At 59.0% G+C, this 183,974-nt stretch carries 161 protein-coding genes, 2 tRNA genes and 1 other RNA gene (1 of these 164 only partly in view); 93 read left to right on the forward strand and 71 right to left on the reverse strand.

The window, feature by feature from the left end:
* The 3 genes from EXW71_RS25310 to EXW71_RS25320 all read left to right on the forward strand — a co-directional run.
* Positions 1 to 1,202, forward strand: the 3' portion of a protein-coding gene (locus tag EXW71_RS25310; protein WP_134660548.1) for an acyl-CoA dehydrogenase family protein. 454 nt of this gene lie to the left of the window's left edge; the window shows 1,202 of its 1,656 coding nt (coding positions 455–1,656); its start codon lies off the left edge, out of view; the stop codon is at positions 1,200 to 1,202.
* A 112-nt stretch (positions 1,203 to 1,314) separates the two neighbouring features.
* Positions 1,315 to 2,787, forward strand: a complete 1,473-nt coding sequence (gene amn, locus EXW71_RS25315) for an AMP nucleosidase (RefSeq protein WP_167659697.1) — start codon at positions 1,315 to 1,317, stop codon at positions 2,785 to 2,787.
* A 71-nt stretch (positions 2,788 to 2,858) separates the two neighbouring features.
* Complete coding sequence (locus tag EXW71_RS25320; RefSeq protein ID WP_134660550.1) at positions 2,859 to 3,494, forward strand: pseudouridine synthase; 636 nt, start codon at positions 2,859 to 2,861, stop codon at positions 3,492 to 3,494.
* On the opposite strand, the gene EXW71_RS25325 is transcribed toward EXW71_RS25320, so the two are convergent.
* Positions 3,489 to 3,698, reverse strand: coding sequence for a DUF2788 domain-containing protein (locus tag EXW71_RS25325; protein ID WP_025999909.1), 210 nt, complete (start codon positions 3,696 to 3,698; stop codon positions 3,489 to 3,491). The two genes, EXW71_RS25320 and EXW71_RS25325, sit on opposite strands and share 6 nt — an antisense overlap.
* 148 nt (positions 3,699 to 3,846) lie before the next feature.
* Positions 3,847 to 4,326: an Lrp/AsnC family transcriptional regulator gene (locus EXW71_RS25330; protein WP_003194418.1), complete on the reverse strand. Its 480-nt coding sequence runs from the start codon at positions 4,324 to 4,326 to the stop codon at positions 3,847 to 3,849.
* Between the two features lie 432 nt (positions 4,327 to 4,758).
* Between EXW71_RS25330 and EXW71_RS25335 the strand changes: the two genes are divergently transcribed.
* Entirely contained in the window at positions 4,759 to 5,844 is a 1,086-nt protein-coding gene (locus EXW71_RS25335) for a DUF6515 family protein (protein ID WP_134660551.1), read from the forward strand.
* On the opposite strand, the gene EXW71_RS25340 is transcribed toward EXW71_RS25335, so the two are convergent.
* Positions 5,841 to 6,734, reverse strand: coding sequence for a cation diffusion facilitator family transporter (locus EXW71_RS25340; RefSeq protein ID WP_134660552.1), 894 nt, complete (start codon positions 6,732 to 6,734; stop codon positions 5,841 to 5,843). The two genes, EXW71_RS25335 and EXW71_RS25340, sit on opposite strands and share 4 nt — an antisense overlap.
* Positions 6,735 to 6,743: 9 nt before the next feature.
* Complete coding sequence (locus EXW71_RS25345; RefSeq protein WP_134660553.1) at positions 6,744 to 7,163, reverse strand: polyribonucleotide nucleotidyltransferase; 420 nt, start codon at positions 7,161 to 7,163, stop codon at positions 6,744 to 6,746.
* A 114-nt stretch (positions 7,164 to 7,277) separates the two neighbouring features.
* Between EXW71_RS25345 and hrpB the strand changes: the two genes are divergently transcribed.
* The gene (gene hrpB / locus EXW71_RS25350) at positions 7,278 to 9,785 is read left to right on the forward strand and encodes an ATP-dependent helicase HrpB (protein WP_134660554.1); all 2,508 of its coding nucleotides are present in this window, start codon (positions 7,278 to 7,280) and stop codon (positions 9,783 to 9,785) included.
* Between the two features lie 30 nt (positions 9,786 to 9,815).
* On the opposite strand, the gene EXW71_RS25355 is transcribed toward hrpB, so the two are convergent.
* Together EXW71_RS25355 and EXW71_RS25360 are read right to left on the reverse strand one after the other, a co-directional pair.
* On the reverse strand, positions 9,816 to 10,904 hold the full coding sequence (locus tag EXW71_RS25355; protein ID WP_123717442.1) for an endonuclease/exonuclease/phosphatase family protein: 1,089 nt from the start codon (positions 10,902 to 10,904) through the stop codon (positions 9,816 to 9,818).
* A 40-nt stretch (positions 10,905 to 10,944) separates the two neighbouring features.
* The gene (locus tag EXW71_RS25360) at positions 10,945 to 11,604 is read right to left on the reverse strand and encodes a YciC family protein (protein ID WP_123717481.1); all 660 of its coding nucleotides are present in this window, start codon (positions 11,602 to 11,604) and stop codon (positions 10,945 to 10,947) included.
* Positions 11,605 to 11,785: 181 nt separating this feature from the next.
* Between EXW71_RS25360 and EXW71_RS25365 the strand changes: the two genes are divergently transcribed.
* The 3 genes from EXW71_RS25365 (at position 11,786) to EXW71_RS25375 (ending at position 13,809) form a co-directional block, all read left to right on the forward strand.
* On the forward strand, positions 11,786 to 12,550 hold the full coding sequence (locus tag EXW71_RS25365; RefSeq protein WP_123717443.1) for a DUF2076 domain-containing protein: 765 nt from the start codon (positions 11,786 to 11,788) through the stop codon (positions 12,548 to 12,550).
* 128 nt (positions 12,551 to 12,678) lie between these two features.
* Entirely contained in the window at positions 12,679 to 13,155 is a 477-nt protein-coding gene (locus tag EXW71_RS25370) for an NYN domain-containing protein (protein WP_123717444.1), read from the forward strand.
* Between the two features lie 42 nt (positions 13,156 to 13,197).
* Positions 13,198 to 13,809 (forward strand): PolC-type DNA polymerase III, encoded by a 612-nt coding sequence (locus EXW71_RS25375; RefSeq protein WP_134660555.1) that lies wholly within the window; start codon positions 13,198 to 13,200, stop codon positions 13,807 to 13,809.
* A 248-nt stretch (positions 13,810 to 14,057) separates the two neighbouring features.
* On the opposite strand, the gene EXW71_RS25380 is transcribed toward EXW71_RS25375, so the two are convergent.
* Positions 14,058 to 14,513 carry an Lrp/AsnC family transcriptional regulator gene (locus EXW71_RS25380; protein WP_134660556.1) on the reverse strand — a complete coding sequence of 152 codons (456 nt, stop codon included), beginning with the start codon at positions 14,511 to 14,513 and terminating at the stop codon, positions 14,058 to 14,060.
* A 161-nt stretch (positions 14,514 to 14,674) separates the two neighbouring features.
* Between EXW71_RS25380 and yedA the strand changes: the two genes are divergently transcribed.
* Together yedA and EXW71_RS25390 are read left to right on the forward strand one after the other, a co-directional pair.
* Positions 14,675 to 15,571, forward strand: coding sequence for a drug/metabolite exporter YedA (yedA, locus tag EXW71_RS25385; RefSeq protein ID WP_123717447.1), 897 nt, complete (start codon positions 14,675 to 14,677; stop codon positions 15,569 to 15,571).
* A 48-nt stretch (positions 15,572 to 15,619) separates the two neighbouring features.
* A complete protein-coding gene (locus tag EXW71_RS25390) occupies positions 15,620 to 16,957 on the forward strand; it encodes a DEAD/DEAH box helicase (protein WP_134660557.1) in 1,338 nt (445 codons plus the stop codon).
* A gap of 113 nt (positions 16,958 to 17,070) precedes the next feature.
* Here EXW71_RS25390 and EXW71_RS25395 read toward each other — a convergent pair whose 3' ends face one another.
* Positions 17,071 to 18,297 (reverse strand): TIGR03862 family flavoprotein, encoded by a 1,227-nt coding sequence (locus EXW71_RS25395; RefSeq protein ID WP_134660558.1) that lies wholly within the window; start codon positions 18,295 to 18,297, stop codon positions 17,071 to 17,073.
* A 171-nt stretch (positions 18,298 to 18,468) separates the two neighbouring features.
* Entirely contained in the window at positions 18,469 to 19,389 is a 921-nt protein-coding gene (locus EXW71_RS25400) for a histone deacetylase (protein ID WP_134660559.1), read from the reverse strand.
* 75 nt (positions 19,390 to 19,464) lie between these two features.
* Here EXW71_RS25400 and EXW71_RS25405 point away from each other — a divergent pair, with 75 nt between their 5' ends.
* From EXW71_RS25405 to EXW71_RS25415, 3 genes are read left to right on the forward strand one after another with little or no spacing between them, the layout of a single operon-like run.
* Entirely contained in the window at positions 19,465 to 20,034 is a 570-nt protein-coding gene (locus tag EXW71_RS25405) for a GNAT family N-acetyltransferase (protein ID WP_134660560.1), read from the forward strand.
* A 40-nt stretch (positions 20,035 to 20,074) separates the two neighbouring features.
* Positions 20,075 to 20,944, forward strand: a complete 870-nt coding sequence (gene tesB, locus EXW71_RS25410; protein ID WP_134660561.1) for an acyl-CoA thioesterase II — start codon at positions 20,075 to 20,077, stop codon at positions 20,942 to 20,944.
* Positions 20,941 to 21,540, forward strand: a complete 600-nt coding sequence (locus EXW71_RS25415; RefSeq protein ID WP_134660562.1) for an HAD family hydrolase — start codon at positions 20,941 to 20,943, stop codon at positions 21,538 to 21,540. The genes tesB and EXW71_RS25415 overlap by 4 nt, the downstream gene beginning before the upstream one ends.
* 56 nt (positions 21,541 to 21,596) lie before the next feature.
* Here the strand turns inward: EXW71_RS25415 and EXW71_RS25420 are convergent, their stop codons facing one another.
* Genes EXW71_RS25420 through EXW71_RS25430 form a run of 3 tightly spaced genes read right to left on the reverse strand, consistent with a single transcriptional unit; the run spans position 21,597 to position 23,942 of the window.
* On the reverse strand, positions 21,597 to 22,583 hold the full coding sequence (locus EXW71_RS25420) for an alpha/beta hydrolase (RefSeq protein WP_134660563.1): 987 nt from the start codon (positions 22,581 to 22,583) through the stop codon (positions 21,597 to 21,599).
* A complete protein-coding gene (locus EXW71_RS25425; RefSeq protein WP_060752333.1) occupies positions 22,584 to 23,471 on the reverse strand; it encodes a neutral zinc metallopeptidase in 888 nt (295 codons plus the stop codon).
* 54 nt (positions 23,472 to 23,525) lie between these two features.
* Positions 23,526 to 23,942: a membrane lipoprotein lipid attachment site-containing protein gene (locus EXW71_RS25430; RefSeq protein WP_134660564.1), complete on the reverse strand. Its 417-nt coding sequence runs from the start codon at positions 23,940 to 23,942 to the stop codon at positions 23,526 to 23,528.
* Positions 23,943 to 24,141: 199 nt separating this feature from the next.
* On the opposite strand from EXW71_RS25430, the gene EXW71_RS25435 reads away from it, so the two are divergent.
* Positions 24,142 to 25,020, forward strand: a complete 879-nt coding sequence (locus EXW71_RS25435) for a DMT family transporter (RefSeq protein WP_123717456.1) — start codon at positions 24,142 to 24,144, stop codon at positions 25,018 to 25,020.
* A gap of 1 nt (position 25,021) precedes the next feature.
* On the opposite strand, the gene EXW71_RS25440 is transcribed toward EXW71_RS25435, so the two are convergent.
* Complete coding sequence (locus EXW71_RS25440) at positions 25,022 to 26,356, reverse strand: MFS transporter (protein ID WP_134660565.1); 1,335 nt, start codon at positions 26,354 to 26,356, stop codon at positions 25,022 to 25,024.
* A 209-nt stretch (positions 26,357 to 26,565) separates the two neighbouring features.
* On the opposite strand from EXW71_RS25440, the gene quiC reads away from it, so the two are divergent.
* Positions 26,566 to 28,467: a 3-dehydroshikimate dehydratase QuiC gene (gene quiC / locus EXW71_RS25445; protein WP_134660566.1), complete on the forward strand. Its 1,902-nt coding sequence runs from the start codon at positions 26,566 to 26,568 to the stop codon at positions 28,465 to 28,467.
* Positions 28,468 to 28,544: 77 nt separating this feature from the next.
* Positions 28,545 to 29,186 carry a TetR/AcrR family transcriptional regulator gene (locus tag EXW71_RS25450; protein WP_123717482.1) on the forward strand — a complete coding sequence of 214 codons (642 nt, stop codon included), beginning with the start codon at positions 28,545 to 28,547 and terminating at the stop codon, positions 29,184 to 29,186.
* A 43-nt stretch (positions 29,187 to 29,229) separates the two neighbouring features.
* Here EXW71_RS25450 and EXW71_RS25455 read toward each other — a convergent pair whose 3' ends face one another.
* The 4 genes from EXW71_RS25455 to EXW71_RS25470 form a co-directional block, all read right to left on the reverse strand.
* Complete coding sequence (locus tag EXW71_RS25455; protein WP_134660567.1) at positions 29,230 to 30,078, reverse strand: shikimate dehydrogenase; 849 nt, start codon at positions 30,076 to 30,078, stop codon at positions 29,230 to 29,232.
* The gene (aroQ, locus tag EXW71_RS25460) at positions 30,075 to 30,524 is read right to left on the reverse strand and encodes a type II 3-dehydroquinate dehydratase (RefSeq protein WP_123717459.1); all 450 of its coding nucleotides are present in this window, start codon (positions 30,522 to 30,524) and stop codon (positions 30,075 to 30,077) included. Before aroQ ends, EXW71_RS25455 begins: the two co-directional genes overlap by 4 nt.
* A 167-nt stretch (positions 30,525 to 30,691) precedes the next feature.
* Positions 30,692 to 31,771 (reverse strand): tRNA (uridine(54)-C5)-methyltransferase TrmA, encoded by a 1,080-nt coding sequence (trmA, locus tag EXW71_RS25465; protein WP_134660568.1) that lies wholly within the window; start codon positions 31,769 to 31,771, stop codon positions 30,692 to 30,694.
* A complete protein-coding gene (locus tag EXW71_RS25470; protein WP_134660569.1) occupies positions 31,768 to 33,063 on the reverse strand; it encodes an NCS2 family permease in 1,296 nt (431 codons plus the stop codon). Before EXW71_RS25470 ends, trmA begins: the two co-directional genes overlap by 4 nt.
* A 222-nt stretch (positions 33,064 to 33,285) precedes the next feature.
* Here EXW71_RS25470 and EXW71_RS25475 point away from each other — a divergent pair, with 222 nt between their 5' ends.
* The 4 genes from EXW71_RS25475 to EXW71_RS25490 all read left to right on the forward strand — a co-directional run bounded on the left by EXW71_RS25475 (position 33,286) and on the right by EXW71_RS25490 (position 37,504).
* A complete protein-coding gene (locus EXW71_RS25475; RefSeq protein ID WP_123717461.1) occupies positions 33,286 to 33,732 on the forward strand; it encodes a DUF4879 domain-containing protein in 447 nt (148 codons plus the stop codon).
* Positions 33,733 to 33,828: 96 nt separating this feature from the next.
* Complete coding sequence (locus tag EXW71_RS25480; protein ID WP_123717462.1) at positions 33,829 to 34,338, forward strand: (2Fe-2S)-binding protein; 510 nt, start codon at positions 33,829 to 33,831, stop codon at positions 34,336 to 34,338.
* The gene (locus EXW71_RS25485; RefSeq protein ID WP_123717463.1) at positions 34,335 to 35,324 is read left to right on the forward strand and encodes a xanthine dehydrogenase family protein subunit M; all 990 of its coding nucleotides are present in this window, start codon (positions 34,335 to 34,337) and stop codon (positions 35,322 to 35,324) included. The genes EXW71_RS25480 and EXW71_RS25485 overlap by 4 nt, the downstream gene beginning before the upstream one ends.
* Positions 35,321 to 37,504 (forward strand): xanthine dehydrogenase family protein molybdopterin-binding subunit, encoded by a 2,184-nt coding sequence (locus EXW71_RS25490; RefSeq protein WP_134660570.1) that lies wholly within the window; start codon positions 35,321 to 35,323, stop codon positions 37,502 to 37,504. Before EXW71_RS25485 ends, EXW71_RS25490 begins: the two co-directional genes overlap by 4 nt.
* Here the strand turns inward: EXW71_RS25490 and EXW71_RS25495 are convergent.
* The gene (locus EXW71_RS25495) at positions 37,501 to 38,739 is read right to left on the reverse strand and encodes an MFS transporter (RefSeq protein WP_134660571.1); all 1,239 of its coding nucleotides are present in this window, start codon (positions 38,737 to 38,739) and stop codon (positions 37,501 to 37,503) included. The genes EXW71_RS25490 and EXW71_RS25495 overlap by 4 nt on opposite strands.
* A gap of 316 nt (positions 38,740 to 39,055) precedes the next feature.
* Between EXW71_RS25495 and EXW71_RS25500 the strand changes: the two genes are divergently transcribed.
* The 3 genes from EXW71_RS25500 to EXW71_RS25510 are packed head-to-tail and all read left to right on the forward strand — an operon-like array spanning position 39,056 to position 41,684.
* Positions 39,056 to 40,495, forward strand: a complete 1,440-nt coding sequence (locus EXW71_RS25500; protein ID WP_123717466.1) for a cytochrome ubiquinol oxidase subunit I — start codon at positions 39,056 to 39,058, stop codon at positions 40,493 to 40,495.
* Between the two features lies 1 nt (position 40,496).
* Entirely contained in the window at positions 40,497 to 41,504 is a 1,008-nt protein-coding gene (cydB, locus tag EXW71_RS25505) for a cytochrome d ubiquinol oxidase subunit II (RefSeq protein ID WP_123717467.1), read from the forward strand.
* Positions 41,505 to 41,516: 12 nt separating this feature from the next.
* Positions 41,517 to 41,684 (forward strand): DUF2474 domain-containing protein, encoded by a 168-nt coding sequence (locus tag EXW71_RS25510; protein ID WP_134660572.1) that lies wholly within the window; start codon positions 41,517 to 41,519, stop codon positions 41,682 to 41,684.
* A 65-nt stretch (positions 41,685 to 41,749) separates the two neighbouring features.
* On the opposite strand, the gene EXW71_RS25515 is transcribed toward EXW71_RS25510, so the two are convergent.
* Together EXW71_RS25515 and EXW71_RS25520 are read right to left on the reverse strand one after the other, a co-directional pair.
* Positions 41,750 to 42,874 carry a methyltransferase gene (locus tag EXW71_RS25515; protein ID WP_134660573.1) on the reverse strand — a complete coding sequence of 375 codons (1,125 nt, stop codon included), beginning with the start codon at positions 42,872 to 42,874 and terminating at the stop codon, positions 41,750 to 41,752.
* 143 nt (positions 42,875 to 43,017) lie between these two features.
* On the reverse strand, positions 43,018 to 43,728 hold the full coding sequence (locus EXW71_RS25520) for a LuxR family transcriptional regulator (protein ID WP_134660574.1): 711 nt from the start codon (positions 43,726 to 43,728) through the stop codon (positions 43,018 to 43,020).
* Positions 43,729 to 44,176: 448 nt separating this feature from the next.
* Between EXW71_RS25520 and EXW71_RS25525 the strand changes: the two genes are divergently transcribed.
* Complete coding sequence (locus tag EXW71_RS25525) at positions 44,177 to 44,953, forward strand: ferredoxin--NADP reductase (protein ID WP_134660575.1); 777 nt, start codon at positions 44,177 to 44,179, stop codon at positions 44,951 to 44,953.
* Positions 44,954 to 44,993: 40 nt separating this feature from the next.
* Here the strand turns inward: EXW71_RS25525 and mscL are convergent, their stop codons facing one another.
* Positions 44,994 to 45,410 carry a large-conductance mechanosensitive channel protein MscL gene (mscL, locus tag EXW71_RS25530; protein WP_123717471.1) on the reverse strand — a complete coding sequence of 139 codons (417 nt, stop codon included), beginning with the start codon at positions 45,408 to 45,410 and terminating at the stop codon, positions 44,994 to 44,996.
* A gap of 287 nt (positions 45,411 to 45,697) precedes the next feature.
* On the opposite strand from mscL, the gene EXW71_RS25535 reads away from it, so the two are divergent.
* Genes EXW71_RS25535 through EXW71_RS25550 form a run of 4 tightly spaced genes read left to right on the forward strand, consistent with a single transcriptional unit; the run spans position 45,698 to position 49,991 of the window.
* Positions 45,698 to 47,239: a catalase gene (locus tag EXW71_RS25535; protein WP_134660576.1), complete on the forward strand. Its 1,542-nt coding sequence runs from the start codon at positions 45,698 to 45,700 to the stop codon at positions 47,237 to 47,239.
* 55 nt (positions 47,240 to 47,294) lie between these two features.
* On the forward strand, positions 47,295 to 47,834 hold the full coding sequence (locus EXW71_RS25540; protein WP_123717473.1) for an ankyrin repeat domain-containing protein: 540 nt from the start codon (positions 47,295 to 47,297) through the stop codon (positions 47,832 to 47,834).
* A gap of 35 nt (positions 47,835 to 47,869) precedes the next feature.
* Positions 47,870 to 49,237: a DNA repair protein RadA gene (radA, locus tag EXW71_RS25545; protein WP_134660577.1), complete on the forward strand. Its 1,368-nt coding sequence runs from the start codon at positions 47,870 to 47,872 to the stop codon at positions 49,235 to 49,237.
* A 16-nt stretch (positions 49,238 to 49,253) separates the two neighbouring features.
* Positions 49,254 to 49,991: a hypothetical protein gene (locus EXW71_RS25550; protein ID WP_134660578.1), complete on the forward strand. Its 738-nt coding sequence runs from the start codon at positions 49,254 to 49,256 to the stop codon at positions 49,989 to 49,991.
* 4 nt (positions 49,992 to 49,995) lie between these two features.
* On the opposite strand, the gene EXW71_RS25555 is transcribed toward EXW71_RS25550, so the two are convergent.
* Positions 49,996 to 50,364, reverse strand: coding sequence for a PilZ domain-containing protein (locus EXW71_RS25555; RefSeq protein WP_123717475.1), 369 nt, complete (start codon positions 50,362 to 50,364; stop codon positions 49,996 to 49,998).
* Positions 50,365 to 50,537: 173 nt separating this feature from the next.
* Here EXW71_RS25555 and EXW71_RS25560 point away from each other — a divergent pair, with 173 nt between their 5' ends.
* The 3 genes from EXW71_RS25560 to yjiA all read left to right on the forward strand — a co-directional run bounded on the left by EXW71_RS25560 (position 50,538) and on the right by yjiA (position 53,926).
* Complete coding sequence (locus EXW71_RS25560) at positions 50,538 to 52,604, forward strand: carbon starvation CstA family protein (protein ID WP_134660579.1); 2,067 nt, start codon at positions 50,538 to 50,540, stop codon at positions 52,602 to 52,604.
* A 15-nt stretch (positions 52,605 to 52,619) separates the two neighbouring features.
* Positions 52,620 to 52,817, forward strand: coding sequence for a YbdD/YjiX family protein (locus EXW71_RS25565; RefSeq protein ID WP_003194308.1), 198 nt, complete (start codon positions 52,620 to 52,622; stop codon positions 52,815 to 52,817).
* A 149-nt stretch (positions 52,818 to 52,966) separates the two neighbouring features.
* Positions 52,967 to 53,926, forward strand: coding sequence for a GTPase (gene yjiA, locus EXW71_RS25570; RefSeq protein WP_134660580.1), 960 nt, complete (start codon positions 52,967 to 52,969; stop codon positions 53,924 to 53,926).
* 259 nt (positions 53,927 to 54,185) lie between these two features.
* Here the strand turns inward: yjiA and glyA are convergent, their stop codons facing one another.
* The gene (gene glyA / locus EXW71_RS25575; RefSeq protein WP_060752305.1) at positions 54,186 to 55,439 is read right to left on the reverse strand and encodes a serine hydroxymethyltransferase; all 1,254 of its coding nucleotides are present in this window, start codon (positions 55,437 to 55,439) and stop codon (positions 54,186 to 54,188) included.
* Positions 55,440 to 55,678: 239 nt separating this feature from the next.
* Complete coding sequence (locus tag EXW71_RS25580) at positions 55,679 to 59,530, reverse strand: EAL domain-containing protein (RefSeq protein WP_134660581.1); 3,852 nt, start codon at positions 59,528 to 59,530, stop codon at positions 55,679 to 55,681.
* Positions 59,531 to 59,814: 284 nt separating this feature from the next.
* Between EXW71_RS25580 and ettA the strand changes: the two genes are divergently transcribed.
* Both ettA and gdhA read left to right on the forward strand, forming a co-directional pair.
* On the forward strand, positions 59,815 to 61,479 hold the full coding sequence (gene ettA, locus EXW71_RS25585) for an energy-dependent translational throttle protein EttA (protein WP_123715805.1): 1,665 nt from the start codon (positions 59,815 to 59,817) through the stop codon (positions 61,477 to 61,479).
* A 483-nt stretch (positions 61,480 to 61,962) separates the two neighbouring features.
* The gene (gene gdhA / locus EXW71_RS25590; RefSeq protein ID WP_134660582.1) at positions 61,963 to 63,300 is read left to right on the forward strand and encodes an NADP-specific glutamate dehydrogenase; all 1,338 of its coding nucleotides are present in this window, start codon (positions 61,963 to 61,965) and stop codon (positions 63,298 to 63,300) included.
* On the opposite strand, the gene EXW71_RS25595 is transcribed toward gdhA, so the two are convergent.
* Complete coding sequence (locus EXW71_RS25595; RefSeq protein ID WP_134660583.1) at positions 63,297 to 63,794, reverse strand: GreA/GreB family elongation factor; 498 nt, start codon at positions 63,792 to 63,794, stop codon at positions 63,297 to 63,299. The genes gdhA and EXW71_RS25595 overlap by 4 nt on opposite strands.
* Positions 63,795 to 63,864: 70 nt before the next feature.
* The gene (locus EXW71_RS25600; protein WP_123715808.1) at positions 63,865 to 64,221 is read right to left on the reverse strand and encodes a hypothetical protein; all 357 of its coding nucleotides are present in this window, start codon (positions 64,219 to 64,221) and stop codon (positions 63,865 to 63,867) included.
* A gap of 429 nt (positions 64,222 to 64,650) precedes the next feature.
* Between EXW71_RS25600 and EXW71_RS25605 the strand changes: the two genes are divergently transcribed.
* Positions 64,651 to 64,941 carry a DUF3077 domain-containing protein gene (locus tag EXW71_RS25605; protein ID WP_134660584.1) on the forward strand — a complete coding sequence of 97 codons (291 nt, stop codon included), beginning with the start codon at positions 64,651 to 64,653 and terminating at the stop codon, positions 64,939 to 64,941.
* Positions 64,942 to 65,407: 466 nt separating this feature from the next.
* Here EXW71_RS25605 and EXW71_RS25615 read toward each other — a convergent pair whose 3' ends face one another.
* Complete coding sequence (locus EXW71_RS25615; RefSeq protein ID WP_134660586.1) at positions 65,408 to 67,261, reverse strand: DUF4105 domain-containing protein; 1,854 nt, start codon at positions 67,259 to 67,261, stop codon at positions 65,408 to 65,410.
* Between the two features lie 96 nt (positions 67,262 to 67,357).
* Positions 67,358 to 67,846 carry a DUF3015 domain-containing protein gene (locus tag EXW71_RS25620; protein WP_060752297.1) on the reverse strand — a complete coding sequence of 163 codons (489 nt, stop codon included), beginning with the start codon at positions 67,844 to 67,846 and terminating at the stop codon, positions 67,358 to 67,360.
* A 268-nt stretch (positions 67,847 to 68,114) separates the two neighbouring features.
* Here EXW71_RS25620 and EXW71_RS25625 point away from each other — a divergent pair, with 268 nt between their 5' ends.
* Positions 68,115 to 70,553 (forward strand): Lon protease family protein, encoded by a 2,439-nt coding sequence (locus EXW71_RS25625; protein WP_123715810.1) that lies wholly within the window; start codon positions 68,115 to 68,117, stop codon positions 70,551 to 70,553.
* A gap of 277 nt (positions 70,554 to 70,830) precedes the next feature.
* Positions 70,831 to 71,148: a hypothetical protein gene (locus tag EXW71_RS25630; RefSeq protein WP_123715811.1), complete on the forward strand. Its 318-nt coding sequence runs from the start codon at positions 70,831 to 70,833 to the stop codon at positions 71,146 to 71,148.
* 5 nt (positions 71,149 to 71,153) lie between these two features.
* Here the strand turns inward: EXW71_RS25630 and EXW71_RS25635 are convergent, their stop codons facing one another.
* Entirely contained in the window at positions 71,154 to 72,977 is a 1,824-nt protein-coding gene (locus tag EXW71_RS25635) for a hypothetical protein (RefSeq protein ID WP_134660587.1), read from the reverse strand.
* A 162-nt stretch (positions 72,978 to 73,139) separates the two neighbouring features.
* On the opposite strand from EXW71_RS25635, the gene EXW71_RS25640 reads away from it, so the two are divergent.
* The gene (locus tag EXW71_RS25640; RefSeq protein WP_017253710.1) at positions 73,140 to 73,628 is read left to right on the forward strand and encodes a TIGR00645 family protein; all 489 of its coding nucleotides are present in this window, start codon (positions 73,140 to 73,142) and stop codon (positions 73,626 to 73,628) included.
* 15 nt (positions 73,629 to 73,643) lie between these two features.
* Here the strand turns inward: EXW71_RS25640 and EXW71_RS25645 are convergent, their stop codons facing one another.
* From EXW71_RS25645 to EXW71_RS25665, 5 genes are all read right to left on the reverse strand, one after another.
* On the reverse strand, positions 73,644 to 75,083 hold the full coding sequence (locus tag EXW71_RS25645) for a glycosyltransferase family 39 protein (protein WP_134660588.1): 1,440 nt from the start codon (positions 75,081 to 75,083) through the stop codon (positions 73,644 to 73,646).
* A 128-nt stretch (positions 75,084 to 75,211) separates the two neighbouring features.
* Positions 75,212 to 76,237, reverse strand: a complete 1,026-nt coding sequence (locus EXW71_RS25650; RefSeq protein WP_134660589.1) for a hypothetical protein — start codon at positions 76,235 to 76,237, stop codon at positions 75,212 to 75,214.
* 74 nt (positions 76,238 to 76,311) lie between these two features.
* On the reverse strand, positions 76,312 to 77,139 hold the full coding sequence (gene fdhD, locus EXW71_RS25655; protein WP_134660590.1) for a formate dehydrogenase accessory sulfurtransferase FdhD: 828 nt from the start codon (positions 77,137 to 77,139) through the stop codon (positions 76,312 to 76,314).
* Between the two features lie 18 nt (positions 77,140 to 77,157).
* Positions 77,158 to 78,054, reverse strand: a complete 897-nt coding sequence (locus tag EXW71_RS25660; protein ID WP_134660591.1) for a LysR family transcriptional regulator — start codon at positions 78,052 to 78,054, stop codon at positions 77,158 to 77,160.
* A 329-nt stretch (positions 78,055 to 78,383) separates the two neighbouring features.
* Entirely contained in the window at positions 78,384 to 78,893 is a 510-nt protein-coding gene (locus EXW71_RS25665) for an Lrp/AsnC family transcriptional regulator (RefSeq protein WP_134660592.1), read from the reverse strand.
* A 201-nt stretch (positions 78,894 to 79,094) separates the two neighbouring features.
* Between EXW71_RS25665 and EXW71_RS25670 the strand changes: the two genes are divergently transcribed.
* The 3 genes from EXW71_RS25670 to EXW71_RS25680 all read left to right on the forward strand — a co-directional run bounded on the left by EXW71_RS25670 (position 79,095) and on the right by EXW71_RS25680 (position 81,175).
* Positions 79,095 to 80,111 (forward strand): 1-aminocyclopropane-1-carboxylate deaminase, encoded by a 1,017-nt coding sequence (locus EXW71_RS25670; protein ID WP_123715819.1) that lies wholly within the window; start codon positions 79,095 to 79,097, stop codon positions 80,109 to 80,111.
* Positions 80,112 to 80,246: 135 nt separating this feature from the next.
* A complete protein-coding gene (locus tag EXW71_RS25675) occupies positions 80,247 to 80,711 on the forward strand; it encodes a transketolase (RefSeq protein ID WP_134660593.1) in 465 nt (154 codons plus the stop codon).
* Positions 80,712 to 80,752: 41 nt separating this feature from the next.
* A complete protein-coding gene (locus EXW71_RS25680) occupies positions 80,753 to 81,175 on the forward strand; it encodes a hypothetical protein (protein WP_134660594.1) in 423 nt (140 codons plus the stop codon).
* Positions 81,176 to 81,373: 198 nt separating this feature from the next.
* Here EXW71_RS25680 and EXW71_RS25685 read toward each other — a convergent pair whose 3' ends face one another.
* The 7 genes from EXW71_RS25685 to EXW71_RS25715 all read right to left on the reverse strand — a co-directional run bounded on the left by EXW71_RS25685 (position 81,374) and on the right by EXW71_RS25715 (position 89,429).
* A complete protein-coding gene (locus EXW71_RS25685; RefSeq protein ID WP_134660595.1) occupies positions 81,374 to 82,528 on the reverse strand; it encodes a M20 family metallopeptidase in 1,155 nt (384 codons plus the stop codon).
* A complete protein-coding gene (locus tag EXW71_RS25690; RefSeq protein ID WP_123715823.1) occupies positions 82,525 to 83,949 on the reverse strand; it encodes a M20 family metallopeptidase in 1,425 nt (474 codons plus the stop codon). The genes EXW71_RS25685 and EXW71_RS25690 overlap by 4 nt, the downstream gene beginning before the upstream one ends.
* Entirely contained in the window at positions 83,946 to 84,935 is a 990-nt protein-coding gene (locus EXW71_RS25695) for an ABC transporter ATP-binding protein (protein WP_134660596.1), read from the reverse strand. Before EXW71_RS25695 ends, EXW71_RS25690 begins: the two co-directional genes overlap by 4 nt.
* Complete coding sequence (locus tag EXW71_RS25700; RefSeq protein ID WP_134660597.1) at positions 84,932 to 85,948, reverse strand: ABC transporter ATP-binding protein; 1,017 nt, start codon at positions 85,946 to 85,948, stop codon at positions 84,932 to 84,934. Before EXW71_RS25700 ends, EXW71_RS25695 begins: the two co-directional genes overlap by 4 nt.
* Positions 85,949 to 85,979: 31 nt before the next feature.
* Positions 85,980 to 86,882, reverse strand: coding sequence for an ABC transporter permease (locus EXW71_RS25705; RefSeq protein ID WP_134660598.1), 903 nt, complete (start codon positions 86,880 to 86,882; stop codon positions 85,980 to 85,982).
* 9 nt (positions 86,883 to 86,891) lie between these two features.
* Positions 86,892 to 87,809 (reverse strand): ABC transporter permease, encoded by a 918-nt coding sequence (locus EXW71_RS25710; protein ID WP_134660599.1) that lies wholly within the window; start codon positions 87,807 to 87,809, stop codon positions 86,892 to 86,894.
* Positions 87,810 to 87,908: 99 nt separating this feature from the next.
* Positions 87,909 to 89,429 (reverse strand): ABC transporter substrate-binding protein, encoded by a 1,521-nt coding sequence (locus EXW71_RS25715; protein ID WP_123715828.1) that lies wholly within the window; start codon positions 89,427 to 89,429, stop codon positions 87,909 to 87,911.
* A 186-nt stretch (positions 89,430 to 89,615) separates the two neighbouring features.
* On the opposite strand from EXW71_RS25715, the gene EXW71_RS25720 reads away from it, so the two are divergent.
* Positions 89,616 to 90,533 (forward strand): LysR substrate-binding domain-containing protein, encoded by a 918-nt coding sequence (locus EXW71_RS25720; protein ID WP_134660640.1) that lies wholly within the window; start codon positions 89,616 to 89,618, stop codon positions 90,531 to 90,533.
* Positions 90,534 to 90,649: 116 nt separating this feature from the next.
* Here EXW71_RS25720 and EXW71_RS28870 read toward each other — a convergent pair whose 3' ends face one another.
* A complete protein-coding gene (locus EXW71_RS28870; RefSeq protein WP_177421607.1) occupies positions 90,650 to 91,096 on the reverse strand; it encodes a hypothetical protein in 447 nt (148 codons plus the stop codon).
* A 204-nt stretch (positions 91,097 to 91,300) separates the two neighbouring features.
* Here EXW71_RS28870 and EXW71_RS25730 point away from each other — a divergent pair, with 204 nt between their 5' ends.
* From EXW71_RS25730 to EXW71_RS25750, 5 genes are all read left to right on the forward strand, one after another.
* A complete protein-coding gene (locus EXW71_RS25730; protein WP_134660600.1) occupies positions 91,301 to 93,847 on the forward strand; it encodes a class I SAM-dependent DNA methyltransferase in 2,547 nt (848 codons plus the stop codon).
* On the forward strand, positions 93,840 to 95,159 hold the full coding sequence (locus tag EXW71_RS25735) for a restriction endonuclease subunit S (RefSeq protein WP_167659705.1): 1,320 nt from the start codon (positions 93,840 to 93,842) through the stop codon (positions 95,157 to 95,159). Before EXW71_RS25730 ends, EXW71_RS25735 begins: the two co-directional genes overlap by 8 nt.
* Before the next feature lie 576 nt (positions 95,160 to 95,735).
* Positions 95,736 to 96,665, forward strand: coding sequence for a Fic family protein (locus tag EXW71_RS25740; protein WP_256657149.1), 930 nt, complete (start codon positions 95,736 to 95,738; stop codon positions 96,663 to 96,665).
* Positions 96,662 to 99,925 (forward strand): type I restriction endonuclease subunit R, encoded by a 3,264-nt coding sequence (locus EXW71_RS25745; RefSeq protein ID WP_134660602.1) that lies wholly within the window; start codon positions 96,662 to 96,664, stop codon positions 99,923 to 99,925. Before EXW71_RS25740 ends, EXW71_RS25745 begins: the two co-directional genes overlap by 4 nt.
* On the forward strand, positions 99,926 to 100,633 hold the full coding sequence (locus tag EXW71_RS25750) for a M48 family metallopeptidase (protein ID WP_134660603.1): 708 nt from the start codon (positions 99,926 to 99,928) through the stop codon (positions 100,631 to 100,633). It begins immediately after the preceding gene.
* Between the two features lie 137 nt (positions 100,634 to 100,770).
* Here the strand turns inward: EXW71_RS25750 and EXW71_RS25755 are convergent, their stop codons facing one another.
* On the reverse strand, positions 100,771 to 101,103 hold the full coding sequence (locus tag EXW71_RS25755; RefSeq protein ID WP_134660604.1) for a hypothetical protein: 333 nt from the start codon (positions 101,101 to 101,103) through the stop codon (positions 100,771 to 100,773).
* Between the two features lie 526 nt (positions 101,104 to 101,629).
* Between EXW71_RS25755 and EXW71_RS25760 the strand changes: the two genes are divergently transcribed.
* From EXW71_RS25760 to EXW71_RS29175, 5 genes are all read left to right on the forward strand, one after another.
* The gene (locus tag EXW71_RS25760) at positions 101,630 to 102,166 is read left to right on the forward strand and encodes a LasR-specific antiactivator QslA (RefSeq protein WP_134660605.1); all 537 of its coding nucleotides are present in this window, start codon (positions 101,630 to 101,632) and stop codon (positions 102,164 to 102,166) included.
* A gap of 1,069 nt (positions 102,167 to 103,235) precedes the next feature.
* Positions 103,236 to 104,636 (forward strand): YfjI family protein, encoded by a 1,401-nt coding sequence (locus EXW71_RS25765; protein ID WP_134660606.1) that lies wholly within the window; start codon positions 103,236 to 103,238, stop codon positions 104,634 to 104,636.
* A complete protein-coding gene (locus tag EXW71_RS25770) occupies positions 104,629 to 104,982 on the forward strand; it encodes a hypothetical protein (RefSeq protein WP_134660607.1) in 354 nt (117 codons plus the stop codon). Before EXW71_RS25765 ends, EXW71_RS25770 begins: the two co-directional genes overlap by 8 nt.
* Positions 104,966 to 105,946, forward strand: a complete 981-nt coding sequence (locus tag EXW71_RS25775; RefSeq protein WP_134660608.1) for an integrase domain-containing protein — start codon at positions 104,966 to 104,968, stop codon at positions 105,944 to 105,946. Before EXW71_RS25770 ends, EXW71_RS25775 begins: the two co-directional genes overlap by 17 nt.
* Complete coding sequence (locus EXW71_RS29175; protein WP_134660609.1) at positions 105,943 to 106,212, forward strand: hypothetical protein; 270 nt, start codon at positions 105,943 to 105,945, stop codon at positions 106,210 to 106,212. Before EXW71_RS25775 ends, EXW71_RS29175 begins: the two co-directional genes overlap by 4 nt.
* 166 nt (positions 106,213 to 106,378) lie before the next feature.
* Here the strand turns inward: EXW71_RS29175 and EXW71_RS25785 are convergent, their stop codons facing one another.
* From EXW71_RS25785 to EXW71_RS25805, 5 genes are all read right to left on the reverse strand, one after another.
* The gene (locus tag EXW71_RS25785; protein ID WP_134660610.1) at positions 106,379 to 107,635 is read right to left on the reverse strand and encodes an integrase domain-containing protein; all 1,257 of its coding nucleotides are present in this window, start codon (positions 107,633 to 107,635) and stop codon (positions 106,379 to 106,381) included.
* A 185-nt stretch (positions 107,636 to 107,820) separates the two neighbouring features.
* Positions 107,821 to 108,210: a transfer-messenger RNA gene (gene ssrA / locus EXW71_RS25790) on the reverse strand.
* A 103-nt stretch (positions 108,211 to 108,313) separates the two neighbouring features.
* The gene (locus EXW71_RS25795) at positions 108,314 to 108,595 is read right to left on the reverse strand and encodes a hypothetical protein (RefSeq protein WP_060752284.1); all 282 of its coding nucleotides are present in this window, start codon (positions 108,593 to 108,595) and stop codon (positions 108,314 to 108,316) included.
* 136 nt (positions 108,596 to 108,731) lie between these two features.
* Entirely contained in the window at positions 108,732 to 111,542 is a 2,811-nt protein-coding gene (locus EXW71_RS25800; protein ID WP_134660611.1) for an FAD-binding and (Fe-S)-binding domain-containing protein, read from the reverse strand.
* A 71-nt stretch (positions 111,543 to 111,613) separates the two neighbouring features.
* Positions 111,614 to 113,308, reverse strand: coding sequence for a lactate permease LctP family transporter (locus EXW71_RS25805; protein ID WP_123715835.1), 1,695 nt, complete (start codon positions 113,306 to 113,308; stop codon positions 111,614 to 111,616).
* Between the two features lie 262 nt (positions 113,309 to 113,570).
* Here EXW71_RS25805 and EXW71_RS25810 point away from each other — a divergent pair, with 262 nt between their 5' ends.
* Positions 113,571 to 114,338, forward strand: a complete 768-nt coding sequence (locus tag EXW71_RS25810) for a GntR family transcriptional regulator (protein WP_123715836.1) — start codon at positions 113,571 to 113,573, stop codon at positions 114,336 to 114,338.
* A gap of 37 nt (positions 114,339 to 114,375) precedes the next feature.
* On the opposite strand, the gene smpB is transcribed toward EXW71_RS25810, so the two are convergent.
* Positions 114,376 to 114,858, reverse strand: a complete 483-nt coding sequence (gene smpB, locus EXW71_RS25815; RefSeq protein WP_060752280.1) for an SsrA-binding protein SmpB — start codon at positions 114,856 to 114,858, stop codon at positions 114,376 to 114,378.
* A 167-nt stretch (positions 114,859 to 115,025) separates the two neighbouring features.
* Between smpB and EXW71_RS25820 the strand changes: the two genes are divergently transcribed.
* Both EXW71_RS25820 and EXW71_RS25825 read left to right on the forward strand, forming a co-directional pair.
* The gene (locus EXW71_RS25820) at positions 115,026 to 115,460 is read left to right on the forward strand and encodes a type II toxin-antitoxin system RatA family toxin (RefSeq protein WP_123715837.1); all 435 of its coding nucleotides are present in this window, start codon (positions 115,026 to 115,028) and stop codon (positions 115,458 to 115,460) included.
* A complete protein-coding gene (locus tag EXW71_RS25825; RefSeq protein WP_134660612.1) occupies positions 115,453 to 115,755 on the forward strand; it encodes an RnfH family protein in 303 nt (100 codons plus the stop codon). Before EXW71_RS25820 ends, EXW71_RS25825 begins: the two co-directional genes overlap by 8 nt.
* A 55-nt stretch (positions 115,756 to 115,810) precedes the next feature.
* On the opposite strand, the gene EXW71_RS25830 is transcribed toward EXW71_RS25825, so the two are convergent.
* Positions 115,811 to 116,338, reverse strand: coding sequence for an outer membrane protein assembly factor BamE (locus tag EXW71_RS25830; protein WP_123715839.1), 528 nt, complete (start codon positions 116,336 to 116,338; stop codon positions 115,811 to 115,813).
* Between the two features lie 99 nt (positions 116,339 to 116,437).
* On the opposite strand from EXW71_RS25830, the gene fur reads away from it, so the two are divergent.
* Positions 116,438 to 116,842 (forward strand): ferric iron uptake transcriptional regulator, encoded by a 405-nt coding sequence (gene fur, locus EXW71_RS25835; protein WP_123715840.1) that lies wholly within the window; start codon positions 116,438 to 116,440, stop codon positions 116,840 to 116,842.
* An 85-nt stretch (positions 116,843 to 116,927) separates the two neighbouring features.
* Here the strand turns inward: fur and recN are convergent, their stop codons facing one another.
* On the reverse strand, positions 116,928 to 118,601 hold the full coding sequence (recN, locus tag EXW71_RS25840) for a DNA repair protein RecN (RefSeq protein ID WP_123715841.1): 1,674 nt from the start codon (positions 118,599 to 118,601) through the stop codon (positions 116,928 to 116,930).
* Between the two features lie 254 nt (positions 118,602 to 118,855).
* Between recN and grpE the strand changes: the two genes are divergently transcribed.
* The 8 genes from grpE to EXW71_RS25880 all read left to right on the forward strand — a co-directional run bounded on the left by grpE (position 118,856) and on the right by EXW71_RS25880 (position 129,325).
* The gene (gene grpE / locus EXW71_RS25845; RefSeq protein ID WP_123715842.1) at positions 118,856 to 119,416 is read left to right on the forward strand and encodes a nucleotide exchange factor GrpE; all 561 of its coding nucleotides are present in this window, start codon (positions 118,856 to 118,858) and stop codon (positions 119,414 to 119,416) included.
* 102 nt (positions 119,417 to 119,518) lie between these two features.
* The gene (gene dnaK, locus EXW71_RS25850) at positions 119,519 to 121,435 is read left to right on the forward strand and encodes a molecular chaperone DnaK (RefSeq protein ID WP_123715843.1); all 1,917 of its coding nucleotides are present in this window, start codon (positions 119,519 to 119,521) and stop codon (positions 121,433 to 121,435) included.
* 318 nt (positions 121,436 to 121,753) lie between these two features.
* The gene (gene dnaJ, locus EXW71_RS25855; protein ID WP_123715844.1) at positions 121,754 to 122,878 is read left to right on the forward strand and encodes a molecular chaperone DnaJ; all 1,125 of its coding nucleotides are present in this window, start codon (positions 121,754 to 121,756) and stop codon (positions 122,876 to 122,878) included.
* A gap of 10 nt (positions 122,879 to 122,888) precedes the next feature.
* A complete protein-coding gene (gene dapB / locus EXW71_RS25860; protein ID WP_123715845.1) occupies positions 122,889 to 123,695 on the forward strand; it encodes a 4-hydroxy-tetrahydrodipicolinate reductase in 807 nt (268 codons plus the stop codon).
* A gap of 259 nt (positions 123,696 to 123,954) precedes the next feature.
* Positions 123,955 to 125,091 (forward strand): glutamine-hydrolyzing carbamoyl-phosphate synthase small subunit, encoded by a 1,137-nt coding sequence (carA, locus tag EXW71_RS25865; RefSeq protein ID WP_123715846.1) that lies wholly within the window; start codon positions 123,955 to 123,957, stop codon positions 125,089 to 125,091.
* Positions 125,092 to 125,197: 106 nt separating this feature from the next.
* Complete coding sequence (carB, locus tag EXW71_RS25870) at positions 125,198 to 128,419, forward strand: carbamoyl-phosphate synthase large subunit (protein ID WP_123715847.1); 3,222 nt, start codon at positions 125,198 to 125,200, stop codon at positions 128,417 to 128,419.
* Complete coding sequence (gene greA, locus EXW71_RS25875) at positions 128,416 to 128,892, forward strand: transcription elongation factor GreA (protein WP_033898259.1); 477 nt, start codon at positions 128,416 to 128,418, stop codon at positions 128,890 to 128,892. Before carB ends, greA begins: the two co-directional genes overlap by 4 nt.
* Positions 128,893 to 128,920: 28 nt before the next feature.
* Positions 128,921 to 129,325 carry an MFS transporter gene (locus tag EXW71_RS25880; protein WP_123715848.1) on the forward strand — a complete coding sequence of 135 codons (405 nt, stop codon included), beginning with the start codon at positions 128,921 to 128,923 and terminating at the stop codon, positions 129,323 to 129,325.
* A gap of 6 nt (positions 129,326 to 129,331) precedes the next feature.
* Here the strand turns inward: EXW71_RS25880 and EXW71_RS25885 are convergent, their stop codons facing one another.
* Complete coding sequence (locus EXW71_RS25885) at positions 129,332 to 129,640, reverse strand: YhbY family RNA-binding protein (protein WP_010206607.1); 309 nt, start codon at positions 129,638 to 129,640, stop codon at positions 129,332 to 129,334.
* Positions 129,641 to 129,745: 105 nt separating this feature from the next.
* On the opposite strand from EXW71_RS25885, the gene rlmE reads away from it, so the two are divergent.
* The 16 genes from rlmE (at position 129,746) to EXW71_RS25965 (ending at position 145,945) form a co-directional block, all read left to right on the forward strand.
* Positions 129,746 to 130,396, forward strand: a complete 651-nt coding sequence (rlmE, locus tag EXW71_RS25890) for a 23S rRNA (uridine(2552)-2'-O)-methyltransferase RlmE (RefSeq protein ID WP_010206606.1) — start codon at positions 129,746 to 129,748, stop codon at positions 130,394 to 130,396.
* Positions 130,397 to 130,596: 200 nt separating this feature from the next.
* Positions 130,597 to 132,507 (forward strand): ATP-dependent zinc metalloprotease FtsH, encoded by a 1,911-nt coding sequence (gene ftsH / locus EXW71_RS25895; protein ID WP_134660613.1) that lies wholly within the window; start codon positions 130,597 to 130,599, stop codon positions 132,505 to 132,507.
* 8 nt (positions 132,508 to 132,515) lie between these two features.
* The gene (folP, locus tag EXW71_RS25900; protein WP_134660614.1) at positions 132,516 to 133,370 is read left to right on the forward strand and encodes a dihydropteroate synthase; all 855 of its coding nucleotides are present in this window, start codon (positions 132,516 to 132,518) and stop codon (positions 133,368 to 133,370) included.
* Positions 133,371 to 133,386: 16 nt separating this feature from the next.
* Positions 133,387 to 134,724, forward strand: coding sequence for a phosphoglucosamine mutase (gene glmM / locus EXW71_RS25905; RefSeq protein ID WP_134660615.1), 1,338 nt, complete (start codon positions 133,387 to 133,389; stop codon positions 134,722 to 134,724).
* Between the two features lie 66 nt (positions 134,725 to 134,790).
* Complete coding sequence (tpiA, locus tag EXW71_RS25910) at positions 134,791 to 135,546, forward strand: triose-phosphate isomerase (RefSeq protein WP_123715851.1); 756 nt, start codon at positions 134,791 to 134,793, stop codon at positions 135,544 to 135,546.
* Positions 135,547 to 135,550: 4 nt separating this feature from the next.
* A complete protein-coding gene (gene secG / locus EXW71_RS25915; RefSeq protein WP_010206600.1) occupies positions 135,551 to 135,934 on the forward strand; it encodes a preprotein translocase subunit SecG in 384 nt (127 codons plus the stop codon).
* 22 nt (positions 135,935 to 135,956) lie between these two features.
* A tRNA-Leu gene (locus EXW71_RS25920) sits at positions 135,957 to 136,042 on the forward strand.
* Positions 136,043 to 136,138: 96 nt separating this feature from the next.
* Positions 136,139 to 136,215: transfer RNA gene (locus tag EXW71_RS25925), tRNA-Met, on the forward strand.
* Between the two features lie 140 nt (positions 136,216 to 136,355).
* Positions 136,356 to 136,814: a ribosome maturation factor RimP gene (gene rimP, locus EXW71_RS25930; protein ID WP_032806314.1), complete on the forward strand. Its 459-nt coding sequence runs from the start codon at positions 136,356 to 136,358 to the stop codon at positions 136,812 to 136,814.
* A gap of 47 nt (positions 136,815 to 136,861) precedes the next feature.
* On the forward strand, positions 136,862 to 138,343 hold the full coding sequence (nusA, locus tag EXW71_RS25935; protein ID WP_096513508.1) for a transcription termination factor NusA: 1,482 nt from the start codon (positions 136,862 to 136,864) through the stop codon (positions 138,341 to 138,343).
* A gap of 27 nt (positions 138,344 to 138,370) precedes the next feature.
* Complete coding sequence (gene infB, locus EXW71_RS25940; protein WP_123715852.1) at positions 138,371 to 140,893, forward strand: translation initiation factor IF-2; 2,523 nt, start codon at positions 138,371 to 138,373, stop codon at positions 140,891 to 140,893.
* A 159-nt stretch (positions 140,894 to 141,052) separates the two neighbouring features.
* A complete protein-coding gene (gene rbfA, locus EXW71_RS25945) occupies positions 141,053 to 141,448 on the forward strand; it encodes a 30S ribosome-binding factor RbfA (protein ID WP_123715853.1) in 396 nt (131 codons plus the stop codon).
* A gap of 3 nt (positions 141,449 to 141,451) precedes the next feature.
* Complete coding sequence (truB, locus tag EXW71_RS25950) at positions 141,452 to 142,369, forward strand: tRNA pseudouridine(55) synthase TruB (protein WP_034117853.1); 918 nt, start codon at positions 141,452 to 141,454, stop codon at positions 142,367 to 142,369.
* Positions 142,370 to 142,483: 114 nt separating this feature from the next.
* The gene (rpsO, locus tag EXW71_RS25955; protein WP_003177875.1) at positions 142,484 to 142,753 is read left to right on the forward strand and encodes a 30S ribosomal protein S15; all 270 of its coding nucleotides are present in this window, start codon (positions 142,484 to 142,486) and stop codon (positions 142,751 to 142,753) included.
* A gap of 195 nt (positions 142,754 to 142,948) precedes the next feature.
* A complete protein-coding gene (gene pnp / locus EXW71_RS25960; protein ID WP_123715855.1) occupies positions 142,949 to 145,054 on the forward strand; it encodes a polyribonucleotide nucleotidyltransferase in 2,106 nt (701 codons plus the stop codon).
* A gap of 291 nt (positions 145,055 to 145,345) precedes the next feature.
* A complete protein-coding gene (locus EXW71_RS25965; RefSeq protein ID WP_134660616.1) occupies positions 145,346 to 145,945 on the forward strand; it encodes a BON domain-containing protein in 600 nt (199 codons plus the stop codon).
* A gap of 224 nt (positions 145,946 to 146,169) precedes the next feature.
* On the opposite strand, the gene EXW71_RS25970 is transcribed toward EXW71_RS25965, so the two are convergent.
* From EXW71_RS25970 to dksA, 14 genes are all read right to left on the reverse strand, one after another.
* Positions 146,170 to 149,103, reverse strand: coding sequence for a DUF748 domain-containing protein (locus EXW71_RS25970; protein ID WP_134660617.1), 2,934 nt, complete (start codon positions 149,101 to 149,103; stop codon positions 146,170 to 146,172).
* A gap of 87 nt (positions 149,104 to 149,190) precedes the next feature.
* Positions 149,191 to 150,207: a class I SAM-dependent rRNA methyltransferase gene (locus EXW71_RS25975; protein ID WP_134660618.1), complete on the reverse strand. Its 1,017-nt coding sequence runs from the start codon at positions 150,205 to 150,207 to the stop codon at positions 149,191 to 149,193.
* 71 nt (positions 150,208 to 150,278) lie between these two features.
* Positions 150,279 to 151,148, reverse strand: a complete 870-nt coding sequence (locus EXW71_RS25980) for an oxygenase MpaB family protein (RefSeq protein ID WP_123715859.1) — start codon at positions 151,146 to 151,148, stop codon at positions 150,279 to 150,281.
* A gap of 16 nt (positions 151,149 to 151,164) precedes the next feature.
* Positions 151,165 to 153,102, reverse strand: coding sequence for an acetate--CoA ligase (acs, locus tag EXW71_RS25985; RefSeq protein ID WP_134660619.1), 1,938 nt, complete (start codon positions 153,100 to 153,102; stop codon positions 151,165 to 151,167).
* A gap of 104 nt (positions 153,103 to 153,206) precedes the next feature.
* Entirely contained in the window at positions 153,207 to 154,871 is a 1,665-nt protein-coding gene (pgi, locus tag EXW71_RS25990; protein WP_123715861.1) for a glucose-6-phosphate isomerase, read from the reverse strand.
* A 214-nt stretch (positions 154,872 to 155,085) separates the two neighbouring features.
* Positions 155,086 to 155,937, reverse strand: a complete 852-nt coding sequence (gene panC / locus EXW71_RS25995; RefSeq protein ID WP_134660620.1) for a pantoate--beta-alanine ligase — start codon at positions 155,935 to 155,937, stop codon at positions 155,086 to 155,088.
* Positions 155,934 to 156,734, reverse strand: coding sequence for a 3-methyl-2-oxobutanoate hydroxymethyltransferase (panB, locus tag EXW71_RS26000; protein WP_134660621.1), 801 nt, complete (start codon positions 156,732 to 156,734; stop codon positions 155,934 to 155,936). The genes panC and panB overlap by 4 nt, the downstream gene beginning before the upstream one ends.
* Before the next feature lie 214 nt (positions 156,735 to 156,948).
* The gene (gene folK / locus EXW71_RS26005; protein ID WP_134660622.1) at positions 156,949 to 157,446 is read right to left on the reverse strand and encodes a 2-amino-4-hydroxy-6-hydroxymethyldihydropteridine diphosphokinase; all 498 of its coding nucleotides are present in this window, start codon (positions 157,444 to 157,446) and stop codon (positions 156,949 to 156,951) included.
* Between the two features lie 2 nt (positions 157,447 to 157,448).
* Positions 157,449 to 158,837: a polynucleotide adenylyltransferase PcnB gene (locus tag EXW71_RS26010; RefSeq protein ID WP_123715865.1), complete on the reverse strand. Its 1,389-nt coding sequence runs from the start codon at positions 158,835 to 158,837 to the stop codon at positions 157,449 to 157,451.
* Positions 158,838 to 159,546: 709 nt separating this feature from the next.
* Complete coding sequence (locus EXW71_RS26015) at positions 159,547 to 160,986, reverse strand: sigma-54 dependent transcriptional regulator (RefSeq protein WP_134660623.1); 1,440 nt, start codon at positions 160,984 to 160,986, stop codon at positions 159,547 to 159,549.
* A 22-nt stretch (positions 160,987 to 161,008) separates the two neighbouring features.
* Positions 161,009 to 163,963 carry a sensor histidine kinase gene (locus tag EXW71_RS26020; protein WP_167659704.1) on the reverse strand — a complete coding sequence of 985 codons (2,955 nt, stop codon included), beginning with the start codon at positions 163,961 to 163,963 and terminating at the stop codon, positions 161,009 to 161,011.
* Positions 163,947 to 164,123 (reverse strand): hypothetical protein, encoded by a 177-nt coding sequence (locus EXW71_RS26025; RefSeq protein WP_003176118.1) that lies wholly within the window; start codon positions 164,121 to 164,123, stop codon positions 163,947 to 163,949. The genes EXW71_RS26020 and EXW71_RS26025 overlap by 17 nt, the downstream gene beginning before the upstream one ends.
* Positions 164,124 to 164,185: 62 nt before the next feature.
* A complete protein-coding gene (gene gluQRS / locus EXW71_RS26030) occupies positions 164,186 to 165,073 on the reverse strand; it encodes a tRNA glutamyl-Q(34) synthetase GluQRS (RefSeq protein WP_123715868.1) in 888 nt (295 codons plus the stop codon).
* 84 nt (positions 165,074 to 165,157) lie between these two features.
* On the reverse strand, positions 165,158 to 165,601 hold the full coding sequence (gene dksA, locus EXW71_RS26035) for an RNA polymerase-binding protein DksA (RefSeq protein WP_123715869.1): 444 nt from the start codon (positions 165,599 to 165,601) through the stop codon (positions 165,158 to 165,160).
* Between the two features lie 316 nt (positions 165,602 to 165,917).
* Here dksA and EXW71_RS26040 point away from each other — a divergent pair, with 316 nt between their 5' ends.
* Together EXW71_RS26040 and sfsA are read left to right on the forward strand one after the other, a co-directional pair.
* Positions 165,918 to 167,090 carry a pyridoxal phosphate-dependent aminotransferase gene (locus tag EXW71_RS26040; RefSeq protein WP_134660624.1) on the forward strand — a complete coding sequence of 391 codons (1,173 nt, stop codon included), beginning with the start codon at positions 165,918 to 165,920 and terminating at the stop codon, positions 167,088 to 167,090.
* A complete protein-coding gene (gene sfsA, locus EXW71_RS26045; RefSeq protein ID WP_134660625.1) occupies positions 167,090 to 167,803 on the forward strand; it encodes a DNA/RNA nuclease SfsA in 714 nt (237 codons plus the stop codon). The genes EXW71_RS26040 and sfsA overlap by 1 nt, the downstream gene beginning before the upstream one ends.
* On the opposite strand, the gene EXW71_RS26050 is transcribed toward sfsA, so the two are convergent.
* Positions 167,800 to 168,117 (reverse strand): Rieske 2Fe-2S domain-containing protein, encoded by a 318-nt coding sequence (locus tag EXW71_RS26050; protein ID WP_134660626.1) that lies wholly within the window; start codon positions 168,115 to 168,117, stop codon positions 167,800 to 167,802. The genes sfsA and EXW71_RS26050 overlap by 4 nt on opposite strands.
* Before the next feature lie 156 nt (positions 168,118 to 168,273).
* On the opposite strand from EXW71_RS26050, the gene EXW71_RS26055 reads away from it, so the two are divergent.
* From EXW71_RS26055 to EXW71_RS26065, 3 genes are read left to right on the forward strand one after another with little or no spacing between them, the layout of a single operon-like run.
* A complete protein-coding gene (locus EXW71_RS26055) occupies positions 168,274 to 169,152 on the forward strand; it encodes a hemin ABC transporter substrate-binding protein (protein WP_134660627.1) in 879 nt (292 codons plus the stop codon).
* Positions 169,149 to 170,186 carry an iron ABC transporter permease gene (locus tag EXW71_RS26060; protein WP_134660628.1) on the forward strand — a complete coding sequence of 346 codons (1,038 nt, stop codon included), beginning with the start codon at positions 169,149 to 169,151 and terminating at the stop codon, positions 170,184 to 170,186. Before EXW71_RS26055 ends, EXW71_RS26060 begins: the two co-directional genes overlap by 4 nt.
* Entirely contained in the window at positions 170,186 to 170,953 is a 768-nt protein-coding gene (locus EXW71_RS26065; RefSeq protein WP_134660629.1) for a heme ABC transporter ATP-binding protein, read from the forward strand. Before EXW71_RS26060 ends, EXW71_RS26065 begins: the two co-directional genes overlap by 1 nt.
* 254 nt (positions 170,954 to 171,207) lie before the next feature.
* On the opposite strand, the gene EXW71_RS26070 is transcribed toward EXW71_RS26065, so the two are convergent.
* The 3 genes from EXW71_RS26070 to EXW71_RS26080 form a co-directional block, all read right to left on the reverse strand.
* Complete coding sequence (locus EXW71_RS26070) at positions 171,208 to 171,480, reverse strand: TfoX/Sxy family protein (protein WP_010562703.1); 273 nt, start codon at positions 171,478 to 171,480, stop codon at positions 171,208 to 171,210.
* Between the two features lie 204 nt (positions 171,481 to 171,684).
* Entirely contained in the window at positions 171,685 to 172,029 is a 345-nt protein-coding gene (locus EXW71_RS26075; RefSeq protein WP_123715876.1) for a pentapeptide repeat-containing protein, read from the reverse strand.
* A 93-nt stretch (positions 172,030 to 172,122) separates the two neighbouring features.
* Positions 172,123 to 173,679 carry a bifunctional aminoglycoside phosphotransferase/ATP-binding protein gene (locus tag EXW71_RS26080; RefSeq protein ID WP_134660630.1) on the reverse strand — a complete coding sequence of 519 codons (1,557 nt, stop codon included), beginning with the start codon at positions 173,677 to 173,679 and terminating at the stop codon, positions 172,123 to 172,125.
* Between the two features lie 118 nt (positions 173,680 to 173,797).
* Between EXW71_RS26080 and mrcB the strand changes: the two genes are divergently transcribed.
* From mrcB to msrQ, 9 genes are all read left to right on the forward strand, one after another.
* Positions 173,798 to 176,122 carry a penicillin-binding protein 1B gene (mrcB, locus tag EXW71_RS26085; RefSeq protein WP_134660631.1) on the forward strand — a complete coding sequence of 775 codons (2,325 nt, stop codon included), beginning with the start codon at positions 173,798 to 173,800 and terminating at the stop codon, positions 176,120 to 176,122.
* A gap of 16 nt (positions 176,123 to 176,138) precedes the next feature.
* A complete protein-coding gene (locus tag EXW71_RS26090) occupies positions 176,139 to 176,870 on the forward strand; it encodes a tetratricopeptide repeat protein (RefSeq protein WP_134660632.1) in 732 nt (243 codons plus the stop codon).
* A complete protein-coding gene (locus EXW71_RS26095; protein WP_123715880.1) occupies positions 176,870 to 177,199 on the forward strand; it encodes a YqcC family protein in 330 nt (109 codons plus the stop codon). The genes EXW71_RS26090 and EXW71_RS26095 overlap by 1 nt, the downstream gene beginning before the upstream one ends.
* Positions 177,200 to 177,629: 430 nt before the next feature.
* Positions 177,630 to 179,354 (forward strand): acetolactate synthase 3 large subunit, encoded by a 1,725-nt coding sequence (locus EXW71_RS26100; protein ID WP_123715885.1) that lies wholly within the window; start codon positions 177,630 to 177,632, stop codon positions 179,352 to 179,354.
* Between the two features lie 2 nt (positions 179,355 to 179,356).
* Positions 179,357 to 179,848, forward strand: a complete 492-nt coding sequence (gene ilvN, locus EXW71_RS26105) for an acetolactate synthase small subunit (RefSeq protein WP_003176102.1) — start codon at positions 179,357 to 179,359, stop codon at positions 179,846 to 179,848.
* A gap of 47 nt (positions 179,849 to 179,895) precedes the next feature.
* Positions 179,896 to 180,912: a ketol-acid reductoisomerase gene (gene ilvC, locus EXW71_RS26110; protein ID WP_123715881.1), complete on the forward strand. Its 1,017-nt coding sequence runs from the start codon at positions 179,896 to 179,898 to the stop codon at positions 180,910 to 180,912.
* Between the two features lie 145 nt (positions 180,913 to 181,057).
* The gene (pssA, locus tag EXW71_RS26115; protein WP_123715882.1) at positions 181,058 to 181,915 is read left to right on the forward strand and encodes a CDP-diacylglycerol--serine O-phosphatidyltransferase; all 858 of its coding nucleotides are present in this window, start codon (positions 181,058 to 181,060) and stop codon (positions 181,913 to 181,915) included.
* 63 nt (positions 181,916 to 181,978) lie between these two features.
* Positions 181,979 to 182,992: a protein-methionine-sulfoxide reductase catalytic subunit MsrP gene (gene msrP, locus EXW71_RS26120; protein ID WP_134660633.1), complete on the forward strand. Its 1,014-nt coding sequence runs from the start codon at positions 181,979 to 181,981 to the stop codon at positions 182,990 to 182,992.
* Positions 182,992 to 183,612 (forward strand): protein-methionine-sulfoxide reductase heme-binding subunit MsrQ, encoded by a 621-nt coding sequence (gene msrQ, locus EXW71_RS26125; protein WP_134660634.1) that lies wholly within the window; start codon positions 182,992 to 182,994, stop codon positions 183,610 to 183,612. The genes msrP and msrQ overlap by 1 nt, the downstream gene beginning before the upstream one ends.
* Before the next feature lie 114 nt (positions 183,613 to 183,726).
* On the opposite strand, the gene EXW71_RS28880 is transcribed toward msrQ, so the two are convergent.
* Positions 183,727 to 183,974, reverse strand: a 248-nt coding sequence (locus EXW71_RS28880) for a hypothetical protein (protein WP_134695661.1), incomplete at its 5' end; no start/stop codon positions are given.

Below are 183,974 nucleotides of genomic sequence, written 5' to 3' on the forward strand. Positions count from 1 at the left end.
ACCTGGCGCAGACCTGGCTGCCGAAAATCCTCGCGACCCAGTACGATCCGCGCAACGTCGGCATCGCCCACAAGGCCGGCGCCACCATCGGCATGGCCATGACCGAGAAACAGGGTGGCACCGATGTGCGTGCCAACACCACCCGTGCTTATCCGGTGGGCGCGGGCGGGCCCGGGCAAGCCTATGAGCTGGTGGGGCACAAGTGGTTCTGTTCGGCACCGATGTGCGATGCGTTCCTGACCCTGGCCCAGACCGACAAGGGCCTCACCTGCTTCCTGCTGCCAAGGCATCGCCCGGATGACACGCGCAACGAGTTCTACATCCAGCGCCTGAAAAACAAACTCGGCAACTGCTCCAATGCGTCCAGCGAAGTGGAGTTTCGGGGGGCCCTGGCCTGGATGATCGGCGAAGAGGGCCGTGGTGTGCCGACCATCATTGAGATGGTTGCCATGACCCGCTTTGATTGCATGGTCGGCTCCAGCGCCTTGATGCGCCAGGCGCTGACCCAGGCCAGCCATCATTGCGCCCATCGTTCGGTCGGCGGCCGCGTGCTCAGTGAGCAACCGCTGATGCAAAACGTACTGGCCGACCTGGCCCTGGAGAGCGAAGCCTCCCTGGCGTTGAGCCTGCGCATGGGGCGGGCGTTGGACCACCTTGATGACGAGCGCGAAGCCAAGTTCGCCCGGTTGGTAACGGCGGTGGGCAAATATTGGATCTGCAAGCGTGCGCCGGCGATGATCAACGAAGCGGCGGAGTGCATGGGCGGCGCCGGGTATGTGGAGGACAGCATCCTGCCGCGCCTGTACCGTGAGGCACCGGTGAATTCGACGTGGGAAGGTTCCGGCAATGTGCAGTGCCTGGACGTGCTGCGGGCGCTGTCGAAAGAGCCTGGTGTGCTGGAGGCGCTGTTTGTCGAACTGGGTAACGGTCACGGCGAACCCCAGCTGGCGCGGCATATCGAACAGTTGAAGTCGGCGTTTATGGACACCCAGGATATCCAGTACCGCGCGCGGCAGTTGACCGAGGATATTGCCGTGGCGCTGCAGGCCAAGTTGCTGCTGGAAGCGGGGAATGCGGCGGTGAGTGATGGGTTTATCGCCAGCCGGTTGGGGGCGTCGTCCGGCCGGGCGTATGGCACCTTGCCGCGAGGGGTGGATGTTGAAGCGATTGTCGCCAGATCCACACCCGGTCTTTCTGAGTAAACGCAGGCCAAAGGTGGGTGAGGCTTGCTCGCACATTGACTGCATTCCAACTCCGCTGTTTCAGTGAGGCTGGGATACAGGCAAGATAAAGGCCTGCAAGTCAGAACACAGGATGCTTACCGTGACCGAAGCTTTTGTTGTCGTTCAAACCGCTGAAGAAGCCGTGGATCGGCTGGCGGCCCTTCATGAGCGTGCTACCGGCGCGCTCAATCAGGCCCTCAAGCAATACCTCAAGAACCGCGTCGAGCCCGACGCCGAACAACGCGCGCTGTTTCGCTACCCGGAACTGCGCCTGACCTATCACTGCCACGGTGAAGTCCCACAGACCACCCGGGCATACGCCAAGGTCCAACTGCCGGGAACCTACAGCGTTACCGTCACCCATCCTGCCGCGTTCCGTAAGTATCTGCTGGAGCAACTGGTGCCGTTGATGCACGACTTCACCGTGACGGTGGAAGTGGGCGTCAGCCAGCAGAATATTCCCTACCCGTATGTGGTGGAGCAGGGCGACGAACTGGCCGGCTCCGGCGTCACCGCTGCGACCCTGGCCCGCGTGTTCCCCAGCACCGACCTGTCTGCCGCCACCGACGGCATCGCCGATGGCCTCTACGACTGGGAAAACACCGACCCGCTGCCTCTGGCGCTGTTCGATGCAGCCCGCGTGGACTTCTCCCTGCGTCGCCTGGTGCACTACACCGGCAGCGACTGGCGCCATGTGCAGCCATGGATTCTGCTGACCAACTACCACCGCTATGTTGACCAGTTCATCCTGCATGGCCTGGAGCAACTGCGCAGCGACCCACGGTTTATCCGCATGGTGCTGCCGGGCAACGTGGTGATCGACAAGAGCATGGACCACGGCGAAGCCTCGGCGATTGCCGCCGGTGTGGTCTGGCACCGCTACCAGATGCCGGCCTACCACCTGCAGGCCACCGACGGCCACGGTGTGACCCTGGTGAACATCGGCGTCGGCCCGTCCAACGCCAAGAACATCACCGACCACCTGGCCGTGCTGCGCCCCCATTGCTGGCTGATGATCGGCCACTGCGGCGGCCTGCGCCAATCCCAGACCATCGGTGACTACGTACTGGCCCACGCCTATATGCGCCGCGACGGGATTCTCGACCGCGTGGTGCCGCCTAACATTCCGATCCCGGCCCTGGCCGAAGTGCAGTTGGCGCTTCAGCAGGCGGCCGCGAATGTCACCGGCGAGAAGGGCGAAGAGCTGAAAAAACGCCTGCGTACCGGCACCGTACTCACCTACGACGACCGCAACTGGGAGCTGCGTTGGGCCCAGGAGCGGCCGCTTATCAACCTGTCCCGTGCCGTGGCGGTGGACATGGAAAGCGGTACCATCGCCGCCCAAGGCTATCGCTTGCGCGTGCCTTACGGCACCTTGCTGTGTGTGTCGGACAAACCGTTGCACAGTGAGATCAAGCTGCCAGGATCGGCCAACGCATTCTACGAGCGTGCGGTCAGCCAGCACTTGAAGATCGGCATCGAGGCGGTAGACCTGTTGCGCACCGAACTCAACTCGTTGCATTCACGCAAACTGCGCAGCTTCGACGAACCGCCGTTCCGCTAAGCGGTTGGGATGGTCATTTAGCGGTCAGGCCACTAGCATTGTCGGCCCTGACCGTTAGATGTTCCTTTGCCATGTCCCGTCCCGTTCGCCCCGATTCGCGCCGTCCTGGCGTGAAACCACCTTATTCCGCTGCGCGGCGTGTCGCCAAGGCGCCGCCGGCCGAGCCGAAGTTGGTCCTGTTCAATAAGCCGTTTGATGTGCTGACCCAATTCAGCGACGAAGGCGGGCGTGCGACCCTCAAGGATTTTATCGACATCCCCGGTATCTACCCGGCGGGCCGCCTGGACCGTGACAGCGAGGGTTTGCTGCTGCTGACCAACGACGGCCAGCTGCAGGCGCGGATTGCCGACCCCAAGCACAAACTGGCGAAGACCTACTGGGTGCAGGTCGAAGGCGAACCCACCGAAGAACAGCTGCAACGCCTGCGTGACGGTGTGGAACTCAACGACGGCATGACCCTGCCTGCCCAAGCGCGCCAACTGGATGAGCCCGCGTTGTGGCCACGCAACCCGCCCGTACGCTTTCGCAAAAGCGTGCCGACTCATTGGCTGGAACTGGTGATTCGTGAAGGGCGCAACCGCCAGGTACGGCGTATGACCGCGGCGGTGGGGCTACCGACGCTGCGCCTGGTGCGCGTGCGCATTGGTGAGTGGTCTATCGACGGCCTGGATCAAGGCCAGTGGAAGGAAGTACCGGCGCGCTTATAAAGCACCGGATTCGATCAGGCCGATCACCACGCTCTTGATGATGAACGCGGCCACGCCCAGGCCCAGCACGAAAAACAGGATAAATGAACCAAAGCGCCCGGCCTTGGACTTCTTCGCCAGGTCCCAGACGATAAAGCCCATGAAAATAATCAGAATGGTGACCAGGCCAGTCATCATCCATTCTTCAAACAGGGCAGGGTCGATGTTGTTCATGGGCTCTTCCGAGGGGCGGCAGGAGGCAAGTATAAGGCAGTGTCAAAGACGCAACGTTGACCTGCGTCGGTGCGTCGCACGCAAGATTGACTGCTGAAACACAGGCGCCTCCTACATCTGATCTTGATTGTTCACACGATCAGGTGCGCAGGTGGGTTAGCGGCAGTTCGGTGCTGTTCAATACCTGGTTCAGCACAAAGCTGGAGCGCACGCTGGTCACCCCTTCGATGCGGGTCAGATGGCCCAGCAGCAATTTTTGATAATGGTCCATATCCGGCACCACCACTTTCAACTGATAGTCCGCATCCATTCCGGTCACCAGGCTGCATTCCAGCACCTGGGGCAGGGTGCGGATGGCCGCCTCGAAATTCTCGAAGCGCTCGGGCGTGTGACGGTCCATGCCGATCAAGACATAGGCGGTGAGGCTCAGGCCCAGCATCTTGCGATCAAGCAGGGCGACCTGACGCGCGATGTAGCCGTCGTCTTCCAATTGCTTGACCCGGCGCGAGCAGGGCGACGGTGACAGGCCGATGCGCTCGGCCAACTCCTGGTTGGAGATCCTCGCGTCACGCTGCAATTCCGCCAAAATACTCAGGTCGTATCGGTCAAGCTTGCTCATTGGGTTGGCCTTTGTCGTAACTATTGCGGCGAATTATCTATGAAGGGTTAAAAATTGCGCAAGCACTGTTTATTGACGCAATCTTCGCAATCATCTGCCGGGCACTCACGGGTATCGTTATCAACAGAATCACCGCCTGGACAACAGTCCACAGCAGCTCGCCCAATCAGGCCCGCTGCGGCCGCCGCCCCAACAGGGTTGAGCCGGCCTCCAGGCTGCACACTGTCTACCAGACGGCGTGAGGTGAGCCAACGCCAAAAGCGTTGAGCCAGGACGAAATTCTCAAGGGGTGGCCGACGGGTCGCCCCTTTTTCTTTGCCTTGAGAAAATTGTTCTCGTGACTGATAACCTGTCCCAGAACCGGGTGAGGCTTTTCCAGTCTCATGTTATGAGGCCGGGTACTCCAGGCCCTAATCCGCAGTGAGGAAGAGCATGAAACGCATCTGGCGTTTGGCAGGTGTAGGTTTGCTGATGGTTACCGTCAGCGCGCAAGTGATGGCTGATGACCCCCGTTCCGAAGGCGGTGGCCAGCATGAAAGAGGGCCGGAGGGCGGGCGGCCAGGCAATGAACAGCCTCGACCGCAGAATAACCAGCCCCGCCCGCAAAACAATCAACCACGTCCGGAAAACAATCAGCCCCGCCCACAGAATCAACATGTCGAGAGCAATGCGCCTCGCCCGCAAAACGAGCATTTCGAGCGGGGCGAGCAGCAGGGGCACGGGCAATGGCAAGGCCGGCCGCAAGGCGCCGAGCAGCCTCGTCCAGCGCCGCAGCCGGCGAACAACCTGCCGATCCAGGGGCGTCCGGACACCGTTCGGCAAACCCAGGAGCCACGCCAAGGCTACTATCAGGACATTCCGCGCCGTAATGACGGCAACCCGCATTGGCAACCCGGAAATGGCCCCGGTCCACGTCCTGGCGGTGGTTTCAATAATGGCCGTCCCGATGATCACCGCTGGCCGGGCCGCCCCGACGGGCATGGCAACGGCTGGGGCCCCGGCCCGCAATATCGACCGGGCTATATCGTCGACCGTTTCCCCGAGCGTAATTACCGTGTGCCCTACCGTGGTCAGGACTACTTCTTCTCGGGTGGTTACTGGTATCGCCCGCAAGGCCCGCGTTATGTGGTGGTGAGGCCGCCGTACGGCATCCGTGTGCAATACCTGCCGGATTACGCGCGGGAAGTGTGGGTGGGCAGTGCGCTGTTCTTCCTCGCGGCCGGTGCCTACTACACCTATGAAAGCAGTACCCAGCAGTACGTGGTGGTGCAACCGCCGACAGAAGTGCCGCCGCCGCCGCCTCAGGGCAACGGTTATGACGTCGTTGCCTACCCGGCCAACGGCCAGTCACCGGCCCAAGTGCAGCAGGATGGCTATGACTGCTATCGCTGGGCGGTGCAGCAAAGCGGCTTTGATCCGCAGGCGGTGACCTATGCCCCGGCGCCTGCGGTGGTGCAAACCTACCGTCAGGCTCAGGGCAATTGCCTGACCAGTCGCGGTTATCAGGTGCAGTATTAGGTTTTATTGCCCGTGACCACTTCCCGCGGGTCGGCGTGCACCAGCACTTCGGCGCGCGGGTAGGCTTTATGAATGGCGTCGGCAGCTTGATCGCTGATGCCATGGGCGACTGACAGCGTCAATTCCCCTGGCAATTCCAGATGCAGTTGCACGAACCAGTGGCTGCCGGAGATTCGCGTGCGCAAATCATGTGCACCCAATACGCCGGGGACACCACGTGCCAGTTCCAGCATGTGTTGGCTCACGTCCGGCGGCAACTCCTCGTCCATCAATACCGCAAAGCTCTCCCGGGCGATCTGGATAGCGCTCCACAAGATGTAGGCGGCAATCCCCAGGCCGAACCAGGCGTCGACCTGATGGTAACCAAAGCCCGCCAACACCAGCGCCACCAGGATGCTGCCGTTGAGCATCAAGTCCGAGCGGTAATGCAGAGAGTCGGCACGCACGGCGTTGGAGCCTGTTTCGCGGACCACACGGTGTTGCAGCATCAGCAGCGCCACCGTCATCAACAACGAAAAGACGATAACCCCGATGCTCAGCCACGGCGCGCCAACGGGTTCCGGATGCTGCAGGCGCTGATAGGCCTGGAGCGCGATCAACACCGCACTGCCGGCGATAAACAGTGCCTGGGCCATGCCCGACAGCGATTCCGCCTTGCCATGCCCATAACGGTGATCGTCATCGGCGGGGCGCAGCGCGTAATGCACAGCGAGCAAATTCAGCAGCGAGGTCACGCCGTCCAGCAGCGAGTCGGTCAACCCGGCGAGCATGCTCACCGAGCCGCTGAACCACCAGGCGATGGCCTTGGTAATAATCAACGCAGAGGCTACGCCCACCGAAGCACGGGTAGCCAGGCGCAGGAGCCTGGCGTGTTCAGGACTGCTGGTCATGGACGATCCTTAGGCAGCGGGTTGTAGGCCCAGGGAAGCCAGCTGTTGCACGCTGCCCTTGAACTGGATCATGCGCGGGTCATCCAGAGGCAGGCTGCGTCCGGTTTCTTTCTGGATAATGGTTTGCAGCTTGGCGTTGTCGACCTTGCCGTCGGCGCCGATGGCTTCGTGGAGTTTCACCGGGTCAACCTGGGCAGTATGGCCCGGCTCGAAATAGATGGCGCCGGTGGCGAAGTCTACGCCGAACGCGATCAAGCCCGGGATCACATAGAACAAAAGGCCCACGGCGTCGAGTACAGCAATCGCCGGGTCGATCTTGCCGTCGATCTGGCCACGGCGGTCGGGGTAGAAGATCGAACCGCAGGCCGTCAGTTGACTCAGCAGGGTGACGGCGAGAACACCGCCGATGACACGGGAAGCGATACGCATGGAAGCTCTCCTGAACACGGTTGATACGGAATTCACTATATAACACCCGCCTTGAGACCATCATCGGCATCCGGCAGTTCGCCGTTATACTCGCCGCTCTGCTTTGGAGCCAGTATGAATTCGTTGCCGATTGATGAAGTTTTACCCGCCCTGCGTGACGCCTTGGCTATTCGCCATGAAGCCGTGCTGGAAGCACCCCCCGGCGCCGGTAAAACCACCCGCGTGCCCTTGGCGTTATTGAACGAGCCGTGGCTGGCCGGGCAAACCATCCTGATGCTCGAGCCCCGGCGCCTGGCGGCCCGTGCTGCTGCCGAACGCCTGGCCAGCGAGCTGGGGGAAAAGGTCGGTGAAACCGTCGGTTATCGCATCCGCCTGGACAGCAAGGTCGGCCCCAATACGCGTATCGAGGTGGTGACCGAAGGCATTCTCACCCGGCGCCTGCAGGACGACCCGGCATTGGATGGCGTGGGCTTGCTGATCTTCGACGAATTCCACGAGCGCAGCCTCGACGCCGACCTGGCGCTGGCCCTGAGCCTCAACGGCCGCGAGCTGTTTCGCGATGAGCAACCGCTGAAAATCCTGCTGATGTCCGCCACCCTTGAAGGCGAGCGCCTGGCTGGCCTGTTGGATGATGCGCCGATCCTGCGCAGCGAAGGGCGCATGTTCCCGGTGCAGGTGCGTTGGGGACGGCCTTATCAGGCCGGTGAATTTATCGAGCCGCGTGTGCTGCAGACGGTCCTTGAAGCCTTGCACGACGAAGCCGGCAGTGTGCTGGTGTTCCTGCCGGGTCAGGCGGAAATTCGTCGGGTCCACCAGCAACTGGCGGACGCCTTGGGCGATCGCAATGATGTGCTGCTCTGCCCACTGCATGGCGAACTGGATCTCAACGCACAACGCGCCGCCATCGACCCGGCGCCTGTCGGTAAACGCAAAGTGGTGCTGGCCACCAACATCGCTGAGACCAGCCTGACGATCGACGGCGTGCGCGTAGTGATCGACGCCGGGTTGGCGCGGGTACCGCGGTTCGACCCAGGCAGCGGCATGACCCGCCTCGATACCCAGCGCATCTCCCGCGCCAGTGCCACCCAGCGCGCCGGCCGGGCCGGGCGCCTGGAGCCGGGGGTGTGTTATCGGCTGTGGTCCGAGGACCAGCATGAGGGCCTGGCGGCGTATGGCAGCGCGGAAATCCTCGCGGCGGACCTCTCAGGCCTGGCCTTGCAACTGGCGCGCTGGGGCGTCACTCCTGCACAACTGGTCTGGCTGGATGTGCCGCCGACCGCAGCGTATGCCCAGGCCCAGGATTTGCTGGTACGCCTGGGGGCGTTGGAGGAGGACAAGCTGACCCCACATGGCCAGAAAATGGCCGAGTTGCCGGCACATCCACGTATCGCTCATTTATTGTTGCGGGGTCAGGACCTGGGCCTGGCGGCCACGGCCTGTGATGTAGCCGCTCTGTTGGGAGAGCGCGATATCTTGCGCGGTGGCGGTGCCGATTTGCACAGTCGCTTGGCCTTGCTGTCCGGTGAAGAGCGCGCACGCGGCACACAAGGCGGTGTGCAGCGAGCCAAGCAACTGGCCCGGCAGTACCGTGGTTATTTGAGAGGCAATGCCACTCAGGCGGTGGCTGATCCCGACCACCCGCGATGGCTCGGTGCTTTGCTGGCCCTGGCTTACCCGGATCGTGTCGCGCAGCAACGTCGTCCCGGTGGTGCCGAATATCGCCTGGCCAATGGTCGCGCCGCGCTGTTCGCCGAGGCTGACAGCCTGATGAAACAACCCTGGCTGGTGATCGCCGACCTCGGCAGCCGCCAGGGCCAGCGGGAAGAACGCATCTACCTCGCGGCGGATTTTGACCCGGCGCTATTCGATACGGTACTGGCCGAACAAGTGCGCAACGTCGACCAGTTGGATTGGGACGAGCGCGAAGGCGTGCTGCGCGCCGAACGCCAACGCAAAGTCGGCGAACTGGTGCTCAGCCGCGAACCACTGACTGGCCTGGATGAGTCCGCCCGCAGCCAGGCGTTGGTCAACCTCGTACGCCGCAAGGGGCTGGCGCTGTTGCCATGGACCCCGGAACTGCGCCAATGGCAGGCCCGCGTCATGCTGTTGCGCCAACTGGATGCCGGAAAAACCAGCGAATGGCCCGACCTGAGCGACAGTGCCTTGCTCGCCAGTCTGGAGCACTGGCTGATGCCGTACTTGGGCAAGGTCTCGCGCCTCAGTCATTTTTCCAACCTGGATATCTCCAGTTTCCTCCACAACCTGCTGCCCTGGCCGTTGCCCCAGCGCCTGGACGAACTGGCGCCGCAGCATGTGAAAGTGCCGTCGGGCTCATCGGTGCGACTGGACTACAGTGAGCAGCCGCCGATTCTGGCGGTGCGCCTGCAGGAATTGTTCGGGCTGGCGGATACCCCGCGCATTGCCGGTGGGCGGCAGGTGGTGAAGTTGCACCTGTTGTCGCCTGCGCGCAGGCCGGTGCAGGTGACGCAGGACCTGGCGAACTTCTGGCGCAGTACCTATGCCGAGGTGAAGAAGGATTTGAAGGGGCGGTATCCGAAGCATTATTGGCCGGATGACCCGTTGGTAGCCGAGGCGACGGCGCGGATCAAACCCCGTAAATAGCCACACTGAGTCTCAAAGGCGGGAGCAGGATTATTGCGCGGCGGGCAGCAGGAACCGTGCAATCACCGGCAAATGGTTGGAAATACGCAACGTATCCTCCTGCCGTACCTTGGCCGCCACCCGCTTGAGGCGTGGGCTGTAGAACAGATAGTCCAAGGTACGATCCGGGCCGTCGAGACTCGGGTCATTGGGGTAGTGCGTCAGCCATTTTTCGCGGTCGATGCCACTGGATTCGCTGTTGCTTGGGATCATCGGGTATTTGTCCCATAGCAAATGCAGCTCGCTGTCCGGGGAATACTGCCCGCGTTTGCCCGCTTCCAGGCGCAGGAACTGGCCCAGCGGCAGCAGGTTGAAGTCCCCGCCGATCAGCCAGGGTGTGCCCCGGCCTTCGAACTTATCCAGCAGTTTCACCGTTGCCTTTACTTGCTCATCCACCGCCGAGCGCCCAGGCATGTCGCCATCCAGACGGGTATTCAGTACCGCCAGTTGGCCGCCGTCGCTCAGTGGCAGGTAAGTCAGCAGCAATGCCGGCTTGGGTTGGAACTGGCGGCTGATGAAGTTGCCTGGGGAGACCGGCAGTTGCAGGCGCTCGGCGTGTTCGATCTGGTAGCGGCTCAGGGTCGCCAGTTTGCGACCGACACTGCCGAAGATATGAAAATCGGGGATGAAATCGGCTTTCCAGTCGAAAGCCTGGGTGCTGCAGGGGTAAAGGTCGACCAGGCGTTCCTGTAACAGTGCAAGCTGGTCCTGATAGTGGGACGGTTTGGCGTTTTCGTCGAGTTCCTGCAACAGCAGGATGTCGGGTTGTTCGTCACGGATCACCCGTGCCACTTCATCAAGGCTATAAGCCATGTCTTGCTCGGTAGGGCGGTCGTCCGGGCCGCTGCCGTCGGGGGTGTCGTACCAGAACACATAGTTCTTGCCGGCCAGGTATTGCACGTTCCAGGTCATGACCTTGAGCGCCTGCCCCGGCAGCAGGGTTGGCGCGCGCGGTGCACCACAGCTGACGGGCAGGGTTTGCTTATCGGCAGGGCGCCAGGTCAGGCTGTAGATCAGGGCGGTGAGCAGACCCGCTATGATCAGCAGGCCCAGCAGGATGATGCGCAATAAACGGGTCATCGGTTCGGCTTATAGCGGTTCAGGAGTGGCATGGAGCATATCACCGCGCGTCGGCATCGCCACCGATCAGCATAAACAAACGGAACAGCACCACACTGGTAAACAACTGCAGGAAACTGTGGGCGCTGTCCATCAACAGCCCCAGCAGCGGCCCCGGGTTTGGATAGGCCGCGACGCTGGCACCCTTGAGCAACCACAGCGGTGTCATCACGCACAGCAGGCATACCAGGATGCGCCAGAAATGCCCACGGCTCAGGCGAAAGCTTTCCTTCATCGCCTCCAGTGCCGGCATGCCGCGCAGCACCAGCAGGTACTCGGCAAAAGCCAGTACCACCATCAGCCATAGGCCCGGCAGGAAGTACAACGACAGGCCCAGCAGGATCAACAGCGTGCTCATGGCCGTCAGCAGGGCGAAGCGTGGCCACAGGGTCAGGGCCATGGCCCAGACATCTTTAGTGCGCGGCGACTCGCCACGGGTGCGCGCATCCAGAAACAGGATCAAGGCACCGGTGTACAGCGGATACACCAGCAGCCCGACGACCACGCTGTAACCGGGGAATGCATCCGGCCCCACGGTATGGTCCAGTACCTGTTGCAGGAAGGCTTCGAAAATCACCAACGGCAAGCACAGCTGCACAATGGCGCCCAGGTTGCGTTGGGTGAAACGTAAGGAGTCGCGCAGTACGTCTAACGGATTCATCAGGTTCATCGCAGGCCAAAAAGCAAGGCCCACACTTTAACCGATCATGACTGGCCCTGAGCAAACGTAAACCTTACGTAAAGACTATTGAAACGTCTGGTAACAGCCCCATAACTACTTACGTAGCTTGCCTGACTCCAGGCAGGCCCCTGATTTCTACCGGCAATCTAACGAGGTCGCCATGAACAGCGAAGAGCAAACCCTGATCGATGGACTGTTTTCACGGTTGCAGCAAGCCGAAACGGACTCAGCCCCCCGCGACGCCCAGGCCGAAGCGCGGATCAAGGAGCACATGACTCGCCAACCGGCCGCCGGGTACTACATGACCCAGTCGATTCTGGTGCAAGAACACGCGATCAAGAGCCTCGACGCGCAGAACAAGCAGCAGGCGCAGCAGATCCAGCAATTGCAGGATGAGCTGCAACAGGCCCGTTCCCAGGCGGCTCAACCTGCGCCGAGCAGCGGCGGTTTCCTGTCGAGCATCTTTGGTGGCGGTTCGCGCGATCCGCAACCGGCCCAGAGCGCCCCGGCGTCAACCGGTGGTGGCTGGCGTGAACCGGCGCGGCCGTCTTTCGGTCAGCCTGCGCCGCAACAAAACTACGGCGCGCCGCCGCAGAATTATCAACAGCCGCAACAAGCGCCAGCCGCGCCGATCGGCAGCGGTTTCCTCGGTGGCGCCCTGAAAACTGCCGCCGGCGTGGCGGGTGGTGTGATGCTGGCCGAAGGTATCAGCAGCCTGTTCAACCACAATTCGCAACAGCCGCAGGTCGTGGAAGAAATCATCCGCGAAGAGCCTGCGCCGGCCAGTGACAACGGTAACTGGGGCAACGATGACCAGCGTTTCGCCGGGAATGACAGCTGGGGCGGCAACAACGCCGACAGCTTCGCAGACAGCGATTATTCCGACGACTCCTCCTCATTTGGCGACGACGACTCCTTCGTCTGAGCCGAACTCAACCGGGGCGCTTCGTCGCCCCGGGCTGATTTTTCTCGGAAACTTTCCCATGGCTGGCATACTGGCGCCTTTACGGACCTTCGTGTCCGGCGTTCAAGCGGTAACCCTGGGGAAGTGCGGTGAAAAAAATTGCAGTGTTCGCCGATGTACAAAACCTCTATTACACCGTGCGCCAAGCGTACGGTTGCCACTTCAATTATGCCGCTCTGTGGGCTGATATCAGCTCACGCGGGCAGATCGTAGAGGCGTATGCCTATGCCATCGACCGTGGTGACAGCAAGCAGCAGCAATTCCAGCAGATCCTGCGCAACCTGGGCTTCACGGTAAAACTCAAGCCCTACATCCAGCGCAGCGACGGTTCGGCCAAAGGCGACTGGGACGTGGGCATCACCCTCGACATCATGGATGCCGCCGACCATGTCGACGAAATCGTACTGGCCTCCGGCGACGGTGACTTCGACATGCTGCTCGACCGCGTTATCCACAAGCATGGCATCGAAGCCGTGGCCTACGGCGTGCCGGGGCTGACGGCCAACTCATTGATACGCGCCGCCAGCCGCTATGTGCCGATCGAAGGCGCGCTGCTGCTCAAATAAGGGCAGCGGCCCAATAAATTGTCAGACGGAGTTGGAACAGGTTTGGAACGTATAGCGGTCATCGACTTTGAAACCACCGGCATCACCCCGAGCAGTCACTGCCGGGCCACGGAAATCGCGGTGGTGATCCTCGAACGGGGCCAGATCGTGGAACGCTACCAGAGCTTGATGAATGCAGGCGTGCGTGTGCCGGGGTTTATCGAGCAACTCACCGGCATCAGCAACGCCATGCTACGCAGCGCGCCGCCGGCCGAACGCGTGATGAACGAGGTCAACGAGTTCGTCGGCACCACGCCACTGCTGGCGCACAACGCCGCGTTCGACCAGAAGTTCTGGGATTATGAGCTGGGCCTGATCCGCCGCACCCGCCTGCAGAAATTCGCCTGCTCGCTGCTGCTGGCTCGCCGCCTGATGCCCGCCGCACCGAACCACAAACTCGGCACCCTCAACAGCTACGCCCAGTTGCCCCACACCGGCAAGGCTCACCGAGCGATGGCGGATGCGGAGATGGCGGCCAACCTCACGGCGCATCTGGCCCAGGAACTGCGGGGTACTCACGGCTTGCGCGAACTCTCCCATGACCTGCTGTGCACCTTGCAGAAAGTGCCGGCGGCGAAGATCAACGAGCACCTGAAGAAGTACCGCGGGTTCTGAGCCCAGCGCACTTATGTAGGAGCGAGCAAGCTCGCTCCTACAGACGGCACTTACGCTTAGTTGACGGGCATTAGCCGCTCGCGGCTGCTTTTTTTTGCGACATGCAGTCATAAGCTTCAAGCTTCAAGCTTCAAGTAAAAGCGGATTGGCCCTGACTTGCGGCTTGAAGCTGGCTCCTACAGGCTAGTGTGGGCCACCACGCAATACGTGGACTGACGGGCTGACTGAGGCTGGCGAGCTTGATGTGTTTATCCACCATTCTTGCCCTCCAACTGCCCCAACGGCACCCGCCGCTCTATCGCGCTCGACAAAATGATCGAAGTCTTGCTGAACCCGAATTTCGCGATGCGGTTGATCAAATTCTCCAACTCCGGCATCGAGCCCACTGCGGCCTGCATGATCACGCACGGATCACCGGTTACGCGGTGGCATTCGGTGAGTTCGGGGATTTCGGATAAGGCGTCATATACCTTCTGGCTACCGTGATTGGTCAGGCGCAGTTCAATCACACACTGAATCGGCAACCCCACCTTGGACAGATCCACTTTGGCCTGATACCCGGTGATCACGCCGCTGGCTTCCAGCTTGGCCACGCGCTCGGCCACGGCGGGCGCGGAGAGGTTGACCGTGCGGGCGAGTTGCGCGTAGGAAGCGCGGCCGTCTTCGAGCAAGGCGCTGAGGAGCATGCGGTCGTATTTGTCCATGATAAGGCTCCTGGAACGCTTGGCTTTCGAAAGCATGGTTTATAGCCCTCATAACCATGTTTTGAAAAGTGTACTGGCGGTTTAAACAGGTTTTGTAACTTATGTTTATCAATCTGTCTTTTTAGAATAAGCCTCCTGTCCTTCTGCCATAGAGCCGCCCAATGCCTGGCCCACGTCGCTTTCCCTTACCGTTGATCGCCGCCTTTTTTGCGTTGTATGTGATCTGGGGTTCTACCTACCTGGTGATTCGCGTAGGCGTGGAGTATTGGCCGCCGTTATTGCTGGCGGGGATTCGGTTTTGCACCGCGGGCGTGTTGATGTATGCCTTCCTCAGATGGCGCGGGGTGCCGGCACCGACGTGGCCGCAGTGGAAGGCGGCCGGGATGATCGGCATTTTGTTGCTCACCGTCGGCAACGGTGGCGTGAGCGTGGCGGAACATATGGGCGTGTCGTCCGGCGTTGCTGCGTTGGCCGTGGCGACCGTGCCGTTGTTCACCTTGTTGTGCGGATATTTCTGGGGTGCACGTAATACTCGTCTGGAATGGGCTGGGGTGATTCTGGGAATCATCGGCATTGCCATGCTCAACATGGGCAGTACCTTGCAGTCGAGCCCCATGGGCGCTGTTTTGCTGTTGATGGCGGCCGCATCGTGGGCGTTCGGTTCGGTGTGGAGCCGGCAACTGCCGCTGCCCCAGGGCGCCATGGCCAGTGCTGCGGAGATGCTGGTAGCCGGTGTGGTGCTGCTGATTGTCAGCGCGCTTTCCGGTGAACGCCTGCAAGCCGTGCCGCCACTGGAGGGCTGGCTGGCCCTGGCGTACCTGACGGTGTTCGGTTCGATCATTGCCTTCAACGCCTACATGTACCTGCTCAAGCACGTACGCCCAGCGGCGGCGACCAGCTATGCCTATGTGAACCCGGCAGTGGCCGTGTTGTTGGGGATCGTGTTCGTCGGCGAGACCATCGGCGTGGAGGAAGCCTTGGCAATGCTGGTGATCATCAGTGCCGTGCTATTGATCAGCCTGCCCCAGTGGCGCAAGCCCAAGCCGGAAATAAGGTAAACTGCCGCGCATTACGCCCTTGCGCTGAATTTTTCCTACGGTAACTACATGACTTTCGCCACCCTTGGCCTGATCGAACCCTTGCTGCGCGCCCTTGAGACGCTTGGCTACCAGACCCCGACGCCGGTGCAGGCGCAAGCCATTCCAGCGGTGCTGGCCGGTCGCGACCTGATGGCCGCCGCCCAGACAGGTACCGGCAAGACCGCCGGTTTCGCCGTACCGTTGTTGCAACTGTTGACGATGGAAGGGCCGAAAGTCGCCGCCAACTCGGCACGCGCGCTGATCCTGTGCCCGACCCGCGAGTTGGCCGAGCAGGTTCACGCCAGCGTCGCCGAGTACGCACAAAACCTGCCGCTGACCACTTACGCGGTATACGGCGGCGTGAGCATCAACCCGCAGATGATGAAGCTGCGCAAAGGCGTCGACATCCTAGTCGCCACGCCTGGCCGCCTGATCGACCTGTTTCGCCAGAACGCGCTGAAGTTCAATCAGCTGCAAACCCTGGTACTGGACGAAGCCGACCGTATGCTCGACCTGGGCTTTTCTGAAGAGCTTGCGAACATTTACCGCATGCTGCCGAAGAAGCGCCAGACCCTGTTGTTCTCCGCGACCTTCTCCGATGAGATCCGCACGCTGGCCGGGCAGATGCTCAACGACCCGCTGAGCATCGAAGTCAGCCCGCGCAACGTGGCCGCCAACACCGTCAAGCAATGGGTGGTGCCGGTCGACAAGAAGCGCAAGCCCGAGCTGTTTGTGCATCTGATGCGCAAAGGCCGCTGGAAGCAGGTGCTGGTGTTCGCCAAGACCCGTAACGGCGTGGATGCGCTGGTGGATAAGTTGCAGGGCCTGGGCGTCAATGCCGATGGTATCCACGGTGACAAGCCGCAGGCCACGCGCCAGCGTGCGCTGGACCGCTTCAAAACCGCCGACGTGCAGATCCTGGTGGCCACCGACGTGGCGGCCCGTGGCCTGGATATCGAAGACTTGCCGTTGGTGGTCAACTTCGACCTGCCGATTGTGGCCGAAGATTACATCCACCGTATTGGCCGCACCGGGCGTGCGGGCAACACGGGTGAGGCGATTTCCCTGGTGTGTGCCGATGAAGTGAACATGCTGTCGGCCATCGAGATGCTGACGCGTCAGACCTTGACCCGCAAAGTCGAGCCGGATTTCGAGCCTGAGCACCGCGTGCCGGACACCGATGCCAGTGGGCAAGTAGTGAAGAAACCGAAAAAACCGAAGAAGCCCAAGGCCACGGGTGGCGGTGGCGGCAAGCGTAACCTCGGCAAATGGGTGGACAGTGGCGACGTAGCGCCGGCGGAACCCTCGATCAAGCCGGTGCGCAAGGTGCCGGTTTTTAACACCGGGCCGCGTAAGAAGAAGTAACTGCCTGCGCGGCTGAAGGCCGCATCGGGAGCAAGCCCCTTCCCACACGTTGACCGTATTCTCATGTTGGAACTCGGTCGACTGTGGGTGGGAGCTTACAGTCCACACAAGCCTCAGCGTTTAAGCCACTCCAGAACCCCGTGCCCAGCCGCTCTGCCACTGGCAAAACACCCTGTCAGCAGATACCCGCCGGTCGGCGCTTCCCAGTCCAGCATTTCTCCGGCACAGAACACGCCTGGTAATTGCTTGAGCATCAAACGCTCATCCAGCGCCTCGAACGGCACGCCGCCTGCGGTGCTGATCGCTTCATCCAGCGGACGGGTTTTAACCAGGTTCAATGGCAGGGCCTTGATATCCACCGCCAACTGCGCCGGATCATTGAAGTGCTCAGCCGGTGTCAGCTCACGCAACAATGCAGACTTCACCCCATCCAGACCCAACTGGCTGTGCAAGTGTTTGCTCATCGAGCGCGAGCCCCGAGGTTTGGCCAGGGCGATTTGCACCTTGCTCAACGGCTTGCCGGGTAGCAGGTCGATATGCACGGTGGCCGACCCTTCGCGGTTGATCGCTTCGCGAATCGGTGCCGACAGCGCATAGATCAAGCTGCCCTCGATGCCGGTGGCGGTGACCACACATTCCCCCAGCCGGGGCTTGTCATCGGCCAGGCCGATGGCGATGTTTTTCAGCGGTGCGCCGGCGAATTTGCTGATCATCAATTCGCTCCAGGCCGACACCTCGAAACCACAGTTGCTCGGTTGCAGTGGGGCGTAGGGCACGCCTTTGTCTTCGAGCAGTTTGAGCCAGGCACCGTCTGAACCCAGTCGCGACCAACTGCCGCCACCGAGCGCCAGCAACATGGCAGGGCTGTGGACAGTTTTCTCTCCCTCCGGACTGTGGATAACTAGCCCACCGTCCGCGGCCCAACCTACCCAGCGATGCCGGGTGTGGATAACGACGCCTTGGTCGCGCAGACGCTTGAGCCAGGCGCGCAGCAGGGGGGCGGCCTTCATGTCCGTAGGAAACACGCGCCCCGAGGTGCCGACGAAGGTCTCTATGCCCAGGCCATGAATCCATTCACACAACGCCTGGGCACCAAACATCCGTAACAACGGCGCCATCTGCGGCGCGCGTTCGGCATAACGCGACAGGAACGCCGGGTACGCTTCCGAATGGGTGATGTTCATACCGCCCACACCCGCCAGCAGGAACTTGCGCCCCACCGACGGCATACCGTCATACAGGTCGACCCTTACGCCTGCCTGGCTCAAGACTTCGGCGGCCATCAGCCCGGCAGGGCCACCGCCGACAATGATGACGTGTTGGGAAGGGGTATCGGACATGGGCAAGGCTACGGTCGCGTAAATGAGCCGAGCATTCTACCCGACGACAGCGCAAACGCCTGATCAAAAAACGTACACCTTTCTGCAAGCCTTGCGCTTGGCAGCTCTTAGCCGCTTACGCTCAAGTTATCCACAGGTGGTTCCACAGGCATTGTGGGTAACGCCCACGGTTCAATGACAACCTGACGACGACCACACCCGCTGGGCGCTGTGATACAAGATGCCGTGGCGCCGCGCGAGGGCAGGGCGGTCCTTGCTGTAACCGCCACCGATCACGCCCATCACCGGAATGTCACGGCCCAGGCAGTGACGCATCACGCTTTCGTCACGGGCGGCGACGCCTTCGTCGGTCAGCTTGAGGTAACCCAGGGCGTCGTCCTTATGCACGTCTACGCCGGCGTCGTACAACACCAGGTCTGGTTGGTAGAGCGGCAACAGGTAGTTGAGTGCGTCGTCCACCACCTTGAGATACTCGGCATCCCCCATGCCCATGGGCAGCGGGATGTCCCAGTCACTTTGGGCCTTGCGTGCCGGGAAGTTCTTTTCGCAGTGCAGCGATACCGTGATCGCATCCGGCGTGTCGTGGAGGATGCGCGCGGTGCCGTCGCCCTGGTGCACGTCGCAGTCGAAGATCAGCACGCGGTTGACCCGGCCGCCGGCCAGCAGGTAATGGCTGATCACCGCGAGGTCGTTGAAGATGCAAAAGCCCGCCGGGTAATCGTAATGGGCGTGATGGGTACCGCCCGCCAGGTGGCAGGCCAGGCCGTGTTCCAGCGCCTGTTCCGCCGCCAGTATCGAGCCGCCGACCGCGCGCACGGTGCGCCGGGCCAGGGCTTCGCTCCAGGGCAGGCCAAGGCGCCGCTGGTCTTCACGGGACAACTCGCCGCTCATATAGCGCTCGATATACCCACGGTCATGAGCCAGGGCCAGAATCTGTGGCGGGCACAGTTGCGGGCGCAGCAATTGGCTGTCTTCGGTCAGGCCGCTGTCGACCAGGTGGTCGCGTAACAGGCGGAATTTGTCCATGGGGAACCGGTGGTCCGCCGGGAACTCGGGGCTGTAGTCATCGTGATAGATCAATGGCAGTGGCATGGGATTTTCTGACGGGAACCTGCGACGCATCTTACCCGCGTTGTACACTCACGCACATGGCAAGGGAGGGGACCCATGGAGCCGATACTGGAATTGGAAAGCGCACGGTTGGTGCTGCGCCAATGGCGCGACAGCGACCTGCCGGAATTTGCGCGCATGTGCGCCGACCCGCAGGTGATGCGCTATTTCCCCGCTAAATTGAGCCACCTGGAAACGGCTGCGCTGATCGGGCGGATTCGTGGGCATTTTGCCGAGTACGGCTTTGGTTTTTGGGCCTTGCAGCGCAAGGACACTCGCGAGTTTATCGGCCTGACCGGGCTGCAGAATGTCAGTTTCGAGGCCGACTTCGTCCCGGCCGTGGAAATCGGCTGGCGCCTGTCCCGCGAGCATTGGGGCCTGGGTTATGCCAGTGAGGCGGCCTGGACCGCTTTGCGTTGCGGCTTCGATCGATTGCAGCTGGATGAGATCCTCGCCTTCACCACCGAGACCAATCTGCCATCACAAAAAGTCATGCAGGCCATCGGTATGCATTACGATCCCCAGGCAGATTTTGAACACCCCAAGGTCGCAGCCGAAAACCCGCTGCGCCATCATGTTTTGTATCGCATCACCCGCGCCCAATGGTTGGACACGCTGCACGGATAAGCAGACCGGAATGCCCCATAGATTGTGTAGGAGTTGCTCTATGAGCCAAGTGTTGGAAGATCTGGTGGACCTGCTGACCCTGGAGCCGATCGAGGAAAACCTCTTTCGCGGCCGCAGCCAGGACCTGGGCTTTCGCCAGCTGTTCGGCGGCCAGGTGCTCGGCCAGTCGCTGTCGGCAGCCAGCCAGACCGTAGAAGAAGCGCGGCATGTGCATTCCCTGCATGGCTATTTTCTGCGCCCGGGCGACGCGTCGTTGCCGGTGGTGTACTCGGTGGACCGCGTACGTGACGGCGGCAGTTTCAGCACCCGCCGCGTCACCGCGATTCAGAAGGGCAACCCGATCTTCACCTGCAGCGCCTCGTTCCAATACGACGAAGAAGGTTTTGCGCACCAGAGCACCATGCCCGTGGTGGTCGGCCCGGAAAACCTGCCCTCCGAACTGGAACTGACCCAGCAACGCGCGCACCTGGTCCCTGAGCACATGCGCGACAAGCTGCTGTGCCCCAAGCCGATCGAAGTGCGCCCGGTGACCGAGAAAGATCCGTTCAACCCGCAGCCGTCCGACCCGGTCAAGTACGTGTGGTTTCGCGCCGACGGTGCCCTGGCCGACTTGCCCGCGCTGCATAAATACCTGCTGGCCTATGCCTCGGACTTCGGTTTGCTGACCACCTCGTTGCTGCCTCATGGCAAGACCGTGTGGCAGAAAGACATGCAGGTCGCCAGCCTCGACCATGCGCTGTGGTTCCACGCTGACCTGCGTGCCGATGACTGGCTGCTTTACGCCATGGACAGCCCATGGGCGGGCAACTCCCGTGGCTTTTCCCGTGGCAGCGTGTACAACCGCGCCGGCCAGTTGGTGGCCTCGGTGACCCAGGAAGGCTTGATTCGTCATCGCAAGGATTGGGCATGAGCCTGGCGCACATCAAACATTGGGTCTTTGACATGGACGGCACCCTTACGGTGGCCGTCCACGATTTTGCGGCCATTCGCGTGGCCTTGGACATTCCCCCGGAGGACGACATCCTCACGCACCTGGCGGCGTTGCCGGTGGATATTGCGGCGGCCAAGCATGCCTGGTTGCTGGAGCATGAGCGCGAGTTGGCGGTGGGATCGGTTGCCGCAAAAGGTGCGGTGGAGTTGGTGCGGGAGTTGGCCGGGCGCGGTTATCGCCTGGGTATCCTGACCCGCAATGCGCGGGAGCTGGCGCATATCACTCTGGAGGCGATTGGCCTGGCCGACTGCTTCGCCGCCGAGGATGTACTCGGGCGTGACGATGCGCCGCCCAAACCCGATCCTGGTGGGCTGCTGAAACTGGCGACGGCCTGGGAGGTGGCGCCGAGCGAGATGGTCATGGTGGGCGATTACCGCTTTGACCTGGATTGCGGCCGGGCGGCGGGTGCCAGGACGGTGTTGGTGAACCTGCCGGAAAACCCGTGGCCGCAGTTGGCGGATTGGCATGCCGCAGACTGTGCGGACCTGCGTCGGATGATCCAGGCCAGTCACTGAACAGCGAAGTGTGGGAGCACGCTCGCTCCCACATGTTGAGTCGGTTTATTCAGTGACTACTGGGTAAATAGCACCTTCTCGCCCTCAGGCGACGTGAACATCTTATCTCCGTCGTGGCCCACGCCCGGCACTTCCACCAGCTTATGGCTCAGTTGTGGATGGCGCGCCTTGAGGTAATCAAAATAGTTGTGCCCACGCACCAGCCGGTATGCGCCTTGGGTCTCGGCTTCGCAGCTCTTGTCCAGCGCCGGGTGGTTCGGGTCGGTGTCCTGCTGGCCGAGCAGGTAGGTGACGTTGCGTGCCACGTAGCTGTGTTCAAGTTGCTCGGCGCCCTGGCCCTTTGCGTAGGCGGGCAGGTCCTGCATGCCGTACTTCCAGTCGTTGAAGCTTGGGCAACTGGACACATCGAACTTCACCGGCCGTTGCGGGCTGAAGTAAGCGTAGGACGATGGGTTGGCCACCACGTAGCGCAGGCTGATGCCTTCGGTTTGCAGCAGCGGATGATCATGCCCGGTAAGGGCAAAACGCTGGACCACCTGCCCGCCGCCTGAATGGCCGGCCACAACGATTTCTTTCAGCGCCGGGAACAGTTTGCGGTCGCCAAGATGCTTGATGATCTGGTCCAGTGCGCCGTAAGAGCTGAGTTGGCCGGGTGCGGTGGACGGTTCGCCGGCCATCCAGTCATTGCCGTTCCAGCGCAGCACCTGCTTATCCAAGTGGTTGCGTTGCACGTCCAACTCATTCAGAAACTGCGGCGCGATGACCAAGGTGTCAGGGGCGACCCCTGCGTGTGCGGCGGCATCTTCGCCGCTTTTCAGGTAGGTCTGCGCATTGCGCAGCCGACCATGCACGATGATCAACGCACGGGTGACGTTGGGCAATGGCTGGCGCCAATCCTGGCTCAGGCCCAGGCTGAGGTCGCCGGCCTCCAGGTGAAAACGATCGGGGCTGACCACTTTGACGCCATGCGCTTTCTCGGCAGCCCAGGCGCCGGTGGAACAGGTGATCATCAAGCTCAGCAGTAGACCCAGTCGTTGATTCATTTAGAGGCTCTTGGCGGCAAAGGTATCGCATTGAGTGATTTGACCCTCGGTGAAGCCGGTCTTGAACCAGCGAACACGCTGTGCCGAGGTGCCATGGGTAAACGAGTCCGGCACGACGCGCCCTTGACCCTGTTGCTGCAAACGGTCATCGCCAATGGCGTTGGCGGCGTTCAGTGCTGCTTCAATGTCGCCGGGCTCCAGCCAGTTCAGGCGTTTTTGCGCACGGTTGGCCCACACCCCGGCGAAGCAGTCGGCTTGCAGCTCCTGGCGTACCAGCAAACCGCCGTCGCCTTGCATCTGCCGGCCTTGCTGGCGTGCGGCCTGGATCTTGGACGAGATACCCAGCAGTGTTTGTACGTGGTGCCCGACTTCGTGGGCGATCACATAGGCCTGGGCGAACTCGCCGGCGGCCTGGAAGCGTTGGGACATTTCCCGGAAGAAATCCAGGTCCAGATACACTTGCTGGTCGGCCGGGCAGTAGAACGGGCCGCTGGCCGAGGTGGCGCTGCCGCATGCGGAGTTGACCCGGCCACGGAACAGAATCAGCTTGGGGTTCTTGTAGACCAGGCCGTTTTCCTTGAACACCTGACCCCAGGTGTCTTCCGTGTCCCCCAGGACGGCGCGCACGAAATCAGCCTGTTGGTCGTTGGCCGGCGGCGCCTGGCGGGTTTGCGTGCTCACCGAGGGTGCCTGTTCCATCTGGCCGGTCAGTTGGCCGAGGATCTGCAGCGGGTCCTGGCCGGTCAGCCAGCCAATGCCGACGATCAACACAATCGCCGTGAGGCTCAGGCCCTTGCCGCCACCAAAGCGCATGCCTCCACCGCCGCCGCCACTGTCATCGCGGGCATCCACCACGTTGTCACTGCGTCGGCCTTTTTTCCATAGCATGGGGGCAATCCTCTCGGTAAACGGTCTTACATTAATTGGGAAATAGTATGGCCGTTAATCGCGGCAATAACCTTCGCCGGTATCGACAATCAGGCAGTCCTTTTTATCCGCCAACCATTTCAGGCCGGTGGCTTCACCGTCGCCCGCGCTCAATTGCTGTGGGCCGTCGGGGCGGGTAAAGGTAATGCCGTCTTCGTTGGCTTCACCTTTGAAGGTGCCGGTGTCGTCGCTATCGAGGCCGTACTTCATGGTCAGCAGGTAGTGGCCGCGGCCGATGCTGTCGTCCTTGGCGATGGTCAGGCTCAAGCCTTCGACGCCGATCCATTTGCCGACCCATTTATCGGTAGGCGGCGTTGCCGGCACCAGCGTGGCCTGTACCGATGCCGGCGCGGGCTTGGGGGCCGGTTTTTCCTCTTTATTGCACGCGGTGAGCAGGGCAAGGGCAGACAGGACAAAGAGTATTTTTTTCATAGCGGCATGGCCTTGATCAAAAAGTGCGCAGCACGTCGGCGAACGTGCAGCGTTGGACTCGAATACAGTGATTTAGTGCGCTGTTCGCACCGTGTTTGGTTATGCTCTTGGGGCAGACTCCGGCCCGACTGCTAGATTACCGGGTTGAGTGCTGCCGTGTTCAGTGCTCAGCGTTCAGTCCGCCATGCAAGAGAATTCAATGACCGTCAGCACCCCCCTTTCCGGCGTCAACCATCCCTTCAAAGGCATTTTGCTGATTGTGGTGGCGACGTTTCTGTTTTCCAGCCACGACGCTTTGTCCAAATACCTGGCCGGGTTCTATCCGATCGTGATGGTGGTGTGGGCGCGTTATTTGGTGCACACCCTGTTGATGGCCGGGATCTTCCTGCCGCAATCGGGCCTGCGGGTGCTGCGCAGCAAGCGGCCGGGGATGCAGGTGGTGCGCGCGTTGTGTCTGTTGGGCACGAGCCTGTTTTTTACCACGGCGTTGCACTACATCCCGTTGGCGGAAGCCACGGCGGTGAACTTCCTCGCGCCGATATTGGTGACGGCATTGTCCGTGCCTCTGCTCGGCGAGCATGTCACACGTGGCCAATGGCTGGCGGTGATCTGCGGGTTTGTGGGTGTGCTGGTGATCATCCATCCGGGGGGCGAGTTGTTTACCCCGGCGGTGTTGCTGCCGCTGTGTTCGGCGCTGTTTTTCTGCTTCTATCAGTTGCTCACGCGCATCCTCAGCCAATACGACACGCCGACCACCAGCAACTTCTTCGCCGGCCTGTGCAATACCTTGGTGATGAGTGCAATGGTGCCGTTCTTCTGGCAGATCCCCACGCTGTGGCATGCCATTTTGATGCTGGCGCTGGGCACTTGCGGGATGACGGCGCACCTGCTGTTGACCCAGGCGTTCCGCTTCGCGGCGCCGGCCTTGCTGGCGCCGTTCGGCTATTGCCAGATCGTATTCGCAGGGTTGTTGGGTTGGTTAGTGTTCAACCACACCCCGGACCTGACCACGGTGGTAGGTATCGGGGTGATCTGCATGAGCGGGTTGGCCGCTGCCTGGCAGCAGCGGCGTAGGTAGATCAGAGGTCTACGGTAGGAATCTTGCGCGGCGCCATGAAGTACATCCAGGTCAGGGCAATGAAGTACATCGCTGGGATCAGGGTGAACAACACCGTGTAGTTGTTATTCGTGACCGTGAGGATATGCCCGACGATCTGGGTCATGAACATGCCGCCGATCGCCGCGCACATCCCGCCGAAACCGAACACCGTGCTCATCATGTGCTTGGGTGTGTAGTCCATCACCAGGCTCCAGATATTGGCGGTCCAGGCCTGGTGGGCACCGATGGCCAGGGAAATGGCAAACACCGCGACCCACAGCTGGCTGGAACCGGCCGCCATGATCACACCGACGATGCAGCAGGCAAACAGCAACATCGACAACAGCCGCGCCTTGATCGAATTCATCCCTCGTCCGATCAGGAACGACGACAGAATGCCCCCGCCCACACTGCCGAAGTCGGCGGTCAGGTAAATGATGATCAGCGGAATGCCCATCTGGGTCACGTTGATGCCCAGGTTGTATTGCTGGTTCAGGAACGGCGGTAGCCAATACAGGTAGAACCAGAACACTGGCGCGGTCATCGCGTAGGCGAGGGCGAATGCCCAAGTGCCACGCATGCGCAGGATGCGGCTGAACGGGACGCCAGGTTGTTCGGGTTCGACTTCCTGTTGCACGTAATCCAATTCGGATTGTTTAACGGTTGGATGTTCTTCGGGGTTGTAGTACTTCAGGCCCCAGCACACCAGCCAGATCCCGCCGAGTGCCGACATGCACAGAAATGCCGCCTGCCAGCCCCATACGTGCAGGATCAGCGGCAACAGCATTGGCGTCATCATCGCACCGACGTTGGTGCCGGCGTTGAAGATGCCGGTGGCCACTGCACGTTCACCCGCCGGGAACCACAAGCGTGTGGTCTTGACGCAGGCCGGGTAGTTGGCGGCTTCGGTCAGCCCGAGGATAAAGCGGCAGACCATAAAACCGACTGCCGAGGTGGCCAGGCCGTGGGCGCCGGTGGCCAGGCTCCACAGCAAGACTGCGCAGAAGAACACGCGCTTCACGCCGATGCGGTCGATCAGCCGACCTTGCAGCACGAACCCGATGGCATAGCCCACCTGGAACCAGAAGTTGATGTTGGCGTAGTCCATCGCCGTCCAGCTCATTTCCTTGGCCAGGATCGGTTGCATCACGCCCAGGGCGGCGCGGTCGATGTAGTTCAGCGTGGTGGCGAAGAATACCAGGGCCAGCATGCCCCAGCGGGTTTTACCCACGGCCAGGGCGCCGCGGATCTTGTCGCCGATGCCGGCGTGCGGGTTGCCCGGGCGTGTGGCCAGGACGGAGTTTTGCGAAGGCATGAGTTAGTACCCGTTTTTGAAATTCTTATGGTGTGTGCTGGGTCTTCTTGCGTGAACGATGGTGCGCAGTGCCTAAAAAATCGTCAATTCGCCAAGGGGCTTAGTGTTCGATAATCGCACCAAAAACTAACCGGTTCGTACATTTTAATTGCTGCGTGTAGGCTGGGGGCGAATAATTTGCCACAAACAACAATTGCCGGGAGTCGCCCATGCAACGTTCCATTGCCACCGTTTCCTTGAGCGGCACCCTGCCGGAAAAGCTCGAAGCCATTGCCGCCGCCGGGTTCGACGGGGTCGAGATCTTTGAGAATGACTTATTGTATTACGACGGCAGCCCGCGGGAAGTCAGGCAAATGTGCGCCGACCTGGGCATTGCCATCACCTTGTTCCAGCCCTTCCGCGACTTCGAAGGTTGCCGCCGCGCCCGCTTGGCGCGCAACCTTGAACGGGCCGAGCGCAAGTTCGATTTGATGCAGGAGTTGGGCACCGACCTGGTGCTGGTGTGCAGCAATGCTTCGGCCGATTGCGTGGGCGACGAGCGCATTTTACTCGACGACTTGAGCCTGCTGGCCGAACACGCCGGGCGCCGTGGCCTGCGCATTGGTTATGAAGCGCTGGCGTGGGGCAAGCATGTGAACACCTGGCAGCAGGTGTGGAACCTGGTGCGCCAGGTCGATCACCCCAGCCTCGGCGTGTTGCTCGACAGCTTCCACACCTTGTCGCTCAAGGGCGACCCGAGCGCGATCGCCCAGATCCCCGGCGACAAGATCTTCTTTGTGCAAATGGCCGACGCGCCGATCCTGGCCATGGATGTGCTGGAGTGGAGCCGGCATTTCCGTTGCTTCCCCGGGCAGGGCGAATTCGACCTGCCGGGGTTTCTGGCACCTATCATCCAGAGTGGTTACACCGGGCCTTTATCCCTCGAGATATTCAACGATGGCTTCCGTGCGGCGCCAACCCGGGCGAACGCGGCAGATGGCTTGCGCTCGCTGCTGTACCTGGAAGAGAAAACCCGCGAGCGCCTCCAGCAGCAAGCGCCTGCCCAGCCCGTTGACATCCTGTTCGATACCCCGGCCGCCAGCGAATACGGTGGCGTCGAGTTCCTGGAGTTTGCCGTGGATGAAAACCTCGGTGCCAGGCTCACCCAGTGGCTGGAGCGCCTGGGTTTTGTCAAGGCCGGGCAGCACCGCTCCAAGAGTGTGAGCCTGCTGCGTCAGGGGGATATCAACTTGATCCTCAACTGCGAACCTTATTCCTTCGCCCATAATTTTTTCGAAGCCCACGGGCCCTCGTTGTGTGCCACCGCGATTCGGGTCAAGGACAGTGCCAAGGCGCTGGCGCGGGCAGTGGCCTACAAGGGCCAGCCGTATCGCGGACTGGTGGGGCCGAACGAGCTGGAACTGGGGGCGGTACGTGCACCGGACGGCAGCCTGATTTACCTGGTAGACCCGAGCGAAGGCGATTTGTACGACACCGATTTCAACTTGCAGCCGGCAACCCTCTCCGGTGGCGGCCTGCTGCGCATCGACCATATGGCCATGGCCTTACCGGCCGACAGCCTCGACAGTTGGGTACTGTTCTACAAGAGCCTGCTGGATTTTGAAGCCGATGATGAAGTGGTATTGCCCGACCCTTACGGCCTGGTGAAAAGCCGTGCGCTGCGTAGCCGTTGCAGCTCGATCCGCCTGCCGCTGAATATTTCCGAGAACCGCAACACCGCCATTTCCCACGCACTATCGAGCTATCGAGGCTCGGGTGTGCACCACATTGCTTTCGACTGTGCGGATATCTTCGCCGAGGTGAGCCGGGCCAAGGCCGCCGGTGTGCCATTGTTGGATATTCCGCTCAACTACTATGACGACCTGGCGGCGCGGTTTGATTTCGACGATGAATTTCTCAGCGAGTTGGCGTACTACAACGTGCTGTACGACCGCGACGCCCAGGGCGGTGAGTTGTTTCACGTGTACACCGAGGCGTTCGAAGGGCGGTTTTTCTTCGAGATTATCCAGCGCAAAAACGGTTACGCCGGTTATGGCGCGGCCAACGTGGCGGTACGTCTGGCGGCGATGGCTAAATCCCGTAGCGGCGCGGCGCGCCAGGCGCGTTTATAACGAGGTGTGGGGTGCTTCCTTCGGCGGGCGGCGCGGCCCATAATCACCGCCTGCATAACACTGGCCGTGAGCGCACCATGACCTCCGAAGCACCGCGCAAGAGTCGTAAGAACAATCCGGAAAAGACCCGCGAAAACATCCTTCAGGAAGCCATCGTCGAGTTTGTTCAACAGGGCCTGTCAGGCGCTCGCGTGGATGCGATCGCCGAGCGTATCCACACCTCCAAACGGATGATCTATTACTACTTCGGCAGTAAGGAACAGTTGTACGTCGAGGTGTTGGAGAAGCTCTACGGCGACATCCGTAACACCGAAACCCGCATGAACCTCACCGCGCTGGAGCCCCGTGAGGCGATCCGGCGGCTGGTAGAGTTCACGTTTGATCACCACGACCAGAACGTGGATTTCGTACGTATCGTCAGCATCGAGAATATCCACAACGCTGAATACGTGAAGCGTTCGGAGTCGATCAAGGCAATGAACAGCAACATCCTCGAAGCGCTGGGCGTCACCTTGCGACGTGGTGCCGAGATGGGGCTGTTCCGTGAGGGCCTGGACCCGTTGGACGTGCACCTGCTGATCAACTCATTCAGCTTTTACCGCGTGTCCAACCGCCACACGTTCAGTGAGATTTTTCAGATCGAGCTGTCGGACGAGGCGATCAAGCAGCGACACCGCGAGATGATTTGTGATTCGGTGATGCGTTATCTGCAGGCGTGAGTGCCCAAGACGCTCACGCTGAAATGCAGTCCACATTTGGATTCTAGCTATTCATGCTCTGGAAGTGCGCCAACATGCGGTCTGCATCCGGCACCTTGCCACTGAATAACTCAAACGCCTTCACCGCCTGAAACACCGCCATGTTGCCGCCATCGAGTGTGCGGCAACCCAAGGCGCGGGCGTCGCGCAGCAGTTCGGTTTCCAGTGGGAAGTACACAATTTCCGCGACCCATAATTCAGCCCGCAACAGAGCGGGCGGCACCGGCGTGCCCGGCAGTTTTGCCATGCCCATCGGCGTGGTGTTCACCAGCCCATCGGCCTCGGCCATGGCGCTTTCCAGGTGGCTGCCGACCTGAGCGCGACCGCCGCCGAAACGCTGCGCGAGGTTATCCACAAGGTCGCGGGCGCGGTTGATATCCACGTCAAAAATGCTCAAGTGCTGCACGCCTTCCGCCAACAGCGCGTGGGCCACGGCCGCACCCGCACCGCCAGCGCCCATCTGGACGGCGCGTTGGCGGGCGACATCATTCAAATTGCGCCGAAACCCTTCGGCAAACCCCAGGCAATCAGTGTTGTGGCCGATGCGTTTGCCTTCCTTGAAGAGCACGGTGTTGACCGCACCAATGCCTCGGGCCTCGTCGGATAATTCATCGAGCAGAGGCAGGATCGCCTGCTTGCACGGGTAGGTGATGTTCAGCCCGGTGAAGTGCATCAATTCGGCGGCGTGCAGCAGGTCGGGCAGGGCGTTGATGTCCAGGTGCGGCGGCGCCAGATCGATCAGGCGATAGAGATAGCGCAGGCCTTGGGCGTCACCTTCCTGCTCATGCAGCGCGGGGGTGCGGGAGGCCTGGATGCCCGAGCCGATCAGGCCGGCGAGGATGCGCGGTTTCATCGGTTCGCCCCTTTGAGCAATTGGCTGAAATGACTCAGGGCCAAGTGATAGCCGTGGCTGCCGAAGCCGGCCAGCACGGCTGTGGCGATGGGCGATACAAAGGAGTGATGCCGAAACGCCTCACGCGCATGCACATTGGACAAGTGCACTTCGATCACCGGTACTTCACTGGCCACCAACGCATCGCGAATCGCTACCGAGGTGTGGGTCCAGGCGGCGGGGTTGATCACGATTCCGGCACAACGGGCGCGGGCGCCGTGGATCCAGTCGAGCAATTCGCCTTCGTGATTGGTTTGGCGAAACTCCAGTTTCAACCCCAGTTGTTCAGCGCTGCGACCACACAAGGCGGCGACATCGGCCAGGGTTTCATGGCCGTAGGTGGCAGGCTCACGGGTACCGAGCAGGTTGAGGTTGGGGCCGTTGAGCACCAGGACGAGGGGCTGCATGGGGGTGTCTCCACAATTATTGTTCGTTGTGGAGGTAAAATGTACGGAATGGTTAATTTGGTCAATCGACGGTAGGGTGCCCTGATCGGCATGTGTTCGATTATCGAACCGTTAATCCAGGGCAATTGCTGGCGCAACCGCGCCGCCCGAAGGCGGGCGGCGGGTGATCAGCGTCGGGTCAACAACACACCGGATTCCATATGGTGCGTCCACGGGAACTGGTCAAACATCGCACAGCGGGTAATGCGGTGCGTGTCATGCAGTTGCGCGATGTTCGCGGCCAAGGTCTCCGGGTTGCAGGAGATATACAGGATGTTGTCGAAGCGTCGGGTCAGTTCGCAGGTGTCAGGGTCCATACCGGCACGAGGCGGGTCGACGAAAACGCTGCCGAATTCGTAGCTTTTCAGGTCGATGCCATGCAGGCGGCGGAACGGACGCACTTCATTCAGCGCCTCGGTGAGCTCTTCGGCGGACAAGCGCACCAGGGTGACGTTATCCACAGCGTTTTCATCGAGGTTGCTCAGGGCGGCATTCACGGACGTTTTGCTGATCTCGGTGGCCAGCACTTTACGCACGCGGGTCGCCAGGGGCAGGGTGAAGTTGCCGTTGCCGCAGTAGAGTTCCAGCAAATCATCCGGGCGATCACCCAGGGCTTCATAGGCCCAGTTGAGCATCTTCTGGTTCACCGTACCGTTGGGCTGGGTGAACGCGCCTTCGGGTTGGCGATAGCTGAAGGTCCGGCCGCCGACTTCGAGCTTTTCCACCACGTAGTCATGGCCGATCACATCGCGCTTGCCCTTGGAACGACCGATGATGCTGACGTTCAAGTCGGCTGCGAGCTGGTTGGCGGCGGTGTGCCAATGCTCGTCCAGTGGGCGGTGATAGCACAGAGTGATCATCGCATCGCCGGCCAATGTGGTGAGGAACTCCACTTGGAACAGCTTGTGGCTCAGGGCGGCACTGGCTTGCCAGGCGGCCTTGAGCTGCGGCATCAACTGGTTGATGCGGGTGCTGGCGATGGGGAACGCTTCGATCAGGATCGGTGTGCGCTTGTCATCCTGCGAGAACATCGCGTAATGGCGCTCACCGCCTTCGCGCCACAGGCGGAACTCCGCGCGCAGGCGGAAGTTCTGCAACGGCGAATCGAAGACTTGCGGCTCGGGGGCGTCGAACGGTGCCAGCAGGTCACGCAAGCGCGTGACCTTGTCTTGCAGTTGAGCGGTGTAGCGTGTGGCGTCAAAAGTCATGCGTTGAACCAGCCCAGCTTGATCACGAACAGGATCGACAGGATCACCAGTGCCGGGTTCAGCTCACGGTAGCGGCCCGAAAGCAGCTTGATGGCGGTCCAGGCGATGAAACCGAAGGCGATGCCGTTGGCGATGGAGTAAGTGAAAGGCATCGCCAGGGCGGTGATCACCACCGGTGCTGCCACGGTAATGTCATCCCAATCGATTTCCGCCAGGCCCGACGTCATCAACACCGCCACGAACAGCAGCGCCGGGGCGGTAGCGAAGGCCGGTACGCTGGCGGCCAGTGGCGAGAAGAACAGCGCCAGCAGGAACAGAATCGCGACCACGATAGCGGTCAAACCGGTACGGCCACCGGCGCTCACACCCGCGGCGGACTCGATGTAGCTGGTAGTGGTCGAGGTGCCCAGCAGGGAGCCGGCCATGGCGGCGGTGCTGTCGGCGATCAGCGCACGGCCCATTTTCGGCATGTGGCCATCCTTGCCCATCAGGCCGGCGCGCTTGGCGACGCCGATCAGGGTGCCGGAGTTATCGAACAGGTCGACGAACAGGAACGCGAAGATCACGCTGACCAGGCCGATATCCAACGCACCTTTGATATCCAACTGCAGGAAGGTCGGGGCCAGGGACGGTGGCATCGAGGTCACGCCGCCGAACGGGGTGAAGCCCATGACGATGGAGACGATGGTCACCGCAAGGATGCCGATCAGCACCGCGCCGCGCACGGCGAGGGCTTCCAGCGCCACGATCAGCGCGAAGCCGAGGGTGGCGAGGATCGGTGCGGGTTGTTTCAGGTCGCCCAGGCCGACCATGGTGGCCGGGTTGCTGACCACGATACCGGCGTTGTGCAGGGCGATCAGGGCCAGGAACAGGCCGATACCGGCGGCAATCGCCGAGCGCAGCGGCAGCGGGATGCTGTTGATGATCCACTCACGGATACGGAAGATCGACAGCAGGAAGAACAGCACCGCCGAAATGAATACCGCGCCCAGCGCAACCTGCCAGGTGTGGCCCATGTGCAGGACCACGGTGTAGGTAAAGAAGGCATTGAGGCCCATGCCCGGTGCCAGGGCGATCGGGTAGTTGGCGATCAGGCTCATCACGGTCGAACCGATGGCGGCCGCCAGGCAGGTCGCGACAAACACCGCGCCCTTGTCCATGCCGGTTTCGCCGAGGATGCTCGGGTTCACGAACAGGATGTAGGCCATGGCCAGGAACGTTGTGATACCTGCGAGAATCTCGGTGCGCACGTTGGTGTTGTGTGCTTTGAGTTGAAACAGCTTTTCCAGCATGCCGGCTCCCTGTGACGCTATCTTGCGTCGTTATTTGTTGACCTCTAAGTCAAAGCACAAACTGCGCCAAGCGCCTGTGGTTTCAGAGAGGATCGGAAAAAGCGGCGCATCATACCAGCAGCCGAGGCCGTGTGGCGCACGGGGTTGGCTTTGCGATGCATGGCTGTGGATCATGGCCTTGAGGCATACTGCGCCGACGTTCAAGGCAGGGTCGTTAACAGCATGAAAAAAGCCAACGCGTGGAGTCTAGCTCTGATCGCCAGTATCGGCCTGTGGTGGGGCGCGGCACCAGCGTGGGGCGCAGCTGCACCGCCCTTGAGCGAGGTGCGGGTGTTCAAGGTCGAGTCGGCGCGTTGCAGCGAGAAAATCCCGGAAGGCGCACAGAGTACCCAGCTTTGCGAGCACCGTGGCCCTACCAGGGTCTCGGTGATGGAAGTCGGCCTGGGTAACAGCCCCATGGGCCGTTTCAATGGCGCCGAATTGGACGGGCAGCGCACGCCGGTGTGCCAGGTCGGCAATATCAGCGAGGCTTGCAACGGCGTGGGCACGCTGATGGGCTACATCTATGTGTTTGACTTGAATGTCGAAGCCCAGGGTTGGTTCGAGTTCAGCAATACGTCGATCAACGGCCCGCAAAATACCTTGAAGACGATGCTCAATATCCGCTGATCAATCCCCTTGAACGCTCATAACCACCGGTAGTCGTACCCCAGAGACGGCGACTTTCCCGAACGCCGCGGCTGGACTTCAACCCGTGAGGTGTTTATGAGCGCAACCCCCAATGACACGGCGGTTCAACCGTTCGTCAGTCACCCGATACGCCTGACCCTGAACGGCCGGCAGCGCGAATTGAACGTGTTGCCCTGGACCACCTTGCTTGACCTGCTGCGTGAGCAGCTCGATCTGGTCGGCAGCAAAAAGGGCTGCGACCACGGCCAGTGTGGTGCCTGCACCGTACTGCGCGACGGCAAACGCGTGAATGCCTGCCTGACCCTGGCGGTGATGTGTGACGGTGCCGAGTTGACCACCATCGAGGGCTTGGCTGACGGTGATGTGCTCCATCCGATGCAGCAGGCATTCATCAAGCATGACGCGTTTCAATGTGGCTATTGCACGCCCGGACAGATTTGCTCTGCCGTGGGCCTGGCCAACGAAGGGCGCGCCCGCGACACCGCGCAAATCCAGGAATTGATGAGCGGCAACCTGTGCCGCTGTGGTGCCTACAGCAACATCCGCGACGCGATCGAAGCGGTCGTGCTGGGAGACCCTCAATGAACCCTTTCCAGTACAGCAAGCCGAGCGATGTACATGAAGCGGTTCATCTGAGCAGCGCCGCCTCGCGCTTTATTGCCGGTGGCACCAATTTGTTGGACCTGATGAAAGAGAACATCAGCCGCCCTGAACACCTGATCGATATCACCGGGCTGCCGCTGCATGGCGTTGAACCCACGGCCAGTGGTGGGGTGATGATCGGCGCCTTGGTCAGCAACGCTGACCTGGCCTGGCACCCATTGATCGAAGCCCGCTACCCTTTGCTGTCCCAGGCGATCCTCGCCGGGGCGTCACCGCAGTTGCGCAACATGGCCAGTACCGGCGGTAATCTGTTGCAGCGTACCCGTTGCTACTACTTCTATGACACCGGCGTGCCCTGCAACAAACGCGAACCCGGCAGCGGTTGCCCGGCGCGAACCGGCTTGAACCGCATCCATGCCATTCTCGGTGCCAGTGATCAGTGTGTGGCGACCCACCCCTCTGACATGTGTGTCGCCTTGGCGGCACTCGAGGCCCGTGTACATGTGGAGGGCCGTGGCGGCTCCCGCGTGATTGAGTTTGCCGATTTCCATCGCTTGCCGGGCGATACCCCGCAGCGCGACAACCTGTTGGCGGATGATGAGCTGATCACGGCCATTGAGTTACCGGCTGACCGCCTTGCCAGCCACAGCCACTATTTGAAAATCCGTGACCGTGCGTCGTACGCCTTTGCCCTGGTGTCGGTTGCCGCCGCGTTGGAGCTGGAGGGCGACACCCTCGTCGACGCCCGCCTGGCGCTCGGCGGCGTGGCGCACAAACCCTGGCGTGATCGCGCGGTGGAAGCCGCGTTGATCGGCCGCAAGGTCAGCCGCGAAACCTTCAGCGCCGCCGCTGATGCGCTGTTGCAAGATGCCGAGCCGCTGGAACACAACGGCTTCAAGATCAAGCTGGCGCGTCGCGCGATTATCCGCGCCTTGAGCGATGCCGCTGTCGCAGGAGAACGCCCATGACCGCTATCGGAAAACCCCTCGACCGTGTCGATGGTCTGCTCAAGGTCACGGGCCAGGCACGCTATGCCGGTGAGTTTGCCGACCCGGACCTGCTCCACGGCAGCGTCGTGTCCAGCACCATCGCCAGGGGGCGAGTGGTCAAGATCGACGCCTCCAAAGCGCTGGCATTGCCCGGCGTGGTGATGGTGCTCGATCACCTCAACCGGCCGAAACTCGCCAGTTACGACGATGCGTTTGCCGATGCCGATGCAGCGGACGGTTCGCCGTTCCGCCCGTTGTACAACGACCGCGTGCTCTACAGCGGCCAACCACTGGCCCTGGTGATCGCCGATAATCTGGAGCTGGCACGGCATGCCGGTTCGCTGGTGCACATCGAGTACGAAAGCGAAGCCTTTGAAACCGACTTGCTGGTGAGGCAGGAGCATGCCCACGCCTCGCCGCAAACGCCGCCCAAGCCACGTGGCAACTTTCAGGCGCAGTGGAGCGCCGCCGCCGTCAGCCTCGACGTGCATTACAGCACGCCCATCGAGCATCACAACCCTATGGAACCGCACGCCAGCACCGTGCTGTACCAGCCGGACGGCACCCTGCATATCCATGACAAAACCCAAGGGCCGCAGAACTGCCAGGCCTATGTGCAAAAAGTGTTCGGCCTGGATAAAAGCCAGGTGCGTATCTTTGCGGCTTTCGTCGGCGGGGCTTTCGGTTCCGGCTTGCGTCCGCAATATCAATTGCCGCTGGCGGTGATGGCGTCGCTGGCGCTCAAGCGTTCGGTGCGGGTCACCCTGACGCGTCAGCAGATGTTCACTTTCGGCTACCGCCCGCGCACCTTGCAGCGCCTGCAAATGGGTGCCGCCGCCGACGGGCGGCTGCTCGCACTTGGGCATACCGCCATTGGCCAGACCTCGCGCTTCGAAGACTTCAGTGAGCATGTGGTGGAATGGAGCGGCATGCTCTACCACTGCGACAACGTGCAGTTGACCTACAAGCTGGTGCCGCTCGATGTGTTCACTCCGCTGGACATGCGGGCACCCGGCGCCGCCCTGGGAGTGATCGGCCTGGAATGCGCCATGGACGAACTGGCGTGTGCGTTGGGCATGGACCCGGTGCAACTGCGCCTGATCAATTACGCGGAGCGCAACCAGAACGAAGACAAACCCTGGTCGAGTAAAGCCCTGCGTGAGTGCTACCGCGAAGGCGCCGAACGCTTCGGCTGGCACCTGCGCAACCCGGAGCCGCGCAGCATGCGTGAGGGGCAGCAGTTGATCGGCTGGGGCATGGCGGGCGGCGTGTGGGAAGCCATGCAGATGAAGGCCAGCGCCAAGGCGCGGATCGACGCGCAGGGCAAGCTGACGGTGAGCAGCGCCACCACGGATATCGGCACAGGTACTTACACCGTGATGACCCAGATCGCGGCACAGGCGAGTGGCGTGGCGGTCAAGGACGTGACATTTCTCCTGGGCGATTCATCGTTGCCCACGGCGCCGCTGCAGGGGGGCTCGTTTACCGTATCCTCAGTGGGCACCGCCGTTCAGCAAGCGTGCGAGGCGTTGAATGCCAAGCTGCTGAAAATCGCCCGGCAGACTTACCCGGTCTTTGAAGGGGCCGACACCGTGCGCTTCGAGGACGGCCAACTGCACACGGGTGATGTCAGTGTCTCGCTGGCCCAATTGGTCAAAGACAGCGGCGAAGAGGCATTAGCCGTGCAGGTCGACAGCGAGCCCGATAAAAAGCGCGAAGGTTATGCCACCGCCACCCATTCAGCGGTGTTCGTTGAAGTCCGGGTGGATGAAGACCTTGGCACTATCCATGTCAGCCGGGTGGTCAGCGCCGTTGCGGCCGGGCGAGTGGTCAATCCAAAGATGGCCCGCAGCCAGATTCTCGGCGGGGTGGTGTGGGGCATCGGCATGGCGCTGCATGAAGAAACCCAGGTCGACCATCAACTGGGCCGCTATATGAATCACAGCCTGGCCGAGTACCACATTCCGGTTAACGCCGATATCGGGGATATTGATGTGCTGTTCGTCGAAGAACACGACGAGATCGTCAACGCGCTCGGTTCCAAGGGCGTCGGTGAAATCGGCATCGTCGGGGTGGCGGCAGCCGTAGCGAATGCGGTCTACCACGCCACCGGCAAGCGGGTCCGGGACTTTCCGATCACCCTGGATAAGGTGCTTTAAACCTTGGCCTCTTCGACCGGAACATGCATCCGGTCGCGGTTGGCCAGGCTCGGGAACAGCTTGATCCACACGCCTGTCACCAGCAAGGTACCGACCCCGCCCATGACCACGGCGGGTACGGTGCCGAACCAGTGGGCAGTGATCCCGGATTCGAACTCTCCCAGTTGATTGGATGCGCCGATGAACAGGCCGTTGACCGCACTGACGCGGCCGCGCATTTCATCCGGGGTCTCCAATTGCACGAAAGAGGCGCGGATCACCATGCTGATCATGTCCGCCGCACCCAGCACCACCAGCACCGCCAGGGAAAACCAGAACGAGGTCGACAGACCGAAGGCGATAGTTGCCACGCCGAACACCCCCACGGCGGTGAACATCACACGGCCCACCTGCCGGTCCACGGCAAACCGAGCCAGCCACAATGACATCAGCAGCGCGCCCACCGCCGGTGCCGAGCGCAGCAGGCCCAGGCCCCAGGCACCGGTCAGCAGGATGTCCTTGGCGAACACCGGCAGCAACGCGGTGGCGCCGCCGAGCAGTACAGCGAACAGGTCCAGGGAAATCGCGCCGAGGATGTCCGGGCGGCTGCGGATGAAGCGGATGCCGGCCAGCAGCGAGTCCAGGGTGGCCTTGCCTTTGTTGAGCGGCGTCTGGCGGGCGGGCAGGTTCAGGGTCAGTATGCAGGCGATCAGGTACAACGCTACAGTGGGGCCATACACCCACACACTGCCGAACGCATACAGCAAACCGCCAAGTGCCGGTGCGACGATGGTCGCCAGTTGCTGGGCCGACTGCGAGGACGCTACCGCCCGTGGGAACAGTGCCGTGGGCACGATACTCGGCAGCAGCGCTTGAGTCGTGGGCATTTCAAAGGAGCGCGCGGCGCCCAGCAGGAAGGCGAGGATGAAGATCATCTCGCGGGTTACGTTGCCGGTCAGCCCACCGATGGCCAGGCTCAGGGCAATCAGCGCTTGTACGGTCTGGCAGATGGCGGCCACCTTGCGCCGCTCATAGCGGTCGGCCACATGCCCGGTGTGCAGCATGAACAGTACGCGTGGCACGAATTCCACCAGGCCGACCAAGCCCAGGTCCAGCACATTGCCGGTCAGTTGGTAGAGGTTCCAGCCGATGGCCACGGTGAGCATCTGGAAGCCGCTGGCGGTAAAGATCCGCGCCAGCCAGAACGCGATGAAGGGGCGGTGGTGGCGCAACAGCAACGCGGGTTCACTTGGCATCGGGGGTTCAAGTCAGGGCCGGAGAGAGGCCGAGATTATCATTAAGTTGTAACAGATGGTTGCAACAACTGAGCTGAGGCAGTCTGTCACGCGGCAAAAGACCACACAGTTCGATGCTGAAAATGGGACTACTCTTTCAGCAGTGCTTGATCCAGATCAAAACCGGTTCCGGAATTGTTCTGGTGGCCTCAGGGCCAGATTCCCTGCGTGGTGGATAAAAAAAGAAACGAACTGGAATTCGCCAGACTCAATATCCGTGGGGGCAGTGGGTGCAGGCGTCCGCCAGCAGCCGGTATTACCTGACAGAGGAAGACTTATGTTCGGTTTGGAGGCGCTAGATCTCGCCCGAATTCAATTCGCGTTCACCATCTCGTTTCACATCCTGTTCCCGGCGATCACCATCGGCCTGGCCAGTTACCTTGCGGTGCTGGAAGGCTTGTGGCTCAAGACCCACAACGACACCTACCGTGACCTCTACCACTTCTGGTCGAAAATCTTCGCCGTCAACTTCGGTATGGGCGTGGTCTCCGGCTTGGTCATGGCTTATCAGTTCGGCACCAACTGGAGCCGTTTCTCGGACTTTGCCGGCGCCGTTACCGGGCCGCTGCTGACATACGAGGTGCTCACGGCGTTTTTCCTCGAAGCCGGTTTCCTCGGGGTGATGCTGTTCGGTTGGAATAAAGTGGGGCGCAAGCTGCACTTCTTCGCCACCGTGATGGTCGCCGTCGGCACGCTGATCTCCACGTTCTGGATCCTGTCGTCCAATAGCTGGATGCAGACGCCCCAGGGCTTTGAGATCGTCGATGGCCGGGTGATCCCGACCGATTGGTTCGCTGTGGTCTTCAACCCGTCGTTCCCTTATCGCCTGGCGCACATGGCCACGGCGGCCTTCGTGGCCACTGCGTTCTTTGTCGGCTCCTCGGCGGCCTGGCACTTGTTGCGCGGCAAGGACAACCCGGCGATCCGCACCATGTTGTCGATGGCCATGTGGATGGCCTTGATCGTCGCGCCTATCCAGGCGGTCATCGGCGACTTCCATGGCCTCAACACCCTCAAGCACCAACCGGCAAAAATTGCCGCGATTGAAGGCCACTGGGAAAACATCGGCAACGAACCGACCCCATTGATACTGTTCGGCTTGCCGGACATGAAGGCCGAAAAAACCAAGTACGCGGTGGAGATTCCGTACCTGGGCAGCCTGATTCTGACTCACTCGTTGGACAAACAGGTGCCGGCGCTCAAGGAGTTCCCGCCTGAAGACCGTCCCAACTCGACCATCGTGTTCTGGTCGTTCCGCGTCATGGTTGGCCTGGGCTTTCTGATGATCTTCACCGGCCTGTTCAGTCTCTGGCTGCGCCGTGGCGACAAGATGTATACGTCCAAACCGTTCCTGTACCTGGCGTTGTGGATGGGGCCATCCGGCCTGATCGCGATTCTTGCCGGTTGGTTCACCACCGAAATCGGCCGCCAGCCATGGGTGGTCTACGGCCTGATGCGCACGGCGGACGCGTCCTCCGGGCACAGCCTGGTGCAGATGACGATCACCCTGGTGTTGTTCGTGGTGGTGTACTTCGCCCTGTTCGGCGCAGGTCTGGGTTACATGATGCGCCTGGTTCGCAAAGGTCCGGTCACCCATGAAAGTACCGAGCCGACCCACGGTGGCCCTGGCCAGAAACGTACACCCGCGCGTCCGTTGTCGGCGGCCGATGACGGCAGTGATGACGACCACGACCACATCCAGCACAAGGGGAATTGAGATGGGTATTGATCTTCCGCTGATCTGGGCCGTGATCATCATCTTCGGCATCATGATGTACGTGGTGATGGACGGCTTCGACCTGGGTATCGGCATCCTCTTCCCGTTTATCCCGGGCAAAGTTGACCGCGACGTCATGATGAACACCGTCGCTCCGGTATGGGACGGCAACGAAACCTGGCTGGTACTGGGCGGTGCGGCATTGTTCGGCGCCTTTCCGCTGGCCTACTCGGTCGTGCTGTCGGCGTTGTACCTGCCGCTGATCCTGATGCTGATCGGGTTGATCTTCCGCGGCGTGGCCTTCGAGTTCCGCTTCAAGGCCAAGGACCACAAGCGTCACCTGTGGGACAAGGCGTTTATCGGCGGCTCGATCGCCGCCACCTTCTTCCAGGGCGTGGCGCTGGGGGCGTTCATTGACGGTATCCCGGTGGTCGACCGTCAGTTCGCCGGCGGCTCGCTGGATTGGCTGACGCCGTTCACGATGTTCTGCGGCGTGGCCCTGGTGATCGCGTATGCCCTGCTGGGTTGCACCTGGCTGATCATGAAGACCGAAGGCAAGTTACAGGAGCAGATGCATAACCTGGCGCGGCCGTTGGCCTTCGTGGTGTTGGCGGTGATCGGTATCGTCAGCCTGTGGACGCCGCTGTCGCATCCGGAAATCGCCTCGCGCTGGTTCACCCTGCCAAACCTGTTCTGGTTCCTGCCGGTGCCGATCCTGGTGTTGGTGACCATGTACGGGCTGATTCGCGCGGTGGCGCGTCATGCCCACTACACACCGTTCCTGCTGACGCTGGTGCTGATATTCCTCGGCTACAGCGGTTTGGGTATCAGCCTGTGGCCGAACATTATTCCGCCGTCAGTGTCGATCTGGGACGCCGCGGCGCCGCCGCAGAGCCAGGGCTTCATGCTGGTGGGTACGCTGTTCATCATCCCGTTCATCCTGGGCTACACCTTCTGGAGCTACTACGTGTTCCGCGGCAAGGTCACCCATGAAGACGGCTACCACTAGGAGGCGCGTACCATGTCCGGCAAACCTACGCTGCACGAGATTGAACAGGCCGAGAAGCAGCCATTGTGGCGGCGCCTGGGTTGGTTGGCGATGATCTGGACCGGCAGTGTGCTGGCCCTGTTCGTCGTGGCCAGCCTGATGCGCTTGTTCATGAATGCGGCCGGCTTGACCACTCACTGACATCCCAATCCGGGCCTTGCGGCCCGGTTTTCAGCCCTGCCATTTGCAAGAGTGGCAGGGTTTTTTTATTTGCGCGCTTTGATAATCACGAATTTTGGAGTGGTGGCGATTTGCTCGACCCCCCGGAACAAGCGGGCGAGCTTGGTGTGATAGCCCAAGTGACGGTTGCCGACGATATAAAGGGCACCACCCACGACCAACGTTTCCCGTGCCTGCTGGAACATGCGCCAGGCGAGGAAATCGCCGACCACCTGTTGCTGGTGAAAAGGCGGGTTGCAGAGCACCACGTCCAGCGACTGCGCCTCCTGACCGGCAAGGCCGTCGCCGGCGCGTATCGACACGTGGCGCTCACCCAGCGCCGCTTGCCAGTTCTCGGCGGCCGATTGCACCGCCATATAGGACTCATCCACCAGGGTGTACTGCGCGTCGGGGTTTTGCAGGGCGCTGGCGATCGCCAATACGCCGTTGCCGCAGCCCAGGTCCGCCACGCGGGCGCTGCCCAGGTTTTTCGGCAGGTGGGGCAGGAAGGCGCGGGTGCCCATATCCAGGCCCTCGCGGCAGAACACGTTGGCGTGATTGAGCAGTTCGATAGCTGGTGCGTCGAGGGCGTAACGGGTGGGGTAGGGCGAGACCGCTGTCGGGCGCTGCTCGACGGTAGCAATCAACAAACGCGCCTTTTTGACCGCCAGTGAGGCGTGCATCGTCCCGATGTAGCGTTCCAGCAACTCTCCCGCGGCCCGTGGCAGGTGCTTGATCATCGCCCCGGCGATCACTTCGGCGCCCGGTGCCAATTGGCCCTGCAGGCGGATCAACTGTTCTTCCAGTAGCGCCAGGGTTTTCGGCACGCGGATCAGCACCCGATCGAACGGCCCCGTGGGCACCTGGCTAGCCGGGATGAACGTCACTGCGTCAAACGCCTTACCGTTGCGCACCAGGTTTTTTTCCAACCCGAGGGCGGCGAGAAACGAATCACCGCTGGAGGTGACTTGCACCTGCCCCTCAATGCTGGCCGCCAGGGCACCAAAGCTGTCATTGAGCACCAGCACGCGGGTGGTTGCAGCCGGCTGCTGTTGCGCCAGGTAGTCGAGCAGGTACTCGTCGGCGGCATCGAAGGCTTGCAGCGGATCGTTATGTTGCTCGGGTTGGCGGATCAGATCGAGCTGGGCGAAAGGGCTGTGGAGCAGGGGCATGGCGAGGGGGGCTCTGGGTAATCATCGGCGGAACCGCCTGAGCGAACTACGAGATGGCACCTGAAGGCGCTGCTCATCACTCAGAAGGGCGCGTAAATGTTACTTTTTTTTGAGTCTGATGACATGCAGTGTTTCCGTGTCGGCTAAAGCAGCCCTGCTTTGGAGGCTCTGAGTACGGCGGCGATCTTGTTGTTGACCCCCAGTTTGTTGAACGTGCTTTTGATGTGAAAGCCTACGGTGCGCTCGGACAGGCAGAGAATCGTAGCGATGTCTCCGGCGGTCTTGCCCATGGCCGACCATTTGAGTATTTCCGTTTCACGGGGGGGCAGTTTGCAGCACTGCGACGCATTGGGCCCCTCGGTGTACTTTTGCGCGACCACCGCGTGCATTGCATGGCAGAGCCATAACACTTGGCCGGCTTTCTCATACAGCTCCTGCGGGCTCACTTCACCACTGCTGCGCGCGAGGGTCAGCATGCTGTAGACCCCCTTGAAATCATGCACGGGCTGCGTCCACGCACAGTTCACCCCAAACGATTGGGCCAACGACCATAAGTTGGGGGCTGCCTCGAATGCTTTTTTTTCCCAGACGATGGGCAGTACGCAGCGTTTGCAGTGGCCAATAATCGGGTCTACGTGGGAGAGGTGCGCCTGTTGATACAGTTCATTCCATTCCTTTGGGTAATTATTGAATTGAATCGGTTTAGTTTGGTTGTCCGCTAGTTGGGAGCTCATTGTAAAGGAGCAGTATTGGAAGCCGAGTTCATAAGTATGGTTAAGGACCATTTCAAACACACTGGTGATCTCGTTTTCACCCTCCAGTTTGGGGAGCCGGGTATTGCGCCATTTCACCATTTGTAACTCTCCATGGATTTTACGTGGCGTGGGGGCTCTTTTCGTCCCAGTGCACCACGGAAATGAGTGTAGGACATGGCTTACGTGTGAACATGAAAAAAAGGACAGGTAATTGGAGCTTTAGCACTAATAATTTGTACGTCGGGCATCTTCTTGTATAAAAAACTTGGCTGGAGTTAAATTTTTTATTGAATTGAAGGGGTTGTAGATAATATCGGAATGATGGCTCTTTGCGTGTCTGTTCATATCTCAATGAATGGTTAACGGGTTAATAGCGAAATAGTTTGTCCAACTAGTTTTCCATTTGGCGCTGGTGGTTTGATCTTTTCGAACTCTGTACTGGTGCCGGTTAGCGTCGCTTTGGCCACGGCAATGCCAGTACAAATCAGCGGTGTTTGCGCAGGCTGCTTTGAGGGACACTAGAGCCCTGTGCAAAACGGAGTTCCCCATGACGGCCAGTGCTGAGAAATTTACCCGCCAGACCTTGCTCGACGTGCAATCGTTGACCCCCAGCCTGTTTACCTTGCGCACCACCCGTGACCCCGGCTTTCGGTTCACCGCTGGCCAGTTCGTGCGCCTGGGGGTGACCAAGGCGGATGGCAGTACGGTATGGCGCGCCTATTCCATCGTGTCCTCTCCCTTTGACGAGCACTTGGATTTCTTTTCCATCGTCGTGCCGGGGGGCGAATTCACCAGTGAGCTGAGCCGTTTGCAGGTGGGCGATACCCTGATGGTGGAGCGCCAGGCTACGGGCTTCCTGACCCTGAACCGCTTTGTGGATGGGCGTGACCTGTGGCTGCTGGGGACCGGCACCGGCGTGGCACCCTTCCTGTCGATCCTGCAGGACTTCGAGGTCTGGGAGAAATTCGAACGTATCGTGCTGGTGTACAGCGCCCGGGAAGCCAAAGAGCTGGCCTACCAATCGTTGATCCGCGAGCTGGGCGAGCGTGAATACCTGGCCGAACACGCCCACAAGCTCACCTATATCCCCATCGTGACCCGTGAGCAGCACCCGGGTGCGCTGAATGGGCGCATCACCACCTTGATCGAAAACGGAGAGCTGGAGCGTGCGGCCGGCGTCGAGCTTACCGCGGAACACGCTCGCGTACTGATTTGCGGTAACCCGCAAATGGTCGATGACACGCGTCAATTGCTCAAGCAGCGGGATATGCAACTGAGCCTGAGCCGTCGTCCGGGCCAGGTGGCAGTGGAAAACTACTGGTAGAAAAAAGGCGCCTCGAAAGGCGCCTTCTGGTTTTCATGGGTTAAAGCGGTTTGTTGTTCTGAGCCTTGAGCAGGTCGCGGATCTCGGTGAGCAACTCCTCTTCTTTGGTCGGCGTCGGCGGCAGGGTTGGAGCCACCGCTTCTTCGCGCTTCAGGCGATTGATTGCCTTCACGCCCATGAAGATCGCGAACGCGATGATCACGAAGTCGATGATGCTTTGGATGAACTTGCCATAGGCCAGCACCACTGCCGGAGCATTGCCTTGCGCCGCTTTGAGTTGCACGGCAAGGTCTGCGAAGTCCACGCCGCCGATCAGCAGGCCGATGGGAGGCATCACCACGTCCCCTACAAACGAGGAAACAATTTTACCGAAGGCGGCACCGATGATGATACCGACGGCCATGTCGACCACATTGCCTTTGACGGCGAAGGCCTTGAACTCACTGATCACGCCCATAAGTTATTCCTTGTTACAGATGAGAAGGGTGGAGGTCAGTGTAAGTCAGTCGTAGCAGCCTTGCTTGAAACAACCGTTAACACTGTCGGTTCTTATCGACACATTAAAACGCAAATAGTTTGCAAAGTGCCATCAATCGCGCGCGTTTTACCGCTGATTTCAGGCGCTTACAATATTATTTTCTTAATCGGCCCTGTGGCGTTTTTCTATTTATCTTCTGACTCCCAGGTCACTAGCCTCTGGCAAGCACAACTGAATGTGCATTAAAAAAACCAGAGGAAACCTTGATGAACACTCCCATGAACCGCAGGCCAGTATCGGCGCGTCATGCGCTGGCGCTGGTGACCGCCAGCCTGCTTTCCCTCTCCGTGCAAGCCGCGAACCTGACCCGGGACAACGGTGCAGCCGTCGGTGACAACCAGAATTCACAAACCGCCGGTGCCAATGGCCCGGTACTGCTGCAAGATGTGCAGTTGATTCAGAAGCTGCAGCGTTTCGATCGCGAGCGCATTCCGGAGCGTGTTGTGCACGCCCGTGGCACCGGCGCCCATGGCACCTTCACGGTCACCGATAACCTCAGTGATCTGACCAAGGCCAAAGTGTTCGCAGCCGGCGAAACTACGCCCGTGTTTGTGCGCTTCTCTGCGGTCGTTCACGGCAACCATTCGCCGGAAACCCTGCGTGACCCACGGGGTTTCGCCACCAAGTTCTATACCGCCGAGGGTAACTGGGACCTGGTGGGCAATAACTTCCCGACGTTCTTTATCCGCGACGCCATCAAGTTTCCGGACATGGTTCACGCCTTCAAACCGGACCCACGCACTAACCTGGACGACGACTCGCGCCGTTTTGACTTCTTCTCCCATGTTCCAGAGTCCACCCGTACGCTGACCGAGTTGTACTCCGACTCCGGTACCCCGGCCAGTTACCGGGAAATGGACGGCAATGGTGTACATGCCTACAAGTTGATCAACGCCAAGGGCGAAGTGCACTACGTCAAGTTCCACTGGAAGAGCCTGCAAGGCATCAAGAACCTTGATCCCAAGCAAGTCACCGAAGTCCAGGGGCGTGATTACAGCCATATGACCAACGACTTGGTCACCCATATCAATAAGGGCGATTTCCCCAAGTGGGATTTGTATGTGCAAGTACTCAAGCCCGAGGACTTGGCCAAGTTTGATTTCGACCCGCTGGACGCCACCAAGATCTGGCCGAACGTGCCGGAGCGCAAAGTCGGGCAAATGGTGCTGAACCGCAACCCGGCCAACGTCTTCCAGGAAACCGAGCAAGTCGCCATGGCCCCGGCCAACCTGGTACCGGGCATCGAACCGTCGGAAGACCGTTTGCTGCAGGGCCGGGTGTTCTCCTATGCCGACACCCAGATGTACCGCCTGGGGCCGAACGCCCTGCAACTGCCGATCAATGCTCCACGGGTGACCGTCAATAACGGTAACCAGGACGGCGCGATGAATTTCGGCAAGACCACCACCGGCGTGAATTACCAGCCGAGCCGACTGATGCCACGGGAAGAGCCGCAAACCGCGCGCTACAGCCAGTCGGCGCTGTCGGGCAGCACTCAGCAGGCGAAGATCCAGCGTGAGCAGAACTTCAAGCAGGCCGGTGATCTGTACCGCTCCTACAGCAAGAAAGAACGTCAGGACTTGATCGACAACTTTGGCGGCTCTCTGGCCACCACCGATGACGAGAGCAAGCACATCATCCTGTCGTTCCTCTACAAAGCCGATCCGGAATACGGCACCGGCGTGGCCAAGGTCGCCAAGGGTGATTTGGCGCGTGTGAAAGCGCTGGCGGAAAAACTCACCGACTGATCCGGTGGTTCCGATCGACGCCCGAGGGGGCGTCGATCTCTGACAGGAGAACCCTATGCGAATTTCCATCGGTTTGCTGATGGCCATGCTGGCGTTTGTCGCCCATGCCGAGCCCCCCGAACCGGCTGCACTCAAGGCGCAGCTTCAGGATTATTACTTTGACGCCGCCCGCCGTGGCGACCTCGACATGCTCAATACCTTTATCGAATCCGGCTACAGCCTCAACACCCAGGACGACAAGGGTTACACCGCACTGATCCTTGCCGCCTACCACGGCCAGGGCCCTTTCGTGGACCGTCTGCTCAACGCCGGCGCCGACGCCTGTGTGCAGGACAAGCGCGGCAACACGGCGCTGATGGGCGCGATCTTCAAGGGCGAGCTGAAAATCGCCCAACGCCTGCTGGCCACCGATTGCAACCCCGACCAGCGCAACGGCGCCGGGCAGACAGCGGCTATGTACGCAGGCTTGTTCAAGCGCATCGAGTTGCTTGATGAGTTGCAAGCCAAAGGTGCCGATCTCAACGCCGAGGACCGGCTCGGCAACAGTGCTTCACGATTGGCCAGCGGTGAAATCCGGACCCCGGCGCCGCGCTGAGCTATCATCGCGGTTTTTCGGTTGGAGGTTCTCAAATGGCAAAGGCCAAGCGCATGTACGGCTGCACGGAGTGCGGCGCGACCTTTCCCAAGTGGGCCGGCCAGTGCGGCGAGTGCGGCGCGTGGAATACCCTGACTGAAACCATGATCGAAAGCGGCGGTGCGGCGGCGCCTGCCGGCCGCGCCGGCTGGACCGGGCAACAGGCCCAGATCAAGACCCTGGCCGAAGTCAGTGTTGAAGAAATCCCGCGTTTCTCCACGGCGTCCGGTGAGCTGGACCGTGTCCTCGGCGGTGGCTTGGTGGATGGCTCGGTGGTGTTGATCGGCGGCGACCCGGGCATCGGCAAGTCCACCATCCTGCTGCAAACCTTGTGCAGCATCGCCAGCCGTATGCCGGCGCTCTACGTCACTGGCGAAGAGTCCCAGCAGCAAGTGGCCATGCGCGCCCGGCGTCTCGGCTTGCCCCAGGACCAACTGCGGGTGATGACCGAAACCTGCATCGAGAGCATCATCGCCACGGCCCGTATCGAAAAGCCCAAGGTCATGGTGATCGACTCGATCCAGACCATTTTCACCGAGCAATTGCAGTCGGCGCCGGGCGGTGTGTCCCAGGTGCGTGAAAGCGCGGCGCTGCTGGTGCGGTATGCCAAGCAGAGCGGCACGGCGATCTTCCTGGTCGGCCACGTGACCAAAGAAGGTGCGCTGGCCGGGCCACGCGTGCTTGAACATATGGTCGACACTGTGCTGTATTTCGAGGGCGAGTCCGATGGGCGCTTGCGCCTGCTGCGCGCGGTGAAGAACCGTTTCGGTGCGGTGAACGAGTTGGGCGTGTTTGCCATGACGGACCGTGGGCTGAAAGAAGTCTCCAACCCGTCGGCAATTTTTCTGACGCGTGCTCAGGAAGAAGTCCCGGGCAGTGTGGTGATGGCAACGTGGGAAGGTACCCGCCCGATGCTGGTGGAAGTGCAGGCGCTGGTGGATGACAGCCATTTGGCCAACCCGCGCCGCGTAACGCTCGGTCTGGACCAGAACCGCCTCGCGATGTTGCTGGCGGTATTGCACCGCCATGGTGGTATCCCGACTCACGACCAGGACGTGTTCCTCAATGTGGTCGGCGGGGTCAAGGTGCTGGAAACCGCCTCCGACCTGGCGTTGATGGCGGCGGTGATGTCCAGCCTGCGCAATCGGCCATTGCCCCATGACCTGCTGGTGTTTGGTGAAGTCGGCCTGTCTGGCGAAGTGCGCCCGGTGCCCAGTGGCCAGGAGCGCTTGAAGGAGGCCGCCAAGCATGGCTTCAAGCGCGCCATCGTGCCCAAGGGCAACGCGCCGAAAGAGTCGCCGGCAGGTTTGCAAATTATTGCTGTCACGCGCCTGGAGCAGGCGTTGGACGCACTGTTCGAATAAATCGGGAAGGGACGCTATGCAACGATTGAGTTACCCGGGCCTCGCGGCCCTGTTTGTCCTGCTGGTCGGCGCACCCGCCATGGCCTGGGCTGCGCAGCTACCGGCCGGTTACCGCCTGGCGCAGACGCTGACGATCGAAGAGGGCCGTCAGTTGCAAGTGCTGGAAGACCAGCGCATCAGCGCGCAGCTGCATAAGGACAGTTGGGGCAACGGGCAGCTTGAAGACTCGTTTGACGAGCCCGGCGACCTGGTCGACAACCCGCTGCTTGAAGCCCGCGTGCGGTTGGTGTCGGCTGCCGGTGAGGAGATCGCGCAAGAGGACCTGGGCTACCCGTTGGCCAAGGTCAAGAAAGCTGCGCTCAACGGGCTGCCCGAACCTGTGTATTTTTTGATCGTTGATCAAACCGCGTCGATGGGCACCTACAGCGGCCCGGCCACCCAACTGTTGCAGCCGGCCACACAGCAACTCAAGCCGATGAGCTACAAGAATGCCGAAGGCAAAGTCCAGCCGTTGACCCTGGCCCACACGGGCAAGGCGGCCTGGAAAGTGGCTCATCCGGCCAGCGGCGGGCCGGATGAGTTGTTGCAGGTTTCATCCTTCATGGAGGGCGAAGGTGAAGGCGAAGAGGATGATTTCACCACCCGTTATCAGACTTATCGCTTTGTCGACGGGCAATGGCAGAGCACTTCAAGCCAGAGGAAGGGTTACTGGGACATGGAAAGCGACTTTCCGGCACGAACCGCATTTCCCTGAGTGATCACACTTCCAGTAAAGCGCCGAGTTCCCGCTCGAGTTCTTCCGGGTCACCCAGGTTCAGCTCGATCAGCCGGCGCAGATGGCTGATCGAGTCCAGGTCGATTTCTTTGCACACAAAACCCAATTGGCCGTCCTCCTCGTGGGTCAGTTTCACCTGCATCTTTATATGTGCCTTCGGATCGAGGCGGATATCGACGTCGAACGGCAGCGCCTTATTGCCTTTCCAGGGCTCGGGCCGTTTTATCGCTAAACCTTTTAGCGACAAATCTACCAATTTCACTGGCCATTCATGGCCGTTTTGCCGAAGTTCGGTCACAGCGTCAATCGCGATCCGGCGGAAACAGCGACGGTCTGGCGAGTGGTCGGTCATGGTGAATCCCTCTGTGGATAGAAGCAGTGTAGCCCTGCGCTATCGTCGGGCGTCTTTTTCTGCTTTTTTTGCCGTTGCAAGGCTCTAGACCAACGTAGGGGGGTGGCCTTTGAGGCCAACAGCGCTAAACTCGGGTTGGCTGTTCTTCTGTCCACCCTGGCTGGAATATAAAAATGAAAAATAATAATAGCCTGCTACGCCACCTACCCTGGCTGGTGCTGGCAATCTTAGGAGCGTGCGCCCTGGGCGTAGTGGCTTTGCGCCGAGGCGAGGCGATCAACGCCTTGTGGATTGTGGTCGCGGCGGTGGCCATTTATCTGGTTGCTTATCGCTACTACAGCTTGTTCATCGCTAACAACGTGATGCAACTCGACCCACGGCGGGCCACCCCCGCAGTGGTCAATAACGACGGTCTGGACTATGTGCCGACCAACAAACACATTCTGTTTGGTCACCACTTTGCAGCGATTGCCGGTGCAGGCCCGCTGGTCGGCCCGGTGTTGGCGGCGCAAATGGGTTATCTGCCCGGCACGCTGTGGCTGATCGCCGGTGTGGTGCTGGCCGGTGCGGTACAGGACTTCATGGTGCTGTTCCTGTCTACCCGTCGCAATGGCCGTTCGCTGGGCGACATGGTCCGCGAAGAGATGGGCCGTATCCCGGGGACTATCGCGCTGTTCGGCTGCTTCCTGATCATGATCATCATCCTCGCGGTGTTGGCGCTGATCGTCGTAAAAGCGCTGGCTGAGAGCCCATGGGGCATCTTCACGGTGATGGCGACCATCCCGATCGCGATGTTCATGGGCGTGTACATGCGCTACATCCGCCCGGGTCGTATCGGTGAGATTTCGATTATCGGCGTGTTCCTGCTGCTGGGCTCGATCTGGCTGGGCGGGCAGATCGCCGCCGACCCGGTCTGGGCCAAAGCCTTCACCTTCACCGGTATTCAGATTACCTGGATGCTGATCGGCTACGGCTTCGTCGCTGCGGTACTGCCGGTGTGGTTGATCCTCGCGCCACGTGATTACCTGTCTACCTTCCTGAAAATCGGCACCATCATTGCCCTGGCCATCGGCATCCTGGTCACTATGCCAGTGCTGAAGATGCCGGCCCTGACCCAATTCATCGACGGCACCGGCCCGGTCTGGAAGGGTGGCCTGTTCCCGTTCCTGTTCATAACCATCGCCTGTGGCGCGGTGTCGGGTTTCCACGCACTGATTTCCTCGGGCACCACGCCCAAGCTGCTGGATAACGAAGCCAATGCCCGCTACATCGGCTACGGCGGCATGTTGATGGAATCGTTCGTCGCCATCATGGCAATGGTTGCCGCTTCGGTGATCGAGCCAGGCGTGTACTTCGCCATGAACAGCCCGGCCGCGGTGGTGGGTGGGGATGTGATGGCTGTGGCGCAAACCGTCAGCAGTTGGGGCTTTGCAATTACGCCTGAAGCACTGCAAGCGGTGGCTCACGACATCGGTGAAACCACCATTCTGGCCCGGGCCGGGGGTGCGCCGACCCTGGCGGTCGGTATCGCGCAGATCCTGCACAGCGTACTGCCGGGTGAAAACACCATGGCGTTCTGGTACCACTTCGCGATCCTGTTCGAAGCGCTGTTCATCCTCACCGCCGTCGACGCGGGTACCCGTGCCGGTCGCTTCATGCTGCAGGACCTGTTGGGCTCCTTCGTGCCGGCGCTCAAGCGCACCGAATCCTGGACCGCCAACCTGATCGCTACCGCAGGTTGCGTAGCGATGTGGGGTTACTTGCTGTATCAAGGTGTGATCGACCCACTGGGCGGCATCAATACCTTGTGGCCGCTGTTCGGTATCTCCAACCAGATGCTCGCGGGTATCGCGTTGATGCTGGGTACCGTGGTGCTGATCAAAATGAAACGCCAGCGCTACATCTGGGTCACCTTGCTGCCGGCGGTATGGCTGCTGATCTGCACCACTACCGCGGGCTTCATCAAGCTGTTCGATGCGAACCCGGCGATCGGCTTCCTGTCGCTGGCCAAGAAATACAGCGATGCCCTGGCCAACGGCCAGATCCTGGCCCCGGCCAAGAGCATCGGCCAGATGCAGCACGTGATCTACAACGCCTATACCAACGCAACGCTGACGGCGCTGTTCCTGTTTGTGGTGTTCAGTATCCTGTTCTATGCGCTCAAGGTTGGCGTCGCCGCCTGGGGCAACAAAGAGCGTACGGATAAGGAAGCCCCATTCCAGGCTGTTCCGGACGCGTAATCGAGGATTGCAACCATGTTCAATGACATCAGTCGCCTCGGTAAATACCTCGGTCAGGCCGCGCGCCTGATGGTCGGCATGCCCGACTACGACACTTACGTCGAGCATATGCAAACCAAGCACCCGGACAAACCGGTGATGGACTACAAGGCGTTCTTCCGGGAGCGCCAGGAAGCCCGTTACGGTGGCAAGGGTGGACCCAAGTGCTGCTGACCCGTTAGTGCGGGTTGGCGGTGATCGACTGTGGGAGGGGGCTTGTTCCCGATAGCCGTGTGTCAGGCACTGAATAGGCCACTGACACTGCGCTATCGGGAGCAAGCCCTCTCCCATATTTGTTTCTGTGTTGAGCAAGGAGACTATTTTTGTCCTCTCCCATACCCGTCACCGTCCTCAGCGGTTTCCTCGGTGCCGGCAAGACCACCTTGCTGCGCCACCTGCTGAAAGCCGAGCACGGCCTGAAAATCGCCGTGATCGAAAACGAATTCAGCGACGCCGGTATCGACACTCAACTGTTGGGTGATGAACCGGTACAAGTCATGACCCTGTCGAACGGCTGCGTGTGCTGCACCATTCACACCGACCTGACCAAAGCCCTGTACCTGCTGCTGGAGCGCCTGGACAGCGGTGAGATCACCTTCGACCGACTGGTGATCGAATGCACCGGCCTGGCCGACCCCGCGCCTGTGGCCCAGACGTTTTTCATCGACGAAGAACTGCGCGAGCGCTATATCCTCGACGGCATCATTACCCTGGTGGATGCAGCCCACGCCGAGCATCACCTGACCCAGACCATCGCCCAGGCCCAGATCGGTTTCGCCGACCGCCTGCTGGTGAGCAAGCGTGACTTGGTGGATGACGCGACGTTTGACGCCCTCAGCCAGCGCCTGACGCGCATCAATCGCCGTGCGCCGATTCGGGTGGTCGACCATGGCAATATCGACTTGGCTGAATTGCTCGATGTGCGCGGTTTCAACCTCAACGCCGGCATGACACTGCGCCCGGTGAGTGCTGCGCCTTCCATCGATCGAATTTCAAGCCTGGTGCTGCGCACCGAAGAGCCGCTGGATATCGATCGCCTCAGCGAGTTCATGAACGCGTTGCTGGAGGATCACGGCAAGCAGCTGTTGCGCTACAAAGGTGTGCTGAACATTGCCGGGGAGGATCGACGCATGGTGTTCCAGGGCGTGCTCAAGCTGTACGGATTCGATTGGGACATCGAATGGGCGGAGGGAGAGGCGCGGGAGAGTGTGATCGTGTTTATTGCCGATGAGTTGCCGCAGGACAAGATCCGCGAAGGCTTTGCCAAGGTCTACCAACCCTGACTTGAAAGGTGGGACTTGCTCCCACAAAAAAGCCCGGCTCTTGAGCCTAATGCCAGTCAGTTAAGGGTGAACGCTGTGGCGAGGGAGCTTGCTCCCGTTGGACTGCGCAGCAGTCCCATGCTTTGTAAACAAAGAGCGGGGCCGCTTCGCGGCCCAACGGGAGCAAGCTCCCTCGCCACAGGTTACTTTGTCGCCTTTCTACTTCTTAACTGACTGGCATTAGGCTCTTGAGCCGGGCTTTTTATTCAAACCACTGCTATCAAGCGCCGTATACCGGCAGCTTTTTGCAGATGGCCTTGACCTTCTCACGGACCGCATCGATCACGGCTTCGTTGTTCAGGTCAGCCAGGATGTCGCAGATCCAGCCGGCCAGTTCCTTGCACTCTGCTTCCTTGAAGCCACGAGTGGTCACAGCCGGAGTGCCGAAGCGCAGGCCGGAAGTGACGAACGGCGAACGTGGGTCGTTCGGCACGGAGTTCTTGTTCACGGTGATGAAGGCTTTGCCCAGGGCAGCGTCAGCATCTTTACCGGAGATGTCCTGCTTGATCAGCGACAGCAGGAACAGGTGGTTTTCAGTACCGCCCGAGACCACGTCGAAGCCGCGGTCGATAAACACCTTGGCCATGGCCTGGGCGTTTTTCACCACTTGCTGCTGGTAAGCCTTGAACTCAGGCTGCAGGGCTTCCTTGAAGCAGATCGCTTTAGCGGCGATCACGTGCTCCAGCGGGCCACCCTGGGCGCCAGGGAATACGGCGGAGTTCAGTTTCTTCTCGATGTCGGCGTTGGCGCGAGCCAGGATCAGGCCGCCACGTGGACCGCGCAGGGTCTTGTGGGTGGTGGTGGTCACCACGTCAGCGTAAGGCACCGGGTTCGGATATACGCCTGCGGCGACCAGACCCGCCACGTGGGCCATGTCGACGAACAGGTAAGCACCGACTTTGTCGGCAATGGCGCGGAAGCGTGGGAAATCCAGGATCTGCGAGTAGGCAGAGAAACCGGCCACGATCATTTTCGGCTTGTGTTCAACCGCCAGGCGCTCGACTTCGTCGTAGTCGATCAGGCCGTTGGCATCGATACCGTATTGAACGGCGTTGTACAGCTTGCCGGAGGAGGAGACGCTGGCGCCGTGGGTCAGGTGACCGCCGTGGGCCAGGCTCATGCCCAGGATGGTGTCGCCGCCTTGCAGCAGGGCCAGGTACACAGCGCTGTTGGCTTGGGAGCCCGCGTGCGGCTGGACGTTGGCGTAATCGGCGCCGAACAGTTCCTTGGCGCGATCAATAGCCAGTTGCTCAACCACGTCGACGTACTCGCAACCACCGTAGTAGCGCTTGCCTGGGTAGCCTTCGGCGTACTTGTTGGTCAGAACCGAACCTTGAGCCTCCATCACCGCAGGGCTGGTGTAGTTTTCCGAAGCGATCAGCTCAATGTGCTCTTCCTGGCGCTGAGCTTCTTGCTCCATGGCGGCGAAGAGATCGGCGTCGTACTTGGCAATAGTCAAATCACGGCTGAACATGGCGGTCCTCAAGGATCGGGGGGCAGAAAAGGAGGGCATTCTAACCCAGGCGCTTTTAGAAGGGGTATGAAAGGTAGTCATGGCGATGAATTGCCGGCTTCAAGTTGCAAGTTGCAAGCCGCAAGCCGCAAGCCGCAAGCCACAAGTAAAAGCTGAGCGGTTCCAGCTTGCCGCTTGTAGCTTGCCGCTTGCCGCTGCGCTGTTCATGTTCGAGGGATGATTGGAGCTAATGGCCTCAATCAGTCGAACATGAACAGCGCATCATTACTGAACTGCGCCTCGAACCGGTTGGCTGGCATCGGCCGGCCAAACAGATAGCCCTGCACCTCATCGCAGCCGTGCTCGCGCAGGAAGTCCAGTTGCTCATGGGTTTCCACGCCTTCGGCGATCACGGCCAGGTTCAGGCTGTGGGCCATGGCGATAATAGCGCGGGCGATCTGGGCATCCTGCTCACCCGACGGCAGGCCGTCGACAAAAGTGCGGTCGATCTTCAGCACGTCGATGGGGAACTGCTTGAGGTAGTTGAGCGATGAATAACCGGTGCCGAAGTCATCCACCGCAATGCTCAGGCCCAGGTTTTTCAGGCTGGCGAGGATCTGCATGGCTTCGTTGACCTCGCGCATCAGGATACTTTCGGTCAGTTCCAGTTCCAGGCATGCCGGGGGCAGGTCCGTGTCCTTGAGGATAGTGGCGATGCGCTCACCCAATTGACCATCCGAGAACTGTCGTGCCGAGATATTCACCGAGACTTTGGGCACCCTCACCTTGTTGTGGTGCCAGGTCTTGAGTTGGCGGCAGGCTTCACTGAGCACCCAGTCGCCCACGTCCACCACCAGGCCCAACTCTTCCAGTACGGGTATGAAATCCCCCGGCGGCACCAGGCCGCGACGTGGATGGCGCCAGCGCAGCAGGGCTTCGGCGCCCGTCAGGCGTTTGCCGTCGCCGCTGAATTGCGGTTGGTAATAAAGCACGAATTCGTTCTGGTCCAGGGCGTGGCGCAGGTCGCTTTCCAGCTCCAGGCGTTCCAGGGCGCTGGCGTTCATGTCGGCCTGGTAGAACTGGAAGTTATTCTTGCCGCGCTCCTTGGCGTGATACATCGCAGTGTCGGCGTTTTTCATCAGCTGGCTCAGCTCGTTGCCGTCCTGTGGGCTCAAGGCGATGCCGATACTGGCGGTCACAAAGAATTCGCGGCCTTCCAGTACAAACGGCCGTACCAGGCTGGCGAGAATCTGCTCGGCCACCGTGATAGCCCGGTTCAGCGCCATGTCGCGGCTGACGCGCGGTTGCAGGAGCAAGGTGAACTCGTCGCCCCCCATGCGTGCCACGGTGTCGTCTTCGGCCACGCACCCCAACAGGCGCGTCGCCATTTCCTTGAGCATGCGGTCGCCGGCGGCGTGGCCCAGGGAGTCGTTGATCGGCTTGAAACGGTCGAGGTCGAGGAACATCAGCACCACCCACGACTTCTGCCGCTCGGCCGACTGCAACGCCGTGTGCAGACGGTCCTGGAACAGCGTGCGGTTGGGCAGGTGGGTGAGGGCGTCGTAATACGCCAGGCGGTGGATGCGTTGTTCGCTGGCCTTGCGCTCGCTGATATCACTGAAGAAACACACGTAGCTGGCCAGGTCGCCTTCGTCGTCGAACACGGCAGTAATACCGACCCAGGCCGGGTAGTGTTCGCCGTTGCGGCGCTTGAGCCACACTTCGCCTTCCCAGGTGCTGTGCTGGTGCAACTGCTTGAGCACGTAGCGCAGATGGGCTTCCTGTTGTTCGTCGACGGTGAGCATGTTGGGCAACTGGTCGAGCACATCCGCTACGGCATACCCGCTGACCCGGCTGAAGGCCTCGTTGGCCTGCACGATATAACCGGCCGGGTCGGTGATCAGGATCGCCGACGTTGAGTGTTCGAACACCGTGGCGGCCATGCGCAGGTCCTTCTCTGCGCGGCGTTGCTGGCTGATATCGCGGCCTACACCGAGGATGCCCTCGAACGCGCCGTGCTCATCCCACACCAGCACCAGGCGCAACTCGATCGGCACCTTGCGGCCATCGGCGCGCAGGCAGTCGAACAGGAACAGCTGGGTCTGGACTTCATCGCGCAGAATGTTCAGCGCGTTTACATCACCCAGTGCGCGGCTGACCTGCTCCACAAGGGTATAAATACCGGTCAGTTGCTGCGGGTTGGCGATAATCGACTGCCAGCCGTTCTTGAGCACCCAATCCACGTCATACCCGAGCACGGTATTGACCGACGGGCTGACGTAGTTGAGGGCCAACTGGCTGTCGGTGGAGCAGATCACGTCACTGATGCTCTCGGCCAGCATGCGGTAGCGCTGCTCGCTGTCGCGCAGGGATTCGCTGGCTTCGATCTGGTCGGTAATGTCCTTGGCTACGCCGATGATCCGCGTGACCACTGCGCTCTTGTCGCGGGCCAGGGCTTGCTCGCGGATATCGAAGCGCCGCCATTGGTTATTGCGATGGCGAAAGCGCAGCTGGCATTGCAGTTGGGTCGAATAGCCTGCCTGGCGTTGTTGCTGGCGCAGGTCGTGGTAGTACTCGGCGTCTTCGGGGTGCAGCAGGATTTCCCAGAAGTATTCACCCATTTGCTGCAGTTCGGCCTTGTTGTAGCCCAGGGTGTGGCCCAAATGGTGGTTGCTGAAAATCATGCGCTGGCTGATGACGTCCTGCACATACAGGTGGTCGGGCACGGTGCGCACCACGTCCGACCAGAAGCTCTCGCGCTCGACCAGCGACAGCTCGATCAGCTTGCGGCTGGTGATATCGCTGATGCTCAGGATCACCGCATTAAAGTCGTCCTGCCGCTCCGGCAGGCGCATGACCAGCCACAGGTATTGCTCGTTGCCGACCATGTCCTTGCACTGGATTTCCAGCTCCAGCTGGTTCTGGTGAGTGCGCAATGCTTCGATTATCTGGTGGCCGATGGACGTGGCGCTGTTCGGGCAGTCATTGATCAACCGTTCCCAGGCTTCCTCGCAAGACGCCACGTTCAGCAGGCGCACCGCCACCTGGTTGACCTCGGTGATGCGCAATTCCTTGAGCAACTGCTTGTGCCCGTCGGGATTGTCCTGCAACCAAAGACGCAGTTGCTCACGGGTCTGGATGTACGGCCTGTCAAAAAAGCTGTTCAGGCCCGACAGGTCCAGCACGCACAGGGCCACGCCGGTGCCTTCGAAAATGTCCTGATAGCGGCGCCGGCCTTCATGCACCTGGCGCTGGCGGCGGCGCATGTTCAGCAGCACGATCACCGGGATCAGCGAGAAGGCCAGGCCCAGCAGGCATTTGCCGATAAACGCAGGCAGCAGTTGCTCCAGCACGGCACTGCGGTCGAACAACCCGCGCAATTGCCAGTCGCTTTTGCTCAAGGGCGTGACCAGTACGCTTTTATCCAGTTCGTCCGGGGTCAGCGCAGAGGGCGATTGGATCGGCATACCGCCGTCGCGGCTGACCACGCGCTGGTTCAGGCGGTTCTCGATCACCCACATAGGGCGTTGGCCCTGGCCGTCCTGACGCGTGAGGGTAGTCAGGTAGTTGGGGCCCAGGCGCAAGGCCCAGTACATCCTAGAACCGCCGCTGGGCTGATGCAGCAACAGATAGATGACGGTGCCATCATTGTTGTTGCTCAGGTAATAGGACTGGGCGTGGCTGCGCTTGACCAGTTCTTCCAGCCAGGCACTGTCCTGGCTGTCACTGGCGGTATCACTGATCAGCGCGCCGCTGGGCGCGAGCAGGGCGAAGCTGCGCAGCTCGGGCAATGAGCGCTGCAAGGTACGCATCAGGGTCTGTTGCTGCTCGGGAGTGCCTGGCGGTTCGACGATGGGCAGCAGGTTGAGGGCGATCTGCGCGCTCAGGCCCATGTTCAGGCTGATCTGTTCGGCCAGGTCGGCACTGTAATCGATGGTGTATTGCTGCTGGTTTTTCTGGTTTTGCTGCAGTTGGTCCAGCAGTTGCCAGAACAATAAGGCGAGCAGCATGAGGACGAGCGTCGCCAACGCGCCTTTGAGGGTGCCGTGCAGGGGCGCTCCCGGCGCTATATGAGCGGCGCGCAAGGGAGTTGGCGGCGTGACTTTGGACAAGCTGTGATCCTGCGGTTTGGCTGGACTGGCGCGCGACGTGCACTATAAGCCGGACGCCCGGAGGGCGGCTAGCATGCCTTGACTTGTGGCAAAGTGCCAGTGCCGCCTGGCTGGACTGCCCAAGCGCATTGAGGTAGCTTTGCCGGTTACGCGAGGGCGTTCCAGCCCCAGACATTCAGGCTTTTTCCGCACGCAGGCATTGATTACGGTCAACGGCCCGCGTGGCGCATGGCCTGCACGGGCTTCGCCCGCTTAATTCATCAGTCACTGACGCTAGGTTTACCATGGCTCAATACGTCTTCACCATGCATCGGCTGGGAAAAGTTGTTCCGCCGAAGCGGGAAATCCTGAAAAACATTTCGCTGTCCTTCTTCCCTGGCGCCAAGATCGGCGTGCTCGGCCTCAACGGTTCGGGTAAATCCACGCTGCTGAAAATCATGGCCGGCGTCGACACCGAGTTCGAAGGCGAAGCCCGCCCGATGCCGGAACTGAACATCGGCTACCTGCCGCAGGAACCACAACTGGACCCGGCCAAGACCGTGCGTGAAGTGGTCGAAGAGGCCGTCAGCGTGATCAAGGACGCCCAGGCGCGCCTGGATGAGGTCTACGCCGCCTATGCCGAGCCGGATGCCGACTTCGACAAGCTTGCCGCTGAACAGGCCAAGCTCGAAGCCATCCTGCAGGCGGGCGACGGTCACAACCTGGAGCGCCAGCTGGAGGTCGCCGCCGATGCGCTGCGTCTGCCGGCATGGGACGCCAAGGTCGAACACCTGTCCGGTGGTGAGAAGCGTCGCGTGGCCTTGTGCCGCCTGCTGCTGTCGGCTCCCGACATGCTGCTGCTCGACGAACCGACCAACCACTTGGACGCCGATTCCGTCGCCTGGCTGGAACACTTCCTTCACGATTTCCCGGGCACCGTGGTTGCGATCACGCACGACCGTTACTTCCTGGACAACGTGGCCGGCTGGATTCTCGAGCTCGACCGCGGCGCCGGTATTCCTTACGAGGGCAACTACTCCGGTTGGCTGGAAGCCAAGTCCGACCGTCTGGCCGCCGAATCCAAGCAGCAATCGGCCCATGAAAAAGCCATGAAGGAAGAACTGGAATGGGTGCGCAAAGGCGCCAAGGCCCGCCAGTCTAAATCCAAGGCTCGTCTGCAACGCTTTGAAGAAATGCAATCGCAGGAATTCCAGAAGCGCAGCGAAACCAACGAGATCTACATCCCGGCCGGCCCGCGCCTGGGTGACAAGGTCATCGAGTTCAAGAACGTAACCAAAGGCTATGGCGACCGCGTATTGATCGACAACCTGTCGTTCTCTATGCCAAAAGGCGCGATCGTCGGCGTTATCGGTGGTAACGGTGCGGGTAAATCCACGCTGTTCCGCATGCTGATGGGCAAGGAAACGCCGGATTCCGGCAGCATCGAGATCGGCGAGACCGTGCAGCTTGCGTGCGTGGATCAAAGCCGCGACGACCTCGACGGCAGCAAAACCGTGTTCCAGCAGATTTCCGACGGTTCCGACCAGATCCGCATCGGCAACTATGAAATCCCGTCGCGTACCTACGTCGGCCGTTTCAACTTCAAGGGCGGTGACCAGCAGAAGTTCGTCAAGGACCTGTCCGGTGGTGAGCGCGGTCGCTTGCACCTGGCCCTGACCTTGAAAGAGGGCGGCAACGTGCTGCTGCTCGACGAACCGTCCAACGACCTCGACGTTGAAACCCTGCGTTCCCTGGAAGAAGCCCTGCTGGACTTCCCGGGCGCCGCCATTGTGATCTCTCACGACCGGTGGTTCCTTGACCGCGTCGCGACTCACATCCTGGCGTACGAAGATGACTCCCAAGCGGTGTTCTTCGAAGGTAACTACACCGAGTACGAAGCGGACCGTAAGAAGCGCCTGGGCGAAGCTGCTGCCCAACCGCACCGTGTACGGCACAAGAAGCTGGCCTGATTCGGTTGCTGGTCTGAAAAAGCGGAGCCCCTCGGGGCTAATGCCAGTCAGTTAAGGGTGAACGCTGTATGTGTGGCGAGGGAGCTTGCTCCCGTTGGACTGCGCAGCAGTCCCATTCTTTGTAAACAAAGAGCGGGGCCGCTTCGCGGCCCAACGGGAGCAAGCTCCCTCGCCACAGGTTACTTTTTAGCCTTTTCCCTTCTTGACTGATCGGCATTAGCCCCTCGGGGCTCCGTTTTTTTTGCTGAATACACCGATCCAAGGTGGCAGGGAGTTGCTTCGGTCAGTGGTATTCCAATTGGTGCATCGCTTTCTTATCAATCCCTTTTTAGGTGCAAAAAAAGCCTGATTGCTGAATTTATTTATATCTAATGCACCATTTAAATTCACAAAGGCGACATTTTGCGCTTTTCAGGTGCGGCATGAATTGTTAAGGTCCGGGTCAAATCGACCCTAATGACAATAAATTTGCCGAGACTTTTCATGACCGAATCCGTCGAGTCCTTCCTCGCCCGCCTCAAGAAACGCGACCCCGATCAGCCAGAATTCCACCAGGCCGTAGAAGAAGTCCTGCGTAGCCTCTGGCCTTTTCTCGAAGCCAATCCCCACTATCTGGCGTCGGGCATCCTGGAGCGCATCTGCGAGCCGGAACGCGCAATTACCTTCCGGGTGTCTTGGGTGGATGATCACGGCAAGGTTCAGGTCAACCGCGGGTTCCGCATCCAGATGAACAGTGCCATCGGCCCGTACAAAGGCGGGCTGCGTTTTCACCCCTCGGTGAACCTCGGCGTACTGAAATTCCTCGCCTTCGAACAGACCTTCAAGAACTCCCTGACCTCGTTGCCCATGGGCGGCGGCAAAGGCGGCTCGGACTTCGACCCGAAAGGTAAGAGCGATGCCGAAGTCATGCGCTTCTGCCAGGCCTTTATGAGCGAGTTGTACCGCCATATCGGCGCCGACGTGGATGTACCCGCCGGCGATATCGGCGTGGGTGCCCGTGAAATCGGCTTCCTGTTCGGCCAGTACAAGCGCTTGAGCAATCAGTTCACCTCGGTGTTGACCGGTAAGGGCATGACTTACGGCGGCAGCCTGATCCGCCCTGAGGCCACAGGTTTCGGTTGTGTGTACTTCGCCGAAGAAATGCTCAAGCGCGAGGGCCAGCACGTTGAAGGCAAGCGTGTGGCCGTATCGGGTTCCGGCAACGTCGCGCAATACGCGGCGCGTAAGGTGATGGACCTGGGCGGCAAGGTGGTTTCTCTGTCCGACTCCGAAGGCACCCTATACGCCGAAAGCGGTTTGACCGAGGAGCAATGGTCGGCCCTGCTGGAGTTGAAAAACGTGCAGCGCGGCCGTATCAGCGAGCTGGCCGAACGTTTCGGCCTGGAATTCCGCAAAGGCAAAACCCCATGGGAACTGGCCTGCGATATCGCCCTGCCATGCGCCACTCAGAACGAACTGGACGCCGAAGCCGCCCGCATCCTGCTGCGCAACGGCTGCATCTGCGTGGCCGAAGGTGCCAACATGCCGACCACGCTGGAAGCCGTGGATATCTTCATCGAAGCGGGCATCCTGTTCGCGCCGGGCAAGGCCTCCAATGCCGGCGGCGTGGCCGTGAGTGGCCTGGAAATGTCGCAGAACGCCATGCGCCTGCTGTGGACCGCGGGTGAGGTGGACAGCAAGCTGCACAACATCATGCAATCGATTCATCATGCCTGCGTGTACTACGGCGCAGAAAACGGCCGGGTCAACTATGTGAAGGGGGCGAACATCGCAGGCTTTGTGAAGGTCGCCGACGCGATGCTGGCCCAAGGCATCGTCTAAGCCTCGGGCTCGATACGCATGACTTCGATCAACTGATCGCCGACGGGGCGTTTCCACAGCACCTCGTCACCCACCTGGGCGCCCAGCAATGCGCGACCCAGAGGCGAACCCCAGTTGATCAAGTGCGCGTGGGCATCGGCCTGGTCTTCCCCGACCAGTTGAATGCGCTGCTGCTCGTCTTGCTCATTGGCAAAGGTCACCCAACTGCCGATCTGCACCTTATCGGTAGACAAGGCGGGTGCCACGACCTGGGCGCTCTGCACGCGCTGGTTGAAGTAGCGCAAATCCCGCTCAAGGTCAGCCTGGCGCTGCTTATCGGCTTGCTCGCCCTTGGCGGATTCAGCACTGTGCTCTTGCTGCAATTGCGCAACTCTGGCCTGCAACTGCGCCAGCCCTTGGGCGGTCAGGCGGTTGGGTTGCCCACTGACTTGACGCTCCACCGGCTGATCGGCCTGGGCGGCGGCGTTGTCCTCATTTACAAAAGCTCGGCTCATGACGTTCTCCTTCTATGGAGTTTGGGCCATGTTCGCCGCGCTTTAGTTTCGACGGATGTCTGAAAGCGACCTATTGCGAGCGATAGGCCCTGGCAGCGTCGCGGTCCTTTTCCTGCTGCCAGGCACGCTCACGCTCGTCCCAGTGGTTGTCCTTGTAGTCACGCAGTTCTTCGTTCTCACGGATCGCCTTGCACTGGCGAAAGCCGTCTTCCCAACCTTCGGCGTATTCGCGGTCTTTCAGATAGCGCGGTACGTTCTTGCGAAACTCCCCACTGATCACCCCAGCGGCTTGGCGACCGCTGCTGCAGCCATCATCGAAGCCATCGGCAAAGGCCGGTGGATAACCCTTGGCCAGCAACTCTTGATGGGTCGACTGGCAACCCGACAACCCCACTACCGCACACAGCATGACCGCATACCGCCACATGACTTGCTCCCTGGCCGTTTCACGGCTGATAGGGGAAGTCTAGAAGGGGATTTGTCGGGGCGTTGTGAAAGGGCTGTGAGAACAGTGTTGGGTTAAAGGGCCATCAACGATGATTCCCTTTAAATTGCAGGACGATTCCTAGACAATCCCTGACCTATTGTGCCTTAGGGTTTGGGTCTCTAGTCTCCTGGCTTCGCTGTGAAAACAACGACCGGGTTTAGCGACCCGAATCACTAAGACTCATCCTCTTTACACACTTGGCAGGAATTTTTTACGCCTGTCGATATCGTGTTATGGCGGCTGTGCGCGGGAGATCTTCGGATCTGCCGGGTGTCTAGGTGACCGGTTCGCTAACCTGCGTACAGCTGCCACCCCTATATGTTTAGCGACGTGTCGTGGTGGTCCTTTATCTCACTTAGTAGGTACACCATGTCTAAAGTCGTTCCAGATCCGCCCCTATCTTCAATCACCACGCTCGGCGTAGTCACCTTCGGCGACTACGGTGAAAACGAAAAGCCACTGTTTCGCGTCAATTCCGGCATGCCGATTGATGAAGCGCTGGAACACGCCTCCACTTTGCTCTTCTACTCCAAGAAACTCGCCATGGAAGCTGCGATGGATGTACGTGGCGAACAATATGCCTGGGCTGCGCATTATCTGTGTGAGATGGGCAAGGCCGTCGTGGACGACCTGACCCAAGCGATGATCCCCCAGCCTTAAAGACCTGCACTGCCTGTGTGGCGAGGGAGCTTGCTCCCGCTGGGGCGCAAAGCGGCCCCAAAAGATGGGGACTGCTGAGCAGTCCAGCGGGAGCAAGCTCCCTCGCCACAGAAATTTATTGTGCAGGGTTGATTGTCAGTGCGGCATGCTCCGCCAATTCCTGCTCAATAAACGCCGCGTTAAGACCTTCACTGCCTGTGTGACGAGGGAGCTTGCTCCCGCTGGGGCGCGAAGCGGCCCCAAAAGATGGGGACTGCTGAGCAGTCCGGCGGGAGCAAGCTCCCTCGCCACAGAAATTTATTGTGCAGGGTTAATTGTCAGTGCGGCATGCTCAGCCAATTCCTGCTCAATAAACGCCGCGTTAAAGACCTGCACCGCCTGTGTGGCGAGGGAGCTTGCTCCCGCTGGGGCGCGAAGCGGCCCCGCTCTTTGTTTACAAAGAATGGGACTGCTGAGCAGTCTTGAGTCAGTAGTGGTACCACTTCACTTCAAGCATCACTTCATTCATCGGCGTCGACAAATGGCTGTACTCGCGCTGTGCACTCAGGCGCAGGCCGAGGTTGCGCGACAGTTCCCACTGCTGGTTCAGGCTGATACTGCGCCGTACCTCGCCATTGGTGAAGAAGTCCCCCTTGGCTTCCAGGCTCAAATTCCCCAGCGGATTTTTCCACAGCACGCCGGTATTGAAACCGGCAGCGGGGGAGATGGCTTCGCTGAAGTCGTTGTTGTGCTCCACACGTACGGTGCCGAGGGCGAAACCGAGCATGTCGTCGCTCAGTTGCCAGGTGCTGCCGGCACCACCGTTGACGTGGGCGACCAGGGTCTGGTCGTCGTGCTTGCCCGGCACACGCTCCAGGCCGCCGGTAACTTGCCACGACCAAGGTTGCAAAAGAGCATTGCGCGGGGTCAGGGAGCGGATGGTGGCCAGGTCCAGTTGCTGCAGTTGCCAGTGATTGCCTTCGTACTGGCGCAGTTTCGCTTGCAGGATCTCGATCTGCGCACCGAGCGGGAAGCCTTCGGCGTTGTCGTTGAGGTCGTGGTAGGCCATGCGCAGGCCGTATTCGCCGAAGGTCTTGCTGCCGCGTGTGCCGATACCGGCCTGCCAGGTGCGTGACTCATGGCCGTTCTCGGGGAGGCCGGGGCGTTCGATCTTGAGGTCGGGCGCGGGGTTCTGGTTGATGGCGCGCAGCAGTTCGAAGCTGCGCTGGGAGCGTTCCGTGTCGCGCTCCAGGCCATTGGCGCGGTAGCGACCGAGGCGATAGGCCGCGTCGATGATCAGCGCCTGTCGCTCACGGGGTAAGGCTTTGAAGGCCGGCGCCTGCAATTGCTGCTGGTCATCGCTGACTTTCAATACCCATTGCTGTTCATCGCTATCCAGTGGCTTGGCGCGCTCCAGCAATTCGCGTTCGCGGGAGGGGCGGTAGTCGATCTTCTCTACCAGCCCGGCATCCTTCACCGCCTTGACGGTGTCGGTGGGAATGGCGGTCAACGGGAATTGTTCCGTCAGGCGCAAGCCGGGACGGGCCACTTGCAGCAGTTCCAGCAGGCGGTAAGAGCAGTTTTCGTCGAAGAAGAAGTAGTCGAACTGGATCTGCTTGAGCTCCCATACATGTTCGACCATGCGTTCAGTTTCGACCTGGGTCAGGTTCAGGCGGTATTCCCACAGGTCGCGGTTTTCCAGGCTGCGGTATTCCGAGAGTTTTTCTTGATAGGGCACCAGCGCGAACAGGCCGGGATAACCCCCCATCAGGCCCTTCCAGGCGTAAAGAATGCTGTTGTCGGAGCCTTCGATATAGGCACCGAAGTTGATCGCATAGCTGAGCAGGGCGGTGTTGTTGCTCTGCACGTCAGCCTGGTCGATGCGCAGCAACGTGTGCCCGAACATCGATGACGGGCTGTTGAGGTAGGCCGCCGGGAAAATCATCACCGCGCTGTGGGGCGCGACGTCCTTGAACCACTGTTTGAATTCCGCGCAGTCCACGGCGGGCAGGTCGGTCAGGTGCAGTTGATCCTTAAGCCAGCGGGTTCGTGCGGGGTACACGCATTGGGCGTGTTTTTCACCCAGGCTTGCCGGAGCGTACAACGCTTCAACGGTGGCCTTGAGTTCGGCATCCGGATGGTGGGCGCCATCGGCTGCAATGAAGAATTTCTTGTCGCTGACATAACTGCGCCAGCCGCTGATTTTGCCGGCTTCGTAGTGGCCCAGGGACAGCCAGAACGGATCGTTGGCCAATTGCTGCAAACGTTGATCATCAATAGGCGCGGCCGCATACAGCGGGGCGCAAGCGAAGAGTGCCAACCAGGCAAAGCGTTTGAGCATAGGGGCAACTTAAGTCGGAATAAGTGAGACCCAAAAGGGGGGGCGGATCCAAAAAATAAGGCCCGCGTCTCGCAACAAGACGCGGGCGGGTCGAGCTTAAGCTTGGGTAGCGTACTTCGCCAAGCGGGCATCGCCTTTCAGTACAGCGAGGGTGTTGGTGTGCACGTCGTCGGCGGTCACGTCAGCTTTGCTGAAGATCTGCTGGAAGTGCTCGTGGGTCACTGCCGCAAAGTGCTCGCGGTCCTCAGGGGCTACGCCCAGTACCACCGCGTAGGTGGTCAGTGCTTCGCCATTGCCTTTGGCCATGTCTTCGGACAGCTCGTTCATCATGCCATTCATGGCAATCCAGGACTTGCCGCCGTAGGTCAGCTTGCTGTTGGTGTTACAGCCGTTGGTGCCCGAGGTCATGCCGAAGGTGGCGTTACCGGAGGTGCCGTTGGTGGTAGACGCGAGGAAGTGCGCCGGCGTACCGCGCTGGCCTTCGAACAGCATGTTGCCCCAACCGCAGTTCGGGCCGCCTGGTGCTTCTGCCATAGCATTGAGGGAGACAACGGTGAAGAGAGTACCAAGAAGGATCCGTTTCATAGCTTTGTTCTCTTTGTGTGCAAACCAATGGACAAGGGGTTCAGGCGCGTTGCGGCGCCCTAGGGGCCAGTTATTAGTCCAACCCGCGCAGTTTGGAGTTTAGGCATGAACCTAGGGTTCCGTTACTTTTTATAAAACAATCGGCCTTATCGCAATTTTTTTGTAGGGCGCCTACCGCAGCGCAGCTTTCCCAACAGCGCGCCTTGCCATAGCGCGTAAGCGAGAGCCAGAATGCCGTCATCTGCCCCGCCTGATGTAAGGAAGCCCGATGCCTGATCCTGTTGCTGCCAGCCTGCGTCTAGCGCCCGAAGCGCTGACTCGCCCTTTCTCCGCTGAACAGTTCAGCTTCTCGACCACCAATGATTTGGAGCCTTTTCGCGGTGTGCTTGGCCAGGAACGTGCGGTCGAAGCCTTGCAATTTGGCGTGGCCATGCCACGTCCCGGTTATAACGTGTTTGTCATGGGCGAGCCCGGTACTGGCCGCTTTTCGTTCGTCAAACGCTACCTGAAGGCCGAAGGCAAGCGCCTGCAGACCCCGGCGGACTGGGTCTATGTGAATAATTTCGATGAGCCGCGCGAACCGCGGGCACTGGAGCTGCCAGGCGGTACTGCCGCAGCGTTCATTGCCGATATCAACGGCCTGGTCGACAACCTGGTGGCCACTTTCCCGGCGGTCTTCGAACACCCGACTTATCAACAGCGCAAGAGCGCCATCGACCGCGCCTTCAACCAGCGTTACGACAAGGCTTTGGACGTTATCGAACGCCTGGCCCTGGAAAAAGATGTGGCGTTGTACCGCGATAGCTCCAACATCGCCTTCACGCCGATGCTCGACGGCAAGGCGCTGGACGAAGCCGAGTTCTCGCAATTGCCGGAGGCCGAACGCGAGCGCTTCCACAACGATATTTCCGAGCTGGAAGAGCGCCTCAACGAAGAGCTGGCCAGCCTGCCGCAGTGGAAACGTGAGTCCAACAACCAACTGCGCCAATTCAACGAAGAAACCATCACCCTGGCCCTACAGCCATTGCTTGCCCCGCTGTCGGAAAAATACGCGGAAAACGCCGCCGTCTGCGGTTACCTGCAAGCCATGCAGGTGTACCTGCTCAAGACCGTGGTCGAGCAGCTGGTGGACGACGCCAAGACCGACGCCCAGGCCCGCAAGCTGCTCGAAGAGCAATACTGCCCGAGCCTGGTGGTGGGCCACGCGATCAACGGCGGTGCGCCGGTCGTATTCGAGCCGCACCCGACCTACGACAACCTGTTCGGTCGTATCGAATACAGCACCGACCAAGGTGCGCTCTACACCACCTACCGCCAGCTGCGTCCAGGTGCCTTGCACCGTGCCAATGGCGGTTTCCTGATCCTTGAAGCCGAAAAAATGCTTGGCGAGCCGTTTGTATGGGACGCGCTCAAGCGTTCCCTGCAATCGCGCAAGTTGAAGATGGAGTCGCCTCTGGGCGAGCTGGGCCGCCTGGCCACCGTGACCCTCAACCCACAGATGATTCCGTTGCAGGTCAAGGTGATCATCATTGGTTCGCGTCAGCTCTACTACGCGTTGCAGGACGCCGATCCGGACTTCCAGGAGATGTTCCGCGTACTGGTGGACTTCGACGAAGACATCCCGATGGTCGACGAAAGCCTGGAGCAGTTCGCCCAACTGCTCAAGACCCGGACTTCAGAAGAAGGCATGGCACCGCTGACGTCCGACGCGGTGGCACGCCTGGCCACCTACAGTGCGCGGCTGGCGGAGCATCAGGGGCGCTTGTCGGCGCGGATTGGCGACTTGTTCCAACTGGTCAGCGAGGCCGACTTCATTCGCCATTTGGCAGGTGACGAGATGACCGACGCCGGCCATATCGAGCGCGCGCTCAAGGCCAAGGCCACGCGCACCGGGCGTGTGTCGGCGCGGATTCTCGACGACATGCTCGCCGGGGTGATCCTGATCGATACCGCCGGTGCAGCCGTCGGCAAGTGCAACGGGTTGACGGTGCTGGAAGTGGGCGATTCGGCGTTCGGCGTGCCGGCGCGGATTTCCGCCACGGTGTACCCCGGCGGCAGCGGGATTGTCGACATCGAGCGTGAGGTCAACCTCGGTCAGCCGATTCACTCCAAGGGCGTGATGATCCTCACCGGCTACCTGGGCAGTCGGTATGCCCAGGAATTCCCGCTGGCGATCTCGGCGAGTATCGCGCTTGAGCAGTCCTACGGTTACGTGGACGGCGACAGCGCCTCCCTGGGCGAGGCCTGCACATTGATCTCGGCGCTGTCGAAAACCCCGCTCAAGCAGTGTTTTGCCATCACCGGTTCGATCAACCAATTTGGTGAGGTGCAGGCGGTGGGCGGGGTCAACGAGAAGATCGAAGGCTTCTTCCGTCTCTGCGAAGCCCGCGGTTTGACCGGCGAGCAAGGGGCGATCATTCCCCAGGCCAACGTCGCTACGCTGATGCTCGACGAGAAGGTGTTGCAGGCGGTGCGCAACGGCCAATTCCATATCTATGCCGTGCGTCAGGCGGATGAGGCGTTGAGCCTGCTGGTGGGCGAACCTGCCGGCGAGCCGGATGCAGAAGGGCAATTTCCGGAAGGCAGCGTGAATGCGCGGGTGGTTGAGCGTCTGCGGGTGATTGCCGAGATGATCAGCGAGGAAGACCTGAAGGAAGCTGAGAAGGAAGCGGCGCTGCAGGCGCTGGCCGAAGCCAAACCCACCTGATCCGGGGTGGGTGGCGAAGCCCAAACCAGGCGTTTCACACTCGCCGGACACACCGCGGCGGCCATTTGGCCGCTGCAGTGTGTCCGGCTCACTACCGGTGGTAACTTCGCCAAATAATTGACGACTGCCGGGGGCTGATGCCCGTTGGTCTCTACAATCTTGGTTTGTCGTGGTTTTCTTCTATTCTCATCTCAAGGGATATCCACAGGAGACGCAGGATAGAAACAGCCTCGCCATGTGCTTGAGGTTGAACACCGATCTACCGAGGGGCGCCGCCATGTCGCGCAACCTTAGCCTTACCCGCCAATGCCTGGGCCTGGTCACCCGTATTGAATGCTCCATTCGTCCTCTTGCTGGGGATAACGGGATGTGGACCTTGTTGTTTGCCGCCGGAATGACCGGTGAACAGCCCTCCACCATCAAGTCCCAAGGCCCGTTTCATGGGCCTTTCGTGGCAGAAACCATTCTTCAGTCGATAGTCGACAGCCTGACCCTGCACGGTTACGAGCAGGCTGACGAACCGCAAATCTGGTGCCTGCATATGCAGGCACATCTGCGACAGCTCAATGGTGGGCAGGAACGCCTGGCCCTGTAATCCGGCTACTTGGTCTCAGGCTTGTCCAACTTGACCTCGAAGCCGTATTGCACGGTGCTCAGGTCGGTGCGCTGGTAGCTTTCCAGAGCAGTCGGCTGGCCATAGAAATAGTGCACGTCGAACATTGCCGTGCCGTATTCCTCCGCACGGTGGCTGACCGCGAGGATTTCCTTGAGGTAGTTGCCGCTGGCGTCCTTGGCGTAGAAGCGCCAGCTGTCGGAAGGGAACGCCTTCTGATCGACGATCAGGGCGTTGTCCTTGAGCGTCAGCCCCTTGGGCAGTTTGGCGACGTCAATCGTGGCTTTCTCGATATTCGCCAGGAACAAGGGAATCGAGCCGACCACATATTCCGGGGTTTCCGGGAACAGGTTGAGGTCGTAGGTGAGCGTGCCACGCGCCGCGTCCAGCTCAAAGGCTTCGCTGGGCAGCTCGATGGGCTCGCCGCGTTCGCCCTTGTCATCCGCCGTGAAGAAGGTAATGGGTTCGTCGCTGCTGTTACGTTCGCTGCCCACCAGGTCGTCATTGAAGGTGAAGGGGTGGTCGAACACGATCTTGGCGGCGCTGGCATCGTCGGTCGACTGGCTGATGGTGATGCTTTTTTTCAGCTGGTCTTCGGTCATGCTCGCGTCTTTGAGCCAGTTGGCGGCGCTGTCGTCATACACCGTGACGGGCATCGGCAGAGCTTGCACCGTCTTTTGCAGGCTGTTCCTGTCGAAGCGCATCACCGGCAGGTCAAGGTCCTTGTGGGTCAGTGTCGCTTTGGAAAAGTCCAGGACGTTGACCTGCAGATTGTCGATCAAGCCATTGAAATATACCTTGGCGTAATGGCTGCTTTGCTTGTGTTCGAAGGCTTTTTGCTCGTCGGTAAGCTGCTTCTCGAACGCATCGGACCATGCCTTCTGTTTCTGCATTTCGGCCAGTTGCTTCTCATAAAACGTCACTTGCGCCGCACTTTCGTTGATCGAGCCCGAACGCGTCAGAAACTGCCCGGTGCTGTCCCTTGCCTGTACGAGCAAAGGGTTAGGCGACTCGTCGCCGACTTCCGCGGCCAAGGGCTCGCTATTGGTCAGCTCGATCTCGGCGTAGTTTTTCTCAAGCAACACCAGGTTGAGGGTGATATTGCCCTCGGTGCGTTTGTGGCCCACATCCTTTTTTGACAGATCGAAGGTCAGCACCTTGCCCGGTGCCACTACTTCAACCGTGCCTTTGAGGCTGACAGGTTGAGGTTGGCTCTTATTGTCCGTCTCGACACCTTCTATGAAGGGATAGGTCACCGTCAGGTCGTCGGGGTTGGTCAGGTTGGAGCTGCTGGGGCTCAGTTGAATGCCAGGATCGGTTTCCGACCACTCCGGTTGGAAAGGGATGACCTTGTTGTTGCTCAACGTCACCGACTGCCATTCCAGGCCGTGGGGGAAGGGGAACTGGTCAGGGCTGTTGAAGTTGAACGGGAAAACCGGCTGTAGATCCGTGAGGTAGTCGGAGTGGGAGGTTTTGCGCAGCACGAACAGGCCGTTGATGTAGGTGTCCACCAAGGCTTGGGGCGTGGGGTAATGCTTGAGCAAGGCCAAAGTGTCTTCGCCGTATTCGGCTTCGATCGGCTTATTGGCGAGCTTGGTGCGCGCCCGTTCCAGCAGTAGCAGCGAACCGCCCAGGTCGGCGATCGCATCCCGCAGTTTGGGGTCTTGGATGCTGTCCAGTGACTGTTCGAATTTTGCGGTTTTCTCTTCGAGGGTCGCCTGCTTCTGCTCTTCTTTGGGGGAGCAGCCGCTGGCTATCAGCAACGCCGCACACAGGCCGATGCTGGCCAAAGGGGATCGCACATCCATCATCTGAGTCTTCCTGTCCGACATCATCGAGCCGAGTGAATGGTCTCGACACTAGCAGAAAAACGCTCTTACAGATGCCACCTGGGTCAGTTTTCTCACGGTGACAGGTAGCGGGTAGCGGCTGGTATACTCGCCGCCATTTTCAGTCATGCTGTGTGAGAACCAATGGAACGTTTTATCGAAAATGCTATGTACGCCTCGCGCTGGCTGCTGGCGCCCATTTATTTCGGCTTGTCCCTGGGGTTGCTGGCGCTGGCGCTGAAATTCTTCCAGGAAGTGATTCACCTGCTGCCGAGCGTGTTCTCGATGGCCGAGTCCGAGCTCATCCTGGTGCTGCTGTCGTTGATCGACATGGCCCTGGTCGGCGGCTTGCTGGTGATGGTGATGATTTCCGGCTACGAGAACTTCGTCTCGCAGCTGGATATCGATGAGAACAAGGAAAAGCTCAACTGGCTGGGCACCATGGACTCCTCCTCGCTGAAGATGAAAGTGGCGGCGTCCATCGTGGCGATTTCGTCGATCCACTTGTTGCGCATCTTCATGGACGCCAAGAACGTCGATCCACAACACCTGATGTGGTACGTGATCATCCACATGACCTTCGTGATCTCGGCGTTCGCCATGGGTTACCTGGACAAGGTCACCAAGCACTGATGACCTGCGCCGGCCTTACTGCTCCGCGAAGTAGTAAGGCTGGCGGCCGATTGCCATCTGTTTGATCACCGTCACCTTTTCATTCAGTCGGTCGGTGTGATCCATCAGCGCAACGTTGCCCGGTTTTGCCGTGAGGAACGCGCGCAACTCGGCTTCGGTTTGCAGGATGGGCACGTACGCTTGCATGTAGAACACCCCGGCGCCGGCGATCCGTTCATTAGGCTGGAACATCGCCACTTCCCGGCCTTGCGCCTGCAGTGCCTGCAGCTGGCTGATTACCGGTACGAATGACTCGACGGCGTCCGCCTTGGGGGCGAACCAGAAGGCAGCGCTCATATAGCAGGCAATGAGCACGCCGAACACGCCGCCGATCACTTGGCGGTGGTAGCGATATGCGTGCGGTTTGCGCTCTTTCAGCCATTGCAGCAGCACCTGCCCATATTCGGCTGCGAGTACGGCGGCGGCGGGTGTGAGCGACATCAGGTACACGGTGCGCTTGCTGGAGGCCAGGGTCAGCAGGGTGAACTGCGCCACCAGCCACACGCTGAAAAACAGACGGTAGCGATTGCGCACCAGGCTTTTGCGAAAGTGCCACAGGCCCAGGTACACCAGGATGTTCCAAGGCAAGAACGCTTCAGGCAACTTCGCGATGTAGTAGTAGAACGGCTCGTAATGCCCGGCTTCTACAAATGAGCCGCTGAAGCGGCCGACACTATTGGTCCATAGCACCTCGCCGACGGCCTGCATCCCGCCACGCTGATACAGAAACCCCAGCCAGATCAGCAGCGGCACCAGCGCCAGCAGCGTGAACAACCCCGGCTTGAGCCAGTCGCCAATGCGCAGGCGCTTATCCATCAGGCTGGTCACGGCCAGGTACACGAAGATCACAATGCCTGGCATGGCCAAGCCCAACACACCCTTGCTCAGGGTGGCGATGACCATCCCCAGGGTAAACAGTGCCCAGGCCCAGGCATTGGAGCCCTGGCGCTCGGCTTCGGGGCGCATCGCCTGGTAGAACGCCAGCAAGGCGGTGGTCACGCCAAGGCTGAGCAATGAGTCTTCACCCACACCGCGCACGTTGCCCCAGTAGCTGGCCATGGTCGCGAGGATCAATGCGGCGCAGAACGCCAGAGGCTTCGGACGGCCAAACTTGCGCAGCATCCCGTAGAACAGCATCACGCTGAACAACCCGGCGAACGCCGACGCCAGGCGCACAGCCCAGGTCGAAGCGCCAAACAGGCGAATGGCGCCGGCGTCCAACCAGAGGCTCAGGGGCGGTTTCTCCAGGAAAGGTTCGCGAAACAGGCGCGGGATCACCCAGTCGTTGTCCAGGTGCATGGCCATGGCGATCCCGGCCACGCGGGCTTCGGTTGAGCCTTGCAGCTCATGGCCGCCAAGGGCGAAGAAAAATAACAGACCAGCGAGAAGAAGCAGCAGAGAGGCGGGGCGCGTCATGGATTCTGGCTACCGGAAAATGGACCGATCGGGGGATCGGTCGTGGACGATCAAGCAGTATACGAAGGTGATTCTTAACATTTGGTGAATCAATGTGGGGTTTTTGTAAGGCTGGCCGGCCCCCCCATTCAAGGCCGTTTCAAGCTGGGTAACGCTGCCTTGCCTTGCTCGGTCAGGACCGGCGCCAATTGCTCCCAGGTGAAACTCAGCTCGTTATCGCAGCCGTCGCCCGTGGCGCGCGTCGAGAGCTGCAGGCCCTGGGTGTTGAAGCTCAGGTCGAAGGTGGAGTAGCTGGTGATCGCTGGGCAGCCTTCGTCAGTGGTGGTCTGCCGGGCCAGCCAGGTACTGAATTTCGCCGGCAGCTTCACGTGGCCGGAGTAGGCGTCATACCACTCCTGGCGACCACCGAACCAGGCCCAGGGATCGACGCTTTCACCGGTCTGCAGGTTCCAGGAGTGCAGGCCCCAACTGATCCCACCGGCTCCGGTGCCGGCGGCCCAACGGTAGAACCTGACGGTGATGAACTGCGACGACCAGTACGTGGGTTCCACTTCAATTTCGCTGGTGTTGGCCGAGCCGTTGCGGCCCAGGTATTCGCGCCGTTCGTGCAAGTATTCCATCTGGTCATCATCGCTGACGGCCAGGGCCGCGAGTTGCTGGTTGATCTTCTGAATCGCCGGGCCATCGCCCTCGAGCTTGAGCGTGGCACGGGCGCCTTGGGTCTTGAGCTGATAGCGGTGCTCGCCAAAGGTTTTCTTCTCGGTCTTGATCGGTAGAGGAGCCGCTTCCATGGGCGCGTTGTAGGCATTGCTGCCACAGCCTTGCGTGCCGATGCGTTGCAAGTTGAGTGGTAGCGTTGTGCCGCCCTGGGTCTTGCTCCAGGCACCTGAAAGCGTATCGCCGTGCGGTGGTTGCAGTGTCCAGAAACCGGTGTTGCCCGTTTCGACCCACGGCGCGTTGTCGTTGGCTTGGGTCAGTTGGATGGGGGCGAGGATGCGCTGATAGTAATAACTGCCATGCTCGCCATCGGCACCGTTGAAACAGGCCACGATGGCGGATTTGCCCAGGGTGCCTTTCCACACGCCGGCGAGGTCGGCAGCGCCGGCAAACAAAGGTGTGCAGGCGAGGGCAATGACAGCAAGGGGCTTGAGCACGGGTATCTGACTTCCGGTTGTCTGATAAAGGCCGTCAGGGTAATAGGTCGTGTGACGCGATTCCAGTAGGCGATTCAGACCGGGCTGTAGATCCGCGGTGCGCTTCGATGAGGCACGTGAATCAGGTTGAGGTGGTGTTTGCGTGCCCATTGCACCGTCAGGACGGTGGGAGCCGACAAACTGACCAAGGTACCCAGCCTGGCCCTGACTGCTTTGTGAATAAGCTCAAGGCTGCAACGACTGGTGACGACCGTGAAGCCGCTGCGTGCATCGACCTGTGCCTGCTGCATGGCCCCGATCAGTTTATCCAGCGCGTTATGCCGGCCAATGTCTTCACGGCACAGCAATGCTGAGCCGTCAGCATCGAAGTGCAGCGCTGCATGCAAGGCGCCGGTGCTTTTCCCCATGACTTGAGCGGCTTCGATGCGCTCACGCAAACCCTTGAGGTGGTGTGCGGGCGGCAGGGGCGCCGGTTGCAGGATGTCCAGTTGGGGCAGTGCCTGCTCCAGCGCCTCCACCCCGCACAATCCGCAGCCGCTGGTGCCCGCCATCTGTCGCCGGTGGTCTTTCAGCGCCCAGAACGCTCGATTCGAGACGTGTACGTCTGCCTGGCAGGCCTGATCAAAATGCGTGAGTTGGATGTCGTAGATTTCACTCAGGTTGTCGATGATCCCATTGCTCACGCTGAAGCCGCGGATGAAGTCTTCGATGTCGCCAGGTGAAACCATCATCACCGCCTGGCTCAAGCCGTTATAGCTGATGGCCAGGGCGATTTCCGCCGCCAGCGCCGCTTCGGCGACCTGGGCGCCTTCGTCATATTCTCGATAGACGACGCTGCGCGGCTGCGGTGCGGGGGCATTGGCAGCGGCCGCTTCAACGGGGTGTTCGACTCGGCAAATCATGGGTAAACCTCCGGTACGCTAGCTCGCACTCTTGGCGGTGAACAGTTTCCTGGCTTCAGTAAAACATTTTTCGGCGATGGCCGAGCGGGGCTCGGTCTTGCGCATGACCATGCCCAGGGGCGCGAGCACACTGGCATCCGGCAGGTTGATAAAGGCCAGGTGCTCGATGGGGCTCTCCATGCCGCTGTCCAACGGCATGATCGCGCAGCAGAAACCTTGGTGGATCGCCTGGAGCAGCTGATAGGTCGAATCGCTTTCGAGAATGGGCTGGGGGTCGAGGCCGCGACTGCGGAAGCTCAGATCGATGGATTTTCGATAGTGCATACCATTGCTGATCATCCCCAGGGGCAACTTGGCGGCATCCTCCCAACTCATTTCGGTGCCTTCGAAATGGAAGTGCCGGGTGTCGTACAACAGGCCGACACGGGTCTCACCCAACTCGAAGAAGTCCAGGTAGCTGGCATTGACGTGCTCCAGGTAACACACGCCCAGGTCCAGTTGGTTGGTGCCCAATGCTTCGATGATCTTGTCCGAGCTCATGGACGACAGGCTGAACTTGAGTTCGGGAAACGAATGGGACAGGCCCTGGATATAGCTGATCGGGTTGAAACCACTGAGCGGCACCAGGCCCAGGCGCAAGTTACCGACCAACTGACCGCGACACGCCGCCGCTTCAGCGAACAACCCGTCATGGGCGGCGAGCAAGGTTCTGGCCCAGGCCAATACGCGCTCGCCGGCCTGGGTGAAACCTTCAAAGCGTTGACCACGGATGACCAGTTCCAGGCCCAGCTCATCCTCCAGATTGCGCAAACGCATCGATAGTGTCGGCTGGGTGATATGACAACGCGCGGCCGCCTGGCCGAAGTGGCGAGTCTGCTCCAGTGCAATCAGGAATTTAAGTTGCTTGATGTCCATTAAGGCACCTGCCCGGGAGTAAATAAGAGGTCGTTATGAGTGCCTGTGTCTGAAGCCCGCAAGTCGCAGCGAATGAGAGAGCGGACCCTCTCATTGTAAGGCTTGTGTGTCCAATCACCTCTATTGAAGGCGTGATTGATTCGCTCGATAACCCGTCAGCCGGAGGATTACATGAGCGTACCGTCGGAGGGCGCAGGAGGAAAAGCCGGCGGATGCCGGCTTGCGTTACGTTGCGGGCGACTTCTCCGACGCTTCCCCGAGGGGATTCATCCGGTCCTTGAATCGCCCCGGCAGCGGGTCGATACAACCTGACATCCGGCTGATTTGAGTCAAAGAGGGATGTGGGTTGTCGACAAAACCTGGCGCAACCCCATGAACGAACGAATCTGGCGAACCCCGGGCAGGTAAAGCAATTGCTCCGCGTGGAGCCGGTTGAAACTGTTGCTGTCCTTGGTTCGGATCAACATGAAGTAGTCGAATTCCCCCGTCACCACATGGCATTCCATGCAGCCGGACACCTTTTGCGCCGCGGCCTCGAAGGCGGCGAAGGATTCCGGCGTGGAGCGGTCCAGCACCACGCCGATCAACACCACCATCCCTGCATCAAGCGCTTGATTGTCCAGTAGCGCGACAATGCCTTTGATCAGGCCCGCCTGCTTGAGGCGTTCGACGCGTCGCAGGCAGGCCGGTGCGCTCAGTTTTACCTTCTCGGCGAGCGCCACATTGGAGATGGAGGCGTCTCGCTGCAGGGTCTTGAGAATGGCGCGGTCGGTCCGGTCCAGCGGGTGCGGCTCAGCACCTGGGCTGCCGGGTTTGTCGTGGTTGTTTGTTGCGCTCATAGTTGTTTGCACACAATAAAAATAGATTTTATCTGCTACTTGGTAACTTATATTTCTTTAATGGATTGAAACTTGCAACACAAATTTTCAGCTTTGTTCTTAATATTGAACTCATCGAAGCCCCTCTGAAAGCACCTGGAACGCAGCCTTTTTTGCCTTTCGGTCTGGCGCTTGGATATCCACTGAACAAGGAGCAGAGTCATGAACCTGAATCGTTTTAAACGTTATCCGCTGACCTTCGGTCCTTCGCCCATCACGCCCTTGAAACGCCTCAGCGAACACCTGGGTGGCAAGGTCGAGTTGTATGCCAAACGTGAAGACTGCAACAGTGGCCTGGCCTTCGGCGGCAACAAGACACGCAAACTCGAATACCTGATTCCCGAGGCACTCGAACAGGGCTGCGACACCCTCGTGTCTATTGGCGGGATCCAGTCGAACCAGACCCGGCAGGTCGCCGCCGTCGCTGCCCACCTCGGCATGAAGTGCGTGCTGGTCCAGGAAAATTGGGTGAACTACTCCGACGCCGTGTATGACCGGGTCGGCAACATCGAGATGTCCCGCATCATGGGGGCGGATGTGCGACTGGACGCAGCGGGGTTCGACATCGGCATCCGGCCAAGCTGGGAGAAGGCCATGAACGACGTGGTGGAGCGGGGTGGCAAGCCGTTCCCGATACCGGCGGGTTGTTCCGAACATCCCTACGGCGGGCTCGGGTTCGTCGGCTTTGCCGAGGAAGTGCGGGAGCAGGAAAAACAACTGGGGTTCAAGTTCGATTACATCGTGGTGTGCTCCGTGACCGGCAGTACCCAGGCCGGCATGGTTGTCGGTTTTGCCGCCGACGGCCGTTCGAAGAACGTGATCGGCATTGATGCCTCGGCCAAGCCGGAGCAAACCAAGGCACAGATCCTGCGTATTGCCCGGCACACCGCTGAGCTGGTGGAACTGGGGCGTGAGATCACCGAAGACGACGTGGTGCTCGATACACGCTACGCCTACCCGGAATATGGCTTGCCCAATGAAGGTACGTTGGAAGCCATTCGTCTGTGCGGCAGCCTTGAAGGTGTGTTGACCGACCCCGTGTATGAAGGCAAATCCATGCACGGGATGATCGAAATGGTCCGCCGTGGCGAGTTCCCCGAAGGCTCGAAAGTGCTTTACGCACACCTGGGCGGGGCACCTGCGCTGAACGCCTACAGCTTCCTGTTCCGCAACGGTTGATTAACGCCAATAACCTGCAGGAGTGAGCTTGCTCGAAGCGGTGGGTCAAGTCGGCATCAATGTTGAATGTCAGGCTACATCGTTGGATCGCCGCACAGAGCAAGCGGCTCCTACCCAACTGCCGGGAGTACCGCCATGCATGCGATATCGCAATCCGCGGTCTGGATCAAGGAACCTTCGGCGGATGTCGGAGTGGTCATCGTCACCAGCGCCGAGTTGCCCAAATACATGATCGACGCGCTGCACGTGGCGATCGATGACTGGGACCAGGTGGCTTATCTGGCCATCAAGCACTCCGAGGCGTTGATGGCCGACTGGTTGCGGGGCGGGTCCAGCCCGGAGCAATCCGCTGGGGGCTACGCGTGTTATGCCAGCCAACTGTTGCGCTCTGTCCCCCACGGTAGTTTTTTACTGGATGTCGAAATCGGTACGGTTCCCGGCTTGGCCTGGCTGGGGTCCGTACACGGTCACCCGTTGCGCGTGGTCGAACTGGGAACCATCGCGTTATCCACCGCAGCGATGGATCAACAGGTAGAACAAGTGCTTTCGGCGACCCGCAGTCTGGCGAAAAGCGTGCTGCAGGCGCGCGGCGTGATTTAGCCAGTGGGGCGCCAATTCCCCCAACAACCAGGGCGACGTCTATGAGCCAAGCTGCCGACTGTCGTACCAATGCCCTGAAATGGATGCGCGAGCCTTCAAAGTGCACACGTATCGTGGTCATCGCGTGCGGGCTTGATAGCGATCATATTGACTTGATTCATCAGGGTTTCAGCTGTTTTGACAATGTTGCACTGATCCACGTCGATGCTGTGAACACGATGGCTGGCCAGCTCGCTGAAGTGCGAGTGGCCAAGAGTGACTACTGTTTTGTAGTGCTCGGTGAACTGGACGAGCGTTTATTGCACGACCTTTCCATCGGCCGGACCTGTATCTACCCGATTGCTTCAGACGGGGCGGCCGAACGCTCGGTCATTGCGGCGGTAGAACAGGTGAAAAGCCTCGCCCGAGTGAACCGTTCGCACCACCTTGAAGTGTTACCCGACACCTGCAGCAGTTGCTCATAAGCCCGCCTGATATCCAGCACTAATTGCCGGGCCCGACAGATGCACAGGAGCCGTTGCTGTCCGACTTCGCCCATGGCGGCTCGGGCAGGGCAAAACAGATCCTCGACATGCGGGTGGCCGTGGCCAGCGCACGCCTTCAATGCCGGGGCGCGGCGGCGTGAACAGCCTGTCCCCGGCGATAGGTAGAGACCCGTTACCTCAACTGTTTTCGCCGATAGCCAGAATGGTCGCCACCAAGGCCTGAGCGCGAGGCACCAACGTGTCCAGTTCCAGATATTCATGATCGGTGTGGACCTTGCCACCAACCGGCCCGAGGCCACACAGGGTTGGAATGCCCAGGCTGGCGGTGAAGCCGGAGTCGGCACAACCGCCGGTGAATTCGCCTTCGACGCTGAAACCCAGCGCCAGCGCTTTTTGTTGGTAGATGTGCAGCAGCCGTTCGCTGTGGCGGGCTTCCATCGGTAGAAAGGTCGTCGCTTCCTTGAGGATGGCGCTGGTGCCGATCAGTTCTTCTTCTGCGACGATGGCCTGGATTGCGCTAAAGATCCGGTCCCAGTGCTTGAGCTCGATAAAGCGCACGTCCAGCCGGGCAGAGGCGCTGGGCGCAACGGTGTTGCTGGAGGTGCCTCCGGATATCAGGCCAACGTTGGTGGTGATGCCTGCCGGGTAGTCGGTCAAGGCGTGGAGCTTGACGATCTTGCGGGCGAGGGCCTCGATGGCGCTGGCTCCGTCGGCATGGTTGACCCCGGCATGCGCCGCGCGGCCGCGGACTTCGATGATCAGCGTGGCACCGCCTTTGCGTGCGCTGACCACGTTACCGCTGGCCCGTCCGGGTTCGGTATTGAGCACGGCGCGTGCGGCACGGGCTGCATTTTCGATATGGGCTCTGGCGCTGCCGGAGCCGATTTCTTCGTCACCGGTGTACAGAACCTGAACCGGGTAGGGCAACTGACCGGCGCGCTTGAGGGCCATGAGGGCGAAGCAATTGAGCACCAAGCCGCCTTTCATGTCGGCGACGCCGGGGCCGTAGGCAATGTTGGCGTCGCGGCTGTAGCCGCGAGTCGTGGTAGTGCCTTTGGGAAACACCGTGTCGCGATGGCCCAGCAGCAGTACTGGCTTTCCAGATTCGCCTGGCACTTCGGCGAGCATCACGTCGCCAAAACCATCGACCGGTATGCGCTTGAGCGGGATACCGTCGGCTTCCAGTTCAGCCGCGAGCAGCGCACCCACCGCGTCGACGCCCGCCTTGTCATAGCTGTTGGAGTCGGTGTCGACGATACGCTGCAGCAGCATCTCCATGGCGTGGCGTTGGTCAGCCAGCCAGTCCAGCGCCTGTTGCGGCGTGGCGTTCATTGCACCTGCTCCCGTAATTGATGCTCCTGAGTCAGGCGTGTCGCGTCGTTGCCCAGGTCCCAGAAGAGCCCGGCCATGATTTGCAGGCTTTCCTTGACCACCGGTGCCAGCAAGTGCTCGTTCGGCGCATGCTGTGAGCATGCCGGGTAGGAGTGCGGCACCCACAGCGTTGGCAGGCCGAGCACGTCCGCGAACACGTCGTTGGGCAGCGAGCCACCGAGGTTTGGCAGCAGCGCGGGTTTTTTGCCGGTGGTCTGTGCCAAGGAACTGAGCGCCCAATTGACCCATGGGCTTTGCGGGTCCAGGCGCGTGGCATGCATCACATCAATGCGGCTTTGCCTGACCTCGACATTGCTGAAACCATGCGCATCCAGGTGGGTGCGCACCGCCGGGATAAAGGTCCTGTAGTCGCTGTTCACCACGAAGCGGATATGGCAGTGGGCGTTGGCCTTGCCGGGGATCGCATGCACGGGGGCGTCCGGGTTGCCGGTCTTGAAGGCGATGACGTCGAGGGTGTTCCAGCCGAATACCTTTTCGCTCAGCGAGAGCGCCGGATTACCCCAGTTGGCGTCGATTTCCGGATCGCCCGGCCCGCCACCGACGTCAATATCGGCCAGTGCCTGCCGAACCGGCTCCGGCAGTGTCTCGGGCATCAGCCCCGCTACCTTCACCCGACCGCGTTCATCGACCATGCTCGCGATGGCATTGGCCAGAATGATGCCGGGGTTGGCCAACAACCCGCCCCAGTTGCCGGAGTGATGAGCGCCTTCGCGCAAATCGACCACCAGCTCGAAGTTGAACACCCCGCGTGAACCGAGAAAAATCGTCGGTCGTGACGCCGCCAGGCGCGGGCCGTCCGAGGCGATGAAAATATCCGCCGCCAGCTCTTCAGTGTGCGCTGCGCAGAACGCATTCAGGCCCGGCGAGCCTTCTTCTTCGCCCATTTCCAGCAGCAGCTTGACGTTGAAGCCCAGCTTGCCGTCGCGAGCCTTGAGCGTTTGCTCCAGTGCGGTCAGGTTGATCAAGTGCTGGCCTTTGTTATCCGCCGTGCCACGGCCGTACCAGCGATCGCCTTCGACAGTGACCTGCCACGGCGACAGGCCTTCACGCCATTGCGCTTCATAGCCGCGCACCACATCACCGTGGCCGTAGCTGAGCACGGTCGGCAGTTCTGGATGTTCAATGCGCGTGGCGATCATGAAGGGGCCGCGCTCTGCCACCGGGTTGTCATAGATCTTGACGCTGAAGCCCATCGCCTCGACATGCGGGGTAATGAAGTCATTGAGGTAGCGATACAGTTCGGGTCGGCTGTCCGCTGCCTGGCTTTCGGTGTGCAAGGCGACGCTACGTTGGAGCAGATTGAAAAATGCGCCGTTATCGAACTGCTCTGTGGTGTTGCTGATAGCCAGTGAACGACTCATGAGTGGACAAGCTCCAGTGTTTGGGCAGAGTTATCGTGAAGGTGGCAACGCACGTTGCCGCCGATAAGCGGACCATTGGCCGGATAGGCCGTTTTGCAGGGGGCGAAGCAGCTCGGGCAGCGCGGATGGAAGGCGCAACCGGACGGCGGCGACATGGGGTTGGGGAAGGTACCGTGCAGGCCGATTTCGGGAATGCCCAGGCGTGGATCGGGCGTGAGCACCGAATCCAGCAGGGCGCGGGTATAAGGGTGGCCGGGTTTGGCGAACAACGATTCGCGCGTGCGTTCTTCGACGATGCGCCCCAGATACATCACCGCGACCCGGTCGGCGAGGTGTTCGATAACCGCCAGGTTATGGCTGATCAATAGATAGGTCAGGCCGAATTCGCGCTTGAGGTCTTGCAGCAGGTTGAGAATCTGCGCCTGCACCGAAACGTCCAGCGCCGAGGTGGGTTCGTCGCAGATCAACACGTCAGGGCGCATGATCAACGCTCGGGCGATAGCCACCCGTTGCCGCTGGCCGCCCGACAGTTGGCTCGGATAGCTGTCGATGACCCGTTTGGGCAGGCCGACCACATCGAGCATTTCTTCGGTTTTTTTGCGCCGCTCGGCGGTGCTGCCGATGTCATGCACGATCAGCGGCAGGGTCACGATTTCGCGCAACGTCTTGCGTGGGTTCAGCGAGGAATACGGGTCCTGGAATATCGGCTGAATATGCCGGGACATTTGCTTGCGATCAGTCGCCGCCAGATGTTTGCCATTGACCAGCACGTCGCCGCTGGTAGGGGGCAACAGGCCGAGCAGCATCTTGGCCAGGGTACTTTTGCCGCAACCGGACTCGCCTACCAGGCCGAGGGTCTCGCCACGCATCAGACGCAGGGAAACGCCATCGACGGCCTTCAGAGTAGCGGCGGGTTTGAAGAACCCCTGGTTGATCCGAAACTCGCGGCGGATGTCGCACAGCTCCAGCGTGATGTCTTTTTTCATGACCGTGCCCTCTCCTGAAGGCGAATCGGTGCCGGGGCCGGAGCGGCGAACAGGCAGCGCGCCATGTGTCCGTCCTGTTCGACTTCGGGGATGTTCTGTGCGCAAGCCGGTATCGCCTGAGCGCAACGATTGCGGAACGCACAACCTTGCTGTTCGCCCACCAGACTGGGCACCAAGCCTGGAATCGAACCCAGCGGCTCACCCGGTTTGGTCCGTCCGGGGATTGGAATACTGGCCAACAGACCACGGGTGTACGGATGCTGCGGATTTTCGAACAGTTGCAGGGCAGGGGCGGTTTCGACAATTTCCCCGGCATACATCACGGCGACCCGGTCGGCGATTCGTGCCACCAGCCCAAGGTCGTGGGTGATGAAGATCACCGCCAGGCCGAGTTCTTTCTGAATGTCGCGGATCAAGCGCAGGATCTGCGCCTGGATGGTCACGTCCAGTGCAGTGGTTGGCTCGTCAGCGATGATCAGGTCCGGCTCACACATCAACGCCATGGCGATGATCACCCGCTGGCGCAAACCGCCGGAAAGTTGATGCGGGTACTGACGCAAGCGTTCGGTGGCATTGCTGATACCGACTTTCTCCAGCATCTGCGCGGCGCGAGTCAGGGCCTCCTTGCGTGACACCTTGCGATGCTGAGTCAGCACTTCGCTGAGCTGATCGCCAATGCTGTAGGCCGGGTTCAGCGAGGTCATCGGTTCCTGGAAGATCATCGCCAGACGGTTGCCGCGCAGGTCGCACATGCGCCGTTCGCTCTGGCCGAGCATGTCGATACCGTCCAGCGTCAGCCGGGACGCAGTGCGTTTGGCCTTGCGTGGCAACAGGTCCATCAGCGCCAGTGAGGTCAGGGATTTACCGCATCCGGATTCGCCGACGATGCACAGCATTTCACCGCGCTCGACTTCAAAATCCAGACCGCGCACGGCATGCAGCATGTCATCCGGCGTCGGGCTGTTGCCCATGGGGATGTCCACGCGCAGGTTTTCCACATGGAGTAATGCCATGTTCGGTACCTCTGTCAGTTATGGCCGTCTATCAGTTGCGGCCGTCGGGCAGGATCAGATCGCGCAGGCCATCGCCGACCAAGTTGATGCCCAGCACCAGAATCATCAGGGCGACGCCGGGGATGGCGATGACCCATGGGGAAAAGAACATGTAGGGTTTGCCTTCAGCGATCATCAAACCCCAGGACGGCGTCGGCGGCTGCACGCCAACCCCGAGGAACGACAGGGCCGACTCCAGCAGGATCGCGTGGGCCATTTCCAGAGTCGCGACAACGATCAGCGCACCGACCAGATTGGGCAGGATCTCACTGACCAGAATGCGCAGGGTCGAGCAGCCAAGAGCCTGGGCCGACGCCACATATTCAGCATCGCGAATCTGTTGCACCGAGGCCCTGACCACCACCGCGAAGCGATCCCATAACAGGCAGCCGAGCAGCACGATGACCACTTTCAGTGAACCGCCCATCAGCGAGGCCGAGGCCAGCGCGACCATCACGACCGGCATCGCCAGCCGGGTGGTGATCAGGTAGCTGATAAACGTATCGACCTTGCCGCCGTAGTAGCCCGCCAACAGCCCCATGACCGTGCCGATAAAGCCGGAAATCAGCGCCGCCGCAATGCCGATGAACAGCGAGATACGTGCGCCGTAGAGCAGCCGCGACAGGTAGTCACGGCCCAGCTTGTCGGTGCCGAGAACGAACTCCCAGGTGCCGTTGGCCATCCATACCGGCGGTTTCATGCGCAGCATCACGTCTTGCGCATAAGGGTCGTAAGGTGCCAGCCACGGCGCGAACAGCGCACCGGCCAAGATGATCAGCAACAACACTGCGCCGATGGCGAAACCACGGTGACGGAAGCTCTTGCCAAGTACCCGGCTCAGGCTGCTCGGTGGTGGCAGGTAGTCATTGATTGCAAGGGTCGTGGGGGTGCTCATGTAAGCCTCCTAGCGCACGCGAATGCGCGGGTCGAGCAGTGCGTTCAGCACATCGGCCAGCAAGGTGAGGATGATGTAGATCACCGCAATCAGAAGGACCACGGCCTGTACCACCGGAAAGTCATCACGGGCGATGGCGTCCCAGGCGAGTTGTCCGATGCCTTGCAGGGAGAACACGGTTTCAATCACCACCGAACCGCCGAGCATGAAGCCGAACTCCACCGCCGCCAGCGCGACTACCGGAATCAAGGCGTTGCGCAGTGCGTGCTTGAACAGCACGCGGGCAGGGCGCAGGCCCTTGGCACGGGCGGTGCGGATGTAATCGGAGCTGAGTACATCAAGCATACCGGCGCGGGTCAGACGCATGATTGCCGGCGTCGCGTAGTAGCCCAAGGCAATGGCCGGCATGACGAAGTGCAGCAAGGTCGAGTTGCCGGACACCGGCAGCCACTTGAGTGTCACCGCGAACACCACGACCAACATCAGCGCAAACCAGAAACTCGGCATCGCCTGACCCAGCACCGCGATGCTCAAGGCCAGACGGTCAACCCAGGTGTCGCGTTTGACCGCCGCCAGCACGCCCAGTGGAATCGCCACCAGCAATGCGATACCCAGCGCCATGGCACCTAACCCGAGAGTAATCGGCAAGCGGCTGGCAACGAGGTTGTAGACCGACTCCTGAAAGAAAAAAGAGTTGCCCAGGTCCAGCCGCAGCAAATCGCCCAGCCAGTTGAAGTACTGGGTCGGTAGCGGTTTGTTCAAACCGTATTGCACGCGGATCTGTTCGATCTGTTCGCTGGTGGCTTCCGGTCCGCCAATGGCCGTGGCCAGGTCGCCGGACAGATGCAAAAGAGAAAAGCTGATCACCGACACGGTAATGGCAACGCACATAGCGATGCCTAGACGGCGCAGAAGGAATCCAAGCATGGCAAGTTTCCTCGTATCCAATAGATGGCAGGTGTGAGGACGTGGGCGTGGGGAGTCCGCAAGCCACGGTACCTCTCGATCAATCCGTGCGGTTGCGGATTACTTCCAACTGGACTGAACGAAACGCGGCAGCTCATCCGGGTACGGCGTGAACGCGAGTTCGGAGGAGTAGGCGTAGTTCATCGAGTAGTTGAACAGCGGCGCCCAGTAGGCCTGTTCGCTGATGCGCTGCAAGGCCTTGCGGTAGTTGTCCTTGCGCACTTGCGGGTCGAGGGCATTGTCGGCGGTCTGCAACCAGCCCTGGACTTGTGGGTCTTTGATGTTGTCGTCCGGATTGCCCTTGAACCAGGTGCCGGCTGACGCGGAGGTGTCGAGGATCGAGAACGAGCCCCAGGCCTGAAACGACATTGGCACCTTGCCGCCACGTTGCTGATCGCGCAGGGCGGCGTACTTCAAGTAGCGCAGCTTGGCGTTGATGCCCACCGCGCGCAGGTTGCCGATGATGGCTTCGACGTAATCACGGTCGCGATAAGCGAAGATTTCTGTTTCGAAGCCATTTGGGTAACCGGCTTCGGCGAGCAGCGCCTTGGCCTTGGCGGGGTCATAGTTGTAGACCGTGGCCGCGGTGGTATCGCAACCGAACTGGCCTGGATAACAGGCAACCTGCAAGGGTTTGGCTTCGCCACCTACCAATTGCGTGGCCAGCGCATTGCGGTTGATCGCATGGTTGATGGCCTGACGCACCTTGAGGTTCTTCATCGGCGAGTTTTCCGTTGAGGTGCCCCGAGCATCAAGAATCAGGAAGCCGATGCGCATGGTTTCGCTGCTGGTCACGGTCAGGTTCGGCATGCCTTTGAGGTCTACGGCCTGATCCGAGGTCACACGCCAGGTCCAATCGACACCATCGGTCATCAATTCGGCCAGGCGGGTTTCTGCATCCGGGATCACCCGGAACGTGAGGTGGCCGATATGTGGCTTGCCTTGTGGGCTGTCCGGAAAGTAGTCCTTGTTGATCTCCATGGTCACGCCTTCGCCAGCCACCACCGACACGGCTTTATACGGCCCGGTACCCATTGGTTTGCGACTGAATTCGGCCAGGCCGACCTTCTCGAAGTACTGCTTGGGGAACATAGGAACGGCGTTGGACAGGTATTCCAATGCCGGAGGAAAAGGCTTCTTCAAATACAGGCGGACACTGTAGTCACCGGTTTTTTCAGCGCTCTTGATCCAGTCTACGTTTTGCACGGTAACGACTTTCGCCTCGGGCGATACCACGTAGTTGAGGGTGAACACTACGTCGTCGGCCGTGAAGGCGTCGCCGTTGTGAAATTTGACGCCCTTGCGCAGCTCAAAATCGATTGTGGTGTCGTCGACCTGTTTCCAACTGGTGGCCAGCATGGGTTTGTATTCGCCGCTGTTGGGATCGCGGTAGATCAGGTTGTCCCAGATCAGCCGGCCGAGAATCACGCCTTCGCGCAAATCGTTGTGATAGGGGCTGATGTTTTCAGGCTCGCTGTCGGAAGCGTAAACCAGGGTGTCGTTGGCTTTACCGGCGTAAGCCGGAAAACTGCTGATGAAGCCCATCAGCGCAATACAGCAGGCGAAACCTTTGATGCCCATGCCGTCGTCTCCGTTGGCGAGAGTGGTTGAATCAAAGGGCAGCGAATCGCAAATGCGTAAAGGAGGATAAGAAGGTCAGGCAGGTGTTTTTTTGATCTGGACACGAATGTAAGGAAAGGCTATCAATGCCACAAGAATAATATTTCGATGCTTACGTTGCCTAAAAGGCAATTCATGGGGGCGCCGATGCAGTTGTATGGTGTGCAGTCCACGGCACTGCGCTATTTTCTGGAAGTAGCGCGATGCGGATCGGTCAGCGAAGCCTCGGTGCGCTTGAATGTCGCTGCGTCAGCCGTGAGCCGACAAATTTCCAAGCTTGAGTTGGCCCTGGGGGCCAGCCTGTTTGAGCGCCGCGCCCGGGGCATGGTGCTGAGCGAGGCGGGGGCACGACTGGCGGCTTACGCGCGCAAGTCGCAGCTTGAAGCCGAGCAAGTGGTGCTGGAAATCACCGAGCTGCATGGCTTGCAACGGGGTCATGTGCACGTTGCCTGCTCGGAAGGATTTGCACTGGAATACATGCCCAGGTGCATCAGCGCGTTCAGGCGTGAGTATCAGGGCATTCATTTCACACTGGAGGTCTGTGCGCCCGCGCAAGCGACTGAGAAGGTTCGTTCCGGCGAAGCCGATCTGGCGATGACCTTCAGCCTGATGCCGCAAAAGGAAATCAAGGTCGAACATGTCCTCAGCGGGGCGATTTTTGCCGTGGTCGCCAACTCTCATCCCTTGGCCGGGCGTGAAGCGGTCAGCCTCGCCGAGTTGCAACCCTGGCCCATCGCATTACCGAAAGCCGATACGACGATACGCCAGCTGTTCGACATCTGCTGCGGCGTACAGGGGTTGTTGTTCGACCCGGTGTTGACGACTAACTACGTTGCCGCGCTTTATAGCTTCGTCCGCGAAGAGGGCGTAATCAGCCTGGCCAGCGAAATGACCTTGCACAAGCAAGTGGCAGACAAGGTACTTCAATGCTTGCCGATTCTCGATGAAGGCATGCAGGCACGGCGAATCGAACTGCAAAGCATGGCTGGACGCAATTTACCGGCTGCGGTTTCTGCGTTTAGGGATTTTTTGATTGCTGAGTTGGAGAGTGAGGGGGCTGGTTGAGAAGGGGAGGTTGTTTGGGGGGCGCTCTAGGGCTAAAACAAACGCTAGGAGTACTTCATGACTCTATTGGGTATTCTCACGATCGACCTTGGGGGGGTTATTGATCTCGCTGGATTTCAGGCAAAAAAAAGACGTCCATGGACGTCTTTTTTGATCATTTGGTGGGCCGGGGTAATTTGAATTCGATAGGTAAGCAATTGATTTATATTGTTAATGCCTGTTTTTGTTTTTAGTTGGAATACCAATTGGAATACTGCACTCCACTTGACCATCCGCTTGCATTCGATCTGATCAGCACGCTTCGTAACCATGATTGGCAGTGAACTGCCCATAACCGCGCTTCGCGCTGCTAGACAGACCTGCACGGTTAAGTCGGTTACAAGCCTAACCTGCGCGTTTTTTAGGTCGCCTGACCACGGGCGATCAGTTCCTGCCGTTGCTCTTCGGTCAGGTGCAGCGTTTTTGCCGTCGCTTCCTGAGTATCCCGCGTAGACGCTCCTTCTGGCTTGGCCGCTAAAAACGCAGCACTGCTCGATGAACTGGTCGTAAGAGGGAGTAGGCATCTTGTCTCCCATTGGTGTAGGTATTTCTCGGGGTGAGTCACCCGGGCAGCTTCCAGGAGAGGGTGAAATCTCGGCAGACCAACTGAGCAGTCTCAACGAACGTAGTGGGGTATCCTATGGCATTTTTTGCACGGGCATCTTTCAGGTGCTTCGCTGCACCCAATTAGCACTCCGTTCGACGTTGTGACAGGAACCAAAATACCTATGGCAAGCGCCAAATTAACACTCGCACGGCTTGAAAATCTCTTGCTGACAGCCTGTGATGACCTACGTGGCAACATGGATGCCAGCGAGTACAAGGAATACATTTTCGGCATGCTGTTCCTCAAGCGTGCCAGCGATTTATTCGATCAGCGGCGCGAAGAGATTACCGCAGAAGGCAAGGCCAATGGTCTGAGCGAGAATGACATCAAGGCCCACCTTGAGGACCCTGATCAGTATTCCGGCAAATATTTCTTCGTACCGGAGCGGGCTCGATGGAATCAGGGCTGGGTCGATAGCACCTGGAATCTGCACCCGGCTCTCAAACACGTCAAAGAAAACGTTGGCACGGCCCTCAACAAAGCGCTTGAAGCATTGGAAGAGGCCAATCCCGAGGCGTTGCAGGATGTGCTTAAACATATCAACTTCAACAAAAAAATCGGCCAGAACACGCTGGATGACGACACACTGGTCAACTTTATTCAGAACTTTGAAAAAATTCCGCTGCGCGACGAAGACTTCGAATTCCCAGACCTACTGGGCACTGCCTATGAATGGCTGATCAAACACTTTGCCGACTCTGCAGGGAAGAAGGCTGGCGAGTTCTACACTCCGGCTGAAGTGGTGCGTATCTGTGTTGAGATCTGTGACCCTAGGGAGGACATGAGCGTGTACGACCCCACTGTGGGGTCGGGCGGCATGCTAATCCAGGCGCGTGATTACCTGCGCGAGTGTGGTGCCGATGCCTCCGAGCTGGCGCTGTTTGGTCAGGAAAAGATGGGCACCACCTGGTCTATCTGCAAAATGAACATGCTGTTGCACGGCATCTCTCACGCGGTGATTCGCCAGCAAGACACCTTGCGCGAGCCTCAACACCGAGATGAGCGTGAACATGACCATCTCAAGCGTTTCGATCGAGTGCTGGCCAACCCTCCGTTCAGCCAGAACTACATCAAGAAAGACATCAAATTCCCGGGGCGCTTTCCGGTGTGGATGCCCGAAAAGGGCAAAAAAGCCGATCTGATGTTTGTGCAGCACATGCTAGCCGTGCTCAAAAGCGATGGTCGGATGGCGACGGTAATGCCCCATGGCGTGCTGTTCCGCGGCGGTGAAGAGCGTGAGGCGCGCAAATACTTTATTGAAAAGGGTTATCTCGAAGCAATAGTTGGCCTGCCGAGTAACCTGTTCTATGGCACTGGAATTCCTGCCTGCATTCTGGTGCTGAATAAGGCCGGGGCGGCTGACCGTGACCATGTGCTGTTTATCAACGCCGACCGTGAGTACCGCGAAGGCAAGGCGCAGAACCACCTGCGGCCGGAAGACATTGATAAGATCGTGCACACCTACCGGGCAGGTGAGAACGTTCCTGGGTATGCGCAACGAATTCCTGTGGCTGACATTCGTGCGGAAGACTTCAACTGCAATATTCGACGCTATGTGGATAATGCTCCGCCACCCGAGCCCCACGATGTGCGGGCCCATTTGCACGGCGGTGTGCCGGTCAGCGAGATCAATTCGCTCGAGCACTTCTGGCAAAACTATGCCGGTTTGCGTGACAGTTGTTTTATACCCCGCGCCTTGCCGGCCAGCGGCGTAGCCTATGCCGACTTCTCGACTGAGCTGCAAAATAAACGCGCCATTGCCGAGTTTGTTAACGCACACCCTGGCGTCACTCAGCGCCAAGCCCAATTTATGGCCGAGCTGCAAAGTTGGTGGCGACAGCACTTGCCCGTCATCGAAGCACTGGCGCCGGATACTAAGAACCAGCAAGCTCGCGCCAACAATGTCTACCAGATGCGCGCCACCTTGCTGGACAGCATCGAGCGCACTTTTGCGGGTCAGCACTTGCTGAATCGCTATCAAGTGCGCGGCGCCTTTGCCAACTATTACAAGCTGCTGGCAGCCGATTTTAAATCCATCGCTGCCAGCGGTTGGGGGCCGGAGCTGATTCCTAACGAGGATATTCTGCAAAGCCAGTTCCCCGAAGTGTTGGCTGAACTGGAGCAACAGCACAGCCGCTTGGCAGAACTGCAAGCGCTATTTGCCGCTGCGGGCGAAGAAGATTTTGAAGATGCGGACGACACTGGCGTGCTGCCAGCCGATGAAGTGAAAACCCTCAGGTCCAGCCTGAAAGAAGCTCGTGGGTTGATGAAACTGGCCAAGCGCGATGCTAGTTTTGGCGACTGGCAAAGTCACCAGCGTGAGGGCGAGCGCATTGAGGCGCAACTGGCTCGCCATAAAGCGCTGGAAGACGAAGCGAAAAATCTCAAAGCGCTGATCAAGACGACTGAGCAAAGTCGTGATGAGTTGGTGGAAAAAGCTCGTGAGAAGATCAGCAGCGACGACGCCCGCGTGGTGATTGTCGAGCGGCTGGGTAAAATGCTGTTCGACAGCTACCGCCAGTATCTGCGAGCGGATCAGCGGGCTTGTGTTGCCGCGATTGAGAACCTGTGGGGCAAGTATGCGGTGACGGCCAAGCAGATTGAGACCGAGTGCGATGAGGCGGTACAGGCGTTGCAGGCGTTTTTGGTGGAGTTGGGGTATGAGTGAGGATGTCGTAAGCGGGTGGCACTCCTCAAACTTTGGCGCTCTCTGCTTTCGCATAGTGAACGGTGGGACGCCTGAGACTGGCAATCCGGCTTATTGGAACGGCGAGACGCCTTGGATAACCGGAGCTGACTTCACAGCCAACGGAGTAGGGGAGTTTCGGCGTTTTGTGTCTGAAGCGGGCATTCGAGGCAGTGCTACATCAGTGGTCAAACAAGGGAATCTCTTGGTTGTGACGCGTACCGGGGTTGGCAAGTTAGCGATCGCGCCTTGCGATATCGCAATCAGCCAAGATATCTCTGGTGTCTACATCAATACTGACCGAGCTGAGACGAGTTTTGTCTATTACCTGTTGTTCCGCGAACTTGACGAATTGAAGAAGCTGAACCAAGGCACGAGTATTAATGGAATTATTCGCTCTGATCTTGAAAAGCATATTGTCCGGTTTCCCGTATCCAAATATATACAAAGAAAAATCGCGGAAATTCTTCGGAGTATGGATGCCGCCATCGAGAAAACCGAAGCCCTGATCGCCAAGTACCAGCAAGTTAAGGCCGGTCTGCTGCATGACTTGTTCAATCGTGGTGTGTTGCCCAATGGCCAACTGCGCCCCCCGCGCGAGCAAGCACCTGAGCTTTATCAGGAAACGGCAATTGGTTGGATCCCGAAGGAGTGGGAGCTTAAAGATGCTTCAATGGTTCTTGAATCGGTTGCTGATGGTCCATTTGGTTCGAATCTGAAAACAGAGCACTACGTTGTCGATCCTGGTGTCCGGGTGGTTCGACTGCAAAATATAGTAAAGCATGAGTACAACGACGGCGATAAGGCCTACATATCAGATAGGCATGCGGTTTTTTTGGTCAGAAATAAAGTTGTTGGTGGTGACGTCCTGATAGCAGGGTTGGGTGAGGATCGTTATCCGGTTGGTAGAGCTTGTACATATCCAGCGTATTTGCCTCCTGCAGTCAACAAAGCAGACTGTTTTCGCGCTCGGTGCATAACTGGAGTGATGCAAAACAGATTTTTTATGCTGTTCTTGAACAGCGAGTTGGCGCGGCGACAGATTAGACGGTATGAGCAAGGTGTCACGCGGCCACGAATCAATACGGGAAACTTGAAACGATTGGTTATTGGCGTGCCAAGAATCAATGAGCAGGTCACTATTATTAAGAGGTTTGAAGCCGCTCAAGCGTATATTCATAGACTGCAGGCAAGTGTTGAAAGTCTAAAAGCCCGAAAGCTCGGCTTAATGCAAGACCTCCTCACCGGCAAAGTCCCAGTCAAGGTCGATGCTCCGGAGACAGCCGATGCCTGACAAGCTGCTCATCAACCTCAATGACCTGCTGCGCCAATGCACGGTGGAAGGGGAGCGTATCGAATAAAAAGCGGGCTGAAATCCGGACGCCATTCTTCACACGCTTTGTGCCTTTGCCAAAGACTTTGAAAACCTGGGCGGCGGTTATGTGTTGATCGGGCAGGATTGCGATGCCAAGGGCCAGCCACTGTTTCCGCCAGTGGGCCTGGCCGACAATCAGTTGGATAAAATTCAGCAGCAGTTACTGGCGGCCTGTCAGTTGATTCAGCCGACCTACTTCCCAGTGCTAAGTGTAGAATTAGTCGAGGCCGCAAGCCGATCGTGCTATGGGCGCCGGGCGGGCAAAACCGGCCCTATAAGGTGTCGGCGTCGGTAACGGCCAAGCAGAAAAGCTGGCACTACTATATGCGTCGCTATAGCCGCACGGTGGAGCCTAGGGCGAGACCGTACATGAGCTTTTGATTCTCACGGCCAAGGTGCCGTTTGATGATCGTTTTCATCAGGGCGCCCCTGTGACCGAGCTGTCCAAACCGTTGATGCAGGCTAGGCAGCACGCTGGCGGAGGATGCCCCGGGCTTGTCTACTGAGGCGCTGGGACGGCAGATGAATGTGGTAGGAGGCCCGCTGGAATCCCCCTGGCCGAAAAATATCGGGTTGTTGTTTTTCAGCGAGTCGCCAGAGCGGTTCTTCACCGGCATTCAGATTGATGTGCTGTGGTTTCCTGAGGGGACGGGGGGTGACCGCTTTGACGAAAAAATCTTCAAGGCCTCGCTGGACAGCATGACCCGCGAAGCGCTGGGCTATATTCATTGCAATTATTTGCACGAGACAGTGATCAAGTATCCGGACCGGACCGATGCATCGCGCTTCTGGAATTTCCCTTTTGCGGCCGTTGAAGAAGCCTTGGTCAATGCGGTGTATCACCGCTCCTATGAAGAGCGCGAGCCGATTGAGGTGCGCATTAGTCGCGAAGAGTTAGTGATTCTAAGCTTCCCAGGGCCAGACCGCTCCATCCGCTTGGAGTACTTGCGCGCGGGACGGGCGGTGAGTCGCCGCTACCGTAACCGGCGCATTGGGGCATTTCTTAATGAGTTGGACCTGACTGAAGGTCGCTCTACGGGCATCCCCAAAATACTCAAGGTAATGGCAGCCAATGGCTCCCCAGCGCCATTGTTTGAAACCGACGATGAGCGGCTTTCGTATGTGGTCAGGTTGCCGGTACATTCACTTGCCCAAAGATCAGGTTTGGCTGCCGAGGAAGTCACCATGGAAGTCGCATCCCTGCTCAATGTCGTTGCTGGCGAAATGAGCATGCAAGAACTGCAAGCCGCCATGGGCTTGAGGAACGCCGAGCACTTTCGCAAAGCCTACGTTTTGCCTGCCACTGCGGCCGGATATCTAGAAGTGACATTGCGCGAGCAACCCAACAGTCGGTTGCATCGCTACAGTTTGACCGCCACAGGCCAGCACTGCTTGCAGGCCAATAGCCAAAGAAGCAAACGATGAGTGAATACAGCGAAGTCGAACAACCCTTTTTGCAGCAGTTGGCCGAACAGGGTTGGACGGTGATAGACCAAGGAACAGGTATTCCGCAGAGCGCACACGGAAGCTTGCGTACTAACTTTCGCCAATGGTTGCTGCCCGAAGTATTCAATAACGCTGTCCGGGAGAACAACCGCACGGATGAAGGCCTGCTCTGGCTGACCGATCGCCAGCTAGAGGATTTACGCAGCCAATTGCTGCGCCAGCCCAACCGCACTCTGCTGGAGGCGAATGAAACGATCCAGGCTTTGCTGTTTAAAGCGCAGGTAGATGTCAATGAGCTGACCGGCGAAGCCGATCCCGTGGTGCGACTGATCGATTTCAAAACACCTGAGAATAACCAGTTCCATGCTATCAATCAGTTCCGTATTGATACACCAGGGTGCGTAAAGGACTTCATCGTTCCGGACATTGTTCTGTTCGTGAATGGCATCCCCCTCGGAGTGGTGGAGTGCAAGAAAGCCTCTCAAACCTGCGCCAATCCGATGCAGGAAGCCTTTGTGCAGCTACAGCGTTATATGCGCAAACGTCCTGAGTCCCAAAGTGCTGGGCTAAAGGAGGGTGAACCGGGCCTGTTCCATAGCAACCTTCTAGTGATCCGTAGCAGTGGTCTGCAAGCGGACTACGGCACAATTACCTCAGAGGCGGAGCATTTCTATACCTGGAAGACGCTCTATCCGCAGGACGACGCCGCCCTCGAAGGATTAAACCCGCAGCAGCAACTAATCGCCGGGATGTTGAGTCGAGCCAACCTGCTGCAGATTCTGCGGACTAGTTCAGTTGTGATGGATACAGATGGCGGGCCTCGGGTGAAGGTGGTATGCCGCTACCAACAATTTCGCGCGGCGAACAAAGTAATGGAGCGCTTGCGGAACGGCACTACGGCCATGGCGCGCAGTGGTGTGATATGGCACACCCAAGGCTCGGGGAAATCACTGACGATGGTGTTTCTGGCGCGGATGCTGCGAGCCAGCCGCGATCTCGCGGACTATAAGATCGTGCTGGTCAATGATCGGCAAGATCTAGAAGAGCAGCTTGGAAAAACCGCTACGTTGATTGGAGGCCGGGTTAATGTGATCGAGAACCGTCAAGCGTTACGCCAACATCTGGCGACCGGCAGCTCCGACATCAATATGGTCATGGTGCACAAGTTTCAGGAACACAGACAGACCTTGAGTAATACCGTGGCTGAGGCGCTGGGCACCTACCTGGCCATACCGGCAGGCAAGACTTTTGGTGTGGTCAATCCTTCAGAGCGGATCATCCTGATGATCGACGAGGCGCACCGAACTCAAAGTTCGGATTTGGGTGAAAACCTGTTTGAGGCTTTTCCCAATGCTACTCGCTTGGCCTTCACCGGCACGCCGTTGCTGACCGAGCGCCACGGTGAGCGCAAAACCCGCAAACGCTTTGGTGAGTACATAGACACTTACCGGCTGATGGATGCGGTCAAGGATGGCGCCACCCTACAGATTTTGTACGAAGGTAAAACGGCCGATAGTGCTCTGAATGAAAAGCACGCATTTGATCAGGCCTTTGAAGACCTGTTCCGTGACCGCAGCGAAGAAGAGCTGCTAGCGATCAAAAAGAAGTATGGCGCTACCGGCGACATCCTGGAGGCCGAGAATCGCATCAACGCGATTGCCCGCGACCTAGTTAAGCATTACGTCGACAACATCTTGCCCAATGGTTTTAAGGCACAGGTGGTGTGTCATTCCAAGCTGGCCTGTGTGCGCTACCAAGCAGGTATCAAAGCGGCGTTGTCCGATCGCATCAAACAAGAACAGGCCCGGGCACTACCTGACACAGAGTTGATCCGGCGGCTGAGTTTTTTGAAAACAGCCGTCGTGGTGTCGTCAGACGGCACTAACGAGGCGGCGTTCATCACCGATGCGCGCAAACAGGCCGTGCGGATGAATGCGGTTGTTAATTTTTGCCGTAGTTTCGATTTTGACGATTCGGACAAAGAGCACACCGGCATCGCGTTTCTGATCGTATGCGACATGCTGCTGACGGGCTTCGATGCGCCCATCGAGCAGGTGATGTACATCGACAAGAAACTGCGTGAGCACACCTTGCTTCAAGCTATTGCCCGTACTAACCGGGTCAAGAGGGGTAAGCAGCGGGGCTATATCGTCGATTACATCGGCTTGGCCAACCATCTGACCAATGCGTTGACACTGTACGCGGCCAGTGATGAGCAACAAGAGCTGCAGGACGGTATGCAAAACATTACCTCCGAGTTGCCGGTGTTGGAGGAGCGTTATCAGCGTTTACTGCAACATTTCACAATCTTGGGTGTGAGTAACATCAAGGCCTTTGTCACGGGGGCTTTACCCACATTGGATGCCGATGCAGCGGTGGTGCATGAGGCCGTCAAGGCCCTTAAGGATGAAAAGCAACGGGCGGATTTTGAGGTTTACCTCAAGAAATTTTTGATGAGCCTGGACATCATTTTGCCTCATTCGTCTGCACAGCTCTACCGCGTCCCCGCCAAGCGTTTTGGTTATATCCTGCAAGTCACTAAGGAGCGTTACAAAGATTCCAGCCTCGATTTGGGCAGCGCAGGTGAAAAAGTGAAGGCGTTAATCAACGAGCACTTAATTAGTCTGGGCATTAACCCCAAGATTGAACCGGTGGAGTTATTAGCCGAGGACTTCCTGGAGAAACTCAACTCCCATGCTGGTAAAAACAGTGAGGCCAAGGCCAGTGAGATGGAGCATGCCATCCGTAAGCACTGCACTGTCCATCATGATGAGGATCCATCCTTCTTCAAGAGCCTGTCGGAAAAGGTTGATGCCCTCATTGAGAAGCACCACGACGAGTGGGACTTTTTAGCGGAAAAATTGGCCGAACTTAGAAACCAAGCTATCGCTGGCCGTCAGGAGGGCGAAGAGGGGATGAGTAAGGAGGTGACGACCTTCTACGAGCACATCGTCCAGGTTGGCTTTCCAAACGGCACGGTTGAAAGCGGGGATAAACCCAAGTTCAAAGCATTGATGGGTGTTACGGTGGAGATTTTGCAGGAGACCATTGCCAGCATTGATTTCTGGCAAAATCCGGACAAACAAAAGCGTGTTCGAGGACTGCTCAAGGCTGAAATCACTAAAGCGGGCATCGAGGAACTCAAGCAGAATCGTGAACGCGTGGCAATTGAAGTCATGAAATTGGCCAAGAACCGTCATGATGAGCTAATTCGAGCCCTGCGCCGTGGAGACGCATAAATGCAACTTCGTCAGGTTCGAGACATCGAGTATCAGTTACTGCCAGGCTCAGACCGTCAGACTACAGATATCGTAATTGAGCGAGATGGTTTGATCACAGTGCGCCCGCCCAGGCGTATGACCCCTGAGCAAGTGGATGAAACCGTACTCAGCAAACGTATGTGGATCTATCGCAACCTTGCCGATTGGCGTGACCTCAACGCCACTCGCGTGATACGTGAGTGGGTCGGTGGCGAGTCTTTTCTGTACCTGGGTAGCAGCTATCGCTTGCAGCTGGTGCAAGAGCAGGATGAGCTCCTTAAACTCAAGGATGGACGGTTCTGCCTGTTGCGGTCGGTTGTAGAAACGGGGGGACACGAACTTGCGCAGCAGACCTTTGAATCCTTCTATAAGGAAAAAGGCCTTGCCCGGCTGAGCAAGCGGGTCGCTTTCTTCGCCAGCAAGGTGGGGGTGACGCCGGGCAATGTTCACGTCAAAGATATCGGTTACCGCTGGGCATCCTGTCTAAAAAACGGAGATTTGCATTTTCACTGGAAGTGCCTGATGGCTCCGCTGACCATCATTGACTACATAGTCGTTCATGAGTTGTGTCATTTACATCATCGCGATCACTCTGATGCGTTCTGGAACGAGGTCGACAAGGTGCTGCCCGACTATCGCGACCGGAAGGAGTGGCTGCGGGGACGTGGTGCTGGTCTGGACCTTTAACGAGTAGGCGAAGCGTTATTGTTAAATCCTGCTATACGACTAACGTAATTGAGGTTAAGGCCTCAATTAACACGAGCGTGTCAGTCGGATCACTTGCTGGAATATAGCGCGGTTTAATGCCGAATTAGCGAGCACGCTTACATCGACTTGACCGAAATCACTTCAACAAACTTAAATTTTTTCCTTGCGGCCCTTGTGGCCTCTTGCTCCGCAACTAGCGAACTCAGTGTATCTGCTTCATGTACGATCTCGTGCATCTTGCCTTCGAATTCATTGCCCACGCTCAGTGTGACTCTCAGCCTAGGGGTAAAGGTTTTCGAGACTTTCTTTTTCTTCGCTGCCTTTGCCGGTTGCACTATCACGGCATCCGGAACGGTGTCTTGCACGTGTGAGTGAATTGCTGGTGCTGGGGGCTCAGACTCACCGAAGAGCGCACGGCGCATTTCTTCTTCCGTCAACTCTGTATTCATAAGTTTTCTCGAAAGGGTGTCATATATGGCGTTACAGATTTTATCAGCGCGGCCGGAATCTGTAGTCATTTGATCAGGCGTGAAGCGGTGGAGCTATCAGAGACCGGCAACGTTAGTGTCTGACCGGCAGTTTTCATTCGGATGCTGAGCATATTGGTGCTGCACGCTTGTGTTGTCGCGTCTTCACATTTACGCTTTGCTCCGTCGCGGTCAATCCCGTGGCCGGGTGTCAGAACCTGAATTGTTCGAGGCGCATGGCGTCATAGCCAGCGATTAAGTGCTTACAGAGGCTTAGCTGCTGCTTTTCTATGGCGGTCCGTGCGGGGCAGGCTTCGGCCTGGCCGGTTCCCTCGGACGCCGGTTTCTGACCCCCGTACGGTCCGCCACCCATTTCGTGTCAGAACGGCTGGGTGGACGGCTCCTTAATTGTCCGAGGAGATAAGGAAAATGACCTGTCCGCCTTTTAAGCTCGTGCGCCGCCCTGGCCGTTTTTTTCGTACCGCAAACTATCCCGGAGGATTCCGTGATGTTTGATCTCTCGCTTCTAATCGGTCTCCCCAAACCCAACTCCATCGACACTGCGTCGCTTCCCCCTGAAGATGCCGCGATTAAACTACGGCAAGCTGCCACCCTTCGGCTTAATGGAGCCCAGAGTATTCTGCTACATTTTCCGCAAGACGTTGAGCTGGCAGTGGAGCTGTTGGATGACGCTGCCGTGTTGTACGACAGGGCATTCCGGAATTTGACTGGCATCCCAGCTCAAAGCGTTCATCAACAGATCTATGAGTATGTCTCTGTCCCCTCCGCTGAAGGCGCTCCTGCGATTCGAACCCCGTGGGGCGATAAGTATGCTCCGGTAATTAAGGACGGTGTTCGTTCCGCTGAGGCTTGGCTAGAAGGCTCATCATTACCGTTATGGTGGGCGCTGTCTCAGAACAGAAAGCGTCATCGTCCAGGGGACTATCAGGAAGCATTTGAAGCAGGCTTTCTGCTGCGGTTGCAGCAGACGCTGATCATACGACGTGAGGCAGTCACTTCCCAATCAACCAGCTTCGATGTCTGAGTTTTTAATTGACGTTTGAGACTTTGCTTTCCCGCCAAACCCTCCGATCAAGCGATCTTTGATCGCGTCGATCGGAGGGTTTACTCGCTTTTTCTCGCAGCCACCGCGGTCCCCTCCTTTCATTTCAAATTTGATTAGCGTCAGCCTTCTTTTACCCGTCAATAATTGCTCGTGATCTGTATCGAGCGCAGAGCCGTTTCAGTGTCAAAGCGGATCTTTTCGTTGGGCATGTGTGTAGGTCTAGCGACAGCGGCGACAGCGGCGACAACGCGCGTAGAACGTGGCCTAGCGCATGGCGACAGAAGTGGCGACAGTCGCCACTTGTTGCGCGTTTTGACCGTGATGCTTGACCGTCTTTTCGAGTGGGTATAAAAATTGGCGCACGGATCGCTGCCGTTGACAGCACCAGCCCAGGTAGCCTGAACCTTCAAGGCTACGCCACTTGCGTGGTGGTTCTTCCCCAAGTGCGATTAGCGTCCGGCGGCTCGCACGATCACTCCCCAAGAGTGATGGATGCCTACTCTACCAATCTGTCCACTGCGGCAGACAATGGACCTACCTCGCTGCGCTGCAGCAACCTCACCTCTTGGCACACTTTGCTGCGCCAGCTCGCGCCCGTCTCTTTCTCTCGGAAAGAGACGGGCGCTCGTACCAATGCTGCAAGCCGCGTCGTACATGGCATTGCCGCAACTTTCCTCGTGACAATCGGCCTGACCAATCCGATTCGTCGCCATCCGCAACGACACAGGCGCCGGTCCTGCAGCTCATGGAAAGGCTGCACCTGACTGACAGTCAGGCATGCCCCAGGTGTCTAGATCTTTGCCTTCTCCCACCCATGATCTCCAGGCGCCGAACTCGTCAGCCGGCACAGCCTCCACCCGCCCGCATCTTCGGATGCGTCTAAGGAGGCCAGATTCATGGGTTTATGCCCTTGCTCCCGGTCGTAAGGAGCCGTTCGTTCCGCGTCAGTGAACACCTCACAGGCCGCAGGGGCCTTGATCCCTGATAACACTCAACAGCCGTGGCGGGACTACGTGAGGACAACCAGTAATGATCGAGGAGAGGGCCCATGCAGCAGTTAGATCCGAAGCTTGAACTACCACGACCACCTCGACCGTTGATTGAGTCGAACCCCGTACCCCAGCCTTATCCGGTGCAGGCACTGGGTGGGATTCTTGGGCCTGCGGTTGAGCGCATGGCCGAGGTCATCGGCGTGCCCCAAGCACTGGCCGCGCAATCGGTGTTGGCCGCCTCGGCCCTGGCCACTCAAGGTCATGCGGGCTTACAACTCGACGGGAGACATTATCCCCTGTCGTTGTACCTGATCACGGTGGCTGCGTCCGGTGATCGCAAGACCGCGTCAGACCGATCCGCACTGCTGCCAGCGCGCCAATGGGAGCGTCAGCAGTGGCAACACTATCGTGAGCAGCTCTCTCGGTACCGTGCCGCACAGCGACAAGCGCAGCGTATCAATCCTGCCGATCCCGCCCCCACAAACAGCGTACCGCTCGAAGCGGAGCCTTCGGCCCCTCGGCTGATCACCACAGACCCGACGATCGAGGCTCTGATCAAGGGGCTCTGCCATGACTTGCCGAGCATGGGGCTGTTCTGTGACGAGGGCGGACAATTCCTTGGCAGCAGCACCATGAGTCGGGACAACCGTTTGAAAGCGGTCACGACCTTGTCGTCACTCTGGGACGGTAGCCCGATTGATCGTGCTCGCTCTATGGCAGGCGAAAGCCTAAGAGCCTATGACCGGCGCCTGAGCCTGCACCTGATGCTGCAACCGTATTTGGCCATGCAGTTACTCAGTGACCCGTTGCTGCAGGGCCAAGGCATTCTAGGGCGCTGCTTGATGACCTGGCCCACCAGTCTAGCCGGGCAACGTAGCTACCAGGCTGTCGACTTGTCCAAAGACGCCGCCCTCAAGCGCTATCATCACCGCCTTTCGGCTCTGTTTTATCAGCCTTGGTCACTTTCCGATGACGGAGCCTTGCAGCTGTCAAAACTGAGCCTCAGTCCGCTGGCGCGTCGTCGCTGGATTGATTTGCATGATGCTATCGAAGCTCAGCTGGGGGAGTTTGGCGAGCTGGCCAGCGTGCGGCCCAGCGGATCAAAGGCTGCCGATAACCTGCTGCGCATCGCCGGCATTCTTGCAGTTGTGGAGGAGAGCAGCGTCGTGGAGGTCGACCATATCCAACGGGCCTCTGCCTTAGTTGGCTACTACCTCACCGAGATCCAGCGCCTGACTGAGCAGGAGCCAGTGTGTCGAGTAAAAGAGGAGGCAGACCGGCTGCTGCGATGGCTACAGGTCAAAGATTGGAAGCGTTTCAGTATTCGTGAATTGAACCGCAACGGTCCCCGCTTTGCCCGCAAGAGCAGTCGTCATGCCGCCAAGCTGCTGGTTGAGTTGATTGATCATCAGTGGTTGATCACCGATGGCCACACCTTCGAGGTGCGCCATGTTTAATCTTGATGAAGCGCTGCGCAACCATCTGGCTCAGCGTCAAAAGGAGCCTAAAGCGCGATTTGTCGCCGCTACTGTCGCCACTTTGTCGCCACGCTCAAAACCAGGCAGCACGAGGGTTGTCGCCGCTGTCGCCAGTGTCGCCACCACCCATAAAGCTATCGCCTCTACGGCAGCCATTATCCAATGGTTGAAAGAGGAGGGTGCGCATCTTTACGTCACCGACAACACGCTGTGTTTTCGCCCGACTGATTGGGCTCAGTTCGCGATTGTAAGTGCGCACTGGCGAGCCCTTTTGCATGATCTCGCGGCAGTCGATCAGGAGCAGAAAAATGGCTCGGGTCGGTAAGCGAGCGGGGCGCAATTTCGGTTTCGGTCGCCAGCTTAGCTATGCTGGACCGCAAGCACTGAAAGACCTGTTTGGCGACGGCCATTTTGCTACCGTCAAAGCCCATAGCGATCGCTGGCAGGCGTTCGTGCATTGGTGTCGATCCGATGAAGGACCGAGGGTCAACGACGCGCGCCAGATCGACCGCGAGATCCTCATGCGGTACGCCGTCCACATGCGGGAGCAGGTCGATCAGGGCAACGTCGGCATTGCCACCGCGCAGAACCGACTGTCCAGCGTGAACCGAACGATGGCCGCGCTGCGCGGTGATCAGTACGTCAAAATCCCGAGTCCGAGTAAGGCGCTGGGCTTGCAGCGCTCAAACGTGCGTAGTGAGGCTCCGCAAGGCCAAGACCGTGCGCAGGTCGAGTTGATCGCGCGGGCGCTGACAGATCGTCAGCAATCGAGGGTGAGTGCCATTGTGCTCCTCGCCCGTGAGATTGGTATGCGCCTGCGCGAAGCGATCCTGGCCGATCTGCCCCGACTGCAACGTGAGGTTCGGCAACTGGGCAAGATCAACATCCAGGATGGCACCAAAGGTGGTCGATCAGGGGCCTCGGCACCGCGCTGGATTACGGTAACGGATCAAGTCCGCGATGCCTTGGATTGGGCCAGCGCGACCTCACCCAATGGCAGCCGGAATTTGTTGGCGCCCGACGAAAGCTACAAAGACTTTATGCAGGCAGTTGTGCGACCGGCACGGGACATCCTGCATGAGTATGGATTGAAAGGTTTTCATGAGCTGCGGGCGGCTTACGCCTGTGAGCGCTATGAGCAACTGACCGGCTTCCCTGCACCCATCAATGGCTGTCGTGGTCATCGAGAAGATCGAGCACTCGATCAGCGTGCACGACAGCAGATCAGTCATGAGTTGGGACATAACCGCATCGATGTAGTGAGTGCCTACGTCGGAGGTCGGCGATGACGTCCGAGTTCGATATGGCCTTGTTTCTGAGACCCGTGCTCAAAGGTGCGCATGCCACGCGGCAGCGGCACATCAGACAGGCAGGAAGGATGCACGAGGCGATTCGTGAGCGCTGGGGATGCGCGACGCCCTGGTCGTGGAAGGAAAAGCACACTAGATGGTTTTTAGAGCACTATCTGCGTTGCTCAGCACCAGCGACTGTCTATTACTATGAATTAACAGCAGGGTTGATCCGCCGTAGAAAGACAAAAGTCGTGGTTGCCTGATAGACCTTTAAGCGTGAGCCCCTGAGTATGGGAATGCGGAGCCTTCCCATACTCAGGGGCTTGGCTGAAGAAGCGCAGGCATACTAAAGATCTGGCAACTGTCGTCACTCCTTTCGCCCTACTACACGACACGGATCGTAGCCGGTGGCGCGTACCTTTTGGATGTTCAGCGAATCGGTACGACGTTGCGATCTCTGCTTTGATTGATGGCCGACGCCGACAGGCTGCCAGTGGCCGCCTTCTGGATATGTTCACTCCACCAAGCCATCATCGGACGCCGGCGTTCGATGTAATCCGTCCGGTTGTAGGCGCTACGAACTTCGTCCTTGTCGACATGCGCCAGTGCCACCTCGATCAGCTCCGGATCCCAGCCATGCTCATTCAGGATGGTGCTCGCCATCGAGCGCAAGCCGTGGCTGACTAGACGGTCCTGAAAGCCCATGCGCTTCAACGCCATGTTGGCAGTCTGGCTATTGGCATGGGTGCGGGGGTTTCTATCTGAGGGGAACACGTACTCTCTGTTACCGCTGAGTTGCTTGAGCGTCTCCAGTAATGAAAGTGCCTGATCGGTAAGGGGGATTGTGTGCGGCCGACGCTTTTTCATGCGCTCTGGCGGAATGGTCCAAATGCGCTTGTCGAAGTCGATATCTGCCCATCGTGTGGTGGCTGCTTCGGCAGGGCGCGTCATTGTATGCAACTGCCATTCTATCAGGCAGCGGGTCGTGCGCTTGATACTGGCGTTCGCGATTTCCATCATGAGCTCGGGAAGCTCCTCAGGTGGTAGCGCAGCCATGTTCTCTTTCTTGGGTTTCTTGAACACCGCCCGAATTCCATTGAGGGGGTTCGCAAATATCAGCCCGGAGTTGACCCCGTAGTTCATGATCTCGTTAAGCCGTTGGCTCAATCGTTTCACGGTTTCGAGGCTCCCTTTTGCCTCGATTGGGCGAAGGATCTTGATAGCCATCGGAGCAGTGATTTGAGAGAGCGGCGTTGTTTTCATGCTTGGGAAAACATGGAGTGTCAGCGATCTCCAAATGTCTTCGGCGTAGGCTTTGGTTACGGAGTCTTTCTTCAGCTCGAACCAGGCCGTGGCCACCTTCTCGAAAGTGTGTTCACTCTCAGCAAGTTTGGCTTGCCTTACCTCATCACGCTGGGTTTTGGGATCAATGCCCAAAGCTAGCAACTCACGCGCCTCTGCGGCTTTCTTTCGGGCGTTGGCTAGTGAGAGGTCGGGGTATGGACCAAGCGCCATGTTGAGACGGCTTCTGGTCAACGGCTCCCGGTAATTGAAATTCCACATCATCGAGCCGCTGGCGCGTACTCGAAGCTGCAAGCCATCCCCGTCGCTGAGGACGAAGTCTTTACCAGTTGCCTTGACTGCCTTGAGCTGGCGATCGGAGAGGCGGGTTGCGTTAGTAGGCATGGGGCTACCTCCAGCACCGTTTTGGTATCCTGAAAGTAGCATTTGGCAGCCCGGGATACCACCTGGGATACCAAAGCGCCTGGAACTCAGAAGGCCTCAAAAGTCCACGGAAGCCCTGGAGGCCTCGTATTTACTGGATTTCAGGCACAAAAAAAGACGTCCGTGGACGTCTTTAGATGATGAAGTGGTGGAGCCGGGGGGATTTGAACCCCCGTCCGCCAGTACTCCGCTGTCGGTACTACATGCGTAGCCGTGTCTATTAAGTTAACCCTCAGCGACCCGACGGGCAGGGTGCTTTGGGCGAGTTGTGTAAGTTTTAGCCGCTTCGTCCACAACGTACTGCACGGCGATTCTGTTCTATATGACAATCATTTTGGGTTTACAGACATCCCCTGATGATTGCTGAGCCCGAAGGCATCAGGAGTGCATGTCAGCTGCAATTAAGCAGCGAGAGCAGCACCGTATTGGTCGTCATTGGCAACTATAAGAAGTTGCAACAGTGGATTTACGAGTTCTGTTACCAACTCGGCATGCACCTAAAGTTTCGCAACCGGCGTCGAATCCTAAACGGCCCCGTGCTTGTAACTCGTTGTTTCATAGTGAGTGACAAGCTCGTGCAGTGTACGCCAAACGGTCACAGAAGGCCAACCCGAAGGTTGACCTTGAGCGGCAGCGTGCCTATTGGTTGCCACCTTTGTCGCTGTTCTGCAGGTCTTGCAGGGCTTTGGAGGTGATCTCGATGCACTTCTTGTCATCACCGGCTGCATGGGCTGCCTTGGCCTGGGAGACGGCGGTGTCGATTTCGCCGCTTTTACCGGAGGTGTCAGTAGCCAGCAGGGCTTTACCGTTGTTGATTTTGTCGAGGTTGATTTTGCACAGGTCAGGTTCACCGGCCGCGAAAACAGGGGAGGCCAGCATCGCCGCAGTGATGAACAGGCCAGCAAGAGCAGTGCGCTTCATCGGTAATCTCCTTGTACACATAAGGCTCGATGCTGCTCCGAAGTTGGGGCAGCCAGCGAAGTCGTTGATGGCCTCCATCGCGAAGACCTATGCAGATGACTGCGCCGGCGCGCCGGGGTTCTGTTTTTTTACAGATTTAATCTGCGCGGGCCTGGGTGACGCGGTCCACGAGGTACACCAGCCCGTGGTAATCGATACCGCCATGCTGGCTCAGGCCGATTTCGCAGGTGCGGCTGGTGGAAATCCCTTCGCTGCAATGTTGCACCGCATCCTTGAGCGTTCGCAGTGAGTGGGCGTTGAGCTCCGGCGTGGTGAAGCCTTTGTCGCCGGCGAAGCCGCAGCAGTGGATGCCTTCCGGGATTACCACGGTTTTGGAGCAGCGTCGTGCCAGGTCGATCAACGCCTGGCTTTCGCCCAGGTGTTGGGTACTGCACGTGACGTGCACGGCGATGGGTGCTTCCTGTGGGGTGAAGTCGAGGCGGGTCATCAGATGGGTGCGGATGAAGCGCACCGGGTCGTAGAGATCCAGGCGCGTTTCCCCGAGGTCCTGCATCAGCCGTAGTGTGCACGGACTGGTGTCGCAGTAGATCGGGTCGAGGCCGCCACGACTGGCGTGGAGCAGGGCGCCGATCATCTCCTGGCGTTTGTGTTCGGCCTGTTCGGCGTAGCCCTTGGAAGCGAAAGGCTGGCCGCAGCACAGGTTGTCCTGGTTGTCGGGGAATACGACTTGGTAGCCGGCTTTTTCCAGCAGGCCGCGGGTCTTGTCATACAGCGACATCTGCTCTTTATCACCGGCTGCGGGGCCCATGGCGCGTGAGACGCAAGCGGCCAGGTAAACCACGCGCGGTCGCTGGTCATTGACGGGCGGGCTGAAGCGTATGGCTTTTTCCGGCTGCGGCATGGCGGTGGTCCATTGCGGGATCTGTCCTTTGGACAGCCGGGTGATGTTTGCCGAGAGTTTTGCAAGGCGCGGTGCGCCCAGCAGCATACGCGCGCCATTGGCGACGTGCAGTGTGAAGCGCGCACCTTGCAGGGCTGTAGCGAAATGGCTGGCCAACCACTCGGCCGTTTTCGTACGGTCGGCGTCGCGAGCACGCAGCTTTTTTACCAAGTCACCGGTATTGATGCCTACAGGGCAGCGTTGGGCGCATAACCCGGTAGCGGCGCAGGTATCGATGCCTTGATAGTGGTACGCGGCTTCCAGTTCAGTGGTATCGATGCCCGCGCGCCGTTTGGCCTGGATGTCGCGCCAGATCACGATACGTTGGCGCGGGCTCAGGGTCAGTCCCTTCGACGGGCAGACCGGCTCGCAAAAACCGCACTCGATGCACTTATCCACAAGCTCATCGGCTGCGGGCAAGGGCTTGAGGTGTTTGAGGTGGATTTGCGGGTCTTCGCTGAGGACCACGTCCGGGTTGAGAATGCCGTTAGGGTCGAGCAGGCGTTTAAGCTGCCACATCAGTTGATAGGCGTCGCTGCCCCATTCCAGCTCGACGAAGGGCGCCATATTGCGGCCGGTGCCGTGTTCGGCTTTCAGCGAGCCACCGAATTCCACCGCCACCAGCTGCGCTACGTCGTCCATGAACGCTTGGTAGCGTGTGACTTCTTCGCTGCTGTTGAAGCCTTGGGTGAACACAAAGTGCAGATTGCCTTCCAGGGCGTGTCCGAAAAGGATCGCTTCGTCGTAGTGATGTTTGTCGAACAGTTCGATCAGGCGGTTGACGCCGATGGCCAGTTGTTCGACCGGGAAGGTCACGTCTTCAATGATCACCGTGGTGCCGGTTTTACGCACGGCGCCAACGGCAGGGAAGGTGTCTTTGCGGATGGCCCATAAACGGGCGTTCTCCACTGGGTCTTCGGTGAAGTCGACCTGTTTTTCCACAGGGTAAGGCGCCAGGGAGGCCATGATCAGCGTGATCTGTTCGTGCAGCAGCGACGGCGACGCCGCGCGGGATTCAATCAGCAGCGCGCAGGCGTTTTCCGACAGGTGCTGTACGAAGGCCGGCATGCCCGGTTTGTTCTGTACCGAGCGCAGGCTGCGCCGGTCGAGTAACTCGACCGCCGAGACCGGTTGGGTTTTCAGTACCGTCACTGCGTTGCAGCAGGTTTCGACGTCCGGGAAGACAATCAGCGCCGACGCCTTGTTCGGGTGATCAATCACCGTGTCGTACGTCACCGCGCTGATAAAGCCCAAAGTGCCCTCGGAGCCCACCAGCAGGTGACTGAGAATATCCAGGGGCTCGTCAAAATCGACCAAGGCATTGAGTGACAAGCCGGTGGTATTTTTCAGACGGTATTTGTGGCGGATCTTGGCTGCCAGTTGGGTGTTTGCGCGTGTCTCGCGGCCCAATGTCGCCAAGCGCTCAAGCAGCGCGCCATGCTGTTGCCGAAAGGCGGTGACGCTGGCGGCGTCCTCGGTGTCCAGGCGACTGCCGTCAGCCAGCACCAGGCGGATGCCCGCCAAGGTGTGATAAGTGTTTTGTGCCGTGCCGCAGCACATACCGCTGGCGTTGTTGGCAACGATGCCGCCGATTTTGCAGGTGTTGATCGACGCCGGGTCGGGACCGATCTTGCGCCCGAACGGCGCGAGCCAAGCGTTGGCCTGGGCGCCGATCACCCCAGGTTGCAGGCGGATCTGCGTGCCTTGCCCGCGAATCTCGCGGCCGTTCCAATTGTCGCCCAGCACAATCAGCACAGAGTCAGTGATGGCTTGGCCGGACAAACTGGTGCCTGCCGCACGGAAAGTCACGGATACCTGGTCGCGTTGGGCCAGTTGCAGCAGTGCCACCACTTCGTCTTCCGACTCTACACGGATCACCAGTTGTGGGATCAGTCGGTAAAAGCTGGCGTCGGTGCCGAAGGCCAGGGTGGAAAGCGGGTCGTCGAAGCGTCGATCTTTCGGAATCAGCTGTGCGACGTCGCGCAGAAAAGCAGCAGGCAGGCTCATCGGTCCTCCAGAAATAGTTGACGCCGCAACCGTGGTCCGGCGTCGATGCTTACCCTATTACGTGCAGGTCTTTAGTGCACCAGCATACCGGTGAACCAGTAAGCCTGCGCCAGGGTGATCAACCCGACGATCGTGGCGAAAAACAGGCTGTGCTTGAGGGTGAAGCGGAACAGGTCGGATTCCTTGCCCACTAGGCCCGTAGCCGCGCAGGCCACGGCGATCGATTGCGGCGAAATCATCTTGCCGGTCACGCCGCCACTGGTGTTGGCTGCCACCAAGAGGGTGTCGTTGACGCCGATCTGGTGGGCGGTGGTGGCTTGCAGCGAGCTGAACAGAGCATTGGACGAGGTGTCGGAGCCTGTCAGGAAAACCCCCAGCCAGCCGAGGAAAGGCGAGAAAAACGGGAAAGCAGCGCCCGTGGCCGCCAATACCAGCGCCATGGTCGACGACATACCGGAGTAGTTGGTGACGAAGGCGAATGCCAGCACCATGCCGATGGACAGGATAGGCCAGCGCAGTTCGTAGAAAGTCTCTTTTAAAGTGGTCAGACCAGTTTTTATATCGATTTTCAGCACCAGCATCGAGATCAGGGCAGAGAAGAAAATCGCGGTGCCGGTGGCTGAGATAGGGTCCAGTTTGAATACGGCCGGAATCGCGGTCGGGTTGGTGACGATCGGAGCGACTTTGATCACCATTTGATCCAGATGGGGAATCGCGAAGTTGAAGACCCAGCTGTACATCGAGCCGCCTGCGGCGAACATTGCTTTAAAGGGCTTGAGGGTCCAGATGGTGACCAATACGGTCAGGATCAGAAACGGCGACCACGCTTTGAAAATCTGCCCCAGGCTATAAGGCGAGGCGACTGTGCTGCGTGGCTGGCCGAAACCACCGGCGCTGGCGGTGATCGCTGTGTTGGACGTGACACCGGCAATCTGTGCGCCGGCGGTGCGTTTGGGCTGCCAGACCTTCAGGAACAGGGTCAGGGCGATCAGGCTGGCCAGGGCCGAGGTGATGTCCGGTAGCTCCGGGCCAATGAAGTTGGAGGTGAAGTACTGGGTGACGGCAAAGCTTGCGCCCGCCACCAGCGCCGCCGGCCAGGTTTCGCGAACGCCGCGCAGGCCGTCCATCATGAACACCAGCCAGAACGGCACGAACAGCGATAGCAGTGGCAGTTGGCGACCGGTCATGGCGCCGATCTTGAACGCATCGATACCAGTCACCTGGCCGGCGACGATGATAGGAATGCCCAGTGCACCGAAGGCAACAGGCGCGGTGTTGGCGATCAGGCACAGGCCGGCAGCGTACAGCGGGTTGAAGCCCAGGCCCACCAGCAGCGCGGCGGTGATCGCTACAGGCGCACCGAAACCGGCAGCCCCCTCCAGGAAGGCGCCGAAGCAGAAGCCGATCAGCAATACCTGCAGGCGTTGGTCGTCGGTAATCGACAGGACCGAGCTGCGGATAATCTCGAATTGGCCGCTTTTGACCGTCAGCTTGTAGAGGAATACGGCGGCCACGATGATCCACGCGATAGGCCACAGGCCATAGGCGAAACCGTAACCGGCGGCGGCGAACGCCATGTCTACCGGCATCTGAAACGCGAAGATTGCGACCAGTATCGACAGTGCCAGAGTAATGCTCCCGGCGACGTGACCTTTGAGGCGAAACACGGCCAGGGCCAGGAAGAAGAATACGATGGGGATAACGGCCGCCAATGCGGAAAGGCCGAGGCTGCCGAGAGGGCTGTAGAGCTGTTGCCAGGTTTGCATATGGGGTGGCCCCTAATTGTTGTTGGTCAGGCACTATTCAGGCGGTTTGGATAATTGGTAAGACCAATTTACAAGCGCTGTCGGCTAGAGTAAAAGCCAGGGTGTGGGTGTGTCAATTTGCCGCTCACGAAACTTTGGTCGTAGCGCGCTAGGCGAGGGGTTCTGGTTGGGTCAATCAAGGGGCTTCTGATAGGTGCTGCAAGCGCGGCGATAGGCCAGAATAGAGGCCCCGGCGAGTGGTCGGGATTGTGGGGAGTGAGTTATGGGGTTTGATCAGGTGCGTCAGCGCCGTTTGTCCGACGATATTGTCGAGCAGCTCGAGGGCATGATCCTTGAGGGCACGCTGAAGTCAGGCGAGCGCTTGCCGGCCGAGCGCGCTCTGGCGGAACAGTTCGGTGTGTCGCGCCCATCGTTGCGTGAGGCGATCCAGAAGCTGGCGGCCAAGGGGTTATTGGTCAGTCGCCAGGGGGGGGGTAACTATGTGGCGGAGTCTCTGGGGTCGACCTTCAGTGATCCTTTACTGCATCTGCTGGAGAACAACCCCGAGGCGCAGCGTGATCTGCTGGAGTTTCGCCAGACGCTCGAAGCGTCCTGCGCCTATTACGCGGCGCTGCGCGCCACCGAGGTCGACCGTGAGCGGCTGACGGCGGCATTTGACGCTTTGCAGGATTGCTATACCCGGGCGGACGAGGTGAGCCGGTTGGAGGAGGGGGCGGCCGATGCGCGGTTTCATTTGGCGATTGCCGAGGCCAGCCATAATGCTGTGTTGTTGCACACCATTCGCGGGCTGTTCGACCTGCTCAAGCGCAACGTGGTGACCAACATTGGTGGCATGTACCAGCAACGCACGGAAACGCGCGACATGCTGATCAGCCAGCATCGTGACTTGTATCTGGCAATTATCGAAGGGCGGGCCGAGCAGGCGCGCGAAGTCTCAACACGTCACCTGCTGTATGTGCAGGAAGTGTTGGAGGAAGTGCGTCAGGAGGTTCAGCGTGTAGCGCGGGCGGAGCGGCGTAAAGGCATGTAGCCTGGGGTGAGTCACCCAGGCTACATCGTCGCAAGAGTTACTCTTCCTTGCCCTTGTTGCGTACGGCGCGATGCAACTCACGGTTGGAGTCGCGTTCGCGCTCGGTATCACGCTTGTCGTATTCCTTCTTGCCCTTGCCCAGCGCGATCTCGCACTTGACCAGGTGCTTGCTCCAGTACCAGGACAAGCAGACACAGGCGTAGCCTTTCTGCTGTACGGCGGCTGCAAGTTTATCGATCTCGCGGGCATTGAGCAGCAGCTTGCGCGTGCGTACCGGGTCGGCAATCACGTGGGTGCTCGCGGTGGTCAGCGGGGTGATATGACTGCCGAGCAGCCATGCCTCGCCATCCTTGAGCAATACGTAGCTGTCGACCAGTTGCAGCTTGCTGGCTCGCAGACTTTTTACTTCCCAGCCGGCCAGGACCAGACCAGCCTCGAACCGATGTTCGATGAAGTAATCGTGTCGCGCCTTTTTATTTTGCGCGATGGTCCCTGTGGGGTGTTTCTTTTGTTTAGCCATAGGGGCGGCATTATAGGGAGTTGCGAGGCTGTCGGCTACGGTCAACCTGCGTGCTTGAGCGTGTTCGACGAATCCCGGACAATACGGGCAGTTCTTTGATTTTTTTCTCTCGCGGATCGGGCTGTTCTTTTCGCGATGTTTGCCTCAGCAGTGGAAATAACGCTCACATGACGACGCATATTCAACGTTCGGCCCTGCTACCCTATCCGGCGCAGGCGCTCTATGACCTGGTCAACGACGTGGCGCGTTACCCGGAATTCCTGCCGTGGTGTTCTACTGCTGAGGTGCTGGAGAGCACTGACGAGCACATGGTTGCCAGTGTCGGCGTGGCCAAGGGTGGGCTCAGCCAGCACTTTGTAACGCGCAATGTGCTGGTACCCGGGAAGTCCATCGAAATGAACCTGCAGGAAGGCCCATTCACTCAATTGCACGGGGTGTGGGTATTCAAAGCGCTGACCGACAAAGCCTGCAAAATCAGCCTGGACCTGTCCTTTGATTACGCAGGCCCGGTTGTACGGGCGACCTTGGGCCCTCTATTCAATCAGGCCGCCAATACATTAGTGGATGCATTTTGCCAGCGAGCCAAACAACTGCATGGTTGAGATTGAAGTGGTGTATGCCGCCATGGATCGCCAGGTTTTATTGGCGGTTACAGTGCCGGAGGGCACGAGCTTAAGGGCTGCGGTGCAGGCATCGGGAATCACGGCGCAATTTCCGGGGGTGGAGTTGGCTGAGTGCCCTCTGGGAATTTTCGGTAAGGTGGTCGAAAAGCCGGATGAACGCACCGTGAGTGCGGGGGATCGCATCGAGATCTACCGGCCTTTGCTGGCAGACCCTAAAGAGGTGCGTAGACTGCGCGCGGCCAAGGCTGCGATGGCCAGACAACAAAGCTCATGAGTTCACACACAACAAAAAGCCCGGCATGCCGGGCTTTTTGTTGTGTGGCGTAAAGTTACTGCGGGCTGGCGTCCAGTGGTTCCGGGGTCGGGACCGGGACGGTCTTCACGCCGTCGACGTCCTTCTGGATCTGGTCCAGCAAGGAGCCTGGCTTGGCCGGTACCTCGGATTTCGGCTTCTCGGCTTCTTGTGCAGGTGCGGTTACATTTGTACCGTTGTCCTTGCCGAGCAGGGCATCATCACGGCTTACGCCGGGCTTGAAGTCACCCGACAGGCTGACAAGCTGATCGTTGCCATTAAAAATGACGCTGACGCGCTCCTGCTGGCGTTCACCGCCACCGGGCTGGATGCTGTAGAGATAATCCCAGCGATCGGCATGGAAAGTGTCAGTCAGCAGGGGATTACCCATGATAAACCGTACTTGCCGTCGGGTCATTCCCGGGCGTAACTGGTCTATCATGTCCTGCGTGACGACATTGCCCTGTTGGATGTCGATTTTGTAAACCCCGGGGAATGAACAACCGGCGAGTGCGAGCAGTCCCACAAAGGTGAAACTGGTTAGCAAGAGCTTGGTGTTTTGCATCGGTGGGCGACTTCCACTATCTTGGCTGGGACAACGTTAAACGCCGATCATACCCGTATTAAGAGAAGCTGCGAAGCAGCATCCGCGAGAAAGCTAACCATGGTTGAAAATAGCGAACTACGCAAAGTCGGTCTCAAAGTGACTCTGCCACGAGTCAAAATTCTACAAATGCTCGATTCTGCTGAGCAGCGTCACATGAGTGCCGAAGATGTCTACAAGGCGCTGATGGAGTCCAACGAGGACGTTGGCCTGGCCACGGTTTATCGTGTGCTGACCCAGTTTGAAGCCGCGGGGCTGGTGGTTCGTCATAATTTCGACGGCGGTCATGCGGTGTTTGAGTTGGCCGACGGTGGTCATCATGACCATATGGTTGACCTGGATACCAATGAGGTTATCGAGTTCACCAGTCCCGAGATCGAAGCTTTGCAGCATAAGGTCGCTGAAGAGCATGGATTCGATTTGGTTGACCACAATCTGGTTTTGTACATCCGTAAGAAAAAGTAAAAAGCGACGCAGATTCACTCTGCGTAACGACCGAAGGCGACCTCAGGGTCGCCTTCGCGTTTTCTATATAAAGAGAAAGACTTGGTTAAGCCTTTGCGGCTACCACCATTTTCTTTGCGTGGGCCAAAGACTCTTTGGTCAAATCTATGCCCCCCAGCATGCGTGCCACTTCCTCCACACGTTCTGATTTGTTCAGCTTGGACACCGCCGTATGCGTTGCATCACTGCCGCGCACTTTGTGCACGAATAGGTGCTGGTGCCCTTGAGCGGCCACTTGCGGCAAGTGCGTCACCGTAAGCACCTGGCCGCGATCTCCCAAACGTCGCAATAATTGGCCAACAATCTCTGCAGTCGGCCCGCCGATCCCCACATCCACTTCGTCGAACACCAAGGTGGGTACGCGTGAGGTCTGGGCCGTTATCACCTGTATGGCAAGGCTGATACGCGAGAGCTCGCCGCCGGAAGCGACCTTGGCCAGGGCCTTGAGCGGTTGTCCCGGGTTGGCGCTGACCAGCAGCTCCACCTGCTCCAGGCCATGGGGTTGCAGTTCATGGCTGGTGTTCGTGTGCAATTCGATGGTAAAGCGGCCGCCAGGCATGCCCAGGCGCTGGATTTCCTGCTCTACCGCGCTGGCCAGCCCAGTGGCAGCTTGATGGCGCAGGTCACTCAGTTCTCGCGCTTTCTCATGGTAATGACGGGCAAATGAAGCGAGTTCTTCACCGAGGCGTTCGATGGACTCGTCGTTTGCGTTCAGGGTTTCGATCTCATCCAGCAATTTCTGCTGCATCGCCGCCACTTCAGTGGGTTGGATCCGATGTTTGCGTGCCAGCGTATAAATGGTGTCCAGGCGTTCTTCTATTTCCTGGAGACGAGCAGGGTCGGCATCAAAGTGATCCAGGAAGCGGTTCAGTTCACCCACAGCTTCCTCGACCTGGATTTGTGCGCTGGTCAGTAGCGTGGTGGCTTCGCTTAATGAGCCGGATGCGCTGTTTACGCTGGACAGGCGATTGAGGCTGGCCGTGAGTGCATTGAGCACATTGCCGGAATCACTCTCGCTGCATTGCTCCACTACCTGGCGGCAGATACCCAGCAGGGTTTCTGCATTGGTGAGGTTCTTGTGTTCCTGTTCCAGTTGTTCCAGCTCTGTCTCGCCCAGGCCCAGGCTTTCCAGTTCTTCAAGTTGATAGCTGAGCAACTGGTGGCGAGCGCGCTGTTCGTCGCCTGAGTTGGACAGGCTCTCCAGCTCCTGGCGGGTCTGGCGCCAACGTTGGGCGGCCAGTTGCACTTGGCGGGCCAGGTCGGTAGCGCCGGCGTATTCATCCAGCAAGCGACGGTGGGTGTCGGTTTTCAGCAGGGATTGGTGTTCGTGCTGACTGTGGATATCGATCAGCAGTTCGCCCAGGGCTTTCAAGTCGCCAAGGGGACAGGGTGTGCCATTGATATAGCCGCGTGAGCGCCCTTCGGCAGTGATGACTCGGCGCAGGATGCACGGGCCTTCATTATTGAGGTCGCGCTCAGTCAGCCAGGCTTCGGCTTCGGGGATGTCCGCCAGATCAAAGGTGGCCAGGATATCGGCCTTTTCCGCGCCGGGACGAACTACGCCACTGTCGGCCCGGTCGCCCAGGGTCAAGCCTAGGGCGTCGAGCATGATGGACTTGCCGGCGCCGGTTTCGCCTGTGATTACGCTCATCCCGCGATCGAGTTCAAGATCAAGGTGTTCAACAATGGCGTAGTTATGTACGGACAGGTGCACCAGCATGACGGCCGCTCCCAAGCTTTAAGTCTGGTTATTTATACAGTGTTTTGTTCGGGGCTGACAATCCTGTCGCTTAGCTCGATTTGCTTGGGAGTTTTTGTTTTTTAGCGCAATGCGGAATGAGGGTGACGGAAATGATCCGAGTCTTTTGAAAGACTTTTGGTAACGCCTGCGCCCTTGAACCTGAAAATTGTGGCCCCATATACCGGAACAGAAGCGCGAGTTGAGTTCGCGCATGATTTTGAAAGGAGAAATCTATGGCTGACGAACAGACGCAGGATACGCAAACTCCAGACGCCAATTCGGCTGTCGGCGATGAGCTGGCAACTCGTGTACAAGTGCTTGAAGAGCAATTGGCCGCTGCGCAGGATCAGTCTTTGCGTGTTGCCGCTGATCTGCAGAACGTCCGCCGCCGTGCCGAGCAGGATGTAGAAAAGGCCCACAAATTCGCACTGGAAAAATTCGCGAGTGACTTGCTGCCGATTATCGACAGCCTGGAGCGTGGTCTCGAGTTGTCCAACCCAGACGACGAAAACATCCGTCCGATGCGCGAAGGGATCGAGCTGACCCTGAAAATGTTCCAGGACACCCTGAAGCGTTATCAGTTGGAAGCTGTGGATCCGCAGGGCGGCGAACCGTTCAACGCTGAGCATCACCAAGCCATGGCCATGCAGGAGAGCCATGACCTTGAGCCTAACAGTGTGTTGAAAGTATTCCAGAAGGGTTACCTGCTCAACGGTCGCTTGCTGCGCCCGGCAATGGTGGTGGTGAGCAAGGCTCCCGCACCGGTTTCACCTTCTATTGATGAGCAGGCTTGAAATCAGTCGTAACGGCCCCATCTATAAGTCAAGCGTTTAAGTGCTACCGCAGTTAGCCACCACTGCTGCGGCATCCAAATTCAAGTTTCTGGAGAGTAAATCATGGGCAAAATTATCGGTATCGACCTGGGGACCACCAACTCCTGCGTCTCCGTGCTGGAAAACGGCGTTGCAAAAGTTATTGAAAACGCCGAAGGCGCGCGTACCACGCCGTCGATCATTGCTTACGCCAACGACGGTGAAATCCTTGTTGGTCAGTCGGCCAAGCGTCAGGCTGTAACTAACCCGCATAACACGCTGTATGCGGTAAAGCGTCTGATCGGTCGTAAGTTCGACGAAGAAGTCGTACAGAAAGACATCAAGATGGTGCCTTACAAAATCGCCAAGGCCGACAACGGTGACGCCTGGGTTGAAGTAAATGGCAACAAGATGTCTGCACCGCAGATTTCGGCTGAAGTCTTGAAAAAGATGAAGAAAACCGCCGAAGACTACCTCGGCGAAACCGTCACCGAAGCGGTGATCACCGTTCCGGCCTACTTCAACGACAGCCAGCGCCAGGCGACCAAAGACGCCGGCCGCATCGCGGGCCTGGACGTAAAACGTATCATCAACGAACCAACTGCAGCCGCTCTGGCTTACGGTATGGACAAGGCCAAGGGCGACCACACTGTGATCGTTTATGACCTGGGTGGCGGTACTTTCGACGTTTCCGTGATCGAGATCGCTGAAGTTGACGGCGAGCACCAGTTCGAAGTGTTGGCCACCAACGGTGACACCTTCCTGGGTGGTGAAGACTTCGACATTCGTCTGATCGACTACCTCGTTGACGAATTCAAGAAAGAAAGCGGCATGAACCTCAAGGGTGACCCGCTGGCGATGCAGCGCCTGAAAGAAGCTGCTGAAAAGGCCAAGATCGAGCTGTCCTCGAGCATGTCGACTGACGTGAACCTGCCGTACATCACTGCAGATGCCACCGGTCCTAAGCACTTGAATGTGAAGATCTCCCGCGCCAAATTGGAAGCGCTGGTTGAAGACCTGGTTCAACGCACCATCGAGCCTTGCCGCATTGCACTGAAAGACGCAGGTATCGACGTTGGTTCCATCAACGACGTGATCCTGGTTGGCGGTCAGACCCGTATGCCACTGGTTCAGCAGAAAGTAACCGAGTTCTTCGGCAAGGAAGCACGTAAAGACGTGAACCCGGACGAAGCGGTTGCCATGGGTGCTGCCATCCAGGGCGCGGTCCTGGCCGGTGACGTGAAAGACGTGTTGTTGCTGGACGTCAGCCCGCTGACCCTGGGTATTGAAACCATGGGCGGCGTGATGACTGCGCTGATCGAGAAAAACACCACGATTCCTACCAAGAAATCGCAAGTGTTCTCGACTGCCGACGACAACCAGGGCGCCGTGACTATTCACGTGCTGCAAGGTGAGCGTAAGCAGGCTGCGCAGAACAAATCCCTGGGCAAGTTCGACCTGTCCGAGATTCCACCAGCACCACGTGGCGTGCCGCAAATCGAAGTGACCTTCGATATCGACGCCAACGGCATTCTGCACGTAGGCGCGAAAGACAAGGCGACCGGCAAAGAGCAGAAGATCACCATCAAGGCCAACTCCGGCCTGTCTGATGAAGAAATTCAACAGATGATTCGTGATGCCGAAGCCAACGCTGACGCGGATGCCAAGTTTGCCGAATTGGCCGGTGCCCGTAACCAGGGTGATGCCTTGGTTCACTCGACGCGCAAAATGGTCGCTGATGCTGGCGATAAGGTGACTGCCGAAGAGAAGGCCGCGATCGAGGCTGCCGTGGTTGCTCTGGAAGCCGCTGTCAAAGGCGACGACAAGGCTGCCATCGAAGCCAAGGTTGAGGAGCTGTCGAAAGTCTCCGCGCCGGTTGCTCAGAAAATGTACGCTGAGCAAGGTCAGCCGGCAGACGGCGCTGCGCAACATGCAGAGCCTGAAGCCAAGCACGATGATGTTGTCGATGCCGAGTTCGAAGAAGTCAAAGACCAGAAGTAAGTTGGTCGCCCGGTTGACCGCTATCAAGCGGTGACTGGTAGGATGTCGCCGCGCGGGAGCTTGCTCCCGCGTTGGTGTGTCTGGGGTATGCGAATTTTTACAGTATGCGACAGCGTTCGGATGCTGGCGGTGTGATCGGGAATGCTCCTGCTTTCCGAGCAGTAAATACCGCGCTTTTGGCTGGGACTCCGGCTAAAAAGCAGTAATGACCAGGATCGTTGAATTGACGTGAGTTGGGTCCGGGCCTGTATTGGGGCTCAACGAGTTTGGCAAGGCTCAGGAGGGTCTGGCTGAACGTCCTTAAGAGTGCAAAGACTTATGGCAAAGCGTGACTATTACGAAGTATTGGGTGTGGAGCGCGGCTCCAGCGAGGCGGACCTGAAGAAGGCTTACCGTCGCCTGGCGATGAAGCATCACCCTGACCGTAATCCGGATAGCAAAGAATCCGAAGAACTGTTCAAAGAGGCTAACGAAGCCTACGAATGTCTGTCTGACCCTAACAAGCGTGCGGCCTACGACCAGTATGGCCATGCCGGTGTCGACCCTAGCATGGGCGGTGGTGGTGGCGGTTTTGGTGGTCAGAACTTCTCCGATATCTTCGGCGATGTCTTCAGTGACTTCTTTGGCGGCGGCCGTGGTGGTCAGCGTGGTGGCGCCCAGCGTGGCAGCGACCTGCGCTACACCTTGGAGCTGAACCTGGAAGAAGCCGTGCGCGGCACCAGCGTCAATATCCGTGTGCCGACGCTGGTCAATTGCAAACCGTGCGATGGCTCCGGTGCCAAGAAGGGCTCCTCGCCGATCACCTGCCCGACCTGTGGTGGTATTGGCCAGGTCCGCATGCAGCAAGGTTTCTTCTCGGTGCAGCAGACCTGCCCGCGCTGCCATGGCCAGGGCAAGATCATTTCCGACCCATGCGACTCCTGCCACGGCGAAGGTCGTGTCGAAGAGTACAAAACCCTGTCGGTGAAAGTGCCGGCGGGTGTGGATACCGGTGATCGTATTCGTCTGTCGGGCGAAGGCGAAGCGGGTACTCAGGGCGGCCCTACGGGTGACTTGTACGTGGTGATCAATGTGCGCGAGCACTCGATCTTCCAGCGCGATGGCAAGCACTTGTTCTGCGAAGTGCCGATCAGTTTTGTCGATGCGGCCTTGGGTGGCGAGCTCGAGATTCCTACGCTTGATGGGCGTGTGAAACTCAAGATTCCTGAAGGTACGCAGACCGGCAAGCAGTTCCGTATCCGTGGCAAAGGCGTTGCACCGGTGCGCGGCGGCGGTGCTGGTGACCTGATGTGCCGTGTGGCGGTGGAAACGCCGGTCAATCTCAATCGTCGTCAGCGTGAATTGCTGGAAGAGTTCCGCAGCTCGCTGGAGGGGGACGACTCCCATTCTCCGAAGACCACTGGCTTTTTCGATGGCGTGAAGCGCTTCTTCGGCGACCTGTAAGGAAGTGAGTATGCGACGTATAGCCGTAATGGGCGCTGCAGGGCGCATGGGCAAGACGCTGGTCGAGGCGGTGCAGCAACGCTCGCCGGCTTCCGGGTTGACCGCAGCAATCGTCCGTCCCGGCAGCACGCTGATCGGTGCGGATGCGGGTGAGCTGGCCTCGTTGGGGCGAATCGGTGTTTCGCTGTCCGGTAATCTGGAGCAGGTGGCTGATGAATTCGACGTATTGATCGATTTCACGCTGCCGGATGTGATGCTGAAGAACCTGTCGTTCTGCCGCAAGGCCGGCAAGGCTATGGTGATCGGTACCACCGGCTTGAGTGCCGAGCAGAAGCAGTTGTTGGTTGAGGCGGGCAAGGACATTCCTATCGTTTTCGCTGCCAACTTCAGTGTAGGGGTGAACCTGTCGCTCAAGTTGCTGGATCTGGCGGCTCGCGTTCTGGGGGATGAGGCGGATATCGAGATTATCGAGACTCATCACCGCCACAAGATCGATGCGCCGTCCGGTACTGCGTTGCGTATGGGGGAGGCGATTGCCGATGCCCTGGGGCGTGACCTGTCGAAAGTCGCTGTGTACGGCCGCGAAGGCCATACCGGTGCGCGCGCGCATGACACCATTGGCTTTGCCACCGTTCGGGGTGGTGATGTGGTGGGGGATCACACCGTGTTGTTCGCTGCTGAAGGCGAGCGCCTGGAAATCACTCACAAGGCATCCAGTCGCATGACTTTTGCCAAGGGTGCAGTGCGTGCTGCGCTTTGGCTGGAAGGTCGCGAGCCTGGCCTTTACGACATGCGTGACGTGCTGGATCTGCACTAATCAGTAGCTAAAACGGGGCCTCACGCTTATGCTTTGGCTCCGTTTTTACCCGCTAGGCGACGTCCTGTCGCATTCCCCTGCCTTTAAGGCTCATTAGCGGTGGACCAAAAAAGCCTTTTTCTGTAAGCTACAGCTTTAGTGTGTCCACTAAAAGCGCGCAGAATAATTCAGTGAAGAAGCGGGGTGACGTGTCCATACGTCACTCCGCTTTTTTACAACCTGCGATCGCCCTTTCAGGCTTTATTTACGGGAGGTCTTCTTGACTAAGCCAGCCATACTCGCCCTTGCTGATGGCAGCATTTTTCGCGGCGAAGCCATTGGAGCCGACGGTCAGACCGTTGGAGAGGTGGTGTTCAACACCGCCATGACCGGCTATCAGGAAATCCTTACCGATCCTTCCTACGCCCAGCAGATCGTTACCCTGACCTATCCTCACATCGGCAACACGGGTACTACGCCGCAAGACGTCGAGTCGGATCGTGTCTGGTCGGCCGGCCTGGTGATTCGTGACCTGCCGCTGGTTGCGAGCAACTGGCGTAACACGATGTCGCTGTCCGATTACCTGAAAGCCAACAACGTTGTGGCGATCGCCGGGATCGATACGCGCCGCCTGACACGCATCCTGCGTGAAAAAGGCTCGCAGAACGGCTGCATCATGGTCGGTGACAATATCTCCGAAGAGGCGGCGATTGCCGCAGCCCAAGGCTTCCCTGGCCTGAAAGGCATGGACCTGGCGAAAGTCGTCAGCGTCAAAGAGAAGTACGAATGGCGCTCCACTGTCTGGGACTTGAAGACCGACAGCCACGAAACGATCGAAGCTGCTGATCTGCCGTATCACGTTGTGGCCTACGACTACGGCGTCAAGTACAACATCCTGCGCATGCTGGTTGAGCGCGGCTGCCGTGTGACCGTGGTCCCGGCACAAACCCCGGCCAGCGATGTGCTGGCTCTGCAACCGGACGGCGTGTTCCTGTCCAACGGTCCAGGCGATCCTGAGCCTTGCGACTACGCCATCCAGGCGATCAAGGAAGTGCTGGAGACCGAAATTCCGGTATTCGGTATCTGCCTCGGTCACCAGTTGCTGGCCCTGGCCTCCGGCGCCAAGACTCTGAAAATGGGTCACGGCCATCACGGCGCCAACCACCCTGTGCAAGACCTGGATACTGGCGTTGTCATGATTACCAGCCAGAACCACGGTTTTGCGGTGGATGAAGCAACCCTGCCGAGCAACGTCCGCGCTATTCACAAGTCGCTGTTCGACGGTTCCCTGCAGGGTATCGAGCGCACCGACAAGAGTGCGTTCAGCTTCCAGGGCCACCCTGAAGCGAGCCCGGGCCCGAACGACGTAGCGCCGCTGTTCGACCGTTTCATCAATGAGATGGCCAAGCGACGCTGACTGAGCGACCCGCGGGCGGCCCCAAACCCTGGTGGCCCCCCGCAGGCTCTCCAAAGATTGTTCAAGACGGCTTGCCGACTGACCTGCGGATTTGAGTGACAAACCCATGCCAAAACGTACAGACATAAAAAGCATCCTGATTCTCGGCGCTGGCCCGATCGTGATCGGCCAGGCCTGCGAGTTCGACTACTCCGGCGCCCAGGCCTGTAAGGCACTGCGCGAAGAGGGCTACCGCGTCATCCTGGTGAACTCCAACCCGGCCACCATCATGACCGACCCGGCCATGGCCGACGCTACCTACATCGAACCGATCAAGTGGCAGACCGTTGCCAAGATCATCGAGAAAGAGCGTCCGGACGCGCTGCTGCCGACCATGGGCGGCCAGACTGCTCTGAACTGCGCCCTGGACCTGGAGCGCGAAGGCGTCCTGGAAAAATTTGGCGTAGAGATGATCGGTGCTAACGCCGACACCATCGACAAGGCTGAAGACCGTTCGCGTTTCGACAAGGCCATGAAGTCCATCGGCCTGGCCTGTCCGCGTTCCGGTATCGCCCACAGCATGGAAGAAGCCAACGCGGTCCTCGAGACCCTGGGCTTCCCGTGCATCATCCGTCCGTCCTTCACCATGGGCGGAACTGGTGGCGGTATCGCCTACAACCGTGAAGAATTCGAAGAAATCTGCGCCCGTGGCCTGGACCTGTCGCCGACCAAAGAGCTGCTGATCGACGAATCCCTGATCGGCTGGAAAGAGTATGAGATGGAGGTTGTCCGCGATAAGAAGGACAACTGCATCATCGTCTGCTCCATCGAAAACTTCGACCCGATGGGCGTGCACACTGGTGACTCGATCACCGTGGCTCCGGCACAGACCCTGACTGACAAGGAATACCAGATCCTGCGTAATGCCTCCCTGGCAGTACTGCGCGAGATTGGTGTTGAAACCGGCGGTTCCAACGTTCAGTTCGGCATCTGCCCGAACACCGGCCGCATGGTCGTGATCGAAATGAACCCGCGCGTATCCCGCTCGTCGGCCCTGGCTTCGAAAGCTACCGGCTTCCCGATCGCCAAGGTCGCGGCCAAGCTGGCTGTGGGTTACACCCTGGACGAACTGTCGAATGACATCACCGGTGGCAAGACCCCGGCGTCCTTCGAGCCGTCCATCGACTACGTCGTGACCAAGCTGCCGCGTTTCGCCTTCGAGAAATTTGCCAAGGCCGATGCACGCCTGACCACCCAGATGAAGTCGGTGGGTGAAGTCATGGCCATCGGCCGTACTTTCCAGGAATCCCTGCAGAAAGCGTTGCGCGGTCTGGAAGTGGGCGTTTGTGGCCTGGACGAGAAGCTCGACCTGAGCAACCCCGAAAGCATGAGCGTGCTCAAGCGCGAACTGACCGTGCCGGGCGCCGAGCGTATCTGGTACGTGGCAGATGCTTTCCGCGCCGGCATGACCGTTGAAGACATCTTCGGCATGAACATGATTGACCCTTGGTTCCTGGTCCAGATTGAAGATCTGATCAAGGAAGAAGAGCGGGTCAAGACGTTGGGTCTGGCCAGCATCGACCGCGACATGATGTTCCGTCTCAAGCGTAAAGGCTTCTCCGACCAGCGTCTGGCCAAACTGCTGGGCGTGACCGAGAAAAACCTGCGTACCCATCGCCACAAACTGGAGATCTTCCCGGTCTACAAGCGCGTTGATACGTGCGCTGCCGAATTCTCCACCGACACCGCCTACCTGTACTCCACCTACGAGGAAGAGTGCGAAGCCGCGCCGTCGGGTCGTGACAAGATCATGATTCTGGGTGGTGGCCCGAACCGTATCGGCCAGGGTATCGAGTTCGACTACTGCTGCGTGCACGCCGCCCTCGCGCTGCGCGAAGACGGGTACGAGACCATCATGGTCAACTGCAACCCGGAAACCGTTTCCACCGACTACGACACCTCCGATCGCCTGTACTTCGAGCCAGTGACCCTGGAAGACGTGCTGGAAATTGTCCGCGTCGAGAAGCCAAAAGGCGTGATCGTCCAGTACGGCGGCCAAACCCCGCTGAAGCTGGCGCGTGCCCTGGAAGCTGCCGGCGTGCCGATCATCGGTACCAGCCCAGACGCCATCGACCGTGCCGAAGACCGTGAGCGCTTCCAGCAAATGGTTGAGCGCCTGAACCTGCGTCAGCCACCAAACGCGACCGTGCGCAGTGAAGACGAAGCTATCCGTGCGGCCAGCAAGATCGGTTACCCGCTGGTGGTGCGCCCGTCCTACGTATTGGGCGGTCGTGCGATGGAAATCGTCTACGAAGAAGAAGAACTCAAGCGTTACCTGCGTGATGCGGTGAAAGTGTCCAACGACAGCCCGGTGCTGCTGGACCACTTCCTCAACTGCGCCATCGAAATGGACGTGGACGCTGTGTGTGACGGTACTGACGTAGTGATTGGCGCGATCATGCAGCACATCGAGCAGGCGGGCGTTCACTCCGGTGACTCCGCGTGTTCGCTGCCGCCGTACTCGCTGCCGGCTCACATCCAGGACGAGATGCGCGAACAGGTCAAGAAAATGGCCCTGGAGTTGGGTGTGGTCGGCCTGATGAACGTACAGTTGGCGCTGCAAGGCGAGGACATCTACGTTATTGAAGTCAACCCGCGTGCTTCGCGTACCGTACCGTTTGTATCCAAGTGCATCGGTGTGTCTCTGGCAATGATCGCTGCCCGCGTGATGGCCGGTAAGACCCTGAAGGAAATCGGCTTCACCAAGGAAATCATTCCGAACTTCTACAGCGTGAAAGAGGCGGTGTTCCCATTCGCCAAGTTCCCTGGTGTGGACCCGATCCTGGGCCCAGAGATGAAGTCCACCGGTGAAGTGATGGGCGTGGGCGATACCTTCGGTGAAGCGTTCGCCAAGGCCCAGATGGGCGCCAGCGAAGTGCTGCCGACCGGTGGTACTGCGTTTATCAGCGTGCGTGATGATGACAAGCCACTGGTTGCAGGCGTGGCCCGTGATCTGATCAACTTGGGTTTCGAAGTCGTGGCCACTGCCGGGACCGCCAAGCTGATCGAGGCTGCCGGCCTGAAAGTGCGTCGCGTGAACAAGGTGACGGAAGGTCGTCCGCACGTGGTCGACATGATCAAGAATGACGAAGTCACTCTGATCATCAACACCACCGAGGGTCGCCAGTCGATCGCGGATTCTTACTCCATTCGTCGTAACGCCTTGCAGCACAAGATCTACTGCACCACCACTATTGCTGCTGGCGAAGCTATCTGCGAAGCGCTCAAGTTCGGTCCGGAAAAGACCGTGCGTCGCTTGCAGGATCTACACGCAGGATTGAAGGCATGACCAAATACCCCATGACTGTCCAGGGCTTCAAGGCCCTGGAAGAGGAGCACGCCCACCTGACCAAGGTCGTCCGTCCGAAGCTCAGCCAGGACATCGGTACGGCCCGTGAGCTGGGTGACTTGAAGGAGAACGCCGAATACCACGCTGCTCGCGAGCAGCAGGGCATGGTCGAGGCGCGTATTCGCGACATCGAAGGCCGCCTGCAGAATTCGGTGGTCATTGATGTGACAACCATTCCGAAGACCGGCAAGGTGATTTTCGGTACGACGGTTGAAATCGCCAACGTTGAAACTGACGAAAGCGTGGTTTACCACATCGTTGGTGAAGATGAAGCTGACTTCAAGCTCGGCAAGATATCTGTAGGTTCCCCGCTGGCCCGCGCCTTGATTGCCAAGGAAGAGGGCGATGTGGTGAGCGTTAAAACGCCAGGCGGCGTAACCGAGTACGAGATTGTTGAAGTTCGTCACATCTGAAAGGCGGCGCCCGCTTCGTGCGGGCGCCATGCTTTGGCAGCTTGCCCAGATGCTTTGGGTGGGTGGCCTGTGGTTGTTTCACATTGGCGTGTTGCCGGTGCTGGGCCTGATCGGTCTGGCGCCGTTGCTGATCGATGAAATCGATGGATTGCTTAGTGCGTTGCTGGTGGGTTTTGCGGCGGCGTGCGTGACGCTCCAGGTGCTGGTGCTGATCAAGGCCGAAGGCTTGGGAAGTTTGTGGCAGGATATTCGCGGCCAACTGCTGTTGATGGCGCTGTATGCATGCGCAATGTTTTGCGTGGTGCATGTGTGGCTGCCGGAAGCGTTGCGCTGGCAGCTATTCAGTTATCTTGTGCTAGGGTTCTCCGGCTTGGTGCTGGTTTTGCAGCCCGCGCCAGGATGGAGTGGTAGGGCGTGCGAAGCACGCCCGTAACCCTTGTTACTTGAAGCGATGAACGTTCGACAGTTGCTTGTTGACGCTGAAATTCTTGCGATACAGCAGCGCCATCTTGCCGATGACCTGAACCAGGTCCGCTTTGCCAACCTTGCACAACTCAGCAATGGCGGCCAGGCGTGCTTCGCGATCAAGGATGTTGACCTTGATTTTGATCAGCTCATGATCGTTCAGTGCGCGTTCAAATTCGGCTAATACACCTTCAGTCAAACCGTTGTCTGCCACAATCAGAACTGGTTTCAGATGGTGGCCAATGGATTTGTACTGTTTCTTCTGCTCTTGAGTGAGCGGCATAATCTGACCCCTGCGTCTGATCTTGTAAAAAGCGGCGGCCAGTTTACCCGAGCGAGTCCGGGACCGCCCAGTTAATCACGACCCGTTTTATTTTCGAGGTGGCCCGTGGCCCGTTCCAAAACTAGCCTTAAGTGGCTGCAAGAGCATTTCAACGATCCTTACGTCAAGAAGGCGCAAAAGGATGGCTATCGTTCCCGTGCCAGCTACAAGTTGCTGGAGCTTCAGGACAAGGACAAATTGTTTCGTCCCGGCATGAGCGTCATCGACCTGGGCGCCGCTCCCGGCGGCTGGTCCCAGGTGGCCAGTCGGCTGATTGGTGGGCAAGGTCGGTTGATTGCGTCGGATATTCTTGAGATGGACAGTATCCCGGACGTGACCTTCGTACATGGCGACTTTACTCAGGATGCCGTACTGGCCGAGATCCTGGAGGCGGTGGGAAATTCGCAGGTAGACCTTGTGATTTCCGACATGGCCCCCAATATGAGTGGATTACCGGCTGTCGATATGCCACGAGCCATGTTCCTTTGCGAGTTGGCATTGGATCTGGCGGGACGGGTATTGCGTCCGGGTGGTGATTTCCTGGTCAAGGTTTTCCAGGGTGAAGGCTTCGACGAGTATCACAAGAACATCCGCAAGCTGTTCGACAAGGTGCAAATGCGCAAGCCAGACTCTTCCCGGGACCGGTCTCGCGAGCAATATCTGTTGGCGCGGGGGTTCCGCGGTATCGAAGGCGCCGCCAGCGATGAGCGTCTTTGAAGGTTTCAAGGGAGTCGATAGGTTTTTTTATATCGCTTTCGTCACGAAGCTTTACGAATATTGTGTAGTCAAAGTTTCACAAAGGGTTACAGACGGCGCCTGCCAGAGTTGTAGGTAATGTAGTAAGTTAGGCCGGTGAATATCATGCGAAGCGCGCGCCAGTAGCGGAGCTTGCTTCAGAGGGTAGTTAATTGAACGATATGGCAAAGAATCTGATCCTGTGGTTGATCATCGCGGCTGTCCTAGTGACGGTGATGAACAACTTCTCCAGCCCTAACGAGCCGCAGACCCTCAACTATTCCGACTTCATCCAGCAAGTTAAGGATGGCAAGGTCGAGCGCGTAGCGGTTGATGGCTACGTGATTACCGGCAAACGCAACGATGGTGACAGCTTCAAGACCATTCGTCCGGCCATTCAGGACAACGGTCTGATTGGCGACCTGGTGGATAATCACGTAGTGGTTGAAGGCAAGCAGCCTGAACAGCAGAGCATCTGGACTCAGCTCCTCGTAGCGAGCTTCCCGATCCTGGTGATCATCGCCGTATTCATGTTCTTCATGCGCCAGATGCAAGGTGGCGCGGGAGGCAAGGGCGGGCCGATGAGCTTCGGCAAGAGCAAGGCACGCCTGCTCTCCGAGGATCAAGTGAAAACCACATTGGCTGACGTTGCAGGTTGCGATGAAGCCAAGGAAGAAGTGGGTGAGCTGGTCGAGTTCCTGCGTGATCCGGGCAAGTTCCAGCGCCTGGGTGGCCGCATTCCTCGCGGCGTATTGATGGTGGGTCCTCCTGGTACTGGTAAAACCTTGCTCGCCAAGGCTATTGCCGGCGAAGCGAAGGTGCCGTTCTTTACCATTTCCGGTTCTGACTTCGTCGAAATGTTCGTCGGTGTCGGTGCCAGCCGTGTTCGCGATATGTTCGAACAGGCCAAGAAGCACGCGCCATGCATCATCTTTATCGACGAAATCGATGCTGTCGGTCGCCATCGTGGCGCTGGCATGGGCGGCGGTCATGATGAGCGTGAGCAGACGCTCAACCAGTTGCTGGTTGAGATGGACGGCTTTGAAATGAATGACGGCATCATTGTCATCGCTGCCACTAACCGTCCGGACGTACTCGACCCTGCGCTGTTGCGTCCGGGGCGTTTCGACCGTCAGGTTGTCGTCGGCCTGCCGGATATCCGTGGTCGCGAACAGATCCTTAAAGTGCACATGCGCAAGGTACCGATGGGCGATGACGTGGCTCCGGCGGTGATTGCCCGTGGTACTCCAGGCTTCTCCGGTGCTGACTTGGCCAACCTGGTGAACGAAGCCTCTTTGTTCGCTGCTCGTACCGGCAAGCGCATCGTCGAAATGAAAGAGTTCGAGTTGGCGAAAGACAAGATCATGATGGGCGCAGAGCGCAAATCAATGGTCATGTCCGAAAAAGAGAAGCAGAACACGGCTTATCACGAAGCGGGTCACGCCATTGTCGGTCGCGTTGTGCCTGAGCACGACCCGGTCTACAAAGTATCGATCATCCCTCGTGGCCGTGCGCTGGGTGTCACCATGTTCCTGCCGGAAGAGGATCGTTACAGTCTTTCCAAGCGTGCGTTGATCAGCCAGATCTGCTCGCTGTACGGTGGTCGGATTGCTGAAGAAATGACCCTTGGTTTCGATGGCGTAACCACCGGCGCCTCTAACGACATCATGCGTGCCAGCCAGATTGCGCGGAACATGGTCACCAAGTGGGGCTTGTCGGAAAAACTCGGTCCTTTGATGTATGCAGAGGAAGAGGGCGAAGTGTTCCTGGGGCGTGGCGGTGGTGGTCAGAATGCCAGCTTCTCCGGCGAGACAGCCAAGCTGATCGACTCTGAAGTACGCAGCATCATTGACCAGTGCTACGGCACTGCCAAGCAGATCCTGACCGACAATCGCGACAAGCTTGATGCGATGGCTGATGCGCTGATGAAGTATGAAACCATTGATGCCGACCAGATCGACGACATCATGGCGGGGCGTCCACCTCGTGAGCCTCGCGATTGGGAAGGTGGTTCGGGCACCTCGGGCACTCCGCCCGTGGTACAGAATGAACGCCCTGAAACCCCGATCGGCGGCCCTGCAGCTGACCATTAAGGTTTGAAATGACTTCTGCGTTGTCCTCCTCCACCCGGTTGCCTTGCGGCAACCGGGTTCTTGATTTGGCCCACACCCATGTGATGGGTATTCTTAATGTAACTCCCGACTCCTTTTCCGATGGCGGCCGCTTCAGCCAGTTGGACGCTGCTTTGCGTCATGCCGAAGCAATGGTGGCCGCTGGTGCGACCCTGATCGATGTCGGCGGCGAGTCGACTCGGCCTGGTGCTCGTGTGGTTTCTCCGTTGGAGGAGCTGGAGCGGGTGGCCCCGGTCGTCGAGCTTATTGCGCGCGAACTGGATGTGATCATCTCGGTTGATACATCGACCCCGGCCGTCATGCGCGAAACGGCACGTCTGGGGGCGGGACTTATCAATGACGTACGATCTCTCAGGCGTGATGGCGCATTGGATGCGGCAGCGGCTACCGGTCTGCCGGTCTGCTTGATGCATATGCTGGGCGAGCCCGGCAATATGCAAGACCGTCCTCAATACAATGACCTGGTGGGTGAGGTCAGTGGGTTTCTTGCTGAGCGTATTGCTCAATGCGTCGCTGTGGGCATTGAACCTGAGAAGATCATCCTCGACCCTGGTTTTGGCTTTGCCAAAACATTGCAACACAACTTGAGCCTGTTTAAGCACATGGAGTCCTTGCACGCGCTTGACCGGCCTCTGTTGGTCGGTGTTTCGCGTAAAAGCATGATAGGGCTGGCCTTGAATCGCCCGGTGGGTGAGCGGCTTTATGGCGGTCTTGCGCTCGCGGCGCTCGCAGTGGCCAAGGGTGCGCGTATTTTGCGCGTGCATGATGTCGCAGAGACAGTCGACGTGGTGCGAATGATCGAAGCTGTAGAATCCGCCGAATAAGAATGATGGAGCACTTATGACTAAAAAATATTTTGGTACCGACGGCATTCGTGGCCGTGTCGGCGAATTCCCTATTACTCCTGACTTTATGCTGAAACTGGGTTGGGCGGCAGGTATGGCGTTCCGCAGCATGGGCGCGTGCCGCATCCTGGTCGGTAAGGACACCCGCATTTCGGGTTATATGTTTGAGTCTGCACTGGAAGCCGGTTTATCCGCCGCGGGTGCTGATGTGATGTTGCTGGGGCCTATGCCGACGCCGGCGATCGCTTACCTGACGCGTACGTTTCACGCTGAAGCCGGTATCGTGATTAGCGCCTCGCACAATCCTCATGATGACAATGGCATCAAGTTTTTCTCGGGGCAGGGTACCAAGCTGCCAGACGAGATCGAGTTGATGATTGAGGAGCTTTTGGATGCACCAATGACTGTGGTCGAGTCCGGTAAGCTGGGTAAGGTATCGCGTATCAACGACGCTTCTGGTCGTTACATCGAGTTTTGCAAGAGCAGCGTACCTAGCAGTACCAATTTTGCTGGGCTGAAGATCGTTGTGGACTGTGCCCATGGGGCCACCTACAAAGTGGCGCCAAGCGTGTTCAAGGAGTTGGGGGCTAATGTGACGGTGCTGTCGGCCCAGCCCAACGGCTTGAACATCAATGAAAACTGTGGATCCACCCATATGGGTCAACTGCAGGCCGCAGTCCTGGCGGAGCATGCCGATCTGGGTATCGCTTTTGACGGTGATGGCGACCGGGTTCTGATGGTGGATCACACGGGTGCCGTGGTCGACGGTGATGACCTGTTGTTCATCATTGCCCGTGACCTGCACGAGCGTAACAAGCTGCAAGGTGGTGTCGTCGGCACGTTGATGAGTAACCTTGGCCTGGAACTGGCCTTGGCTGATCTGGGTATTCCCTTCGTGCGTGCCAATGTGGGTGATCGTTATGTCATCGCTGAGTTGCTGGAGCGCAACTGGCAGGTGGGTGGCGAGAATTCCGGGCATGTTGTCTGCTTCCAGCACACCACCACGGGTGACGCGATTATTGCTGCCTTGCAGGTTTTGTTGTCGCTGCGCCGTCGTGATGAGAGCCTGGCTCAAGCGCGCCAGGCGCTGCGCAAGTGTCCGCAGGTTCTGCTCAATGTGCGTTTTGCCGGTGGTGAAAATCCAATCGAACATCCAGCCGTCAAGGAGGCTTGCGAGCGCGTAACCCTGGCAATGTCGGGGCGTGGGCGTGTGCTGCTGCGTAAGTCCGGCACAGAGCCCCTGGTGCGCGTTATGGTCGAAGGTGATGATGAAATTCAGGTTCGCGGTCATGCCGAGGATCTGGCAAAACTGGTAACTGAAGTTTGCGGCTGAATTCGGCTTGCCAGTGAGGGTGTGGTTGGGTAACATCTGCGCCCACTTTGACCGACGGGGTACAGCATGCGTCGCACTATGGTAGCTGGTAACTGGAAGATGCACGGTACCCGCGCCAGTGTCGCTGAGCTGATCAATGGCCTTCGTCATTTGGCCTTGCCTAGCGGTGTTGATGTTGCGGTTTTCCCGCCCTGCTTGCATATCAATCAAGTGATTGACGGCTTGAAGGGCAAGTCGATTCAGGTCGGCGCGCAGAACTCTGCGGTGGAGCCCATGCAAGGTGCTTTGACCGGAGAGATCTCGCCGAGTCAGCTGGTTGATGCAGGTTGTTCCTATGTGCTTGTCGGGCACTCCGAGCGCCGTCAGATGATGGGCGAGCGTGATGGAACACTCAATCGCAAGTTCGCAGCAGCACAGGCTTGTGGCTTGATTCCGGTGTTGTGCATAGGGGAGACCCTTGAGCAGCGTGAGTCGGGCAAGACTCTTGAAGTTGTCTCGCGTCAGCTGGGCAGCATCATAGAAGAGTTGGGTGTTGGTGCATTTGCAAGAGCGGTAATTGCTTATGAGCCGGTCTGGGCCATTGGCACCGGGCTGACTGCTACACCGCAACAAGCGCAGGATGTGCATGCAGCCATTCGCGCGCAGTTGGCGGCAGAGAATTCTGAAGTCGCACAAGGTGTGCGTCTTCTATACGGCGGCAGCGTGAAGGCGGCCAATGCGGTCGAACTGTTCGGCATGCCGGATATCGATGGGGGGCTCATTGGTGGAGCTTCCCTGAATGCAGATGAGTTCGGTGCGATCTGTCGCGCCGCGGGAAACTGAAAAAATGCTGGAAACAGTCGTAGTCGTTTTTCATCTGTTGGCTGCCCTGGGCGTAGTTGCCCTGGTTTTGTTGCAACAGGGTAAAGGTGCGGATGCTGGTGCGTCTTTCGGTGCAGGTGCTTCAAATACTGTATTCGGAAGCCAAGGTTCCTCTACCTTTCTTAGTAAGTTTACTGCTATACTTGCCGCAGGTTTCTTCATAACCAGCTTAGGGTTAGGTTACTTTGCTAAAGAGAAAGCTCATGTGCTGACTCAAGTAGGTTTGCCAAACCCAGCGGTGTTGGAAGTACCAAAAGCAAAACCGGCTTCTGATGATGTACCGGTGCTTCAAGAGCAAAAGTCGGCTACTCCAGCGACTGACGTACCTCCAGCTCAAGAGCAGAAGTAAGAAGGGTTGTAAACGCTGTATTGCCGAGGTGGTGGAATTGGTAGACACGCAACCTTGAGGTGGTTGTGCCCATAGGGTGTAGGGGTTCGAGTCCCCTTCTCGGTACCAATTATCAGGAGAGCCCGCTGTTGCGGGCTTTCTTGTAGGTGGAAGGTTACATTGACCCTGTAAGGGATCGGTCGTATACTTCCGCCCCAGCTTTGTCGCGGGGTGGAGCAGTCTGGTAGCTCGTCGGGCTCATAACCCGAAGGTCGTCGGTTCAAATCCGGCCCCCGCAACCAGTTTTAGCGGAGCCCCTTTTAAGGGGCTTTTTGTTAGCTGGACACTTTCAACGCCGCTGTTCGACGGCGTTTCAAGGATGGGCGTTTCGCCCATTTTTTTATTTTGCACAGCATGCACATACATGCACGAGGGGGTTCAGGTGTCGAGCAAGCTAGAAGAGTTGCAGGCCTTGTTGGCCCCGGTGGTCGTGGCCCTAGGCTATGAATGCTGGGGTATTGAGTTTTCGGCTCAAGGTCGCCACTCAATGTTGCGCGTTTATATCGATAAAGAGGGCGGCGTGCTGGTGGACGATTGTGCCATTGTCAGCCGTCAGATCAGCGGTGTGCTGGATGTTGAAGATCCGATCTCCGTTGAATACACCCTCGAAGTTTCCTCGCCAGGCATGGAACGCCCACTGTTCACTATTGATCAGTTTGCAAAATTTGCCGGTGAACAAGTGAAGATCAGGCTGCGATCTCCCTTTGAAGGGCGACGCAACTTTCAGGGCCTTCTGCGCGGTGTAGAAGAACAGGATGTCGTGGTGCAGGTAGAAGACCATGAGTTCCTGTTGCCGATCGATATGATCGACAAGGCCAACATTATTCCCAGTTTTGACTGAGACGCGGATCCCGCGGATCCAATGGCTTGCGAAAGGCGAGGCGTACGATGAGCAAAGAAGTACTGCTGGTTGTTGAGTCGGTATCCAATGAAAAGGGTGTACCGGCAAGCGTGATTTTTGAGGCGCTGGAGCTGGCCCTGGCCACTGCTACCAAAAAGCGTTTTGAAGACGAAGTTGATCTGCGTGTGGAAATCAACCGCCACACCGGTGCCTATGAGACTTTCCGTCGCTGGACGGTTGTCGAAGAAGCCGATCTTGATGATCCGGCCATCGAAACCTGGCCGAGCAAGGTTGCCGAAACGCATCCTGGCGCCAAGGTCGGTGATGTCGTCGAAGAAAAGATCGAGTCGATCGAATTCGGCCGTATTGCTGCACAGACCGCCAAGCAGGTCATCGTGCAGAAGGTTCGCGAAGCTGAGCGCGCTCAAGTCGTTGACGCCTATCGCGAGCGCCTGGGTGAAATCATCTCGGGTACCGTGAAAAAAGTGACTCGCGACAATGTGATCGTTGACCTGGGTAACAACGCCGAAGCGTTGTTGGCCCGCGAAGACATCATCTCTCGCGAAACCTTCCGTGTCGGCGTGCGTCTGCGTGCGTTGCTCAAGGAAATCCGCACCGAGAACCGCGGCCCTCAGTTGATCCTGTCGCGTACTGCGCCGGAAATGCTGATCGAGCTGTTCCGTATCGAAGTGCCGGAAATCGCCGAAGGCCTGATCGAAGTCATGGCTGCGTCCCGCGACCCGGGTTCGCGCGCCAAGATCGCGGTCCGCTCCAAGGACAAACGCATCGACCCGCAGGGCGCTTGCATTGGTATGCGCGGTTCGCGCGTCCAGGCAGTGTCGGGCGAATTGGGCGGTGAGCGTGTGGATATCGTCCTGTGGGACGACAACCCGGCGCAGTTCGTGATCAACGCCATGTCGCCGGCTGAAGTGGCGGCAATTATCGTTGACGAAGATGCCCATGCAATGGACATCGCCGTTGGCGCAGACAATCTGGCTCAGGCCATTGGTCGTGGTGGTCAGAACGTGCGTCTGGCCAGCCAACTGACCGGCTGGACCCTGAACGTGATGACCGAATCGGACATCCAGGCTAAGCAGCAAGCTGAAACCGGTGACATCCTGCGCAACTTCATCGACGAGCTGGAAGTCGACGAAGAACTGGCTCAGGTGCTGGTAGATGAAGGCTTCACCAGCCTGGAAGAGATTGCCTACGTACCGTTGGAAGAAATGCTCAACATCGACGGCTTTGACGAAGACATCGTCAACGAGCTTCGCGCTCGGGCCAAGGATCGTTTGTTGACTAAAGCCATCGCTACTGAGGAAAAGCTGGCAGACGCCCATCCGGCCGAAGACCTGCTCTCGCTTGAGGGTATGGACAAGGATTTGGCGATGGAACTGGCGGTGCGCGGCGTAATTACCCGCGAAGACCTGGCCGAGCAGTCTATTGACGATCTGCTCGACATCGACGGCATTGACGATGATCGTGCCGGCAAGTTGATCATGGCCGCCCGAGCCCATTGGTTCGAGTAATTAGGCGCGGCCTGAGGAGAGAAGTGCATGACGCAAGTCACGGTGAAACAACTGGCCGATGAGGTCAAAACACCGGTAGAGCGCCTGTTGCAGCAGATGCGTGAGGCAGGTCTGCCGCACACCGCCGCCGATGAAGGTGTGAGCGATAGTGAGAAGCAGTCTTTGCTGACTCACTTGAAGAGCAGCCACAAGGCGAAAGTGGAAGAACCGCGCAAGATTACATTGCAGCGCAAAACCACCAGCACCCTGCGTGTTGCTGGTAGCAAGAGCATCAGCGTTGAGGTACGCAAGAAGAAAGTCTTCGTACAGCGCAGCCCGGAAGAAATCGAAGCCGAGCGTAAACGCGAGCTGGAAGAACGTCGTGCAGTAGAAAATGCTGCTCGTCAGAAGGCTGAAGAAGAAGCCAAGCGCCGCGCCGAAGAAGAAGCGCGTCGCCAGCCTGCCGCTGCGCAACCTGCTGCCGCTGATGCAGTTGCCGCACCTAGCGCGCCTGTTGAAGCTGTGCGTGAGACCGCTCCGGTTGCCGCAGCTCCAGCGCCTGCAGCAGAGCGCAAGCGTGAAGAACCTCGTCGTCCGGACAAACCACGTGCTGACGATAACAATCGTCGCGGTGGTGGTGGCGATGGTGAGCGTAAAAACGCTCCACATCGTGCCTCGGTCAAAGAGAAAGCGCCTGCTCCACGCGTTGCCCCGCGTACTACTGACGAAGAAAGCGATGGCTTCCGTCGTGGTGGCCGCGGCAAGGCCAAGCTGAAAAAACGCAACGCCCACGGTTTCCAGAGCCCAACCGGCCCTGTCGTGCGTGAAGTGAAGATCGGCGAGACCATCACTGTGGGCGATCTCGCCCAGCAGATGTCGGTCAAGGCAGCTGAAATCATCAAGTTCATGTTCAAGCTGGGTACTCCGGCCACCATCAACCAGGTACTGGATCAGGAAACTGCCCAGCTGGTTGCTGAAGAGCTGGGCCATAAAGTGACCCTGGTCAGCGACACCGCCCTGGAAGATTCCCTGGCCGAGTCCCTGAAGTTTGAAGGTGAGGCGGTTTCCCGTGCACCGGTTGTGACCGTAATGGGCCACGTTGACCACGGTAAAACCTCCCTGCTCGACTACATCCGTCGTGCCAAGGTGGCTGCTGGCGAAGCCGGCGGTATTACCCAGCACATCGGCGCGTACCACGTTGAAACCGACCGTGGCATGGTGACGTTCCTCGACACCCCTGGTCACGCTGCGTTTACCGCAATGCGTGCCCGTGGTGCCAAGGCGACCGACATCGTGATCCTGGTGGTTGCTGCGGACGACGGCGTGATGCCACAAACCATCGAGGCTGTTCAGCACGCTCAGGCGGCTGGCGTACCACTGGTGGTTGCCGTGAACAAAATCGACAAGCCGGGCGCTGATCTCGATCGCATCCGTAGCGAACTGTCGGTGCATGGCGTGACTTCGGAAGAGTGGGGTGGTGACACTCCATTCGTACCGGTCTCCGCGAAGATGGGTACCGGCGTTGACGAACTGCTCGAAGCTGTTCTGTTGCAAGCCGAGGTTCTGGAACTGACCGCTACGCCATCGGCCCCAGGCCGTGGTGTTGTAGTTGAATCGCGTCTCGACAAGGGCCGTGGCCCGGTTGCGACCGTTCTGGTTCAAGACGGTACCCTGCGCCAAGGCGACATGGTACTGGTCGGTTCGAACTACGGCCGTGTACGTGCCATGCTCGACGAGAACGGCAAGCCAATCAAGGAAGCTGGCCCGGCTATCCCGGTCGAGATCCTTGGTTTGGACGGTACTCCGGACGCTGGTGACGAGATGAGCGTGGTTGCCGACGAGAAGAAAGCCCGTGAAGTGGCTCTGTTCCGTCAAGGCAAGTTCCGCGAAGTCAAACTGGCCCGTGCTCACGCTGGCAAGCTGGAAAACATCTTCGAGAACATGGGCCAGGAAGAGAAGAAGACGCTTAACATCGTCCTCAAGTCTGACGTACGTGGTTCCCTCGAAGCGTTGAACGGCGCCTTGAACGGTCTGGGTAACGACGAAGTGCAAGTGCGTGTTGTCGGTGGCGGTGTCGGTGGTATCACTGAATCCGACGCCAACCTGGCACTGGCTTCCAACGCTGTATTGTTCGGCTTCAACGTGCGTGCCGATGCCGGCGCTCGCAAGATCGTCGAGCAGGAAGGCCTGGACATGCGTTACTACAACGTCATCTACGACATCATCGAAGACGTCAAGAAAGCCCTCACCGGCATGCTTGGCAGTGACGTCCGGGAGAACATCCTGGGTATCGCCGAAGTGCGTGACGTGTTCCGCTCGCCTAAATTCGGTGCGGTCGCTGGCTGCATGGTTATCGAAGGCACCGTGTACCGTAACCGTCCAATCCGTGTACTGCGTGAAGACATCGTTATCTTCGAAGGCGAGCTGGAATCCCTGCGCCGCTTCAAGGATGACGCTTCCGAAGTACGTGCCGGCATGGAGTGCGGTATCGGCGTCAAGAGCTACAACGACGTCAAGGTTGGCGACAAGATCGAAGTCTTCGAGAAAGTTCAGGTTGCTCGCAGCCTCTAACTCGCGCACTTCAGGAGCCACGCGGCGTGTGAGCATGCAGATGCCCCTAGCCGCGTACGGACTCTAAACGCAACGCCCGGTCTGGCTTTTGTCAGGCCGGGCGTTTGCCGCTTTCAGACCCCACGGGTTTCACCGTGTGGCAGTAACAGGTAACAAGACATGGCAAAAGAATACAGCCGTACCCAGCGTATCGGCGATCAGATGCAGCGCGAGCTGGCCCAACTGATCCGTCGCGAAGTCAAAGACCCTCGCGTTGGCCTGGTGACCATCACCGCCGTTGAAGTGAGCCGTGACGTGGGGCACGCCAAGATCTTCATCACCGTGATGGGCCAGGACAGTAGCGAAGAAATCGCGCAAAGCATCAAGGTGCTCAACTCGGCCGCAGGTTTCCTGCGCATGCAGTTGGCCCGCGAAATGAAGCTGCGCAGCGTTCCCCAGTTGCACTTCCACTACGACGAAAGCGTCGTGCGTGGTGCGCACCTGTCGGCCTTGATCGAGCGCGCCGTGGCTGAAGACAGCCAACACACGTCCACACCTGAAGACGCCAAGGAGTAATCGGTGGCTCAGGTCAAACGTATCCGTCGTAATGTCAGCGGCATCATTCTGCTCGACAAACCCATTGGCTTTACCTCCAATGCCGCGTTGCAGAAAGTCCGCTGGCTGCTCAATGCCGAGAAGGCCGGGCACACCGGCAGCCTCGATCCCCTGGCCACCGGCGTGCTGCCGTTGTGCTTCGGCGAGGCCACCAAGTTCTCGCAATACTTGCTCGATTCCGACAAGGGTTACGAAACCCTGATGCAGTTGGGCAAAACCACCACCACGGCCGATGCCGAAGGTGACGTCTTGCAGGTTCGCGATGTGACCGTTGGTCGTGCTGATATCGAGGCTGCTTTACCCGCTTTTCGTGGGGAAATCAGTCAGATACCGCCGATGTACTCGGCACTCAAGCGTGATGGGCAACCTCTTTACAAGCTGGCACGTGCGGGCGAAGTAGTGGAGCGTGAACCGCGTTCTGTTACTATTGCGCGCTTGGAATTGCTCGCCTGCGAAGGCGACACCGCTCGTTTGGCGGTGGACTGCAGCAAAGGCACCTATATCCGTACCCTGGTGGAAGATATTGGTGAAAAGCTTGGTTGCGGCGCCTACGTTGCAGAACTGCGACGCACGCAGGCCGGACCTTTCAGCCTGGCGCAGACCGTTACGCTGGAAGAGTTGGAAGCCGTACACGCCGAAGGCGGCAATGAAGCGGTTGATCGCTTCCTCATGCCATCGGACAGCGGTTTGCTGGATTGGCCATTGCTGCACTTTTCGGAGCACAGCGCGTTCTACTGGCTCAACGGCCAGCCGGTACGTGCCCCGGACGCTCCGAAGTTCGGTATGGTGCGGGTACAGGATCATAACGGTCGCTTTATCGGTATCGGTGAAGTGAGCGAAGACGGGCGCATCGCGCCACGTCGACTGATTCGGTCAGAATGACCGGACGAGTGTGGCTGTTAACAGGCACGGTCAACACTCATTTTTTGATACAGGGATTTGTCCCTGGCCTGTTGAGATCACCCTTGGGTGGTTTCCTGAAAAAAGGATTGCCTCATGGCTCTCGACGTTCAAGAAAAAGCACAAATCGTAGCTGACTATCAGCAAGCTGTTGGTGACACTGGTTCGCCAGAAGTGCAAGTTGCACTGCTGACCCACAACATCAACAAGCTGCAAGGTCACTTCAAGGCCAACGGTAAAGATCACCACTCCCGTCGTGGTCTGATCCGCATGGTAAACCAGCGCCGTAAGCTGCTGGACTACCTGAAAGGCAAGGATCTGGGTCGTTATCAGACTCTGATCGGTCGCCTGGGTCTGCGTCGCTAATAAGCGATTGCGCTAGAGGTTGGTTGTCTGTCGTGTGTCAGTGGGATTCCCGCTGACCCATGGCAGGCTCCCAGCCTCAAGTTTTATCTGGATACACGTTTTACCCTGGACTAGAGTCGGGCCGATTCCCGGCATTGCCCAAGAATTTCGCAAGAAGACAAGTTCCCCCAAGAGCCACAAAGAAGGTAGGACACCGTGAACCCGGTTATCAAAAAATTCCAGTTCGGTCAGTCGACCGTTACCCTCGAGACAGGCCGTATTGCCCGTCAAGCCTCCGGCGCAGTGCTGGTTACCGTTGACGACGACGTCACCGTATTGGTGACCGTTGTAGGTGCCAAGACCGCTGATCCGAGCAAAGGCTTCTTCCCTTTGTCCGTTCATTACCAGGAAAAAACTTACGCTGCCGGTAAGATTCCTGGCGGTTTCTTCAAGCGTGAAGGCCGTCCTTCCGAGAAAGAAACCCTGACTTCCCGACTGATCGACCGTCCGATCCGTCCGCTGTTCCCAGAAGGCTTCATGAACGAAGTGCAGGTAGTCTGCACCGTCGTTTCCACCAGCAAGAAGACCGATCCGGACATCGCTGCGATGATCGGTACCTCGGCGGCCCTGGCTATTTCCGGCATTCCTTTCGATGGCCCGATCGGCGCTGCCCGCGTTGCATTCCACGAAAGCACCGGCTACCTGCTGAACCCGACTTACGAGCAACTGAAAGCTTCGAGCCTGGACATGGTCGTTGCCGGTACTTCGGAAGCCGTCCTGATGGTTGAATCGGAAGCTAAAGAGCTGACCGAAGATCAGATGCTGGGCGCAGTACTGTTTGCTCACGACGAGTTCCAGGCTGTTATCCAGGCTGTTAAAGAGCTGGCTGCCGAAGCTGCCAAGCCAACCTGGACCTGGGCTGCCGCTCCGGAAGCCACCGAGCTGCTGGGCGCTATCCGTTCCGAATTCGGCGCTGCCATTTCCGATGCCTACACCATCACCGTTAAGGCCGACCGTTACGCTCGCCTGGGCGAACTGAAGGATCAGGTTGTAGCCAAGCTGTCCGGTGAAGAAGGCCAGCCTTCCGCCAGCGACGTCAAAGCTGCATTCGGTGAAATCGAATACCGTACCGTTCGCGAAAACATCGTTAACGGCAAGCCACGTATCGACGGTCGCGACACCCGCACCGTACGTCCGCTGAACATCGAAGTCGGCGTTCTGCCTAAGACCCACGGCTCGGCCCTGTTCACCCGTGGTGAAACTCAGGCTCTGGTAGTCGCGACTCTGGGTACTGCCCGTGACGCACAGCTGCTGGACACCCTGGAAGGCGAGAAAAAAGACCCGTTCATGCTGCACTACAACTTCCCTCCGTTCTCGGTGGGCGAGTGTGGCCGCATGGGTGGTGCTGGTCGTCGCGAAATCGGTCACGGCCGTCTGGCTCGCCGTTCGGTTCAGGCCATGCTGCCTGCCGCCGACGTGTTCCCGTACACCATCCGTGTTGTGTCGGAAATCACTGAGTCCAACGGTTCCAGCTCCATGGCTTCCGTTTGCGGTGCGTCCCTGGCATTGATGGACGCCGGTGTGCCGATGAAGGCGCCGGTTGCCGGTATCGCCATGGGCCTGGTTAAAGAAGGCGAGAAGTTCGCCGTCCTGACCGACATCCTGGGTGACGAAGACCACCTGGGCGACATGGACTTCAAAGTAGCCGGTACCGCCAAAGGTGTGACCGCGCTGCAGATGGACATCAAGATCAAAGGCATCACCGAAGAGATCATGGAAATCGCCCTGGGCCAAGCCCTGGAAGCGCGCCTGAATATCCTCGGCCAGATGAACCAGATCATTGGTCAGTCCCGTACCGAACTGTCGGAAAACGCTCCGACCATGATCGCGATGAAAATCGACACCGACAAAATCCGTGATGTCATCGGTAAAGGCGGCGCGACTATTCGTGCGATCTGCGAAGAAACCAAGGCTTCGATCGACATCGAAGACGACGGCTCGATCAAGATCTTCGGCGAAACCAAGGAAGCGGCTGAAGCTGCACGCCAGCGCGTTCTGGGCATCACCGCTGAGGCCGAGATCGGCAAGATCTATGTCGGTAAAGTTGAGCGCATCGTCGATTTCGGCGCATTCGTCAACATCCTCCCGGGCAAAGACGGTCTGGTACACATCTCCATGCTGAGCGATGCTCGCGTTGAGAAAGTGACCGACATTCTGAAAGAAGGCCAGGAAGTGGAAGTGCTGGTACTGGACGTGGACAACCGCGGCCGTATCAAGCTGTCCATCAAGGACGTAGCAGCAGCCAAGGCGTCGGGCGTTTAATCACCCTTAGCTCAGGCTGAAAAAAGGACTCTTCGGAGTCCTTTTTTATGGGCGATGGAAAAGTAAGCAAAATCAGCCATTTAGCCAAAGAAAAAAACCGCAACTTGCATGCAGGCACGATGAGGTTCATGCAAGTTGCACGATTCCGAAAATGTGCCATTTTTATAAGTTATTGATTTTAAAAGGTTTAGTTCTGATTCTGAGTTGGCACACTGCCTGCAATATCCCTGTTAACGCTGCAGCATCAAGGTCTACACGCTGCAGACTTTTAATAAAACAGGAGTTACTCGTATGAAGAAGTTCGCTCTCGCTACTGCTACCGCTCTGACCCTGGCCATGGGTGCTAACGTAGCCTTTGCTCAGACTTCCCAGGCCCCTATGACTTTGGCAGCTGGTGAAGTGACCAAGGCTAAAGAGTCCACCTCGGATACTTGGATCACCACCAAAGTAAAAGCTGACCTGCTGACCGAGAAAGGCATTCCTGGTTCGGACATCAAGGTTGAAACCAACAAAGGCGTGGTTTCCCTGTCCTCGACAGTCGCTATCTCTGACGCGCAGAAAGAAACTGCCGTAGCAATCACCAAGAAAATCAAAGGCGTAAAAGCGGTTTCCGCTGATGGCCTGCTGGCTGGCGGTGCTGTCAAAGCCGACAACATCGACAAAGCCAAGGAAGGGACTTCGGATACCTGGATCACTACCAAAGTAAAAGCTGATCTGGTTACCGAGAAAGGCATTCCTGGCACCGACATCAAAGTCGAAACCAACAACGGCGTAGTTTCCCTGTCGTCGACTGTAGCGATCACCGAAGCTCAGAAAACCACCGCGGTGAACATTGCCAAGAAAATCAAAGGCGTGAAATCTGTTTCGGCTGCTGGCCTGCACGCAGAGTAACGCACCCTTTTTCGTCTGAACTGGACGGCGGCGGCTTAGGGTGAGTCAGCTATCCACCCAATGCACCTCTGGCGTTCATGCGATCGACCACACGGATGTGGTCATTACAGGCCCCGGCACTTGTGCCGGGGCCTGTTTTATTTGCGGGCAGAAATATCTAGAAAGCACACGGAGAAGAAAGGGGAGGCGGCTTGCCCGCTCCCCCATCGGTTGTCCGTCGCGGTTTACTCAGCATCCAGATGCATGGGGGTGATGACACGCCCATCTTTCTCAGCCTGCCCCAATTGCGCATCAATGAAGTAAACGCGGTCATCTTCCAGTTTCGCCTTGTCCACCAGGTAGTCCTTGATGGCGCCGGCCCGATCCTGACCCAGTTGGCGCAGCAGCACGTCACTGGTGCTCCAGAACTTGATTACACCGTCTTTGAGCTTCGCCGTACGGTCATCACTGCTCAGGTCTTTCCATTCAGCCGGCGGTTGTTGTTTCAAGCGTGTGCGGTAGATGCCTTCCAGCAATGGCGCCTTTTCCTTCTCCGGTACGACCAGCAACGAGGCCTGGGCCGGGACTTTGTCGCCACGGCGTTGCAGCATCTTGTAGTAGTTGTATTGGTATTCACGCTCCAGGCGTTGGGCCGCAAGGAGCGGACCATCGCTGCTAGCTGCCGCCGTGCCTTCGATTTCCAGGCGCAGCGCAGGACGCTCTTTAAGTGCCTTGGCCAACGTGTTCAGGGCGTCTTCTGCGTTTTTACTCAACTCACTGGAACCCGCCGCGAAAGACACACTGCTGAGGTCTTCCGAGCCACCCCCGGTAATCAGCCCACCAATGAATTTGAATGGCGCTGTCGCCGCACGTACCACCAGGTTGCGCAGGGTCTGCCACACAATCGGCATTACGCTGAATTGCGGGTTGTTCAAATCACCGCTCACCGGCAGTTCGATAGAGATTTTGCCGTCGCTGTCTTTGAGCAACGCAATCGCCAGTCGAATCGGCAGGTCCACGGCATCGGCGCTGTCGACTTTCTCACCCAATTGCAGTTGTTCGACCACCACTTTGTTTTCGGCTTTCAATTGGCCTTTGGTGATCACGTAGTGCAGGTCCAGGTTCAGACGGCCCTTGCGAATGCGGAAGCCGGCGAACTTGCCCGAGTAGGGCGTCAGCGTCGTCAGCTCGACCCGTTTGAAGCTGGTGGCGATATCCAGCGCCGCCATCGGGTCAAACGGGTTGACGCTGCCTTTGATGGTCACTGGCGCGTAGCGGTCAACCTTGCCGTTGATATCGACACTGGCCGGTTTGGCCTGGCGACTGTCGATGGTGCCGATCTGCCCGTTCAGCTGTTGAATGGCGGTAGCGAAATTGGGTGTGAGACTGAAGTCGGCAAAGTTGGCCGAGCCATCGTTGATCGCAATTTGTCCGATATGAATGCCCAGTGGCTTCTCGTTGCTCGCCGCCGATTTGGTGGTGGGCTTGGCGCCGCTGCCGGCCGGTTGTGGAATCAGCAAATCGTCGATGTTGGTGGTGCGGTCATCGTTGATCATAAAGCGTGCATACGGCTGCAGCAGGTTGACCTTGTCGATCGACAGGCTCTGGCCGTGCTGATAGTTCACGCCTTCCAGTACCAGGCGCTGCCACTTGAGGAAGTCTCGGGTCTTGAGGGTGTCCAGCGTATGCAACTGGTCGACTTGTGCGCGACCGGTGACTTGCAACGCCAGCGGTTCGGTGCTTTTGAGGTTCACATCAAGGTTGCTGCCCAGCATGCCGCTGCGCAGTTCCAGGCGAATGAATGGGCTGATATAGGACTGGGCAACCCGCAGGTCTATGTCCTGGGTGTCCACTTTCAGCCTGGCGCTGACGGGGTTGAGGTTGACCTCGCCGGTTGCCTGGATCTTGCCTTGCTTGCCCAGGCCGGAGTCGACCTTCAGGGTGAAGGGGCTCTGGTTGAGGCTGTCGAAGTTCTGCATATCGACATTCAACGGGCCCAGCTCCAGCGCTACCGCAGGCTTGGCCGCGCGGTCAGCCAAGTGCACCTGGTAATTACGCAACTGCACGTCCTTGAGCAGTACTTGCCAGGGTTTGCTCGGGGCCGCGGCTTCAGCTTTTGGCGAGTCGGCAGTGGCCGGCGCGGTCTTCGGCTCCGGTGCCTTGGCTGGTTTGGCCGGTTGGCCGGCGAACAGTTTCTGCCAGTCCAGTTGCCCATCGGCCTCGCGGGCGGCCCAGGTTTCCAGCTTGTTACTACGGATCTTGCCGACCACTACTTGCTGCTTGGCCAGATCTACCGTGGTTTCGCTGACGTCCAGGCGCTCCAGGCGTGCCAACGGGCGGCCGTCCGGCGCCTTGATCGCAAAGGGGGCGATGCTGGCGCTGGTATTTGTCAGGTTCAGTTCGGTTTCCTTGGCCAGGCTGAACGTGTAATCGGTGCTGAAGTTGAGCACGCCGTCTTCAAGCACCAGCGGCAAGGCATCACGTACATAGGGCCACCAGGCTTTCATCTTGCCATCAGTGACTTTCAGTGTGCCCTGGGACGTGATCGGTATCAGGCTGAAATTACCTTTCCAGTCAATCTGCCCGCCTTGAGGACCGGCGGCCACCAAGGTCATGTTGGCGTTGTCTTCGGGCAAAGTGCTGAGGTTTTTCAGCTCGAAGTCGAGTTTGTCGTAGAGGAACTCGATGGGCTCGCTGGGGCGCAGGTCTTGAAAGTGCACATAACCGCGCGCCAACTTGATGCTGTCGATACGCAAAGGGAAGGGTTTGGCGTTTGGGTCGGCCGGGGTTGGTTCGCTCGGCGGCAGTTTGAACAACTGCGCCAGGTTCAGTTGGCCGGACTTGTCGAACAGCAACTCGGTCTTGGGCTTGTCCAGCTGTACATCCGCCAGGTGCAGAGCGCGGGTCCAGAGACTGTCGATCTGCAGGTTGGCGTAAAGACGTTCGAAACCCACCTGTTCCTTGCCGGGTTCACCGATCTGCAGGCCCCATGCCGTGACTTCCAGGCTGAACGGGTTGAGTTCGATGCGCTCGATACGTGCCGGCACCGTGGCGTAGTTGGCCAACTGTTGATTGGCAACCCGAAGGGCGATACCGGGCAAAATCAGGAAGCCGAGCAGGCTGTACAGAGCAAGAGCAGTCAACACGGCGCCGATGGCGCGAATCAATCCTTTGGGCATGGGCGGCGGCATCTATATCGAACGAGAGTGCCTTGGAGTATGGCACGGGATTTCGGTTCCGAAGAACCGGGGGGGTTGGGATAACTCTTACAATTGCAGGATCAAAGTCTTCAGCGGCGGCTGTTGGTCCTGGGAGGGGAAGTCCGCTCCCGGCGTCATGATCTGCCAGTCGCGTACCGGGCGCCCGGCTTTTTCGGCGCAACGCAGCACCTGCTCGCGCCAGTCATCCATGCTGACTTTTGCCAGGTTATTGCAGCAGATCAGTACGCCGTTGTCGGCAGTGGCGAGCAGCGCAGGTTTGAGCAGGCTTTGATAGTCACGCAACAGGTCGACGGTACCGAAAGCACTCTTGGCCCAGGCCGGTGGGTCGAGTAATACCAGGTCATATTGGCGCTGCTCAAGGCGTGGATAGCTCGGCAGTTTTTGGCCACGGCGCTGGGTGATCGGCAAACCCGCCAGTTGGCGAATCGCCGGGAAGTAATCGGACTGCACGAACTGCATTGTGGGCAGCTCGGGGTTCAGCAGGCCGTTTTCACGACCGACCGCCAGGTTGCCCTCGGCGAAGTCCAGGTTGCACACCTCGCGCGCGCCCCCGGCGGCTGCGCTCAAGCCCACGCCGCAGGTGTAGGCGAACAGGTTCAGCACGCTCTTGCCGGCGCTGTGCGTCTTGACCCAGCCGCGGGTATTGCGCAAGTCGAGAAACAGCAGTGGGTCCTGCCCGGCGTGGCGCCCGCGTACGCGGTAATTGAGCCCCCACTCATGGCCGACCAGATCTTCCAGCGCTGCAGACTCAGCGCGGTACACCGTGTCTTCGCGGTCGATCCGCGAGTTGCCCCTGGAGCGGTCGTTGTACACCAGCAGCAACTCCAGGCCCATGAACTGGTTGATCAGCTGATGCACGTCCAGCAGGTCAGCTGTTTCCAGAGGCTGGTGAAAGCTCTGCACCAACAATTGCGGGCCGTAGCGGTCGATGGTCAGGCCGCCAGCGCCTTCCTGGCTGCCGTGGAACAACCGGTAGCAGTCAGTGCCTTGGGCGTGCAGCTCATTGATCAGGTCTTGGCGTTGATCGAGGGCGGCGCGCAGCGCCTGATTCAGGGAGGACATGGAACGCGCCTTGCGTGCTGGATAAGAGAGGGTAAAGGTGGGCGCGGAGTTTAACAGCTATAGGCGCCAGCCTACATCAGCCCCATCCGCCGATGGGCACGTTGCACCGAACCATTGCGCATCGCCCAACGTAGCAACGGCGCGCTACGCTTGACTCCGGCGCGAATCAACTGACGTTGCAATGGGGTCTGGTGTTGCTCAAGCAAGGCACTGGCCCAGTCCGGCAGCAGGTCGATCCCGGCTTGCATCATCAGGCTGCCAAAGGGTTTGGCCAGGGTGCTTGGTGCGGGCGCATTGACCAGCAGACGCAGCACTTCGCGGCTGCGTTCGTCGCAGAGCAACTGTGGGCGGATGCGTGCGAGGTAATCCGAGACTTCCTGCCGTGAACGTGGCACATGCCTCGCCCCCAGCCGTTCGGCTACCAGGGCGATTTCGCTGTAATAACGATCCTGATCCCGTCCCGATAGGTGCGGGTTGCGATAACGCAGGTGCGCGGCCAGGAAGTTGCTGACCTCAGCCACATGCACCCAGGTCAACAGTTCTGGGTCGCTGGCCGCATAGGGTCGCCCGTCCGGGGCATGCCCGACCACTTGCAGGTGGATGGTGCGCACTTTTTCGATCAGCCATTCGGCATCCTTACGCGAGCCGAAAGTAGTGCCGGAAATAAACTGCGAGGTCCGACGCAGGCGCCCGAGCATGTCCTGGCGGAAATTCGAGTGGTCCCACACACCAGCCAACGCCAGTGGGTGCAAGGCTTGCAGCATCAACGCAGTGATGCCGCCGATGAGCATGCTGCAGAAGTCGCCATGTACTTGCCAGCTCACCGAGTCCGGCCCGAACAGGCCGGGATCGCCCTTGGGGTTTTCCAGGTCCAGTTGGCCCAGCGACAGGCCGGTCAGGCTCATCAGTTGGGTTTCGATACGGCTGCGGATAAATTCCATGGCGACTCGGGGTTTCCTATCGGTTCAGGCGTTTGTCGATCAGGCCGTCTACAACGCTGGGGTCGGCCAGGGTAGAGGTATCACCGAGGCTGTCCAGTTCGTTGCAGGCGATCTTGCGCAAAATACGTCGCATGATCTTGCCCGAGCGGGTTTTCGGCAAGGCTGGCGCCCATTGGATCAGTTCCGGCTTGGCAAAGCTGCCGATTTCCTGGCTGACCAGATCCAGCAAGTGTTTCTTCAACGCATCACTGGGCTCGACGCCATTCATTGGCGTGACAAATGCGTAGATACCTTGGCCTTTGAGGTCATGGGGGTAGCCCACCACGGCGGCCTCGGCCACTTGGTCGTGCAGCACCAGGGCGCTTTCCACTTCGGCGGTGCCGATCCGATGGCCGGACACATTGATCACGTCATCGATGCGCCCGGTAATCCAATAGTCGCCATCTTCATCGCGTCGTGCACCGTCGCCGGTGAAGTAATAGCCGGGGTAAGGTTTGAAATAGGTATCGATCATGCGCTGCGGGTCGCCGTAGACGCTGCGGATCTGCCCTGGCCAACTGGCTTTGATCGCGAGTATGCCACTGCCGGCGCCGCTGAATTCCTTGCCGTGCTCGTCCAGCAGTACGGGCTGTACGCCGAACAAGGGCTGGGTCGCACAGCCGGGTTTGACACGCTGGGCGCTGACCAACGGGCTGAGCATGATGCCGCCGGTTTCGGTCTGCCACCAGGTATCCACAATCGGGCAGCGCTGCTCTCCCACCACATTGAAATACCAATCCCAGGCTTCCGGGTTTATCGGTTCGCCGACGCTGCCCAGCAGGCGCAGGCTGGCGCGTGACGTGTTCTCCAACGGGCCGTGGCCCTCACGCATCAGTGCGCGCAGTGCGGTGGGTGCGGTGTAGAAGATATTGACCTGATGTTTGTCGATCACCTGCCAGAAGCGCGAACTGTTGGGGTAACTCGGCACTCCTTCGAATATCAACGAGGTAGCGCCATTGGCCAGCGGGCCATACACGATGTAACTGTGCCCGGTGACCCAGCCCACGTCGGCTGTGCACCAGAACACTTCGCCATCGCGGTAATCCAGTACGTATTTGAAGGTCATCGCCGCTTGCAACAGGTAACCGCCGGTAGTGTGCAGCACGCCCTTGGGTTTACCGGTGCTGCCGGAAGTGTAGAGAATGAACAGCGGGTCTTCGGCATCCATCGGCTCGGGCGGGCAGTCATCTCTGGCCGCATCCAGGGCTTGCTGGTACGCAAGGTCACGGCCTGCGCTCCAACTCACGGCCGCGCCCGTGCGCTGTACCACCAATACCGTGCCGACGTTCGGGCAACTGGCCAGGGCTTTGTCGACGTTCTTTTTCAATGCAATCGGCTTACCGCCACGCACGCCTTCATCGGCGGTAATGACGGTGCGGCAGTCGGCGTCGAGAATGCGGTCGCGCAAGGCATCTGGCGAGAACCCCCCAAACACGACCGAGTGCACGGCACCGATTCGCGTGCAGGCCAGCATGGCGTAGGCCGCTTCCGGAATCATCGGCATATAGATGCATACCCGGTCGCCTTTCTTCACGCCACGGCTTTTCAGTACGTTGGCCAGGCGGCAGACGTTCTGGTGGAGTTGGCGGTAGGTAATTTTGGAAGAGTGTGAAGGATCATCGCCTTCCCAGATGAAGGCCGGTTGGTCGGCACGTTCGGCCAGGTGGCGGTCGATACAGTTGTAACTGACATTCAGTTGGCCGCCGGCGAACCATTGAGCGGCGCCCGTGCTGATGTCGGCGCTGTGCACGGTATGCCAGGGTGAGATCCAGTCGAGAAAGCTCTTGGCTTGTTCAGCCCAGAAGGCATCGGGTTGCTCGATGGATTGACGATAGAGGCGCTGGTAGTCCTCCTGACTGAGTTGTGCAGCCCGGCGGACGGCATCGGCGTTGGGATACTGGCTGATATCGAACATGAGCATTCCTTATTCTTGTTTTGCGACAAGTCATAAAGATGCGCCCTGTGGACGGAGGGTTCAAGGCCAACGTCCAAGTGGACGTTGGCCCTGTAAGCCCTGTATCAGCCGCGGTGACGACCACGGAAATAGTTGATCAGGCCCTGGGTCGAAGCGTCCTCGGCCGAGGTCTCTTCGGTGCCGGTCAGGCGGTTGTACACGCCTTTGCCCAACTCTTTGCCCAGTTCCACGCCCCATTGGTCGAAGGCGTTGATGCCCCAGATCACGCTCTGCACAAACACTTTGTGTTCATACATCGCCACCAGTGCGCCCAGGCGGCGCGGGCTGATGCGTTCAACCACGATCGTGTTGCTTGGGCGGTTGCCCGGGATCACCTTGTGCGGAGCCAGCTTCTGCACTTCGGCTTCCGGAATGCCTTTCTCGCGCAATTCGGCCTCGGCTTCGCTGCGGGTTTTGCCAAGCATCAATGCCTGGCTCTGGGACAGGCAGTTGGCATACAGCCACTGATGGTGGTCGGACACCGGGTTGAAGCTGACGATCGGCACGATGAAGTCGGCCGGGATCAGTTGGGTCCCTTGGTGCAGCAACTGGTGGTAGGCGTGTTGACCGTTGCAGCCTACGCCACCCCAGATCACCGGGCCGGTATCGGTCGACACCGGTGTGCCGTCCTGGCGCACGCTCTTGCCGTTGGATTCCATGTCCAACTGTTGCAAGTGTTTGGTGATGTTACGCAGGTAGTGGTCGTACGGCAGGATCGCATGGCTCTGCGCACCCCAGAAGTTGCCGTACCACACGCCCAGCAAGCCCAGCAGCACCGGCATGTTGGCTTCGAACGGCGCGTTCTGGAAATGCTGGTCCATGGTGTAGGCGCCGGACAGCAGTTCCTTGAAGTTGGACATGCCGATGGCCAGGGCGATTGGCAAGCCGATGGCCGACCACAGCGAGTAACGGCCGCCGACCCAGTCCCACATCGGGAAGATGTTTTCTTCGCGGATACCGAAAGCCACGGCTGCGGCGTTGTTGCTCGACACGGCGATGAAGTGACGGTACAGCTCGGCTTCCGAACCGCCCTGGGCCAGGTACCAGGCGCGGGCGGCCTGGGCGTTTTTCAGGGTTTCAAGGGTGTTGAAGGATTTCGACGAAACGATGAACAACGTGGTCTCGGCACGCAGCTTCATGGTCAGCTCGTGGAACTCGCTGCCGTCGATGTTCGCCAGGTAATGGCAGCGCACGCCTTTATGGGCGTAGGACAACAGCGCTTCGGAGACCAGCTCCGGGCCGAGGAACGAGCCGCCGATGCCGATGTTCACCACGTCGGTGATGGGCTTCTCGGTGTAGCCACGCCACAGGCCGTCGTGAATACGGCCGACCAGGTCAGTGATCTGGTTCAGCACCTTGTGCACGTCCGGCATGATATTCACGCCATTGACCGACAATTTGTCGCCCACCGGGCGGCGCAGCGCGGTGTGCAGGGCAGGACGGCCTTCGGACGAGTTGACCGGCTCACCGGCGTACAGCGCGTTGATCGCATCCTTGAGGCCGACTTCGTTGGCCAGGCCCACCAGCAGATCACGGGTTTCGCGGGTGATCAGGTTTTTCGAGTAATCGAGGAAAAGCCCGCAGCTGCTCAACGTGAATTGGGAAAAGCGCTGGGGATCGGCATTGAATGCCTCGCGCATGCTGAAATCCTGCATGGCTTGGCGATGTTGATTGAGCGCTTGCCAGGCGGGCAGAGCGGTAACGTCATGGGGAGTGCGGTAGTACGCCATCGCTGCGGGTTTCCTTTTTATTACGGGGACTGCCTTTAGGACACTTCAAAGTCCGGAACGTCCTGTCTTTGATCAAGTGGCCGATGCCGGACAGCGCTAACCAATAGCGCAGGGCGATTACATTAAACCTAGCGTGTCGATATGTCTTGGCTTTGTCTGCGCTGTAGCCGGTACTTTTTTATACCGGCACAGCGGGGAGGGCAACTGAAGGTATTCAGTTGAGGGTCAAATGCAGGTTGTCGATCAGGCGGGTGGCGCCCAGGTAGGCAGCTACCAGAATCACCACATCGCGATCCTCGGCCGTGGCTGGACGCAGATTCACGCCGTGGCGTACTTCAAGGTAGTCCATGCGCAGACCTGCGGCTTCGATCTGCCGCACCTGTTCGGCACGCAGCTTGGCGAAGTCGTGGTCACCGGCTTTGATCGACGCGGCAATCTGGCTGAGGCTGCGATAAAGCACCGGGGCAATAGCGCGCTGCTCGTCGGTGAGATAACCGTTGCGCGAAGACAGCGCGAGGCCATCTTCGGCACGCACGGTGGGCTCGCCGATGATCTGGATCGGCATGTTCAGGTCATGGACCATGGCACGGATCACGGCCAACTGCTGGTAGTCCTTCTGACCAAATACGGCCATGTCCGGCTGGACCATGTTGAACAGCTTGCTGACAACCGTCGCCACACCTTCGAAATGCCCGGGCCGGCTGGCGCCGCACAGGCCTTCGGACAACTGGGGGACGCTGACGCGGGTCTGACCCGTCATGCCGCCTGGGTACATTTCCTCGACGGTAGGCGCAAACAGCAGGTTGCAGCCGGCTTGCAGCAGCTTTTCCTGATCGGCGGCGAGGGTGCGCGGGTATTTGTCCAAATCTTCGCCGGCGCCGAATTGCAGCGGGTTGACGAAAATACTCGCGACCACGAAGTCCGACTGCTGGGCGGCCTTGGTTACCAGGGTGGCATGGCCGCTGTGCAAGTTCCCCATGGTCGGCACAAAGCCGATGCGCTTGCCGGCGCTGCGGGCATGAGTCACGGCGGCCCGCAGTTCACGTACGGTCTTTACAGTGTTCATGCAGAGAATCCGTGTTCGGCGCCTGGGAAAGTGACAGCTTTGACTTCGCTGACGTAAGCGCTCAATGCTGCATGGATACTGTCCTGGCCGGCCATGAAATTTTTGACGAACTTTGGCACATGGCCACTTATGGACAGGCCAAGCATGTCGTGCACCACCAGCACCTGGCCGTCGGTCGCGGACCCGGCACCAATGCCGATCACCGGCACTTTGACGGCTTGGGTGATTTCTGCGGCGAGTTCGCTTGGCACGCATTCCAGCAGGATCATCGCCGCGCCGGCCTGTTCCAGGGCAATGGCATCGGCGCGCATCTGGCGCGCCTGGGCTTCATTGCGGCCTTGTACCTTGTAGCCGCCGAGGATATTCACCGACTGCGGCGTCAGGCCCATGTGTGCACACACCGGAACGCCACGCTCAGCCAGCAGGCGGATCGAGTCGGCGAGCCATACGGCGCCCTCGATCTTGACCATATGCGCACCGGCTTGCATCAGTTTGCCGGCGTTCTGGAAGGTCTGCTCGGTGGTGGCGTAACCCATGAACGGCAAGTCGGCGATGATGAACGCACCGTCATTACCGCGCTTGACGCTGGCGGTATGGTAGGCGAGTTCATCGGTGGTAACAGGCAGTGTGCTGTCATTCCCTTGAAGAACCATGCCCAGGGAGTCGCCTACCAACAGCACCTCGACCCCGGCCTGGCAACTGGCGTGGGCGAAGGTGGCGTCGTAGCAGGTGAGCATGGTGATTTTTTCACCCTTGAGCTTGAGGCTCTGCAAGGTGGTCAGGGTAATGCTTGGCATGAAAAGGGTCCTCGTTCAGGCGCTTGGAAACAGCGAGTAACGCGCGTGAGTCTTCGTTTATACAGGCGCACTGTCTTGAGAGCAGTGCTTATATGGCCTGGATTGCGCCCTTCAGTGCCGGGTTGGCGGCAGCTGGACGCCTATAGTCGTGAGGAGGACACGGGAAGTCAATTGGATGTGTTACCGCATTGTTACGAGTGGGGTGTTACCCGTGTTACTGATGCGATTCAGCCGCAGCCAGGCGTTCCAGGCCGACAAACGGGCAGGCTTCAAGCAAGGTGCCGAGTCGCCGACCGTCAGGCAGTTGCAGGTCCGCGGGTGCCAACTCGGCCAAGGGGTAGAGCACGAACGGCCGCAACTGCATCTGATAGTGCGGCACCTTCAGGCGAGGTTCGTCGATCAGGCGATCGCCAAACAACAGAATGTCCAGGTCCAGGGTGCGCGGGCCCCAACGTTCCAGGCGCTCGCGGCCCTGGTCGTTCTCGATGGCTTGCAGCGCATCGAGCAGCTCCAGTGGCGCCAGGCTGCTGTCCAGGGCCGCAACCGCATTGGTGTAGCGCGGCTGGCCCGGGAGCAGGGAGTCACTTTGATAGAACGCCGATACGCCTGCGAGGGTCGTGCCGGGTAACAGCGCCAACGCCTGGACGGCGTTGCGCAGTTGCTGTTGCGGGGCAGCGAGGTTACTGCCCATGCCAATGTAGATCCGCTCCACGTTTATTCGCCTGAAGCGTCGGCGCCGCTGCGCTTGCGTTTAGTACCGCTGCGGCGACGTTTTTTCGGGCCTTCTCCCTCGCCTTTGCTGCCGAGGTCGCGAATCATGTCGCGGCGCTGGCTGTCATTGGCGTCCTGATAGTCAGTCCACCATTCGCCCAAGCCGTCGGTCTGTTCGCCAGCGCTTTCGCGCAGCAACAGGAAGTCGTAGCCCGCACGGAAACGTGGGTTGTCCAGCAGCAGGTCGGCGCGTTTGCCGCTGCGGCGCGGCAGGCGCTCCTGCATGTCCCAGATCTCGCGGATCGGCATGGTGAAGCGTTTCGGGATGGCGATGCGCTGGCACTGCTCGGCGATCAGTTCATGAGCGGCTTCCTGCATGGCAGGAATCGGCGGCATGCCTCGGTCCTGCAGGCGTAATACGCGTTTGGGCAGGGCAGGCCACAGCAGGGCGGCAAACAGGAACGCCGGAGTCACCGGTTTGTTCTGCTTGATGCGCAGGTCGGTGTTGATCAGCGCTTCGCTGATCAGTGTGTGGGTGTATGTCGGGTTGTATTCCAAGGCCTCGGCGCTGGCCGGGAACAGTGGATCGAACAACTGGAGGTCGACGAGCATTTCAAACGTATCGGCGGCGTAGCCCGAGAGGAACAGCTTGAGTACTTCTTCGAACAGGCGCGCGGAAGGAATCTCGCGCAACATCGGCGCCAGCTCGCGAATTGGCGCGGCGGTGTGCTTCTCGATACCGAAGTTCAGCTTGGCGGCAAACCGCACCGCTCGCAGCATACGTACCGGGTCTTCCTGGTAGCGCTGAACCGGATCGCCGATCAGGCGAATCAGGTTGTTGCGAATGTCGTGTACGCCATTGGCGTAATCGAGAATGCGCTCGCTGACCGGATCGTAATACAGGGCGTTGATGGTGAAGTCGCGGCGTTGCGCGTCTTCTTCTAGGGTGCCATAGACGTTATCCCGCAGAATGCGCCCGCTCTCGTTGCGGGAAGACTGGTTGGTGTCTTCTTCCTCATCGTTTTGCGGGTGATTGGCGCGGAACGTCGCGACCTCGATGATCTCGCGACCAAAGTGGATGTGCACCAGTTTAAAGCGGCGGCCAATGATTCGCGCATTGCGAAACTCGGCGCGCACTTGCTCAGGCGTGGCGCTGGTGGCGACGTCGAAGTCCTTGGGCGTGATATTGAGCAGCATGTCGCGCACGCACCCGCCCACCAGATACGCCTGGTAGCCGGCGTTCTGTAAACGTTCGACGATGTTCACTGCATAACGGCTGAATTGAGCGCGCTGCAGCGAATGCTGGCTGCTATTGAGCACTTCAGGCGTGCTGCGTTTGTGTTGCGTACGACGCAAGGGAGAACGGAATGACTGGAACAACTTCTTCAGCATGGGATGCACTGTTTGAAGGAATGTTCGGCCATAACGAAGAATGACCGCATGATGGGCGGGGATTCTAGCATTTAGTCGGGGGATGGTGTAGGAACAAGCTGCGGCCTTGCGCCATTAGCTTTAAATCGTCAAATCGCTCAATCGAAATGCCAGAAACTACAAGGGGAGCCGAAGCTCCCCCAGAAGTAGTTGCGTGCTCTATTTTTATTATTGGTTTCGGGCTTCTTGTTTTTGTTGATCGCCCTCGCCAGGAAGCTTCACCTTCCTGACACTCCCAATCGGGAGCCAAGAGCAAACGGATTGCTTTGGTCGCTGTGTTGCTGATCTATGATCCAACCAGTTCAGGCTCTGCCTTAGGGCAGTTTTTGTTGTTCTCGGCCTGGTTGCGGGGCAAGCCCCAAATGCAACGCCTCTCCAAAAGAATCAGTTAGCTGCGCCTCCGCCGTGTTGTTTTTGTTATGCGTGAGTCGATTCGTCTTATTTTTATTGTCTTGTACAAAGCTTGTTATTGTTTTTGTACTAAGCATATAGCAGGGTGCGTGCCAACTTTTGCACCGCCCAGCAAAACCGGGGGGATGGCGGGTTTCGGAGGTTTTTCCGGGCGAAAAAAAGCCGGGGCTTCGTTACCGTAAGCCCCGGCTTTTGTTACGTAAAAATTCTGAGGTAACAGTTTTTTCACATCTGAGGGTGTTACCCGCAGGCACGCACCTCAACTTTCGCTGGCTACCCCGGTCTTGCGCCGTGGAATGCCCAGTCGTTGGCGCCGTTCCCACAGGCACTTACGGCTGACGCCCAGCTTGCGAGCCAGCTCGGTCTCAGTCATGTGGTCCTGATGCTCAAGGACGAAATGCTGGAAGTAGTCTTCCAGTGACAAATCTTCCGTCGGCTCATGGCTGGTATTGCTACCGCCGCCCTGTTGTGGCGCCAGCTCGAGGAAGTCGTCATCTTCCAGATCACTGAGCTCGATATCGATGCCCAGCAGCTCAGCGGAAATTTCCGGGCTTTCCGACAGAATCACCGCACGCTCCACCGCGTTTTCCAGCTCGCGCACGTTACCTGGCCACGAGTAATGCCGAATCGCCTGTTCGGCGTCCGCGGCAAACTTCAGGTCAGTACGGTTGATGCGCGCACTTTGGCGCAGCAGGAACGCGTTGGCGATCTCGTTGACGTCGGCACCACGCTCGCGTAGCGCCGGCAGCTTGAGGGCGATAACGTGCAGGCGGTAGTACAAGTCTTCGCGGAACTGGCCGATCTTGGCCAGGCTCTTGAGGTCACGGTGAGTGGCTGCAATCAGCCTCACGTCGACCTTCTGTGATTGCACCGAGCCTACACGACGAATCTCGCCTTCCTGCAGTACCCGCAGCAATCGCGCTTGGGCTTCCAGGGGCAGTTCGCCGATTTCGTCGAGGAACAGGGTGCCGCCGTCCGCTGCTTCCACCAGGCCAGCACGCCCGGCGCTGGCACCGGTGAACGCGCCTTTTTCGTGGCCGAACAATTCGGACTCGATCAGGGATTCGGGGATCGCCGCACAGTTCACCGAAATCATCGGTGCCTTGGCGCGCTTGGACAGGTTGTGCAGCGCACGGGCCACCAGTTCTTTACCGGTGCCCGATTCGCCCTGGATCAACACATTGGAGTCGGTAGGCGCGACTTTGCGGATCTTGCTGTAAAGATCCTGCATCGGTGGGCACGAGCCAATGATGCCGATCTCGCCATTACTGTTGTCGACCCCAGGTTTTTCCGCGCCGTTGGCGGCTTTGCCGGCGGGACGCTGTTCGGTCGGTGCGCTGCCAGCCGACTGATGGTCACGCAGGATGCGGGCCACGGCCTGGAGCATCTCGTCGTGATCGAAGGGCTTGGCGATGTAGTCCACCGCGCCCATCTTCATGGAGTCGACCGCCGAACGCAGGCTGGCATAGCTGGTCATAATCAGCACCGGAGTGCCCTGGCCCAGCTTGATCAGCTCGGTACCCGGTGCGCCCGGCAGGCGCAGGTCGCTGACAATCAGGTCGAACGTGGGAATAGTGAACCGCTCTTGCGCTTCCTGCACCGAGCCGGCTTCGCTGACCTGATACTGATTACGTTCAAGCAGGCGACGCAAGGCAGAGCGGATAATGGTTTCGTCTTCGACGATCAAAATGTGCGGCATTGATTCAATTCTCTCGACGGTCTCAGTTCACAGCGGACGTCGCTTCGACATGACGCGGCAAGGTCACCCGGATACGGGTGCCGCGTTGGCTTTCGGTGTCAGCCGGGCTGTCGATGGTGATTTGTCCATAATGCTCTTCAACGATGGAATAGACCAGTGCAAGGCCCAGACCGGTACCTTCACCTGGGTCCTTGGTGGTGAAGAAAGGTTCGAACAATCGGTCCATGATGTTCTGTGGAATGCCGCTGCCTTCGTCTTCCACGATCAGATCGATCGTATGCTCGAAAGCCTCGCTCTTGACACGTACCGCGCTGCCGGCCGGTGATGCGTCACGGGCATTGGACAGCAGGTTGATCAGCACCTGCGCCAAGCGTTGGGAGTCGCCGTCGACCCAGTGATCGGGGTCGCATAGATTGAAGAACTGTACCTCGAAATTGCGCCGGTTCAAGGCCAGCAGCCCAATGGCATCCTGCGCCACTTCGGCCAGGCACACGGCTTCATCCTGGTTCTGATGAGCCCCTGAGTGAGCGAAGCTCATCAGCGACTGCACGATGCGCGAAACACGTTTGGTCTGTTCGAGGATTTGCCCGCTGATCTCGGTGATTTCACCGTCTTCCTCGCGCTCCTCCCGCAGGTTCTGCGCCAGGCAGGCGATACCGGTGATCGGGTTGCCGATTTCGTGGGCCACACCCGCCGCCAGTCGGCCGATGCTGGCCAGGCGCTCGGAGTGCACCAGCTTGTCTTCGAGCATCTGTGTTTCGGTCAGGTCTTCCACCAGCAGCACCAGGCCGCTGTTGCCGGGGGCGAGGGGTTCGTCAATCGCCGCTTTGTGCAGGTTGAGCCAGCGGGTCTGGCCGTCGAGCGCCAGGTGCTGCTTGTGCAAGTGCTCGTCGGGCAGGTCGATGAAACCTTGCAGCAGTTCTTTCCACGGCTCGCCCAGGGTATTCAAGCGCGAACCCACCACCCGTTGGGCGGCGATGCCGGTGAGTTCTTCCATGGCTTTGTTCCACATCAGGATTTCCTGATCCTTGGCCAGAGAGCACACGCCCATCGGCAGCTCCTGCAGGGTCTGGCGGTGGTAGCGACGCAGCGCATCGAGTTCAGCAGCGAGGCCGGTGAGGCGTGAGTGGTAATCCTCCAGTCGGCTCTCGATGAAGTGAATGTCTTCGGTGACGTAGTTTTCACCGCCTGCCTTGTAGGGCAGGAACGTTTCTACCATGTCTTGTGACACGCTCGGCCCCATGAGGCCGGAGAGGTTGGCTTCGATACGGTCACGCAGGCGGCGCAGCGCATAGGGACGGCGCTCGTCAAACGGCAGGTAGAGATCGCGCAACGCCTGTTCGACTTCTTTCTGTGCCGCCTTGGCACCCAGGGGCTTGGCCAGTTGCGTGGCGAACTCCTGGGGTGAGGCGGCGTGCAGCTCGCGGCGTTGCGGGCGGCGCACGTTGTCGACTGCGCAGGCCTCGGCGGCACTGGTTTCTTCGGGGCTGGCGTTGGTGAACAGTGAGATCAGGGTGAACATCAGCACGTTGGCGGCCAGGGATGCGATCGCCGCCATGTGCCAACTGGTGTCGTCCAGCACGTAAATCATGTTCAGCAGCGGAATGTAGAACCCCTGGAGGTTGCCGACCAATGGCAACAACATGGTGACGATCCACACCAGAATGCCTGCCAGCAACCCGGCGATAAAGCCACGGCGATTGGCCGTCGGCCAGTACAGCACCGACAACACGCCCGGCAGGAACTGCAAGGTAGCGACGAACGCGACGATCCCGAGGTTGGCCAGGTCTTGGCCGGCGCCCAACAGCAGGTAGAAACCATAGCCGGCCATGATGATGGCCACGATCAGTGCGCGGCGCGTCCATTTCAGCCAGCGGTAGATATTGCCTTCGGCGGGCGGCTGGTAGAGCGGCAGTACCAGATGGTTGAGCGCCATCCCCGAGAGGGCCAGGGTGGTGACGATGATCAGACCGCTGGCCGCCGATAAACCGCCAACGTAGGCGAGTAGCGCCAGGGCCGGGTTATTCGCGGCGATACCGACGCCGAGGGTGAAGTATTCCGGATTGGTGGTGGCCCCCAGTTTCAGGCCGGCCCACAGGATCAGCGGTACCGCCAGGCTCATCAGCAACAGGAACAGCGGCAAGCCCCAACTGGCACTGACCAGAGAGCGCGGGTTGAGGTTCTCGGTGAAGGTCATGTGGTACATGTGCGGCATCACGATCGCCGAAGCGAAGAACACCAGCAGCAGGGTGCGCCACGGTCCTTCCTGCAAGGGTGTGTGCAGGGCGGCGAGGGCGGTCTGGTTTTGCAGCAGCCACAGTTCCAGCTGTTGCGGCCCGTCGAACACGCCATACAGCGCATAGAGGCCGACGCCGCCGATGGCGATCAGCTTGATGACTGACTCAAAGGCAATCGCGAATACCAGGCCTTCATGTTTTTCACGGGCGGCGATATGGCGCGAGCCGAAGAAAATCGTGAACAGGGTGATCAGCGCGCAGAAGGCCAGGGCAACTCGATGCTGCACCGGCTCGCGGGTCAGGATGCTGATGGAGTCGGCCACCGCCTGGATTTGCAAGGCCAGTAAGGGCAGGACGCCTATCAGCATGAAAATGGTGGTCAGCGCGCCGGCCCAGGTGCTGCGAAAGCGGAAGGCAAACAGGTCTGCCAGGGATGACAACTGATAGGTACGGGTGATTTTCAGGATCGGGTACAGCAACACGGGCGCCAGCAGGAAAGCGCCGGAAACCCCGAGGTAGCTGGAGAGGAAGCCATAACCGTACTGATAGGCCAGGCCCACGGTGCCGTAGAATGCCCAGGCGCTGGCATAGACGCCCAGGGACAGGGTGTAAGTCAGCGGATGGCGAATGATCGCCCGCGGAATCATTCCGCGCTCACTGATCCAGGCGACGCCGAACAACGCCGCCAGGTAGGCGGCGCTGATCAACAGCATCTGGGTGAGGCTAAAGCTCATCGGCATCTTTTTGGCTCTGCAGGATGAAAGTCACGACGATCAGGATCAGCCACAGCAGATAAGGGCGGTACCAGGCGCCCGTGGCGTCGATCCACCAATCCATGATGGCGGGGGAAAACAGGTAGATCCCGACGACCAGCAGCAGGACCAATCGATAGATGTACATGTTGGCCTCTGAGTGAAAACGTGCGGCGATGGTAACGGATGGCTGGCAAGCTGCAAGCGCCTTCAGCTCAATTGCGCTTCGGCCAGCGTGAGTGTGCGCGGGATCCTTGCAGCGTCCCAGTGTGCAATGCCCCAATCCAGCAGCTCCCGGGGGCTGGCGTGAAGCAGTTCGTCGCCCGGTTGCTGGCCAAGGGCACGCAAGGCTCTCAATAGCAAAGGCGTGGCCTGATCGGGTGCCAACGGCGGGGAACGGTAGGATTTGCCCAGCTTGTTACCGTCCGGCTGGATGATCAGCGGCACATGCAGGTAGCGCGGTTGACGCAGGCCCAGCAACTCTTGCAGATACAGCTGGCGCGGTGTGGAGTCGAGCAGGTCGGCGCCGCGCACGATATCGGTTACACCTTGCCAGGCGTCGTCGAGCACCACGGCCAATTGGTAGGCATACAGGCCGTCGCGGCGACGGATGATGAAGTCGCCTACGTCGCGACCCAGGTGTTGTCGGAATTCGCCTTGTACACGGTCGGTAAAGTGGTATTCCAGTTCTGGAACACGCAAACGGATAGCGGCGTCCTGCTGATCGTGACCCGCATTGCGGCACAAGCCTGGGTAAATCCCGTTGTAGGTTTCCAGCTGTTTACGTGAGCAGGTGCAGGCGTACGCCAAGCCATGGTTGAACATATCATTCAGCACTTTGGCGTAAGCATCATGCCGCTCGCTTTGTCGGACCAGTTCGCCATCCCATTCAAAACCGTAGCTTTCCAGGGCATGCAGAATCGCCGCCTGGGCGCCGGGCTCTTCACGCGGGGGGTCGAGATCTTCCATGCGCATCAGCCAGCGGCCATGGTTGGCGCGAGCATCGAGGTAGGAGGCGAGGGCTGCAACCAGGGAGCCAAAATGCAAATGGCCGCTGGGCGTGGGGGCGAAGCGCCCGATATAGGTAGAGGCTGTCATGGGCCTGATATTACTGGAAAGTCGGTAAAGCCCAGAAACAAAAATGGAGCGTTCGCACGCTCCATTCGTTCAGCCCGGCAGGAATTACTTGCCGACCTGTTTTTCCTTGATTTCAGCCAAGGTCTTGCAGTCTACGCAGAGGTCCGCAGTAGGGCGAGCTTCCAGGCGGCGAATACCGATCTCGACGCCGCAGGATTCGCACCAGCCATATTCCTCGTCTTCGATCAGTTGCAGGGTCTTGTCGATTTTCTTGATGAGCTTGCGTTCGCGATCACGGGCGCGCAGCTCGAGGGCGAATTCCTCTTCCTGGCTGGCACGGTCGGCCGGGTCCGGGAAGTTGGCTGCTTCGTCCTTCATGTGGTCAACCGTACGGTCGACTTCCTGCATCAAGTCCTGCTTCCACTTCTTCAGGATATTGGAGAAGTGCTTGCGCATGGGCTCGCTCATGTACTCCTCACCTTTTGTCTCAACATAAGGTGTGAAGCCGCTGAGGGCTGAGGATTGTTGTTGCTTTGCTTGGGTGGACATGAATAGACCGCCTCTCACTCTTCTAATCCATTGCGCAGGATTGCAACGTCACCGACACCTGCCGGCCCTGCGGCTGCAAGCGGGCGAACTTACCAGATAGATTCAGGGTGCGCCACTCCCGGTTGTCGAGGCCCATCGCACGGGGGCAAATAGCAGCAGCCCGCCGTGACTGGGTGTGAATCGTCTCGAATATTGATTTTAGTCCTTTTGTGCGCGTGTGCCCGCACCGTTCAAGTGGCCGAGCAGGCAATAGAACATGTTTTACCGCGTGGGTTCGGTAGAATCCAAATTTTGTCCTCACGTTTAAGGAAGGCTCATGGCTCAGCCCTATAGTGCGCGCAGTCGCGCCATCGAACCCTTTCATGTCATGGCGTTGCTGGCGCGAGCCAATGAACTGCAAGCGGCGGGTCATGATGTGATTCATCTGGAGATCGGCGAGCCGGACTTCACCACGGCCGAGCCCATCATCCAGGCGGGCCAGGCAGCGTTGGCCAACGGCAAGACCCGCTACACCGCGGCGCGTGGGTTGCCTGAGTTGCGCGAGGCCATCAGCGGTTTCTATCAGCAGCGCTACGGGTTGAGTGTCGATCCTGAGCGCATCCTGATTACGCCCGGTGGCTCCGGTGCCTTGTTACTGGCGAGCAGCTTGCTGGTGGACCCCGGCAAGCACTGGCTGCTGGCGGACCCCGGCTACCCCTGTAACCGGCATTTCCTGCGCCTGGTGGAAGGCGCGGCGCAACTGGTGCCGGTGGGCCCGGAGGTGCGTTACCAATTGAATGCCGATCTGGTTGAAAAGTATTGGGATCACGACAGCGTTGGTGCATTGGTGGCGTCGCCTGCCAACCCTACCGGTACGATTCTCACACGCGATGAATTGGCCGGGTTGTCGAGTGCGATCAGGGCGCGTAAGGGCCACCTGGTAGTGGACGAGATCTATCACGGCCTTACTTACGGCACCGACGCCGCCAGCGTCCTGGAAGTCGACGACGATGCCTTTGTGCTGAACAGTTTTTCGAAGTATTTCGGCATGACCGGCTGGCGCCTGGGTTGGCTGGTAGCACCGCCCGCTGCTGTCGGGGAACTGGAGAAACTGGCGCAAAACCTCTACATCAGCGCGCCAAGTATGGCTCAACATGCGGCACTGGCCTGCTTTACCCCGCAAACCCTGGGAATTCTGGAGGAGCGCCGCGCGGAGTTTGGTCGTCGTCGGGACTTTCTGCTGCCTGCTTTGCGCGACTTGGGCTTCGGCATTGCAGTAGAGCCTGAGGGCGCTTTCTACTTGTATGCCGATATCCGCGCGTTCGGCGGTGATGCCTTCGCATTCTGCCGTCATTTCCTCGAAACGGAGCATGTCGCCTTTACGCCCGGGCTGGATTTTGGACGCTATCAAGCCAGTCACCATGTGCGTTTTGCCTACACGCAAAACCTTGATCGGCTGCAAGAGGCGGTAGAACGGATTGCCCGTGGGCTGCGGAGTTGGCAAGGCTGATGCGCTTTCATCCTCCTCTGGAACAAGGGCGGCTGATTCGCCGCTACAAGCGCTTTCTCACCGATATTGAAACGGTTACCGGCGAGTTGCTGACCATTCACTGCCCGAACACCGGGTCGATGCTCAATTGCATGCTGGAGGGTGGGCAAGTCTGGTTCAGCCGCTCCGACGACCCCAAGCGCAAGCTGCCGGGCACCTGGGAGATCGCCGAAACGCCCCAAGGCCGACTGGCATGCGTCAACACGGCGCGCGCCAATCAGTTGGTAGAAGAAGCCCTGCACGCCGGGGTGATCATCGAGCTCAACGGCTTTAATGCGTTGAAGCGCGAAGTGCCCTACGGCCAGGAAAAAAGCCGCATCGACTTTCGCCTGGAATATCCCCATGGCGCAGCCTATGTGGAGGTGAAAAGCGTCACCCTGGGGTTTGACGGCTCGGCGGTAGCGGCTTTTCCCGACGCAGTGACCCAGCGCGGCGCCAAGCATTTGCGTGAGCTGGCGCACTTGGCGCGTGCCGGTGTGCGGGCGGTGCAGTTGTATTGCGTCAATCTCTCCGGGATCGAGGCGGTGCGGCCGGCGGTGGAGATTGATGCCGGTTATGCCGCTGCGCTGCGTGAGGCCAAGGCCGCCGGTGTGGAGGTCCTGGCCTATGGTGTGCGAGTGACGCCTGAGGAAATTTACGTCGACCGTCGGTTGGATGTGGTGCTGGGCGACTAGAGTTCAACCCACAAGCCTTGTTCGTCTTCGCGGCCGTGCAGTGGCGTGAGGCTTTGGCCGGCACAGGGGCCGGCGATGCATTCGCCGCTCTCGATCAGAAACAGCGCGCCGTGGGTGGCGCACTGGATCAGGCTGGCGCTGGGGTCCAGGAACTGGTCGGGCTGCCACTCCAGTGGAATGCCGCGATGGGGGCAACGGTTGATATAGAAGTAGGCAACGCCGTCCCGGCGCACGGCCAATAGTTTGCAACCGTCGATTTCAAAGCCACGGCTGCTGTCGGGCGCGAGCATGTCGGAGGGGCAGAGAAACTTCATTTCAATCCTTAAGTGCCTTGACGTTCAAATGCAAACAATTATCAAATGCCCGCTTCGCCCGTCGGCTGACCGGGTGCTTCATACGATGTAAGGCGGGCGTTATCTGTCACATCAATGAGCGCTTGAGTGGCCCTGCCCTTGGAAGGAAACCCTGTTATGCGCCTGAGTACCAGCGCTATTGCGCTTGTTGCTTCACTGCTGGTCAACCACGGGGCACAAGCCTCTGAACAGCCACAACGCTGGGTCAGTGCCGGTGGGGCGTTGTCGGAATGGGTGACGGCCTTGGGCGCGGAGTCTAAGTTGGTGGGGGTCGACACCACCAGCCAGCACCCGGCGTCGCTCAAGGCGTTACCGAGTATTGGTTACCAGCGGCAATTGTCGGCTGAAGGCATTCTCAGCCTGCGCCCGCAAATCCTCGTCGGTACCGAAGAAATGGGGCCGCCGCCTGTGCTGGCGCAGATTCGTGGTGCCGGTGTGCAGGTGGAAATGTTCTCGGCCCAGCCGGATTTGCCGGCCTTGAAAGGCAACCTGCAGCACTTGGGCAAATTGCTGGGAAGTGAAGCCAAGGCGAACGAACTGTTTACCGGGTATGAGCACGCCCTTGAGCAGCAGAAGCAGTGGGTCGCCAAAGCGCAGGCTACGCAAAAGGTGCCGGGTGTGCTGCTGTTGCTGGGCCACGCGGGTGGCAAGCCGCTGATTGCGGGTAAAGACACGGCCGCCGATTGGATAGTGCAGCAGGCGGGTGGCCATAACCTGGCGACCCACACCGGTTACAAACCGTTTTCGGTCGAGTCGCTGGCGGGGTTGAGCCCTGACGTGTTGGTATTTGCCGACCGCGCTTTGACCGGCGATGCGGCGCGTGCGGCCCTGTTCAAAGAGAACCCGATCCTGGCTTCAACCCCGGCGGCCAAGCAGGGGCGAGTGTTTGAGTTGGACCCGACCCTGCTGGTTGGTGGCCTCGGGCCGCGTTTGCCGAAAAGCCTGGTTGAGTTGTCTGCCGGGTTCTATCCACTCCAGGCCACACCAGCCCCATGACCACATTGGTAAAACCGAAGACGCTGTTTATCGGGTTGTCGCTGTTATGTGTCTTGGCAATCTGGCTTTCGTTGGCACTGGGGCCTGTCAGCCTGCCCTTGCTGGATACGCTCAAAGCTGCGTTGCGCTTGATGGGCTTGCCGATTGAAGCGCGAGGCCTGGAGCAGGCCGAATTGATTCTGGGGCAAATCCGTCTTCCGCGCACGTTGCTGGGCTTGGCGGTGGGCGGTGTGTTGGCGCTGTCGGGTGTGGCGATGCAGGGCCTGTTTCGCAACCCGTTGGCTGATCCCGGGCTGGTCGGGGTGTCCAGCGGCGCTGCGCTGGGAGCGGCGATTGCGATTGTCGGTGGTTCGTTTTTTGGCGGATTGCCGGATGCCTTCGGCCCCTATTTGTTGTCACTGTGTGCATTTCTTGGTGGTTTGGGTGTTACCGCGCTGGTCTACCGGTTGGGGCGCCGCAATGGCCAGACAAATGTCGCGACGATGTTGCTGGCCGGCATTGCGCTCACGGCCCTCGGCAGTTCGGCGGTGGGCCTGTTCACCTATCTGGCGGACGACGCTACTTTGCGCACCCTGACTTTCTGGAACCTGGGCAGTCTCAATGGCGCCAGCTATTCGCGGTTATGGCCATTGCTGCTAGTGAGCGCGGGTGTGGCACTTTGGTTGCCACGCCGGGCCAATGCGTTGAATGCACTGTTATTGGGTGAGTCCGAGGCCAATCACTTGGGCATTGATGTCGAAGGGCTCAAGCGCGAGCTGGTGTTCTGCACAGCGCTGGGGGTGGGCGCTGCGGTAGCGGCGGCGGGGATGATCGGATTTGTCGGCCTGGTGGTGCCGCATTTGGTGCGGTTGCTGGCAGGTCCGGACCATCGGGTGCTGTTGCCGGCGTCTGTGCTGGCCGGCGCAAGCCTGTTGTTGTTTGCGGACTTGGTGGCGCGCCTGGCCCTTGCACCTGCTGAGCTGCCGATCGGTATCGTGACCGCGTTCATTGGCGCGCCGTTCTTTCTCTATCTGTTATTGCGGGGGCGCGCCTGATGCTACGTGTGGAAGGGCTGCAGATTCGGCGCGGTCACAAGGTTGTGTTGACGGATATCACGCTGGATCTGTTGCCAGGCGAAGTGCTCGGTGTGCTCGGGCCTAACGGTGCCGGCAAAAGTACCTTGCTCGGTGCGTTGTGCGGGGAGTTGCATCCGGACCAGGGCAATGTATGGCTGGCTCAACAGGCGTTGGCGCATTGGAGCGGCCCGCAACGTGCCCGGTGCCTGGCGGTATTACCGCAGACGTCGACCCTGGATTTTGCTTTTCGTGTCGAAGAGGTCGTCGGCATGGGCCGCTTGCCCCATCAGACAGGGAAGGCGCGTGATGAGGAAATCATCGCCGCTGCCTTGCATGCGGCGGATGTCGGGCATTTGAGTGGTCGCAGCTATTTGGCTTTGTCCGGCGGCGAACGCCAACGTGTGCACCTGGCACGGGGGCTGGCGCAGCTATGGCCGGGCGAAGCGGGTCAAACCTTGCTGCTGGATGAGCCGACATCAATGCTGGATCCTCTGCATCAACACACGACGTTGCAGGCTATTCGTCGTTTTGCCGACCAAGGGGCCGCGGTATTGGTGATTCTGCATGACCTGAACCTGGCGGCTCGCTACTGCGATCGTATTCTATTGCTGGAAAACGGCCGCCCACATGCCCTGGACACGCCGTCGAAGGTGTTTCAGCCGGACTTGCTCAAGGCCGTGTTTGGTTTGGATGTGCTGGTTCAACCGCATCCGGAACTCGGGCATCCGTTGATTATTGCGCGCTGAGCGCAGCTTTACGGGCAGCTTTTTATAGGCAAAAAAAGACCCGGCAAGAGCCGGGTCAAATAACCGTGATTAGCCTGATGAGGAGATAATCTGAGAGTCCGAACCAAGGGTCTTTCAGTTTATCGGCTGATCTCGCGACCAGTTGTGATAATCATAACGATTCTCATTTGTGAGTCAATAGTTGTTTTTGCAGCTTTCCGAGTTTTCTCAAAAAATGTCTGGAATGCCTGTAAATACTGGGCTTCGTGGCAGTTCTAATTCTTCTGACGCGCTGAAATTGCATCCAGCTGACGGTTCAACGCCTCTTTGCGCTCTGCGGGAATGTCGTTCCAGTGCACATCCATCAGTGCGCCTTCAATGGCATACAGCAGCACTTTCGATGCCCGGAAACCGCGGGTCCGCACGGCTCGGTAGGCATCAACCGCGCCCAGGCGGCGCAAGTCCGAAGCGCTATGGATACCCACCGCATGCAGCCATTGCGCTGACGTCTTGCCAAGGTTTTTCAGGTGTTGCAGCTCATCGTTCATCAAGCCTCCTTGCGACGGCCGAATGGTGCGGTGGGTATCGTGACCAGGCAAACCTGAAAAGGAGTGTAGCGCTCAGTAGGAAAAGCGTAGTTCTTTGGGCGGAAACGGCTGAAAAGCTATAAGAGTGACACCGCATTTTCAGCGACAGGCAGGCGAGCAATGGCCGACACGCTTGAGGGCGTGCCGGGGGCGCAGAAGGCGGGTTTACTTGGTGCGGTAACGAAGCCGGGTGCCGAAATTGACGGACATCAGGATCTCATCGGCGGTCAATTCGGGTGGAAAGTAGGTTCCGGAGATCTGCGCATGGGCCAGGCTGGCGCCTTCCAGCGAGCAGTCGCGTAAATCCAGGCCGCGCAGGTCGGCTGAGCGGAAATAGGCATCGGTGAAGTCCACGCCCGTGGCATCCAGTTCGCGCAGGTCCAGCCCTCGAAAGTCACCGCCGCGCAGGTTGATGACACCATCTTTAGGGCGCTCATGGTTAAAGCCACGAATGTCGTCTTTGTGCAGGAGCGCGTAGAGCGGAGTATCAAGCAGTTTGGGCTGACCCATGATGGCGACTCCTGGTGGAATTATGACGCCATTATAGTGCCACTATTTCTTGGCCGTGCGCTGCAGTTCAGTGACACGGCCAAGAAATATTTCTTACAGGCCGGGCAGGCGCTGACGAATGTGCGCCACGAGTGCGTCGAGAGTCCCGCTTTCATTGGTCTCTACGCGTTTGCTCAGGAGCAGCTCCTCGGCCGTCAGGGCGTCGCGGTGGGCTTGCTGCTCTTCAATAACGGTGAGCGTCGCGTCAGAAGGATCGTTTTTGTCTGCCTGACGTTGCGCCAACCAGCTGGTGATAACGGCTTGTGGTGCATTGCAGTCCAGAATCAGGAAAGGCGCCCCCGTGGCCTCGGCTATCTTGGCTGCTGCGTCACGCTGCTCGCGCTTCAGGAAGGTGGCGTCCAGCACCACCGGGAAGCCAGCACGCAGCACCGTGTCGGCAATTTCGTTCAGGCGCGCGTAAGTCACAGCGCTGGCATCTTGGCTATAGATTCCGGCCTGCGGGGTATTCTCGATCTGCTGCTCACCAAACAGGCGCTTGCGCTCAACATCCGAGCGCAGGCGTATGGCACCCAACGCTTCAACAAGGCGCATGGCGACGTGGCTTTTGCCCACGGCCGATACTCCGTGGGTAATTGCCAGGAAGCGCGAAGGAATGGTGCTGTAGCTTTCCGCCAGGTTGGCATAGTTACGATACTGGCGCAGGGTGGTGGCGCGTTGCACGGGGTCGGCTTCGCTCGGCATGCTGAACAGTGCAACCTTGGCGCGTACCAATGCCCGGTAGGCTTTATAGAAATTCAGTACCTCAAGGCCCTGATAATCGCCGGTCAATTCCAGATACTGGCTGATAAAGCGTCGCGCCAGGGATTTGAGGCCGCGGTCTTCCAGGTCCATGGCCAGGAAGGCAGTGTCGGCGTACACATCGGTGAAGCGGAACGGCTCGTTGAATTCGATGCAGTCGAAGATCACGACTTTGCCATTGATCAAGGTGGCGTTACCCAAATGGATATCACCGTGGCATTCGCGGGTGAACCCATCGCGCTTGCGTTGTGCCAGCAGTGGTTTGAGGCGTTCGAAGCTGCTTTCGGCCCAGGCTTGCAGCGCTTCCAATTGAACCAGGTCGGCCTTGTCACTGAGGAACGGGCGGATTTGTTCGAAGTTTTGGCGTACCGGTGCCATCACTTCGTCCGGGGTGCCGGCAGGGTGGTCTTGTGGAACCTTCGGCGCATTGAGGTGGAAGTGCGCGATTTGCTTGGCCATTTCATCGATGTGCGTGCTGGTCAGCTCGCCGTTCGCCTGCAAGGTGCTGAGCATCTGGCTTTGCGGGAACTGGCGCATTTTCAACGCGTACTCGATCACTGGGCCTTCGCCGCCGATTTGCGGGGCTTCGGCGGTACCCGTGATAGGTAACACCTCAAGATACAAATCTTCAGTCAGGCGCTGGTTCAGGCGCAATTCTTCACGACAGAAGTGGCCGCGATCATCCAGGCTGGTGAAGTCCAGGAAGCCGAAGTTCATCGGTTTCTTCAGTTTATAAGCATAAGAGCCAGTCAGTATCACCCAGGAAATATGGGTCTCGATGACTTGAAACGCTTCAACCGGGTGAGGGTATAAAGCCGGGTTTTGCAGGGCAGCGATCAGGGACTGGCTCACGGGCGATCCTTCAAAGTCTGGGAGAAATCATGGCGGGCATTATGGCCGCTACAGCCGGTCATGCAAACCGCTGTCCGGCTCATGTTGATCATCAATAAAGTGCGTATAATCCGCCGCCATGACTCGAACCCGATCTCCCCGTTCCCGTAAAAAACCTCCTTCCCGCGGCATGCGTCCCTGGTTGGGCTGGGCGCTCAAGCTCAGCCTGGTGGGCCTCGTAGTGCTTGCCGGCTTCGCGGTGTACCTCGACGCTGTGGTTCAGGAGAAATTCTCCGGCAAGCGCTGGACCATCCCGGCCAAGGTATACGCTCGCCCGCTGGAATTGTTCACCGGCCAGAAACTGAGCAAGGATGACTTCCTCACTGAGCTCGACGCGCTGGGCTATCGTCGCGAACCCGTGAGCAACGGCCCGGGCGCGGCTGCCGTCAGTGGCAATACCGTCGACCTGAACACCCGTGGCTTCCAGTTCTATGAGGGCCTGGAAAAAGCCCAGCCGGTGCGCGTGCGCTTCTCCGGCGATTATGTAGCTGAGCTGTCTTCGCTCAATGGCACGAAATTACCCGTGGTCCGGCTGGAGCCGCTGCTGATCGGCGGCATTTACCCGAAGAACCTTGAAGATCGCATCCTGATCAAGCTCGACCAGGTACCTCCGTACCTGCTGGAAACCCTGGTCGCGGTAGAAGACCGCGATTTCTACAGCCACTGGGGCGTGTCGCCGAAGTCGATTGCCCGGGCTATCTGGGTCAACACGTCCGGCGGCAGGATGACTCAGGGTGGCAGTACGCTTACGCAACAACTGGTCAAGAACTTCTACCTGACCAATGAGCGCAGCCTCACCCGCAAGCTCACCGAAGCCATGATGGCGATGTTGCTGGAACTGCATTACAGCAAGCAGGAGATCCTCGAGGCGTACCTCAACGAGGTATTCGTCGGTCAGGATGGCCAGCGTGCGGTGCACGGCTTCGGCCTGGCCAGCCAGTTCTTCTTTGGCCAGCCGTTGTCCGAATTGAAACTGCATCAAGTCGCGTTGCTGGTGGGGATGGTCAAGGGGCCTTCCTACTACAACCCGCGTCGCAACCCGGAGCGTGCCCTCGAGCGCCGCAATCTGGTGCTTGATGTATTGGAACAGCAGGGCGTCGCCACCGCCGAACAAGTAGCTGCGGCGAAGAAAATGCCACTGGGTGTGACAACTCGCGGCAAGCTCGCCGACAGTTCCTTCCCAGGCTTTATCGACCTGGTCAAACGCCAACTGCGTGAAGACTACCGCGACGAAGACTTGACCGAAGAAGGCTTGCGGATCTTCACCAGCTTCGACCCGATTCTGCAGATGAAGGCCGAAGCGTCCGTCAATGACACCTTCAAGCGTCTGACAGGTCGCAAGGGCTCGGATGAAGTGGAAGCGGCCATGGTTGTGACCAACCCGGAAACCGGTGAAGTCCAGGCCATGATCGGCAGTCGCCAAGCCAGTTTTGCCGGGTTCAACCGTGCACTGGATGCCGTGCGCCCGATCGGCTCGTTGGTCAAGCCCGCTGTCTACCTGACGGCCTTGGAGAAACCGAGCAAATACACCCTGACCAGTTGGCTGTCGGATGATCCGCTGTCGGTCAAAGGTGCCGATGGCCAAGTGTGGACGCCGCAGAACTTTGATCGTCGCTCCCACGGCACCGTGTTCCTGTATCAGGGCCTGGCGCATTCCTACAACATCTCCACCTCGCGCCTTGGGCTTGAAGTGGGTGTGCCGAATGTGCTGAAAACCTTGGGGCGCCTGGGCATCAATCGTGAGTTTCCGGCGTTCCCGTCGATGCTGCTGGGCGCCGGGGCCATGACCCCGATGGAAGTGGCCACGATGTACCAGACTCTCGCCAACGGTGGTTTCAATACACCGATGCGCGGCATTCGCAGCGTACTGACCGCCGAGGGTGAGCCGCTCAAACGTTATCCGTTCCAGATTCAGCAGCGCTTCGACGCGGGCTCCATCTACCTGATTCAGAACGCTATGCAACGCGTGATGCGTGAAGGTACCGGGCGTTCGGTCTACAGCGTGTTGCCGTCCAACCTGACGCTGGCGGGCAAGACCGGTACCAGTAACGATTCTCGCGACAGCTGGTTCGCCGGCTTCGGCCAGGACGTGCTGGCGGTGGTGTGGCTGGGCCGAGATGACAACGGCAAGACACCATTCACCGGTGCCACCGGTGCATTGCAGGTCTGGACCAGCTTCATGCGCAAGGCTGATCCGCTGCCGCTGAACATGCCGCAGCCGGACAACATCGTGCAGGCGTGGATTGATCCGCACACCGGCCAGGGTTCTGATGCCAACTGTCCGGGCGCGGTACAGATGCCGTATATTCGCGGCAGCGAGCCACCACCAGGCGCCGCGTGCGGTGGCAGTGCCCCCGCTGATGCGGAGTCGGTGATGGATTGGGTCAAGGGCTGGATGAATTAAGCAAAGAGGGTTTCAAGTGAACAAGTGGTGGATTCCAGCTATTACAGCTCTGGCTTTGCTCAACGGTTGCTCCAGTGTGCAACGCGGCTCCATTCCCGTGGTGGATTCGAGCACGACCGTTTCCAACAACGACCGGATCTCGGCCAATGGCGGTTTCCGTCAGACCGTCGTCAAGCGTCCTGCCCAGGCGCCTCAAGCCGTGCCGCAGGATTCGGGTGTGGTCGTCATGGTGCCGGGTGCCGGTGCTGCTACGTCGGCGCCGATCAGTGCCGAGCCGTGGACGCCCGGGCCGAGCACTTCGGGTCCGATTGATTCGGCGCCGGTCCAGGCCGCACCGATCAATCAGGGTACCTACAACATGCCGCCATCCACACCGAGCGGCATTCCTTCGTCGAGTGCTGGCGGTCTGTCGGCTGACGAGCAATTGGACGGACCTGTACTGGCTTTGCTCACGACCGCCCAGCAACAGCAAGCCGGTGGTGACTTGAACGGCGCATCGTCGAGCCTTGAGCGTGCCCAGCGTGTGGCACCGCGCGAGCCGCAAGTGTTGTATCGACTTGCCCAGGTGCGTATGGCTCAGGGTGATGCACCGCAAGCCGAACAGTTCGCCCGTCGTGGCCTGAGCCTGGCCAATGGTCGCCCCGACCTGCAGGCCAACCTGTGGGCTTTGATTGGTGATGCGCGTGCGGCCCAAGGTGATGCCGCCGGTGCTGCCCAAGCGCGGCAGAAAGCCAAGGTCAGCCTCTGATGGATGCACGTTTGCCCGCGATTGCCGAACAGTTGTTGTTGATCGAGCGCGAGTTGCGTGTGCAGGGCTGGTGGGACGAAGTCCCTCCCAGCGCCGATGCACTCGGCAGCGTCGAGCCCTTTGCGGTCGATACTTTGGACTTCCATCAATGGCTGCAATGGATCTTCCTGGTGCGCATGAAGCAGATTCTCGAGCAGGATCTGCCACTGCCCAATGCGTCGGGAATCCTGGAAATGGCTGAGATGGTCTACGCTGATCGGCCGGTGGAAAGCCTTGGTTTGCGTAATGCGCTGAAAAAGTTCGACCAACTGATCGTCGACGCTCGTTAATTGCCTGACTGCCGGTTTTTTCGGCAGTCTTGCGCATATTTCTACCGCTTGACGACATTCAGGCGAGTTTTATCCCTCCTCAAACCCCTTTCTTCTACGTTCTCGTGCGCTTTGTTGGAAAAAAGCGCAATTATTGCTTGACTTGAAGGGGCTGAAACAGAAGAATCCAAAGTCCGCTGTATCGGGACTGCCAGAAGCAGGCCCGCTCAGCAGATCATGAGGCGCACATCCGCGCCGACCTGTAACACCCGCAACGCGTTACCTCGCGCTGGGTGGGAAAAGCCCGCAACACTTGGGACGATCCCAATACTTGCTCAGTCAGTGCTGACGTAGTCGGCGACCACCGTCGCTCATGCTCTGTTGAGAAGTAAACCTATTAAGACCCGTCGGTTTCAACGGACGGTATTCTGGCGTTTTAGAGGTGAACAACGTGGAGCTTTTATCTGGTGGTGAGATGCTCGTCCGCTTTTTGCGTGACGAAGGCGTCGACTATATCTACGGGTACCCAGGTGGTGCTCTGTTGCATGTTTACGACGCACTGTTCAAGGAACCGGCTGTTACCCACATCCTGGTTCGCCACGAACAGGCCGCGACCCATATGGCTGACGGTTACGCCCGTGCCACCGGTAAAGCCGGCGTGGTACTCGTAACGTCCGGCCCAGGCGCAACCAATGCCATTACCGGCATCGCGACTGCGTATATGGACTCCATCCCGATGGTGATCATTTCCGGCCAGGTGCCAAGCACCATGGTAGGTACCGATGCATTCCAGGAAACCGACATGATCGGTATCTCCCGGCCGATCGTGAAACACAGCTTCATGATCAAGCATCCGTCGGAAATCCCGGAAGTCATGAAAAAGGCCTTCTACCTCGCACAGTCCGGTCGCCCGGGTCCTGTGGTGGTCGATGTCCCGAAAGACATGACCAACCCGGCAGAAAAATTCGAATACATCTTCCCGAAGAAAGCCAAGCTGCGTTCCTACAGCCCGGCCGTTCGTGGGCACTCGGGTCAAATTCGCAAGGCGGCGGAAATGCTCCTGGCGGCCAAGCGCCCTGTGTTGTACTCGGGCGGTGGCGTGATTCTGGGGGGCGGTTCAGCGCCGCTCACCGAACTGGCCAAACTGCTTAACCTGCCGGTAACCAACACCTTGATGGGCCTTGGCGCGTTTCCGGGTACGGACCGTCAGTTCGTCGGCATGCTCGGTATGCACGGCAGCTACACCGCCAACCTGGCCATGCACCACGCCGATGTGATTCTGGCGGTCGGCGCGCGGTTCGATGACCGTGTGATCAATGGCGCGAGCAAATTCTGCCCGAATGCCAAGATCATCCACATCGACATCGACCCGGCGTCCATCTCCAAGACCATCAAGGCCGATGTGCCCATCGTGGGGCCGGTGGAAAGCGTCTTGACCGAAATGGTCGCCGCGCTCAAGGACATCGGCGAAGCGCCGAACAAAGAGTCCGTTGCCAGCTGGTGGAAGCAGATCGATGAATGGCGCGGTGACCGCGGCCTGTTCCCTTACGACAAGGGTGACGGCAGCATCATCAAGCCACAAACCGTGATCGAGACCCTGTGCGAAGTGACCAAGGGCGACGCCTTTGTGACCTCCGACGTGGGCCAGCACCAGATGTTCGCCGCGCAATACTATAAGTTCGATAAGCCTAACCGCTGGATCAACTCCGGTGGCCTGGGCACGATGGGCTTTGGTTTCCCGGCCGCCATGGGTGTGAAACTGAGCTTCCCTGACGCCGACGTTGCATGCGTCACCGGTGAGGGCAGCATCCAGATGAACATCCAGGAGCTGTCGACCTGCCTGCAGTACGGCCTTCCGGTGAAGATCGTGTGCTTGAACAACGGCGTGCTGGGCATGGTTCGTCAATGGCAGGACATGAGCTACAACAGTCGTCACTCCCATTCCTACATGGAGTCGCTGCCAGATTTCGTCAAGTTGGTTGAAGCCTATGGCCACGTCGGCATTCGCATCACTGAATTGAAAGATCTGAAGCCGAAGATGGAAGAGGCGTTCGCCATGAAGGACCGCCTGGTGTTCATCGATATTCAGGTGGATACCAGCGAGCACGTCTACCCAATGCAGATCAAAGACGGCTCTATGCGCGACATGTGGTTGAACAAGACGGAGCGTACTTAATCATGCGGCATATTATCTCCCTGCTTCTGGAGAACGAACCCGGCGCTCTGTCTCGTGTTGTCGGCCTGTTTTCGCAACGTAACTACAACATCGAAAGCCTGACTGTGGCTCCAACCGAAGACCCGACCCTGTCGCGCCTGACGTTGACCACCGTGGGCCACGATGAAGTGATCGAGCAGATCACCAAGAACCTCAACAAGCTGATCGAAGTGGTCAAGCTGGTCGACCTGTCGGAGAGTGCCCACATCGAGCGCGAGCTGATGCTGGTTAAAGTCAAGGCCACGGGTGCTCAACGTGCCGAGATCAAGCGCACGACCGACATTTATCGCGGGCAGATCGTCGATGTAAGCGCCAGCGTTTATACCGTTCAACTGACCGGTACAAGCGACAAGCTGGACAGCTTCATCCAGTCGATCGGGACGGCCTCGATTCTGGAAACGGTACGCAGTGGTGTCACCGGGATTGCCCGTGGCGACAAAGTACTCAGCATCTAACCCAAATTAGCGAATGGCCTTACGGCCTGGATATATAGAGGAACCTCATGAAAGTTTATTACGATAAAGATTGTGACCTGTCGATCATCCAGGGCAAGAAAGTCGCCATCATCGGCTACGGCTCCCAGGGGCACGCACAAGCCTGCAACCTGAAAGATTCCGGCGTTGACGTGACTGTCGGCCTGCGCAAAGGCTCGGCTACCGTTGCCAAGGCAGAAGCCCATGGCCTGAAAGTAACTGATGTTGCTTCCGCTGTTGCTGCTGCCGACCTGGTCATGATCCTGACCCCGGACGAGTTCCAGTCCGCGCTGTACAAGAATGAAATCGAGCCGAACATCAAGAAGGGCGCCACCCTGGCGTTCTCCCACGGTTTCGCGATTCACTACAACCAGGTGGTGCCACGCGCCGACCTCGACGTGATCATGATCGCGCCTAAGGCGCCGGGTCACACCGTACGTTCCGAGTTCGTCAAAGGCGGTGGTATTCCTGACCTGATCGCGATCTACCAGGACGCTTCGGGCAATGCCAAGAACGTTGCGCTGTCCTATGCCTCCGGCGTCGGTGGCGGTCGCACTGGTATCATCGAAACCACCTTCAAGGACGAGACCGAAACTGACCTGTTCGGCGAGCAAGCCGTTCTGTGTGGCGGTACCGTAGAGCTGGTCAAGGCTGGTTTCGAAACCTTGGTTGAAGCTGGCTACGCGCCGGAGATGGCCTATTTCGAATGCCTGCACGAACTGAAGCTGATCGTTGACCTCATGTACGAAGGCGGTATCGCCAACATGAACTACTCGATCTCCAACAACGCCGAATACGGCGAGTACGTGACCGGTCCGGAAGTGATCAACGCTGAGTCGCGTCAGGCTATGCGCAACGCTCTGAAACGTATTCAGGACGGCGAATACGCCAAAATGTTCATCAGCGAAGGCGCAACCGGCTACCCTTCGATGACCGCCAAGCGTCGTAACAACGCCGCTCACGGTATCGAAATCATCGGTGAGCAACTGCGCTCCATGATGCCGTGGATCGGTGCCAACAAGATCGTCGACAAAGCCAAAAACTAAGTCGGATGCATCAAGGGAAAACGCGGCCTAGGCCGCGTTTTTTCGTTTGGGAGAGCGGGTTCTGGTATAAAGCTGCATCGTTTGCGGGCGAACACTCGCCGCAAGTACTTGTCGAATTTTTTCAAACAGTTGCAAGGTAAAGTCCATGAGCGAACGTCCCGAAGAGCCAAACAAGGCTTCTGACGCCGAAAGCCTGCTGCCAATCGATGAGCATGTCGAAGAAGGGCATGACGCGGAAGGCCGCAAGGTCCGGCATCGTGGCATCTATCTTCTGCCCAACCTGTTCACCACGGCGAACCTGTTTGCCGGGTTCTATTCCATCATCAACTCCATGAGTGCCCAAAGCGCCCTGGCGGCAGGTGATGCAGCGAGTGCCAGCAAGTATTTCGGCTTTGCCGCCATCGCGATTTTCGTGGCCATGGTGCTCGACGGACTTGATGGTCGCGTGGCGCGCATGACCAATACTCAAAGCGCCTTCGGGGCAGAGTACGACTCGCTGTCGGACATGGTTGCCTTTGGCGTGGCTCCCGCGCTTCTGGCGTTTGCGTGGGCCCTGGGTGATATGGGCAAGGTCGGCTGGATGGTCGCCTTCATCTATGTCGCTGGTGCTGCCCTGCGCCTGGCGCGTTTCAACACCCAGGTGGGTACGGCTGACAAGCGTTACTTCATTGGCTTGGCCAGCCCGGCTGCTGCGGGAGTGGTGGCGGGTATCGTGTGGGCTTTCAGCGACTACGGCATCCAGGGTTCGAAAATGTCGTTCCTGGTGGCCTTGATGGTAGCGGCGGCCGGCATGCTGATGGTCAGCAATATCAAGTACAACAGCTTCAAGGAGTTCGACCTCAAGGGGCGTGTGCCTTTCGTCGCGATCCTGGTGGTGGTGTTGGTGTTCGCTGTAGTTTTCAGCGATCCACCGCGCATTCTGTTGCTGGCCTTCCTAGCCTATGCCGCGTCGGGGCCGATTCAGTATTTGCTGCATCTGCGCCGGGACAAAACATTGCCTTAATGTAATTTCCCCCATACTCCGCAGTCTATTGGTGCATCAGCCTTCCAATACTGCGGAGTAGCCATGTTAATCAAACTTCCCAAAGCCTCCGATTGTCATGAATCGGATGTCACGCCTGAATCCTTCTACCTCTCTCGTCGTAGCTTGCTCGGTGGTGCGCTCGCCGGTATCGCCGCCAGTAGTTTGCCGCGTTGGGCCAGTGCTGATGATGCTTCGCGTTATGCTGATGTTGAGCCGGGCAAGGCGCCGGCCTGGTTCACCGAGAAACTGTCGAGCGCCAAATGGCAGGCGGTTACGGTAAAGGACGAGGCTATTACGCCGTTCAAGGATGCAACTCACTACAACAACTTTTATGAGTTCGGTACCGACAAGGGAGACCCGGCGGCGAACGCGGGCTCACTCAAGACCGAACCCTGGAGTGTGGTGATTGATGGCGAGGTGGCGAAGCCGGGGCGTTATGCCTTGGAAGACTTCATGAAGCCTTATCAATTGGAGGAGCGGATCTACCGTTTGCGCTGTGTCGAAGCATGGTCAATGGTTATTCCGTGGATCGGCTTTCCGATCTCTGCCTTGCTCAAGCAGGTTGAGCCGACCTCAAACGCCAAGTACATCCGTTTTGAAACGCTTCAGGACCCTAAGAGCATGCCGGGTCAGCGGTCGAGTTTCGGCTTGATCAATTGGCCTTATGTAGAAGGGCTGCGCCTGGATGAGGCGATGAATCCCTTGGCAATCCTTGCTGTGGGCATGTATGGACGGGAGCTGCCTAACCAGAATGGTGCGCCGTTGCGTTTGGTGGTGCCGTGGAAGTATGGCTTCAAGAGCGTGAAGTCTATTGTGCGGATCAGTCTGGTTAGTGAACAGCCTAAGACTACTTGGCAGAGCATTGCGGCCGACGAATATGGGTTCTACGCAAACGTGAACCCTACGGTCGATCATCCTCGTTGGACTCAGGCACGCGAGCGACGTCTGCCGAGCGGTTTGTTCAGTCCGAATGTGCGCGAGACGCAGATGTTCAATGGCTATTCGGATGAGGTCGCTTCTCTTTATGCGGGCCTCGATTTGCGGAAGAACTACTGATGCGTTATCCGATCTGGCGCATTGGCGTGTTTATCGTGGCGGCGATATGGCCGTTTTACTGGCTCTATGAAGCATGGCGTTCTGTGCTCGGGCCTGATCCTGGGAAAGTGCTCATGGATCGGTTGGGGCTTGGGACGTTGGTCTTGCTGTTGATCACCTTGAGCATGACACCGCTGCAGAAGCTTAGTGGGTGGGCTGGGTGGATTGCTGTCCGTCGACAGTTGGGGCTCTGGTGTTTCGCATATGTGGTTTTGCACCTGGCAGCTTATTGCGTGTTTATCCTGGGGCTTGATTGGTCGCAATTCGGGGTGGAACTGCGTAAACGGCCTTACATTATTGTAGGTGCGCTGGGGTTCCTTTTCTTGTTGGTGCTTGCGGTGACTTCTAATCGCTATAGCCAGCGCCGGTTGGGTAGCCGTTGGAAGAAGTTGCATCGCCTGGTGTATGCCGTTCTTGGGCTCGGTTTACTGCATATGTTGTGGATTGTGCGGGCTGATCTGAAGGAGTGGGCCGTCTATGCGTCTACAGGTGCGCTCCTTTTAGTATTGCGATTGCCCCCAGTGATGCGCCGAATTCCCCGCCTTATTGCGAAAAAAGCACCTTCTGCAACAAAAACGTAATTAGCGCTTGACGGCAGAATCTGGGGGCCTATAATTCGCCCCACTTCCGGCGCAGTCGAAACTGAAAACTCCTTGCTAAACAAGAAGTTACGCAGAATCAGGCAGCGAATGGCTTCAGTTCATCGAAGCCCAGAAGGAGTTGGTAGGGCAAGGCTGTTTGGCTCTATTAACGGTTCGATCTTCCCGGTCGAAAGCGTAGAAAAAGAGGTGTTGACAGCAGCGTGTAACGCTGTAGAATTCGCCTCCCGCTAACGAGAGATCGAAGGCGCAAGTGGTTGAAGTTGTTGAAGAAATCTTCGAAAGCTTCTGAAAATAATCACTTGACAGCAAATGAGGCTGCTGTAGAATGCGTGCCTCGGTTT

It is taken from the genome of Pseudomonas sp. BCA17 (assembly GCF_004519405.1).
Lineage (GTDB): Bacteria > Pseudomonadota > Gammaproteobacteria > Pseudomonadales > Pseudomonadaceae > Aquipseudomonas.

Bases quoted from the DNA above. Each gene is read 5' to 3' on its own strand.
- amn (WP_167659697.1), top strand. From the start codon at position 1,315: ATGCTTACCGTGACCGAAGCTTTTGTTGTCGTTCAAACCGCTGAAGAA.
- EXW71_RS25320 (WP_134660550.1), top strand. From the start codon at position 2,859: ATGTCCCGTCCCGTTCGCCCCGATTCGCGCCGTCCTGGCGTGAAACCA.
- EXW71_RS25330 (WP_003194418.1), bottom strand. From the start codon at position 4,326: ATGAGCAAGCTTGACCGATACGACCTGAGTATTTTGGCGGAATTGCAG.
- EXW71_RS25335 (WP_134660551.1), top strand. From the start codon at position 4,759: ATGAAACGCATCTGGCGTTTGGCAGGTGTAGGTTTGCTGATGGTTACC.
- EXW71_RS25340 (WP_134660552.1), bottom strand. From the start codon at position 6,734: ATGACCAGCAGTCCTGAACACGCCAGGCTCCTGCGCCTGGCTACCCGT.
- EXW71_RS25345 (WP_134660553.1), bottom strand. From the start codon at position 7,163: ATGCGTATCGCTTCCCGTGTCATCGGCGGTGTTCTCGCCGTCACCCTG.
- hrpB (WP_134660554.1), top strand. From the start codon at position 7,278: ATGAATTCGTTGCCGATTGATGAAGTTTTACCCGCCCTGCGTGACGCC.
- EXW71_RS25355 (WP_123717442.1), bottom strand. From the start codon at position 10,904: ATGACCCGTTTATTGCGCATCATCCTGCTGGGCCTGCTGATCATAGCG.
- EXW71_RS25360 (WP_123717481.1), bottom strand. From the start codon at position 11,604: ATGAATCCGTTAGACGTACTGCGCGACTCCTTACGTTTCACCCAACGC.
- EXW71_RS25365 (WP_123717443.1), top strand. From the start codon at position 11,786: ATGAACAGCGAAGAGCAAACCCTGATCGATGGACTGTTTTCACGGTTG.
- EXW71_RS25380 (WP_134660556.1), bottom strand. From the start codon at position 14,513: ATGGACAAATACGACCGCATGCTCCTCAGCGCCTTGCTCGAAGACGGC.
- yedA (WP_123717447.1), top strand. From the start codon at position 14,675: ATGCCTGGCCCACGTCGCTTTCCCTTACCGTTGATCGCCGCCTTTTTT.
- EXW71_RS25390 (WP_134660557.1), top strand. From the start codon at position 15,620: ATGACTTTCGCCACCCTTGGCCTGATCGAACCCTTGCTGCGCGCCCTT.
- EXW71_RS25395 (WP_134660558.1), bottom strand. From the start codon at position 18,297: ATGTCCGATACCCCTTCCCAACACGTCATCATTGTCGGCGGTGGCCCT.
- EXW71_RS25400 (WP_134660559.1), bottom strand. From the start codon at position 19,389: ATGCCACTGCCATTGATCTATCACGATGACTACAGCCCCGAGTTCCCG.
- EXW71_RS25405 (WP_134660560.1), top strand. From the start codon at position 19,465: ATGGAGCCGATACTGGAATTGGAAAGCGCACGGTTGGTGCTGCGCCAA.
- tesB (WP_134660561.1), top strand. From the start codon at position 20,075: ATGAGCCAAGTGTTGGAAGATCTGGTGGACCTGCTGACCCTGGAGCCG.
- EXW71_RS25415 (WP_134660562.1), top strand. From the start codon at position 20,941: ATGAGCCTGGCGCACATCAAACATTGGGTCTTTGACATGGACGGCACC.
- EXW71_RS25420 (WP_134660563.1), bottom strand. From the start codon at position 22,583: ATGAATCAACGACTGGGTCTACTGCTGAGCTTGATGATCACCTGTTCC.
- EXW71_RS25425 (WP_060752333.1), bottom strand. From the start codon at position 23,471: ATGCTATGGAAAAAAGGCCGACGCAGTGACAACGTGGTGGATGCCCGC.
- EXW71_RS25430 (WP_134660564.1), bottom strand. From the start codon at position 23,942: ATGAAAAAAATACTCTTTGTCCTGTCTGCCCTTGCCCTGCTCACCGCG.
- EXW71_RS25435 (WP_123717456.1), top strand. From the start codon at position 24,142: ATGACCGTCAGCACCCCCCTTTCCGGCGTCAACCATCCCTTCAAAGGC.
- EXW71_RS25440 (WP_134660565.1), bottom strand. From the start codon at position 26,356: ATGCCTTCGCAAAACTCCGTCCTGGCCACACGCCCGGGCAACCCGCAC.
- quiC (WP_134660566.1), top strand. From the start codon at position 26,566: ATGCAACGTTCCATTGCCACCGTTTCCTTGAGCGGCACCCTGCCGGAA.
- EXW71_RS25450 (WP_123717482.1), top strand. From the start codon at position 28,545: ATGACCTCCGAAGCACCGCGCAAGAGTCGTAAGAACAATCCGGAAAAG.
- EXW71_RS25455 (WP_134660567.1), bottom strand. From the start codon at position 30,078: ATGAAACCGCGCATCCTCGCCGGCCTGATCGGCTCGGGCATCCAGGCC.
- aroQ (WP_123717459.1), bottom strand. From the start codon at position 30,524: ATGCAGCCCCTCGTCCTGGTGCTCAACGGCCCCAACCTCAACCTGCTC.
- trmA (WP_134660568.1), bottom strand. From the start codon at position 31,771: ATGACTTTTGACGCCACACGCTACACCGCTCAACTGCAAGACAAGGTC.
- EXW71_RS25470 (WP_134660569.1), bottom strand. From the start codon at position 33,063: ATGCTGGAAAAGCTGTTTCAACTCAAAGCACACAACACCAACGTGCGC.
- EXW71_RS25475 (WP_123717461.1), top strand. From the start codon at position 33,286: ATGAAAAAAGCCAACGCGTGGAGTCTAGCTCTGATCGCCAGTATCGGC.
- EXW71_RS25480 (WP_123717462.1), top strand. From the start codon at position 33,829: ATGAGCGCAACCCCCAATGACACGGCGGTTCAACCGTTCGTCAGTCAC.
- EXW71_RS25485 (WP_123717463.1), top strand. From the start codon at position 34,335: ATGAACCCTTTCCAGTACAGCAAGCCGAGCGATGTACATGAAGCGGTT.
- EXW71_RS25490 (WP_134660570.1), top strand. From the start codon at position 35,321: ATGACCGCTATCGGAAAACCCCTCGACCGTGTCGATGGTCTGCTCAAG.
- EXW71_RS25495 (WP_134660571.1), bottom strand. From the start codon at position 38,739: ATGCCAAGTGAACCCGCGTTGCTGTTGCGCCACCACCGCCCCTTCATC.
- EXW71_RS25500 (WP_123717466.1), top strand. From the start codon at position 39,056: ATGTTCGGTTTGGAGGCGCTAGATCTCGCCCGAATTCAATTCGCGTTC.
- cydB (WP_123717467.1), top strand. From the start codon at position 40,497: ATGGGTATTGATCTTCCGCTGATCTGGGCCGTGATCATCATCTTCGGC.
- EXW71_RS25510 (WP_134660572.1), top strand. From the start codon at position 41,517: ATGTCCGGCAAACCTACGCTGCACGAGATTGAACAGGCCGAGAAGCAG.
- EXW71_RS25515 (WP_134660573.1), bottom strand. From the start codon at position 42,874: ATGCCCCTGCTCCACAGCCCTTTCGCCCAGCTCGATCTGATCCGCCAA.
- EXW71_RS25520 (WP_134660574.1), bottom strand. From the start codon at position 43,728: ATGGTGAAATGGCGCAATACCCGGCTCCCCAAACTGGAGGGTGAAAAC.
- EXW71_RS25525 (WP_134660575.1), top strand. From the start codon at position 44,177: ATGACGGCCAGTGCTGAGAAATTTACCCGCCAGACCTTGCTCGACGTG.
- mscL (WP_123717471.1), bottom strand. From the start codon at position 45,410: ATGGGCGTGATCAGTGAGTTCAAGGCCTTCGCCGTCAAAGGCAATGTG.
- EXW71_RS25535 (WP_134660576.1), top strand. From the start codon at position 45,698: ATGAACACTCCCATGAACCGCAGGCCAGTATCGGCGCGTCATGCGCTG.
- EXW71_RS25540 (WP_123717473.1), top strand. From the start codon at position 47,295: ATGCGAATTTCCATCGGTTTGCTGATGGCCATGCTGGCGTTTGTCGCC.
- radA (WP_134660577.1), top strand. From the start codon at position 47,870: ATGGCAAAGGCCAAGCGCATGTACGGCTGCACGGAGTGCGGCGCGACC.
- EXW71_RS25550 (WP_134660578.1), top strand. From the start codon at position 49,254: ATGCAACGATTGAGTTACCCGGGCCTCGCGGCCCTGTTTGTCCTGCTG.
- EXW71_RS25555 (WP_123717475.1), bottom strand. From the start codon at position 50,364: ATGACCGACCACTCGCCAGACCGTCGCTGTTTCCGCCGGATCGCGATT.
- EXW71_RS25560 (WP_134660579.1), top strand. From the start codon at position 50,538: ATGAAAAATAATAATAGCCTGCTACGCCACCTACCCTGGCTGGTGCTG.
- EXW71_RS25565 (WP_003194308.1), top strand. From the start codon at position 52,620: ATGTTCAATGACATCAGTCGCCTCGGTAAATACCTCGGTCAGGCCGCG.
- glyA (WP_060752305.1), bottom strand. From the start codon at position 55,439: ATGTTCAGCCGTGATTTGACTATTGCCAAGTACGACGCCGATCTCTTC.
- ettA (WP_123715805.1), top strand. From the start codon at position 59,815: ATGGCTCAATACGTCTTCACCATGCATCGGCTGGGAAAAGTTGTTCCG.
- gdhA (WP_134660582.1), top strand. From the start codon at position 61,963: ATGACCGAATCCGTCGAGTCCTTCCTCGCCCGCCTCAAGAAACGCGAC.
- EXW71_RS25595 (WP_134660583.1), bottom strand. From the start codon at position 63,794: ATGAGCCGAGCTTTTGTAAATGAGGACAACGCCGCCGCCCAGGCCGAT.
- EXW71_RS25600 (WP_123715808.1), bottom strand. From the start codon at position 64,221: ATGTGGCGGTATGCGGTCATGCTGTGTGCGGTAGTGGGGTTGTCGGGT.
- EXW71_RS25605 (WP_134660584.1), top strand. From the start codon at position 64,651: ATGTCTAAAGTCGTTCCAGATCCGCCCCTATCTTCAATCACCACGCTC.
- EXW71_RS25615 (WP_134660586.1), bottom strand. From the start codon at position 67,261: ATGCTCAAACGCTTTGCCTGGTTGGCACTCTTCGCTTGCGCCCCGCTG.
- EXW71_RS25620 (WP_060752297.1), bottom strand. From the start codon at position 67,846: ATGAAACGGATCCTTCTTGGTACTCTCTTCACCGTTGTCTCCCTCAAT.
- EXW71_RS25625 (WP_123715810.1), top strand. From the start codon at position 68,115: ATGCCTGATCCTGTTGCTGCCAGCCTGCGTCTAGCGCCCGAAGCGCTG.
- EXW71_RS25630 (WP_123715811.1), top strand. From the start codon at position 70,831: ATGTCGCGCAACCTTAGCCTTACCCGCCAATGCCTGGGCCTGGTCACC.
- EXW71_RS25635 (WP_134660587.1), bottom strand. From the start codon at position 72,977: ATGATGGATGTGCGATCCCCTTTGGCCAGCATCGGCCTGTGTGCGGCG.
- EXW71_RS25640 (WP_017253710.1), top strand. From the start codon at position 73,140: ATGGAACGTTTTATCGAAAATGCTATGTACGCCTCGCGCTGGCTGCTG.
- EXW71_RS25645 (WP_134660588.1), bottom strand. From the start codon at position 75,083: ATGACGCGCCCCGCCTCTCTGCTGCTTCTTCTCGCTGGTCTGTTATTT.
- fdhD (WP_134660590.1), bottom strand. From the start codon at position 77,139: ATGATTTGCCGAGTCGAACACCCCGTTGAAGCGGCCGCTGCCAATGCC.
- EXW71_RS25660 (WP_134660591.1), bottom strand. From the start codon at position 78,054: ATGGACATCAAGCAACTTAAATTCCTGATTGCACTGGAGCAGACTCGC.
- EXW71_RS25665 (WP_134660592.1), bottom strand. From the start codon at position 78,893: ATGAGCGCAACAAACAACCACGACAAACCCGGCAGCCCAGGTGCTGAG.
- EXW71_RS25670 (WP_123715819.1), top strand. From the start codon at position 79,095: ATGAACCTGAATCGTTTTAAACGTTATCCGCTGACCTTCGGTCCTTCG.
- EXW71_RS25675 (WP_134660593.1), top strand. From the start codon at position 80,247: ATGCATGCGATATCGCAATCCGCGGTCTGGATCAAGGAACCTTCGGCG.
- EXW71_RS25680 (WP_134660594.1), top strand. From the start codon at position 80,753: ATGAGCCAAGCTGCCGACTGTCGTACCAATGCCCTGAAATGGATGCGC.
- EXW71_RS25685 (WP_134660595.1), bottom strand. From the start codon at position 82,528: ATGAACGCCACGCCGCAACAGGCGCTGGACTGGCTGGCTGACCAACGC.
- EXW71_RS25690 (WP_123715823.1), bottom strand. From the start codon at position 83,949: ATGAGTCGTTCACTGGCTATCAGCAACACCACAGAGCAGTTCGATAAC.
- EXW71_RS25695 (WP_134660596.1), bottom strand. From the start codon at position 84,935: ATGAAAAAAGACATCACGCTGGAGCTGTGCGACATCCGCCGCGAGTTT.
- EXW71_RS25700 (WP_134660597.1), bottom strand. From the start codon at position 85,948: ATGGCATTACTCCATGTGGAAAACCTGCGCGTGGACATCCCCATGGGC.
- EXW71_RS25705 (WP_134660598.1), bottom strand. From the start codon at position 86,882: ATGAGCACCCCCACGACCCTTGCAATCAATGACTACCTGCCACCACCG.
- EXW71_RS25710 (WP_134660599.1), bottom strand. From the start codon at position 87,809: ATGCTTGGATTCCTTCTGCGCCGTCTAGGCATCGCTATGTGCGTTGCC.
- EXW71_RS25715 (WP_123715828.1), bottom strand. From the start codon at position 89,429: ATGGGCATCAAAGGTTTCGCCTGCTGTATTGCGCTGATGGGCTTCATC.
- EXW71_RS25720 (WP_134660640.1), top strand. From the start codon at position 89,616: ATGCAGTTGTATGGTGTGCAGTCCACGGCACTGCGCTATTTTCTGGAA.
- EXW71_RS28870 (WP_177421607.1), bottom strand. From the start codon at position 91,096: ATGCCTACTCCCTCTTACGACCAGTTCATCGAGCAGTGCTGCGTTTTT.
- EXW71_RS25730 (WP_134660600.1), top strand. From the start codon at position 91,301: ATGGCAAGCGCCAAATTAACACTCGCACGGCTTGAAAATCTCTTGCTG.
- EXW71_RS25735 (WP_167659705.1), top strand. From the start codon at position 93,840: ATGAGTGAGGATGTCGTAAGCGGGTGGCACTCCTCAAACTTTGGCGCT.
- EXW71_RS25745 (WP_134660602.1), top strand. From the start codon at position 96,662: ATGAGTGAATACAGCGAAGTCGAACAACCCTTTTTGCAGCAGTTGGCC.
- EXW71_RS25750 (WP_134660603.1), top strand. From the start codon at position 99,926: ATGCAACTTCGTCAGGTTCGAGACATCGAGTATCAGTTACTGCCAGGC.
- EXW71_RS25755 (WP_134660604.1), bottom strand. From the start codon at position 101,103: ATGAATACAGAGTTGACGGAAGAAGAAATGCGCCGTGCGCTCTTCGGT.
- EXW71_RS25760 (WP_134660605.1), top strand. From the start codon at position 101,630: ATGTTTGATCTCTCGCTTCTAATCGGTCTCCCCAAACCCAACTCCATC.
- EXW71_RS25765 (WP_134660606.1), top strand. From the start codon at position 103,236: ATGCAGCAGTTAGATCCGAAGCTTGAACTACCACGACCACCTCGACCG.
- EXW71_RS25770 (WP_134660607.1), top strand. From the start codon at position 104,629: ATGTTTAATCTTGATGAAGCGCTGCGCAACCATCTGGCTCAGCGTCAA.
- EXW71_RS25775 (WP_134660608.1), top strand. From the start codon at position 104,966: ATGGCTCGGGTCGGTAAGCGAGCGGGGCGCAATTTCGGTTTCGGTCGC.
- EXW71_RS29175 (WP_134660609.1), top strand. From the start codon at position 105,943: ATGACGTCCGAGTTCGATATGGCCTTGTTTCTGAGACCCGTGCTCAAA.
- EXW71_RS25785 (WP_134660610.1), bottom strand. From the start codon at position 107,635: ATGCCTACTAACGCAACCCGCCTCTCCGATCGCCAGCTCAAGGCAGTC.
- EXW71_RS25795 (WP_060752284.1), bottom strand. From the start codon at position 108,595: ATGAAGCGCACTGCTCTTGCTGGCCTGTTCATCACTGCGGCGATGCTG.
- EXW71_RS25800 (WP_134660611.1), bottom strand. From the start codon at position 111,542: ATGAGCCTGCCTGCTGCTTTTCTGCGCGACGTCGCACAGCTGATTCCG.
- EXW71_RS25805 (WP_123715835.1), bottom strand. From the start codon at position 113,308: ATGCAAACCTGGCAACAGCTCTACAGCCCTCTCGGCAGCCTCGGCCTT.
- EXW71_RS25810 (WP_123715836.1), top strand. From the start codon at position 113,571: ATGGGGTTTGATCAGGTGCGTCAGCGCCGTTTGTCCGACGATATTGTC.
- smpB (WP_060752280.1), bottom strand. From the start codon at position 114,858: ATGGCTAAACAAAAGAAACACCCCACAGGGACCATCGCGCAAAATAAA.
- EXW71_RS25820 (WP_123715837.1), top strand. From the start codon at position 115,026: ATGACGACGCATATTCAACGTTCGGCCCTGCTACCCTATCCGGCGCAG.
- EXW71_RS25825 (WP_134660612.1), top strand. From the start codon at position 115,453: ATGGTTGAGATTGAAGTGGTGTATGCCGCCATGGATCGCCAGGTTTTA.
- EXW71_RS25830 (WP_123715839.1), bottom strand. From the start codon at position 116,338: ATGCAAAACACCAAGCTCTTGCTAACCAGTTTCACCTTTGTGGGACTG.
- fur (WP_123715840.1), top strand. From the start codon at position 116,438: ATGGTTGAAAATAGCGAACTACGCAAAGTCGGTCTCAAAGTGACTCTG.
- recN (WP_123715841.1), bottom strand. From the start codon at position 118,601: ATGCTGGTGCACCTGTCCGTACATAACTACGCCATTGTTGAACACCTT.
- grpE (WP_123715842.1), top strand. From the start codon at position 118,856: ATGGCTGACGAACAGACGCAGGATACGCAAACTCCAGACGCCAATTCG.
- dnaK (WP_123715843.1), top strand. From the start codon at position 119,519: ATGGGCAAAATTATCGGTATCGACCTGGGGACCACCAACTCCTGCGTC.
- dnaJ (WP_123715844.1), top strand. From the start codon at position 121,754: ATGGCAAAGCGTGACTATTACGAAGTATTGGGTGTGGAGCGCGGCTCC.
- dapB (WP_123715845.1), top strand. From the start codon at position 122,889: ATGCGACGTATAGCCGTAATGGGCGCTGCAGGGCGCATGGGCAAGACG.
- carB (WP_123715847.1), top strand. From the start codon at position 125,198: ATGCCAAAACGTACAGACATAAAAAGCATCCTGATTCTCGGCGCTGGC.
- greA (WP_033898259.1), top strand. From the start codon at position 128,416: ATGACCAAATACCCCATGACTGTCCAGGGCTTCAAGGCCCTGGAAGAG.
- EXW71_RS25880 (WP_123715848.1), top strand. From the start codon at position 128,921: ATGCTTTGGCAGCTTGCCCAGATGCTTTGGGTGGGTGGCCTGTGGTTG.
- EXW71_RS25885 (WP_010206607.1), bottom strand. From the start codon at position 129,640: ATGCCGCTCACTCAAGAGCAGAAGAAACAGTACAAATCCATTGGCCAC.
- ftsH (WP_134660613.1), top strand. From the start codon at position 130,597: ATGGCAAAGAATCTGATCCTGTGGTTGATCATCGCGGCTGTCCTAGTG.
- folP (WP_134660614.1), top strand. From the start codon at position 132,516: ATGACTTCTGCGTTGTCCTCCTCCACCCGGTTGCCTTGCGGCAACCGG.
- glmM (WP_134660615.1), top strand. From the start codon at position 133,387: ATGACTAAAAAATATTTTGGTACCGACGGCATTCGTGGCCGTGTCGGC.
- tpiA (WP_123715851.1), top strand. From the start codon at position 134,791: ATGCGTCGCACTATGGTAGCTGGTAACTGGAAGATGCACGGTACCCGC.
- secG (WP_010206600.1), top strand. From the start codon at position 135,551: ATGCTGGAAACAGTCGTAGTCGTTTTTCATCTGTTGGCTGCCCTGGGC.
- nusA (WP_096513508.1), top strand. From the start codon at position 136,862: ATGAGCAAAGAAGTACTGCTGGTTGTTGAGTCGGTATCCAATGAAAAG.
- infB (WP_123715852.1), top strand. From the start codon at position 138,371: ATGACGCAAGTCACGGTGAAACAACTGGCCGATGAGGTCAAAACACCG.
- rbfA (WP_123715853.1), top strand. From the start codon at position 141,053: ATGGCAAAAGAATACAGCCGTACCCAGCGTATCGGCGATCAGATGCAG.
- rpsO (WP_003177875.1), top strand. From the start codon at position 142,484: ATGGCTCTCGACGTTCAAGAAAAAGCACAAATCGTAGCTGACTATCAG.
- EXW71_RS25965 (WP_134660616.1), top strand. From the start codon at position 145,346: ATGAAGAAGTTCGCTCTCGCTACTGCTACCGCTCTGACCCTGGCCATG.
- EXW71_RS25970 (WP_134660617.1), bottom strand. From the start codon at position 149,103: ATGCCCAAAGGATTGATTCGCGCCATCGGCGCCGTGTTGACTGCTCTT.
- EXW71_RS25975 (WP_134660618.1), bottom strand. From the start codon at position 150,207: ATGTCCTCCCTGAATCAGGCGCTGCGCGCCGCCCTCGATCAACGCCAA.
- EXW71_RS25980 (WP_123715859.1), bottom strand. From the start codon at position 151,148: ATGGAATTTATCCGCAGCCGTATCGAAACCCAACTGATGAGCCTGACC.
- acs (WP_134660619.1), bottom strand. From the start codon at position 153,102: ATGTTCGATATCAGCCAGTATCCCAACGCCGATGCCGTCCGCCGGGCT.
- pgi (WP_123715861.1), bottom strand. From the start codon at position 154,871: ATGGCGTACTACCGCACTCCCCATGACGTTACCGCTCTGCCCGCCTGG.
- panC (WP_134660620.1), bottom strand. From the start codon at position 155,937: ATGAACACTGTAAAGACCGTACGTGAACTGCGGGCCGCCGTGACTCAT.
- panB (WP_134660621.1), bottom strand. From the start codon at position 156,734: ATGCCAAGCATTACCCTGACCACCTTGCAGAGCCTCAAGCTCAAGGGT.
- EXW71_RS26010 (WP_123715865.1), bottom strand. From the start codon at position 158,837: ATGCTGAAGAAGTTGTTCCAGTCATTCCGTTCTCCCTTGCGTCGTACG.
- EXW71_RS26015 (WP_134660623.1), bottom strand. From the start codon at position 160,986: ATGCCGCACATTTTGATCGTCGAAGACGAAACCATTATCCGCTCTGCC.
- EXW71_RS26020 (WP_167659704.1), bottom strand. From the start codon at position 163,963: ATGCCGATGAGCTTTAGCCTCACCCAGATGCTGTTGATCAGCGCCGCC.
- EXW71_RS26025 (WP_003176118.1), bottom strand. From the start codon at position 164,123: ATGTACATCTATCGATTGGTCCTGCTGCTGGTCGTCGGGATCTACCTG.
- gluQRS (WP_123715868.1), bottom strand. From the start codon at position 165,073: ATGACAGCCTCTACCTATATCGGGCGCTTCGCCCCCACGCCCAGCGGC.
- dksA (WP_123715869.1), bottom strand. From the start codon at position 165,601: ATGTCCACCCAAGCAAAGCAACAACAATCCTCAGCCCTCAGCGGCTTC.
- EXW71_RS26040 (WP_134660624.1), top strand. From the start codon at position 165,918: ATGGCTCAGCCCTATAGTGCGCGCAGTCGCGCCATCGAACCCTTTCAT.
- sfsA (WP_134660625.1), top strand. From the start codon at position 167,090: ATGCGCTTTCATCCTCCTCTGGAACAAGGGCGGCTGATTCGCCGCTAC.
- EXW71_RS26050 (WP_134660626.1), bottom strand. From the start codon at position 168,117: ATGAAGTTTCTCTGCCCCTCCGACATGCTCGCGCCCGACAGCAGCCGT.
- EXW71_RS26055 (WP_134660627.1), top strand. From the start codon at position 168,274: ATGCGCCTGAGTACCAGCGCTATTGCGCTTGTTGCTTCACTGCTGGTC.
- EXW71_RS26060 (WP_134660628.1), top strand. From the start codon at position 169,149: ATGACCACATTGGTAAAACCGAAGACGCTGTTTATCGGGTTGTCGCTG.
- EXW71_RS26065 (WP_134660629.1), top strand. From the start codon at position 170,186: ATGCTACGTGTGGAAGGGCTGCAGATTCGGCGCGGTCACAAGGTTGTG.
- EXW71_RS26070 (WP_010562703.1), bottom strand. From the start codon at position 171,480: ATGAACGATGAGCTGCAACACCTGAAAAACCTTGGCAAGACGTCAGCG.
- EXW71_RS26075 (WP_123715876.1), bottom strand. From the start codon at position 172,029: ATGGGTCAGCCCAAACTGCTTGATACTCCGCTCTACGCGCTCCTGCAC.
- mrcB (WP_134660631.1), top strand. From the start codon at position 173,798: ATGACTCGAACCCGATCTCCCCGTTCCCGTAAAAAACCTCCTTCCCGC.
- EXW71_RS26095 (WP_123715880.1), top strand. From the start codon at position 176,870: ATGGATGCACGTTTGCCCGCGATTGCCGAACAGTTGTTGTTGATCGAG.
- ilvN (WP_003176102.1), top strand. From the start codon at position 179,357: ATGCGGCATATTATCTCCCTGCTTCTGGAGAACGAACCCGGCGCTCTG.
- ilvC (WP_123715881.1), top strand. From the start codon at position 179,896: ATGAAAGTTTATTACGATAAAGATTGTGACCTGTCGATCATCCAGGGC.
- pssA (WP_123715882.1), top strand. From the start codon at position 181,058: ATGAGCGAACGTCCCGAAGAGCCAAACAAGGCTTCTGACGCCGAAAGC.
- msrP (WP_134660633.1), top strand. From the start codon at position 181,979: ATGTTAATCAAACTTCCCAAAGCCTCCGATTGTCATGAATCGGATGTC.
- msrQ (WP_134660634.1), top strand. From the start codon at position 182,992: ATGCGTTATCCGATCTGGCGCATTGGCGTGTTTATCGTGGCGGCGATA.